This window comes from Pseudoalteromonas sp. N1230-9 (assembly GCF_032716425.1).
Lineage (GTDB): Bacteria > Pseudomonadota > Gammaproteobacteria > Enterobacterales > Alteromonadaceae > Pseudoalteromonas.
Window position 1 is genome coordinate 1,951,373 of record NZ_CP090419.1, and the last position, 230,686, is coordinate 2,182,058.

Annotated in this window: 204 protein-coding genes, 11 tRNA genes, 1 pseudogene and 2 riboswitches (2 of these 218 cut by a window edge); of the genes and pseudogenes, 94 read left to right on the plus strand and 122 right to left on the minus strand. The window is 39.9% G+C overall.

Features of this window, described 5'->3' with window-relative positions; translation table 11 throughout:
* Positions 1-832, plus strand: the final stretch of a protein-coding gene (locus tag LY624_RS09105; protein ID WP_130149975.1) for an NADP-dependent isocitrate dehydrogenase. It extends 1,391 nt beyond the left edge of the window; only the last 832 of its 2,223 coding nucleotides appear in the window; its start codon lies off the left edge, out of view; its stop codon occupies positions 830-832.
* Positions 833-923: 91 nt separating this feature from the next.
* Here the strand turns inward: LY624_RS09105 and LY624_RS09110 are convergent, their stop codons facing one another.
* The 3 genes from LY624_RS09110 to LY624_RS09120 form a co-directional block, all read right to left on the minus strand.
* Complete coding sequence (locus LY624_RS09110) at positions 924-2,150, minus strand: amidohydrolase family protein (RefSeq protein WP_341802824.1); 1,227 nt, start codon at positions 2,148-2,150, stop codon at positions 924-926.
* Positions 2,151-2,161: 11 nt separating this feature from the next.
* Positions 2,162-3,544, minus strand: a complete 1,383-nt coding sequence (locus LY624_RS09115) for an amidohydrolase (protein WP_237118487.1) — start codon at positions 3,542-3,544, stop codon at positions 2,162-2,164.
* A gap of 112 nt (positions 3,545-3,656) precedes the next feature.
* Positions 3,657-4,442 (minus strand): hypothetical protein, encoded by a 786-nt coding sequence (locus LY624_RS09120; protein ID WP_237118486.1) that lies wholly within the window; start codon positions 4,440-4,442, stop codon positions 3,657-3,659.
* A gap of 342 nt (positions 4,443-4,784) precedes the next feature.
* Between LY624_RS09120 and LY624_RS09125 the strand changes: the two genes are divergently transcribed.
* Positions 4,785-5,144, plus strand: coding sequence for a DUF3718 domain-containing protein (locus tag LY624_RS09125; RefSeq protein ID WP_237118485.1), 360 nt, complete (start codon positions 4,785-4,787; stop codon positions 5,142-5,144).
* A gap of 40 nt (positions 5,145-5,184) precedes the next feature.
* Here the strand turns inward: LY624_RS09125 and LY624_RS09130 are convergent, their stop codons facing one another.
* The gene (locus LY624_RS09130) at positions 5,185-5,880 is read right to left on the minus strand and encodes a DUF445 domain-containing protein (protein WP_341802825.1); all 696 of its coding nucleotides are present in this window, start codon (positions 5,878-5,880) and stop codon (positions 5,185-5,187) included.
* 111 nt (positions 5,881-5,991) lie between these two features.
* Here LY624_RS09130 and LY624_RS09135 point away from each other — a divergent pair, with 111 nt between their 5' ends.
* The gene (locus LY624_RS09135) at positions 5,992-6,852 is read left to right on the plus strand and encodes a fructosamine kinase family protein (RefSeq protein WP_130149981.1); all 861 of its coding nucleotides are present in this window, start codon (positions 5,992-5,994) and stop codon (positions 6,850-6,852) included.
* Positions 6,853-7,066: 214 nt separating this feature from the next.
* A complete protein-coding gene (locus LY624_RS09140) occupies positions 7,067-7,270 on the plus strand; it encodes a CPXCG motif-containing cysteine-rich protein (protein WP_062569194.1) in 204 nt (67 codons plus the stop codon).
* On the opposite strand, the gene LY624_RS09145 is transcribed toward LY624_RS09140, so the two are convergent.
* Positions 7,267-7,893 carry a riboflavin synthase subunit alpha gene (locus LY624_RS09145; RefSeq protein ID WP_130149982.1) on the minus strand — a complete coding sequence of 209 codons (627 nt, stop codon included), beginning with the start codon at positions 7,891-7,893 and terminating at the stop codon, positions 7,267-7,269. The two genes, LY624_RS09140 and LY624_RS09145, sit on opposite strands and share 4 nt — an antisense overlap.
* A gap of 97 nt (positions 7,894-7,990) precedes the next feature.
* Here LY624_RS09145 and LY624_RS09150 point away from each other — a divergent pair, with 97 nt between their 5' ends.
* The 4 genes from LY624_RS09150 (at position 7,991) to LY624_RS09165 (ending at position 10,733) form a co-directional block, all read left to right on the plus strand.
* The gene (locus LY624_RS09150; RefSeq protein ID WP_130150101.1) at positions 7,991-9,346 is read left to right on the plus strand and encodes an MATE family efflux transporter; all 1,356 of its coding nucleotides are present in this window, start codon (positions 7,991-7,993) and stop codon (positions 9,344-9,346) included.
* Between the two features lie 25 nt (positions 9,347-9,371).
* Entirely contained in the window at positions 9,372-10,343 is a 972-nt protein-coding gene (locus LY624_RS09155; RefSeq protein WP_341802826.1) for a DUF3080 family protein, read from the plus strand.
* A gap of 114 nt (positions 10,344-10,457) precedes the next feature.
* A tRNA-Val gene (locus tag LY624_RS09160) sits at positions 10,458-10,534 on the plus strand.
* Between the two features lie 122 nt (positions 10,535-10,656).
* Positions 10,657-10,733, plus strand: a tRNA-Val gene (locus LY624_RS09165).
* A gap of 569 nt (positions 10,734-11,302) precedes the next feature.
* Here the strand turns inward: LY624_RS09165 and LY624_RS09170 are convergent.
* A complete protein-coding gene (locus LY624_RS09170) occupies positions 11,303-11,617 on the minus strand; it encodes a DMT family transporter (protein ID WP_130149984.1) in 315 nt (104 codons plus the stop codon).
* A 264-nt stretch (positions 11,618-11,881) separates the two neighbouring features.
* Here LY624_RS09170 and LY624_RS09175 point away from each other — a divergent pair, with 264 nt between their 5' ends.
* Positions 11,882-12,790, plus strand: a complete 909-nt coding sequence (locus LY624_RS09175; RefSeq protein WP_341802827.1) for a substrate-binding periplasmic protein — start codon at positions 11,882-11,884, stop codon at positions 12,788-12,790.
* A gap of 40 nt (positions 12,791-12,830) precedes the next feature.
* Here the strand turns inward: LY624_RS09175 and prpF are convergent, their stop codons facing one another.
* From prpF to LY624_RS09200, 5 genes are all read right to left on the minus strand, one after another.
* Positions 12,831-14,000 carry a 2-methylaconitate cis-trans isomerase PrpF gene (gene prpF / locus LY624_RS09180; protein ID WP_130149986.1) on the minus strand — a complete coding sequence of 390 codons (1,170 nt, stop codon included), beginning with the start codon at positions 13,998-14,000 and terminating at the stop codon, positions 12,831-12,833.
* Between the two features lie 3 nt (positions 14,001-14,003).
* Positions 14,004-16,595, minus strand: coding sequence for a Fe/S-dependent 2-methylisocitrate dehydratase AcnD (acnD, locus tag LY624_RS09185; protein WP_341802828.1), 2,592 nt, complete (start codon positions 16,593-16,595; stop codon positions 14,004-14,006).
* Between the two features lie 117 nt (positions 16,596-16,712).
* Complete coding sequence (prpC, locus tag LY624_RS09190; protein ID WP_063704938.1) at positions 16,713-17,837, minus strand: bifunctional 2-methylcitrate synthase/citrate synthase; 1,125 nt, start codon at positions 17,835-17,837, stop codon at positions 16,713-16,715.
* A gap of 24 nt (positions 17,838-17,861) precedes the next feature.
* Positions 17,862-18,737 (minus strand): methylisocitrate lyase, encoded by an 876-nt coding sequence (prpB, locus tag LY624_RS09195; protein ID WP_063704936.1) that lies wholly within the window; start codon positions 18,735-18,737, stop codon positions 17,862-17,864.
* An 84-nt stretch (positions 18,738-18,821) separates the two neighbouring features.
* The gene (locus LY624_RS09200; RefSeq protein ID WP_054554723.1) at positions 18,822-19,526 is read right to left on the minus strand and encodes a GntR family transcriptional regulator; all 705 of its coding nucleotides are present in this window, start codon (positions 19,524-19,526) and stop codon (positions 18,822-18,824) included.
* 281 nt (positions 19,527-19,807) lie between these two features.
* On the opposite strand from LY624_RS09200, the gene rsmF reads away from it, so the two are divergent.
* A complete protein-coding gene (gene rsmF / locus LY624_RS09205) occupies positions 19,808-21,247 on the plus strand; it encodes a 16S rRNA (cytosine(1407)-C(5))-methyltransferase RsmF (protein WP_341802829.1) in 1,440 nt (479 codons plus the stop codon).
* Between the two features lie 312 nt (positions 21,248-21,559).
* A complete protein-coding gene (locus tag LY624_RS09210; protein ID WP_341802830.1) occupies positions 21,560-22,375 on the plus strand; it encodes a polysaccharide deacetylase family protein in 816 nt (271 codons plus the stop codon).
* Positions 22,376-22,436: 61 nt separating this feature from the next.
* On the opposite strand, the gene LY624_RS09215 is transcribed toward LY624_RS09210, so the two are convergent.
* From LY624_RS09215 to galU, 18 genes are all read right to left on the minus strand, one after another.
* On the minus strand, positions 22,437-23,162 hold the full coding sequence (locus tag LY624_RS09215) for a VpsP family polysaccharide biosynthesis protein (RefSeq protein WP_130149992.1): 726 nt from the start codon (positions 23,160-23,162) through the stop codon (positions 22,437-22,439).
* Positions 23,149-23,883 carry a tyrosine-protein phosphatase gene (locus LY624_RS09220; protein WP_341802831.1) on the minus strand — a complete coding sequence of 245 codons (735 nt, stop codon included), beginning with the start codon at positions 23,881-23,883 and terminating at the stop codon, positions 23,149-23,151. The genes LY624_RS09215 and LY624_RS09220 overlap by 14 nt, the downstream gene beginning before the upstream one ends.
* 12 nt (positions 23,884-23,895) lie before the next feature.
* Positions 23,896-26,103 carry a GumC family protein gene (locus LY624_RS09225; RefSeq protein ID WP_341802832.1) on the minus strand — a complete coding sequence of 736 codons (2,208 nt, stop codon included), beginning with the start codon at positions 26,101-26,103 and terminating at the stop codon, positions 23,896-23,898.
* Positions 26,104-26,126: 23 nt separating this feature from the next.
* On the minus strand, positions 26,127-26,648 hold the full coding sequence (locus tag LY624_RS09230) for a polysaccharide biosynthesis/export family protein (protein ID WP_130149995.1): 522 nt from the start codon (positions 26,646-26,648) through the stop codon (positions 26,127-26,129).
* Positions 26,645-27,853, minus strand: coding sequence for an outer membrane beta-barrel protein (locus LY624_RS09235; RefSeq protein WP_205989504.1), 1,209 nt, complete (start codon positions 27,851-27,853; stop codon positions 26,645-26,647). The genes LY624_RS09230 and LY624_RS09235 overlap by 4 nt, the downstream gene beginning before the upstream one ends.
* Complete coding sequence (locus tag LY624_RS09240) at positions 27,843-29,246, minus strand: undecaprenyl-phosphate glucose phosphotransferase (protein ID WP_130149997.1); 1,404 nt, start codon at positions 29,244-29,246, stop codon at positions 27,843-27,845. Before LY624_RS09240 ends, LY624_RS09235 begins: the two co-directional genes overlap by 11 nt.
* A gap of 521 nt (positions 29,247-29,767) precedes the next feature.
* Entirely contained in the window at positions 29,768-30,166 is a 399-nt protein-coding gene (locus LY624_RS09245) for a 3-phosphoshikimate 1-carboxyvinyltransferase (RefSeq protein WP_341802833.1), read from the minus strand.
* 90 nt (positions 30,167-30,256) lie between these two features.
* Positions 30,257-32,485, minus strand: coding sequence for a choice-of-anchor A family protein (locus tag LY624_RS09250; protein ID WP_341802834.1), 2,229 nt, complete (start codon positions 32,483-32,485; stop codon positions 30,257-30,259).
* A gap of 472 nt (positions 32,486-32,957) precedes the next feature.
* The gene (locus LY624_RS09255; protein WP_130150000.1) at positions 32,958-34,004 is read right to left on the minus strand and encodes an acyltransferase family protein; all 1,047 of its coding nucleotides are present in this window, start codon (positions 34,002-34,004) and stop codon (positions 32,958-32,960) included.
* Between the two features lie 11 nt (positions 34,005-34,015).
* On the minus strand, positions 34,016-35,923 hold the full coding sequence (locus tag LY624_RS09260) for a hypothetical protein (protein WP_130150001.1): 1,908 nt from the start codon (positions 35,921-35,923) through the stop codon (positions 34,016-34,018).
* The gene (locus LY624_RS09265; RefSeq protein ID WP_341802835.1) at positions 35,920-37,092 is read right to left on the minus strand and encodes an O-antigen ligase family protein; all 1,173 of its coding nucleotides are present in this window, start codon (positions 37,090-37,092) and stop codon (positions 35,920-35,922) included. The genes LY624_RS09260 and LY624_RS09265 overlap by 4 nt, the downstream gene beginning before the upstream one ends.
* Entirely contained in the window at positions 37,085-38,266 is a 1,182-nt protein-coding gene (locus tag LY624_RS09270; protein WP_341802836.1) for a hypothetical protein, read from the minus strand. The genes LY624_RS09265 and LY624_RS09270 overlap by 8 nt, the downstream gene beginning before the upstream one ends.
* Entirely contained in the window at positions 38,253-38,759 is a 507-nt protein-coding gene (locus tag LY624_RS09275) for a glycosyltransferase (RefSeq protein ID WP_130150004.1), read from the minus strand. The genes LY624_RS09270 and LY624_RS09275 overlap by 14 nt, the downstream gene beginning before the upstream one ends.
* On the minus strand, positions 38,759-39,211 hold the full coding sequence (locus LY624_RS09280; protein ID WP_130150005.1) for an oligosaccharide biosynthesis protein Alg14: 453 nt from the start codon (positions 39,209-39,211) through the stop codon (positions 38,759-38,761). The genes LY624_RS09275 and LY624_RS09280 overlap by 1 nt, the downstream gene beginning before the upstream one ends.
* Positions 39,204-39,521 (minus strand): acyltransferase, encoded by a 318-nt coding sequence (locus LY624_RS09285; protein ID WP_228074465.1) that lies wholly within the window; start codon positions 39,519-39,521, stop codon positions 39,204-39,206. The genes LY624_RS09280 and LY624_RS09285 overlap by 8 nt, the downstream gene beginning before the upstream one ends.
* A gap of 104 nt (positions 39,522-39,625) precedes the next feature.
* Positions 39,626-40,453, minus strand: coding sequence for a glycosyltransferase family 2 protein (locus LY624_RS09290; protein ID WP_341802837.1), 828 nt, complete (start codon positions 40,451-40,453; stop codon positions 39,626-39,628).
* 15 nt (positions 40,454-40,468) lie between these two features.
* Positions 40,469-41,812 carry a UDP-glucose dehydrogenase family protein gene (locus LY624_RS09295; RefSeq protein ID WP_341802838.1) on the minus strand — a complete coding sequence of 448 codons (1,344 nt, stop codon included), beginning with the start codon at positions 41,810-41,812 and terminating at the stop codon, positions 40,469-40,471.
* 10 nt (positions 41,813-41,822) lie between these two features.
* Complete coding sequence (galU, locus tag LY624_RS09300) at positions 41,823-42,716, minus strand: UTP--glucose-1-phosphate uridylyltransferase GalU (RefSeq protein WP_130150008.1); 894 nt, start codon at positions 42,714-42,716, stop codon at positions 41,823-41,825.
* A 258-nt stretch (positions 42,717-42,974) separates the two neighbouring features.
* On the opposite strand from galU, the gene LY624_RS09305 reads away from it, so the two are divergent.
* The 4 genes from LY624_RS09305 to LY624_RS09320 all read left to right on the plus strand — a co-directional run bounded on the left by LY624_RS09305 (position 42,975) and on the right by LY624_RS09320 (position 47,605).
* Positions 42,975-43,673, plus strand: coding sequence for a transglutaminase-like cysteine peptidase (locus tag LY624_RS09305; protein WP_130150009.1), 699 nt, complete (start codon positions 42,975-42,977; stop codon positions 43,671-43,673).
* Positions 43,657-45,663 (plus strand): bifunctional diguanylate cyclase/phosphodiesterase, encoded by a 2,007-nt coding sequence (locus LY624_RS09310; protein WP_341802839.1) that lies wholly within the window; start codon positions 43,657-43,659, stop codon positions 45,661-45,663. The genes LY624_RS09305 and LY624_RS09310 overlap by 17 nt, the downstream gene beginning before the upstream one ends.
* A 21-nt stretch (positions 45,664-45,684) precedes the next feature.
* Positions 45,685-46,230, plus strand: a complete 546-nt coding sequence (locus LY624_RS09315; protein WP_341802840.1) for a hypothetical protein — start codon at positions 45,685-45,687, stop codon at positions 46,228-46,230.
* A 64-nt stretch (positions 46,231-46,294) separates the two neighbouring features.
* Positions 46,295-47,605 carry an O-antigen ligase family protein gene (locus LY624_RS09320; protein ID WP_205989506.1) on the plus strand — a complete coding sequence of 437 codons (1,311 nt, stop codon included), beginning with the start codon at positions 46,295-46,297 and terminating at the stop codon, positions 47,603-47,605.
* Between the two features lie 63 nt (positions 47,606-47,668).
* Here the strand turns inward: LY624_RS09320 and LY624_RS09325 are convergent, their stop codons facing one another.
* The 14 genes from LY624_RS09325 to yceD form a co-directional block, all read right to left on the minus strand.
* Positions 47,669-49,525: an alkaline phosphatase D family protein gene (locus LY624_RS09325; protein ID WP_341804398.1), complete on the minus strand. Its 1,857-nt coding sequence runs from the start codon at positions 49,523-49,525 to the stop codon at positions 47,669-47,671.
* Complete coding sequence (locus tag LY624_RS09330; protein WP_341802841.1) at positions 49,525-50,304, minus strand: TatD family hydrolase; 780 nt, start codon at positions 50,302-50,304, stop codon at positions 49,525-49,527. The genes LY624_RS09325 and LY624_RS09330 overlap by 1 nt, the downstream gene beginning before the upstream one ends.
* Before the next feature lie 13 nt (positions 50,305-50,317).
* Positions 50,318-50,644, minus strand: a complete 327-nt coding sequence (locus tag LY624_RS09335) for a PilZ domain-containing protein (RefSeq protein WP_062569227.1) — start codon at positions 50,642-50,644, stop codon at positions 50,318-50,320.
* 8 nt (positions 50,645-50,652) lie between these two features.
* A complete protein-coding gene (locus LY624_RS09340) occupies positions 50,653-51,546 on the minus strand; it encodes a DNA polymerase III subunit (RefSeq protein ID WP_341802842.1) in 894 nt (297 codons plus the stop codon).
* A gap of 1 nt (position 51,547) precedes the next feature.
* On the minus strand, positions 51,548-52,174 hold the full coding sequence (gene tmk, locus LY624_RS09345; RefSeq protein ID WP_237118458.1) for a dTMP kinase: 627 nt from the start codon (positions 52,172-52,174) through the stop codon (positions 51,548-51,550).
* A gap of 15 nt (positions 52,175-52,189) precedes the next feature.
* Positions 52,190-53,170, minus strand: a complete 981-nt coding sequence (gene mltG, locus LY624_RS09350; RefSeq protein ID WP_341802843.1) for an endolytic transglycosylase MltG — start codon at positions 53,168-53,170, stop codon at positions 52,190-52,192.
* Positions 53,167-53,979, minus strand: coding sequence for an aminodeoxychorismate lyase (gene pabC, locus LY624_RS09355; protein WP_237118455.1), 813 nt, complete (start codon positions 53,977-53,979; stop codon positions 53,167-53,169). The genes mltG and pabC overlap by 4 nt, the downstream gene beginning before the upstream one ends.
* 57 nt (positions 53,980-54,036) lie before the next feature.
* Positions 54,037-55,275, minus strand: coding sequence for a beta-ketoacyl-ACP synthase II (fabF, locus tag LY624_RS09360; RefSeq protein ID WP_130150018.1), 1,239 nt, complete (start codon positions 55,273-55,275; stop codon positions 54,037-54,039).
* A gap of 117 nt (positions 55,276-55,392) precedes the next feature.
* Positions 55,393-55,629, minus strand: a complete 237-nt coding sequence (gene acpP, locus LY624_RS09365) for an acyl carrier protein (protein WP_016707440.1) — start codon at positions 55,627-55,629, stop codon at positions 55,393-55,395.
* A gap of 238 nt (positions 55,630-55,867) precedes the next feature.
* Positions 55,868-56,614: a 3-oxoacyl-ACP reductase FabG gene (fabG, locus tag LY624_RS09370; protein WP_130150019.1), complete on the minus strand. Its 747-nt coding sequence runs from the start codon at positions 56,612-56,614 to the stop codon at positions 55,868-55,870.
* Positions 56,615-56,625: 11 nt separating this feature from the next.
* A complete protein-coding gene (gene fabD / locus LY624_RS09375) occupies positions 56,626-57,552 on the minus strand; it encodes an ACP S-malonyltransferase (protein WP_341802844.1) in 927 nt (308 codons plus the stop codon).
* 70 nt (positions 57,553-57,622) lie between these two features.
* Positions 57,623-58,651 (minus strand): phosphate acyltransferase PlsX, encoded by a 1,029-nt coding sequence (gene plsX, locus LY624_RS09380; protein ID WP_130150021.1) that lies wholly within the window; start codon positions 58,649-58,651, stop codon positions 57,623-57,625.
* 11 nt (positions 58,652-58,662) lie between these two features.
* Positions 58,663-58,833, minus strand: coding sequence for a 50S ribosomal protein L32 (rpmF, locus tag LY624_RS09385; RefSeq protein WP_062569235.1), 171 nt, complete (start codon positions 58,831-58,833; stop codon positions 58,663-58,665).
* Between the two features lie 10 nt (positions 58,834-58,843).
* Positions 58,844-59,368 carry a 23S rRNA accumulation protein YceD gene (gene yceD, locus LY624_RS09390; protein WP_130150022.1) on the minus strand — a complete coding sequence of 175 codons (525 nt, stop codon included), beginning with the start codon at positions 59,366-59,368 and terminating at the stop codon, positions 58,844-58,846.
* A gap of 141 nt (positions 59,369-59,509) precedes the next feature.
* On the opposite strand from yceD, the gene LY624_RS09395 reads away from it, so the two are divergent.
* The gene (locus LY624_RS09395; RefSeq protein ID WP_341802845.1) at positions 59,510-60,106 is read left to right on the plus strand and encodes a Maf family protein; all 597 of its coding nucleotides are present in this window, start codon (positions 59,510-59,512) and stop codon (positions 60,104-60,106) included.
* Here LY624_RS09395 and LY624_RS09400 read toward each other — a convergent pair.
* Positions 60,054-60,746, minus strand: coding sequence for an HAD family hydrolase (locus LY624_RS09400; RefSeq protein ID WP_341802846.1), 693 nt, complete (start codon positions 60,744-60,746; stop codon positions 60,054-60,056). The genes LY624_RS09395 and LY624_RS09400 overlap by 53 nt on opposite strands.
* Positions 60,733-61,701 (minus strand): 23S rRNA pseudouridine(955/2504/2580) synthase RluC, encoded by a 969-nt coding sequence (rluC, locus tag LY624_RS09405; RefSeq protein ID WP_341802847.1) that lies wholly within the window; start codon positions 61,699-61,701, stop codon positions 60,733-60,735. Before rluC ends, LY624_RS09400 begins: the two co-directional genes overlap by 14 nt.
* A 617-nt stretch (positions 61,702-62,318) precedes the next feature.
* On the opposite strand from rluC, the gene rne reads away from it, so the two are divergent.
* Positions 62,319-65,402, plus strand: a complete 3,084-nt coding sequence (gene rne, locus LY624_RS09410) for a ribonuclease E (RefSeq protein WP_341802848.1) — start codon at positions 62,319-62,321, stop codon at positions 65,400-65,402.
* 110 nt (positions 65,403-65,512) lie between these two features.
* Here rne and LY624_RS09415 read toward each other — a convergent pair whose 3' ends face one another.
* From LY624_RS09415 to yejK, 5 genes are all read right to left on the minus strand, one after another.
* Positions 65,513-65,824, minus strand: coding sequence for an EthD family reductase (locus LY624_RS09415; RefSeq protein WP_130150027.1), 312 nt, complete (start codon positions 65,822-65,824; stop codon positions 65,513-65,515).
* A 232-nt stretch (positions 65,825-66,056) separates the two neighbouring features.
* Positions 66,057-66,929 carry a PhzF family phenazine biosynthesis protein gene (locus LY624_RS09420; protein WP_341802849.1) on the minus strand — a complete coding sequence of 291 codons (873 nt, stop codon included), beginning with the start codon at positions 66,927-66,929 and terminating at the stop codon, positions 66,057-66,059.
* 9 nt (positions 66,930-66,938) lie between these two features.
* Positions 66,939-67,763: an alpha/beta fold hydrolase gene (locus LY624_RS09425; RefSeq protein ID WP_341802850.1), complete on the minus strand. Its 825-nt coding sequence runs from the start codon at positions 67,761-67,763 to the stop codon at positions 66,939-66,941.
* A 187-nt stretch (positions 67,764-67,950) separates the two neighbouring features.
* On the minus strand, positions 67,951-68,292 hold the full coding sequence (locus tag LY624_RS09430) for a hypothetical protein (RefSeq protein WP_341802851.1): 342 nt from the start codon (positions 68,290-68,292) through the stop codon (positions 67,951-67,953).
* A gap of 170 nt (positions 68,293-68,462) precedes the next feature.
* Entirely contained in the window at positions 68,463-69,479 is a 1,017-nt protein-coding gene (gene yejK / locus LY624_RS09435) for a nucleoid-associated protein YejK (RefSeq protein WP_130150031.1), read from the minus strand.
* A 63-nt stretch (positions 69,480-69,542) separates the two neighbouring features.
* Between yejK and LY624_RS09440 the strand changes: the two genes are divergently transcribed.
* The 8 genes from LY624_RS09440 (at position 69,543) to LY624_RS09475 (ending at position 76,975) form a co-directional block, all read left to right on the plus strand.
* The gene (locus tag LY624_RS09440; RefSeq protein ID WP_054554702.1) at positions 69,543-69,755 is read left to right on the plus strand and encodes a DUF1414 domain-containing protein; all 213 of its coding nucleotides are present in this window, start codon (positions 69,543-69,545) and stop codon (positions 69,753-69,755) included.
* Between the two features lie 5 nt (positions 69,756-69,760).
* Positions 69,761-71,254 carry a DUF3413 domain-containing protein gene (locus tag LY624_RS09445; protein ID WP_341802852.1) on the plus strand — a complete coding sequence of 498 codons (1,494 nt, stop codon included), beginning with the start codon at positions 69,761-69,763 and terminating at the stop codon, positions 71,252-71,254.
* Positions 71,255-71,318: 64 nt separating this feature from the next.
* On the plus strand, positions 71,319-71,792 hold the full coding sequence (locus tag LY624_RS09450) for a DUF4124 domain-containing protein (protein WP_341802853.1): 474 nt from the start codon (positions 71,319-71,321) through the stop codon (positions 71,790-71,792).
* Positions 71,793-71,893: 101 nt separating this feature from the next.
* A complete protein-coding gene (gene aceK / locus LY624_RS09455; protein WP_237114155.1) occupies positions 71,894-73,618 on the plus strand; it encodes a bifunctional isocitrate dehydrogenase kinase/phosphatase in 1,725 nt (574 codons plus the stop codon).
* Positions 73,619-73,634: 16 nt separating this feature from the next.
* On the plus strand, positions 73,635-74,573 hold the full coding sequence (locus LY624_RS09460) for a LysR family transcriptional regulator (RefSeq protein ID WP_062569248.1): 939 nt from the start codon (positions 73,635-73,637) through the stop codon (positions 74,571-74,573).
* A gap of 198 nt (positions 74,574-74,771) precedes the next feature.
* Positions 74,772-75,215 carry a ferritin-like domain-containing protein gene (locus LY624_RS09465; protein WP_062569411.1) on the plus strand — a complete coding sequence of 148 codons (444 nt, stop codon included), beginning with the start codon at positions 74,772-74,774 and terminating at the stop codon, positions 75,213-75,215.
* A 491-nt stretch (positions 75,216-75,706) separates the two neighbouring features.
* The gene (locus tag LY624_RS09470) at positions 75,707-76,438 is read left to right on the plus strand and encodes a hypothetical protein (protein WP_341802854.1); all 732 of its coding nucleotides are present in this window, start codon (positions 75,707-75,709) and stop codon (positions 76,436-76,438) included.
* A gap of 138 nt (positions 76,439-76,576) precedes the next feature.
* Positions 76,577-76,975 carry a hypothetical protein gene (locus LY624_RS09475; protein ID WP_341802855.1) on the plus strand — a complete coding sequence of 133 codons (399 nt, stop codon included), beginning with the start codon at positions 76,577-76,579 and terminating at the stop codon, positions 76,973-76,975.
* Positions 76,976-77,018: 43 nt separating this feature from the next.
* Here the strand turns inward: LY624_RS09475 and LY624_RS09480 are convergent, their stop codons facing one another.
* Positions 77,019-77,468, minus strand: a complete 450-nt coding sequence (locus LY624_RS09480; RefSeq protein ID WP_341802856.1) for a GNAT family N-acetyltransferase — start codon at positions 77,466-77,468, stop codon at positions 77,019-77,021.
* Positions 77,469-77,656: 188 nt separating this feature from the next.
* Positions 77,657-78,634 (minus strand): catalase family peroxidase, encoded by a 978-nt coding sequence (locus LY624_RS09485; RefSeq protein ID WP_341802857.1) that lies wholly within the window; start codon positions 78,632-78,634, stop codon positions 77,657-77,659.
* Positions 78,635-78,923: 289 nt separating this feature from the next.
* Between LY624_RS09485 and LY624_RS09490 the strand changes: the two genes are divergently transcribed.
* A complete protein-coding gene (locus LY624_RS09490; protein WP_341802858.1) occupies positions 78,924-79,322 on the plus strand; it encodes an ExbD/TolR family protein in 399 nt (132 codons plus the stop codon).
* Positions 79,323-79,382: 60 nt separating this feature from the next.
* Here the strand turns inward: LY624_RS09490 and LY624_RS09495 are convergent, their stop codons facing one another.
* The 4 genes from LY624_RS09495 to LY624_RS09510 form a co-directional block, all read right to left on the minus strand.
* The gene (locus LY624_RS09495) at positions 79,383-82,232 is read right to left on the minus strand and encodes a TonB-dependent receptor plug domain-containing protein (protein WP_445936709.1); all 2,850 of its coding nucleotides are present in this window, start codon (positions 82,230-82,232) and stop codon (positions 79,383-79,385) included.
* A 170-nt stretch (positions 82,233-82,402) separates the two neighbouring features.
* Positions 82,403-83,473, minus strand: a complete 1,071-nt coding sequence (locus LY624_RS09500) for a FecR family protein (RefSeq protein ID WP_341802860.1) — start codon at positions 83,471-83,473, stop codon at positions 82,403-82,405.
* Positions 83,470-84,030 carry an RNA polymerase sigma factor gene (locus LY624_RS09505; protein WP_062569255.1) on the minus strand — a complete coding sequence of 187 codons (561 nt, stop codon included), beginning with the start codon at positions 84,028-84,030 and terminating at the stop codon, positions 83,470-83,472. The genes LY624_RS09500 and LY624_RS09505 overlap by 4 nt, the downstream gene beginning before the upstream one ends.
* A gap of 82 nt (positions 84,031-84,112) precedes the next feature.
* Entirely contained in the window at positions 84,113-84,988 is an 876-nt protein-coding gene (locus tag LY624_RS09510) for a LysR family transcriptional regulator (RefSeq protein WP_130150042.1), read from the minus strand.
* A gap of 106 nt (positions 84,989-85,094) precedes the next feature.
* Here LY624_RS09510 and LY624_RS09515 point away from each other — a divergent pair, with 106 nt between their 5' ends.
* The 10 genes from LY624_RS09515 (at position 85,095) to LY624_RS09560 (ending at position 98,491) form a co-directional block, all read left to right on the plus strand.
* Entirely contained in the window at positions 85,095-85,748 is a 654-nt protein-coding gene (locus LY624_RS09515) for a peroxiredoxin-like family protein (RefSeq protein WP_341802861.1), read from the plus strand.
* Positions 85,749-85,788: 40 nt separating this feature from the next.
* A complete protein-coding gene (locus tag LY624_RS09520) occupies positions 85,789-86,511 on the plus strand; it encodes a haloacid dehalogenase type II (protein ID WP_341804399.1) in 723 nt (240 codons plus the stop codon).
* 256 nt (positions 86,512-86,767) lie between these two features.
* A complete protein-coding gene (locus LY624_RS09525; protein ID WP_341802862.1) occupies positions 86,768-87,970 on the plus strand; it encodes an efflux RND transporter periplasmic adaptor subunit in 1,203 nt (400 codons plus the stop codon).
* Positions 87,971-87,984: 14 nt separating this feature from the next.
* Entirely contained in the window at positions 87,985-91,158 is a 3,174-nt protein-coding gene (locus tag LY624_RS09530; protein ID WP_341802863.1) for an efflux RND transporter permease subunit, read from the plus strand.
* Between the two features lie 105 nt (positions 91,159-91,263).
* Entirely contained in the window at positions 91,264-91,857 is a 594-nt protein-coding gene (locus LY624_RS09535) for a PilZ domain-containing protein (RefSeq protein ID WP_341802864.1), read from the plus strand.
* Positions 91,858-91,941: 84 nt separating this feature from the next.
* Complete coding sequence (locus tag LY624_RS09540; protein WP_341802865.1) at positions 91,942-93,000, plus strand: agmatine deiminase family protein; 1,059 nt, start codon at positions 91,942-91,944, stop codon at positions 92,998-93,000.
* Complete coding sequence (locus tag LY624_RS09545; protein ID WP_130150049.1) at positions 92,993-93,886, plus strand: carbon-nitrogen hydrolase; 894 nt, start codon at positions 92,993-92,995, stop codon at positions 93,884-93,886. Before LY624_RS09540 ends, LY624_RS09545 begins: the two co-directional genes overlap by 8 nt.
* A gap of 29 nt (positions 93,887-93,915) precedes the next feature.
* Complete coding sequence (mfd, locus tag LY624_RS09550) at positions 93,916-97,389, plus strand: transcription-repair coupling factor (RefSeq protein WP_130150050.1); 3,474 nt, start codon at positions 93,916-93,918, stop codon at positions 97,387-97,389.
* Entirely contained in the window at positions 97,389-98,222 is an 834-nt protein-coding gene (locus tag LY624_RS09555; protein ID WP_130150051.1) for a peptidoglycan binding protein CsiV, read from the plus strand. Before mfd ends, LY624_RS09555 begins: the two co-directional genes overlap by 1 nt.
* An 11-nt stretch (positions 98,223-98,233) precedes the next feature.
* A complete protein-coding gene (locus tag LY624_RS09560; protein WP_130150052.1) occupies positions 98,234-98,491 on the plus strand; it encodes a DUF3862 domain-containing protein in 258 nt (85 codons plus the stop codon).
* A gap of 27 nt (positions 98,492-98,518) precedes the next feature.
* Here the strand turns inward: LY624_RS09560 and LY624_RS09565 are convergent, their stop codons facing one another.
* The 3 genes from LY624_RS09565 to LY624_RS09575 form a co-directional block, all read right to left on the minus strand.
* Positions 98,519-99,886 (minus strand): hypothetical protein, encoded by a 1,368-nt coding sequence (locus tag LY624_RS09565; protein WP_130150053.1) that lies wholly within the window; start codon positions 99,884-99,886, stop codon positions 98,519-98,521.
* Positions 99,887-99,994: 108 nt separating this feature from the next.
* Positions 99,995-102,694 (minus strand): TonB-dependent receptor, encoded by a 2,700-nt coding sequence (locus tag LY624_RS09570; protein WP_341802866.1) that lies wholly within the window; start codon positions 102,692-102,694, stop codon positions 99,995-99,997.
* Between the two features lie 560 nt (positions 102,695-103,254).
* Entirely contained in the window at positions 103,255-103,665 is a 411-nt protein-coding gene (locus LY624_RS09575; RefSeq protein ID WP_130150055.1) for a hypothetical protein, read from the minus strand.
* A gap of 345 nt (positions 103,666-104,010) precedes the next feature.
* On the opposite strand from LY624_RS09575, the gene ccoN reads away from it, so the two are divergent.
* The 11 genes from ccoN to ttcA all read left to right on the plus strand — a co-directional run bounded on the left by ccoN (position 104,011) and on the right by ttcA (position 113,937).
* Positions 104,011-105,444, plus strand: coding sequence for a cytochrome-c oxidase, cbb3-type subunit I (gene ccoN / locus LY624_RS09580; RefSeq protein ID WP_062569267.1), 1,434 nt, complete (start codon positions 104,011-104,013; stop codon positions 105,442-105,444).
* Between the two features lie 12 nt (positions 105,445-105,456).
* Positions 105,457-106,131 (plus strand): cytochrome-c oxidase, cbb3-type subunit II, encoded by a 675-nt coding sequence (gene ccoO, locus LY624_RS09585; protein WP_062569268.1) that lies wholly within the window; start codon positions 105,457-105,459, stop codon positions 106,129-106,131.
* Between the two features lie 5 nt (positions 106,132-106,136).
* Entirely contained in the window at positions 106,137-106,322 is a 186-nt protein-coding gene (locus LY624_RS09590; protein ID WP_062569269.1) for a cbb3-type cytochrome oxidase subunit 3, read from the plus strand.
* Positions 106,319-107,284, plus strand: a complete 966-nt coding sequence (gene ccoP, locus LY624_RS09595) for a cytochrome-c oxidase, cbb3-type subunit III (RefSeq protein ID WP_062569270.1) — start codon at positions 106,319-106,321, stop codon at positions 107,282-107,284. The genes LY624_RS09590 and ccoP overlap by 4 nt, the downstream gene beginning before the upstream one ends.
* Before the next feature lie 150 nt (positions 107,285-107,434).
* The gene (locus tag LY624_RS09600; RefSeq protein WP_237118418.1) at positions 107,435-107,926 is read left to right on the plus strand and encodes a FixH family protein; all 492 of its coding nucleotides are present in this window, start codon (positions 107,435-107,437) and stop codon (positions 107,924-107,926) included.
* A gap of 9 nt (positions 107,927-107,935) precedes the next feature.
* Complete coding sequence (locus LY624_RS09605; protein ID WP_341802867.1) at positions 107,936-110,311, plus strand: heavy metal translocating P-type ATPase; 2,376 nt, start codon at positions 107,936-107,938, stop codon at positions 110,309-110,311.
* Positions 110,308-110,475: a cbb3-type cytochrome oxidase assembly protein CcoS gene (ccoS, locus tag LY624_RS09610; protein ID WP_130150058.1), complete on the plus strand. Its 168-nt coding sequence runs from the start codon at positions 110,308-110,310 to the stop codon at positions 110,473-110,475. The genes LY624_RS09605 and ccoS overlap by 4 nt, the downstream gene beginning before the upstream one ends.
* Entirely contained in the window at positions 110,468-111,139 is a 672-nt protein-coding gene (locus tag LY624_RS09615) for a sulfite exporter TauE/SafE family protein (RefSeq protein WP_130150103.1), read from the plus strand. The genes ccoS and LY624_RS09615 overlap by 8 nt, the downstream gene beginning before the upstream one ends.
* Positions 111,140-111,176: 37 nt before the next feature.
* Positions 111,177-111,911: an FNR family transcription factor gene (locus LY624_RS09620; protein WP_062569274.1), complete on the plus strand. Its 735-nt coding sequence runs from the start codon at positions 111,177-111,179 to the stop codon at positions 111,909-111,911.
* Positions 111,912-112,012: 101 nt separating this feature from the next.
* On the plus strand, positions 112,013-112,936 hold the full coding sequence (gene uspE / locus LY624_RS09625) for a universal stress protein UspE (RefSeq protein WP_130150059.1): 924 nt from the start codon (positions 112,013-112,015) through the stop codon (positions 112,934-112,936).
* Between the two features lie 95 nt (positions 112,937-113,031).
* Complete coding sequence (ttcA, locus tag LY624_RS09630; protein WP_130150060.1) at positions 113,032-113,937, plus strand: tRNA 2-thiocytidine(32) synthetase TtcA; 906 nt, start codon at positions 113,032-113,034, stop codon at positions 113,935-113,937.
* Positions 113,938-114,008: 71 nt separating this feature from the next.
* Here ttcA and LY624_RS09635 read toward each other — a convergent pair whose 3' ends face one another.
* From LY624_RS09635 to LY624_RS09650, 4 genes are all read right to left on the minus strand, one after another.
* Positions 114,009-114,584: an NAD(P)H-dependent oxidoreductase gene (locus tag LY624_RS09635; protein ID WP_130150061.1), complete on the minus strand. Its 576-nt coding sequence runs from the start codon at positions 114,582-114,584 to the stop codon at positions 114,009-114,011.
* A 46-nt stretch (positions 114,585-114,630) separates the two neighbouring features.
* The gene (locus LY624_RS09640; protein ID WP_130150062.1) at positions 114,631-114,990 is read right to left on the minus strand and encodes a MerR family transcriptional regulator; all 360 of its coding nucleotides are present in this window, start codon (positions 114,988-114,990) and stop codon (positions 114,631-114,633) included.
* A gap of 183 nt (positions 114,991-115,173) precedes the next feature.
* Positions 115,174-115,842: a DUF2987 domain-containing protein gene (locus tag LY624_RS09645; protein ID WP_130150063.1), complete on the minus strand. Its 669-nt coding sequence runs from the start codon at positions 115,840-115,842 to the stop codon at positions 115,174-115,176.
* A complete protein-coding gene (locus tag LY624_RS09650) occupies positions 115,835-116,653 on the minus strand; it encodes a glucosaminidase domain-containing protein (RefSeq protein WP_130150064.1) in 819 nt (272 codons plus the stop codon). Before LY624_RS09650 ends, LY624_RS09645 begins: the two co-directional genes overlap by 8 nt.
* Positions 116,654-116,865: 212 nt before the next feature.
* Here LY624_RS09650 and LY624_RS09655 point away from each other — a divergent pair, with 212 nt between their 5' ends.
* Positions 116,866-118,161: an anti-phage deoxyguanosine triphosphatase gene (locus LY624_RS09655; protein ID WP_130150065.1), complete on the plus strand. Its 1,296-nt coding sequence runs from the start codon at positions 116,866-116,868 to the stop codon at positions 118,159-118,161.
* Positions 118,162-118,256: 95 nt separating this feature from the next.
* Positions 118,257-119,348: a DUF481 domain-containing protein gene (locus LY624_RS09660; protein ID WP_341802868.1), complete on the plus strand. Its 1,092-nt coding sequence runs from the start codon at positions 118,257-118,259 to the stop codon at positions 119,346-119,348.
* A gap of 68 nt (positions 119,349-119,416) precedes the next feature.
* Here LY624_RS09660 and LY624_RS09665 read toward each other — a convergent pair whose 3' ends face one another.
* From LY624_RS09665 to LY624_RS09690, 6 genes are all read right to left on the minus strand, one after another.
* Positions 119,417-121,570, minus strand: coding sequence for a prolyl oligopeptidase family serine peptidase (locus LY624_RS09665; RefSeq protein ID WP_130150067.1), 2,154 nt, complete (start codon positions 121,568-121,570; stop codon positions 119,417-119,419).
* Positions 121,571-121,726: 156 nt separating this feature from the next.
* A complete protein-coding gene (locus LY624_RS09670; RefSeq protein WP_062569283.1) occupies positions 121,727-122,722 on the minus strand; it encodes a branched-chain amino acid aminotransferase in 996 nt (331 codons plus the stop codon).
* Positions 122,723-122,906: 184 nt separating this feature from the next.
* On the minus strand, positions 122,907-123,695 hold the full coding sequence (locus tag LY624_RS09675; RefSeq protein ID WP_130150068.1) for an SDR family oxidoreductase: 789 nt from the start codon (positions 123,693-123,695) through the stop codon (positions 122,907-122,909).
* Between the two features lie 21 nt (positions 123,696-123,716).
* Entirely contained in the window at positions 123,717-124,220 is a 504-nt protein-coding gene (locus tag LY624_RS09680; protein WP_130150069.1) for an Mpo1 family 2-hydroxy fatty acid dioxygenase, read from the minus strand.
* Positions 124,221-124,323: 103 nt separating this feature from the next.
* A complete protein-coding gene (locus LY624_RS09685; protein WP_237118406.1) occupies positions 124,324-124,728 on the minus strand; it encodes a hypothetical protein in 405 nt (134 codons plus the stop codon).
* 54 nt (positions 124,729-124,782) lie between these two features.
* On the minus strand, positions 124,783-125,445 hold the full coding sequence (locus LY624_RS09690; RefSeq protein ID WP_130150071.1) for a Crp/Fnr family transcriptional regulator: 663 nt from the start codon (positions 125,443-125,445) through the stop codon (positions 124,783-124,785).
* 50 nt (positions 125,446-125,495) lie between these two features.
* On the opposite strand from LY624_RS09690, the gene LY624_RS09695 reads away from it, so the two are divergent.
* Together LY624_RS09695 and LY624_RS09700 are read left to right on the plus strand one after the other, a co-directional pair.
* Positions 125,496-126,785: an amidohydrolase gene (locus tag LY624_RS09695; RefSeq protein ID WP_130150072.1), complete on the plus strand. Its 1,290-nt coding sequence runs from the start codon at positions 125,496-125,498 to the stop codon at positions 126,783-126,785.
* 113 nt (positions 126,786-126,898) lie between these two features.
* Positions 126,899-127,528: a trimeric intracellular cation channel family protein gene (locus LY624_RS09700; protein WP_062569289.1), complete on the plus strand. Its 630-nt coding sequence runs from the start codon at positions 126,899-126,901 to the stop codon at positions 127,526-127,528.
* Here LY624_RS09700 and LY624_RS09705 read toward each other — a convergent pair.
* The 5 genes from LY624_RS09705 to LY624_RS09725 form a co-directional block, all read right to left on the minus strand.
* Positions 127,525-127,980 (minus strand): GNAT family N-acetyltransferase, encoded by a 456-nt coding sequence (locus tag LY624_RS09705; protein ID WP_341802870.1) that lies wholly within the window; start codon positions 127,978-127,980, stop codon positions 127,525-127,527. The two genes, LY624_RS09700 and LY624_RS09705, sit on opposite strands and share 4 nt — an antisense overlap.
* Positions 127,967-130,003, minus strand: a complete 2,037-nt coding sequence (gene recD / locus LY624_RS09710) for an exodeoxyribonuclease V subunit alpha (protein ID WP_341804400.1) — start codon at positions 130,001-130,003, stop codon at positions 127,967-127,969. Before recD ends, LY624_RS09705 begins: the two co-directional genes overlap by 14 nt.
* Positions 130,004-130,047: 44 nt before the next feature.
* Complete coding sequence (recB, locus tag LY624_RS09715) at positions 130,048-133,623, minus strand: exodeoxyribonuclease V subunit beta (protein ID WP_130150074.1); 3,576 nt, start codon at positions 133,621-133,623, stop codon at positions 130,048-130,050.
* The gene (recC, locus tag LY624_RS09720) at positions 133,610-136,954 is read right to left on the minus strand and encodes an exodeoxyribonuclease V subunit gamma (protein ID WP_341802871.1); all 3,345 of its coding nucleotides are present in this window, start codon (positions 136,952-136,954) and stop codon (positions 133,610-133,612) included. The genes recB and recC overlap by 14 nt, the downstream gene beginning before the upstream one ends.
* A 121-nt stretch (positions 136,955-137,075) precedes the next feature.
* Positions 137,076-138,119, minus strand: a complete 1,044-nt coding sequence (locus tag LY624_RS09725) for an alkene reductase (protein WP_341802872.1) — start codon at positions 138,117-138,119, stop codon at positions 137,076-137,078.
* A gap of 122 nt (positions 138,120-138,241) precedes the next feature.
* On the opposite strand from LY624_RS09725, the gene LY624_RS09730 reads away from it, so the two are divergent.
* A complete protein-coding gene (locus tag LY624_RS09730) occupies positions 138,242-138,823 on the plus strand; it encodes a TetR/AcrR family transcriptional regulator (RefSeq protein WP_130150077.1) in 582 nt (193 codons plus the stop codon).
* 85 nt (positions 138,824-138,908) lie between these two features.
* Positions 138,909-139,307 (plus strand): DUF2750 domain-containing protein, encoded by a 399-nt coding sequence (locus LY624_RS09735; protein ID WP_237114174.1) that lies wholly within the window; start codon positions 138,909-138,911, stop codon positions 139,305-139,307.
* 26 nt (positions 139,308-139,333) lie between these two features.
* On the opposite strand, the gene LY624_RS09740 is transcribed toward LY624_RS09735, so the two are convergent.
* Complete coding sequence (locus LY624_RS09740) at positions 139,334-140,218, minus strand: AraC family transcriptional regulator (RefSeq protein WP_130150079.1); 885 nt, start codon at positions 140,216-140,218, stop codon at positions 139,334-139,336.
* 230 nt (positions 140,219-140,448) lie between these two features.
* On the opposite strand from LY624_RS09740, the gene LY624_RS09745 reads away from it, so the two are divergent.
* A complete protein-coding gene (locus LY624_RS09745; RefSeq protein WP_341802873.1) occupies positions 140,449-140,751 on the plus strand; it encodes a carboxymuconolactone decarboxylase family protein in 303 nt (100 codons plus the stop codon).
* Between the two features lie 424 nt (positions 140,752-141,175).
* On the opposite strand, the gene LY624_RS09750 is transcribed toward LY624_RS09745, so the two are convergent.
* Complete coding sequence (locus LY624_RS09750; protein WP_341802874.1) at positions 141,176-142,171, minus strand: hypothetical protein; 996 nt, start codon at positions 142,169-142,171, stop codon at positions 141,176-141,178.
* A gap of 323 nt (positions 142,172-142,494) precedes the next feature.
* Between LY624_RS09750 and LY624_RS09755 the strand changes: the two genes are divergently transcribed.
* Both LY624_RS09755 and LY624_RS09760 read left to right on the plus strand, forming a co-directional pair.
* The gene (locus LY624_RS09755) at positions 142,495-143,589 is read left to right on the plus strand and encodes a DUF262 domain-containing protein (protein WP_341802875.1); all 1,095 of its coding nucleotides are present in this window, start codon (positions 142,495-142,497) and stop codon (positions 143,587-143,589) included.
* A 30-nt stretch (positions 143,590-143,619) separates the two neighbouring features.
* Positions 143,620-144,204 carry a GmrSD restriction endonuclease domain-containing protein gene (locus LY624_RS09760; protein ID WP_341802876.1) on the plus strand — a complete coding sequence of 195 codons (585 nt, stop codon included), beginning with the start codon at positions 143,620-143,622 and terminating at the stop codon, positions 144,202-144,204.
* Positions 144,205-144,754: 550 nt separating this feature from the next.
* Here the strand turns inward: LY624_RS09760 and LY624_RS09765 are convergent.
* From LY624_RS09765 to LY624_RS09860, 20 genes are all read right to left on the minus strand, one after another.
* Positions 144,755-144,842 (minus strand) — tRNA-Ser (locus LY624_RS09765).
* A gap of 153 nt (positions 144,843-144,995) precedes the next feature.
* Positions 144,996-146,036 (minus strand): quinolinate synthase NadA, encoded by a 1,041-nt coding sequence (nadA, locus tag LY624_RS09770; RefSeq protein ID WP_237118390.1) that lies wholly within the window; start codon positions 146,034-146,036, stop codon positions 144,996-144,998.
* A gap of 129 nt (positions 146,037-146,165) precedes the next feature.
* A tRNA-Lys gene (locus LY624_RS09775) sits at positions 146,166-146,241 on the minus strand.
* A gap of 49 nt (positions 146,242-146,290) precedes the next feature.
* Positions 146,291-146,366 (minus strand) — tRNA-Lys (locus LY624_RS09780).
* A gap of 50 nt (positions 146,367-146,416) precedes the next feature.
* Positions 146,417-146,492: transfer RNA gene (locus tag LY624_RS09785), tRNA-Lys, on the minus strand.
* Positions 146,493-146,545: 53 nt separating this feature from the next.
* A tRNA-Lys gene (locus tag LY624_RS09790) sits at positions 146,546-146,621 on the minus strand.
* Between the two features lie 53 nt (positions 146,622-146,674).
* Positions 146,675-146,750, minus strand: a tRNA-Lys gene (locus tag LY624_RS09795).
* Positions 146,751-146,803: 53 nt separating this feature from the next.
* Positions 146,804-146,879 (minus strand) — tRNA-Lys (locus LY624_RS09800).
* A gap of 61 nt (positions 146,880-146,940) precedes the next feature.
* A tRNA-Lys gene (locus LY624_RS09805) sits at positions 146,941-147,016 on the minus strand.
* A gap of 168 nt (positions 147,017-147,184) precedes the next feature.
* Positions 147,185-147,934 (minus strand): tol-pal system protein YbgF, encoded by a 750-nt coding sequence (ybgF, locus tag LY624_RS09810; protein ID WP_062569300.1) that lies wholly within the window; start codon positions 147,932-147,934, stop codon positions 147,185-147,187.
* Between the two features lie 12 nt (positions 147,935-147,946).
* Positions 147,947-148,489, minus strand: coding sequence for a peptidoglycan-associated lipoprotein Pal (gene pal / locus LY624_RS09815; protein WP_062569301.1), 543 nt, complete (start codon positions 148,487-148,489; stop codon positions 147,947-147,949).
* A gap of 34 nt (positions 148,490-148,523) precedes the next feature.
* Positions 148,524-149,882, minus strand: coding sequence for a Tol-Pal system beta propeller repeat protein TolB (tolB, locus tag LY624_RS09820; protein ID WP_130150105.1), 1,359 nt, complete (start codon positions 149,880-149,882; stop codon positions 148,524-148,526).
* Between the two features lie 9 nt (positions 149,883-149,891).
* Positions 149,892-150,830: a cell envelope integrity protein TolA gene (gene tolA, locus LY624_RS09825; RefSeq protein ID WP_062569303.1), complete on the minus strand. Its 939-nt coding sequence runs from the start codon at positions 150,828-150,830 to the stop codon at positions 149,892-149,894.
* Between the two features lies 1 nt (position 150,831).
* A complete protein-coding gene (gene tolR, locus LY624_RS09830; protein ID WP_054553013.1) occupies positions 150,832-151,257 on the minus strand; it encodes a protein TolR in 426 nt (141 codons plus the stop codon).
* Positions 151,244-151,948 carry a protein TolQ gene (tolQ, locus tag LY624_RS09835; RefSeq protein ID WP_062569305.1) on the minus strand — a complete coding sequence of 235 codons (705 nt, stop codon included), beginning with the start codon at positions 151,946-151,948 and terminating at the stop codon, positions 151,244-151,246. Before tolQ ends, tolR begins: the two co-directional genes overlap by 14 nt.
* Positions 151,949-153,005: 1,057 nt before the next feature.
* Positions 153,006-154,010, minus strand: a complete 1,005-nt coding sequence (ruvB, locus tag LY624_RS09840) for a Holliday junction branch migration DNA helicase RuvB (protein ID WP_130150106.1) — start codon at positions 154,008-154,010, stop codon at positions 153,006-153,008.
* A gap of 7 nt (positions 154,011-154,017) precedes the next feature.
* Positions 154,018-154,638 carry a Holliday junction branch migration protein RuvA gene (ruvA, locus tag LY624_RS09845; protein WP_130150107.1) on the minus strand — a complete coding sequence of 207 codons (621 nt, stop codon included), beginning with the start codon at positions 154,636-154,638 and terminating at the stop codon, positions 154,018-154,020.
* 1 nt (position 154,639) lies between these two features.
* Entirely contained in the window at positions 154,640-155,164 is a 525-nt protein-coding gene (gene ruvC, locus LY624_RS09850) for a crossover junction endodeoxyribonuclease RuvC (protein WP_062569308.1), read from the minus strand.
* Positions 155,165-155,299: 135 nt separating this feature from the next.
* Positions 155,300-157,801, minus strand: coding sequence for an ABC transporter permease (locus LY624_RS09855; RefSeq protein WP_130150108.1), 2,502 nt, complete (start codon positions 157,799-157,801; stop codon positions 155,300-155,302).
* On the minus strand, positions 157,791-158,510 hold the full coding sequence (locus LY624_RS09860; protein WP_130150109.1) for an ABC transporter ATP-binding protein: 720 nt from the start codon (positions 158,508-158,510) through the stop codon (positions 157,791-157,793). The genes LY624_RS09855 and LY624_RS09860 overlap by 11 nt, the downstream gene beginning before the upstream one ends.
* Here LY624_RS09860 and LY624_RS09865 point away from each other — a divergent pair, their 5' ends adjacent.
* Both LY624_RS09865 and LY624_RS09870 read left to right on the plus strand, forming a co-directional pair.
* On the plus strand, positions 158,511-159,128 hold the full coding sequence (locus LY624_RS09865; RefSeq protein WP_130150110.1) for an arylesterase: 618 nt from the start codon (positions 158,511-158,513) through the stop codon (positions 159,126-159,128).
* A gap of 114 nt (positions 159,129-159,242) precedes the next feature.
* Positions 159,243-159,319: transfer RNA gene (locus tag LY624_RS09870), tRNA-Pro, on the plus strand.
* A 421-nt stretch (positions 159,320-159,740) separates the two neighbouring features.
* Here the strand turns inward: LY624_RS09870 and LY624_RS09875 are convergent.
* The 4 genes from LY624_RS09875 to LY624_RS09890 all read right to left on the minus strand — a co-directional run bounded on the left by LY624_RS09875 (position 159,741) and on the right by LY624_RS09890 (position 162,180).
* Positions 159,741-160,451, minus strand: a complete 711-nt coding sequence (locus LY624_RS09875; RefSeq protein ID WP_341802877.1) for a polysaccharide deacetylase family protein — start codon at positions 160,449-160,451, stop codon at positions 159,741-159,743.
* A 96-nt stretch (positions 160,452-160,547) separates the two neighbouring features.
* Complete coding sequence (locus tag LY624_RS09880; protein ID WP_130150112.1) at positions 160,548-160,994, minus strand: hypothetical protein; 447 nt, start codon at positions 160,992-160,994, stop codon at positions 160,548-160,550.
* Between the two features lie 50 nt (positions 160,995-161,044).
* A complete protein-coding gene (locus LY624_RS09885; RefSeq protein ID WP_130150113.1) occupies positions 161,045-161,326 on the minus strand; it encodes a hypothetical protein in 282 nt (93 codons plus the stop codon).
* Between the two features lie 473 nt (positions 161,327-161,799).
* Positions 161,800-162,180: a hypothetical protein gene (locus LY624_RS09890; protein WP_130150114.1), complete on the minus strand. Its 381-nt coding sequence runs from the start codon at positions 162,178-162,180 to the stop codon at positions 161,800-161,802.
* Positions 162,181-163,034: 854 nt separating this feature from the next.
* Between LY624_RS09890 and LY624_RS09895 the strand changes: the two genes are divergently transcribed.
* Together LY624_RS09895 and LY624_RS09900 are read left to right on the plus strand one after the other, a co-directional pair.
* Positions 163,035-163,949 carry a zinc dependent phospholipase C family protein gene (locus LY624_RS09895; protein ID WP_130150116.1) on the plus strand — a complete coding sequence of 305 codons (915 nt, stop codon included), beginning with the start codon at positions 163,035-163,037 and terminating at the stop codon, positions 163,947-163,949.
* Between the two features lies 1 nt (position 163,950).
* A complete protein-coding gene (locus LY624_RS09900; RefSeq protein WP_341802878.1) occupies positions 163,951-164,358 on the plus strand; it encodes a hypothetical protein in 408 nt (135 codons plus the stop codon).
* A gap of 35 nt (positions 164,359-164,393) precedes the next feature.
* Here LY624_RS09900 and LY624_RS09905 read toward each other — a convergent pair whose 3' ends face one another.
* From LY624_RS09905 to LY624_RS09915, 3 genes are all read right to left on the minus strand, one after another.
* A complete protein-coding gene (locus tag LY624_RS09905; RefSeq protein ID WP_341802879.1) occupies positions 164,394-165,653 on the minus strand; it encodes a Y-family DNA polymerase in 1,260 nt (419 codons plus the stop codon).
* A complete protein-coding gene (locus tag LY624_RS09910; RefSeq protein WP_341802880.1) occupies positions 165,641-166,057 on the minus strand; it encodes a LexA family protein in 417 nt (138 codons plus the stop codon). The genes LY624_RS09905 and LY624_RS09910 overlap by 13 nt, the downstream gene beginning before the upstream one ends.
* 99 nt (positions 166,058-166,156) lie before the next feature.
* Positions 166,157-168,175, minus strand: a complete 2,019-nt coding sequence (locus tag LY624_RS09915) for an ATP-binding protein (RefSeq protein ID WP_341802881.1) — start codon at positions 168,173-168,175, stop codon at positions 166,157-166,159.
* A 240-nt stretch (positions 168,176-168,415) separates the two neighbouring features.
* On the opposite strand from LY624_RS09915, the gene LY624_RS09920 reads away from it, so the two are divergent.
* The 3 genes from LY624_RS09920 to LY624_RS09930 all read left to right on the plus strand — a co-directional run bounded on the left by LY624_RS09920 (position 168,416) and on the right by LY624_RS09930 (position 171,921).
* Positions 168,416-169,711: a diguanylate cyclase domain-containing protein gene (locus tag LY624_RS09920; protein WP_341802882.1), complete on the plus strand. Its 1,296-nt coding sequence runs from the start codon at positions 168,416-168,418 to the stop codon at positions 169,709-169,711.
* A 92-nt stretch (positions 169,712-169,803) separates the two neighbouring features.
* Positions 169,804-170,697 carry a TIGR01777 family oxidoreductase gene (locus LY624_RS09925; protein WP_341802883.1) on the plus strand — a complete coding sequence of 298 codons (894 nt, stop codon included), beginning with the start codon at positions 169,804-169,806 and terminating at the stop codon, positions 170,695-170,697.
* A gap of 81 nt (positions 170,698-170,778) precedes the next feature.
* On the plus strand, positions 170,779-171,921 hold the full coding sequence (locus LY624_RS09930; protein ID WP_341802884.1) for a sensor domain-containing diguanylate cyclase: 1,143 nt from the start codon (positions 170,779-170,781) through the stop codon (positions 171,919-171,921).
* A 5-nt stretch (positions 171,922-171,926) separates the two neighbouring features.
* On the opposite strand, the gene LY624_RS09935 is transcribed toward LY624_RS09930, so the two are convergent.
* Positions 171,927-172,880, minus strand: a complete 954-nt coding sequence (locus tag LY624_RS09935; RefSeq protein ID WP_062569331.1) for a LysR family transcriptional regulator — start codon at positions 172,878-172,880, stop codon at positions 171,927-171,929.
* 105 nt (positions 172,881-172,985) lie between these two features.
* Between LY624_RS09935 and LY624_RS09940 the strand changes: the two genes are divergently transcribed.
* Positions 172,986-173,927, plus strand: a complete 942-nt coding sequence (locus LY624_RS09940) for a sodium-dependent bicarbonate transport family permease (protein ID WP_341802885.1) — start codon at positions 172,986-172,988, stop codon at positions 173,925-173,927.
* Positions 173,928-174,009: 82 nt separating this feature from the next.
* Positions 174,010-174,429 (plus strand): hypothetical protein, encoded by a 420-nt coding sequence (locus tag LY624_RS09945; RefSeq protein WP_130150124.1) that lies wholly within the window; start codon positions 174,010-174,012, stop codon positions 174,427-174,429.
* An 8-nt stretch (positions 174,430-174,437) separates the two neighbouring features.
* On the opposite strand, the gene LY624_RS09950 is transcribed toward LY624_RS09945, so the two are convergent.
* The 3 genes from LY624_RS09950 to LY624_RS09960 all read right to left on the minus strand — a co-directional run bounded on the left by LY624_RS09950 (position 174,438) and on the right by LY624_RS09960 (position 175,781).
* Positions 174,438-174,821 (minus strand): hypothetical protein, encoded by a 384-nt coding sequence (locus tag LY624_RS09950; protein ID WP_341802886.1) that lies wholly within the window; start codon positions 174,819-174,821, stop codon positions 174,438-174,440.
* 129 nt (positions 174,822-174,950) lie between these two features.
* Entirely contained in the window at positions 174,951-175,523 is a 573-nt protein-coding gene (locus tag LY624_RS09955; protein WP_341802887.1) for a hypothetical protein, read from the minus strand.
* Positions 175,524-175,598: 75 nt separating this feature from the next.
* Positions 175,599-175,781 (minus strand): hypothetical protein, encoded by a 183-nt coding sequence (locus tag LY624_RS09960; protein ID WP_237114178.1) that lies wholly within the window; start codon positions 175,779-175,781, stop codon positions 175,599-175,601.
* Positions 175,782-176,203: 422 nt separating this feature from the next.
* Here LY624_RS09960 and LY624_RS09965 point away from each other — a divergent pair.
* From LY624_RS09965 to LY624_RS09975, 3 genes and pseudogenes are all read left to right on the plus strand, one after another.
* Positions 176,204-176,407: pseudogene (locus LY624_RS09965) on the plus strand (hypothetical protein); the annotation flags it as partial.
* Positions 176,408-176,928: 521 nt separating this feature from the next.
* Entirely contained in the window at positions 176,929-178,971 is a 2,043-nt protein-coding gene (locus tag LY624_RS09970; RefSeq protein ID WP_341802888.1) for a hypothetical protein, read from the plus strand.
* 15 nt (positions 178,972-178,986) lie between these two features.
* Positions 178,987-179,142, plus strand: a complete 156-nt coding sequence (locus tag LY624_RS09975; protein ID WP_341802889.1) for a hypothetical protein — start codon at positions 178,987-178,989, stop codon at positions 179,140-179,142.
* Positions 179,143-179,482: 340 nt separating this feature from the next.
* Here LY624_RS09975 and LY624_RS09980 read toward each other — a convergent pair whose 3' ends face one another.
* Positions 179,483-179,644, minus strand: a complete 162-nt coding sequence (locus LY624_RS09980; protein WP_341802890.1) for a hypothetical protein — start codon at positions 179,642-179,644, stop codon at positions 179,483-179,485.
* 2 nt (positions 179,645-179,646) lie between these two features.
* The gene (locus LY624_RS09985; protein ID WP_165381463.1) at positions 179,647-179,943 is read right to left on the minus strand and encodes a hypothetical protein; all 297 of its coding nucleotides are present in this window, start codon (positions 179,941-179,943) and stop codon (positions 179,647-179,649) included.
* Positions 179,944-180,280: 337 nt separating this feature from the next.
* On the opposite strand from LY624_RS09985, the gene sbcB reads away from it, so the two are divergent.
* Complete coding sequence (gene sbcB, locus LY624_RS09990; RefSeq protein WP_130150128.1) at positions 180,281-181,732, plus strand: exodeoxyribonuclease I; 1,452 nt, start codon at positions 180,281-180,283, stop codon at positions 181,730-181,732.
* Between the two features lie 45 nt (positions 181,733-181,777).
* On the opposite strand, the gene LY624_RS09995 is transcribed toward sbcB, so the two are convergent.
* The gene (locus LY624_RS09995; RefSeq protein ID WP_062569339.1) at positions 181,778-182,659 is read right to left on the minus strand and encodes an NAD(P)-dependent oxidoreductase; all 882 of its coding nucleotides are present in this window, start codon (positions 182,657-182,659) and stop codon (positions 181,778-181,780) included.
* A 114-nt stretch (positions 182,660-182,773) separates the two neighbouring features.
* Here LY624_RS09995 and LY624_RS10000 point away from each other — a divergent pair, with 114 nt between their 5' ends.
* Positions 182,774-183,289, plus strand: a complete 516-nt coding sequence (locus LY624_RS10000; RefSeq protein ID WP_130150129.1) for a glutathione peroxidase — start codon at positions 182,774-182,776, stop codon at positions 183,287-183,289.
* Positions 183,255-184,238 carry a 2-hydroxyacid dehydrogenase gene (locus LY624_RS10005; RefSeq protein ID WP_130150175.1) on the plus strand — a complete coding sequence of 328 codons (984 nt, stop codon included), beginning with the start codon at positions 183,255-183,257 and terminating at the stop codon, positions 184,236-184,238. Before LY624_RS10000 ends, LY624_RS10005 begins: the two co-directional genes overlap by 35 nt.
* Before the next feature lie 63 nt (positions 184,239-184,301).
* Here LY624_RS10005 and LY624_RS10010 read toward each other — a convergent pair whose 3' ends face one another.
* Both LY624_RS10010 and LY624_RS10015 read right to left on the minus strand, forming a co-directional pair.
* Entirely contained in the window at positions 184,302-184,733 is a 432-nt protein-coding gene (locus LY624_RS10010; protein WP_237118347.1) for a hypothetical protein, read from the minus strand.
* A 219-nt stretch (positions 184,734-184,952) separates the two neighbouring features.
* Positions 184,953-186,278, minus strand: a complete 1,326-nt coding sequence (locus LY624_RS10015) for a sodium-dependent transporter (RefSeq protein ID WP_341802891.1) — start codon at positions 186,276-186,278, stop codon at positions 184,953-184,955.
* 148 nt (positions 186,279-186,426) lie between these two features.
* Between LY624_RS10015 and LY624_RS10020 the strand changes: the two genes are divergently transcribed.
* Complete coding sequence (locus LY624_RS10020; RefSeq protein WP_130150132.1) at positions 186,427-187,167, plus strand: 4'-phosphopantetheinyl transferase family protein; 741 nt, start codon at positions 186,427-186,429, stop codon at positions 187,165-187,167.
* Here the strand turns inward: LY624_RS10020 and lysC are convergent.
* Complete coding sequence (gene lysC / locus LY624_RS10025) at positions 187,144-188,523, minus strand: lysine-sensitive aspartokinase 3 (protein WP_130150133.1); 1,380 nt, start codon at positions 188,521-188,523, stop codon at positions 187,144-187,146. The genes LY624_RS10020 and lysC overlap by 24 nt on opposite strands.
* 81 nt (positions 188,524-188,604) lie before the next feature.
* Positions 188,605-188,777: riboswitch (Lysine riboswitch) on the minus strand.
* 85 nt (positions 188,778-188,862) lie between these two features.
* Positions 188,863-190,110, minus strand: a complete 1,248-nt coding sequence (nhaD, locus tag LY624_RS10030; RefSeq protein WP_062569345.1) for a sodium:proton antiporter NhaD — start codon at positions 190,108-190,110, stop codon at positions 188,863-188,865.
* 148 nt (positions 190,111-190,258) lie between these two features.
* On the opposite strand from nhaD, the gene LY624_RS10035 reads away from it, so the two are divergent.
* The 8 genes from LY624_RS10035 to LY624_RS10070 all read left to right on the plus strand — a co-directional run bounded on the left by LY624_RS10035 (position 190,259) and on the right by LY624_RS10070 (position 200,313).
* The gene (locus tag LY624_RS10035; protein ID WP_130150135.1) at positions 190,259-191,533 is read left to right on the plus strand and encodes a hypothetical protein; all 1,275 of its coding nucleotides are present in this window, start codon (positions 190,259-190,261) and stop codon (positions 191,531-191,533) included.
* Between the two features lie 2 nt (positions 191,534-191,535).
* Positions 191,536-192,081, plus strand: a complete 546-nt coding sequence (locus tag LY624_RS10040; protein ID WP_062569347.1) for a condensin complex protein MksE — start codon at positions 191,536-191,538, stop codon at positions 192,079-192,081.
* Positions 192,081-194,867, plus strand: coding sequence for an ATPase (locus LY624_RS10045; RefSeq protein WP_130150136.1), 2,787 nt, complete (start codon positions 192,081-192,083; stop codon positions 194,865-194,867). Before LY624_RS10040 ends, LY624_RS10045 begins: the two co-directional genes overlap by 1 nt.
* Positions 194,868-195,014: 147 nt before the next feature.
* Positions 195,015-195,563, plus strand: coding sequence for a DUF4136 domain-containing protein (locus LY624_RS10050; RefSeq protein WP_130150137.1), 549 nt, complete (start codon positions 195,015-195,017; stop codon positions 195,561-195,563).
* A 185-nt stretch (positions 195,564-195,748) separates the two neighbouring features.
* On the plus strand, positions 195,749-196,759 hold the full coding sequence (locus LY624_RS10055; RefSeq protein ID WP_341802892.1) for a hypothetical protein: 1,011 nt from the start codon (positions 195,749-195,751) through the stop codon (positions 196,757-196,759).
* A gap of 9 nt (positions 196,760-196,768) precedes the next feature.
* The gene (locus LY624_RS10060; protein ID WP_341802893.1) at positions 196,769-197,656 is read left to right on the plus strand and encodes a formylglycine-generating enzyme family protein; all 888 of its coding nucleotides are present in this window, start codon (positions 196,769-196,771) and stop codon (positions 197,654-197,656) included.
* Between the two features lies 1 nt (position 197,657).
* Positions 197,658-197,957, plus strand: a complete 300-nt coding sequence (locus LY624_RS10065) for a hypothetical protein (RefSeq protein ID WP_341802894.1) — start codon at positions 197,658-197,660, stop codon at positions 197,955-197,957.
* A gap of 517 nt (positions 197,958-198,474) precedes the next feature.
* Positions 198,475-200,313, plus strand: a complete 1,839-nt coding sequence (locus LY624_RS10070) for a TonB-dependent receptor plug domain-containing protein (RefSeq protein WP_341802895.1) — start codon at positions 198,475-198,477, stop codon at positions 200,311-200,313.
* Between the two features lie 172 nt (positions 200,314-200,485).
* On the opposite strand, the gene LY624_RS10075 is transcribed toward LY624_RS10070, so the two are convergent.
* Positions 200,486-200,734 (minus strand): YkgJ family cysteine cluster protein, encoded by a 249-nt coding sequence (locus tag LY624_RS10075; protein ID WP_341804401.1) that lies wholly within the window; start codon positions 200,732-200,734, stop codon positions 200,486-200,488.
* Between the two features lie 157 nt (positions 200,735-200,891).
* On the opposite strand from LY624_RS10075, the gene LY624_RS10080 reads away from it, so the two are divergent.
* The 3 genes from LY624_RS10080 to LY624_RS10090 all read left to right on the plus strand — a co-directional run bounded on the left by LY624_RS10080 (position 200,892) and on the right by LY624_RS10090 (position 206,869).
* A complete protein-coding gene (locus tag LY624_RS10080; RefSeq protein ID WP_062569354.1) occupies positions 200,892-202,064 on the plus strand; it encodes an efflux RND transporter periplasmic adaptor subunit in 1,173 nt (390 codons plus the stop codon).
* A 4-nt stretch (positions 202,065-202,068) separates the two neighbouring features.
* A complete protein-coding gene (locus tag LY624_RS10085; RefSeq protein ID WP_341802896.1) occupies positions 202,069-205,221 on the plus strand; it encodes an efflux RND transporter permease subunit in 3,153 nt (1,050 codons plus the stop codon).
* Between the two features lie 205 nt (positions 205,222-205,426).
* Positions 205,427-206,869 (plus strand): serine hydrolase, encoded by a 1,443-nt coding sequence (locus LY624_RS10090; RefSeq protein WP_341802897.1) that lies wholly within the window; start codon positions 205,427-205,429, stop codon positions 206,867-206,869.
* Between the two features lie 33 nt (positions 206,870-206,902).
* Here the strand turns inward: LY624_RS10090 and ribB are convergent, their stop codons facing one another.
* Together ribB and LY624_RS10100 are read right to left on the minus strand one after the other, a co-directional pair.
* A complete protein-coding gene (gene ribB / locus LY624_RS10095) occupies positions 206,903-207,556 on the minus strand; it encodes a 3,4-dihydroxy-2-butanone-4-phosphate synthase (RefSeq protein WP_341804402.1) in 654 nt (217 codons plus the stop codon).
* Between the two features lie 106 nt (positions 207,557-207,662).
* A riboswitch (FMN riboswitch) is annotated at positions 207,663-207,812 on the minus strand.
* A gap of 47 nt (positions 207,813-207,859) precedes the next feature.
* Positions 207,860-208,798, minus strand: coding sequence for a LysR family transcriptional regulator (locus tag LY624_RS10100; RefSeq protein ID WP_341802898.1), 939 nt, complete (start codon positions 208,796-208,798; stop codon positions 207,860-207,862).
* Between the two features lie 102 nt (positions 208,799-208,900).
* Between LY624_RS10100 and LY624_RS10105 the strand changes: the two genes are divergently transcribed.
* Positions 208,901-209,557 (plus strand): nitroreductase family protein, encoded by a 657-nt coding sequence (locus LY624_RS10105; RefSeq protein WP_341802899.1) that lies wholly within the window; start codon positions 208,901-208,903, stop codon positions 209,555-209,557.
* A 69-nt stretch (positions 209,558-209,626) separates the two neighbouring features.
* Here the strand turns inward: LY624_RS10105 and LY624_RS10110 are convergent, their stop codons facing one another.
* On the minus strand, positions 209,627-211,030 hold the full coding sequence (locus tag LY624_RS10110) for a DEAD/DEAH box helicase (protein ID WP_341802900.1): 1,404 nt from the start codon (positions 211,028-211,030) through the stop codon (positions 209,627-209,629).
* 408 nt (positions 211,031-211,438) lie between these two features.
* Here LY624_RS10110 and aldA point away from each other — a divergent pair, with 408 nt between their 5' ends.
* Complete coding sequence (gene aldA, locus LY624_RS10115; protein WP_341802901.1) at positions 211,439-212,878, plus strand: aldehyde dehydrogenase; 1,440 nt, start codon at positions 211,439-211,441, stop codon at positions 212,876-212,878.
* Positions 212,879-212,957: 79 nt separating this feature from the next.
* Here aldA and LY624_RS10120 read toward each other — a convergent pair whose 3' ends face one another.
* Positions 212,958-214,160, minus strand: coding sequence for a hypothetical protein (locus LY624_RS10120; RefSeq protein WP_341802902.1), 1,203 nt, complete (start codon positions 214,158-214,160; stop codon positions 212,958-212,960).
* Positions 214,161-214,604: 444 nt separating this feature from the next.
* Between LY624_RS10120 and LY624_RS10125 the strand changes: the two genes are divergently transcribed.
* Together LY624_RS10125 and LY624_RS10130 are read left to right on the plus strand one after the other, a co-directional pair.
* A complete protein-coding gene (locus LY624_RS10125) occupies positions 214,605-215,156 on the plus strand; it encodes a hypothetical protein (protein WP_341802903.1) in 552 nt (183 codons plus the stop codon).
* Entirely contained in the window at positions 215,149-215,484 is a 336-nt protein-coding gene (locus LY624_RS10130) for a hypothetical protein (RefSeq protein WP_341802904.1), read from the plus strand. The genes LY624_RS10125 and LY624_RS10130 overlap by 8 nt, the downstream gene beginning before the upstream one ends.
* Positions 215,485-215,736: 252 nt before the next feature.
* On the opposite strand, the gene LY624_RS10135 is transcribed toward LY624_RS10130, so the two are convergent.
* The gene (locus LY624_RS10135; RefSeq protein ID WP_341804403.1) at positions 215,737-217,716 is read right to left on the minus strand and encodes a sigma-54-dependent Fis family transcriptional regulator; all 1,980 of its coding nucleotides are present in this window, start codon (positions 217,714-217,716) and stop codon (positions 215,737-215,739) included.
* A gap of 467 nt (positions 217,717-218,183) precedes the next feature.
* On the opposite strand from LY624_RS10135, the gene LY624_RS10140 reads away from it, so the two are divergent.
* The 6 genes from LY624_RS10140 to LY624_RS10165 all read left to right on the plus strand — a co-directional run bounded on the left by LY624_RS10140 (position 218,184) and on the right by LY624_RS10165 (position 227,762).
* Positions 218,184-219,971 (plus strand): PQQ-dependent dehydrogenase, methanol/ethanol family, encoded by a 1,788-nt coding sequence (locus LY624_RS10140; RefSeq protein WP_130150182.1) that lies wholly within the window; start codon positions 218,184-218,186, stop codon positions 219,969-219,971.
* A gap of 87 nt (positions 219,972-220,058) precedes the next feature.
* Positions 220,059-220,718 (plus strand): QcrA and Rieske domain-containing protein, encoded by a 660-nt coding sequence (locus LY624_RS10145; RefSeq protein ID WP_130150147.1) that lies wholly within the window; start codon positions 220,059-220,061, stop codon positions 220,716-220,718.
* Between the two features lie 12 nt (positions 220,719-220,730).
* Entirely contained in the window at positions 220,731-221,192 is a 462-nt protein-coding gene (locus LY624_RS10150) for a hypothetical protein (RefSeq protein WP_130150148.1), read from the plus strand.
* 3 nt (positions 221,193-221,195) lie between these two features.
* Positions 221,196-224,492, plus strand: coding sequence for an FG-GAP-like repeat-containing protein (locus LY624_RS10155; RefSeq protein ID WP_341802905.1), 3,297 nt, complete (start codon positions 221,196-221,198; stop codon positions 224,490-224,492).
* A gap of 16 nt (positions 224,493-224,508) precedes the next feature.
* Entirely contained in the window at positions 224,509-225,657 is a 1,149-nt protein-coding gene (locus LY624_RS10160) for an alpha-hydroxy acid oxidase (protein ID WP_237118325.1), read from the plus strand.
* Between the two features lie 44 nt (positions 225,658-225,701).
* A complete protein-coding gene (locus tag LY624_RS10165) occupies positions 225,702-227,762 on the plus strand; it encodes a TonB-dependent receptor family protein (RefSeq protein ID WP_341802906.1) in 2,061 nt (686 codons plus the stop codon).
* A 58-nt stretch (positions 227,763-227,820) separates the two neighbouring features.
* Here LY624_RS10165 and LY624_RS10170 read toward each other — a convergent pair whose 3' ends face one another.
* Positions 227,821-228,663 carry an isopenicillin N synthase family dioxygenase gene (locus LY624_RS10170; RefSeq protein WP_341802907.1) on the minus strand — a complete coding sequence of 281 codons (843 nt, stop codon included), beginning with the start codon at positions 228,661-228,663 and terminating at the stop codon, positions 227,821-227,823.
* 241 nt (positions 228,664-228,904) lie between these two features.
* Here LY624_RS10170 and LY624_RS10175 point away from each other — a divergent pair, with 241 nt between their 5' ends.
* The gene (locus LY624_RS10175; protein WP_341802908.1) at positions 228,905-230,110 is read left to right on the plus strand and encodes a bifunctional alpha/beta hydrolase/OsmC family protein; all 1,206 of its coding nucleotides are present in this window, start codon (positions 228,905-228,907) and stop codon (positions 230,108-230,110) included.
* 33 nt (positions 230,111-230,143) lie between these two features.
* Here LY624_RS10175 and LY624_RS10180 read toward each other — a convergent pair whose 3' ends face one another.
* Positions 230,144-230,686, minus strand: the 3' portion of a protein-coding gene (locus LY624_RS10180) for an alpha/beta hydrolase (protein ID WP_445936710.1). It continues 168 nt past the right edge of the window; 543 of the gene's 711 nt are visible here — the last part of the coding sequence; its start codon lies off the right edge, out of view; the stop codon is at positions 230,144-230,146.

A 230,686-nucleotide genomic window follows, 5' to 3' on the forward strand; every position in this document is an offset into this window, starting at 1 on the left:
AATTCAAGATTGGGTTAAACTTGCTGTTAACCGCGCTCGTGCAACAGGCACACCGGCTGTTTTCTGGTTAGACGAAAACCGCGCACACGATGCACAGTTAATTAAAAAAGTGAATGCATATTTACCAAACCATGATACTGATGGTTTAGACATTCGTATTCTTGCGCCACTAGAAGCAACTCAATTCTCATTAGAGCGCATTAAAGAAGGTAAAGACACAATTTCTGTTACAGGTAACGTTTTACGTGATTACCTAACTGACTTATTCCCAATTCTTGAGCTTGGTACCAGTGCGAAAATGCTGTCTATCGTACCTCTTATGAATGGTGGTGGTTTATTCGAAACAGGTGCAGGTGGTTCAGCGCCTAAGCACGTTCAACAATTCGAAAAAGAAAACCACTTACGTTGGGATTCATTAGGTGAATTCTTAGCGCTTGCTGCTTCTTTAGAGCACCTAGCGGTAAATAGTGGTAACAAAAAAGCACAAGTTCTTGCTGATACGCTAGATAAAGCAACAGGTACTTTCCTTGCTGAAAACAAATCACCTTCGCGTAAAGTGAAAGAGATTGATAACCGTGGTTCACACTTCTTCCTATCATTATTCTGGGCACAAGAGCTTGCTGCACAAAATGATGACGCAGAACTAAAATCACAGTTCACACAAATTGCCGCAGATCTTGAGTCTCAAAAAGACCAAATCGTTACTGAATTAAACGATGCGCAAGGCCCAGCGATGAATGTGGGTGGTTATTATCAGCCAAATGACGATGCGGCATTCAAAGCAATGCGTCCAAGCACGACATTTAATGATATTTTAGCTAAGTTAGTTTAGTTTTAATCTGTTATAAGGTGCTTGATAAGCGCCTTTAACTGATATGAAAAAGGCCGCATTTGCGGCCTTTTTAGTTTGTTAGCTAATGCGCTTATTTTGTATAAGCTCGAGGCATAACTGAATCTGTTGTGTAACGCTCACGTAGTTTGTCTTGACGTGCTTCGGTAGAAACCTCTTCACCATTGATCCACATTTTGCTCACGTGTGAATTAAGCTCAAAAGGATCGGCAGACCACATAACTAGATTGGCACGTTTACCTGTTGCAACAGCACCTGAATTAAGCCCAAATACATCGGCAATGTTACTCGTTACAGCACTCAGAGCCCCCTGTTGAGTCATACCATAAGATACAGCGTTACCTGCATCAAAGCGTAATTGGTATACGTTATGGCTTGAGTCACCGGCAACACCAATAATCACTTTAACACCGGCTTTTTCAAGCTTACCTGCGTTAGCAAGGTTTGCATGTAATGAGTCAAAGCTACCTGGTAAGTTAGCCATTGAACTGATGATCACAGGCACGTCAGCCTTTGCTAGTGCATCAGCAACTACAACAGCATCATCACCGCCATGAATCACTAAATTAATACCATAGGTTTCTTTTAGCTTAACAAGTGAATAAATGTCTGATGCGCGTTGAACACTCGCAATCAGAGGCATGTCACCAGCAAGCACTGCGGCTAGCACTTTTTGCTCTGTAGAAGGCGCTTTTTTATCATCTTTTTTAGCTGACTTTTCACCTTCAAGCTTGTCGATAAGTGTTTTCATTGACATCGCACGAGAGCCCTTGCTCTTTTCACCTAGGTGAACAACAAGTGCAACTTGCTTTTTATTAACACTTTCAAAACTACCCGATAAATCAACCACAGATGCAAGGCCAGCAAAGATACTTTCACCGCCGTTAGGGACAATTACATCTTGAGTAATGCCACCCTTTCGGGCGTAAGGAATTAAGCTACTACGTGGGTTAAACGCAAGACTTGGATCAAAATCGATAGTTGCTTTGTCATCACTACCATCACGTGAGCCTGCAACAGCTCCCACCTCAACTAAGCCAAGTTGGTTCATTGTGCCGATAAAGCCTGCAGTTACGATTTGGCCTTTTGCATCAATAGTTGTGTCTGCGTTAATAGATGTCGGGTTAATTGCAACAATTTTGCCATCTTCAAAAACAACGCTTGCGCCTTCTAGCACACCTTGCTCTGTTGAAGTGTGTAGTGTTGCATTTACAATTGCCACAGATGCAGCACTTGCTGTCGCAGAAAATAAGCCAGCAGCAACAAGTGACAGCTTTAATGATTTAGTTAATTTTGTCATCAATGTTACTCCTATTTTTGACCTAGCATGAAATCACTTTGTGCTTGGTATTTATCATCGTTACGATCATAAACTTTGGCACCATCGATAAATACTTGCTCAGCTTTTGCGTACACACTAAATGGGTTTTGATTCCAGATAACAACATCAGCTTGTTTACCCGATTCAAGAGAACCTGTTTTATCATCAATACCCAGCGATTTAGCCGCATTTGAGGTGATCCACTTAATTGCATGTTGTTCAGAAATGTCATAACCAACATCGTTTGCACGATACATAACTTTCCCAGCTTCTTGGTTTAGACGTTGAATGGTTGTATCTGAATCAGAGTGAACAACAGCGCATGAATTTTTAACTGCGTCGACAATTGCAACGTTCTCTTGAACCATGTCATAGGCTTCCATCTTAAAACCCCACCAATCTGGCCAAAGTGCTGCACAGTTACCATTTTCTGCTAGTAAATCAGCTATTTTGTATGCTTCAACACCGTGGTGGAAAGTACCTGAGTGATAGCCAAACTCTTTGCCAAGGTCAATCATCATGGCCATTTCTTCTGCTTTATAGCAATGGTTATGAATGAGTATATCGCCCTCAAGTACACCTGCTAGGGTATCTAGCTTAATGTCACGATGTGGTACTTCTGGGTTCTTACCCGCGTCATAATCACTGTCGTATTTATCCCATTGGCGTTTATATTCAGCAGCTTCAATCCATGCGGTACGATACCCTGCCATATTCCCCATACGCGTTGATGGTAGAACACCTTTGCTGCCATAAACACGTTTCGGGTTTTCACCACACGCCATTTTTAAACCATAGGGTGCATCAGGAAATTTCATACCTTGCATTGTATGCGAAGGAACATTTTTAAGGGTTACACCACGACCACCAATCAAGTTTGCTGAGCCTGGTAGAATTTGTAATGACGTAATACCGCCCTCACGAGCACGATTAAAACCTGGGTCTTGTGGCCATACAGAATGCTCAACCCACACCTCTGCAGTCACAGGGCTGGTCATTTCATTACCATCTTGGTGAGATGCCACCGATGGAGTTGGATAAGCCCCTAAATGTGAGTGCACGTCAATAATCCCAGGTGTTACCCATTTACCTTGTGCATCGATTGTTGTATCAGCTTGAACACTTAACCCCTTACCAACTTGTTGTACTTTGCCGTCAACAAAATAGACATCAGCCTCGTCTAAACGCTCGCCGGTACCTGTTAATACAGTCGCATTAGTGATAAGGGTACTCGTTGAAGTAAGTGGCTGATAAGTGCTTGGATATGGGTTTTTATTAATTGAGACTCTAGGGTCTTGTGGGCCATTATCTTGACAGCCGGCTAACGCGACACCAAGCGCCATGACCAACAAGGATGGTGCAAATTTTTGCATTCTTACGTTCCTCTTTTTTATTATTTAATTACTTTAACTAATTGTTAATTTTAATGCGAGTAAACGAGGCCAGTGACCAATATACAAGATGAATAACTAGCCTCACAGAGCACTATTTCTTTATGTAATTGTTATATAGCTGCTCTAACGCACCTTCGGTAGTTAAGCTCGGATCTTTGTTGATAAAATGTTTCACTGTTCGTGTAACAAAATCAGAGTTTTGTTTGTGTTGCTTAGCAAAACTTTTTATTAACGTATCTGCGTCACTGGCAGCGGTTACTCTGTCATGGCGATGCCTGTATTGGCCTAAAGCGCGGTTAAAATCACCGTTATAATCTTCTACCACCAGCTTATAAAATTCACTTCGATCGACACCAAGATCATTAATGCAATAATTGAGTGCGTCTTTAAAGTCATAAAATGTCTTACCTTGCACATCAAATTCTGCACGTTTTTCGCGTACAGTGACACTGGCATCTTCAGTCGCATAACTATAACCTTGAAAAGCTAAACGCTCAGCCGCCTCTGCACCTAACTTCATACCGGCCCGAATACTATGAACAAACTCATCACTCATATCATCAAGTTCACTTTCATGCCACATATGGAAAATGCGTAGTGCCTTAGCGTATTTCGTTGTTATTTTCTTTTTCACTTTTATAAAACGTGCATCAATGGTGAGGACACGTTCATTATGCAGTAACGCAAAGCATTCATAACAGGCTGGAATAGAGATAAACTCAGCGTCCTCTCCTAGATCAACAATACTTTGCAGCATATGCAGTGGCGGACAATAATCACGCTCAGTTGCTTCACAGCCGCAGTAGAAACACTGATTAAAGTGTTTTGAGTTTACTGCATAAGCTTGTTGATAATAGCCAGATAGTTTTTTAGTCACTTATTCTCCTCACGTTTTAATAGGCGTTGTAAAACTGATTTAGCGCTAGTGTAAATACTCAAATGTAAGTACGAAGTTAAAACCATAAATTAAACCCAACGCCATTTCGCTTTTTCAATTCAAAGGCAAAAATACTTTTCGTTAATTGTGTCAAAAGTAATACTTAATATACTAACTTTTCAATGGGTTAGTTTAATTTATACATATCTTCATACTTACTTACATCTTATCGATTTTCATTAACAGCAACCAGATAAAGATAAGTTAATAATTAAGATGTTCTAACCAAATGGGATAAGCATTCAAACCATTTAATCGCTAAGACATCAACCGGAGAGAAATATGAATACGTTAACAACAACACTTGGTACAGCTCTTATTATTGGCTCATCTGTGATTACTTTTGATACAAATGCAGCGCAATTTGTAGCAGCAGATGATTCACCTGGCACGCAAACGTGTATGGCAATTGCCTCAAACAATCGTTTAGATCTTGTGCATAAAATGCGAGACTTAGGCATCAATAAGCGTGTAATTTCAGACAAGCTTCTATGTAATAATATGTCTACTGCAAAATTTGCGAGTATTTATGGTTTCAATAAGACAGCAAAGTATCTAAAATTAGAATCAACCCAAACAAGTATTCATGACTTGGCAAAAACAGCTGATGATACTGTTATTGTCATTGCTGGTTCTAAGTAAAGCCACTTAGCAACAGGTTTTATATGCCTGTTGCTAACCTTTAAATAAGTGCTGCTAGCAAGCCAAATAAGCCACCAAAAACGCCACCCCAAATCACTAACCAGCCTAAATGCTCTTTAATCATTGTTTGAATAATATTTTTTACCATTGTGGGTGTAAGCTCATTTAAGCGATCATCAACTAGCGCCTCAACTGTCGTATGTAATGAGCTGCCAATATGCGAACTTGCAAAAAGCTTGTCATCTAAAATAGCTTTAAACTCGTCGCTGTGTGAAATGTCAATTACCGCCTCTTTCATTTTCACGATAAACGGCTCACGCATCGGCTCTAAAGCCTGTCGGCCACCGAACATTCCTAGCATACTGCCAAATTGAGAAGCTTCAATCACTTCGATTAATGAGTCATAAGCGGGGCTCAGATTCACGTCTGCTATCACTGGCTCAAGGTCAATATTGGGCTTTGCCATTGCCATTACTTGATCAATTTTTTGCTCAGTAAAGAACTCTGTCATAACCAAGTTTTTAATCGCCACTTTAAACGATTCAAATTTAATTGTTATAACACCCGAACCATATAAAAAAGGGACCTTTTCAAACAACATGTGAATTGCAACCCAGTTTGTTATTGCGCCAGACAAGGCAAACAAACCCACTGATAAAACAATTTCATTGTCTAGCAAGAAGCCCAACAATACTAAAATCGCAGCGACAAGATTAGTCACAAGACTTTTGTTCATTCAATTCCCCAGAAAATCTTATTAATCTTGATAATATTAACGCTATGAGTTTGTTAATTCATCGTCTTTTTGCCATAGTTTAGTTAGATGGTCAAAAGGTGAGCAAAACCTATGTGGAATTCAGTGAATGAGCAAATTAGCCAAGCAATGCACTTTGACTTTAAACATACCTTTAAACGCCAATTACAATCACCTAGTAACGATAAATATTTTGAGCTTGCCAATGATTCACACCGTTACTTTGTAAAAGTTGCACATGTCAGTGAGTTAGATCGCCTTGAATGTGAAGCATTTAACCTTAAACTTCTTACCCAAGAGAGCCTGTTTATGGTTCCCGACTGCATCACAGTTGGCAGTAATATCGAATTTTCTTTCATTGTGCTTGAGTGGCTTGAACATGACAAACAACCGCATGATTGTTGGCACATTATGGGCGAGCACTTAGCAACTCTACATAAAAAACACACACAAGCCATGTTTGGTTATGACAACGACAATTTTTTAGGTCCGACAGTGCAACCAAATAGGTGGCATAAAAAATGGGATGTATTTTTTGCTGAGGAGCGCATCGGTTGGCAGCTTCAGTTGCTGCATGAAAAAGGCATAGAACTCGTTAATCAAGATATGTTTATTGCTTTTATAAAGGACATGTTACACGGTCATCTAGTCGAGCCATCTTTGTTACATGGTGACTTTTGGCGCAGAAACATGGGATTCATTCATGCTGTTCCAAGTATTTACAACCCTGCCTGTTATTATGGTGATCGGGAATGCGATATTGCCATGAGTGAGTTATTTGCCCCACTCCCAGACGCATTCTACAGTGCATACGATAGCCAATACCCACTACAAAATGGTTATCAGCAACGCAAACAAATTTATCAACTTTACCCTATTTTAAATAATGCGAATATTTTTGCTGGTCACTATCTGACTGAAGCTAAACAACAAATTAATTTACTCCTTAAATAATCTCCATGCCGCTGTAAAGCAAATGTCATAAATGCAAAATCAGAACTATAATTTGCCTTAGAACATGTTCAAATACAGGTGCTAGCCACTTGTTTATTAGCTGGCTAGTAAGTTATATCAATCGTATTAAATATAAATTCATTTTTGATGGGTTAGAGTTTAATAAAGATTGCAATTTAACTAATTCAGGCATGCCTGATTAAGGTAAAAGCTGATGAAAAATCATTTCACACAACGTATTTCATGCCCTCATTGTGGTCACCATATTCATGTTGCACTAGATGCCAGTGATGGTGACCAAGATTACTACGAGGATTGCAGTGCGTGCTGCAACCCTATTCACTTGAATATGCATATAGATTACGCACAGAACAAACTAGAGTTGCATGTTGATAGTGATGATGAACAAATTTTTTAATTTGCTTGCCGAGCTAAGTAGTTCTCAACTGTGTTGATGATAGTGTAAGTTTGTTGATCAACTTCAATATTGAGCCTGTCACCAACACTATATCTATCTAGGTTTGTTATAGCGAGAGTCTCTGGGATTAGGTGCAACCAAAAGCCCTTTTCATCGACCTCTCCTACCGTAAGACTTGCGCCATTTACACTCACAAAACCCTTATATAGAACATACTTTTGCCAAGTATTTTCTATTGCTAACTGAATTTTGCAGTTATCTTGTGTATGTGTAATTGCTAAAATTTCCGCCATGGTATGGATATGCCCAGACACAATATGGCCACCGAGTTCTGTGCCAAATGTTACAGAACGTTCAAAGTTAACCATATCATTTACTTTTAAAAGGCCTAAATTGGTTAACTTAAGGGTTTCATCTATTACATCGAAACTAATTATGGTGTTTTCTTGTGATATCTTTTCAAACTTTACAACCGTTAAACAACACCCATTGATAGCAATACTTGCACCAATTGCTAGGTTATTAGCATAAGCGTCCTTAACGTTTAAAGTGAGCCTTAAAACACCTTCTTGAGTCGCTATATGTTCAACTAGCGCTTGGGTCTGCACAATTCCGGTAAACATAGATATACCTTCTTTTCTTCACTAAATAAGTAACAGCGATTTTTATTGATCTATGAATAGATTACAATGGCTGCCTGTTTATTTAGTCGTGTATTTTATGTCTTTTTGTAGTTGGGAAGCCAAACGGTTAATTTCTCTAGCCATCCCTGTATTTTTGGCACAAGTTACCCTTATTTTGATGACGGTGGTGGACACTATTATGGCAGGGCAAGTTAGTGCAACTGATCTCGCTGCATTGTCTATCGCTACAGGTATTTGGAACCCACTAATGCTTGCATTACAGGGAATTCTATTAGCACTAACAGGGATTATTGCTCAATTTGCTGGCTCCAACGATAAACAAGGGATCAGCCATTATTTTCAACAAGGCTTATATTTAGCGCTGGTATTGAGTGTTATTGGACTAGGACTTGCAAGCCTTGCCGACATAGTGCTGGTTCAGTTAAATACATCACCAGCGATTTTAACCCTTTCAGAGCAATACATTTATTTTGTTAAGTGGGGGATTTTTGGCTTTTTACTATTTAGCGTATATCGGAATATAACCGAAGGTATGGGCATGACTAAGCCTGCATTTTATATCAGCTTAATTGGCTTAGCAGTGAATATTCCGGCTAATTATATATTTATTCACGGAAAGTTTGGTTTTGATGCCTATGGCGGTGCAGGTTGTGGTATTGCGACCGCCCTAGTGTTCAGCGCAATGGCGTTAACACAAGTTATATACTGCCACTTCAGTCAAAAAATTAACGCCAAATCTTTATTAGCAAACTTTGCCTTACCTAAAGTAACGACTATGTGGACAATTACAAAAGTGGGTATTCCAATTTCTTTAGCAACTTTTTTTGAAGTAACTCTATTTGCATGTATCCCTTTATTCATAGCGCATCTAGGAGCCGTTGCTGTAGCGGGCCACCAAATTGCTGCCAGTGTCACAACATTGTTATTCATGATGCCGCTGAGCTTATCTATTGCGATTAGTATTCGTATTGGAAACCTATTTGGCCAAAAGCATTACGAACAACTTAAAAATGCAGTTAAAACCAGCTATATTTTAGCCGCAATAATTGCCTTTATATTAGCCACTGTCACTTTTTTTGCACGTGATGTGATAAGTCAATTATATTCTGATAATCCTGAAGTACTCGCTCTTGCTTCATCAATCATGGTGCTTGCTTGTATCTATCAATTACCCGATGCACTACAGGTATCAGCTAATGGTATTTTGCGAGGATTAAAATACACTGCCCCTATTGGTTATATTACCTTTGTGTCATACTGGTTGATCGGCTTTGCTCTTGGCTACGTACTTGCTCGTACAGATTTAATAGTATCAGCAATGGGCCCACACGGCTTTTGGATTGGAATTATTGTAGGTTTAAGTGCTGCGGCTATTATGTTGATGCTTACAGTACATTGGCGATTTAACCATGCACCTTTTAAACATACCTAAAACTTTTTTGAAGCTCACTGTTATTATGGTGAGCTTCCTTGTCGTTGCTTGTTCTGAGTCTTCGGGAGAACTTAATCAAACCTATGCACAGCGGCTACACAATGTTCTTAAATTTAACGATTTTGAGTTAAAAAAGCCGACTACTTTCCCTGTTCAACATGACAAAATTGACGCACATAATAATACGACCATTGGCATGCTTGAGCTTGCCCAACTGCGTCAATGTAAACTCGCGATTCTAATCGCTGAGCACAATAACCAACTTGGCAAAACCGCTTCAGCTGCAAATATATTGAAATACCAATTAGATTTTTTACAAAGTGCAAATACTTGCTTAGCAACCCTTGATCAAAATGATGAGCTTTATAAAAAAATAGCATTTACAGCAGAGCAAAAAACAATCGCCCTACCTACTTTTTTTCAAGCTATGCTCAACAACGAACCAGAATTTAAACAAACTTGGCAGCTAACATCTGTGCATCTTGCAGAAGATACCGCTGGTTTTACTGAGACAGAACAGGCGATGAAAGAATTTGCCAAACTTGCTGAGCAGATAAATTCAGGTAATGTAAAAAATGTAGATACTGAGTCAATTGTTAAAAACTTACAGGTTTTGAACCAGTTCAATTACAATAAACTTTTAATATCAGCAGCAAGAACACAGATTAGTTATAATAACCAACTAACAAAACTTTTAACTCAGTTTTCAAGTAACGAGTTATGCCCTCTCAATAAAAATAAACAAAAAGCACGCACATTAAGTAATATCTTCAAAAAGTTTTATTTGCAGCAATTACAGCCCTATCAATCATTTTTGACAGGTAAGTTAGAAGCCCTACAGCCACTCTACTTACAAGTGTGGGGTGATACCTCAATGCATCGTTATGTATCTGCTTCTGGCGAACATGCTATTTTAGAGCAGCTAAAGCAATCAGCGAAAAGCCACGTACAATGGTGGCAAAACTTTTATAAAGAGTGTGAAATTAGCCCGTTATGAATAAAAAAACAGCACTTAACACAAAAATAGCTAATCCTGCTTGATTCACACAACTAGTCGCTATATATTAGCCTCCGTTGTTTAGCCAAACAAACAACAATTTTATATCAAAATACAACCGTAGCTCAGTTGGTTAGAGCACTACCTTGACATGGTAGGGGTCGGTGGTTCGAATCCACTCGGTTGTACCAAGATATAGGTATAACCAAAGGAAAAAGCACTACCACTCTTAATGGCCCAGTCCAAAGGTCGGTGGTTCGAATCCACTCAGTTGTACCAAAACATTTAATCCTCTTCAGAATTAAATGCCTGTACGACCGTAGCTCAGTTGGTTAGAGCGCTACCTTGACATGGTAGAGGTCGGTGGTTCGAATCCACTCGGTCGTACCAATTCTCTATTTAAGCGGTTTCTCCTAAAAATAAATAATTAGCTCAGTTGGTTAGAGCGCTACCACTCTCTATGACCCGTACCAAAGTCGGTGGTTCGAATCCACTCGGTCGTACCAATTCTCTATTTAAGCGGTTTCTCCTAAAAATAAATAATTAGCTCAGTTGGTTAGAGCGCTACCACTCTCTATGACCCGTACCAAAGTCGGTGGTTCGAATCCACTCGGTCGTACCAATTTATTCAAATTCTCATAATTTTATCGAGCTAAAATCAACATTATACAGTTGTAGCTCAGTTGGTTAGAGCACTACCGCTCTCTATGACCCACGCCAAATTCGGTGGTTCGAATCCACTCGGTCGTACCAATACTCTATTTCAGAGTCTTCATCTAAAAAATAATTAGCTCAGTTGGTTAGAGCGCTACCACTCTCTATGACCCGTACCAAAGTCGGTGGTTCGAATCCACTCGGTCGTACCAATTCTCCATTTCAGAGTGTTCATCTAAGAATAAATAATTAAGAGCACTGAATTTACAGTACTCTTTGATACTTAAAACCGAATTGAGCTTATACTAGCTGGCAACTTTAAGCCCGATGATACCCATTGCAATAAATAAGAGGCTAAGCACTTTTAGTAAGCTTACTCCCTCACCTAGCAATGTCATTCCTATGAGAGCTGAACCAATTACGCCAATACCCACCCAAACAGCATAGGCTAAACTTAAGGGCAAAGATTTAAGAGCCAAACTCAAGCAATAAAAGCTTGCAGACATAGTGAGGAGTGTTAAAAAAGAAACAAGTGGTTTGCTAAAGCCATTTGATTGCTTTAAGCCGTATGCCCAAGCAACTTCCAATAAGCCTGCAATAATAAGTAAGAACCAATTCATGGTCGACCTCTTTAGTATAGGGTCGTCCCCGAAATAAAATTAACATCATAAGGTCGTCCTCATGACGCGCCATCACAAAAAACGCGACGACCATTGCAAATTATCACATGGAAATATCTAAGGCAAATAATTCGAAAGTAATGCCTCCAGCCATGACTTGTGATCTAACGGAGCCAGAACTTCGTTATATTTTATTACAAATACAGTGTTGAAGACTAATCAAAAAGGGCTAAGCTTAACTTAAAAAAAGAAGCTTAATAAACTATGAAAGTACTTGCTGTTATTATATTTATCTTTTCGTATCAAGCATTCGCTGGACTTACTCCTATTACTTACCAACTCGATGGCAAAGAAGTTACTGAAAATGCTGTACGCTATAAAGATGGTTATGGTTACAACTTAGGTGCTAAAAAAACGCTTCGATTAGTAACCTTGGATTGGCCACCTTATATTGATGAAAACCTATGTAACAAAGGCTGGCTCTACCAATTTACGGTTCAATCTTTACTTAAAAAAGGTTATGGTGTCTATATTGGCTTTTACCCATGGGCTCGCGCTGTTAGAGAAGCCGAATTAGGAAAAGCCGATATCTTATTCCCTGAATATCTCATTGAAGACGATGTAATATCTGACAACTTTCTCAACCAAACTCGCAATAGTCTGTTAGCTTTAAGTCAACCAATGCCAGGTGGGGACTTATCTTTTGTAACTTTAAAAGGTAACTCGATTACATTCAATGGTGACCTTAAATCAATCAAGGAGCATGTTATAGGTGTAGTCCGTGCTTATAAAAACACCAAAAAACTTGATACGATGATCGACAACAAAGAGCTTGATACCATCGTCGCTAATAATGAATACCAACTTATTCATTTATTACTCAGCAATCGTGTCAGCCTTATTGTTGCAGACCTAGAGGTATTAAAAGCAAGCGTATTTAAATCAGAGCTATCTAACAGTGATAAGCAAAGAATTATAGAATCTCTAGTTGCTATAGAGCCAAGCCTAGAATACAAACCACTTTATTATTCTGTTAGCAAAGCAAGCCCAAATTGGAAAAGTACCTTAAAAGATCTCAATGATGAAATAAACACCATGCATAAAAGCGGCAAGTTTGACGAGTTCATCGAAGGAATGAAACAACAGTGCTACGGATTAGAAAAAGCGGCGTAACCGCCGCTTTATTTTGATAATATCAGTACGCGATTGAGTACTACTCAGGCACTCTAACCCAGCCTTCCATCAAAACACGCGCACTTCGGCTCATACTCGCTTTTGTTACTTGCCAATTACCATCAACAAGTGTTGCAGCAGCGCCCACTTTTAAAGTGCCAGATGGATGACCAAAGTTTACCTCTTGTCGCTCACCACCGCCTGCAGCAAGGTTTACCAAAGTACCAGGAATAGCAGCTGCAGTACCTATTGCAACCGCAGCGGTGCCCATCATGGCATGGTGCAATTTACCCATCGACATAGCACGTACCACTAAATCAATTTCTGTATCACTGACAACTTTTCCGCTTGATGCATGATACGTTTTAGCTGGTGCTACCCAAGCTACTTTTGGCGTATGTTGACGTGCTTTTGCTTCATCAATATGAGAGATTAGCCCCATTTTCAACGCCCCGTAGGCACGAATCGTTTCTAACTTTTCAAGTGCCGATGCATCACCATTTATGGCTTCTTGCAGCTCTGTACCATCGTAGCCAACTTCACTGGCGTTAATGAAAACTGTCGGAATACCCGCATTGATCATCGTCGCTGACAACATACCAATACCCGGCACTTCTAGCTCATCGACTAAGTTACCTGTTGGGAATAAGGCCCCTTCGCCATCTGCTGGCTCCATAAATTCAAGTTTTACTTCAGCGGCAGGAAAGGTCACGCCATCAAGCTCAAAATCACCGGTTTCTTGCACTTCGCCGTTAGTAATTGGCACATGTACTATAATGGTTTTACTTATGTTTACTTGCCAAACTTTAACTTCGACAACGCCGTTGTCTGGAATTTTGCTGGCATCAACAAGACCATTCGACACAGCAAAGGCCCCGACTGCTGAAGTTAAATTGCCACAGTTACCACTCCAATCAACAAACGCTTTATCGATAGCCACTTGACCAAACAAATAATCAACATCGTGATCTGCTTTAGCGCTTTTCGATAAAATCACCGTCTTACTGGTGCTCGAGGTTGCACCGCCCATACCATCAGTTTGTTTTTGGTAAGGATCGGGACTGCCAATCACACGTAATAACAGGTTATCTCTCGCCTCACCTGCCACTTGGGCAGGCTCAGGTAAATCAGTTAAGTTAAAGAACACCCCTTTACTGGTGCCGCCACGCATATAGGTCGCTGGCACCTTAATTTGTGGTTTAAATGCCATTGCTTAGTGCTCCTCAGATTCTAAGAAATCTTGCGCGAAACGTTGCAGCACACCACCCGCTGAATAAATTGACACTTCTTCAGCTGTATCTAAACGACACGTCATTGGTACTTCAACAGTTTCACCATTGGCACGGGTAATTACTAATGTCAGTGTTGCACCTGGTGTTGGTTCACCTTTAACACTAAAGGTCTCACTGCCATCAATACCTAATGTAGTTCGCGTGGTGCCCGCTTTAAATTCAAGCGGTAATACGCCCATACCAATTAGGTTAGTGCGGTGAATACGCTCAAAACCTTCTGCTGCAATCACTTCAACACCAGCAAGGCGTACCCCCTTAGCTGCCCAGTCACGTGATGAGCCTTGGCCATAATCTGCACCTGCCACAATGATAAGCGGTTGTTTGCGCTGCATGTAGGTTTCGATAGCTTCCCACATACGCGTCACTTTGCCTTCTGGTTCAATGCGAGCATATGAACCTTGCTTCACTTCACCATTTTCTTTAACCATTTCATTCAGTAACTTAGGGTTAGCGAATGTTGCACGCTGTGCTGTTAAATGGTCGCCTCGGTGAGTAGCATACGAGTTAAAATCTTCTTCCGGTAGACCCATTTTAGCGAGGTACTCACCAGCTGCACTTGACGCTAAAATCGCATTCGAAGGTGATAAGTGGTCAGTAGTGATGTTGTCGCCCAACACAGCTAATGCACGCATATCACTCAGAGAGCGTTCACCCGCTAACGCGCCTTCCCAATATGGTGGACGGCGAATATAGGTACTTTGTGGACGCCATTGGTAAAGTGGATCGTTGTCTTCACCGTAATCTACACTTAAATCAAACATTGGCTCGTAAACCTTTTTAAATTGTTCAGGTTTAACACTTTGTTTGATCACTGCATCAATTTCTTCATCTGTTGGCCATAAATCCATAAGGCGAATTTCGTTGCCTTGTTGATCATGCCCTAATACATCTTTTTCGATATCAAAACGAATAGTACCAGCGATAGCATAAGCAACAACCAGTGGCGGTGAAGCTAAGAATGCTTGTTTTGCATAAGGATGAATACGACCATCAAAGTTACGGTTACCAGAAAGTACAGCGGTTGCGTATAGGTCGCGGTCAATCACTTCTTGCTGAATTTTAGGATCAAGCGCACCACTCATGCCGTTGCAAGTTGTACACGCAAAGGCAACAATACCAAAGCCTAGTTGTTCAAGCTCAGGTAATAAATTGGCTTCTTCTAAGTAAGACTTAACCGCTTTAGAACCCGGTGCCAGTGATGTTTTAACCCATGGCTTACGAGTTAACCCTTTAGCATTAGCATTACGCGCAAGTAAACCTGCGGCAATAACATTGCGTGGATTACTAGTATTCGTACAACTTGTGATTGCAGCAATGATACAAGCACCATCTGGCATTAAGCCTTCTTCATTATCAACGACGCCAGTGATACCTGCTTTATCAAGTTCGCTTGTTGCAACACGGCGATGAGGATTTGAAGGGCCCGCAATATTGCGACCAACTGACGATAGATCAAAGGTTAACACACGCTCATACTCAGCCGTTTTAAGACTGTCACTCCAAAGCCCAGTCTCTTTTGCGTAAGTTTCGACGAGTTGAACTTGCTCTTCTTCACGGCCAGTTAAACGTAGGTAATCAAGTGTGTTGTCATCGATGTAGAACATCGCAGCTGTTGCGCCAAACTCTGGCGTCATATTAGAAATAGTTGCTCTATCTCCTAAAGTAAGTGCATCGGCACCTTCACCATAAAATTCAAGGTAGGTCGACACAACTCTTTCATTACGTAAAAATTCGGTGATCGCTAGTACGATATCGGTTGCAGTAATACCCGGTTGTGGCTTGCCTTTGAGCTCGACACCCACAATATCTGGTAAACGCATGTAAGATGCGCGGCCAAGCATCACGCTTTCAGCTTCAAGACCACCTACACCGACAGCAATAACACCTAACGCATCAACCATAGGTGTGTGGCTATCTGTACCAACTAATGTATCTGGGAATGCCACGCCGTCACGTTTTTGGATCACAGGTGACATTTTCTCTAAATTGATTTGATGCATAATGCCGTTCCCCGGCGGGATCACATCAATATTTTTAAATGCTGTTTTCGTCCAATTAATAAAGTGGAATCGGTCATCGTTACGACGGTCTTCAATAGCACGGTTTTTTTCAAATGCGTCAGGTTCAAAACCTGCGTGTTCAACCGCTAATGAATGGTCAACAATTAACTGTGTTGGTACCACAGGGTTCACTTTTGCAGGATCGCCGCCTTTTGCAGCAATAGCATCACGCAGGCCTGCTAAATCAACTAACGCTGTTTGACCTAAGATGTCGTGACACACAACGCGCGCAGGAAACCATGGAAAATCTAAATCACGCTTACGGTCAATCAATTGCGACAGTGCATCATTTAGCATTTCAGGGTCACAGCGACGAACTAAGTTTTCGGCAAGTACTCGCGATGTGTAAGGAAGTGTGGCATAGCTGCCTGGTTTAATAGCATCAACAGCAGCGCGCGTATCAAAGTAATCGACGCCGGTGCCTGCTAATGGTTTTCTAAAGTTTGTATTCATGATGATTCTACTTGTACTTGGTGACGGTGAACAAAGGTGGGCTGATTGTTTTTGTATTTATTTCGCCCCTTCATAAAGGGGCAGCTAAGCTACCCCTATCACTGATTTAATTAACGATTAACGCTCAGAAATTGGCGTATAGCTACGCGCTTCTGGACCCGTATAATCTGCACTTGGGCGAATAATACGGTTATTAGCACGTTGCTCTTTCACGTGTGCTGTCCAACCTGTTACACGGCTCATCACGAAAATTGGCGTGAATAACTTAGTTGGAATACCCATGAAGTGATACGCAGATGCATGGAAGAAATCAGCATTACAGAATAATTTCTTTTCACGCCACATAACTTCTTCACAGCGAACAGACACTGGATAAAGCACATCATCACCCACTTCTGCTGCCAGTTTTTCTGACCACTTTTTGATGATCACGTTACGTGGATCTGATTCACGGTAAATGGCATGACCAAAGCCCATGATCTTGTCTTTACGCTCAAGCATACCCATCAGTGCATCTTCAGCTTGGTCTGCACTTGTGAAACCTTCAATCATATCCATAGCCGCTTCGTTCGCACCACCATGTAATGGACCACGTAAACTACCAATCGCACCCGTTACACAAGAGTGAATATCAGACAATGTTGATGCACACACACGCGCAGTGAATGTTGATGCATTAAACTCATGCTCAGCATAAAGAATTAAAGACACATTCATTACTTGCTCAAACAGTGCTGATGGCGCTTCGTCATGTAATAAACGTAAGAAGTGTGCACCAACCGAATCATCATCAGTTTCAGTGTCGATGCGAACGCCATCATGGCTAAAGCGATACCAGTAACAAATAATACTTGGGAATACAGCAACCATACGGTCAATTGCATCATTCGCTTCTGAGAAGTCTTGCTCCATTTCTAGGTTACCTAGCATTGAACAACCCGTACGCATTACATCCATTGGATGCGCGTCTTTAGGAATGTTCTCAAGCACTGTTTTAAGTGCATCTGGTAAACCACGTAGTGATTTTAGCTTTGCTTTATATTCAGTCAGCTCAGACTCTGTTGGTAATTCACCGCGCGACAGTAAAAAAGACACTTCTTCAAACTGTGCTTTATCTGCTAATTCACTAATATCATAACCACAATAAGTTAAACCTGAACCTGACTTACCTACTGTACACAGTGCTGTTTCACCTGCTACTTGACCACGTAAACCTGCGCCGCCTAATGCTTTATCTACCATGAGTGTTCTCCTTATATGTTGTCGTTATGATTTTTTAGCTGAGAAAAGGTTATCGAGTGTGTTTTCATATGAGTGATAATCTAAAAACTCATATAATTCCGCACGGGTTTGCATATTGTCTAATTGGCTTTGCTGCGAGCCTTCGCTAAGAATAGACGAATACACATTAAGTGCTGCTTTGTTCATCGCTCTAAATGCACTGAGTGGATAAAGTACTATTTCAACACCCACTTCGCTTAATTGCTCAGTTGTATAAAGCGGTGTTTGACCAAATTCAGTGATATTCGCAAGAATCGGCACATTTAACGCTTTAGCAAACGCTTGGTAATCTGCTAGATCATGTACCGCTTCTGCAAAGATAGCGTCTGCGCCAGCTTCAACACACGCTGCTGCGCGGTCAATAGCTGCATTTAAGCCTTCTTTTTGGAATGCATCAGTACGCGCCATAATGTAAAAATCACTGTCTGTTTTAGCATCAACCGCTGCTTTAATACGGTCAACCATTTCATCTTTAGACACGATTTCTTTATTCGGACGGTGACCACAACGTTTTTGTGCTACTTGGTCTTCGATGTGGAAGCCCGCTGCACCTGCTTTGGTCATTTCTTTAACTGTACGAGCAATATTAAATGCACCGCCCCACCCTGTGTCAGCATCAACAAGAAGCGGTAAGTCGGTAGCGCTGGTGATTCGACGAATATCTTCAAGTACGTTATCAAGGCTAGTCATACCTAAATCTGGCATGCCGTATGATGCGTTAGCAACACCCGCACCTGAGAGGTAAAGTGCTTGGTGACCGGTTTTCTCTGCCATCATTGCGCAGTACGCGTTGACGGTGCCAACCACTTGTAATGGCTTGTTGTTGGCGATTGCCTGTTTGAACTTTAATCCTGCTGACATTGGATAACTCCTATCTTTGAACGGTTTCAGCTCTTTGGCTGACTCTATTTTTTAAATCTAAATTGTGACTGTTTAACTACGGCGCTACTGATTTTTTGCTGCGAGTAAGTCAAACTTAGTCTGAATATTTGCCTGAGACGCACTAATATGGCGCTTCATAAGCATTTCGGCTAATTCACCGTCATGGTTTTCAATGGCATTAATAATAGCTAAGTGTTCATCAAACGCTTTTGATACACGCGGACCAACCATCCCCATTTGTACACGGTACATACGAATTAACTGGTACAACTCATTACATAAAAGATGAATTAAGTGTGCGTTTTTCGACCCTTTAATAATCCGATAATGAAAATCAAGGTCGCCCGCTTCTTGGTAGTATGATTCACCTTCTTTTACACGCTGTGTTTGTAAGTGCTGGTTCAATAACTGTTTTAAACCCTGCACTTCTTCAGGTTCCATGTTGTCGGCAGCTAAGCGACAAGCCAGCCCTTCTAGGGCACTACGAACCTGATAGACTTCGATTAAACGCTCGGCGGTTAGCGCAACAACACGACAACCGACATTCGCTTTACGCTCGACCAAATAACAGCTCTCTAAACGATTTAGTGCCTCACGTAAGGTGGCACGGCTTACACCATAACGTTTAGCAAGTTCTGGCTCAGAAATTTTGCTGCCCTGCTCAATGGTGCCTTGTACAATTTCACGACGCATGTCGACAAACACTTGGTCTGATGCTGTTGTTATCGTGATATCGTTGTAGTTATCGTTGGCTTTTTGCTCTGTCATAAATAGGTCTATCAAAGTACTAAATTAAGATTGTCGACAATTTGTGAGTTCACTATGCGCCCTATCATTGCATGTGTCAACCTTGAGATCGGAAAAACAGACTAAAAAACCAGCAAAATGTCGACATAAAATGATATTTATCAAAAATAATGGCTATAAAAAACATTTATACTGGCAATGTGTCGACACTTCAATCTCGCTCTTAAAAAGCTAAAAATATCCCCCGATAGCGCTATAAATGGTATGATCCAGCTATTATTACGTGATGTGAGAGCCATTTAGTGGACGCTAATACATATATTCCTGACTCATTTATTGATGATGTAAAAAGCTACCTTCCTGAACATTTATCATTAGACGACTTTATTGCAGCCTGTCGTCGCCCACTGAGACGATCTGTTCGCGTAAATACTTTAAAAATGTCAGTCGCTGAATTTGAGCGTCAATGCGCCAAAAAAGGATGGGAATTAACAGCAATTCCATGGTGTGAAGAAGGATTCTGGCTAACACGTCCTAGCGACGAAGAAGCGGCCCTTGCCATCGGAAATACCGATTTACACTTAAGTGGTGCTATGTATGTACAAGAAGCCAGCTCAATGTTACCGCCGGTAGCACTGAGAGCCGAAGTTCAGCAAAGCGATGCGGTACTTGATATGGCATCGGCACCGGGGTCAAAAACATCACAAATCGCTGCCATGATGGATAATAGTGGCGTGTTAGTGGCCAATGAATTGTCATCGTCACGCTTAAAAGTATTAGCAGCAACCCTCAAACGTATGGGCGTAGGTAATTGTGCATTATCACATTTTGACGGTGTGATCTTTGGGGATTACATGTATGAGTGCTTCGACAGTATTTTGCTAGATGCCCCGTGTTCAGGTGAAGGCACGGTTCGTAAAGATGCAGACGCCTTAAAAAATTGGTCAATTGAATCTAATATTGATATTGCTGCTGTGCAAAAAGCCCTTATAAAAAGTGCCTTTTATGCCCTAAAGCCTGGCGGCACATTAGTTTATTCGACCTGTACTTTAACACCGCTTGAGAACCAACAAGTGTGTGAGTATCTATTAGCAGAGTTTCCTGATTGCATCGAAGTACAATCGCTCGATAGCCTGTTTGATGGCGCAGAAAAAGCGACAACCAGCGAAGGTTATTTGCATGTTTGGCCGCAAACTTACGACAGTGAAGGTTTCTTCATCGCTAAATTTAAGAAAATAGCGTCAAGCGATAACCCCAATCAAAAAGTTAAAAAAGGCGCATTTCCGTTTGCTGAGTTTGATAAAAAGCAAAGCCAAGCATTTATGCAAACAATTAAAAAACAGTTCGGTCTAAAATCACTCAAAGGCACGTTAATGCAGCGTGATAAAGAGCTTTGGTTGTTTCCTGATGGCTTTGATGAACTGCAAGATAAAATTAAATACTCACGTTTAGGTATTCAACTTGGTGTGATCCACAAAGGCGGTGTTCGCTTAACTCACGAGTTTGCCACTGTCTTTGGGCAAGATTGCGATAAAAATACCTTTGAGATGTCTGCTTGCCAAGCAAACGATTACTTTAACGGCAAAGATATTCGACTCGAAAAACCCACCCAAGATAATGGTGAAGTAGTGTTAATGTTATGTGGCTGCCCAGTAGGCCTTGGTAAGTGGCAAAAGAATAAAATTAAGAACTCATTACCTCGTGATTTAGTCCAAAATGCCCAGTTAATAACTTGGGTATAAGTTGCGTATAAACCTTGAATAAACACGCACCTATAATAGGTAAAACGTTGTAACAACTTGATTTAAAACCAATATAAAAATTGTATATTTATCGTGCAATTTTCCACTGGTTAACTACACTTAAAAGTACTTTCTACTTCTCCCTACTGAATTTAGAAGGTGTTTTTTTATAGTTAGCGCAGGCTCGCAAGAGCCACCCCCTAAGCCCAGAACAATGCGGATTCGTTCTGGGCGTTTTTTATGCAAAAGTCGCATTGCACTATTCATTGCTTTTTGATTCTATTAAAGAAAATAGATGAAAAAGGATTGAACATGTTAAAATCATCACGCTTTTTAATTACTGCATTTATCAGTTTAAATGTAAGCGCTCAGAATACTTCATACCAAGGCTTTTCCTACCCAGATAATGCCAGCAACGCAATTAGTATTACTTTTGATGATGCAAGACACAGCCAGGTCGATAATGGTCTATCGTTATTAAATAAATACAAAGTTAAAGCCACTTTTTATGTCTCACCCTTTAATGTTGAGGAACGAGTAAGTAAATGGCAAAAAGCTGTAAAAGATGGTCACGAAATAGCTAACCACACTAATAAGCATTTATGTACTGGTAATTTTGAATGGTTACGTCAACAAGGTTTGTCCTTAGAACAAGCTTCACTTGAGGATATAGAAAAAGATATCATAAACAGCCAACAGTATATTAAGCAAACGTTAGGTGTTGATGCAAGGGCATTCGCATACCCGTGCGGCAACACTTTTGTAGGCCGAGGGGCTAACACTAAAAGCTATGTTCCATTAATAGCCAAACATTTTGACACAGGCCGAACTTGGTTAGACGAAACAGCAAACAACCCCAACTTTACTGACTTTTCACAGTTAACAAGTCTACGGATCGATGGACTAACATTTGCAGAGATTAAGACAATGATAGAACAACATCGAACCAATAATAGCTGGATCATCTTGGCTGGGCATGAAATAGGCAAAGGTGGTCAATACACTACCGATATAAACGCGCTGGAAGAATTAATTAACTACTTACAAAAGCCTGACTCTGGTTACTGGTTAGAAACTGTTAGTGAAGTGTCTAGCTATATTAAGGAACATAGAAAAGACATACACTGATTTTAATCTGTTAAATAATGAAGTGAGTAGCTTACTTACTTCTTTTGCTTCAGATTGAATACTAAGTATTGAAGTTATTACAGCTATATTTATAAGCTGGTGTTTGTCTAACTTGCTGAAATTCATTTCCAAATTGAAGCGACAAACATACTATAGCTAAGCGATCCATTCGCTCTGCCATACTAAAAATATTTTTAAATTTATAACCATGTTTGGAAGCTAACTTAAGCTCATTTACGTAAAGCAATTTATACTCAGGAGTTAAATTACTCCAATGCATTAAAGTAACTTGAATAATGCCGAGGTGAGTATTAAATTCATATGGCCCCATTTTTTTCGCTTGTTTGAGATAACCATATACTCGCTCGGAAGGCCCTTCCCGAAAACTTACAACCTGAGCTAAGGCAACCCATGTTTGCGCCCAAGTGTCCCTAAGCTCAATCGATTTTAATAATGCACGTTCAGTTTGCTGATATGTATCGTCAACCTGATTAATTTGCTTAGCGGATAATAAATCAATTTTTGATAAACCTAACATTTTTATATGAGCCAAGAAATGCCAGTAATGAGGATGCTCAGGGTCCAAATCGGTTGCCAACACCATCGCGTTCTCTGCCTCTACAAGTGATGTGCTAGAAAAAGTACGTTCTGACTCTTGTGCGATGTTTAGTGCATTAAAATACCATGCATTAGCACGCATACTTTGCAAACTCGTATAAGCAATAAAAAGTACTAAGATAGCTAAAATAAAGCTAGGCACTGTTTTAGACATGTTAAACTGAATCATTAAACAAGCATTCTGTTAATTGTCGAGGGTTAGTAATGAAAAGTGAATTTGCCTGTTCTGCACCTATTAATTGCGACACAGTTTCTTTTGCTTGGCTAAGAACTGGGGGGCGGCGTTTAACTGAGTGAGTATCCGAAGCAATATAACTAACAAGGCCATCTTTGAGCATTTGCAATGATATCGCTTTTGCATTTTCTCCCCACTCACCTTGAATACTTGATGCTGTTAGCTGGAACTCGCAGCCTAATTGCTTTAAGTGTTCGATATAATACAAATTAGATTGAATATCGCGGTTACGCTCTGGGTGAGGAATAATCGCTCGAATATTATGTTTCTCAAGCCATTGAATAAATTTGTCGTAACCTTGCGGCATATGCGAATGAGGCAACTCTAATAACAATACATTTTTATTAGCTATTCGGCCAATAAATGGTAACTGATTTGTCATTATCAATGTCATAAGTTCTATATCGAGGCGAACTTCTGCTGCAGCAGCTAACTTTACTCTAATACCTTCATTTTTCGCATGTAGGCGTAAATTAGCCAAGCTCTCATAAATATGAGAACTTGAATTATTGAACCTACCTATATGTATATGTGGTGTGGCAACCATATGGGTAATACCATCATCTTCGGCCAGCTTTAATAGCGCTAAAGATTCCTCTAAATCTCTAGCGCCATCATCAATACTCGGCAAAATATGACTATGAATATCAAACATAAAGTTACTTAGTTACGCTTGAGGCTTTTCAGGTTGCTGTGAATAATCGTAATAATCATAGTAACCTTGGCTATGCTCATCTTTAGACTTGCTCATATCTACTTGATTAAGTAGTACACCTGCAACGTGAGCTTTAACTTCAAACAAGCGTTCTAGTCCAGCCGTGATAGGTTTAATACGCGTTATATCTGATTTAACAACATACACAACCGAGTCAACACTTTGTGCTATTACTAAAGCGTCACTGACCGCTTGAGTAGGCGGAGTATCAACAATAATATGGTCGTACTTGGCTTTTAATTCATTTAACAATTCAGAAAAACGACTATTTGATAGAAGCTCAAGTGGGTTAGATGGGATTTGACCACTGGGCATGATTGTCACGCCAGATTGAGAATCTTCATGTACACAATCGGCCAATTGATCTGTGCCAATAATTAAGTTACTCAGACCAGGGTGGAACACGGGTATATCAAACCGCTTTGCTAATGTTGGCTTACGTAAGTCAGCATCAATAAGTAATACCCTTCCCATTTGTGCTAGCGACATTGCTAAATTGGCTGAAGTTGTCGTTTTACCTTCACCTGGGGAAGTAGAAGTAACTGCAATAACCTGATGTGCACGATCAAGATGAGTCAAAAGTAAACTAGTACGGAAAGTACGCACTGATTCTGCAAAGCGACGATAGCTCTCATCTAAATATGCATGGATCGGAAAGAAGCTTTTCTTAGGAATCGCTACATGAGGTAACAAACCTAACATTCGCTGAGCTAGTTTATTTTCAACATCGTTTTTGTTCTTTACAGTGTCATTTAGAGCATCAAAAACAAATGTCATAACCATCGCGAAACCAAAGCTGGCTACAAACGCTAAAATAATAATTAGCTTTTTATTTGGTTTACTTGGGTTTCTCGGTGCATATGCACGGTCTGTAAAGCGAGCAGCTGCTGAACTAAAATCACTCGTTACTTCAGTTTCTTTAGAACGAGATAAAAAGGTATTAAAAATATTACGGTTTGTTTCTACTTCACGCTTTAGCTGGTTATATTGCGTTTCTTTACGCGTAACATCTTGGTACTCTGCACGGATCTTTGCTAAATCACGTTCAAGAGCTGTTACGGTGCGCGAAGTCCTATTCAACTCTTTTTCGATACCTGTAATTAAGCCTTTGATTTGCTTATTAAGGTTCGTTTTTACTGTTGCAAGCTCAGCTTTAGCTGAAATCATTTTAGGGTGTTTTGGACCATAAACCTCAGCCAATTCACTCACCTTTCGCTCAGCTAACACAACTTCACGTTTCACATCCTGTACCACACGATGAGAAGTAATTTCCGGCATACTACCAAGTAACTCAATGTTATTATTGCCATACTCGTTAATAACTCGGTTAATACTTTCCAAATTGTTTTTTGTAGCACGAGCGTCTACGAGTTGCTTAGAGGTTTGCTCTAGCTCTTGAGTTACAAGCCCTGCTATACCCTCAATGTCTACCAGCTTTTGCTCTTCTCGATAGTTTTGTAAACGAACTTCAGAGCTATCTAGTTGAACTCGTAATTCGGATAAGCGGGTATTCAACCAGCTTGAAGCCTGCTGAGTAATTCCCATTTTAGCGCGCATTTGGCTTTCAATGTAAACCTCACCAACAGTATTGGCAACCAACGCAGCAAGCTTAGGATCGCTTGACTCAAAGCTAACTTTCACAAGTTGAGTCTTGCGAATAGGTGAAACGGTCAGATTAGTTCTGAACGTAGCAAGCAAGTCTAACATTTTAAGCTCAGCGAGCTCTCGCTCTGAAAGCTCTGAACGCTCCGCCTTATTCAAAAAAGGCAAGATTTGCTGCGCCATCCCCTTTAACTCATCAGTGAATGAAGGCTTATTCACAAAGTCAGGATGCTCTGCCAAATTTAGCTTGGTAATTACCTCGCGGGCAATACTATCTGACTTGATAACTTCAAACTGGGTTTGATAATATTCTTTTTTTGTTGAATCTAAACCATAAACTTCATCAAAGCTTACAGCTTTAGTTTGTTCTGACTCAATCAGTAAGGTCGCAGAAGCTACATATTTGGGTACCAATGTAAGGGTAACCATCATAGTAAATAGAGTTATAACAATTGCAAAACCTAAAATTTTCCATTTGTTTTGCTTAATAACATTGAGATAAGCGCCTAAATCAATAAGTTCTTCGTTGCTATTAGGCTTTTCTGATAATGAATTCATTTTTAATTACTGCCTTTAACTGCCTAAAACAAACGCTGTTCTATTTTTATAGTGTCACCCGCAGCAATTTGGCTATTTAAATTACCCTTTTGTTGCTGCTCTTTAGTTTTCTCTTTAAAAATAAATATTTTATCGATTGAGGCTCGCTCAGTTAATCCGCCAGCTAATGCAATTGCTTGGTTTACAGTCATTGCAGGTTGGTATGCATACGCACCAGGCTCTTTAACCTCACCGTGAATATAAAACGGACGATATTCGACAACTTGAGCATATACATTCGGGTTGACTAAGTAGTCAGGTTGTAAGCCTTCGCTAATAGTTTGCTCGACTTGGGCAATATTTAAACCCACTAGCTTAACCTTTCCTAAGAAGGGGTAATTAATCTCACCACTATTACCTAGCAGTGAGGTTACATCTAGATCGGGCTGGCCAAATACTTTAATTTCTATTTTATCACCCGCCCCTAAGATGTAGTTTTTTGAATCATCTGCAAAACTACACACACTTAGGAACAAGGCTAAGGCTATTAAAATTTTGACCTTCATTCATTACCCTTTAATGCAAAAGTAAAATTAAGCCCCACAATTACACGATCAAACTCAATATTAGCTTGGTTTGAATTACGATCAATAAAGTCAACGTAACCCGATACCATACCAAAGTTGTTTGCTAGGTAGTTCAAGCCAAGACGTGCATTTTTAACTTTATCTTTACGATTAAAGTTACCCACGTACTCTTGGTCAACATAATTTGCACTTACTACTGAGCTTAAAGATTCGCTCCAATCATGTTGCCATGTAGCTCCATAGACGCTTTCACGAATGTAATCGCCTTGAACGAGGGGATCTTTTGCTGCACGGCTAGTAACTAGTTGTAATGATGTATAAGAAAGTGGCTTCCATACAACCGCAGCTTCCCAGCTTAAACCGCTGAAATTATCGCGAAGGTTTGACTCGAAATCTTTGTTTTGATAACCAATTTTAAACGAACCGGTTGTAATGGCAGTCGCTTCCCACTCCATACCTAATAATACTTTTACGTCATCTGAGTCACGCGAGATACCATTAGAATCAATTACATCGTAACGATAGTTTTCCTGCTTTACTTCTATAAAAGCACGGCTACCAGCTTGAGTATTGTAATAACCAGTAATACCAAGCATAGGTTTGTCGTAATCACGAAAACGAGATATCTCAGAAAAGTTTTCATAATTCTTATTATAGTAACCAGCAGTTAAAGCTACTTGTGCTTTAGAGCTGAGAGCACCGTACTCATACCTAGCAGAAAAACTCTGCTGCTTATAAGTGATCAAGTCATCAATAGTATTACCTTGACCCTCTGTCAAACCTGCACCACGTGCTTCTGACAACCAGTCAGCATCACCTTTTACATCTAAACGGTGCTTACTTGTAAACTCTTTGTGCATACCTGCACCTAAGTTTATTTGCGTAAAGTTATCAGTTGTATCTTTATTATGCAGAGATGAGCGTGTTGCAACATCAAACTCATAATTATCTGGGCCATCTTCAAACAGCGCATTTAAGCTTGGCGCTATTTCCCATATCAAGCGAGATCGGGTGTCTGATGGCGTCATAAAAAAGTTGTCATTGCTACTAACACCTAATTGGAGCGTAGGAGTAAGCTCTGCACCATCCTCAGTCATGAAACTGCCCGGTTTTAATTCAACTGCAACCGCAGGTGCAGATAAACCCAGTGCAATAGGTAAAAATAAAATTGTATTAGTACGCATTTTCACTTTTAAATCCCTTAAAAATTGTCATAAAAATTATTTTTACATCAAGCCATAAAGACCAGTGCTTGATGTAATGTAAATCGTATTCAACTCGCTTAGTCATCTTATCAAGCGTATCTGTTTCACCACGCCAACCGTTAATTTGAGCCCAACCAGTAATACCTGGTTTTGCTTTGTGTCTAATCATATAAAAATCGACTTTGGCTCTGTATTCTTCATTATGCGCTACAGCATGTGGTCTTGGACCAACTATCGACATTTCACCTCTTAAAACATTGATGAATTGCGGTAACTCATCAAGACTTGTTCTTCTTAAGAAACCACCAAGCTTAGTAATACGTGCATCATTTTTTGTTGCCTGTGTAACTACATCACTATTTTCAGTGACAGTCATAGATCTAAACTTCCACACTTTGATTTTTCGCCCATCTAAGCCATATCGGTCTTGTTTGAAAATTATGTTTCCCGGAGACGTCAGCTTAACTGCAGCAGCGATCACCAACAGTAATGGTGAAATTAATAGAAGAATTAATGAAGAAACAATAATATCTTCAGTGCGCTTAATAAACTCTTGTGCACCAATTAAAGGTGATTCAAAGACACTCAATGTATCTACATTACCGACATGTTCAATTCTTGCGTGAATCAAATTAGAAAGTAAGAAGTCAGGTATTACATGGACATCAACTGTCGTATTACCAAGCTGCAATAAAATATCAGCAATACGCTTTTCAGCTTTTAATGGTAATGCAATATAAAGTATATCGATCTGTCCATCTCGTGCCCTGTCAATAGCATTTTGAATGGTCCCTTCTACGTCATAATTTGCAGCTTTTTCAAACAAACGTTCTGGCTTACGGTCATCAAAGAAGCCCATAAACTTAAAACCTAACTCGCTATTTTTTTCAATTTCTTTATGTAAATACGCTGCCCCTTCAGTTGCACCAACAATTGCAACATTACGAAGATTTAAACCTAAGCGACGTTTATTACGTTTATATAGATGAACTGCCAAACGCCAGCTGAATAAAAGTAGCAAGCTAACAAAAAACCAAATTGTTAACCCTAAGCGAGACAGTACCTCTGTAAACTTAAAAACAAACGAGATACAGAACATCGTAGAAAATGCAACGACTAAAGAAACCCAAGAGCATAAGACCATGCTTCTGAATTTGCCCGCACGCCATGAACGGTAAGTAGATAATATTTCCGCACAATACATATAAGTAATTGTGATGGATAATGCAGCAGCAAGATAAGCTGAAGTAAAATGGATAGTATAAATACTATTTGCTATTTGAAATGCAACAAAAAGAGATAACAAGTCAAATAAGCGATAAAAATTTGCATCTGAAGAACTAGATGGTTTAAATGTTCTGCTTCTGTTCACTATATCTTCCTTGAACGGCAAATAACTAAAAAAATCAGCTGCAATAATATAGTGGCAAGAGCAACAGATCAACTAGAAATAAGTATAAAGTGCCAAGAAAATAATTGCATTAAACAGAAGTATAAAACAGAAACATTCATGAAAATGAACGCAATATAAACAAAAATAAACTCAACATTATTAAATTAAACAATTCAGGGAAGGTTCACCTCCATTTATTATTCAAACAAACAAAGGGATAGAAGCAGTTTCTTTACATGTATTTTTTCAAAAAAGACAAAATCGAACAAATTACATTCAAAATAAAATTGAAAGATTGGGTTTTATTTACAAAAAACGAATTGCAGCAAGCTAAATTATTCACAATAAATAAACATATTTAAGCAATAAACATGAATATTACTCATATTAATTTAATGTGACAGTAGTGACATTATATTACTTAATATGGGCGAAATCACATCAAGTTACCAATAAAAAAAGGTGAGTAAAACCCAATTCCCTCATCCACTTTAGCTATTCTAATTTAACAGGGAGTTAAACCAGTCCCACAGCCCAAAAGAAAAGCCAGAAAACATATCAATTCCCAATGCGGATTTTGCTAGATATAAGGTTACTAATATAATTAAGATGACGAACGAAACTGCCACACTTAAAATTACTGCTTGCCCAAACTTAGCTACTTTCTGCTCTTGAGAAGTTAACTTACGCCTATTTCGACCTGCCAAAAATACATAGTAGTACCGGTATTTAAATAATTTAATGACACCTCGCAGGTCAACAGCATGATTCCCCCATTGCCTTGCGCCAATTGCAATTTTCAAATGCATTAACTGCTCATCAGTAAATGTATCTTGAATATCCTCAGGCATTCTTTCCATCAAGCTTCTAATTGCAGGGTCATCGCGTAAATCAGCCAAAGTAAACCTTTTAAATCCATTTTAAAATAAGCGCTATTCTAACAAAATGAGCCAATTAAAAAAGTTAATTGGCTCGTTAAGATGAATGATTTAATTTAGATTACCAGAACGGAAAGTATTTGATTGTTCCCAACTGTTCTCTTGCTGTAAAGGCAACGAGCCATCTTGATTTATATTCGAACCAGAGAAAGAATGTTGATTCCAAATACGTGTAGCAGGTGACCACTTACAGCTTGCTGAGGTTTTAACAGAAATACCATTAGTTCCCGTTTTACCACTTGGCAAAAGTAATGTATTGGAAACAGAAATAATTTCTCCAGAACCATCACCGTCTAAATCGACTACTATTGGGTATTCCCAAATTGTACCTGAAGACTGCGCCGACGTATAAATTAATCTATTTTCCAATCCACTAAATATATTCAAACCAGTTTCATCAATGTTAACAATCTCATCTTTACCATCACCATTGAAGTCATACGTTATAACACCGGCTCGTTTACTTGAAGGATCATTAACTGCAAAGGAATTAATTAAAACACCGTCTTTATTCAAAACCTTAATCAATTCACCGCCTGCAACAACAATATCAGGTTCGGCATTGCCATCAACATCACCAATAGACGGAACACCGCCACCTGAGTCATCTGCTTGATACTCCCAGATAACTGAGCCATCATGTTCTAGAAGCTTAACAGTGCCATCCAGATCAGTCAGCACGACTTCTGGGTATGCATCATTGTCAAAGTTACCAATTGCCGAGAAGCCTTGTTGTGTATTTTGGTTCCATAGAATATGTCCATCTTTAGTGTATAAAACACCATTTACTAAGACTTCTTGTTGGCCATCTAGATCTGCATCAAAAGCGATAGAATCAACCATAGCAAAATTGCCTTTATTATAATCCACTGGCTTTTTAAGTTTAATGATTGAATTATCATCAAGATTTACAATACTATTACCAATAATAAATTCAGCAGAACCATCTCCATCAAGATCAGATATGGTCGAATTCCCATATGCAAAGCCTTTTGGAATAGCCTTAATCAATTCACCAGCATTACTATAAATCTTATAGCTGTGATCAGAGGAATCCCTTACTATAACCTCAACTAATCCATCATTATTAATATCTGCAGCAGAGATAGAATAAGTTGAACTCGCTTTAACTGTTTTGTAGTCAAAAGATCCGTCAAGGTTTTCTGTTTTCCATAATTCTTCACCATCGATACCGCTAAACGCTCGAACAATGCCCTGTGCACGATAATTAGCTATATTAAAAGTTACAGCTAAAATATCCGTCACATCTTTTTCATCAATTACGCCATCGCCATTATCATCATTTAGATTTACAGCTATCGGCGTTGAAATAACTTGGTCAAACTCGGGCATAAACTCACTGCCAGTCCAACTCCATTTATCAGTAACATCAATATCATTACATACTGGCTCAGTGATTTCAGGTAAGTTACCGCTGAATTCACCGCCTAACAAAGTCATTGAACCATAAAAGCTTTGACCAATAATTGGCATCTTAGCGACACCATGAACACCTCTAATATCAGCAAACGGAGCTAAAACAACGCCTTGCCAACGATTCCCTTTGATATCAAGTTTTTTGGCATTCGCAAAGTTGAATACAGTTTTAGTTGCATGATCATGTAAACTCGCAAAGCTTTTACCTTTTACAACAACATTATCATCGCCGCTAATATTAAAAACGACTGTTGCACCATGGGGGATCCCTGACACAGCGAAGGTATGTGCCTTAGCAAAATCCCGTGCGTCTAAGTTGAATACTTGTCTAGCAGAATTACCATCACCTTCTAAGTAAAGGCCGCCCCACATACTCTTTACAGTACCCGTCGTTGAAAGAGCACTTAATTCAGTACTTAAATCTTTATAGTATTGTTCTTGCTCATCAAAGTTGAATGGCATTGCAGATTCACTTTGATTCGATAGGATTTTAGAGCCCCACTCCATGCCCCACCGAACACTCCAATTAATATCCGCAGCACCGCTGGCGATCATACTGCCCACATATTGACGACCTGATTTGAAAGCGATAGTAGATTCACTAATTAAATAATATTCGCCAGCATTGTAGGGTCTTGTATAACCAACACTGTATCCTTTCAGACTTATCTCACCTGCTGCTATTGCGCCCTCAGCACGGCCTGAATTAGATTTAAAATCCTCAAAAACAAACGCAGAAAAATTATTGGCAACGCCTAAGTCTGCAGCCAAAGTTGTTGAGCTTGCTAAACTAATAGCAATCACTGTGCTTAGCTTTTTTAATTTTAGTAAAGAGTTAGTCATTATTTCCCTCGTAATGAAAGTGCGTCAATAACACCAAAAACTGTGTATTCAGCTTATAGTCATGTCCATGATTTAATTGCAGCGCATTATATATACAAATTAAATGCAAATAAACAAAAGACACTACAAAAGTACCACTTTAATGTTCCACAAAAAAGTACAAAACACAAAAATCAGTAAGTTAGGTAATAAAGAAGGATAAAACAAACCAAAAAATAACCCTAAAAGACCACTTTTAAGTTAATTTAACGTTAACTGAATTGGGAAGGTTCTTGGAAGCACGATCCAAACTTTTAGCTGAACTCAGTGGACTTGTCTGTTAGATGACAATCTCGAGCAATATTTCTATTTAGAAGAAAACCTGTCAGTGACTCAATCAACCAACAGGTTTTGGGCTTTTTCTTTTATTGCAGATAGTGTTTGTTAGGTAATCTTTATAACCGGTTGGAGGTTAGTTATTTAAACTCTATTTTCAATAGCCAATAATATATTTACTCTTATCATTGAGTAACTTTTTCAAGAATATCGCAATCAGCATACTGAGTATCACAAACGTAAGCGATAGAGCAATGAAATATACCCACTGAAAAAACGCCGTATCAGGAGTTGGCAGTTTTAAGTTTCTAAATATAAAGATTAGATAAGGATGTATGAAGAACACTGCAAAACTTGTACTTGCAAGATTGTCGAAAAACAAATTACTTTTTGAGTACTTTTCTAGCAATGAGAAGAAAAAGAAAGAGAGAAATAACTTTTGCAGAAACATCAGATCGATGCCGCCAAATTCAAAAAATGGCTTATGGTAGCTCCCTACATCACCTAAATAGGTCTGAACCAGTGTGAAACTAATTGATAATAAAAACAGCAGCCAAAATCGATTACCTTGAAAAGTGTTTAACAAAGGTTCTCTATACTGGGATACCACAGCACCAATTAGATAAATTGGGAAAAAAAACACGACAGAATGCAAGTGGTTCATATTATCGACAGGTCTATGAATAAAAATTGACACGCATGAAAGAACAAGAATGAGTGACACCTTAAATTTAAAATCTTTTTTAAGTATAAGAACCACTAATGGCGAGAGTAAAAATAAGAGTAACGCAAAGGGGATATACCAATACGCAGTCATAAAGCGGCCTGTTACTTCATATTTAAGAAAAGGTACCATAAACTGTGATATAGCTCCTTCTGAGTGAGGCAAAAAATAGCCATCAGAAATTGGGTTAGATACATATATATATAAGCAGATTGGTATGATCGACAATAATAAATATGGCCATACCAGCTTTGAAGCTCTGGAGAAATAAAATTTAGAAAAAGTAAACTTTTTTAAAAATACAACTTCAAAAAGAAAACCTGAAATGAAAACAAAGAGAATGGTACCACCAGATAACAGATTTCTAAAAAACACTTCCCAAAAACTATCTAAAGCGACACCTGAAACATCGAAAGAATGACCGAAGACGATAAACATAATGGCGATCGCACGGAAATTATTAATTGAATTATAAAACAAACTATGACCTTTTAAATTGGTTCAATTTCAATATTACTAATCTTCCCTGAAAAGCCAGATTTACCTGAGGAAAATCTTAAGCGGCCAAACTCAGGCTTACAAATAGGTACCCTACTATAAAAAACTCCCGTATCGTTGATACTTTTATGGAAATCGCCAATATTGATATAGGCTGATCCTTCATTCACTTGAACTTCGTATTCAAGTAAATATATAGGATACTGTAACTTCGTTTTAATAAAATAATCTCCAGTAACTAAGAAATCATCAGCTTCATAATTCTCAACGGTTACATTATTAGGCCAAATATTGTCACCTAACTCTTCCACGCTATATTGGTCAAAATTAGTTTCGGATAGTATCGGTTTTAAAGAAATAGATTGCATCGCACCAGTAAACATTGTTTGCGTACTTACTACAGAAACCATATCCTCTGTAGGCTCACAAACAATTGCTACAAAAGAATTATCTCCCTCTTTTGTAATTGGAATGCTTGAATCTCCGATGTTAAAAATTGGGGTACCCGATTCTATTTCGGCATCAAAACTTACACGGTATAAAGCATAGTTTAAATCCCTGTTATTATAGCTCCCGCCAATAATAGAGTATGGCTCTGTCATATCAGCAACGATATCTCCATCATGCCATATATTGTTGCCACTTGGGTTTACAGAAGAAGACATACCGGGAGTTTGAGGAGTTATCTCTATAGAAAATTGCACTAACCAGTTATGCAGCGGCTGCTGATCCACAGAAGAAATTAATGTCGATGTATCTCTGATATTAGTCACTGGGGTTTTCTGGTTTGCAGTGTTATACCTATCATCCAAGGTAAAGCCACTGTCTATCTTTCCTCCCACCTCCAGTGTGGTATTGAACTCAAGCGTTAACGTATCACCCTGAATTGATACTTGAGGAATGTATTCTATATTATTTGGAGAAATATACTTTAGACCGTAGCCTGGTGCTTCTGGCAAAGTATGAGTGTCAACAGTTAAATCCCCCTCTGGAACATGTAATTTCACAAAGGCTTTATTATTTTCTATTTTTAAAGATTCAGGTTGTAGTGGTTTCCATTTTTTATTGGATTCAAATGTAGAAAAGATTGCTTTTGCAAAATACTCACCTTGTAGAATATACCCTTTTGTATTTAAGTGGGTTCTTTCATCAGGTCTGTTAAAGTAATTTCTATTAAGAAAGTACTTTGGCATCACTAGAGAGACGGTTTCGTTATCGTTTGCAAATTCCCACAATGAAACAGCAATATCATGCCCATAACTAACGCCGGTTTGATCCACGAATAATATAGGATTGCGGGTTTTAGAAGAGGTAGTTTGTACTTTATTTTGGTAAGCATTATATAACTTACCAAGCTTTTGCTTATAGTCCTGTAAATTAGAATTTGCGTTAGATTCACCATGTATCCAAGTAATAAAAGGAACATTAAAACTTTCACCACTTTGAGCAGCTAACCTTTCCCCTGCTCTTAGCATTGTGAGCCCATTTTCAAATGGTTCAGTACCATATTCAAGTTTACTTATCTTTTGCCCTCCACGACCATGGGGAGCATAAACAAACTTAGGAAAAGGTTTGTTTTCAATAGAATATAAATACTCCAACATTTTGAACATTGAGTATGCATGTGTTTGTCTAGTCACATCTTTCAAAGGTTCCAAAAACCTTACGTCACTTTCTACTAACCTTTGATAATATCGAGGCGCAGTGGTCCTTACACCGTTGAACAAAAATACTTTGTTAGGATTAACTTCATTAGGGAAAATTATCGGATTCAAGTCTTGATCAGTGTGCCCTATACTTAATGACTGACCTGATGCTAAGACTAAATTGTAATCATCAATAGCGGCGAGGCTATTAGATGAGATAAAAAGAAGTAAAAATAAAATTAAATAGCGTCTCATTTTTCTTTACTTAAAACCATATAAATAACAGGGATTATAGAGTAGCCAGCTACACCGGATAAAAACGAGGCCTCAAATAAAGAGGTAATAACAATATAAACAGCCATCGAGTTACCCAATCTATTCTTGCATTTTACAACGAGATTATAGCCGAGAATTGCAGTTATACATAACATGCCACCAAGACCAAGACTAAAAAAAGCTTGTAAGACTAAGTTATGCGCATGAGCAGGTGTATAGCCAATAATATCTTCTAACGTTGGCAAAGCCAAAGACGTTACACCTATGCCATAGCCAGTAAAAGGCCTATCAAGTGCCATATCAAATACAGCTGGCCAGATATATGTTCTCCCTGTGAACGTGAGAACTTCTTCAGGATCACCGTGACGGGATACATGCTCAAGGAAACCATAGAAATCAAATGCAGCATATATTATTAATAAAGAGGTAAAAATTACACCTGATAAAATCACAAATAAAATAAACTTATTTCTTTTGTATAAAAATAAAGAAGAAAAAACAAATGATATAAAAGCGGTCTTACTATCGCTTAATAGTAAAGCAATTAAAGACAAGCCAAATGCAACTATAAAAAAAGACTTAGAGATAATGCTCTTGTTAAATGCATGTAACAAAAACAAGCAATATACGGCACAAAATCCCCCCATTGCATTCGATGTAGAGAAAACCCCACTCATACGCGGGCTCACAAATAAAACATCATTTAACCAATAAATATGTCTCCCTAAGTCGGGTAATGCCAAATAATAAAAGTATGAGAAACAAACAACTACGAAGAATGACAAAGAAATTGAATACAGGAGAAAGTCATCTCCAAACCTACTTTTTACATACTTAAAATAAAAATAAAAGGCAGCATAGGAAAGCACTACAACAAAGCTACGAAAAGGAAGCATTGAAAAAGGAAGCATCAAAATAGCTAAGAGAATAAAGGCAACAAATAACAACTCATGATTGTTAGACACCCTAAAACCAAATTTATAAAAATATATAAATGCGATTAAAATGCCTCCTCCCCATGCCATTAGTCTTAAAACGATTTGAAAATCGACACTATCACTTCCATATTCGCGTATTCTAAAAACAAATAAAGAAAGGATAATAAACATTGAAAAAAGAAATAAGTTAAAGAGCCTTATCCTATTCATTGTCGACTCCTTTCATAACAATCAAATAATAAGTAATCGCCAAAAACAGCCACCCCAAAAAAATAGAAAATGATGGTGAAATTTGTACATGAAGAAATAAATTCAATAATAAAAGAGATGACACACCTAAGCCTGATAATAGGTATAGCGAATTCATCTTTTTATACATATTTTTTTTCACGAGCAGCATTTCAACACTTCTAGAGCAGGATAAACAAGTAAGGATACCTGCCCAGAACAGTAGATCACCAAGCTTAGGAACAGCCTGATCGGCATACACAACTGGAAATAAATAAACAGCTATTAATAGACAAATAGATGAGGCAACTAAAGAAATCAGCATATATTTTTTGAACAAACTCTTTACAAATGTGTGTGCATCATTTTTTAAACTGGCGAGTTTTCTTTGATCAACAGCCTCCAGTGACTTAATCAAAATTTGTACTGGTTGAAACACAGAGCGAGCAATGAACAGTACAGAAGAAATTGTTGCAGGATATAAAGCCGATACTAACAAAAACGGGGAATGTACGAGTAATAATTGAGAGATGGATTGCACATTTCGATTTAATAAATGTCGTGTGTCACGAAACCAAAAAAAAATGTCTAACTTCTGCTCACCCGAGTTTGCTTTTTTAAATGTGACGAAAAGCGTGATTACAATTAATTCTAGTGCAAATAAACATAAATAGGTGTTTATCAAAAGCTCTATAGATAAACCACTAAACAATAAAGAAGCTGCAAAAGTAGATACCAAAACAACAGATACCAAAGCAGGTAAAAAGTACAGCTTACTTACCATAAGTAGATATCTAAATGATTCATGTATAAATAAAAAAGCGAATAAAGCTGGAGCTAGTAGCCACTGCCCCTGATATGAAAATGCAAAATAGGTGCTAATAAAAATTAACACTAAAAAAAGCACTAATAGGAAAAATGAGCAACTCAGAAACTCAATTATCCTGATTTTACTGCTCTTATCTTCTTTTAAATTAAAAGGAATAAGTACAATTGTTCTTTGAAAAGATAAGAAAATTAATGCCAGTGTCATAGCAACACCAAACATGACTACTGACTCATTCCCTTCATACTTGAGTAAAAGAAACGTAATTAAAAAGTTAGCACCCGAAGACAATAGCGAGTCAATCAATAAAGATAATTTATACTTCATCATCTATCATTTTTTTAATATATAAACCAAGGCTCTCTGTATCTTTCTCTTTTTCAGTCGTGAAGAAGTCATTCGTCTCGCTTAGTTTCTCGATCTCCTCGAAAGTCTGTTCTAAGTCTTCTAAATCACGGCACACTCTCATTAAGCTCGTTGATGAGGTTAATGGCTCAAATCTTGAAATAGTATCGAGTTGGTGATCATTTCTGTGCTCACCAAACCTAGCTAATCTAGGTACAACAATAAGCTTTTTATTTAATTCCAAACATTGAATAATGGTTCCCATACCGGCGTGAGCAATTACTATATCGCACCACTCTAGTTTCGCCTTGTACTCATTCGAACTCAAAAAATCAATCACTTGAATACCATCATAAGTATTCGAATCTTCACCAACCTGAGCAAAAACATCCAAACTTAGTGATTTATTAATATCGCTGATAGCCTCGATCAGTCGTTTAAAAGGTAATTGCGCACCCACAGTTACAAGCACTTTCATTATATAACTCGACCCTTGTATTCAACATTATCACCAGCTAAATCTGGCCATTGGGTTAATGTTTTATGTGCAAATTTCTTTGCCATTCGTCCCGAAGCGGATAATTGTTTTGTATTAGCAATACTATCTACCCACATGGTTTTTCTAAGTAATAGTCGGCCTATTACGATAGAAATTAACCCAGGCATTGCGCCTGTGGTTACTATCCATTTAGGTTTATGCTTTAAGACAAGTTTTAACATCTGAAAAGCGATGATTGGTGAACGGATTAATGTGTCTCTTGACACATCCTCAATTAGGGTTTCATTCTCAAAAGAAGGTGTATCGTGCGCATTTACTTTTGTTCGCACAAATAAAATGTCATTAGAATCAAAGTTAGCTTGTTTCATGATTCTGCTCAATTGCACATAATGACCACCCGTAGATGCAATTGCTATGAGCTTCTTACTCATTAATTAATATTCCTAAAGCTTTCGTTTTAATATTTGTACGAATTGCGACTGCAGGATTTCCTGCGACAATTGTCCCTGAACTTACATCCTTTGTCACAACAGCTCCTGCCGCAACAATACAGGAATCGCCCAAAGTAACTCCTGGCATTATGATTGAGTTACCACCAATGAAACAATTTTCACCTATTCTCACGTCTTTATGAATGTCTCGGCACATATCATGGGTGAGAATTACCGACCCAAATGCAATATAAGTACCCGCACCGATATGAACACCTTTAGGGTTTGTTTTATCTAGCTTCGCTTTCAATGAAATTCTAACGCTTTTATGTATATTCATTTTATAAAAATGGATATACCAAAGCGTAATAATAGATAGTATAAAATGTCGTACATAGACGTGTATGAATCTTTTCATATTCTCGTACTCTCGTCCCTTTCCCATTTAATTGTCTTTAATTTTTTAATTTGCAACTTCGCACGAAATGTCGCTATTGAAATGACCGTCGCATAAACTAAAAACTTAAACAACGCTTTCTCTTTGATGGCTATTTTAAACAAAGAAGAAAAACTATTACCGCCAGTAGTCGGTGAAGTAAACTTCTTCTTCAATTCCATATTGCCTAATTTACTTCTCGTTTTGATTTTAATAAGTGACCAAATTGTTCTTGGACTCATTACGACAGAATAGCAAGAAGGAATTGTTGTCAAGTTAGCTGAACCTAAAGTTCCCTTAACATAGCCATCATCAGCGATAACTTGTGGGAACTTCCCTAACATAGCACGGGCCTTTGGAGAAATAAGATATGCACCAGAATTAACCATGCCAACTCGATAAGCTGGAGTAAGTTTCAAAAAACTGTAGTACATGTTTGTTAACAAGCTACCATCTTGAACTATTTTTGTCTTTGGAGAGGCAAATAAATACTGCTCACTTTTAATAAACCTTAAAATACTTCTAATACTTTCCGTGCTTATGATCACATCAGCATCTTGAACAAGCACATGTTCAAACTGAGCAATTTCAAGCCCTTTATTTATAGCTAATATTTTTGAGCCAGTATCAAGCTCGACTACTTTAAATGAAGGAAATTTAGCTCTAACGAACTCGGCTGTATTATCAACACAGCCATTTGGCAAGACAATTACCTCAACCTCCAAACTCGAAAAATTCGTTAATTCGGATAACGTCCTTTCAATACATTTTTCTTCATTATATGCAGGTATTATAACTGTCAACATTTTAAGACCCTTATACTATAAAATATTTCGACCAATAGAATAATAACTAAAGCCTTTATTTTTTAGCCTCTTAGGTTCGAACAAATTACGTCCGTCGAAGATAACTGGAGTCGTTAGTAATAACTTTATCAACGAAAAATCAGGTGCTTTAAAATTTTGCCACTCAGTACAAATAACAAGAGCATCTGCATTATTTAATGCTGATTCTTTGGTTCCCATAAAGCTTAAATCATTTCGTGCGCCATAAATGCGCTGAGTTTCTTCCATCGCTTCAGGGTCATATGCTTGCACTTTTGCACCGGCAGCCCAAAGTTGTTCCATAAGTACTCGACTTGGTGCTTCTCGCATGTCATCAGTGTTTGGTTTAAAGCTCAAGCCCCACAAAGCAAACACCTTGCCTTTTATAGCATCAGGATTGTTTAATAAATCGAAGTGCTTCGTAATATATTCGAATAATTTATGCTTTTGCGCATAATTAACGGCTTCAACAGCTTTTAAAATTTGTGAGTCATAACCCAGGCTGTCAGTTGTTCGAACCAGTGCCTGAACGTCCTTAGGGAAACAAGAGCCACCATAGCCACAGCCTGGATAAATAAACTGGTAACCAATCCGAGGATCTGAACCAATACCATGGCGTACATGCTCAATATCAGCACCAACGCGCTCAGCAATATTTGCCATTTCGTTCATAAAACTAATTTTGGTTGCAAGCATACAATTAGCAGCATACTTAGTAAGCTCAGCGCTTTTAATATCCATTACGATTATTTTTTCGTGATTTCTATTGAATGGCGCGTAAAGTTCACGCATTTGCTCTTCTGTATCAGCTGAGTCAGTGCCAATAATTATACGGTCTGGACGTTTGCAGTCATTAACCGCTGCACCTTCTTTTAGAAATTCAGGATTTGATACAACCGAGAAAGTTAAACCACTTCCACGGTTATCAAGTATCGACTGCACAGTCGCTTTTACTTTATCTGCAGTGCCTACAGGAACCGTTGATTTATCAATAATAACTTTGGGCGTTTCCATGTAAGTAGCGATTGTCTCCGCTACTTTTAATACATATTTTAAATCTGCAGAACCATCTTCGTCAGGCGGAGTCCCGACAGCTATAAATTGTAGATCACCAAACTCAACCCCAAATTTAGGATCGGTAGTGAAAGTTAAACGACCTTCTTCAAAGTTTTTTTGTACTAAAGGCGTCAAACCTGGTTCGTATATTGGAATTATTCCGTTCTTTAAATTTTCTATGCGTGTTTCATCGATATCCACACAACACACATCATGACCAGCGTCAGCAAAAACTGCGGCTTGAACCAAGCCAACATACCCAACTCCGTAAAAAGTTACTTTCATTTTATCCCTCTTATGATGCGATGAGTTCTTTTACATGTTTTGTAAATTCTTCACCCAGTAGGCTTGATTGCATCGCATACTCTACGTTAGCGAGCATATAGCCAAGTTTTGAGCCACAGTCGTGTGACTTACCTTTTAAATGATATGCTTCAATTTTCTCGATATGACGTAATTGCAACAACGCATCTGTTAGTTGAATTTCACCTCCAGCCCCAGCGGGAGTACACTCTAATAGATTCCAAATAGCTGGAGATACAACATATCTGCCTGTTATTGCAAAATTGCTAGGGGCAGCGCCTAGCTGAGGTTTTTCCACCATATTAGTGATAGTTGCATTTTCACCTGCCTTAATTGTTTTACCGCTAAGATCAACAACACCATAATTTTGAACCTGCTCATACGGAACAGGCTCAACCATTATTTGATTATGTTGGCTCTGCTCAAATTGCCTGATCATGTGTGCTAAATTATCAATCTTAAGGTTTGACTTATATTCATCGATAATTACATCCGGTAACAAAATAGCAAATGGGTTATTACCAATTATTGGCCGAGCTTCAAGTATTGCGTGCCCAAGTCCTAGGGGGGCTGACTGGCGCACCGAAATAATACTGACCCCTTTAGGAATGATTGAACGGACTTCCTCAAGCAAACTGCGTTTTACACGGGCTTCAAGTGTAGCTTCTAACTCAAAACTAGTATCAAAATGGTTTTCTATGGCATTTTTTGAGGCATGTGTAATCAGAACAATTTCTTTGATGCCTGCTTGAACAGCTTCATTTACAACATATTGGATAAGAGGTTTATCAACTAAGGGGAGCATTTCTTTGGGTGCTGCTTTAGTAGCTGGTAACATACGAGTACCCAACCCAGCAACAGGCAAAACAGCTTTTGAAACTTTCACTAGCAATCCTTTTCTATAACTTCATACAATATAGCTATCGCTGATAATCTATTAGTTTCAGCGAAACTTTGAAGTGCTACAATCCATATGGACCGTTATTATACACAACACAAACAACGGCTCAATATAAAAAAGAAGCCTTTTAGATTGTTTTTTGTTACCGAAAAGTTAACATTAAAGGTTTTGCTTTTTTTATAACCTATCATTTTAATTTTAATGGGAATATAATCACCCTGTTTATTTTCTAGAGATGGTATTGTGCGTATAGGATTTTGCATAATTATATTTGTGTCTTTTTTTGTTTGTGCACAGGACATGCTATTGCATTTGCGTAACAGCGATATAATTACCCGTGCAAAACAGTTATACGGAGATACTGGCCATCACAGAATAAAAACATGGCTAAGTTTTATTGATGATTCTGCGAAAAAAAGCGAATGGCAAAAAATTCATTTAGTTAATGACTTTTTTAACACACATATAAAATACAAAACCGATGAAGAGCTGTGGCAAAAGAAAGATTACTGGGCCACTCCACTTGAGAGCCTTGGTGTGGGTATGGGTGACTGCGAAGATTATGTTATTGCTAAATACTTTACATTAATAGCACTCGGTGTGCCTGAAGAAAAAATAAGATTAATGTATGTACGCCAACGCACAGTTAACCAACCACATATGGTACTTATATACTTCGAAAAACCCAACCAAATACCACTCGTATTAGACAACTTTGATACTAAATTGGTACCCGCAAACAAACGCAACGATTTAAAACCTATATACAGCTTTAATGGCCAAGGCTTGTGGTTGGCCAAATCTAAAGGCTTAGGAAACAAAGTTAAGAATAGCAATGGCGTGTCTGCTTGGAACACTATGCTAGAAAGAATTGAACAAGGTGAGCTTGCGCCTTCAAATAGTAACAATAAAGGAACTAGTAGTTATGTCTCGAATCTTTAAAGATGGCTTAAGCTTAAAAACTCAAGTATATAGCTTGATCATTTTAATTTCTGTTACATCATTTTTTGTACGTGTTTTTACTGACGTAGATACCACCCGTCATTACCTGCAAACACAAATGGCCAGCCACGCTCAGGATACAGCAACTAGTTTGGGGCTTTCCATATCACCTTATTTAGAAGATGATAACATAATGATTGCAGAAACTATGGCGACCGCTATTTTTGATTCTGGCTATTACAATGAAATAAAATTTACTGATATGCAAAATAACGTCGTATTTCAGTTACAAAATCCGAAACGTGTTGAGTCCATTCCTAGTTGGTTCATTAATCTCTTTGAATTGAGTGCCCCAACGATGCATTCTGAAATCAATAGCGGCTGGATAATAGCAGGTACACTGGATGTTTCTAGCCACACCGGCCAATCATACTTGACCTTGTGGCAACACATGTTGCGTAGTCTATACAGTTCATTCTTATTGCTTGCAGCATCCTTAGCTGTGGCATTTTTAATTTTACGCGCTGTGTTCAAGCCTTTAAAAGCAGTGGAAAATCAAGCTAAATTAGTCACTCGTAAGCGCTTTACTCTTAATGAAGAAATACCTGTTGCACGTGAATTACGTACCGTGACTCAAGCTATTAACAACATGGTGAAGAACTTACAGAGTACTTTTGACTCATTAACCAAACAAACTCAAACGCTCACAGAACAAGTATACATAGACTCAATAACTGGACTTGGTAACCGCAAGTCATTTGAAAATTACTTTCACTCAGTCGTAAATAATATTTCGGATGACTCACCCATAACGGCAATGATGCTTACCCTTCCCTCATTAAACAACATAAACCAAGTAGTGAGTTATCAAGATGGTGACCAACACGTTATTGATGCTGCTGAATTGCTCACACAGTCTGCTAGCGAACTACCGAATTCATCAGTATTTAGACTGAACGGTGGAACTTTTATACTATTGGCTCCTTACGATTCTGTGTTTTTAAATAAAGTGCGTCTGGAACTTAATGATAAGCTAAGCCAAAAAGAAAATAGCTTGCACATCAACGGTTACGCAAACTTAGCACTCGTTGCTATCGAAAAAGGGGCGAGTATTGGTGAAGTCTTGTCATTACTGGATACTGGCTGCACAACTGGCGAAGATAATAATATAAGTTGTAGTGATAAAAGGTCACTATTTAGCGTTAATCAATGGCGCACCCTAATCAAGTCAATTATAAATGCAGGGGAAGTAAGCTTTTCTATTCAACCGGTAAAAAAAGCAAACAAAGCTAATTCACAGTGTTATTTTGAAGTTTTTGCACATTTCACTCACGAGGGCGAAAAAGTAAATAATGCACACTTGTTTGCCATGGCTGAAAAGTTAAACTTAACCGAAGAGCTCGATAAAAAAATTATACTGAACTTTGTCAACATTAAAGAACGATACCCAGATGAGGTATTTGCATTAAACATTAGCAAGACTTCGTTGTACTCAACAAGCTTTATAGAATGGTTAACTTTGTTCTCCCAAGCGAAACCCGTTATTAAAACTAACTTACTGTTTGAGCTTCATGAAATAAGCTTGCTTTATAATGTGCACGTAGCCTCTTTACATATAGATGCTATAAAAGAGCTGGGCATTGGGGTATGTATCGAGCATTTTGGCACAAGTTTGACCTCATTCAAGTATTTGCAAGGTCTTGATATAGAATATGTTAAAATCGATGGCAGCTATATTCAAGATTTAGTAACTAACCCACAAAGTCAGTTTTATATCCAGACTGTTAATAATATTTGCCATGGTTTTGGTATTAAAGTTTTAGCTTGTTTAGTTGAAAAAGCGGATACTTTAGAAATGCTTGAAAACTTAGGATGTGATGGTTTACAGGGTAATTTGATACTGCCTCCATCAAAAATTATTAAATCTAATAATAATGGCGTGAATAAAGAGTTTACTTTTTGCGCCGATGCGTTAAAATTTTGCAATTAGTACTCAACCAAGGGACGAGAAATGAAAAAATTAATTTTTGCTAGCTTAGTCGCTAGCGCAACTGCTATCACAGCCCTTCCAACCTACGCACAAACGGACAACGATGCTGTAGTTCAAGAAGTTAGCACAAATAACATTATCGACGTTCTTAATAACGCAACAGCAGAAACCTCTTCGGAGCAATTACGTGAAGATTTAGTTGAAGCGATTAGACGTATTTGTAAAAACAAGGAAGAGATTAAATTAGACGACAAACTGTTTAAAGGTGCTTGTGGTTCTGCAGATATGGATGCAATGGTTGCTACGGTTGTTGCAAACTTTGGTGTTGACAGCCCACTGATCTCTGACTTTTTAGCAGCACTTTCTGATGCAGGTTTTGATAGTGATGCAATCACTCTTTCTGCAATCACCGCTGGTATTGATCCGACTGTCGCATCAGAAGCAACAGCAGCGGGACCTGGTGCCGGCCCTGCACCTTCACCGGTAGTTAGCTTACCAACTCTTCCTACACCTCCAGGTGCTGGTGGTACAGGTGGTGATGCTGGTATCTCTGAAGTAGAGAATTAATCTGCACTTTTAGTCTATGTAAACGCAGCCAATCGGCTGCGTTTTTATTTTGTTTGAGTTTATTTTGAATCGTTTTATTTTCTTCTTTATTTGTTTAATCTTATTTTTACTTCCTCTACCTTTGGGTAGTTATAGACCTTGGGCAGTCTTAGCTATAGGCATTTTAATCTGTTTTAATTTTCTTACTCACCTTGCTAACAGTGCTTTAAATAGTGACCAAGCGCTATTCCCTCCTCGCTATAGTTGGCCTATATTGGCAAGTTTGAGCCTCGTCATTCTAGTATGCTTTGCTCAACTGTTAAGCATTAGCATTGATCCATTTCAAACTAAACAGATGTTATTAAAAAGTACATTTCTACTCATGCTAAGCTGGTTAATATTTACTTATTGCAATAGTACACAGAAGATTAAGGCGTTAATTTACACTGTTATTTTCGCCGGCGTTTTTCAAGCCTTGTATGCTACTTACTTAAACTTATCACCAGATTTAGTGAGTCCCCTTTTTGGATATAAACACACAGATCGCGCCATTGGCACATTTACTTATTCTAATTTTTTAGCTAATTACTTAGCCCTGTGTTTATGCTTAGGTATAGGTTTATTAGTTAGCGAGTTAAAGCGTACAAAGAACGACTATAAGCTCTCTTTTAAACAAAAATTACGTGCACTTGCAGAAGTGTCCCTGAGTTCTAAAATAATCTTACGTGTATCTTTAATTATCATTATAGTAGCGCTCATTTTAACTCGTAGCCGGATGGGTAATTCAGCATTTTTTATTGCTCTTGTAGTCGTTAGCTTATTGGCATTATTTTTTTATAAGCAAAAACCAAAAGCATTTAAGCCACTTATCATCAGTTTTTTTATAATTGATTTAATTGTAGTTGGGGCGATTTTTGATGTAGAAAAAGTCAAGCAACGCATAAGTGAAACCAGCTTACAATCTGAAACACGTGATGAAGTAGTTCGCGATTCAGTGCCACTTATTTTAGATAAACCATTGCTTGGCTCTGGCGGTGGTACATTCTATACGGCGTTTCCTGCATACCAATCTCAGCCTTACTCTGGATACTACGACAACGCCCATAACGATTACGTACAGTTTGCAGTTGAGCTAGGCATACCTACTACATTATTGTTAGGAGTTCTTGTTTTGTATTGCTTGTGGTTATGCATCAATACGATGCGAACTCGCAAAACAGCATTGTATCAAGGCGTTGCTTTTGGCTGTGCTACAGCTATTGTCGCAATGATGCTACACTCATCAGTCGACTACTCACTGCAAGCTGGTGCAAACTCAATCATGTTCATAGTTATTTTATGTTTGGCTATATTAACTAATCAATTGCCTGCACCGAAGCGAGTAAGAAAAAAGTAGAAAGGTTATAATCGATATCAATTCGCTAAAATTTGCTGAGTTGATAGAACTCGCTCACTTAAATTACTGCTCTTCTAAATCAAACTCTGTGATGCGATTATCAGCATGAATGAGCTCGTAGCGTTTTAATAAACCACTGTCGAGCTCAATTAAGCTGATTGCCGCATCACTCACCAAGTACTTTTGGCCTTCTCCTTTCGTTTTGTGTTTATCAACTTCCATTTGCCAACGCTTAGTAAAAAAGTTAAGTGGGCTTTTTGGCGCGTAGAGAATTGAATCTAGTTTATCTAACACATTGATAAGCTTTCGAGGAAACTCATTTTTAATGCCACTAGCAGTGAGCTGCCAAATACGGTTTTTATGTTTACCAAAGCGTTTTTGCACAGAGAAACAAAAGGAGTAATGTACATCACCAGAAAGAATCAAGGTTTCTTTTGGCGTATCTTCACGACGGAATGTATCCAACAACTTTTTGGCCGAGCCCTCATGGGCCATCCAATTTTCTACATCGACAAGTAAAGGCTGACCACAAAAATTAAAAATCGCTTGGATTGCTTCAATTGATTTAACACCAAACACTGGGGCTGGGGAAACAATAATCACTTTATCGTGAGATAATAAGCTTTCTTCCAATTCCGTAAGCCTCTCCCAATCAAGTAATCCTGAAGGTTCATTGAAGTTTTGCTCATTGCGCCAACGGTGAGTTCGGGTATCCAGTACCACCACTTTGGGTATGGTATTAAGTTCGTAGTGCCAATGATTAAAATCTAAAATGTGCTTATCGAATCCCTTAAAATCCCATAGATTAGTTGAAAAACTTCGCTTAAATGCAGGCAAAAGCTCAAATGTTTTGTCACCGGCATCATTACCAATCCCTTGCATTAGCCAGTAACTAATTAAGCCATTATTTACAATACGCTTACTAGCTGGGTGCTGATAGATAGCTTGCTCCCACCCTGCTGTTAAATTCCAATCATCAGTGACATCGTGGTCATCAAACATCATTAATGTTGACACATTCGCAAATAATCTTTCAACACTACGCAGGCCTTGTGCGAATCCAACCAGCGCTTCTTTTTCAAGTTTAAATAAATTAGCGTATTTAGGGGGCAATGCAGGACATTCGATTGCGTCAAATTCAATTAACTGCCAAGTAACCGCACTAAAGTTTAGTAGATAAAGCGCTATAAACTCTTGAAAATGAATTAAGTGATTCTCAGCTTTTAAGCTTGAAAAATGCGGTTCGTCTTTTTTAAGCCAATAACCAACACCAAATTTGCTTCGTTTTTGCCAAGGCACCTTAGGTAAGTTTAAATGGCGCTGGTAAAGTTGCTGCTCGAACCCTGTTGGTAAATCTAAATCAAGCTCAGCCTCTTCAAACAGGCCAAATAAACTAATCACTTTTTCAATCGCGAGTAGCATGGGCCCTGCTACGTCATCCGCGTATATTTGGTCGCCAGATAACAGTAATAAGTCAGCACCTGCATTAAGCGACTGACGCTGGTCATTTTGCCAATTATCTGCAGCAACGAGACTGTCTTTTGCGGGGTGATGAGGGTTACGACACGAGCCATGAAGAATTCTATCGAGCCTATTAGGGATCACAAATGCAGGAGATTCCGCACGTTCATAGCAATATGCTGACAAATCAAGGCAATTTTCTTTATCATGCAATATGTAGTAGATCAGTGAGTCAACCGCAAATTCGCCACTGGCAGGCATTACATTGATAAAATTTAAATAAATGTTTTGCCCAAGTTGGATAGACTCAAAGTTTGAGAAGGTTTCAACACCTGTGAACTCAATTCGGTATTGGCAAGGCGTGGTAGTAACAAACTGAAAGCACACTCGCCCTGCATCTGCACGGCGTACCATTGGCCCCATAATTAGCTGAGGTAAGTTCGATACGCCGCTCACTATTATGCCCTTTTAGCTTGCTTAAACAACGAGTAAAAGTTATTGGTTGTTGCTTCGGCTAACTCGTTGAAACTAAGCCCCTTCAGTTCAGAAATATAATAAGCAACATCTTCAACGTAGGCAGGTTGATTTGTTTTACCACGATATGGGACAGGCGCCAAATAAGGAGAATCTGTTTCTATTAATAAACGGTCAAGCGGAATTTGCTTAACAACATCTTTTAACTCAACTGCATTTTTAAACGTAACAATACCTGAAATTGAAATATAAAAGCCCATATCAATGGCTTTTTTGGCCATATCCCAATTTTCGGTAAAGCAGTGTAATACCCCCCCGCATTTCTCTGCGTTGTGTGAACGCATTAAGTTGATGGTGTCTTCTCGAGCATCTCGGGTATGAATAATAAGCGGTTTATTAAGCTCATTAGCAACTTCAATGTGGCCAACAAAACTTTCTTGTTGAACAATATGTGTATCTTTTGAGTAGTAATAATCAAGCCCTGTTTCGCCAATCGCAACCACTTTGTCGTGACTGGCAAGGTTGATCAGTGTTTGCTTATCAAGCGCATCCTTTTGATCTAGCGGGTGTACCCCACAAGATGCTGATACATCAGGGTAATTTTTGATTTTATCCAACATGCTTGGAAACTGATCTAATGTAACGCTAACACAAAGAAAATGCTCAACTTTTTTCGCCCGTGCATTTTCTAACACTTGGTCTAAATTAAGGTCGAGTTTATCGAAATCAAGGCGGTCTAAATGACAATGTGAATCTACAATCATGGTACAACTTTTATTACATGGTATAGGTCGGATTGCCTGAGTTTAACATAGTCCCAAGTAGTTTTTCGATTTTAGCATTCAAATTGGTTTTATCATCAATAAAGCTTACACCGATACCTGGTGGATTAGAGCTCTGAGCCCCTTGAGGTGTAATCCATGTAACCTTACCTGTAATTACATCATCTTCAAGTGCATCAGGTAATGTTACTTTTAATGCTAATGAATGCCCCATTTCAAAACGCATATTCGTGCGAACAAATAAACCACCGTTTTTTAAGTAAGGCATATAACAGCGATATAGCTCGTCTAAGTCTTCAATATCTACTAGTAATTCTTGCACACTATGTCCTAATTTTGGCTCTCACGTAAAGTCAACGCTAATTGTGAAATGGCAAGTGACATATTTAAGCCAAGCACATGAGAACTATTGTAAAGAAACTCAGAAAGTGCAGTTTGTGCTTTTTGATAGCTAAAAAAGTCCATACCTAATACTAATTGCGTTTTAAGGTGTTCAGTTAAAAACAGAGCAAATACATTAACAAGACTATGATCTTTATTTAATATATCGACTAACGTGCTGAAATTATGGCTGTCTTTTATCTCAGTTGCAAATTTATAAAGTAAGTCAACAGAGCCTAACTGATGCTCTTTATGCCACTGCTCCACTAAAAGCGGTTGACTAGCAAATAATGCTAACCAAGAGTAATTAGGAATACTTAAAGAGGCTAACCATTGTGTCGTAATTGAACTATCAACTTTGACTTCATGCACAGCACAGCGACTTAGAATAGTCGCGGGCAATAAAGCTGTTTGCTCACAGGTTAAAAGCAAATAACGGTTTAAGCTTGGCTCTTCAAGTGTTTTTAATAAGGCATTCGCTGCCGCAGTGGTCATTTTATGACATTGTTCAAGAACAACTACTTTGTTGCCATTTTGTGCCGCGGAATGATTAATAAAGTGAGTGATATCGCGAATTTCATCAACACCAATTGTTTGTCCATCAACTCTCACAATTCGCTTATCTGGATGCGTTCCTGCTTGATTAAGCTGACAACTTTTACAATGACCACACGCTCTTAATTGCACAGGTGAAGCACATAGCAGACCATCGGCGAGTGAATCGACTAAATGTTGTTTACCCACCCCTTTATCACCATTAAACAGCTGTGCATGATGAAAACGCTGCTGCGAAAAGCTATGGGCTAATTGCTGATAAAGACTTTCAAGCCATGGCAAAGGCATATTAGTTTAATCCAGCAAAAAAGTTGTCAAGTACAGTAATTATTGCCGCATGCACCTTGGGCATTGTTTGGTTTGCATCCACTGTTTTGATACTACTGTCAGTTTTAGCAATTTCAAGGTAGCGTGCGCGAGTGCGCTCAAAAAAGCCTAGCGCCTCTTGTTCAATACGGTCAAGTTCACCACGGCCTTTGGCACGAGCAAGACCGACAACAGGGTCAATATCTAAATAAATGGTCAAATCTGGTTTTAACCCTTTTAATACCATATCAGCTAAAAATGATAACTTAGTTTGCTCAATGCCACGACCACCGCCTTGGTAGGCTTGTGATGAAAGATCATGGCGATCGCCTAAAACCCATGTGCCTTTCTCAAGGGCAGGATTAATCACATTTTCAACTAACTGAGAACGTGCAGCGTACATAATCAATAACTCAGTTTCACCCGTTACTTGTTCTGTGTGATCTTGCTTAACAATATTGCGAAGTTCTTCAGCCATTGGTGTGCCACCAGGCTCACGCACATTCATAAAATCGACTTGTTTGTTCTCTAAATAAGCTTGGCATACGGCTATTGCCGTTGATTTTCCAGCACCTTCGAGGCCTTCAATCACTATAAATTTCGCTGTCATATGACTCTATTCTGGTTATTTGTTCAACTGGTACTGCTGCACAGCACGGTTATGCTCTTGTAATGTCTTCGAAAATTGATGGCTACCATCCCCTTTCGATACAAAATATACATACTCAGACTCAGGTGGGTTGACCGCTGCAAGCAAAGCTGCTCGAGATGGCATTGCAATCGGTGTTGGCGGTAGTCCTTTAATTTTGTATGTATTATACGGCGTGTAAGTAGTTAGATCTTTGCGCTTAATATCTCCGTCGAAATTAGCACCTATACCATAAATCACGGTTGGATCAGTTTGCAGTCGCATATTGCTTTTCAAACGATTAGTAAACACCGCTGAAATCATGGGTCGCTCGCTTGCAAGGCCTGTTTCTTTTTCAATAATAGAAGCAAGAATCAACGCTTCATAGGGCGAATTTAATACTAAATCTTGCGCTCGATTTTGCCACGCTGTATCTAATTCTTGCTGCATTTTACTGTATGCACGTTTTAATAAGCCGCTGGCGCTATCTTCACTATGGTAATGATAGGTGTCAGGAAATAACCAGCCTTCTAAATTTTCTTGTGTGTTACTTATCTGCGTCGCTAAATTTTCTGTATCTAAATCTTGGGTTAAATAGGCTTGCTTTTGGATATTGGCAACGACGTCACGAAGTGGCTGACCTTCAATAATGGTGAAGCTAAAGCTTACTTGTGCGCCTTGATTGATGCGGCGAATATTATCAATAACAGCGCTTGTATCCAGTTCATAAAGACCCGCTTTTAAATCAGTAAGCGTAGGATCTAATTTAGCGAGTACTTGAAACTTAAAGCAGCTATCAACCCAGTGATTTGTTTGCCATGCTTGGCAAAGCTGATTAAAGCCAGTGCCACGCTCTACTTTGAATAAAGTATTGTCTTCAACTTTTAACGGCATTTTCAATGCTGATTGAAGTTGTTGATAACCAATACCACAACATAGCAATGCTAATAATAGCACGCTAACAATGACTTTAATCACTGACTCTCCTTGGCAAATTGCGCCTTTAATAATGCTTTACTGTACGTAATATCAAACTGTGTATCAGCAATGTTTGCTACAGGAACCACGCCCATTAAACTGTTACACATAAACACTGCATCCATCGCTAAAAACTCATCAACTTGGATTGCTTTAAACTTAATGGCTAACTTATCACATAAAGCGCTTAGATAAACCCCTGTGATGCCACAGCAGTCTAACTTGGGGGAAACGATTTGACCGTCTTTAATCGCAAATAGATTTGCTGCAGAGCACTCAATCACATTGTCATCATAATCAAGCACTATAACGTCATCACACTCGATAGAGTGCATGTGATGTTTGATAAGCACCTGCTCTAAGCGATTCAAGGTTTTTAGTCCAGCAAGTAAAGGTTGATGTGAAAGCCTGATATCACTGATTGCAAGGCTTACACCCTGCTCTTGCCAATTTTTATAATGTGAAACCTGAGGTAATACGCTGATCAGCACTTGGACAGTTGGCTCGTCAGGTAAACCATAACCCCGTCCACCTGCGCCACGGGTCACGACAACTTTTAATATGCCACTGCGTGTATCGCAAATCGCTTTGTTAACTACTTGCTCTATTTCGTTTAAATCTAATTCAGGGAAAAATAATCGCTCAGCGCATTCAACTAAACGCGCTTTATGTAAGTCCCAATGCTCAATGCAAGCATCAACAATAGAAGCTGTTGTAAAAAAGCCATCACCATAATTTAAACCACGATCTTGGGTGCTTATTGTGGAATCTGAATTGGTTATTTTTATTGTCTGTTTTAATTTGCTCATACAAAAAAGCCCAGTTAAACAACTGGGCTCTTCTTTTTAGTCCGTTGTTAAAAAGAATTATACCTTTTTAAACAGCAACGAGCCATTAGTACCGCCAAAACCAAATGAATTACATAGTGCGTAATCCAATTTAGCGTCACGTGCAGTGTGCGGTACATAATCTAAATCACAGCCTTCATCAGGGTTATCAAGATTGATAGTCGGGCTTACTTTCTGATCAACCAATGACAAGATAGTAATGATCGACTCTACCGAGCCTGCCGCACCTAACAAGTGACCCATCATTGATTTAGATGAACTTACCATCACATCTTTCGCTGCATCACCAAAAATAGTTTTAACGGCTGATGTTTCGGCTTTATCACCTGCATTAGTCGATGTACCGTGAGCATTAATGTAGCCAACTTGGTCTGCATTAACTTTTGCATCGTTTAGTGCATTTTCCATCGCAAGGGCTGCGCCAGCACCGTCCTCTGGTGGAGACGTCATGTGATATGCATCACCACTCATACCAAAACCGACCAGTTCAGCATAGATTTTCGCGCCACGTGCTTTAGCATGCTCATATTCTTCCAGTACGATAACACCTGCACCATCAGCAAGCACAAAACCATCACGGTCTTTATCCCAAGGGCGTGATGCTGCTTGTGGATCGTCGTTACGAGTTGATAATGCACGTGCAGCGTTAAAGCCACCCATGCCAATTGGTGTCGATGCTTTTTCAGCACCACCGGCTACCATTGCATCTGCATCGCCGTATGCAATCATACGCGCAGCATGACCAATGTTATGCAGGCCTGTGGTACAGGCTGTAACGATTGAAATATTTGGACCACGTAAACCGTGCATAATCGATAAATGACCAGAGATCATATTGATAATGGTCGAAGGCACGTAAAACGGAGAAAGCTTACGCGGGCCGCTGTTTAATAGTTTAATGTGGTTTTCTTCAATTAAAGTTAAACCACCGATACCAGAACCCACTGCTACACCAACACGAGTGGCGTTTTCTTCAGTGATCTCTAGACCAGAATCTTGTAGTGCTTGTACACCCGCTGCAATGCCATATTGGATAAACAAATCCATTTTCTTTGCATCTTTCGGTGACATGTAAGCTGATGCATCAAAGTCATTCAGCAAACCTGCGAATTTGGTGCCGAAACTTGAGGTATCGAAATGCGTGATAGTTTGAATACCACTTTTACCGTTTAACAAACCTTGCCAAGTAGATTCAACATCATTACCTAGCGGTGTCAACATTCCTAAGCCAGTTACGACGACTCGACGTTTAGCCACGGGTTGCCTCCAATAAGGAAATTATTTTAGGTGGGGTGTATACCAAATTTATTAGTATCATTCTTCAGATAGACTAAGGGCAGCGTAATGCTGCCCTTAAAATCAAAATGCGTAAAATTACTCAGCGTGAGCTGTAACGTAATCGATTGCAGCTTGAACTGTAGTGATCTTTTCAGCTTCTTCGTCTGGGATCTCAGTATCGAACTCTTCTTCAAGAGCCATTACTAGTTCTACAGTATCAAGTGAATCAGCACCTAAGTCATCTACGAAAGAAGCTTCATGTTTTACTTCTTCTTCTTTAACACCTAGTTGCTCAATGATAATTTTCTTTACGCGTTCTTGGATGTCGCTCATTCTTCTTTCCTTTATTAAAAACGCCAATGCGTTATTTTCAGATTGCGGCGTAGTTTACGCCGCATAATTCTGTGATTCAAGGATTTGCTGATAATAACTTATCTGGTCAAACCTCTTGATTGGTATTTGTTCATTTATCGCTTATTTTCACAGCGAATTCAAGTATGTTTAAAGCAAGATCACAAAAAATTCAATATTTTTCGATAAACTTTCGTTAGCTTTTTCAAGCTAACTTTCATTAAACCATATACATCGCACCATTTACATGCAATGTTTCACCTGATACATACGCCGCTGCATCTGACGCTAAATAACACACTGCTGCTGCGATTTCGTCAGGTTGGCCAAGGCGACCTGCAGGTACATTTGCAAGCGTAGCTGCTTTTTGCTCTTCAGTCAGCTCGTCAGTCATATCGGTTTGAATAAAACCGGGTGCAACAACGTTTACTGTAATACCACGTGATGCAACTTCTCGCGCTAATGACTTAGTAAAACCAATTACACCCGCTTTCGCTGCAGCATAGTTAGCTTGACCCGCATTACCCATCGTGCCCACGACAGAACCGATATTAATGATACGGCCGTTTTTCTTTTTCATCATAGGGCGTAAAACAGCCTTAGATAAACGGAAAATTGAGCTTAGGTTAGTATCGATGATGTCATCCCACTCACCGTCTTTCATACGCATTAACAAGTTATCGCGAGTGATACCAGCATTGTTAACTAATACGTCAATATCACCTAAATCAGCCTTGATAGCAGCAAGTGTTGCCTCAATCGACTCAGGTTCTGTAACGTTAAGGGCATAACCTTTACCGTTGTCACCTAGGTATTCACTGATTTTAGCAGCACCTGATTCGCTTGTTGCAGTACCGGCTACTTTTGCACCTTGTGCAACTAACGTCTCTGCAATCGCTTTACCAATACCACGACTTGCCCCAGTGATAAGGACAACTTTGCCCTCAAGAGAAAATAAATTTGTCATTCTATTCCTACTTATTTCGCTTCATCAATAGCAGCTTGCGTATTAACCGCAGCGCATACCATTGCTTTATCAATTCGTTTCGCAAGACCCGTAAGTACTTTACCTGGGCCAAACTCATAACTTTGTGTAATACCTTGTGCAACTAATGCCTGTACTGTCTCAGTCCAGCGTACTGGGCTGTAAAGTTGACGTACTAATGCATCTTTAATTGCCTCGCTTGACTGCGCAGCTTTTACATCAACGTTGTTGATGACATCACACTTAGGTGTATTAAATGTTAAAGCAGCTAAATCAGCAGCTAATTTCTCAGCGGCTGGTTTCATTAGTTCACAGTGAGAAGGTACACTTACTGCCAGTGGTAAAGCGCGTTTAGCACCTGCTTCTTTACATGCTTCTGATGCACGTTCAACCGCGGCTTTATGCCCTGCAATAACAACCTGACCTGGTGAGTTGTAGTTAACTGGTGAAACAACTTCACCATTTGCTGATGCTTCACACGCTGCTTTAATTTCGTCGTCACCTAAGCCGATGATTGCAGCCATAGAACCAACACCCGCAGGTACTGCTTCTTGCATGTATAAACCACGATTTTCAACGAGTTTAACGGCTTCGCTTAAGCTTACAACGCCAGCACAAACTAATGCTGAATACTCGCCTAAGCTGTGACCAGCCATAACAACCTCAGCATCAGGGTTTGCATCTAACCATTGACGGTAAATAGCAACACTAGCAGTTAAAAGTGCTGGTTGTGTACGATGGGTTTGATTTAATTCTTCTTCTGGACCATTTAGTACAAGCGCAGCGAGATCATAGCCAAGAGCCTCAGATGCTTCAGCAAATGTTGCTTTAGCAATTTGTGAATCAGCTAATAGTTCAGATAACATACCCACAGTTTGTGAGCCTTGACCTGGGAATACGAGTGCAATTTTATGTGCCATACTTTGCTCTTATAATTAAACAAAAAAATATTCTGTAGCAGGCAGCATAACAAGTTTTAACTATGCTGCACTACTTTGTTGTTGGATGTGTTTGCTCAAAAATCGCAGCGATTTTTTCAGGGAGTTGGCGTTCGACTTCCCGCGCGGCTTCATCAATAGCAGCATGAAACGCCTTCGCAGAGGCATTACCATGGCTTTTAACAACAATACCGCGCAATCCTACCAGACTTGCGCCGTTATACTGGTCGGGGTTCACCCGTTTGTAGAGCTTTTTTATTACTGGGCGCAGTAAAAAAGCCAAACTTTTGTATAAGAAATGTTTGTGTAAGGCTTTGGTGAGTTTATGCATAATAAGCTTGGCAATACCTTCACAGGTTTTAAGTGCCACATTACCTACAAATCCTTCGCACACAATTACATCGGCTTTGCCACTGAAAATATCACTGCCTTCGCTATACCCTGTATAGTTGAGATATTTACACTGCTGCATTAATTGTGCAGCTTGTTTTATTCCTTCATGCCCTTTGATGTCTTCAGAGCCAATATTTAATAAACTGACTCTTGGGTTTTCGCAATCAAGGGCCTGCCCTGCTACCACAGAACCCATAATGCCAAATTGATAAAGTGTTTGCGCATCACAATGCACATTCGCCCCTAAATCAAGTAAGTAAACAGGTGTTTTCCGTTCAGTTGGAACAGCAGAAATAAGGGCAGGACGTTTTACACCTGGCAGCATTTTTAATACGTAATGCGCCATAAAAAACAACGCGCCCGTATTACCGGAGCTTACACAGGCTTGCGCTTCACCCGATTTAACTAAATCGAGGGCAACTCGCATTGATGAATCTTTTTTAGAACGAACCGCTGAAGCAGGCTCACACGCATTTGTGACAACTTCGCTACAATGGCGAATAATTAAACGAGGATGAGATAACGAATCGAGTGCTTCGAGTTCTTTTAAAATAACTTGCTGATTACCACATAAGATGAGTCTTAAGTTGGTATTAGCATTTACCGCGTTAACGGCAGCGGGGATAGATGAACGGGGGCCATAATCGCCCCCCATCATATCTAACGCTATGGTTAGATTGGTCAGCATATAGCAATCTCTTAGTTAGAAATTACTTTAACGCCTTTGTAGTAACCGTCAGCAGTTACGTGGTGACGACGATGAGTCTCACCAGAAACTTGATCTACAGTTAAAGTTGGACCATTGATCGCATCGTGTGAACGGCGCATGCCGCGTCTTGCACGAGACTTTTTGCTTTTTTGTACAGCCATTAGTCTTCTCCTAAGAATCTTTCTTAAGTTGTTTCAAAATATCAAATGGATTTGGTTTGTCATCTTCTGCTGCTAATTTACCAAAGCTTGAAGGCTCTGATGAATAACTGCACGAGGCTTCGTTGTGTGTAGGCACTATTGGAATAGCTAAAATCAATTCGTCTTCGATTAACTCAAACACGTTGATTTCACCGTTTTCGTCCAGTTCTACTTCATCGTAACCTGCAGGAAGATGATCTGACTCTGCATCCAAACCGACTGGCGAATACACAAAGTCTTGATCCAAATCCAACCCTAAATCACCATTGCATCGTTGACAAGTAACAGTTACATGTGTTGATAAGTTACCACTTATCACTACCAAACCTTGCTCATCAATTTTGCAATGAATCTTTACCGCTATTTCACCTGCTTCCTCCTGCACAACTTGCTCTAAACGAGAAAGTTTTTCAAGCGGAACAATACCGTCATAAGATAAACGATGTTGTGCTGCTTTGCTGGGATGAAGAGTGATGGGAATTTTCACCTTTTGCATAGGGGCTGCATCATATAGATAGTTAGTAAGTTAGTCAAAGTAAAAAACCATTTTTAGTCGGTTTTTAACGATCTTCCGCTTTGTTTTCGGGTTCATTGTGGCTTATCCTTGGCGAAATACAATTTTCATCCAGAATTTTTTATGAAACCAACACTTATATTAGCCTCAAGCTCACCATTTAGACAGCAATTATTAACTAAGTTCAACTTACCTTTTCAAAGTTTCTCTCCAGAAATTGATGAATCCCCTATCGCGGGTGAAACACCTGAGCAACTAGTAAAGCGTTTAAGTGAACAAAAAGCGCGTGTAGCAACACAGCATTTTGATGAAGGTTTAGTAATAGGCTCTGATCAGGTTGCAGTATTTAACAATGCGATTTTAGGAAAGCCCCACACTAAAGATAATGCAGTTGCACAGTTATCCTCATTCAGTGGTCATACGGTTACATTCTTAACAGGTTTGAGTGTTTTTGATGTCAAAAGCAATAAAGCTATCACTACTGTGGTGCCTTTTGAAGTGACATTCAAAACACTAACACTTGCGCAAATAAATGCTTATTGCGATGCTGAGCAGCCTTATAATTGCGCCGGCAGCTTTAAAAGTGAAGGGTTAGGTATTTGCTTATTTGAAAAGCTCAGTGGCGATGACCCAAATACACTGATAGGTCTGCCACTGATCACTTTAACTAAACTGCTGGCTGAATTTGATGTTGATGTGTTAACACTGCAAGAGGCGTAGTTAAAACTTGTAGTAATTGTTGGTATGAATCAACAACACATAATGGCGTATGTTGTTCTAACTGCGCCTTACTATGGGCACCAAAACTGACACCAATACAGGCAATACCCGCAGCATTGGCCATTGCCATATCCAGTTGACTGTCACCAATCATCACAGCGTCGCGCTCAGCTATGTCTTGCTCGCGTAAAATTTGCTCAAGCATATCTGGTGATGGCTTCGACTTAGCATCGTCAGAGCACTTTACATTAACAAAGTACTTACCAAGGCCTGATTCTTTAAGTAACCTATCGATACCTTCACGCCCTTTACCGGTAGCCACCGCCAATTGCATACCTGCGTCGCTTAGCTGATTTAATACCGTTTCTACATCAGCGAATAACGGTGTAGGTGTGACATCTAACTCACGGTATTGGGCTTTGTAGCCTGCGACTAGCTCATCATTTAAATGTAAATGCGCCGGAAAAAGTGCTTCAGTCGCTTTGGTTAGCGATAAGCCAATCACATCTTTTGCTTGCTGCTCTGTTGGTATATCGATACCAAGCTGTTTGGCAGTATTTTGCAAACACGTAACAATTTTCGGCACAGAATCCATCACCGTGCCATCCCAATCAAAAATAACCAGCTTAAATTTGTTCATTATCAGCACGTAATTTTTTAATACAGTTACTTAACGCTTTGTCTAATGGCGCTTCAACATGCATCGTTGTTTCGTTTTTAGGGTGCATAAAGCGTAAATCATGGGCATGTAAAAACAAACGATTTAAACCAGTCAGCTTATTCACGTATTGGTCAAACTCTGCGACACCGTATTTATCATCACAAGCAATAGGATGCCCCTTACATTGTGTATGCACACGAATTTGGTGAGTACGGCCAGTTACCGGAGACGCTTGCACTAATGAACACTCTGCATATCGCTCAAGCACCCGAAAACGTGTGTGCGATGGTTTACCTTCGGTGTTATCAACCCTCACAACACGCTCACCTGATTTTAAGGTGTTTTTACGAAGTCCTTCGGTAACATTTTTAGTTTTAGCATCCCATTGACCATCGACTAATGCCCAATAGTTTTTCTCCATGGTTTTTTCACGTAACTGCTTATGTAAATCAGTCAGCACTGAACGACGTTTAGAAATGAGCAAACAACCCGATGTATCGCGGTCTAAACGGTGCACAAGCTCTAAGCTACGCTCTTCTGGACGAAGTACACGCAGTGCCTCAATTAAGCCATAACTTAGGCCACTACCGCCATGCACGGCCATACCAGAAGGCTTATTAATCACCATCAAGTACTTATCTTCAAATAAAATAGCGTCTTCAAGCTGTTTAACTTTGTCGAGCTTTTTAGGTACGAACTCTTCTTTTTCAGCCACTTTGATTGGCGGGATTCTTACAACATCATCAAGTTGTAATTTATAAACTGGTTTTATACGTTTTTTATTTACTCGTACTTCGCCTTTACGAAGAATTTTATACACTGCACTTTTAGGCACACCTTTTAGGTGAGTAATAAGAAAGTTATCAATGCGTTGACCCAAATGGTCTTCACTGATGGTAACGAATGATACTTGTAAGCCGGTTTTTTCTGACATTGCCTAATCACTGATTTAAGTAAATAATTTAGTTGCTAACGCGGTTGTAATAGTGGGATAATCACTAACGCAACGTAAGTTTGCAATTAACAACGGTGCTTTTTATCACATTAATACATTCGTGATGCATATTCTGGGTTGCCGATCATACAGATCCGCGCTAAGTTTTCCAAAGCTTTTATAACTGCCCAGCCAACACGAGCGTTCAATTATCGGCGATGCGCGTAATATATTGCCTGCATAATTTGAGCACGAATGTTGATAAATGATTAAAAAAGCAATTGAACAGATAAATTGTCTGATAGTGACGACGTAAAAACGTCGTTCAGAATTTACAATTGTAGCAAGACATTGAATCACAATTTGAACATGGTCGACTTCTGGACAGAACTCGTAATAAAGAGCCGTAGATAAGAACGGCAGTTTTGGCACCAAAAAGAATTTAATAACGTGACAGCATGTTATTGTCAGCCACACCATAGACACGCTCAATGTATGCATACAATAAAGGTTTTTGACCTTAACCAGTCGTGAGATTGCACAAAAACAACCGTCAAAAGCTACTGAACAGACGAGATGAATCGTCATGTCAGCGACAGAATTAGTAGAGTAACAATATGAAACGTATGCTAATCAATGCGACGCAGCAAGAAGAAATGCGCGTTGCACTGGTTGATGGCCAGCGCCTGTATGATTTAGATATCGAAAGCCCGGGTCACGAACAAAAAAAAGCCAACATTTACAAGGGTAAAATTACCCGTATCGAACCATCTCTTGAAGCAGCCTTTGTTGATTACGGTGCTGAAAGACATGGTTTTCTGCCATTAAAAGAGATCGCACGCACTTACTTCCCACAAGGCTATACTTTCCAAGGTCGTCCGAATATTCGTGACGTAATTAAAGAAGGTCAAGAAGTCATTGTACAAGTTGATAAAGAAGAGCGCGGCCAAAAAGGTGCTGCGCTAACAACCTTTATCAGCGTTGCTGGCAGCTACTTAGTACTGATGCCAAACAACCCACGTGCTGGGGGAATTTCTCGCCGCATCGAAGGTGATGAGCGTACTGAATTAAAAGAAGCACTAAGCCGTTTAGAATTACCTAAAGGTATGGGCTTAATTGTTCGTACAGCCGGTGTTGGTAAATCATTTGAAGAACTTGAGTACGATTTAAAAGCACTGTTAGTTCATTGGGAAGCGATTCAACAAGCTGCTGACAGCGGCCCAGCTCCATTTTTAATTCATCAAGAAAGCAACGTTATTTTCCGCGCTATTCGTGACTATCTACGTCGTGATATTGGTGAGATTTTAATTGATAAAGCACGCGTATTTGAAGAAGCAAAAGCGCATATTGAGCGCTTCCGCCCTGACTTCATGAGCCGTGTGAAACTGTACCAAGGTGATGTGCCTTTATTCACACATTACCAAATCGAAAGCCAAATCGAATCAGCATTCCAACGCGAAGTTCGCTTACCGTCAGGTGGCTCAATTGTTATTGACCCAACAGAAGCATTAACGTCTATCGATATTAACTCATCAAAAGCCACAAAAGGCGGTGATATCGAAGAAACGGCGCTTAATACAAACTTAGAAGCGGCTGACGAGATTGCCCGTCAATTACGTTTACGTGATTTAGGTGGTCTTATTGTTATTGATTTCATCGATATGACTCCACCTCGTCACCAACGTGAAGTTGAAAACCGTTTAAAAGATGCAGCGCGTCCAGACCGTGCTCGTGTACAAATTGGTAAGATCTCTCGCTTTGGTCTACTTGAAATGTCACGTCAGCGCTTACGTCCATCATTAGGTGAAGCAAGCCAAGGCCCATGTCCTCGTTGTAGCGGCCAAGGTACTATTCGTTCAAATGAGTCAATTGCCCTTTCAATTCTTCGTTTACTTGAAGAAGAAGCGATTAAAGACAACACATCGCAAGTTAATGCGCAAGTGCCTGTCGCTGTTGCCGCTTATTTGTTAAATGAAAAGCGCCGTAGCGTACACCGTATTGAAAAGCGCCATAATGTTGATGTCGTAATTATTCCAAATCAACATTTAGAAACACCTCATTATGAAGTGGTTCGCTTACGCAAAGATGAAACAATTGAAACCGTAAGCTACGAGCAAGTCGTTGCGCCTGAACCAGAATCATTCGAAATGGCTAAATCACCTTCTGCACCTGTTCGTGAAGAACCTGTGTTAAAAGGTGTTGTTATGCCTACAACGCCTGCTCCTCAAGCTGCACCAAAAGCTGAACAACCGGCTCCAGCGGCTAAAAAGTCTGAAGGTGGTTTATTTGCTGCAATTGGTAAGTTCTTCAAATCGTTATTCAGCAATGCCGAAGCTGAAGCAGAAAAAGAGCAAGAAGAGAAAAAAGCAGCGCAAAGACGTAGTAACAATCGTCGCAACAACGACAACCGTCGCCGTAGCAACAATCAACGTCGTCGCAATTCTCGTAATAAGCGTCCTGATGATGCACAAGCTAAAGAAGAAAACACAAACACTTCGAATAAGCCTGAGCAAAAAGAAGGGAACGAGAACCGCAACAAACGTCGTCGTAATTCTAACAACAGAAAACGTAATGAAAAACGTAATGACGATGTAGAACAAACTACAAAAGGCACTGCTCAAGAAAAACAATCTGAGCAACCTAAAGAGACAAAGCCTAAGGTTCGTCGTCAACGTCGTAACTTGCGCAAAAAAGTTCGCGTAACAGACGAAAACGCAGATGAATCAAATACAGTAAACACTACGACTGAAACAGTTGAGCAAGCAGAGAAACCAGCTAAGCCTGCAAAAGAAGCTGTAGCTGTTGAGACTGAACAGGCAGAACAACCTGTTGCTGAAAAGCAAGTACCTACAGAACCTGTAAAAGCTGACACTGAGCCTAAACAAGCAGAGCAAGCTGAATCAGTGGTTGAAACATCAACTGAAGAAGAGCAAGCCCAACCACGTACTCGCTCTCGTCGTTCGCCGCGTCACTTACGTGCCGCAGGTCAACGTCGTCGTCGCCCAGAGCACGATGAAAAATCGAGTGATGAGAAAACTGATGCACCAGCATTCATCCCAGTTGCAGATCAAGCTGCTGCTGAATATGAAGCTGAACTAAAGGCAAAGCAAGCTCAAACTGAAGAACCAGTAAAAGCTGCAGAACCAGTACAAACTGAAGAACCAGTACAAACTGAAGAACCAGTACAAACTGAAGAACCAGTACAAACTGAAGAACCTGTGAAAGCTGAAGAACCAGTAAAAACTGAAGAACCAGTACAAACTGAAGAGCCAGTAAAAACTGAAGAGCCAGTAAAAACTGAAGAACCAGTACAAACTGAAGAGCCAGTGAAAGCTGAAGAACCAGTACAAACTGAAGAACCTGTAAAAACTGAAGAGCCAGTACAAGCTGAAGAACCAGTACAGACTGAAGAACCAGTACAAACTGAAGAACCAGTACAAACTGAAGAACCAGTAAAAGCTGAAGAACCAGTACAAGCTGAAGAGCCTACTAAAAATGAGAAAACAATTTTAGTGAAAGGTTCAGCAAGCGCTGCAATGGCTAAACCTGCACCAGTTGCAGATAGTGAGCCACAGCCTACTCCAGCAGCCATGTCGCATGATAAGCGTGTTGCTATTCCAGACAGCGGCTTACGTGCAGGTTCAATAAAGCCTGCAGGAAAAGCAAATGCTGAAATGGCAAAAACAATGCTAGTAGACTGATAAGCTTCAGCAAATAAATGAAGCCGCGTTATCAACATAACGCGGCTTTTTTTATTTTTACTGAGTTACATAAATACCAACGCACTTAATAAGTGTATTAACGGCCTAACTTAAATTTCAACCTTATTGATCTGAACTTGTGGTTGTAAGTTTGTAAAGTTCGGTAAATCTGCAAGGATCTCCTCTGCATGAGGGCTAAATGAATCCTCAAATGCTTTTAAAGAATCAAACATCAAATGTCCAATCGCGATAAAGGCAGGTTTTTCATTAATAGTCCCGCCCGATAAACCAGAGTCAACACTCACTCCAATCAACGCGTCCCCCAATAATCCTGAGACTAGTGGAAAATGAGTATTTACATAATAATTTATGTCAAAGAATGCCTTGTCACTATTAGGATACATAACACTTACTTTTATCATTGTTTTCACCTTTAGTTATAAAGTTAACCCTAGAGCCAAACACACATAAAACCTAAATAAGGCACATTAAACCTACTGTATGTTGGGTAAAGTTACAATGGCCTTTTAAGATGGGATTTATAAACTAAGTTAGTTGATAACGCTGACTACAGAGCAATAGTAAGTTAACGAAAATACACAAAGGCAGGCAAATACTGTGTAAAACTAAAGGCCTTGCGGCCTTATGTAAGAATTAGCTCACAGATAGACGCCTAGTGCCTATTTCATTGGCTGTACCACCGACAATCACTTTCTTAATTTGCTTATTATTAGATTCAACTGACGCGGTAATTAATGAAGAACAGCCCATTGCTCGACCTTGCTCAAATACAAAGTGATTATTCGAATTTATAAAAACATGCTTTGTTAAATAACAGGCAAGCGCCCCACTCGCACTACCTGTTGCGGATTCCTCCGAAATACCAAATAAAGGCGCAAAATTGCGGCAGCTTGCAGTTATAGGGCTTTGCGTGTTCTCAAGCTCAAAGGCGTGAATGCCTACAACATTATGTATTTTACTAAAATCAGCAATCAAAGAGTCATCGCAACTAATTTTATCGAGTGTACCAAAAGGGACAGGCACAATTATATCTGCCAAGCCTGTTGATATAACCTCAATAGGCATCTTGGTTGATGATAATACACTCACATCAATCCCGATTAATTTTGCTATCTCATCGTATCTGAACGTGCCTAAAAACTGCGGTAAGGCTTGCTCCATGGTAACTAGGCCACTTTCATCAATGCTGACACCAAGTAAACCTGCTTTGGTTCTCTGTGTATAGCTACCTGCTTTAACAAGGCCATGTCGAAACAAAGTTGAAAACACAGCGAGTGTCGCATGACCACAAAAATCGACTTCAGTAGTGGTCGTAAAAAATGATACCGCAAAATCAGCTTCAGGGTCGCGTGAAACAAACGCCGTTTCTGAAAAGCCAACTTCTTGAGCTATTGCTAATTTCTGACTATCAGAAAGCTCATCGGCATTTAAAACAACACCTGCAGGATTCCCACCGCTCTCCTGTGCAGTAAAGGAGTTAACTAAAAAGACATTAATATTTTTCAAATCGATTTCTCATTGTGGATATAACGACTGTGACTGAGTGCGTGACATCAGCTTTTCAATTTCAGCAATCACCATATCAGGCTCATCATTTTGTACAAAGTGATAACTATTACTGGTTAAAACACTTTCTCCTTGCGGAAACTGCGCAGCCCACTCTGAATGAAGTTTCCCCCAAAGCTCCCTTCCTTTATCGGTAAAAAATAAAAGTGGGGGGTTAGCAAACTTTTTAACAGAAGCAATGACTGTAACTGGTATATCAGGAATGTCAGGATAATCAGGTAATGGACGCTTAGACCAAAAATCCAAATACTGATTTGACATTCCAGTCGCAAGATCGTCTAACTTTACCTGTGCTATCTCTTTTTCTGCTTGTTGCAAATCTATCTGGCGCATAATATCAACATCATGTTCAGACGCAGGCTCAATTAACATCAGTGCAGAGAGCTTACCTGGATAACGTGAGGCAAAAACCCTTGCTATATAAGCACCATATGAGTGAGCAATATAAATAACAGGTTCATTTATATTCAGCGCTGTCAGTAAGGTATGTGCTTCATCTGCATATTCTTCAGAACTGTAGTTTTTAGTTACTTTTTCGGAGCCGCCATTGCCAATACGCGAATATCTAATCACCTTAGCTTTGCTTGATAATTGTTCAAATATCGCATCCCAATCAGATAAACCTGCCGAACCACCCGCCTCAAGAAAAAGAGTGTGTTGGCCATGGCCTTTTATTTCGTATTCAACCTTATAGCCGTTCACTTTTACAAAACCCGTTTTAGCTACAGAACTAAACGTAACAATTGCCAGCAATAAAATGCATATTGATTTCACTTGTTATCCTTATATATTCGTCAGTGATTTATTAGATCTTCCACTGTAATATTACTTTTATACGTAAAGACAATGCTTTGCCGCTCTGTTATTGCAAAGAAAGCGACGCACCTTATACAGCTTGAACATGATTACCAGTAATCAAAGGTTACCACCATATTCATTACTAAAATCATGAATTCATATACTATTTTCTTTTCTTGTCCTCAACATAGCTTTTAACGTCCAATAAAATTAGAAAAAGTACAAATGATCCACACCACATAGCAAAGACCCATACCGCAGGCAATAACTCAGACCAACTGGTTATATTGATTACTTGATAATAAAACACACCTAATGAAATTAATGGCAATATGAATAGAGAATAAAAAAGCAAAATAATTGAACGGGACAATAGTTTTTGATAAATATTTTCTGTTTTAGATCTAAGCTCCACCAGAGCAAAAACACATTGCGTGGCTATAAAAAGCATAAATACTTGCAAAAAGCTCCAGCCTATAGCTGCTAAAACTGCAATCCATTGCATATATTTCTCCATAAAATTAGTGAGTTACGTAGAATATTACTACAATTCTGCCTTAGGTAGCTAACACTGTTTTAAAAACAACCAAGAGTCGTCAGTGAAAGCGATAAAAAAAGCCCAACTACGGCAACAGCTGGGCTAAGAAATAACAACTCACAGTAAACCTAGTGCTACTAACCTTCTTCTTGCTCCATAAAGCGCTGAAGCTGGTCTTTAAGATTAGGTGGAATGCCTTTTATCACAAGCGTATCTGTTGCTTCGTTGTACGTAACACGTTCACCTAAATGTTTACGCTCAAAGCTGACACTTACGCCACCACCCATACCTGAAAATTTCACCATGCTGGTGACGGTCTTTTTATCTACAGGGAACGATTCTTCTAAGTCGTAGCTCTGCTCCTGGCAAAAGCTTTCAAATGGACTATCGTCATTTTTTGATAGTGTAGCCGACAGCTCTTTAACATTGGCATCTTCCCCTGTCGTTACGCAGTCATTACAATAATCAAAAACTTGTTTGCGTAGCTCGTCTTTTTCTGACTTATCGTATTGCTGTTCTGATAAATAATCTTCTACGGCATTTAGCATCACTTGGCTTTGTTGCTTAGGATCAATTCCCTCTTCGCAGCCTAAAAAGTCTAAAAAGAAATCTGCAACTTTGCGACCCGCACGACCTTTAATGAAAGAAATATAACGATTATCCTCTGGTTGCGTATCCCATGCGGTTAAGTCAACACGTGCAGCCAATTGCATACGAGAAATATCTAAGTGACGCGATGATGCTAAATCAAGCTCAGACGTAATTGAATAATGCTCTTTAATGTTGATCATAGCAATTAACAGGAAATCACTTGCCACATACTGATAATGACAAAAAACTAAATAACCTGTTTCATTAAAGGCATACTTATTGAGCTCTTCCTTTAATACGTTAGTTGCTTGCTCGGTCATATGCCAAAAGCCGAGCTCATCATTGCGATAGCTTTGCATCGCCGATGCAACCACACTGTTTTTATCACCGCTAAACGCGCAATAACCTTTACCCGGTTTTCCATTGTATGCATGGTGTAACTGTTCAATAAATACAGCGACTTTGTCGTTAACAACCATCTCATCATTGCGTAAATGAATTTCTGTATCGTCGTCCTTTTTGTCTACATAATGAACGACTAATTTTTTAACATCTATTGTCATCTTTGTTTTTCACGCCTCTGGTGTTAAAATACGGGAATATAACTCTTTTTATCGAACCAACTGATGCCTATCATATCAAAATATTCCAATGACCAAGTAGAACAAATCGTTGATCAGCTGATTGATGTACTGACAGAGCATAAAGCGCCTGTTGATTTAAGTCTTATGTGTTTAGGAAATTCTATCACGCATATTTTAAAAGAGCATGTCCCGTCAGAGAAAAGACAAGCTGTTGCCGACAACTTTGCAAAAGCATTAGCACAGTCGGTTAAATAATATTTATGAATTTATCGCAACAAAGTCAATTCTCATCAAAAGTAAGTCAGCTTTTAAGCTGGGGGCACTGGTTTACCTTCGCAAATATCGGCTTAGTGTTATTTATTAGTCTGAGTTATTTATTTGCAGACAGCGCACCGACCACCTTTATGGGGGTTGTATATATGTTGGTAACCTGGTTAAGTCATACCAGCTTTATTACTTTTATTGCCTTTGTTTTAACGATATTTCCATTAAGTTTAGTCTTTCCATACCCGCGACACATACGCGGTATGGCTGCACTTATAGCCACTGTTGGGGCATCACTTTTAACACTTGATGCCTATGTCTATTTTAATTTAGGTTATCACTTAAACTCATCTGCATTACCTGAAATTGTCTCATTGTTATGGCATCGTTTAACCAGTTCTCCTGCACTTACAACCTTACTTGCAGGCGGTATTGTGCTGCTTATTCTCGCGTTTCAGTTACTTGTGAGTAATTATACTTGGCATCATCTTGCTCGTTTAAAGCAATACAAATTCGCACGTTATGCAACTAGCACTATTTTAGTGTGTTTTGCACTTAGCCATAGTATTCATATCTGGGCTGATGCTAACTTAAAGTTTGATATTACCAAACAAGATAATGTACTCCCGCTGTCATACCCAACAACAGCCAAAAGCTTATTAGCTAAAAACGATTTACTCGATATAGAAAGCTATAAAGAAGCGCACGATGTCAGGCTCGACCCTCATAACGTTGGCTATTTACCACCCACGCCTATTGAACAATGTAGTGTAGAGACTGCCGCTAAAGTAGATATTTTAGTCTTTTCAGATAATCAAGCATTAGAGCAGTTTGTAGCCGATGAGCCGACTTTACGCAAAACGGACTTATTTCTTCAACCTATTGAAACAGAAGACACACTATTTAGTTTGTTATACGGCTTACCTGCTTTTTATAAAGCCCCTATTATTACTAATCAGCAATTGCCGCTATGGGTTAATGAAAAACGTTCATTGCATGTAGAAGGCTTTAATCAATTCGATTATGTGAATATTACTCAGTCAGATGCCGCCGTTAGACTCATTAATGCGTCGAACACAACTAACGTTCGTGAAGATGCAACCACTATTTTTGCATTTAGCCTAGCACAGCAAAACAACGGTATTGTTACAACTTCAAGACTTTATAGCTCAGATAAAAAAGTTGTCCAAACTGACGGACTTATTCAGCCAAGTGATATTATCGCAACAAGCATTGGTCAATATCTTGGCTGCCAAAGCTTAGCTAAACAAACAATGCTGGGTAGTAATTTGTATAAACGCCATGACGACACAGGTGTAAACTATTCTCAAAATGTCTTTATTGCATTTAAAAAGGATCGGATCACACTAATAGATTCAGATGGCAACTTTAAAAATATATCGGCCGCACAGGGTTTTGCTATTGAGCAAGGACTCGACATTCCATTTTTAGTACAGAGCATAAAAAAACTAAAACGCTTTACCCCTTAATATGCTAAAAATGACGGCTTAATTATAGTTACTCAACACTATTAATTTAGAGGACATGGATGTCATGAAAGCCGTAATCCTTTTTTTATTTAGTTTTCTGTTTTTTATCTACCCTACAAAACAGTTTGCAGCTCAATACTATAAGTGTACGACAGATAAAGGCACTATTTTTAGTCAACAACCTTGCGGTAGCCGCGCAACTAAACACACCATCAATGTAACTGACCCTAATATTGAAGCACCGAAAGACTTTGTTAAGCAGTTAAACGAATTAGAGCGCCAGCAAATTGTTCGTAACCTTGAGGCTGAAATACGCAGTAATAAACACAAGCTTGCCATTTTAGACCGTGAGCGTGATCGCGCCCAATTTCAGCAAGAGCAACGCCTTAACAGAATATTATCTGATCAAGACAAAAAGCGAATCGAAAAAGACATCAAGCAACAGCTAAAATCAATTAATAAGCAATACAAACAGGATGTTGACGTGTTAACTAAAAAACTCGCTAGATTAGAAAAAAAGTTAAAGCGATATAATTAGTTATGTTTAACTATTGGGTTTCATGATTAAATAACATATTCTTAACACGCTAGAGTTAAAGCTCTAATATAAGTGTATTGAGTTTTTAAGAAGGGGTTTATATGCAACCACAACATATTGCAGAGCTAATTTTATCTGGCTTTCGCAATCACTATAAACTTTTTCAAGCAATAACAGCTAAAGCCCCCTATGCCTTTGCTCAGCAAAATTGGCAAAAGATTAATGAAATTAGCAAACTCAGGATCAGCCATTACGATGATCGGGTAAACGAAACAATTACAAAACTAAAATCGTTAAACGAGCAACAAATCATCGAGCTTGATCAAACATGCTGGTTAGAAACCAAGCAAATCTATCAACATTTTTTAAGTTTCCACCCACAAGCAGAGCTTGCCGAAACATTTTATAACTCCGTTTTTTGTCGACTATTTCATCGTCGCTACTTTAACAATGATTTTATTTTCGTCGAAGCAACACTCGCTGATGCACCTGCGCTTCCTGTTGAGGCTGAGTATAGAAGCTATTTTCCTGTTGTTGATGGCTTAAGACCGACTATTCGTAAAATCATCACCCAATTTGATTTTAAAGCGCCATTTGTGGATTTAGAACGCGACATCCGCCTATTGGTAAAGGCCTTTTATAAACAAGCACCCGATACACACCATCAAGCGTGGCAAATGCGTTTTGATATCCTGCAAGCACCTTTTTACCGTAATAAAGCTGCCTACATTGTTGGTCGTGTGGTGTCACAAAGTGGTGTGCAGCCTTTCATTATTGCTGTTTTACATCATGAAGACAAAGGCTTGTATCTGGATGCGCTACTGACCAAGTCATCACAAATGCGAGTTATTTTTGGCTTCGCACGTGCTTATTTCATGGTTGAAACCCATGCGCCATCGGCACTCGTTCGCTTTCTAAACCAACTTATGCCAAATAAGACCTTAGCGGAACTATACAATGCTATTGGCTTTCACAAACAAGGCAAGACAGAATTCTATCGTGAATTTTTAAGTCACTTAAACCATTCTAAAGACAACCTCGTTATAGCCCCAGGTACACCGGGGATGGTGATGATGGTATTCACCCTCCCCTCGTTTGGTTACGTATTCAAAGTGATTAAAGACACCTTTGGCGAAAGCAAACCGTTTGGCCGTGATACCGTATTGAAACGCTACCAACTCGTTAAAAGCCATGACCGCGTTGGTCGAATGGCAGATACAATAGAGTATTCGAACGTCGTATTTCCTCTTGCTCGCTTTGATAGTAAATTACTAGAAGAGTTACATAAAACAATTGGCTCTTCGATGATTATTGAGGGCGAGTGGCTGATTATTAAACATTTATATATTGAAAGGCGAATGACCCCCCTTAATATGTACCTTGAGAATGCCACTGAGCAACAAGCGTTTGAAGCCATTGAAGAATACGGCCAAGCTCTAAAAGAAATGATTGCCGTCAACATTTTTCCAGGTGACATGCTATTAAAAAACTTTGGGGTGAGTAAACACAATCGCGTTATTTTTTACGATTACGATGAAGTTCAGTATTTAACTGATATGAACTTTAGAGCATTGCCAAAAGCAAAATCATATGATGATTATTTAACAAATGAGCAAAGCTACTCAGTTGCGCCACAAGATGTTTTCCCTGAACAATTATGCACCTTTGTCACGGCAAACCCTGTATATAAGCAATACTTGCTGAGTACTCATCCAGAGCTTGAAGACCCAGAGTTTTGGCAACAAGCGCAAAAGAATATAAAACAAGGCAAGGTGAGTCATATTTACCCGTACCCTGCCGGACAACGGTTTATCCATTATTGGTAAACACTAAGGACATGCAATGAATATAAGTAAAATAGATTTAAACTTACTTGTTTACCTCGATACGCTGCTTAGGGAGTGTAATGTAACAAAAGCAGCCAACCAGCTGAGTATAACTCAGCCAGCAATGAGTAACGGCCTCAAGCGTCTTCGCAATTTATTTAACGATCCTATCTTAGTTCGCACCAGTGAAGGTATGGTTCCAACTGAACGTGCTAAAGAACTGCAACCTGTGATCCGCGGCATTTTAATGACGTTAGAAGAAACGCTTGCTCCTAACCGCGAATTTGAAGCATCGCAAAGTAAGCGAGTCTTTCGTATCATGGCCAGTGACTACGCTGCAAGCACCCTCGCACCACGCTTACTGAGTAAATTACACGAAGAAGCACCGGATACAACACTCGATATCTTAACACCAAGCGATGTGACCTTTCATGATGTTGAAAACGGTAAAGTTGATATGGCTATAAATCGCTTTGAAAACTTACCACAATCATTTCATTATAAGCAGATTTGGAAAGATAGCTTTTGTTGCTTAGTAAAAGCCGATAATCCTATTATTGAAGACTTTAGCCTTGATAGCTATTTAAAAGCCCGCCATATCTGGGTAAGTAAAACAGGCTTTGGTGTTGGCGTGGGTATGGACCCTAAAGATGTGCAAAAGCTTGGCTGGGTAGATGAAGCACTTGCTCATTTTGGTAAGCACCGTAATATTGCAACCTTCACACGTAACTACCACGTAGCCATTCACTTAGCAAAAGAACAAAACCTAGTTGCAACTCTGCCTTCAAAAGCAGCCAATATATACCTAGATGACCCTGGTTTAACGATTCTTGAGCCACCCTTCCCAATTCCTCCATTTGAACTCGATATGATCTGGAGCCCTTTATTACACCGTGATGCCAGTCATATATGGTTACGTCAAAAAGTGGCTGAAGTCGCAGATGAGCTTAAGTAACATTTTACCTATTAATTTGTAATTATTGCTGATGTTTGCTTTAACGAGGACACATCAGCCCCTTTCTTATCTCTTTATAATTTCACAAGTCATTGAAAATAAAACCCTTATAAATAATTAACGACTATGGAACGTGTCTTGCTCTAATTTATGTGCATTGTTTTTAAGTTATTAAATTTAAATTTTAAAGAGGTCATTATGCAAACACATCAAGGACATGACGTTCATCATATTGCAGATATCATTCAAGTTATGAACAGTGGTATCGATTTTTATGAAAAAGCACAGGAAAAGGTTGAAGATCCAGCCATAATTGCACTATTTCAACGCATGATAGATGCTCGTAAAGTAAGCATAGAGCGCTTACAACCTTACGCCATCAATGAAACTGGTGAACGCGAAAATGGCTCTGCATTTGCTGTAGAAGCACGTAAAGCCTATACCGCGTTAATTACTAAACTTGGCGCTGATAAAGATAAAACCTACGTTGATGAGCTTGAAGAAGTTGAAGACAAAACACTTGCTGAAATTAAGCACGCACTCGACAAGCCTCAGCCACACGACTGTGAAGCAGCGTTATCAAAAACACTGCTAACTATTCAAAGCTGTCACGCTGAAATGAGTAAGCTTAAAAAACACTAACTTGCTAACTAATCAAAGCCCAGTTCAGCTGGGCTTTTATCTATTTAGATATTGGTTTGTATTTTCCCTGAAAATTTAACAATTAGATTTGGGTATCATCTGAAAGACAACTAAGAACTAATTCACCATCCGTAGTTCGTTCTTTGCCAAAGTTCGGCTAAGGTCCAATAACTGACCAACAAGCACGACTCGTTACTGCCCCACTTCGTGTTAACGCAATAGCTCTAGAACTCTGCATCAAACGAACATTGAATATTTTCTTTTGATATAGTTTTTATATTTAGAATTGCAACTTTCCCCCATATTCAGGAAAATTAGTAATTTGCGTATATTTATCGTCAGACTATTTCACCAATCTTAAAAGACCTTATTAACTAGCAAAAGGTCAGCTAATTTGTTAAAAACGTAGTAATCAGAAAAGTGAGCTGTTTTGTTGTAAAAATATGCGCGATGAGTGCACTATTAAAATGTTAGCATTCAATTGGAGTCATGTGAAAAATTCAAAAAATTTAAACGAATTCCAAATCGAAAATGATGGGACGTTGGATTATCTAAAATTAGAAGATAATAGTACTTCGACAGAACAAGGTATTTCTGTTTATTTTAGAAATATTGAGGAAAACCTTGTTAAATACATTGAGCAAGCACCTGCCGTGTTTGGTGCTGTAGCTTGGCTTACTAGTAACAACATACTTGATTCTCTAGCTAAGGTTGAAAATGTTCAAATCATTGTTCAAAAGGAAGATTTCCTTAAGCCTGACACTGGCTACATAGATCCAGAAAGTTGGAAATCTAAGCTCCATGGAAAATACTCTAAGTTAAAGTGCTCAATACATCGTGGTGAGTTTGAATACTGGATCTTAGGTGCTACATCTCTTGAAAGTGACTACTCGTTAGATCCTGTAAGGTGCTTTGGTAACTATAATTTTAAAAAGTTACCTGCTTTTCCGAGAATGCATAATAAATTTTTGGTTTTTGCAAATGTTGAAGTAGTAATGGACTGTGGTATGTATCCAGTCCATGTAATTAAACCATATGCAGTTTGGACTGGTTCATTCAATTTCTCAGAAAATGCAACTAACTCTTTAGAGAATAGTTTGTATATTACAGACAAAAAAATAGTCAATGCTTACTTTAAAGAGTACACACAAATAGCGGCTGTTTCTGAAAAATTAAATTGGGATTCAAAATGGATAAAACCAGAATGGCATGTGGGAGTGTAAGTATTAAAATGCTAACAAGCACTGTAAACGGAACTCGAACAGTTGGCTCCGCTTCGCTCCACATTTTAGCCAACGATTCTCGTCCGCTTAAGTGGGCGTTAGAACTTAATCGAGCTACGAACAATACAAGGAGCCCACATGGCTGAGGTAATAGAAGAAAATACATTATTAGAGTCAGCAACCGTGAGTTTATTACGTGTTCAAGAGTTCGACGTAGATCAACTACCTAGAGTTAATGAGCTAGGGAGCTCACTGAATTTTCAAAATTCAATTGAGCCGGCAAAACGGCTGATATCTTTGTATAAAAGATTGTCTACAACAGCGCTTGAAGATTTTCCTGATAACGTATTAACACAAATCAAGCAGCAGTGTGATGCAGGCTACCAAATAAATACTCTAAAATGTTTTTGTCCACAGACGGGTTATAAACATAACTCGCCTTTGTCCAAAAACGAGTTTATCCTACAGTCTGCTTATCGCGAATATAAGACTGTCAGATTTTATCAAGGCCTACCAATAAAGCCTGACAGGATATAGTTAAAGTTGATGATAACTAAGCACCCAAAAAAGAGCGATTCAACTATTTAACATCAAGCTCCATTACAACACCATCTTCATCGTCTTCTTCCGTCACAACAAAACCAAACTGTGAATAGAATTTACGCATCACATGATGACCTGGCATGTAGAGTATGGTTATTTTTTTACACTCTGGAATAACTTTCATCTCGTTAATTACTAATTCTGTTGCGATTTTACCTATACCTTGGCCTTGATATTTTACATCAACCATAAACTGAGCAATGTAAAACTCATCAGGGAGTCCTTCTTCAAGTTCTTGGTAGTATTGAATAAAACCGACGACTTCATTTTCGCGATATATTGCTCGATTAACATAATGAGGATAAAAGCTAGATTCAGCGATAGACTCTGAATTTAACGCGACGTAATCCTCTTGCTCTTTAGTTATTTCTAAGTGAATTACATCCACCCAATTGTCCTTCGTAACATCACGCAAAGTAACGTTCATAAACTTCCCTTTATATTCTTTTCAAGAAAAGTATATATATGGGTAAAGTGAATAAAAACAATGCTTAATTAGAGGATAAGCCTTTGAGTGTGTGCGGCAACTTTTAGTTAAAATCGCTTGGTAGATAGATCACCCAGTTCCTTTGGAAATCAAGTTCTAGGGATCTACATCAAGCGATTTAGTATGGTTTATTGCCCCGTTAAACGCTTAGCAAATGAAATAGCATAGGCTGTTGAGCGTAGCTTAAGTACTTTGTCATCACTTGGCATAAAGCCTTTAGACAATAGATTTGGGTCATAATTTGTGAGGTCGCAGCCTGATTCGCCCGTAGATTCTATCGTAAGCTTTCCTAAATTAATTGTTGTGCGATCAACAGGCCAACGAACTGAAGGATCGGTTAATGCATCACCCTGCTCGGCTAACTCTGCTTGAAAACGATAATGAACCTTCCCTTTTGCTAAATCCTCTTCAAGCCGCTTTGCAAGAAATGACTTGGGTAATGTTTTCATTTCCTCTTCTGTTAGCACTTGTTCTGGCTCTTCTGGCACCATAGTCCACCTAAAGGCATGCTTAGCGCCCTTTTCATCAACCATGTAAAAGGTATGCACACCAAAATAACGCGAAGACACATACGATGCAGGCGGATTATGGCTTTGTAGCCAATTAAACTGCCCTAAGGTACTCGGGTGTTGTTGCCTGTATGCTTTCACTTTTGCAAAATCGATTTGACCCGTTTTTTCGTCAGGTAATAAAGTGCTTAGCAAACCAAAAAATGCTTCAGGGCTGTTACCTGCAAAAACAGGCGTGGTAAGCCCTGCGATATTGTGCACATCGCCATTTTCTAGCACAAACTGCACCCCCATACCACGTGGTGAACGTGATGTTTCATCAGCGTGAGGGTTACCACCGCCCATAGAAAAACGGATATTCGCTTTAGACGGCGCATTAAATAAAGGGCTGATTGAATACTGTTTTGCGGCTTGATTAGGTGTAAATGTGCCGACAGCGCACACACCTTTGGCGTGACCTTTTCTGATACCTGGCTGCTTACCCGAGAGCTTCTCAAATAAATTTATGAAATCTTGCCCATTTACTGATTGCTCCGCAAAACTTGCTGTGGGTATAACAAGACATACAGCACAAACCAAAGACTTAATTTTTAGCATTTATCCATCCTTTTAACTTAGTTACATCGAGATGACCTAACAAAGCTTATTATGATTTCATTAAAGTTAATAAAAAAAACTCCACCAACAAAAACGCTACAAACATTTAATAAACTTAGAATAATTATTTAACTACCGTATTTTTAAAAGCTGCTAACTTTAAATTTAGGATCCGAAAACTGCTGTGGCGCCCAGCAATTTAAAAATAATCCGTGTTCATAACACGACTGTGGCTAGTGCACTTAATCATAAATTTTGTGTCTTGGCCAAAAACAACAAGGACCTAATTATGGTGAAACAACATAAAAAGACCACTGCAAACGCTGATGTAGATATGACCCCCATGCTCGATATTGTGTTTATCTTGCTTATATTTTTTATCGTAACAACCTCGTTTGTTAAAGAGCGCGCAATTGAAGTTAATCGCCCTTTGGCAAAACCAACTCTTGATAACCCGAAAAAACAAGCGCAATTTACTATCACTGAAAATGATAGTATTTACTTTGCAAACCGGCTTATAACACCAGAGCAGATAATCGCTAACCTCGCGTTATTTGCCGCACAATTTGAAATGACAAATGTGCAAGTTACAGCGAGTGAGCAAAGTAGTCACAAAACCTTGGTCACCTTGCTTGATAAAATAAAACAGTATCAAGATGTTCCAATCTCTATAAGCACGTCTTTATAACTAAAAAAGGGCCTAACGGCCCTTTGCAAGTTTATAATAATAAAGGAATCTAAAGGGAGTTTAGAACTTGTACTCTGCACCTACGTAGTAGTATGCACCGTTAAAACCAAATGGTGCTGAACGACGCGAGTAAGTGAATACACCAGGGCTTGACACTATTGTGTTGCCGTTTGCATCAACAATCGTACCCGAGCGCGAATTACCAATGGTGTTCTTATCTGGATAAACATCAAATAGGTTATTAGCGCCAATGTTAAACGATAAGTTTTCATCGAAGAAGTAACTCACTTTCACATCCGTTAAGATTTCAGCACCGTATGTTTGGCGTCCGCCGTCTTCCACAGTGTACTCACCATAACGGTTTAGTGATAAGTTTACTGTCCAGTCTTCAAGTCGGTAAAGTGCACTTAAGTTAATGCGATCTTCTGGCTGCCACTCTTCGATGATTGACGTTTCTTGAGCAGAAAACACATCTTCAACAGGAATAGTTTCAAGACCACTGCCTGATGGCGTAAATAAATCAACCACATCTGTTTTGGTGAAGTTAGCAGCAAAGGTGAAATCGAGCGTGCCGCCAAGGCCTTCAGTGTTCCATGTGGCAACTAAATCAACACCTTCTGTTTCTGTGTCCGCACCATTTAAGAAAAACTGACCAGCCCCTGCGCCAGAGCTGACAAGTGCAGCATCAAGTGTATCTGATAAACCTTTACCTAAACGGTTAGAAATAACGATACGGTCATCAATATCAATCGAATAGTAGTCAATGGTTACGTTGATATTGTCAGTCACGTTATACACAATACCTAAACTACGGTTTTGCGATTTTTCTTCTTTTAACTTAGGAATACCAATCGATTGCGCGAGTGTACTGTCGTTTCTAAAAGTACCCACTTGTTCAGCCACTAAGCTGCCATCATCGCCAACAACAAACTGTGTACTTATGTTATTAAAGTAAAGCTGTTGCATCGACGGTGCTCTAAAACCTGTACTCAATGCACCGCGTAAAGAGACATCTTCAGTAATCGACCAATTAGCCGCTAGCTTAAAGTTAACAGTGTCGCCAAAGCCTTTGTAGTTATCGTAACGAAGCGCGCCTGAGATAATAACATCATCGATCACGTAAGTTTCAGCATCCGCATAAAATGAAATCACATCACGTGATTCATCCACAGACGACGCAGGATCAGAACCACCAAAGCCTTGTGTACCACTGGCTGCATCTTCACTACCCACACCACCACTAAGGCCTGAATAAATGCTTACACCATCAACGGTGTCGTAATCACGATAAGCATATTCACTGCCCTCTAAGATGCGAAATTCATCTGTGCGGATTTCAGCACCCAATGCTAATGAAAAATTATCGTAATCTTTTGTGTAATCAAGATTAAGTGTTTGTAGAGATAATTCTAGGCCATATGCAAACGCTGAACGCGGGATGGTGGCACGAATTTCATCTGCTGATAAACCTTGCTCATAACGAAGTAAGTTCGCGTACGAACCATTAATTGTGTCACTTGTGGTGTAATCAATGCTGTTTTCACCGTAGGTGTAAGATAAATCAATGCTTGAGTCATTATCGAACGACTTTTTAAAACCTACGTTATAAGACACGTCATCAATAACGGTATTAATTTTCGGTAAGAAGCCCATTGGAATTGTTGCATCACCGTCTTGTAATACAGGGTTACCAGTCGCATTGGCGTTATGGCGGAAAAATGCCGCTGATTCATTTTCACGGTTTGAATAAGTGATAAAGCCATACAGCTCACCACCAGCAAGTTCATAACCAGTATTAACGGTTAAAGCAAATTGCTGAGAATCAGCATCACCAATTCTAAATGTATCACGCGGTGCTGTTAGTTCGCGTGGGTCACCAGCAAGTAAAGTGCCGTCATCAAGCTCCGTACAACCATAAAATTGACATGAGCCATGAAGGCCAGCACGGTTGGTTGGAGCGCGATCACGGTAGTTAATTGTGGTATTTAAATAACCATCATCACCTAGGGCAAAACCTGTGTTAAAATCAATATTAACGGTTTCGCCATCACCCTCTGAGTATTCACCATAGTTAATGGCTGCTTTACCACCTTCTTCAGCATCTTTTAACACGATATTGATAACACCGGCAATCGCATCTGAACCATATTGCGCGGCTGCACCATCACGTAAAACTTCAATGCGCTTAATTGATGCCGCAGGAATAGCATTCATGTCAGTACCTGCGGTACCACGACCTACTGACGTATTAATATGGATGATACTCGCTTGGTGACGACGCTTACCATTGATAAGTACTAAAGTTTGGTCGGGCCCTAAACCACGTAGTGTTGCCGGACGCAGCGCATCAGTACCATCACTGATAGACGAGCTGGAAAAGTTAAAAGAAGGGGCGATAGCTTGAAGCATTCGGCCCACTTCTGTTTGTCCTGTATTTTCAAGTGCCTCCGCACTTAAAATATCAACGGGTACCGGTAAATCCTCAACTGAGCGCCCTGCTACACGACTACCAACAACAGCGATTTTCTCGATATTTTCTTCTGCAGCTTGTTCTGCTGCAAATGCCTGATTATTGCTTGCAAGTAGTAACGGCACGACTGCAGCACTGACCCCTGAAAGGTTTTTCATGTTGTTATCTTTCCTATTGATTTGTTTGAGTTTTATACTCAGTAAACCAGTTTGATCAACAACCGCATCGAGCTTAGTTCCTTGAAGCATGGTCTCAAGTGCATCTAGCTTGGTATAAAAACCAAACACCGACTGTGCTTGATATTGCTTAGCAAGCTCAAAAGAGAAAATAACCGTTTGGTCTGTTTGCTTAGCGAATTCAATCAAGGCTAAATCTGCTCGTTGCGCTTTAATATCAAATTGCAGCATTTGCTTTTCAGCAGCAATGGCTGGTTGCCCCATACATAAGCCGTAGACAGCCATCGACGCTGGAAATAAATGCAATTGTTTACTGCGCAACTTAATCAAACAGTTCAGAAAGAAAAATCCACTATGTAAATTTAACTTTTTTTTATTTAATTTTTTGTGATTAACATTAACAACGTGAAAATCATTTTTTTTCATGAGGGAAATTAGCTTTTACTTTCAAAACTTAAACTAACACGATGCTCGCCCAAGCGTTGATGTTTAACCGCTAAATTAGCGTGTAACGACTCAAGTAATCCTTTTATATCGCCAGCCTTGAAAACGCCTGCAACTTTTAAAGAAGTTAAATCAGGATCAGTCAATTCAAAACGGGTAGCCGTGTAACGACTAACCTCTTGTAGCGCTTCACCCAAAGGCTCACCATTAAAAATAATCATGCCATGCTGCCATGCTAAATCTCGCTGTACATCATCCATCGACAGTTGTTTAACAGGCTCTGTTTTACTGTGTTTTATAAGCGCTTTTTCACCCGAGACAACCACGTTCGCATGGAATTTTTTTATCGACAGGCTCTCGTTTGAAGCATCTTTTAAATGCTCAAAGTCATTTGCATCAACAAGCGTGTGTGGCTCAGCTATCATTACTTTGCCCTCTGTGACTACCAACTCAAGATCTGATGAAGTGTTACGCTGAACATTAAACACGGTGCCAAGAGCAGTAAAAGACTTGTCCCCAGCAATGACTGTAAAAGGTCTGCTCGCATCCTTGGCGACATTGAAACGCCCCTCGCCTCGATTCAATATAAGTTGACGACGATCGCCCGTGTATACCACTTCTAACTTTGTATTGGTGTTAAGCTGAACAATCGTGCTGTCTGGCAAGACATAGGTTGCCTGCTCACCGACTTTGGTTCGATAAATCTTTGTAAATTTCGCATGGTCGTCTTCAGCTGATTGCCAATAACTTGAGTAAATCAGTAAAACACAACCCAGTAACATCACAACTAGAAAACTTGCTGCGGTTGCCAAGCCAAAAACCGCTGGTTGTTTATGCTGAGTTTTTTCAGGAAAAAGGCTACTTAGCTCATTGAGCACACTCATTTCATCCCAAAGTTGAGCGAGTTCAAATAACGCATCTTGATGGGCACTGCTTTGTTTTGCCCATTGTTGTAGCTCACGCACTTCTTTATCAGATAAGCCTCTGTCAATTGCGCTTACCCAACGACTCGCCTGAGCTTGAATCATATCTTTCGACGAAAAAGGATGAACATTACTCATTTATTCACCTCTTTGGCGGTTACATCAGTGGTATTTAATTGATTTAGTTGCTGAGTGTCATGTGCTTTCATGGCATGCAATGCATGCAGGAGCCCTTTGGCGATGTGCTTTTCAACTGTACTTTCGCTCAACTTCATTTTAATTGCGATTTCCTTTTGGCTTAGACCATAGACCTTTTTTAAAATAAAACACTTTTTAACTTGAGGGCTCAACTCGTTAGTCACGCGGCAAAAAAATAAAAAACGCTCTTTCGAGGTGACTTCATCTTCAAGTGCCATTGAGCGCATCTGATTGGTGACTTGTTGATGCTCATCAAGGGACTCTTTGTATTTATTATCCCATTTCGCAACGTGATTTAATGCCAAGTGCTTCGCAGTTTTAAGCATATAACTGTGGGTATATTCAATATTTTGCTTAAGATCAGCCTCGTAACTTTTAATAAACGTTTCTTGAATTATATCTTCAACGTCATCAGGGCTGACAATACGTGCAACAAATCGTCTGAGTTTGCTTGATATATCAGTAAATGCGGTAATAATTCCTGTCTGTTCCGTCATCCGTAACTCGCACTTGTTATTTTATAGCTAAGGTTACGAGATTTCATTTTAATTACAAGACAATTTGTTAATTTTCTGTTCCTCAAGTAAATAAAGTTTTCATGAAATTATAAAAAATCTCTGTTTTTCGAGTGACTAAACTGTTTTGAGGCTTTAAAAACCAAACTGGCGCATCTGCATCAGCGAGACAATTGGGTAATATTTCAATTAGCTCGCCTTTACTAAGTTCATCCTGAATGGCTATACGCGATTTAATAGCAATACCATGCCCTGCAATTGCTGCTTGAGTCATGTTATCTGAGTTTGAAATAGTAAACCGAGTACGCGCATTGTGATGAATAACTTGATTATTTTCGATGAGCTTAAGCTGACGCTGCCACGGTAAACATACCCAATAATGATCAACTAAATCATCCACAGACTTGGGCATGCCATATTTTTCAAGATAACTTGGTGCGGCACACAGAATACGGGAATTAACAGCAAGTTTTCGAGATAATAAATTAGAGTCAACTAACTGTCCTACCCTAATCGCCACATCTTGGGCGTCATCCACTACATTCACAAAATGATCTGTAATCATAAAATCTAATTTTAAATCAGGGTATTGTTGCTCAAACTGATTAAGCCTTGGCATCACAAATTTAGAAAAGACCCATGGCGGCATGGTGACACGCAATAACCCTGATATTGCCGAACCTCTTGCACCTATTTGATGTTCAGCATCATACAACGCTTCCAAAATTGCACTTGCGCGTTGGTAAAAGACGTCTCCTGCCGGTGATAACCTTATTCGCCGACTGTCTCGAAAGATAAGCACGGTAGAAAGTGCCTTTTCGAGCTTACTTAAACGATGGCTCACTGTTGCTGGCGATAAACCTTGTGCTTTTGCTGCCGCCACGACCCCTTGGTTCTCAACAACCGCTATAAATGTTTCTAAATCGGATAGGCTATACATACTTTCAGTTCAACATTTTCGAATTTAGCTTTCACTTTTGCCTAGTATATATAAAAAAATAAAACACTATACTGCATTTTTTATCCTAATGGTCTGGAGCCACACTATGTCTTTAAAAAGCCAAATTGACGCATTCGAAGTACAGAAAAAAGCAAATGTTCCAAGCGATATCCTAAACTTAATGGACATTACCACCGAGAAACTGATCGCTGAGCAGTTAAATCAACATGCATTACCAGTAGGCGCCGTATTTCCTGACTTTAGCCTGCCAAATAGTCATGGTGAAACCGTGACACTCTCGCAGTTATTAGACAAAGGACCTGTGGTGCTTAGTTTTTACCGTGGCGGTTGGTGCCCATACTGTAACTTAGAATTACGTGCGCTAAATGCACTGAAGGACGAGTTTGCTAAACACCATGTTCAACTAGTAGCAGTTTCACCACAGTTACCTGATCAGTCGTTATCAACTGAACAACAGAATGAATTAGCCTTTACGGTCTTATCAGATGTTGAAAATACACTAGCAAAAGCATGTGGATTAGTGTTCACATTAGATGAGCGCTTAATTCCAGTATATAAAAAGCTGGGCTTAGATATTCCTAGTGCAAATGGGGATGACAGTTATGAGCTTCCTCTGCCTGCAACCTACGTTATTGATAAAGACCGTACTGTTCAATATGCATTTGCTAAAGAAGACTATACTCTGCGTGCAGAGCCAAGTGACGTATTAAATGTGGCAAAAGGGTTGCAGAATGCGTAATGTCAGTCTATCAACTAAATTATTATGTGCTTGTATATTAATGTTTAGCACCTTTATTGGGAGTGCAGCTGTGGCAAAGAGTCAACCTCTTAAAACCCCAAAAGTAATTGTATTTGATGTTAACGAAACCTTACTTGACCTTGAACAAATGAGGCATTCTGTCGGTGAAGCACTTAACGGACAAACACAACTATTGCCTCTTTGGTTTTCGACCATGTTACATCACTCATTAGTTAGCACCGTGACGAATGACTACCATGATTTTGGTGAAATTGGTGTCGCAGCATTAATGATGGTGGCAAGTAACCATCAAATTAATATTACTAAAGAGCAAGCAAAACTAGCGATTGTACCACCGCTTTTATCTCTTCCAGCACACCCTGATGTAAAGCACGGACTTGCTCAGCTTAATGATAAAGGCTTTAAGTTAGTAAGCTTTACTAATTCATCAAATAAAGGGGTAGCAGCGCAATTTAAACACGCTGAGTTGACGAGTTTTTTTAGCGACCGATACAGTGTTGAAGATATCAAGGTATATAAACCCGATCTTCGCTCGTATCAGTGGCTACTTAAACAACTTGATGTAGCACCGGATGAGGCGCTGATGGTGGCCGCCCACGGTTGGGATGTCGCCGGTGCAAAAGCCGCAGGTATGCAAACTGCCTTTGTTGCAAGACCAGGTAAAGCGCTGTATCCACTAGCGACAAAACCTGACTACATTGTTAATGATATAAAAGAGCTCGCTTTACTACTTAATCGTTAATATAAACCCTATGAAGGCTACAAACGGTAGCCTTCATACTTTTTGTTGTTCGCTTCGCACACAACCCAGTAATTTTAATGTATAGAGCATTCATTATTTAGTCTAAAAAACAAACCAAAAAGTAAACTAAATGGTGTACCTTTGAAAGTTTTAGGTATACACTGATTGCGCTTAATCCTAGCATGGTTCGCCTTTTCATGACTTGTGGGCTATCGACTATGCTTACTATACTTAACAATTGGACTGTGGAGTAAACATGCGTCTGTCTTTCGCACCTGCCAAATTATCATTATCTTTACTATTTTTGATCGCTGCACCACTTGTATTGCAAGGCTGTTCCGAAGCCCCTAAACAACAAGAGCAAATGCATCCTGCTGCTGTTGCTACAATGACCATAAAAACAGAAGATGCACCATTCACGATTGAATTACCAGCAACCCTATCAGGCTCTAAAGAAGTTGAAGTTCGAGCGCGAGTAGCGGGTATTTTAGAATCGCGTAACTTTGAAGAGGGCCAGCGTGTTGAGCAAGGTCAATCACTATTTACTATTGATCTTGAACCATACCAGCTTGCTGTTGATCGTGCCCAGGCGGCTCTTGATGGTGCTAAGGCATCGCTGGTACAAACTGAACGAGACGTTAAACGTTTAGGAAAACTGCGTGCAGAGAAGTCAGTTTCACAACGCGATTATGATAACGCGAGCTCAGCTAATGATATTGCCAAAACAAACCTTGCAGCGGCCAAGGTTGCGCTAAAAGAAGCACAATTAAATCTTGAATATGCCCAAGTAAAAGCACCTGTTGCCGGTGTGATGGGACGTGAATTTGTTTCTGAAGGTACGTTTGTTTCAGGCCCCGACGTTTTACTCACGCAAATGACCCAGTTTGACCCTATACGTATTCGGTTTGGCTTGTCAGAACGCGAACAACTACAAATGCGTCAAGATGTTAAAAATGGCTCACTAACTTTACCAGAGCAAGGCCATTGGAGAACGCAAATAAAACTTCAAGATGGTTCTTTATACGCTAAAACTGGCGAAGTGAACTTCTCTGATGTACGAATTAATCCGAACACCGGCACCAGCGAGTTTCAAGCTGTGATCCCAAACCCTGATTTTCAGTTACGACCAGGCCAATTTGTCCGAATTGAACTAACTGGCGCGGTACGCAAAAATGCCATCATCGTACCACAGCGCGCCGTACTCGATAACGGCACGGGCAAGTTTGTTTATGTTGTGAGTAAAAATGAACAAGGTATGGATGTAGCACTACCTGCGCCTGTTGAAGTGGGTGAATGGATTAAAAAACCAAACAATGAGCAATTCCAAAATTTTTGGTTAATTCGCAGTGGTTTAAAAGAAGGTGACCAAGTTATTGTTGATGGCATGGCGCGTATTTTCTTCCCAGGTATGCCAGTCAATGTTGGCAAACCAGCCGCTAACTCAAGCCACGCAGAATAAGCACAGGGAGTCTTATGTTTTCTCGTTATTTTATAGACAGACCGATTTTCGCGTTTGTTATATCGATTGTTATTGTGCTTGCGGGCCTTGCTGCGATGCGCAGCTTACCTATTGCTCAGTACCCTGAAATAGCGCCTCCTGTAGTGCAAGTGACAGCTTCCTATCCAGGTGCGTCTGCCGAGGTACTCGAACAAACAGTGGCAGCGCCGATCGAAAATGCAATAACAGGTGTTGAGGGCATGATGTATATGTCGTCTACATCAACTAGCTCGGGTTCGACCACAATCGAAGTAACATTTGAAATTGGCACTGATGTCGATCAGGCCGCAGTCAATGTTAATAACCGTGTTAAGCAGGTTGAAGCCCGCTTACCAGAAGAAACACGCCGCCAAGGTGTGGTGGTACAAAAAGGCTCTTCTAGCTTTTTACAGGTGCACGCTTTTTATTCCCCTGATGGTTCTCGCTCAAGTTTGTGGACATCAAACTATGTCACTATGAATGTGCTGGATCGTATTAAACGTATTCCAGGCACTACGAGTGTGCAAATATTTGGTGCGAAAGATTACGCAATGCGTATTTGGTTACGTCCAGATGTTATGAGCCAGCTCGGTGTCACTGTTGAAGAAATCTCAGCCGCCATTCGTGTGCAAAACTCACAATATGCTGCCGGTAAAATTGGTGCGACACCAACGTCTAAATCTCCTCAGGAACTGGTTTACAGTGTTACCGCACAAGGGCGTTTGTCAGAGCCTGAGCAATTTGAAAATATTATTATTCGCTCAAATCTTGATGGCAGTAGCTTAAGATTAAAAGACGTAGCACGCATTGAGCTGGGTTCAAAAGACTATAACTTTAAAGGCACAATAAACGGTAAAGAAGCGGTACTGTTGGGTATCTTCTTACAACCTGGCGCCAATGCCCTAGATGTAGCTGAAGAAGTAAACAGTGTTATCGAAGAAATGAAAAGTCAGTTCCCTATCGGGCTTGCTCATTTAACCTCATATGACACAACTCGCTTTGTGGAAGTGTCGATTCGTGAAGTAGTAAAAACACTGCTTGAGGCCATGGTATTGGTATTCTTAGTCGTGTATTTATTCTTACAAAACTGGCGCGCGACCTTAATACCTACTCTTGCAGTGCCAGTATCACTACTGGGCACATTTGCCGGCATGTATATGCTGGGTTACTCAATTAACTCGTTAACCTTATTCGGCATGGTGCTGTCGATTGGTATTGTTGTTGATGATGCTATCGTGGTGCTTGAAAACGTTGAGCGTATCATGCACGAAGAAGGACTAGGGGCAAGAGACGCCGCGGTTAAGGCGATGGGTGAAGTTAGCGGTCCAGTGGTAGCGATTGTACTAGTACTGTGTTCAGTGTTTGTGCCTATCGCATTTTTAGGTGGCTTAACTGGTGAATTATTCCGCCAATTCGCAATTACCATTTCGATTGCTGTAAGTTTATCGGGTGTGGTCGCCTTAACAATGACGCCTGCTCTTTGTGTGCTTATTTTAAAACAAGAACACAAGCAAACAGCCCGTTTCTTCTTATGGTTTAATGCTACTTTTACAAAAATCACAGGGCGATATGTTGGTGCCGTTGGCTTTATGATTCAACGCGGTTTACTCGGTTTAATTCTTATGACGGGGATGATTGTTGCAACTATTGGCCTTTGGCAAAATACGCCTGGTTCATTAGTGCCTGATGAAGACCAAGGTTATTACATCTCTGCGATTTTCTTACCTGACGGGTCATCACTTGAGCGCACCGAACAAGTCACGCAACAAGTTGTAAAAGCAGTACAGTCAAACCCAGCTAACGAGAACGTGGTGGCCTTTACAGGTTTTGACTTTATTGGTGGTGGTTATAAAAATAGTGCTGCCACTTTATTCGTGACACAAAAGCATTGGGATGAACGTGAAGTTGATACCAAAGCATTGGTGCAAGAACTATTTATGAAAACAGCAGGTATTAAGGAAGCGCTGGTGCTTGCCTTTAACCCTCCGGCTATTTTTGGTTTAGGTAATACCGGTGGTTTTGAGTTTTACATTCAAAACAAAGGTGATAGTGACCCTGATAAGCTACAGCAAGCCATGCAGTTAATGACAGCCGAAGCGCAAAAGAGCCCTATCATCAGTGGTCTGCAAACACTCTGGCGACCAGATGCCCCACAATTAAAAGTGGATATTGATCGTGAGCAAGCGCGTGCTATGGGTGTTGAGATAGATGCTGCATTTAATGCCCTAGCGGGTAACTTAGGTACTTATTACGTTAACGACTTCAATAAATTTGGTCGCGCATGGCAAGTACTAATGTCTGCTGAACCTGAGTTTAGAATGAAGCCTGATGACATTGGCCGTATCTATGTTAAAAACAACCAAGGTACTATGGTACCGCTTTCAGCCTTTACCACCATTGAGTATAGTCGTGGTCCAGAAAACCTTAACCGCTATAACAACTTACCAGCTGTTAAACTGATGGGTAATGCAGCGCCAGGCTATAGTTCAGGTCAAGCCATTGCTGAGGTTGAACGAATTGCACAAGCCGTGTTGCCCCCTAATATGACCTACGAATGGACAGGCTCTGCATTCCAAGAAAAACGCAGTTCGGGCACCACAGGAATTGCCTTAGGCCTTGCTGTGATCATGGTATTTTTGATTTTAGCAGCGCTGTATGAACGTTGGTCATTACCATTTTCAGTTATGCTTGCCCTGCCATTTGGTACCTTTGGTGCGCTTATAGCAGTTTGGGTTGTTGGCATGACAAACGATGTGTACTTCCAAATTGGTCTGGTAACACTACTTGGTCTTGCCAGTAAAAACGCGATTCTTATCGTTGAATACGCCTTGATGAAACATCAACAAGGCTGGAGCGCAAGTACTGCTGCACTTGAGGCTGCACGTTTACGTTTTAGACCAATCATTATGACTTCGCTTGCATTCATTTTAGGCGTAGTGCCTTTAGTGCTGAGCTCTGGTGCAGGTGCAGGTGCCCGTCATAGTGTTGGTACCGGTGTAATGGGCGGTATGATGGCCGCAACATTCCTTGCAGTATTCTTTGTACCGCTGTTCTTTTATTGGTTAACAGCGCGTAAATTAACTGAAAAACGCTCAAGACAAGAGCTTGCTGATGAGATAGCAGAACATCATCAACAAGAACATGTCAAAACCCAAGAGGGTAACCTGTAAAAAATGAAGGGCAAACAATGAGTTTGCCCTTTTTTTTGATTATTTGATTACTAGCAATTTACAGCTTCCAACGCTAGTATTAAGGAAAGATGTGTGGAGTACAGCATGAATAATCAAAAATTAGCCGAATTTGAACAGTTTTTTCAAATCAACGAGAGGAACCGTGTCAATTTATATGCCGTTGAACCAAGTGCTGTGCCAAAAACCAATGCTGAACTTGAAGCGGATATCCCTGCCCTGTTTAAACTTGCCAACGAAGTAAACGAACTTGAACAAACAAGCTTACGACCACTGCGTAATCTAGGTGATGTTGCACAAGAACTGGCAGTCTTTTTACAAGCGCAATCTCGCAAAATCGATTTAATTATGAGTCACATCTTAGCCTCAGAACAGCCTGAAGATAACGCTAACTATTGCGATAGTTATGGCGGTGGTGGTGTAAAACTTACCTCAGCTGATGTGTATGAATTAGGGCAAACATTTCGCACTAAGCTATTCTTACAACACGAAGCATCTGCCATTTATTGCTATACCGAATTAGTGGCTATTGAAAAATGCGATGATGATAAATACCAATATACTTTATTGTTTACTGCCATTCGTGATGCTGACCAAGATTTAGTCGTAAGAGCGGCCTTGCACGCACAAACACGCCAACTTAAAAAACGTCAGCAAGAAAACAATCAGCAAGACAGTTAAAAATCACGCTTTATCGCGCACAAAAAGCTGACATCTATGGCTAAAATGCTAAACTAGCCCCACCTTAGTTTGTTTAATACCTTCATGAAATTTAGACTTTTACCTGAATGGGCTGAGCAAGATGCCGTTATGCTCACTTGGCCTCACCAAGACACAGATTGGGCAGCAAATTTAACAGCTGTTGAGCCTGTGTATCTAGCACTTTGCCAAGCAATAAGCCAACAACAAGATGTTGTTATTGTGGCTCATGATAATGCGCTTAAAGCACATATTGAGACATTACTTGAAAACGCAGTAGTTGATGCTAAACGCATTCACTTTGTGGTGACACCGTGTAACGATACTTGGGCACGCGACCATGGTCCATTAACCTGTGCGAATATTGATGACGCAACAGAATTAAAAGTAATGGATTTTATTTTTAATGGTTGGGGCAATAAATTTGCAAGTGAACTTGATAATCAAATTAATCAAGTACTTGTAAAGCAAGTCGCTAATCCTAAAAATGGTTATCAGCAAAGTGAACTGGTTCTTGAAGGCGGTGGCGTTGAAATCAACGAACACGGTGTGCTACTCACAACGAGCGAGTGCTTGTTAAACCCAAATCGTAACCCAGAACTTACAAAAGCAGATATAGAAAAAACGCTGGTTGAGCAACTAGGCGCTACGTCGTTTCTTTGGGTTGATCACGGTTACCTTGCGGGTGATGATACCGACAGCCATATTGATACGCTGGTACGTTTTGCTCCAAACAACACCCTCGTTTATGTACAGTGTGATGATAAAGATGATGAGCACTTTGCAGCCCTTGATGCAATGGAAAAGCAACTGCAATCATTTAAAACAGCTGAGGGTGAAAACTACTCACTGATTGCCTTACCTTGGCCAAAAGCAGTGTTCAATGAAGATGGTGACAGACTACCTGCCACATACGCTAATTATTTAATTATCAATAAAACCGTTTTAGTACCAATTTATGGTGATGAAAACGACCAACTTGCGCTTGGTCAGGTTGCCAATGCATACCCAGATCACACTGTGGTGGGTATTAATTGTGTGCCAATTATTCACCAATTTGGCAGCTTACACTGTATTACAATGCAATTACCGCGCGGCTTTTTAGCAGGAACAAACAATGACTAAACCAACGCATTTAAAGGTTGCTCTTGTTCAGCAATCAAACACCGATAATGCTGAAGACAATATGGCTAAATCAATTGCTGGTATTCGTGATGCAGCAAGCCAAGGCGCTAAGCTTATTGTTCTTCAAGAGCTACACCGCAGTTTATATTTTTGCCAAACCGAAGATGTAGACGTTTTTGATTTAGCAGAAACCATTCCGGGCCCAAGCACAGATACCTTAGGCGCACTTGCCAAAGAACTCAATGTGGTGATCGTGTCATCATTATTCGAAAAGCGTGCTACAGGACTTTATCACAATACTGCAGTGGTGCTTGAAACTGACGGCAGCATTGCCGGTAAATACCGTAAAATGCATATCCCTGATGACCCTGGTTTTTACGAGAAGTTTTACTTCACACCGGGTGATTTAGGTTTCGAGCCTATTCAAACCTCTGTCGGTAAATTAGGCGTATTAGTGTGTTGGGATCAGTGGTTCCCAGAAGCTGCACGCTTAATGGCAATGGCCGGTGCTGAAATTTTAATTTACCCAACAGCCATTGGCTGGGACCCGCGTGATGAAAAAGATGAGCAAACACGTCAAAAAGACGCCTGGGTTATTTCACAACGCGCTCATGCAGTTGCCAATGGCGTGCCGGTGATCAGCTGTAACCGTGTTGGTCACGAAAGTGATCCAAGCGCTCAAAGCGAAGGTATTCAGTTCTGGGGTAACTCGTTTATCGCAGGCCCTCAAGGTGAAATCTTAGCCGAAGCGAACAACAGCGATGAGCAATTATTAGTTGTTGAATTAGACCAAGCACGTAGTGAAAACATTCGTCGAATTTGGCCTTACCTTCGTGATCGTCGTATCGATCACTATCAGGACTTAACCAAGATTTATCGAGACTAAGCAGTAAAAACAGTTTAAAGGAGTAGTAAATGGCGTTTGCGCAATGGGCAGCATTGCCTTGGGTAAAATCTGAAAAAGATAAAATTCAATGGGGACAACTTACCGGTAGCGGACTTAGCATCGCCATCGCAGAAGGTGTAAAACAACACAACGAGCTGGTTGTGATTGTCACCCCAGACACACCAAGCGCCCTACGCCTTGAAACTGAACTCGAATTTCTATTGCCTGAAAACCCAGTCATGGTCTTCCCTGACTGGGAAACACTCCCATACGATCATTTTTCGCCCCATCAAGATATTATTTCTGCGCGCTTAGCCACGTTAAATACCTTAAAAAAAGAACAACAAAGCGTATTAATTGTGCCTGTATCGACCTTGATGCTACGTACTGCCCCTGCTTCGTTTATTTATGGTTCAACCCTTAACTTTAAAGTGGGTGATACCTTAGATACTCACACACTGCGTGAAAACTTAGAACAAGCGGGCTATTTACATGTACAACAAGTGATGGAGCACGGTGAATACGCTATCCGTGGCTCTATCGTTGATTTATACCCTATGGGTAGTCCTCACCCATTTCGTTTAGACTTTTTTGATGATGAGCTAGACAGCATTCGTTTGTTTGATGTTGAAAGCCAGCGCTCAGATGAAAAAGTCGACAAAATTGAGTTACTGCCCGCTCACGAGTTTCCAACTAACGACTCAGACATTGAGCGTTTTCGTATCAATTATCGTGAACAATTTGGCGCAAGCTCTGAGCAAGACTCCATTTATATGCAGGTGACTAAAGGAACCTGGCCTGCGGGTATCGAATATTACATGCCACTGTTTTTTGATGAACTGGCAACCATCTTCGATTACTTACCAAGCAATACAACCTTTATGCATTTTGGCGATATTGAGCATGCTGCTGATCAGTTTTGGCATGATGTGAATGTACGCTATGAAAACCGCCGTGTTGATCCGCTCAGACCTTTACTTGAACCTGTAAAGCTGTATCAAAGCGTTAATGAACTATTTGGTGAGTTTGGTAAATACGCACGTATTCGTTTATCGCAAGCTAAGTTAGGCACCAAAGCGGGTCACACAAACCTTGCTAGCAAAGAGCTGCCGAATGTGCGTATTGATCATAAGTTACATGAACCGTACCAAGGTTTAATTGACTATGTTGCCAGCGAGAAAAAACAAAAAGGCCGCGTGCTGCTCTCGGTTGAATCGGATGGCCGCCGTGAATCATTACTCACCTTATTAAAACCAAGTGGTTTAAAGCTCAAAGAATTTGAATCGTTTAGCGATTTTACCAATAGCTCGAGTGATGTTGGCCTTATTGTTTCACCGCTTGAACAAAGTGTGGTGTTAGACGGTAAGCCGCGTTTAACCATTATCACAGAGCAAGAATTATTAGGCATTAAGGTCTCACAACGTCGCCGTCGTAAACATAAGTATGAAGCCAGCCAAGATGCGCTTATTCGTAACCTTGCTGAACTACGCGAAGGCCAGCCAATTGTGCATCTTGATCATGGTGTAGGCCGCTATCAAGGCCTTGAAACAATCGATGCTGCCGGTGTGATCACTGAATTTGTTACGATCATCTACGCCAACGAGGCAAAATTATACGTGCCCGTTTCTGCGTTACATATGCTTAGCCGCTACTCAGGTGGTGAAGAGGCCTCTGCCCCGCTCCATAAATTGGGCTCTGATGCATGGGAAAAAGCAAAAAAACGTGCCGCTGAAAAAGTCCGTGATGTGGCTGCTGAGCTATTAGATATTTACGCTAAACGCCAAGCAAAGCCTGGCAATAAATTTAAGCTTGATGGCAGCGCTTATCGTCAGTTTAGCGATAGCTTCCCATTTGAAGAAACTGACGATCAACGCAACGCCATTGAGTCTGTGCTCGGTGATATGCAAAGCAAGCAAGCGATGGACCGTTTAGTATGTGGTGACGTTGGCTTTGGTAAAACCGAAGTGGCAATGCGCGCAGCCTTTGTAGCCGTGAATGATAACAAGCAAGTTGCGGTACTTGTACCCACCACACTGCTTGCACAGCAGCATTATGAAAACTTTAAAGACCGCTTTGCCGATTTACCAATCGAGGTTGGCGTTTTATCGCGCTTTAACTCAACCAAAGAGCAAAAAGATACCCTAGATAAAATGGCCGAGGGTAAATTAGATATCGTCATTGGTACTCACAAGCTTATTCAACAAGATATTCAATTTAAAGATTTGGGCTTACTGATTGTTGATGAAGAGCACCGTTTTGGGGTGCGTCAAAAAGAAAAAATCAAAGCATTACGTGCCGATGTCGATATTTTAACGCTCACTGCGACCCCTATCCCACGTACGTTGAACATGGCAATGAGTGGTATGCGTGACTTATCAATCATTGCCACACCGCCAGCGAAACGTTTAGCGGTTAAAACCTTTGTTAGACAAAGAGATGCTGAACTTATTCGCGAAGCCATTCTGCGTGAGATTAAACGCGGTGGTCAGGTGTATTTCTTACACAACAATGTTGAAACGATCGACCGAGTTGCAGAAGAAATCACTGAATGGGTACCCGAAGCCAGCGTAACAACCGCACATGGTCAAATGCGAGAGCGCGAGCTTGAGCAAATTATGAGTGATTTTTATCACCAAAAATATAACGTGATTGTGTGTACCACGATTATTGAAACCGGTATCGATGTACCGACTGCCAACACCATTATTATGGATAGAGCGGATAAACTCGGTCTTGCACAGCTGCATCAGTTGCGTGGTCGTGTTGGCCGCAGCCACCACCAAGCGTATGCCTACCTACTGACTGGCAACCCCAAATCGTTAACTAAAGATGCCGTTAAGCGCCTAGAAGCAATTGAATCACTGGAAGACCTAGGAGCAGGTTTTGCCCTAGCAACGCACGATTTAGAAATTCGTGGTGCCGGTGAGCTGCTTGGTGATGACCAATCAGGTCAAATGCAAACCATTGGCTTTAGTTTGTATATGGAAATGCTTGAACAGGCGGTTAACTCCCTCAAAGAAGGGAAAGAGCCAACCCTTGAGAACTTGCTCGGTCAGCAAACTGAAGTTGACTTAAAGCTGCCTGCGTTATTACCTGATGATTATATTCATGATGTAAATGCGCGTTTAGGTATCTATAAACGTATTGCAAGCTGTGCTAACCTCAATGATATGGACGAGTTACAGGTCGAGCTGATTGACCGTTTTGGTCTGCTGCCTGACGCCACGAAAAACTTATTCAGCCTGCAGCAATTAAAACTACAAGCAAGTCATATTGGCATTAAGAAGATTGAAGCAAACCCGAAAGGCGGTTATTTTGAGTTTAGCCAACATACAAAGGTTAACCCTAGCTTCATTATAGGTTTGATACAAAGTGCACCGCAGGTGTACAAAATGGATGGCGCAAACAAACTGCGCTTTGCTATTAGCGAGGCAAACCCTCGTGAACGCTTAAAAATGGTCACTGCAATGATTGCAGATTTCGAAAAAAAGGTTAGCCATTAATGTTGTTTAGAAATAGTTTTATTTTGCTTTGCTGCTTATTTACGAGCTCAGCCTTTGCAACTCGCTGGTTCGAAATTGAAGTTCTTATTTATAAACAGCGCCCTGCCCCTTACTTACAAGAAGATTTCAGTTTAAAACACGATGAAATCAATGCAAAAAACAAACTGGACTTGCTCACGCCAGCCCTTGAAGAACAAGCAAGGCAAGCCTGTATAGAGGGTGACAGTCGTTTTAAATCAAACTCATTTACAGACAGTCTAGTTAGCAACTCACCACACTCTAACGTGTGTGATGATAGTGTTGACTTTTTATCTAGCTATACGCAATTACCTGTTACACCCTCAGTTAAGTCTCGTGAAGATACTAATGAAATATATCTTATCGCTTCATCAGATTTACAATTTACTGAACAAAAAAACCAGCTGGATAGAAAAGGGTTGACCCCTATTTTACATACCGGTTGGCGTTTCCCTGAAATGAGCCAATCAAGAGCGCCCAGTATGCGCCTATTTGCTGGGGAGCATTTACAAGCTGAACAATCAACTACTCCAAATGTTGATAACGACTTTATAAGCTTGGTCTCACCTACACAGCAATATATACCTGACACAATACAAAGTGCTCCTAAGTGGGAGTTAGATGGTTTAATGAAAATCTATGTACGCCATTACCTTTTCATTAATGCCGACTTTGATATTAGCAAACGTTTAGAGACTGGTGACTACGAGAAAGCTCGCTTCTCACAATTTAAACGTGTGATAAGTAATGAAATACACTATTTCGATCATCCTAGAATGGGGATGATTGTACAAATACGACGCTACAACCATTAATGGAAATGACTATGAAAAAATATATGGTAATTGCTGCAACAGCGCTTGCATTAGCTGGCTGTTCAAAAGTAAGTTTAGAAAATTACGAAAAGATCAAAATCGGTATGGATAAGACAGAAGTAGAAGCCATTTTAGGCTCTGCTGATAAGTGTGAAGAAAAAACACTACACACTAACTGTATTTGGGGTAACAAAGATAAGAATATCGAAATAACTCTCGTTTCTGACAAAGTTTCGCTATATAGCAAAACAGGTTTAGACGCTAAATAACTTCCTCGTAGGGTGGCTCAAGCTACCCTACTCCTTTTCTTCAAGTTGGCTGTAAATTTGTTCTATATTCACTATTTTGCTGCGATTTAACGTGATTTTATAGCGTTGATACAACGTTTCTTGCCCACTTTCACTGAACACAAGCACCAAATTCAATTGATACCGCCTTTCAACAGACTGTTTTGATATTTTATTACTCTCTAAATGATACAGCTTTCCTTCACCACGTTTTAAGTAACGAGCAAACGGCGCTAAACTAAAGTTAATTGTTTGCTGTAAGCTATCATAACCAGGTAAGAATTTTTTCGCATTAACTTGCGTTTCACTGGCAAAATGTAACCACTGTGCAGCCTGCTTATTTTGGTGGCGACGTTTTGAAAAGATTTTCCTTACCTTAAGAGGAATACGCTTAAAAGAGGTATACTCAAGCCAAATATACTGACTGGCAATTTTATCCTTTGTAATACTATTTCTAAACTGAAAACGCCATTTTGGACGTCCTCTAACAATAGCGCGCCAAATAACCCGCGTGATATCTTCTTTAAATATCTCACGTAGGCCATAAATAGCCCCTAATATCAAAATCAGTGTGGCTGTGACTTCAGTAAAGTTAGAACGCGCATTAAGCACAACAAGCATCACAAAAGCCATGATAACTGCTGTGACTGTGCCTTTAACCATACGCTTAAGGTAACTATTCAAGTAACGCGTATGTCGGCTTAGAATGACGCCATGCTCAATTAAGCGCTGCAATAATCGCATTTTATTAGTAATGCGATTGGCATCTTCTATGGTTGATTGCGAATTATATTCTTGCTCTTCTCTGTAATTATTTTCCGCTTTACAAAATTGCAGTAAATCGCCTCGCTCTTTTGCATAGTCACTACTTCGCGGCCCCTCGTCTAATAGCTTTAAAAATGATTGTTCTACGTGCCAACTTAAATAATTATCCGCGTTCTTATAAAATGGTAAAAGCTTTTCATCATCTGGGGTATAGCGTCTTAACTTTTTCAGAAGACCTTGAGTTTGTTCACATAGCTCTATTGCTGCGGGGTAAAATAATTCTGCTTCTTTATATTGCAAGGTGTCTTTCACATCGGCATTCAATGCAAGCCTTACTTGGTAGCAATACAAGTTTAAGTTTTGGCGATAATCTTGCTGCTCACCTTTATTTTTACTGACAAAGCGACTGCGTACTAAAGGTAAGTGAATGTTGTTAGCGTTATAAGCTAAGTGCGATTTAAAATGGTTATTAAAATAGGATTCTTCACTGAGTGTTTGCGGGTTCACACTCATTTCATTGGGAATAGAGAAATACAGGTCGAGACGCTGCTCTGAACGTGGGTTAAGCTCAGGCTCAATAATAAAAGATAAGTTTTCGTCTTGTTTAAGCAATATCACCTCGTTTGTTAAAAATACCTTTATAGTTTACGCGTTGATAGACTTTCAGACAATAAAAAAGGCCCAGTAAAAACTGGGCCTTAGTATTCATTTCAAGCTAGATTAGAACTTAACGTTAATACCAGCGTGGAAACGACGACCTAGTACATCATATGTGTACGGGTCAGTGTTTGAGTCATTGTTACCTGAGTAGTAAGGTGGCTCTTTATCAAACATGTTGTTAACACCTGCAGATAAAGTCACACGGTCAGATACAATGTATGAACCGCTGATGTCATGATAAACTACAGATGGTGTTGTAGGCGCTAAACAGCTTGAATCATCGATACATAAGTAGCTATCCATACCAGCGATGTAGCGTGCTTTATATGTTGCATCCCAGCTTTCGCCGCGTGCTGATAACGTAAAGTTAGACTTAAGGTCAGCATAACCACCTGAACCAGAAGTGATAAGGCCAGCGTAATCAACTGTGTCATCAAGAACCGTAACAACGTACTCGTCTAGGTATGTTGTATCAAGTGCCGCTCTCCAGTTAAGACCCGCAGCTTCGAAGCTGTATGTTAGGTTAAGGTCAAAACCAGACGTTTCTTCAGAACCAATGTTTTGTAATTGGTTGTTGAATTTAACACGACCTGTGCTGTCCATGCTGATGTTAGCAGATTGACAAAGTGTCGTATTTGCGTTGTTTGACGTAGCTAAACATTGGTCAACAATGTATTGCTCGTTTACTGATGCAATCGCATTCTCGATTTCAATTTTGTAGTAATCAAGTGTCATGCTGAAACCGTCTAGCCACTCTGGGTCATATACGATACCAGCTGTTAGCGTGTCAGCTTCTTCTGGAGTAAGTAGAGAGTTACCACCTACAGTTACTTCAGCTTGGTCTTGAGCACCTGGGAATGTGATTTGCTCGAAAGATGGTGAGTTACCTGAGTAAAGCTCATCAACTGTCGGCGCACGGAATGCTGTTGAAACAACGCTACGTAGCATTAATTCATCGTTTGCTTTCCATGTTAAACCTAGTTTCCACGTTTCGTCAGAACCAAATGTGCTGTAATCAAACGCACGGATAGCAGCGCTTAGCTCAACATTTTGTGCAAATGGTGCATCTGCTAATAGTGGTAATGCAAACTCAACATATGCTTCATTTACGTCAAAGCCACCTGCTGTTGGTTCAACTGGAGGATCATTTGCCAAACCTTGTGCTGTTAGAGAATCTGGTGTGTACCATGCTTTCTCTTGACGACGCTCAATACCTGCAGCGAATGCAGCGTAACCAGCTGGCATTTCAAACATTTCGCCTGAAACAGATGCAGCTAGGATGAATAACTGGCTACCACCATTGTTTACTTCAGTGTAAACATTCTTACGGAAATCATCAGATACCCATGCAGATTGGTCTAATGGGTTGAAAGTACCTTCAAGAATTTGGTCTTGGATAGCACCCATGTTGTGAAGGTTGCTTAGCTTATCTACTGAGTCGTTACGACCGAAGTTAGCTGAAACGTCCCAAGAGTAATCACCGATGAAACCTTGTGCACCAACAACAGCACGTACAGTATCAACAGATTGTTCGAAGTAACGAGCACCTGTGTCAGACATACGACGACCGTAAGAAATCTTATCACCATATTGGTAATTTCTTTCTTGAGTCACGTAGCTGCCATCAGCATTTTTATCTAAGTAGCCGTCACCATCAAGATCAACACGCTCATCATAGCTTTGGCTAAGAAGTGCGTTACCCATGTTTTCAGTGTATTCGAAATCGAACCATACTGGTTGTGGAGCCATTTGTTGCTCTGACCAACGCTTAGTGTATGTGAATTCAGTGAATAACGACGTATCGTCAGATAATTCGTATGTCGCGATACCAGTAAGGTTTAAACGCTCCATTGGCGTGTAAAGGTAGCTAGCTGGTGAGTAGTTGTATGCATCAGCATTGCCATAGCGGTGATAATCACCACCACGACCTGTTACACCGCTGTCGTTGATAAGAGATACTGGCGTATCTTCACCTTTAGCGTTAACAGTTAGGCCTTTCTCGCCATTACCATTCCAAATGTGACCGCCTTCGTTGTATGAAGAACCAGTACAGTATAGGCCATTGCTACCTTCAGCTAGAGGACACTCAGAGAAGTCGCGGTCTGCTTGAGAAGCTTTACCACGGTCAGTGTACTGCATACCGATTACGATATTACCTTTATCGAAAGATGTACCTACAGTGAAGTCAATTGAGTTTTCTGTAGCATCGCCTTCGCCAGTGATCGCAGTATTTGCGTTCATGTCTAGGCCTTCGAAATCATCTTTAAGGATAATATTTACAACACCTGCTACTGCGTCAGTACCGTATACAGCTGATGCGCCATCTTTAAGTACTTCAACAGAACGGATCATTGAAACTGGGATAGTATTTAAGTCAACAGTCGATGCTGCGCCTGTACCAGAAGCGATCATACGACGACCGTTTACAAGTACTAATGTACGACTAGAACCTAGACCACGTAAATCGATACGTGCGTTACCGCCTGAACCATTATTGATACCAGGGTTAGTCATCGCGCCGCCAGTGGCAGTCATTTTTTGTAATACGCTATCGATGCTTGTCGCACCCATTGCTTTAATGTCATCAGCGCCAATAATTGTTACTGGGCTAGCGTTTTCCATATCAGAACGCTTGATGCGTGAACCAGTAACTTGAATCTTTTCGATTGACTCAGCTGCATCATCAGCAGCTAAAGCTTGCATGCTTGAGAGCATTGGGATAGCTGAAACAACAGCTAAACCAAGAATTGATTTTTTCATGTGAAAACCCTACTTGTTGGAAATTTACCTTTATTTAGGTAGCGCTCGTTATTATTAGAATCACGAGTCAGCGGGAGGCAACTTAGGGGGATTTAACTGAACGAAAACTGAATGAGAGGTCAAATAAAAAACACCGCGAATTTTAGGTACCCAATCAAGGTAATAAGGTTTCATAATGTATCAATGTTAACAACAAAAAACATAAACAATTCATAACAATAGAAAGCACTTGATACAAAAAAAATACTTATGAAACCATTTACATTCACTTTGTAATCAAATGTAATTGCTCAGCAAATATTCCTATATATGAAATTTTTACAAGTTGATCACACATCATTATAAAAACCGTAATAGGTCAATAAATCTGCTAACCATAGTTATTCACAAAAACTAACTAAATAGATAAAGTTAGCTTACAAATGCATTATTAGGGGATGAATATTGTAATAAGTTCCAACTTTTAACGTTTTTTGTTGAAAAAGACTGATGAAACTTTTAAGTGCGGCTATAGACAGTGGAAAGAAATTTCTAAGTGCTAGCTTTTAAAGGAGTTCTTATTAATAACGAGAGTCAAAGTAATATAATAAGCTGTGTGTTTGATCATCCGCCCCTGTATAAGATACAGTCATTTTCCAAGTCATTACTTTTTCTGAGCATAAACCAACCATGGTATCTGCATGCCAGTAATTGGCGCCCTTTTTAAATTGCAAAGGTATGTAACCCATGTACATAGTCACGCCTTCAAGTTTTGCTGAATTGATACTTGCCCCTTCAGGAAGCTTCAAATTAATTGTAAATGGGGTTTCAGGAGAAATGTTGGGTGCTGATAGCCAAATTTCAGTTTTATCAGCAAATAAGCAATGGTCATTATTTTTACAGGTTGCAGATACACTTGCCTCTTCTATACTTTCCCTATCACAAGCAGTTGCTAAAAGGCACAACGTTAAAAGAAGCGGGATGTTTTTCATTTTTATTAGCCTGTAAAAATAAAACGGATACTAGTCAGCTGTGCTGTAAAAAACAACTATGTTAAATCGAATGACTTAAAAAAACACAATGGCTGACAAAAAATAACCAACAAAACGTTAAAATTTGATTGATGTCATAATTTTATGCAATTGACCTATCTTTTTAAGGTCAAAAATTTTATCATTTCCATCGCAAAAATAAGGGTTTCTCGAGTTTGTTTTCTGAAGTTAACGTCTTTGGCTAGCTTTGGGTAACACGCTTGTGAAGTAATAGTAGGGCCCGCTTATTTTACAGTAGGTGGGTAATTCATTTCTAAACGCATTAATTGCAGCGGAAGCCAGAAAATGAGCCAAACAGTAGCATCACAAACTGAGTACAACTATAAAGTTGTACGCCAATTCGCTATTATGACAGTGATTTGGGGCATCGTTGGCATGAGTGTTGGGGTTCTGATTGCTGCCCAATTAGCTTGGCCAGCACTTAACTTTGATACACCATGGTTAACATACTCTCGACTACGTCCGTTACATACGAACGCAGTAATTTTCGCATTTGGTACGAGTGCACTTTTTGCGACGTCTTATTACGTCGTACAACGTACGTGTCAAACGCGACTTTTCTCAGATAAACTAGCAGCCTTTACCTTCTGGGGATGGCAACTCGTTATCGTACTAGCAGCGATTACCTTACCTTTAGGTATCACAAGCTCAAAAGAATACGCAGAACTAGAATGGCCAATCGATATTCTTATCGCGGTTGTTTGGGTTACCTATGCGGTTGTATTCTTTGGTACGCTAATCAAACGCAAAGTGTCACACATTTATGTTGCGAACTGGTTCTACGCTGGTTTCATTATTACTGTCGCTGTATTACACATTGTAAACAGCATGGCAATTCCAGTTTCACTCACTAAATCTTACTCTATCTACGCAGGTGCGGTAGATGCGATGGTTCAGTGGTGGTACGGTCATAACGCTGTTGGTTTCTTATTAACTGCAGGTTTCCTAGGTATGATGTACTACTTCGTACCAAAACAAGCAGGTCGCCCTGTTTATTCATACCGCCTATCGGTAGTTCACTTCTGGGCACTTATCTCTTTATATATTTGGGCTGGTCCTCACCACCTTCACTACACGGCTCTACCTGACTGGACACAAAGCTTAGGTATGGTTATGTCAGTTATCCTATTCGTTCCATCTTGGGGTGGTATGATCAACGGTATCATGACGTTATCAGGTGCTTGGCATAAACTACGCACTGACCCAGTATTACGTTTCTTAGTTGTTTCTCTATCTTTCTACGGTATGTCTACGTTTGAAGGCCCGATGATGGCTATCAAGTCAGTTAACGCGCTTTCTCACTACACTGACTGGACTGTAGGTCACGTACACTCAGGTGCGCTAGGTTGGGTTGCAATGATTTCTATTGGTGCTATCTATCACCTAATCCCTGCACTATTCTCACAAGGCCGTATGTACAGTGTTAAATTAGTTAACACGCACTTCTGGTTACACACTGTGGGTGTTGTTCTATACATCGTAGCAATGTGGATCTCAGGTGTTATGCAAGGCCTAATGTGGCGTGCAGTAAACTCAGACGGTACGTTAATGTACAGCTTCGTACAGTCTTTAGAAGCTTCATACCCGTTCTATATCATGCGTTTCCTAGGCGGTGTATTCATCGTAACAGGTATGCTAATTATGGCTTACAACGTTTATCGTACTGTTGCTGCGAAAAAAGACTCGCTGCAATTAGACGCTGACGCACAATTGGCATAACGGAGTAGAACGATGAGCAATAATAATTCACAAAACAAACACGAAATAGTCGAAAAAAATGTTGGCCTAATGGCTATCTTGACTGTCTTCGCAATCAGCTTTGGTGCACTTGTTGAAATTACTCCACTAATGTTCCAAGACGATACAACTAAACCTGTTGATGGCCTACGCCCTCTTACAGCTTTAGAAATGGAAGGTCGCGACATTTATGTACGTGAGGGTTGTTACAACTGTCACTCACAAATGATTCGTCCATTCCGTGACGAAGTTGAGCGTTACGGTCACTATTCTGTAGCTGGTGAATCAGTATGGGATCACCCATTCCAATGGGGTTCTAAGCGTACTGGTCCGGACCTAGCTCGTGTTGGTGAACGTTATTCAGACGATTGGCATCATGCCCACTTAATGGATCCACGTGCTGTGGTTCCAGAGTCAAATATGCCAGCGTTTCCTTGGTTAGACGAAAACAGAGTCGATACGACCCATACTCTTAAAAAGCTTCAAATATTCCGTGATAGTTTCGGGATCGACAAAGCGAGTAGCCGTTACGACGGTAAAGGTTATGGAAGCGACGAAGAGCTACAAGCTGACATTGCGAAAATCGAAGCCATGAACAATGGTGAAGGCGCAACTGAAATGCAAGCTCTAATTGCTTACTTACAACAGCTTGGCACACACTTGAAGTAATTATTATGGATTACGGAACATACAGAGGCATTTTGACTCTGGTAATTTTAGTACTGTTTATTGTGATTGTTGTATGGGCATACAGCAAGCGTAGCAAAAGTCGTTTTGATGACGCTGCCAATGCCATATTTGAAGATGAAAAAAAACACAACAACACAATCTCTAACGAGGAAAAGGAGTCTGAGAAATGACTAGCTTTTGGAGTATATGGGTTATCGTTTTAACCCTTGCGTGTCTTGCTATCATCTTCGGCCTACTTCTGTGGAACTTAAAAAACTACACAGGTGTTAAAGAAGGTGAGAGCTGTGGTCACGAGTTTGATGGCATTGAAGAGCTAAACAATCCACTACCAAAGTGGTGGACTTACATGTTCTTCGCGACATTTATTTGGTCTGTGTACTACCTTGCAGCTTACCCAGGTTTAGGTAACTGGGAAGGTTTAGGTAAGTGGACAAGTTCTAACCAAGGTATCACCTCTTTAGAAGAGTCTAAAAAGGCAACTGAACAAGCATTGGCTAATGGTGAAAACGTCCAATTAGACCAAGAGTTTATCGCAGCTGATGAGCGTTTCGGCCCAATCTTTGAAGCATTTGCTAAACAAGATATTGAGACACTTGTTAAAGATGAAAAAGCGCTTGAAATTGGTCAACGTTTATTCTCTCAAAACTGTGCGCAATGTCATGGTTCAGATGCACGTGGTGGTCAAGGCTTCCCTAACCTAACGGATAACGATTGGTTATATGGCGGCACACCAGATAAAATCAAAGAAACACTTCTTCATGGTCGTGTTGCTGCGATGCCACCTTGGGGTGATGCATTAGGTGAGCAAGGCATTAAAGAAATGACAGCTCACGTACTAAGCCTATCTGGCCGTACTGTTAACCAAAAAGACGCTGAAGCAGGTGCAGCTAAGTTTGCAATGTGTGCTGCGTGTCACGGTGCTGACGGTAAAGGTTCAGTAGCTCATAACTTACCATTTGGTGCACCTAACCTAACTGATAACATCTGGTTATATGGTGGTTCTAAACGTGCCGTGGAAGAAACACTTATCAATGGCCGTGCAGGTGTAATGCCAGCATGGAAAGACATTTTAGGTGAAGACAAAGTACACCTGTTAACAGCGTACGTTTACAGCTTATCGCAAGAAAAATAACCACGCGGTTAATAAAATGTATATTCAATTAATCTTTTAATTCAATAGATTAATTAAGATCAAAAAAGCCTCCATCTGGAGGCTTTTTTTTAGTCTTTTGCTTTTAGATCCGATAAAATGCGTACAACGTTTTTAAAGGTAGTAAGTACTATGAACCCCACTCCTTGGTATAAAAATTTTTGGCCTTGGTTTTTAATCTCTTTTCCACTTGCCGCTATTATTGGTTGTGCTGGCCTTATTTATATGGCTATAGGCAACGGACCCGACATGGTTGTTGATGACTATTATAAAAAAGGCAAAGCTATCAACCTTGAACTCAGTAAATTTAATAAAGCAAAGGCGCTCTATTTGCATGGTGACTTAAATGTGACCGGCGACAAAGTAACCTTCACTTTTACCAAAGGTGATGCGAGTAATGTGCATTCTTTAAAAATGTCATTTTATCACCGCACCATTAAAGCAAACGATTTTGATGTTAGCCTGATGAAAAACGCCCATGGCGATTTCACCGCCCTATTAGATGCGCATGTAAATGGTGCTTACACAGTGTTTATTGAACCTATTGATGGTAGTTGGAAACTAAAAGAAGATATTATTCTACCAACTGAAGAAACAATTTCGATTAGCCCTGAATATAAGTAGTAAACTCTGATGTCTGATAATTGCTTTCATTGTCTTGAAAGTGTGCCAAAAGGCTTTAATGCGACTGTCGAAATAGATGGTAAGGCACAACCTATGTGTTGTATTGGCTGCCAAACGGTTGCTGAGAATATCGTCGCCCAAGGCATGACCGATTACTATAAATTCAGAACGGTGCGCTCTGGCAAGGTAGAACAACTTGTGCCAGAGCAACTTGAATTAATTAAAAGCTACGATAACGAAGATATTCAAGACGAATTTATTTCAGCCGCCAACGACTTATCTGAAGTGCTTCTCACCGTTGAAGGTATAACGTGTGCGGCATGTGCTTGGTTAATTGAAAAACAGTTACTTAATTTAAAGGCGATTAAACGTGTTGACGTAAATACATCAACTAATCGTGCCATGATCCAATGGGATAAATCGGTTACTCCACTTAGCCAAATTATCACCTCATTACATGAAATCGGCTATAAAGCTTATCCATTTCAGGCTGACCTTGAAGCCAGTCAAAAACAACAAGCTGCCAAAGCGTATATTCGCCGTTTAGGTGTTGCGGGTCTAATGACCATGCAGGTTATGATGTTCGCTTTTGCCATGTATTTTGGCATGTTCTCGGGCATGGAAGAAGACTTTGAGCAATACTTTCGCTGGATAAGCCTAGTACTCGCATCACCTGTTATTCTGTACAGTGCCCTACCATTTTTAACCAATGCCATTAATGGGTTAAAAGCCAAACAGTTGAACATGGACTTACCCGTATCTTTAGCTATTTTTGGTGCTTACGGGGCAAGCTGTTATGCCACTTTAATGTCTGTTGGTGAAGTTTATTTTGAATCTATCTGTATGTTTACCTTCTTATTGTTACTGGGTAAATATTTAGAGTTTAGAGCTCGTTTAAAAGCCAGTGAGTTTACTGCTAATCTACAAAAACTACTGCCTCTTACCGCCCGCATTATCGATAAAAACAATCAAGAATCGATTATTGCCGCTAAAAAGCTAAAACTAGGTGATATTGTTTTGATCAAGGCGGGTGAAACCATCCCTGCCGATGGTGTCGTGGTCAAAGGTAAAACAACCGTAGATGAAGCCATGATGACAGGCGAGCACCAACCTGTTAATAAATTTGTCAGCCATCAAGTTTTCGCTGGCACAATTAACCATGATGGTGTGATCAGTATTGAAATTAACAAAATTGGTCAAAACACACTGCTTAATCAAATTATTAGGCTACAACACACAGCACTAACCAAGCGCCCAAGATTAGTTGAAATCACTGATAAAGTAGCACAGTGGTTTGTTGCTTGTTTATTACTGTTTGCCTCAATGACAGCAATTGGTTGGTATCAAATAGACCCTGAACATGCCTTTTGGGTTACTATTTCTGTACTTGTTGCAACCTGCCCTTGTGCGCTTAGTTTAGCTATTCCAACTGCGCTAACTTGTGCGGTTGCTAGTCTAACCAAACGCGGTATCTTGATTAAACAAGCCCATGTGTTAGAAACGCTACCACAATTAACAGATATCGCCTTTGATAAAACAGGCACCTTAACGCAAGGTCGTTTCACTATAGAGCGAGTTGAGCTAGTCAACACTCAGTACAGTGAAGCTGATGCATTACGATTGGCAGCCCAACTTGAGAGCTTCTCTGAGCACCCGATTGCCAATGCATTCGCTGGTTTTAACGACACAGTAAATCAAATCGAAAATGTTACCATCGAGCCTGGCAAAGGCATTACAGCTGCGCTTAATAGTCAACACCTTGCGATAGGTAAAAGTGGCTGGTTTGATACTGACAAAGCGGATGCACAAGCAACCTTATATATCAACAAACAAGTTATTGCTCGTTTTTATTTGGCTGACGGCTTACGTGATAACGCAGAAAAATTGATTTCCAACCTTCATTCACAACAGCTCAAGTGCCATATGTTAACGGGTGATGCGTCGAACAGTGGTGAGCGAATTGCAAAACAATTAAATTTAGATACCGTGCATGCAGCATGTAGCCCACGTGACAAACAAACCCATGTCGAAGCACTTGCCAGTGAAGGTGCCATTGTTGCTATGGTGGGTGATGGCGTGAATGACAGCCCAGTATTTGCCAGTGCCCATTTATCGATTGCGATGGAAACCGGCGCTGATATTTCCAAAAACAGTGCCGATGTGGTATTACTCAACAGTGACTTAAATGCAATCGAACACTTACTAACTGTATCGAAAAAAACACGTCGAATAGTGAAGCAAAACTTGGCATTGTCACTCATTTATAATGGTTCGATTTTACCACTAGCTGCACTTGGCCTCGTTGCGCCTTGGATGGCTGTAATTGGTATGTCTGCAAGCTCCATTCTGGTTATTACTAACTCATTAAGGTTATTAAAACTATGAGTATTATCTATATGCTAATCCCTATTGCTATATTATTTGTGATTATTGCAATTGGCGTTTTCTTTTGGGCTGTAAAAAGCGAACAATTTTCTGATTTAAACAAGCAAGGTCACAGCATCTTGTTTGAAGACGATAAAGAGCAACATAAAAATAGTAATGATTGACCCCCTATTCATCAGCGCTTTTGTTATGGGTTTGCTCGGCAGTGGGCATTGTCTTGCTATGTGCGGTGGCATAGCAAGCAGTTTACAGCTTGCTGCAAAAAAGCAACAAGCTGTAAGTTATTCTGTTGCTTACAATATTGGCAGAGCACTAAGTTATATGCTTGCTGGCGCACTGGTCGCTGGGATAAGTAGCAAATTTGCCGCTCAAAATTCTCAATTAGCCATTGTCTTATCCTTCCTCAGCGGCATATTCATGTTACTCGTTGGAATTTACATTATGCGCTTGGCTGCCACTTTACAATGGCTTGAGAAACTAGGAAAAACTTTTATATGGCAGCATTTAGTCAAACTTAATCGCCATCTTCTGCCGGTTGACTCCCTACCAAAAGCATTATTATATGGTGCATTATGGGGCTGGCTTCCTTGTGGCTTGGTTTATTCAGCGTTAACATGGGCATTAACAAGCCCATCAGCAGCACATGGCGCCGGTGTTATGCTCTTTTTTGCACTAGGTACCTTCCCTGCAATGGTCAGTGTTGGGCTTGTTAGCCATAAAATAAACACTTTTTTAAACCATGTTTGGACTAGGGTTATTCTAGGAAGTGTAATAATATGGTACGGTATATACTTATTAATTATAGCAACCGATAAACTCGTTCATTAGTATTCGTGTTGTTAACTTATTTGAATGGATTGGATGTATGGACTTTTCTCAAAACAAGTCAAAAAGCTTATGTACGATTAGCTGCAATAATTGCAGTATCAGTCAGCTATGTTTGCCATTTTCACTCAATGGTCAGGAGATGGATCGACTTGATGAAATTATTGAACGTAAAAAGCCACTCCATAAAGGCGATTACCTTTTCGAGTCTGGAGCAAGCCTTAATGCAATCTATGCGGTACGCTCAGGATCATTCAAATCCTATACACTCTCTGAGCAGGGTGACGAACAAATAACGGGCTTCCACTTAGCCGGTGATCTCGTTGGTTTTGATGCTATAAATAAAATGGCACATCAAAGCTTCTCACAAGCACTTGAAACTTCAATGGTATGTGAAATTCCATTTGATACTCTTGATGAGTTAGCAGGTAAGCTCCCTAAACTACGTCAGCAAATTATGCGCTTGATGAGTAACGAAATTAACTATGATCAAGAAATGCTGTTACTACTCAATAAAAAATCTGCCGAAGAACGTTTAGCCAGCTTTATTTTTAATCTTGCTGAACGTTTTGGCGAACGCGGCTTTTCACGCAAAGAATTTCGTTTAACCATGACACGCGGAGAAATCGGTAATTACTTAGGCTTAACCGTTGAAACGATTAGTCGCTTACTTAGTCGCTTCCAAAAAGCGGGGCTTATTAAGGTTGAAGGCAAGTTTATTACAATTTTAGATCAACAAGCGCTGGCTACAACTGCTGCTATCAAATGTAAATAGAGTTTGATTTAGCGCAACTTTATCTGGCTTGCCCCTTTAACTGTTCTAAATATAGGTTACACTCAACGTATACTTTTTGCGGAACAGTTAAGGAGCAGCACATGGACGCAATTAAACGAATCTTAGCAGTTATAGACCCAACTAAAGAACATCAACATGGCTTAAGCCGTTCAATTGATTTGGCCAAAAAATCTGGCGCCACCATCACCGCATTCCTCAGTATCTATGATTTTTCTTATGAAATGACCACAATGCTTTCTAGTGATGAGCGAGAAGCCATGCGCGAAGCTGTTATCAAAGATAGGCAAGTCTGGTTAGATGAGCAAATTGCACTCTACCCTGAACTTAGCATAGAGTCGTGTGTTGTTTGGCATAATCGCCCTTACGAAGCGATTATTAATACTGTTATTAATGATGGATTTGATCTTGTCGTCAAAGGCACACATGAACACGACACTCTAAAATCGGTTATTTTCACTCCCACTGATTGGCATCTTATTCGTAAGTGCCCTGCCCCTGTATTACTCGTTAAAGAAAAAGAGTGGCCGGCTCAGGGCAATATTTTAGCTGCCGTTAATGCCGTAACTGAAAATGAACAACATCTAGAGCTAAATAAACGTATTATAAATGACGCCCGCTTTATTTGTGACCTCGCAAATGCGCAGCTCAATCTTGTTAATGCTTACCCAGCAACGCCGGTAAACATTGCCATTGAAATCCCCGAGTTCAACCCAGGCGTTTATAACGAATCAGTAAAGAAACATCATTTTGAATCAACCTTAGCGCTTGCAAAGAGCTTTTCAATTAGTGAAGAACACTGTCATATTGAAGAAGGTTTACCTGAAGATGTTATTCCTGATGTTGCCGCTAAGCTAAACAGCGAATTAGTTGTTATTGGCACGGTAGGACGCACAGGTTTGAGCGCCGCCCTCGTTGGCAACACAGCTGAGCATGTAATTGATAGCCTTGATTGCGATGTATTAGCACTTAAACCTGATGGCTACATTAGTCCTCTTGCAAAATAATTAACCGTGCAAAGGGTAACTAACAATTGTTGTTTTCCCGCGCTTCCAATATAATACGCCCCTTTATTTTACCCATGTATTTTTAAGGGGGCGTAGTGTCTCACTCAGTAGAAGCTAAAGCGCAATATAACTTTAATAAGTTACAAAAACGCTTACGTCGATTAACCGGCCAAGCCGTGATGGACTTTAACATGATCGAAGAAGGCGATCGTATCATGGTATGTTTATCCGGTGGTAAAGACAGCTACACTCTATTGGATACGCTGCAACATTTGCAACGCGTTGCGCCAATTAAGTTTGACTTATTTGCAGTCAATCTTGATCAGAAGCAACCAGGCTTTCCTGAGCATGTGTTACCCGAATACCTAGACAAGCTTGGTATTGAATACAAAATAGTTGAAGAAGACACCTACAGTATTGTCACCGATATTATTCCTGAAGGTAAAACAACCTGCTCGCTTTGCTCGCGACTTCGTCGTGGTATTTTATATCGTACAGCAAAAGAGATGGGTGCAACCAAAATAGCCCTTGGGCATCATCGTGATGACATGATTGAAACGCTTTTCTTAAACATGTTCTATGGCGGTAAATTAAAGAGTATGCCTGCTAAGTTAATGAGTGATAATGGCGAGCACATGGTTATTCGCCCACTTGCTTATTGTAAAGAAACTGATATTGAAAAATATGCAGACCGTATGGCGTTTCCTATCATTCCTTGTAACCTGTGTGGTTCACAAGAAAATTTACAACGTAAACACACTAAAGCAATGCTTGCAGAGTGGAATAAACAACACCCAGGCCGCATTGAAAGTATTTTTACAGCAATGCAAAACGTTGTACCGTCACACCTAGCTGACAATGCGTTATTTAACTTTAAAGACCTTCAAACCGGTGAAGTAATTGATGGCGGTGATATCGCTCTAGATAAGCCTGATATCCCAAAACAGCCTGCACTTGAACAAGAACAGGAAAATAACGTAGTAACAATTAACTTAAGCTAAGCAACTCTATTCATTATGCTAAAAAGGAGAGCCATTCGCTCTCCTTTTTAATTTTAGAAAACACAAATCGTCTAATTCACTTTCGCTCCTAATTGAGCTGCTTTGTTAAGCCACGCTTTTCTTTTATCACTACTGGAGTTTATAACGGGCCCAAAGTATGTGGTGGCTTTATTTTTAATTCCTGAAAAGTCCAAAATACAATGTTTAAAGTTTTTATAGATGACATTCCCTTGTATGTATTTGTACCAAAAAACGGGGGTATCCAAGGTTACTAACAACTCTGATGTACGGCCTTTTAATAACTTTTGCGGTATTGATTTACCCTCAACATATTTAAACGAAAAGCCTGGTAAAAAAACTCGGTCAATCGCCCCTTTAAACTTAGCAGGCATGGTCCCCCACCAAACAGGGCTAACTATCACAATATGCTCGGCCCAAAGGATTTTCTTTTGCAGATCAGCTAAACAAGGCTCTAACTCAATCACTTCATCGTAGCCTTCTGCTAAATTTATTGCAAAATTCAAATCTCCGATATGAACTTGTTTCACATCGTGTTTTTTTATGGCAACAGCAGCATATTGCTCTGCTAAAGATTTACACAAGCTCGTTGATTTAGGGTTTGCATTAATTACTAATATTCTTTTCATACACTTATATATCCATTTACAGTAAGGATACAGTGTAAACTCTCACCTAAGGGTGAGAGTCAAGTTCTTGAATACACTTATCAATTGAAATTCGGTAATTTTTAATACGCTCTCTTTGGAGTTCAAGCTGCTTTATATTTTCTTCAACTAGAGCTTGCTTTTGAATGAGGTAATGGCTGACTGCCTGCCAATCAAAATCCTCATTTTCTCCCTTTAAAGCAACCATATCTGACAAAGCAACACCCAGAGTTTGAGCCTCTTTTATTAGTTTGATTAGATGAATATTCTCTTGGCTATAAACTCGATACTTCCCTCGGCGAGAAACAGTTAGTAGCCCGACTGATTCATAGAGTCTTATAGCTCTTTGTGTTGCCCCTGTGAGTTTTGACGCCTCATTGATATACATTCGAACTTCCTTATTCATCAAATCAATTTATATAACACGCTTTATTGTATTTATTTGAGCGTGTTAGCTATTAACAACTGCCATATTAAATACTTAAAGAGTGGTTTAAAATCAATAAAAAAGGATCTGTTAAGATCCTTTTTTGAAAAGTTAACTATGCTGGCAAATGTGCACTGCCAAATATTATTTCGCAATCCAAGGAGTTGCACTTAATAACGCTCCATTATTACTTAGACGAGTTTCATCCTCCTCCCAGTCGTCAGTAACATTAATAAAACAGCGGTTTTCTTTACAGCTTACTCCATCTGCCGACATTGCATCTGTGCTATCAAACTTCAACACAACGCCTTTTTGTTCAGGTAACAGGAACCACATTAGTTTGCTCACAAAAAAACCTGAAAGGTCGGAGAGTAGTTCATCAAATTCTTGGTCAAGAGCAAATAGGTTCGCTTTTGTTAATGCGAACTCATCCAGTTGTGTTGCCTCAATCTGTAACTTAAGCTGACAATCATGTTTAGGATTCATAGGCTGTACCACAATCACAGCTTTGTCAGTATCTAACTGTTTATCAAAAGGCAGTAAAAGCTGCGCTTGCTCAGTATAAGTTAGATCAAACTCCTGCTGTTCAGTTATGATTTTTCCTGATTTAATTGTACATACTTCATTGCTAGCAATATCAGTTAAATAGAAATTCACTTGTGCATATTGAAATTCACCTTTATTGACCACTTTTAAGCGGTCATAAAAGCCATCATAAGCTACAACAAACTCACTCGCCGCGACCTTGAAGCTTGAAAAGCTTAAAGCCGCAACAGTGCCAATTACTTTCAACCATGAAAACGTTTTATTCATCAAAGTATGCTCTGTTTTGATTAATCATTGTGTTTAATTCTTCTATGTACGCTTCACCACGCTCAGAGTATGACATCAACCCGTGTGTTAGCTTCGTCGCTTCAATAGGTTTTTGCTGACGTCGTAAGTCTTCGCGAATTGAGCGCAAATCTGAATATGCTGCGTGGGTATTAATATTTTTAAAATAAGAACTGACTGCTGCACGCACAGACTTAAATGCAGTAACTTCGTGTGCGGCTTCATTTGCACGGCGTCGAGGAACCATGCCACAGCCCTTTTTGTAGCACCACTGGCCAAAAAAGTTTAAGCCAATTCTTGCAAAGCGAGATGTTCCCCAAGCTGACTCATTTGCAGCCTGCATGAGTGCAAGTTCTTTTGGTATGATATCTACACGCCGTAATGCTCGTGTAAGTGATAAAACATCCAGTGAGTTAGATAACTTGTAGCTAGCTAAGATTTTTTTAATATCTTGTTTTTGCTTGTTAGATAAAGGCTCATTAAACTCAAGCATCATGCGGGCAATTTCTAACGTTGCACGTTGCTGTAAAATCTTTTTATTTTCAGCTTCAATGTGTGGACGAATAAAATCAAAAAATGCATGCTTTTTTTCTTTTACATCTGTAAAGCTCGAAAAGTCAGGCAGCTTTACATTATGTAAAGGTTTCTCTTTTTTTTGTACACGTTGTGTTCCTTTTTTTGTGCTGTCTGATTGTTCTACGCCTTCAACAACATGGTCTGTATTTATAAATGGATAAAGTAATGCCCAAGTAAAGAAAGCGGTAAGTAAGCCTCGAAAAAGGTATTTAAGCATGTATTCTCTCAAGTAAACAACAACTCTGTGCGGCAACGTCACGCACACATAAAAGCGAATTATATCAAAGGGTATTTTTTTTGGCGAATTTCACTAAAAAGGTTACTTAATAGCCTTACAATTTATTTAGAGCTTCAAGTAATTAGCTCGCATTTTTCAAGTGCTTGCGTATACTAAAAGGCACCTGAGCGAGTAATTACAAGGTTCTTTTTATGTGCCAATATTGGCAAGCCCGTATTATTGATCAACAAAAATATCGCCCAAATGATAACCGTTCTGCGTGGCAAGTAGACAGATCGCGTATCATACACGCAGCCGCATTTAGGCGTTTACAGGCAAAAACGCAAATAATGGGCATTGGCCTTAATGATTTTTACCGAACTCGCCTTACACATTCCCTTGAAGTTGCGCAAATTGGCAGTGGCCTACTTAGACATTTAAAAACGCAACACGCTAATTTTAAACATTTTCCCAGTGCAAGTTTACTTGAAACTCTGTGTTTAGCTCATGATATAGGCCATCCCCCTTTTGGACATGGTGGAGAAATAGCACTTAACTTTATGATGCGTGAAAATGGTGGATTTGAAGGCAATGCGCAAACATTAAGAATCGTCTCTAAACTGGAACCATATAGTAATGGTTTTGGTATGAACTTAACACGCCGCACTTTACTTGGGTTTATCAAATACCCAGCGTTTATTGATGATTTATGGCATACAGTTCCACCTTTAAGTGAAAAAAGAAGCTTTATAAAAGCAGATCATTGGCGCCCTGCTAAAGGGTTATATAAAGATGATCAAGATGTATTTAACTGGATAATCGCCCCTCTGTCAGGCGATGATAAAAAGCTTTTGTCTAGTCATTACCAAGCCGATGAATTTAGAGCTAGAACCCATTATAAATCACTCGACGCTGCAATTATGGAGTTGGCTGATGACATTGCCTATGCCGTGCACGATCTCGAAGATGCCATAGCGACAGAAGTGCTTACCCTTTCAGATTGGCTCAATCACGCTCAACTACAATTAGAAGCCCTTAATTCACCTTGGTTAAACGAGCACTTAAGTTCAATAACCAAACGGCTATTTTCAGAATACGAGTATGAGCGCAAAGATGCTATCGGAGAGCTGGTTAACACCTTTATTATTAATGCTCAGTTAGTAGTTCAAAACGCTGATTTTGAATCTGAAATATTGCAATACACAGTCAGCTTACCTGATGAATTTGCAGCCATTCTCAATGTTTTAAAGCATTTTGTGTTTAAACGCTTAATTCGGGAACCCAAAATGCAGCAAGTTGAATTTAAAGGACAAAATCTATTGATTGAGCTGTTCAGTGCTTTTGCCAGTGATCCTATGCGTTTGCTACCCGAAACAACACAAGAAATGTGGTTGAATGCTCATGATAAGCAAGAAAACTCAATGCGCATTATTTGTGATTATTTATCAGGAATGAGTGATGAATACGCATATAAGACCTATCAACGGTTATTTCTTCCTGTTAGTTAATCATTTTTTGTGTGTGCCTAAAAGTTGGTCTAGTCTTAAGTAATTAGAACTAAATAACAAATTTTTCACGCATTAAATGAACATGGATTGCAATAATGCTTCAACGATACTTACTACTTAGTGCAATACTAGCTCACTCCCCAATGAGCTATAGCACTGACACTCTTCCCGACCCATTACTTAAAGAACGCGAGATTATTATTAAAGATGCCTCAAAGTTTGATTGGATCCGCTTAAATTCAGGCGAGTGGCTCAAGGGTGAACTCATATCAATGTATGGCAAAGAACTTGAGTTTGACAGTGACATACTCGATACACAAATTATAGACCGCGAAGATGTCTACATGATTATATCTGAACGCCACCACACGGTACGTTTTAATGATGGTCATGAACTTAGCGGTAGTTTAAATATTTCAGGTGGTTATGTACGTGTTGGTGATTCTCCTGCCAAATACCGCTATAACGATCTTGTGTCGATTGCTCCATCGATTGACAGTGAGTTAAGTGCATGGACAGTTAAAATATCGCTCGGCGCTAATTTATCACGCGGTAATACTGACCAAACAGAATACTCTGCGCAAGCTGATATAAAACGCCGCACTGCTTCGAGTCGTTTCCTCGCTGAGTTTTTAGGTTATCGCACAACCAATGACAATGAAGTCACTAAAAACAACATCCGAGCCAATGGGACATTCGACTGGTTTTACACACAAAAAATGTATTTTCGCCCTATTTTCTTTGAGTATTACCGTGACCCATTTCAAAATATTGCCAATAAATACACTATAGGTGCGGGTGTTGGTTATTATGTCATGGATACAGATAAAACTGAGTGGGACTTTTCTACAGGTCCAGCATTTCAGAAAACTCAATTTGATACTGTGGCGGTTGATGAAGACGAAAGTAATTCATCCATGTCGTATTTTCTTGGCACTAATTTTGAGCATGAAATAACGAAAAAAATAGATTTTACATTTAACTATCGTTACTTATTCGCCGATGCCGATTCAGGCGGAGATTCTCAGTATGCTATGGCTAGCTTTGAAACTGAAATCACCGAAGATATCGATTTTGATGTGTCACTCGTATGGGACTATCTAGCTGAGCCAATTGCTGATGAAAACGGACTCGTGCCAGAAAAAGAAGATTATAAAATGATATTCGCGTTGGGTATCGATTTGTAAGTGTCTTAACTCAAACAATCACACCGAGCAATTGCTCGGTGTGATTGCTTAGCCACATTACCTGTTTACTAAAGGCTTTTTACACCCATATTATAAAGTGTAAAACCATAAATATCAGCGTACATATCAATAACCTTGCTAGTAGGAGTACCCGCTCCATGCCCTGCATTTGTCTCAATGCGAATCAGGTACGGGTTTTGTTTTGCACCTTTTTCTTGTAATTCAGCAGCAAACTTAAATGAATGCGCAGGCACCACACGGTCATCATGATCCCCTGTTGTCACTAAAGTCGCAGGATAACTTACACCCGCTTTAACATTGTGAACAGGCGAGTAGCCTTTTAAGTAATCGAACATTTCTTTACTTTGCTCACTAGTACCGTAGTCATACGCCCAACCAGCACCCGCTGTAAAGGTGTGGTAACGCAGCATATCTAAAACACCTACAGCAGGAAGCGCAACTTTAAATAGCTCAGGACGCTGTGTCATAACCGCACCGACTAATAAGCCACCATTAGAACCACCACGTACCGCTAAGTAATCAGGTGAGCTGTATTGCTTTTCGTTTAAGTACTCAGCAGCAGCAATAAAGTCATCAAATACATTTTGCTTTTTAAGCTGTGTACCATTCACATGCCACGCTTTACCGTACTCGCCACCACCACGAATATTAGCAACAGCATACACACCACCGTGCTCAAGCCATGCCGCAACCGTAGGGCTGTAGCTTGGTGTTAGGCTCACGTTAAAGCCACCATAACCATATAAAATAGTTGGATTTTTACCGTTAAGTTCCGTGCCTTTTTTGTATGAGATAATCATCGGCACTTTAGTGCCATCTTTTGATGTATAGAATACTTGTTCAGAAATATAGTCTTCGCTATTAAACTTAGCGCCCGACTTGCGATACACATCAGACTTGCCTGATTCAACATCAAACGAATAGGTATTACCTGGCGTGGTGTAATTTGTGAATGAGTAATACAGAGTTTCTGCATCGTGCTTACCACTAAAGCCATATGCAGTGCCCACACCTGGTAGGCTGATATCGCGCACCAGTTTACCTGATTTATCGTATTGTTTTACTTGCGAAATCGCATCAACCATATACTTAGCAAAGAAGTAGTCACCGCCTTTTGAAATACTAAGTACATTGTCAGTTTCAGGGATTAAATCTTGCCAATTTTCAGGGCTTGGATCAGCGGCATCGACTGTCACTACACGCATATTTGGTGCGTTTAAGTTAGTAACTAAATAGAGTTTCGAGCCGTCATTATCAATTATAGAAGTATCTGAGTCTGTGTTATCTAAAATCGTCACTAGCTTGCTGTCAGGCTGAGTTAAATCTTTGATAAACAATTTATTACCTGAAGTTGAAGTACTAGCAGCGATAATTAAATAACGATTATCACGAGTTACCTCTGCGCCAATATAACGGTGCTTTTGTGCCTCTGTGCCACCATAAATTAATTGGTCATCAGCTTGCGCTGTGCCTAATTTGTGATAATAAACTTTATGTTGATCTGTTTTCGCAGACAGCTCACTTCCTTTTGGCTTATCGTAGCTCGAGTAATAGAAACCTTCGTTACCAAGCCAAGCAATACCACTAAATTTCACATCGACTAATGCTTCTTCAATTGGCTGTTTTGTCGCTGTATCAATAATGATAATTTTACGCCAATCACTGCCGCCTTCAGAGATTTGATAAGCTGCTAACGTACCGTCTTCTGTGAAGGTTAAGCCCGACATTGAGGTTGTGCCGTCGCTACTAAAAGTATTTGGATCTAAAAACACTTCAGCTTCTGAGTCGCCTTTTTTACGATAAACCACATACTGATTTTGTAGACCATCGTTTTTATAAAAGTAGGTGTACTCACCCTCTTTAAACGGCGCTGTCACTTTTTCGTAGTTCATCAGCTTTTCGAGCGTGGTTTTAAGCTCATCGCGATAAGGAATATTTTTTAGATAAGAAAACGTAACGTCATTTTCGGCTTTCACCCATTGTGCGGTTTCGTCGCTCATATCGTCTTCTAACCAACGATATGGGTCTGCTACTTGCTCACCGAAATATTCGTCAACAACATTGCCTTTTTTAGTTTCTGGATAATTCACAGCAGCTTTAACCTCTGCAGTTTTTACAGTTTGTTCTGTGTTTGTTGGGGTTGATTCACCACACCCCGCCAGTGCAACAACTATCGCACATGCAAGCGTTTTCTTGATCATAATAGGTTTACTTGTTGGTCATTATTAACAAAATGAAAATAAAGTTAATACCCATTAATGTCTAGTAATTTGCGCCTAAACACGGGTAGAGCTGTAAACCAATGTAAAAACAAAAAAGCCACGCAATTTACGTGGCTTTCCATATTTACTGCTCAATTATACTTTTGTTAACCAGCCGTGTTTATCCGCTGATTTACCCCATTGAATATCATTCAATGCCTGGCGTAATTTTGCGACTTTTTCGCCAGGTTCGCCCGAACCCACTTTAAACTCTTGGTCATTATGAATAAGCGTGCCAACCGACGTCAGTACCGCAGCGGTACCCGATAATGCAGCTTCAGTGCCTGGTTTAGCGGCTCTTTCAAGCAACTCAGACACAGTAAAATTACGTTCAGATACGGTCATACCTAAATCTTTCGCAATCGTTAAAATACTATTACGCGTTACACCGTGTAAGAATGTGCTATCAAGTGCTTTTGTGATGATTTCATCCCCATCAATTAGAATGAAGTTTGCAGCACCGGTTTCTTGTACATCGCCACCTGGGCAGAATAAAATTTGGTCTGCTTGGTGCTCAGAGCGAGCCTGTAAGATTGGACCTAATGCACTTGCGTAGTTACCACCACTTTTCACCATACCCATATGTGGCGCACAGCGCATGCCATCTTCTTCAAGTAATACACGTAGTGCCGTTGCGCCACCAGCAAAGTAATCACCCACTGGCGAAAGTAATACATAAAGCAATGAACTCATTGACGGCGCAGCCGCTTTACCAATCGCCGCTTCTGTCCCAATGTGCGTAGGGCGAATATACATAGACCCCGGAGGGGTCGGTGTTTCGTCTGCATACTCTTTTACAATGTCTTTAATCATTTGCTCAAGCATGCTTTCGTCAAAGTCAGGTAAGTTTAGTAACTTAGAGCTTTGTTTCATACGCGCGATGTTAGCATCCATACGAAAGATATAGACCGTGCCATCTTCATGACGAAATGCTTTTAATCCTTCAAAACAGGTGCTTGAGTAATGTAATACGTGAGCACCCGCATGTAATTCGATTTTATCAGATGGGACCAGCGCGCTTTCACTCCATGAGTTATCAGCAAAACGTGCTTGGATCATTTGTGGCATAAATACAGTACCAAATGCGGCCATTGTTGTTCTCTCTTGTTTGGACTACTTTTACCCCATTGTATGCTAATCCATCCCTGTTTAACCATAGCAAACTAGTGCCTTTTATCGATTAAAGTGATAATAATTCGACCGTTTAGTACAAAAAATGCGCAACCTAAGCTGCGCATTGTTTACTAAGAATTATTCACTGGCAAATGACAATGGATTACCGATAATTCATTTTTGCTGTGAGGCGATTAAAAAAGCTTGGGAAAAAACGCTTAATGGTCGGTGCTAAACCACTTATTCCTTCACCAATCACAACCTCATCTTTCTCGGCTTCAATGGCTTTAATCATTTTTGCAGCGGCTTTTGCGACATCCATGCCATTTTCGATTGATTGCTCTGGCTTATTTTGCGGCTTACCTTGGCCATCTAACGAATTATGCGCAATGGCTGTTTTAATTGAGCCTGGGCAAATAGTCAGGCAATTCACATTTTTATCGGCTAATTCTGCTCTTAAGCAATCCATAAAACCCACGACCGCATATTTGGAACCCGAATAACCGGTTCTGAACTTTGAACCGACTTTACCCGCCACACTGCTAATTGATACCACCATGCCCATACCTTGTTTCACCATCTGTGGTACAACGGCTTTCGTTAAGGCAATTAAACCAAAGTAATTCACTTCCATTAGTTGGCGATAAACTGTAAATTCATTTTCTAAAAATAAACTACGCTGCGACACCCCACCGTTATTGATAAGCACATCAATGCGGCCAATTTGCTCAATCACCGCAGGCATATCCTCAAGTAAGGCTTCAGGCTTTGCCAAATCAAGGGCGACCACATGGTGATTACCGCCAAGTCTTGTATTAAGAGCGTTGAGTTTTTCCTCATTACGGGCAGACAGTATTAGCGTTGCACCTTTTGCCGCCAGTTGCTCACAAAGTGCCTCACCAATTCCAGAAGATGCCCCTGTTACCCAAACTGTTTTACCATTTAATTGCATGTGTGTTCCTTACTATTGTTGTTATGCTTTGTTAGGCCCTGCATGTTGTTCGATATGATCAGCAATATCTTTATAAAAACCAAGCATAATCAAGAACTCTGCTAATACAAATAAAGGCCCTATTACCAAACCAATTAAATCATCAACAAAGGCTGGCTTTTTACCTTCAAAATAGTGACCAATAAACTGAAATACCCAACCAACAACGAAACTACCAATACTCACAGCTAGCCATAACTCTGTTGAAAGCGACACCACAGGATCAGCAGCAATGCTCAACAAACTCAAGCATACAGCCATAATTAACCCCATAGATAAGCTAAGTAATAAGTAATAAAGACAAGTGAGTGCAATCACCACGGTTGCCAAGGAGATAACAGCAGGTTCAGAGGTAAGCGTGACGCGTTGCAATAAACAAATAATTGCAAACACAATTAATGGGATACCAATAAAGTGAGTGTAAATATTGCGTTTTGAGCGGTGGTAGAGGGCGTAATTTGTTAATTGTTGTTTTAATGTTTTCATTATTTTTCCTGCCAAAACTGTGTTCAAAGTTCAGATTAGCAGATAATTCACCGCAAAGAATGTCAACTAGCCGACATTTGACGAACCGGCATTAACTTACACATCAAACCAGTGCATCGATAACCTTGCCCTTTTCAGCGTCTGGTTGCATGTCCATTCGATCGCGTCCTTTTTGATACTCTTCTTCTAGCATAGATTGTAACTCTTCCATTTTTTCTTGCAGGGCTTTCATATCTGCGCCTTGTTGTTGCATTTGTTCAGCAAGTTTTTCTATTTGCGCTTTAATTTCATCAATTTTCTCTTTGTCCACACCTAAACGCTGATAAACAAGCGCTTCCTTTGCTGTGTCCAAAAATGAGCTTGGCTCTGTATGTTTTCTTAACAACTGTTGTGCATCTGAAGAAGATTGAGCCATGGGTTTTGCTTGTGATGAAGTGAGCGACGTCTCACTATTTTTAGTGCCAGAGTAATGATAAGGGTTGTACTGATTATGAAATGTAATTGCCACAAGTTGTCTTCCATTTAAGCTTGATTGCTGCTTTGTAGCAATTTTAGTTCCAAATCAGCACTGTGATTGCAATTTATCTATATTAATTATTTCAATCGATTGATATTTAAGATTAATAATTGAATCAGCTTGCAGAGATTTTAAAATTTGATTAATGGTTTGCCGTGTTAAATAGGTCATATCGGCAAGTTGTTGCTGGGTCAGCGGCAAAGAGTTTTGCATTGATGACTGATAAAGCATATACAACCGCTTACTCACCTTTTGCTTTGCCGTGAGGAGTGCGTGATCTTCTAATGAGTCAAACAAGTTGCGCACTTTATTGGTAAGCAGCAGCCCAAAATCATGCCAATAAGCGGGATGCTCTTGCAATAACTGGCTTAATGCCCGCTCAGGAACGTGTAAAAGCCGTACCGCAGTTTGCGCATACACATCGTGAGTGCGTCTACCCCCATCAAACAAAGCAACCTCACCAAACCACATAGCACTGCTTACAAAACTGAGCACCGCTTCTTTGCCTTGGCTATTAACCCCAGAAACTCTAAGCACGCCATTAATAACACAATACAGACCGGTATTTTCATCGCCACGCAAAAACAATGCATCACCTGCATTTAAGGTGATTAATTTAGCATTTTTAAGTAGGCTATCTTTAAAGTTCTGTGTGCGCTGCCCAAACCAATTATCTTGATTTATTAGCGCCTGTTCCTGTTCATTCAAAGCTTTATACTTTACATTGGTTTAATAAATTAATAATAAAAGGATACGGGATGTTAAACAAATTACTTTCGACCAGCCTACTACTCAGTGCGATTTCGACCCCTGCATTAGCTAGTGATATTAATACTGAGCTTAAATCTGCAAATAAAAGCGTCAGTGAAAAAGTCATTAAATGGCGCCGTCATTTACACCAATATCCAGAGCTTAGTAACCGTGAGTTTGAAACAGCCAAATATGTAGCGAAGCATTTACGTTCTTTAGGCCTTGAGGTTCAAACAGGTGTGGCTCATACCGGTGTGGTTGCCAAACTGAAAGGGGGCAAAAAAGGTCCGCTTATTGCGCTGCGCGCTGATATGGATGCATTGCCCGTTAAAGAGCAAGTAGACTTACCCTTCGCGTCAACCCAAACAACTGAGTACAAAGGCAATACCGTTGGCGTAATGCATGCCTGTGGTCATGATAATCATGTGGCTATTTTAATGGCGGCCGCTGAGTCTTTAGTCAAAATAAAAGAAGAGCTCGCGGGAGATATTCTGTTTATTTTCCAACCTGCTGAAGAAGGTGCACCAGATGGTGAAGAAGGCGGTGCGGAGCTTATGCTTAAAGAAGGCTTATTCAAAGAAAAGCCAGAAGCCGTATTTGGTTTACACGTAACCAGCTCGCTAAATACCGGACAAATTGGTTTTCGTGAAGGGCCGCTAATGGCCAGCGCCGATAAATTTACTATCACAGTAAAAGGTCGCCAAACTCACGGCTCTCGCCCTTGGAATGGGGTTGACCCAATTGTGGCGTCATCACAAATTATTATGGCAACACAAACCATCGCTTCTCGCCAAGTTGATGTAACCAAAGCACCTTCGGTGGTTTCATTTGGTGCCATTAATGGCGGTGTGCGTAACAACATCATCCCAGATCAAGTTGAAATGGTCGGCACAATTCGTACCTTTGACCAAGAAATGCGTGCTGACATTAAAAAACGTTTAGCTAAAACCGCTGAGATGGTAGCTGAATCAGGTGGCGCACAAGCGCATGTTCACATTGATCATGGTTACCCAGTAACCGTAAACGATGTTGAATTAACCAAGAAAATGACACCAACACTTGCTGGTGTGGTTGGTAAAGAAAACCTGATCACAACGCCACTTATCACAGGCGCAGAAGACTTTAGTTACTACGCTTTAGAAACACCAGGCATGTTCTTTTTCTTAGGTGTCACACCAAAAGGTCAAGATGCAGTTACAGCACCAAGTAACCATTCACCACACTTTTTTGCAGACGAAAAAGCATTACAGCTTGGCGTAAATGCAATGACGCAATTAGTGGTTGATTACCTTAAATAATAAACATTTCCATATCGGCGGGTGACATCATTACCCGCCCTACTTTCTTATCTGTTCAGCGCCAATAAAGTTCATTTTGCTAGGGTTAACTTATTAACAGGTAAGGAGGCCGCATGACATCAGAATACTTTCACTTTTTAAGCATTATTGGGGTGGCATTTTTTGCTATTTCTGGCACCTTGCTAGGTCATGAAAAAAGTGTCGGTGGTTTTGGTGTGGTGGTCGTTGCCACGGTAACAGCCATAGGTGGTGGGACACTTCGAGACATATTGCTAAACAAACCGGTATTTTGGATAGCCCAACCAGATTATTTATACGCAACTTACATAGCCATATTCGCGTCTATTTTATCAATTCGTCACCTCCCCGATTTAAGTAACACCACCATGCTATTAATGGATGCTGTAGGAATGGCAATTTTCAATATTATCGGTATTGAAAAAGCACTTATTGAAGGGGCTGATATGGTTGTTGCCATCACCATGGGTATGACAACAGGTATTTTTGGTGGATTGATGCGCGATGTAATCTGTCGAGAAGTCCCACTGGTAATGGGGGAAGAGCTTTATTCAACCGCTTGCCTATCTGGCGGGCTTACTTATGCTGCATTATTTACTTTAGAGGTGGACTATATCTGGTGTATTGTTGGTGGTTTAGTTGTCACCGTTTTTTTAAGATTAGGCGCTCTTCATTTTGGCTGGCAACCTAATCTATTTCGTAAAAGCAGCTTTAAACGCTCTTAGCAGGCCATATAAATACAGCCATCGAGGGGCATGTCAGCTGGGTACTGAGTTTGAATAAACTCCAGTTTCTCATAGGCCGTTTTAGCGAGGGTATTGTGGGTGTATACAAACAACGACAAGCTATCGCAGTTCAATTGCTGTTTGCCCTGCTCTCCTAATAGATTTATCAACAGCTTTGCAAAACCTTTACCACGCTCGCTTGGCGCGATAACTAGCCGCCCTAAATGACAACGACCTTCACGTAAATAGTATTGACCAAACCCTAACATGCAGTCTTCGTCATTAACCAACGCGTAGGAATTCAACTCATCTAGGTTTAAATCTTTTTTAAAGCTTTGCGTATCAAATGGGTAATTAAAAAATGGCCCTGACCAAATACGCAGTTCTGCCTCTGTGTTAAACCAACCCATTAACTCGTTGAGTTGGTCATTCGTTACTTTAACGAGCCTCATGTTTTAACCTATCGTATAAACCTGATGCACGAGTAACAGATTTATTCATTGCCATGAGCAATACATTTTTATCGGCCACCAGCTCAAATGTGGTTTTCGCGCGGGTGATCCCCGTGTAAACCAATTGTCTGTTAATGCCCTGATTAGCCTGTTTTATTGGTGGTAAAATCATTGCAGTGTAAGCAAATTCAGAGCCTTGCGACTTATGAATGGTCATGGCATACACTTTGTCGTGAGCAGGTAAACGTGCGGGCGAAAAGGCACTAATATTTTCTTGTTCATCAACAAACATGGCTTTTAACTGACCTTGCTCATCGTGCATTAAAATACCGATGTCGCCATTAAACAGTTTTAGCTGGTAGTCGTTTTGGCTGATCATAATTGGCATACCCACGTAGTGCCTTTGATATGGCGAAATTAAACCTTGTTGAGCCAGTGCTTTTTCAATACGCTGATTAAGGCTATTTACACCATAATCTCCCTCTCTGACGGCAGCCAGTAACTGATAATGCGCAAATGCTTTATGCACACTGGTAACACTTGCCCCTTGGTGGATAAGCTGCAAATAATCGTGATATTGCAACGCCGCTTGTTGCACAAATTGCTCAATCGGTTTACTAATTACGCTGTAATTAAGTTTAAGGTCTTTAAAGCCACCTTGATTAATCGTTTGCTCAACATAGCCCAGTAAGCCACTGTTATTGGTATTTACAGCTTGTGCTAATTGACCAATGCCGCTGCTACCATCAAAACGATAACTTTGCTGTAAAAACGCAATACAATCGTTAAGTACAAAATGACTGCTGGCCGCGGGTATCTCGCTCTGATTATTAAAACAAACGCGATTAAGCTGCGCTGCTCTCTCACTGCTGTAATCAGGCGTTTTGTCAAGCTCTAACCCTTGGCATAGGTCGCTAAGAATACTGCCCGTATCAACCGAGGCTAATTGGTCTTTATCACCCAGTAAAATAAGCCTTGCATGGCTCGGTAGTGCCTCAATGAGTTTTGCCATAAGCGATAAATCAACCATCGATGCTTCATCAATGATCAGTACATCTAAATGCAGCGGGTTACGCTTGTTATGGCGAAACTTATTGGTATGCGGAATAACGCCCAGTAAACGGTGAATCGTTTGCGCACTGTCAGGTATAAGTGGCGCGATATTATCAGGGATCATACTGAGCTTTTGCTTTGCCCCTAAAATCGACTCGGTTAAACGAGCTGCTGCTTTGCCTGTCGGTGCAACCAGTTTTATTGTTAGCGGTGCACTGGCATATAAAGATTGTAATATGGCTAGTAGCTTAGTTACCGTGGTGGTTTTACCGGTACCCGGGCCGCCAGTGATCACACTAAAGCCTTTTGTTGCAGCAATTGCACAGGCTACTTTTTGCCAGTTTAATGTTTTAATAGGATCGCTTGGGTTGGGTGTATGTTCACTGCTAGGAAAATACACCTCAAGTAGTGCTGTTAATGCGGCTTCATCAAGGGTGAGTTCTTTCGTTGCCAAATGATGTAAACGCGAAGCCAGTGTGGTTTCGTACTCTGCCAATCGAGCAAAATAAAGTTTATTCGCAAACAATAGCAGTGGCTTATCGTTCCCTACACACTCAGCATTCATTAGTTTCTTAACGGCATCAGAAAGGCCAAATTCTGTCGTAAACGGGGTTAAAACCGCAGGGGCTGCGATGCTGGCATCAGCTAAGCTTTGCTGTTTAATTTCAAACGGATTTTGCCAGTTTATATTCACGAGCTCCAAGCAGCTGTGCTGACTTTGCTGCGCTGCCGCAAGCAATAAAATCAGGTAAAAAACCTCACTGTGCGCTGCTTTGTTATTCTCTATCAGTGTTTGTGAACCGGTTATTGTTTCTGTACCAGTCAATAGCTCGGCGAGTTTCACATCAACTAAGCGAATACGTTTTGCCTCAAGTAAATAACTCAGTAATGGCTGCGTTTTAATCTCTGTGGCAGGCAACACTGAATCACTTTGGGCATGTTGTGCTGGTTGTTCTGGCTGCTTATTCATTGGCTCGATTGGCTCATGGTCATCAAAGCCGAATGTCAGTTGACTCATAGCATGGCTCCTTGTGCGAATAAGCTATCAAGCTCAGTTATTTGCTGTTTTGTTAGCTGATTGAAATACACCCCTTGCCCTTCGCTCATACCACGTAAGAAGGTGTAGTAAACACCGCCTAAATGCGTATCGCTATCGTAATCTTGAATACGTTGTTTTAATAAGCGGTGCAATGCCACGGTATATATCAAATACTGCAAATGATACTGGTGACTGGTCATGGCTTGCTCTAGTTGCTCATGTTGGTAGTCAGCCGCACTATTGCCTAAAAAGTTCGATTTATAATCAAGAATATAATACTTACCCTGCCAGCAAAATATTAAATCTATAAAGCCTTTTAGTAAGCCTTGCACCTCACTAAAATCAAGCTGCCCGGGTAAGTTAAAATGTTTAACTAAAACCTGGTTAAGCTTATCGCTTGAGAGTGATAACAACGGTAAGTTAAATTCCATTTCGACCAAACAGGTATCAGGCTCAAGTACTGATAAACTAAGCCCTTTATCGTTTAATGGGCAATTCAGTGCAGCAAGGATCCACTGCTCGGTCATTTCCTGCCAGCTTTCGTCAATATGGTATTTTTCGAATAACGTTTTGATCACTTTATCAAGTGCGTGGTCGTCTTGCTCAGTGGCTGGACGCTTTAACGCATAAGGGTCAGTAAAGTCTAATTGCTCAAATATTTCATGCAAACAACTACCCGGCTTTGCGCCTTTAGGGAAGCTGTAAGGTGTTAAAGCATTGGCATTTTGGGCTAAAAACTCATCTTTTTCGTGGTCTTCATCACTGCGACCAAGCTCAATATGATCAGTATGCTTTTTCAGCGTTAAGCTACTAAAGCTGGTTGAGCGCCAATCACGCTGAATGTCTGCTTTAACAGTATTAACTTGATAGGCTTGCTCACTGTCAGCACCAGCAAATGTTAACTTTTCAAGCTCATCCGCTTCGCTAAACGCCTCATAGTGCATGTGCGCAGAGCCTTCACAAAATGTTTGTAACAATGCGCGCCATTCATCGCCCGATTTAATCTCTAACCCTGCAAATAATACGTGCCCAATGCTGGTACTTTGAATTCCAGGGCGAGCACTGCGACCTTGCCCAATGTTATACATCCCCACAGAACAAAAATGCACAGCACGAGTCAGCGCCACATAAAGTAAACGTAAATCTTCAGCCAAGCGCTCTTGCTCTGCTTTTTGCATTGCGTCGTCACTTTTAGCAAGGTCATAAATCAGCTTACCGTCTTTATGGTAAAGGGCTTCTTTGCTTTCGCGATAACCGCAGGCAAACGGCATGAATACAATCGGGTACTCTAAGCCTTTTGAGGCGTGCATGGTGACAATTTTCACCAAATTAGCATCGCTTTCTAGGCGAACTTGCACCGCTTCACCATCTTGTTGACTAACTTTTTGCGCAAACCAACGCAGCAATCGATGGGTTCCCTCAAGCTCAATTTGCTTTTGCTGTAAGATCTCCCCTAAATGACGGAAATCGGTGAGCCAGCGCTCAACGTTGTAACCTAAGCCTTGCCAACGTGCTGCGAGCTGATTATGGCTTAATAAACGCTCGAGCATCGCCATAGCGCCTTGTTTATGCCAAATGTGAGCAAGCTGAGCAAAAAAGTTTAAATGCTCTTGCCATGCACTTTCATTTTCGTGAAGCTCATAAATGCGGTTGTAGCTTAAGCAAAACAATGGCCCAGCAAGCACACCTCGCAGTAATGATTCATCATACTGTCCATGCAAGGCCGTTAAAAAGTTCAGTAAATGATGACTAAGCTCTTGGTTAAAAACACTATCTCGCGATAAATACACACTGGCAATGGCGGCTTCTGCCAGTGCTGTTTTCATCAACTGTGCTTCGTTTCTGTCGCGCACTAACACACAGATATCGGCGGCAGTAAGTGGTTTTCCTGCGATAGTTGCAGCGCCTGCACCGGCTTGCTTGAGTAGTTCAGTAATTTTTTTTGTATACTGCAAAGCCAATGCCTGTTGAGCCACCCCTTTGCTGGTTGGCTTGTTATTGGCTTCGGCGTATTCATCAACAAAAACCGAAAATTCAAACGCACTGGGCATTTCACCGTTTATTAAAAACGCTTTTTCTTGTGATTTTCCCTTAGCATTAACCTTTTGAAATGGGATTGCATCGTTGTAAATAAAGCTATTGTCATTTTTAGCAAATAAACGGTTTACGCTATCAACAACCCCTTCACTTGAGCGGTAGTTGGTATCTAGGGTGTATTGTTTGTCATCTGAAACGGCTTTTTTTGCGCCAATATAAGTAAAAATATCTGCACCACGGAAACCATAAATAGCCTGTTTTGGGTCACCTATCATGGCAAGCGTGGTGTTTTTAATGCCATAAATGCGGCTAAAAATGCCATATTGAACTGGGTCGGTATCTTGGAATTCGTCAATCATGGCAACTGGAAACAAAGCGGCAATTTTTTCACTTAATGCGTGGCCTTGCTCACTTAAAAGTGCATGATGCAAGTTACTCAGTAAATCATCTGGAGTAATAACGCCTTGTTCTTGCTTACGTTTAACTAATGCATTTGCCACCCATTTAGCTGCGTATTGCACTATCGCAATTTTCAATCCATTGTTGATAAGGCTACTGAGTGTGGCCATTTCATCAAACTGAGCCAGCATTTCGTGACTGAGTAAGCTACCGTTTTTCTTATAATTTGCAGGGTCGCTTAAATTCTCTGTGCTCCACACTTCAAACGAGTATTTACTGGTACCAAATACAAAAAACAATTCGTCATTGTTTAAGTATTCCTCAAGCGCTGCAAGGCTGTTTTTTCGACCTGGGGTTTTTGAACCACTTAAATCAGATGCTTTTACAGCATTAATAAACTCACTCTCACGGCACGCTTTTTTAAATGCCGGTACTTTTGCCACAAAGTTATCGCGCGCTTGCCATATTACATCAAGGTCGTACTCTGGGGTAATTGTTGCCCCTTGTTTATTAAGTAAACTCACCACCTGTGAATACAGTGACGCCGGCACTGGGAAAATATCGGTAATTGCTTGCGTGCGCTCTTTTGATTGTGGATAAACAAAGGCACGCCAAAAGTCATTAAGGGTTTCTTGAATAAGCTCTCGCTCATCTAAAATAAACTCTAAGTTAAACGCCACGCCGGATTCAAAAGCATGTTGTTTCAGCATTCGCTGACAAAAGCCATGAATGGTGAATATAGCGGCTTCATCCATCGACTTTGCTGCAGCGTCTAGCAAATCAAATGCGGCGTGTTTGTCAGTCACCTCGTTAATCACTTGCTCAATCAGCTCATCATCAGGCTTTTTACCAAGCAGTGCATCTCTGGCATTGATTATACGCGCCCGTACACGGTCTTTAATTTCTTGAGTTGCAGCCTCAGTGAAAGTCACCACCAGTATTTGCTCAACACTCAGCGGTGTATTTAATGGTTCATCTTCACCGGTCGCTTTTTGTAAGCCCAACAAATACCGTAAATACAAACCTGTGATGGTGTAGGTTTTACCTGTACCGGCACTGGCTTCAATAAGGCTTTGCCCACACAGCGCCATACTCATTGGATTAAGTGTTTGCATGATCGGCCTCCTGTGCTAATTCAACAATTGGCGATAACAGCAGCTCGCTCCATTTTATAAACTCTTCTTCACAGTCTTTAAGGCTCTTTATGGTTAAGCGAATGTATGGGTTCTCACCTTCACCTATGCCTATATATTGCGGCGCGAATTTATTGTTTGCTTTAACCATGTCTTTATCTGTTTTTATGTACTCGTAACCACTGACCGGAAAAAACGCCACTGGACGAGTTAAAAGCGTTTCATAAAGCGAGAACCAATCGTTTAAATACTTGCGGGCATCGTCTTCCGACAAGGGTGAAAAACTAATTTGCTTGTCTAAACCAAGAATGAGGGTTTCAACAGGTTGCCCCATTATTTGCGCCGCTAAATGATGCACAAAGCCACGAATTACATCTTTTGCTTTAATACTGGCGGTGCGATAAAACACCTGTTTTTGACCATAAATATGATTTAACCAACCTTCTAGTGTGGTATTGGCTATTTTAATATTTACCTCAACGGGTAATGCTTCATCACCTTGAATATGCGCTTTCACTTGCCCTGCAAGCGCATCAACTCGGTGCTGCATACTTTCAAACACAAGGTCGCCAACATGGGCTTGTGGTAACTCACCGCGCTGCATAATTTGCGCTTTGTTAAGCGGTAGCTCTTGAATGCTAGCTTCGAGAATTTCGTCAAGGTAAAAGTAGCGGCGTAATGCATCTAAACTAAATGGCTCTTCATCTTTAGCGATATCGTTAAATTGCGGTAGGCGTAAACCCAAACTTTGTTGATAAAAGCTCTCGTGCGGTTGGCAAATACTGCGAATAAACTGAGTTAACTCAACACTGCTTTCTGGCTGTACACTAAGCGCTTGCTGTGGCTCAGGATTAACAGCTTGAGCTGGCATCCACACGGGGTTATAGCTGTGTAATTGTGTGGCTAACTGTTTGTTTGCTTTTTGCTCGTCATCAGTTTGGCTTTTATTACCTTCTTTGTTAGTGGTCAGATAATAAGCTGGGTTAAATGGCTGTAAATGCTGATAATTAATTAGCGCCTCTGGTAGCTTTAAGTGAGTTTCTTTATCAGCAAACTCAAAACTACGGGCTATGTATTCCAAAAGCTCGCTCACTAAAGTTGAGGGCATTCTTGGTTGGTTATCAAAGCAAGAACGGCCAATATAACTGATGTATAGATTCTCACGGGCACTTAAAATCGCTTCTAAAAACAGGTAACGGTCATCAAGTTTGCGAGAGCGGTCACCTTTTTGGCGTTTTGAGTAAGGGACTAAGTCAAAACCAATTGGCTGAACGGTACGTGGGTAATCTGCATCATTTAAACCTAGCATGCACACCACTTTAAATGGCACCGCACGCATTGGCATCAACGTACAAAAGTTAACTTGCCCCACTAAAAAGCGCTGCCCTACGCCTTTTTCTTGAATACCTTGTTTTACAAGGTAACTCACAATACGCTGCGAAACGGCTTGTTGGTAATCGCCATTATCATAATGCTTAATCAGTGTATCGAGCACTTTTTGCAGTACTAATAAATCCCAGCTTTGTTCACCTTCATCACTGTACACAGCGCTTAATAACTCTTTTAGAATTTCTGCTTTTTCGTTAAGCGGTGCATCAACTTGCAGCTTGGCTTTATATCGGGCCAGTACATCAATAAATTCAATGAGTTTATTTAAGGTATTCAGTGCCATACCTTCAACTTCATCGGCACTGTAAATCCCCGCAAACGGCAATTGTTCATCCCGTTGCGCTACACCTAATAACAAACGGTTTAAGCCATGTTGCCAGGTATTTAAATCTATTGCGGGTAAGCCAAAACTGTCTTTGTGAGCGGCATCTAAGCCCCATTTAACGCCAACGCGTTCAAGCCAAAAACCTATTTGCTCATACTCATGAGCTTCGAGATTAAATTTTTCGGCAATTTGCGTGACTTGCAGTAAATCAAGAATGTCAGATACACCAAAGCGTGAGTATGGTAAATCAGCTAAACTGGCAAACGAGCTAAGCACAGGTTTTTCTTGCTCTATGGCTAAATCGGCTAACGCATAAGGGATAAAGCGTCGCCCCCCTGCACCACCAAACACTGCCTCAATATACGGGCTATATGTGCCAACATCCGGCATCATTACAATAATATCTTTCGGTGTTAGTGCTTTATTTTCATTGAATAAATTAAGCAAGTAATCGTGTAGTCGTTCGACTTCACGAAGTGGCGTGTGACAATCGCTCAGCACAATACTGGTGTCATCAGTCTGAATCGGCAATTTGCCTTCGTCATTAATAAACCATTCTTTATCAGGCGTTAGTGATTCACCCTTAAATGCTAATTGGTAAATTTCAGACTGAATTTGCGATAGCAAGCTTTGATCAAACTCATTATCGAATCCGTCAAGCCACTGTGCATCTAGTTGCAGTAGCTGCTCAAAATAGTCTCGGCCTAATTTGCCCCACGACGAGAGTAACGGGTTACCAATAAAAAAGTACTCGTGATCAGGGTTTTTAGCATTGTCTTCAAATGCTTGTAACTGCGGGCGTTTGGCATATTTAGCAGCAATCTTGGCTGCTGTTTTTTCATCGAGTATGTCGCCCCAGTAATGCTCACTGGGGTTGAAGAAAAACAAAAACACCTGCGTTTTTTTTGCAATGGCTTGAAACACTTCAAGCTGGCTGCTCGCAATTGCAGAAATACCAAATAAGCTAATACGCTCAGGTAATTGGCTTGCGTCCATTTTTTCAAGGGCTGCAAGCAGTTTGTCTTGCATGTTAGCTCGGTGATATTGGCTTTGCCCAAGTTCTTTACTGTGCGCCACCAGCTTGCGCCAAAGATCCGGTTGCCATGGCGCAATGCCTACATCAACATCATCAAGTTCATCGATGCCCTGCTCCCAAGTGGCAATCCAATTAGGGCGATACATTAAGTATTGGTCATAAACGTCGGCAATTTTCTCGCACAAGGCAAAGGTTTTTTGCCCTTCACTGTCACCATCTAAATAGGTTTTGAGTGGTAAATACAGCGGCTCATCAATGCAGTTTGGTAAAATCGCAAACAGCTTCCAAGCAAGGTTAGCTTTGTTATACGGAGATTCACTGGGTACATCAGGCAATAATTGTTGGTAAAGCTGCCAAATAAAACTCGAAGGCAGCGGAAAATCGACCTGAGCGGCAATCCCTAAGTGTTCACTTAAACCTATTTTTAGCCACTGCGACATACCCGGTGACTGCACGAGCACAATTTCTTTTTTAAAGGGACTTGTTAACGGATTAACTTTAAGAAGAGCGTGAAACCGCGCTTGCAGTGCTTCCATGCGATTTGATTGAATTATATTCAGCACTTTACACTGTCCTTGCCTGAAACTAACTAATTGACACAGTGTAAGATATTTTAATTAGATGGGATAGGTATAAGCGTCACCTAAGCGAATACTTAGGTGACAATTTAAGCTGCCTATGAAATTAAATTAGTTCTGCCAGCATTTCGTCGCTGTATGGTGTTAACGCTTCACCATTTTTAACTTTACTAATGTAATCTGGGTTCGCAATGAATGGGCGGCCAATCGCAATTAAATCAAATTGATCATTCTCAATTGACTCTTTTGCTGATTCAAACGTGTAACTACCCACTCCCACTAAGGTGCCTTTATACGCACTACGTAAGTATTCAGACGTCGTTTTGTCTTCTAAGCTTGCAAAACGCATGCTGTCGTCAAAAATACCGCCATGAAGATAAGCTAGATGGCGACTTTCAAGAGCCGCTAATAAATAATCGAACACGGCTTTATCACGGTTGTCTTCATCCATATTAAAGTATGCACCAGGTGATAAGCGTAACGCTGTTTTATCTGCACCAATTGCAGCAATGACAGCATCGACGACTTCAAGAGCAAAACGTGACATATTTTCTGGTGTTTGACCGTACTGGTCTTCACGTTGGTTGGCAGCAAAATGTAAAAATTGATCAATCAAGTAACCATTAGCACCATGAATTTCCACCCCATCAAAACCTGCTTCAATAGCGTTTTCGGCCGCTTTTGCGTAATCAGTAATTAAACCTTGGATATCTTCAATGGTTGCAGCCTTTGGCGTAACATAAGTAAGTTCACGCATACGAGGAACAGTCCCTTCAACACCGATTGCTGATGGTGCCAGTACATCCCCACCAAAAAAGTGTGGATGGGCAACACGGCCTACATGCCAAAGCTGAGCAAACATCTTGCCGCCTTTCGCGTGCACCGCATCGGTGACTTTTTTCCAGCCCTGAATCTGTTCACTGGTAAACAGACCTGGTGTATTTGGGTAACCTTGCGCATCTGGGCGAATAATGGTTGCTTCGCTAATAATTAAGCCCGCATCGGCACGGCGGGCATAATAATCAACCATCGCTTGGGTAGGTACTAGGTTATCGTCACTCATACAACGTGTAAGTGGTGCCATTAGTACGCGGTTTTGCAGCTCAATGCTGTCATTTAGTTTAAATGGAGAAAGTAAATCGGTTGTCATGGTTTTATCCTTATCTTGAACATACATTCAAGATAAGGGCGAAGCAAGCATACTTCAAGGTTTATTTTGAATAATCGTTCAAGATTACGTAAACTTCACCCAATAAGCACCGAGGAACCCAAATGAGAACTGCTGAATTTGATACTGAATTTGTACTACGCCAAGCCATGCATGCCTTTATGCAACATGGTTATGCCAAGACGAGTATGCAAAAGTTAAAGGAAGTGACTCATCTTCATCCGGGTTCTATTTACGCGGCTTATGGCAATAAAAAAGGCCTATTTTTAGCAGCCACCGAGCAATATCAAAAAGACAGAAACCAACAATTTACAGCGCTTTTCAATGACCAACAACCTATTTTATCGACCCTCAAACATTACTTAACTGTGATTGTCGATGAATGTATTGAAGGTGAAGTTGCTAAAGTGTGTTTGCTTACCAAGAGTATTTCTGAAGTTGAAGGCAACGATCCACAAATTTGCAGTGTACTGCGTGGTAACTTAAATGCTTACGAAAATACTCTTGCCGAGCAACTGCAAAAGGCGCTGGATAATAACGAATTTACAACGAGTAAAACGCCACAGCAACTAGCGCGCTTTTTAGTAATGGGCATATACGGCATTCGTACCTATGCGCTAACAAATCAAGATTCTAAGGCTCTGCAGCAACTTGCTGATGATCTATTCGTTGCATTAATAAATTAATTTACCTAATAACTTTACTTGTCATATTTATTTATCACCTTATGATTAAGGTGTAGCTGTGTATAACTAAAAGAGTGAGCCTGTCATGAATAATGCAACTGCTAAACGTGTTGAAACTGAGTTTGATACTATTCTCGCTTTAGGCGCTAAAAAACGACTCGCTTATATGTTTGAAACGGTTCAAGAGTTCAAACAAGTGTGGATCCTCAATGATGAACATGGCTGCGTCATGCTCTCAAATGAAGACGACGACTGCGTACCTGTATGGCCTAGCCGCGAATTTGCACAAAGCTGGGCAACCGGTGAATGGCAAGATTGCACGCCAAAAGCCATACCAATAAAAGACTGGTTAAGCCGCTGGACACCTGGCCTTGAACAAGACGACTTACTCATTGCCGTGTTTCCAACTGATGAAGATGACGGCACAATTTTATTCCCCGATGAGTTTGACTCACAACTGAGAATGCCAAAAAGACGATTTTAAATTATGGGAGCTTTAAGCTCCCTTATTTATGCAGTTTGCTGTAAACGCAGTGCCGAAATATCTTTTATGGGTGGTTTGCCAAAAAAGCGTGTGTACTCGCGACTAAATTGCGATGCGCTTTCATAACCTACTTTAAGCGCCGCAGAACCTACATCAATGCGTTCATTGAGCATAATTTGCCTTGCCGCCTGCAGTCGTAAGTTTTTTACATACTGTAACGGGCTCATTTTAACAACATCCCGAAAGTGCAGCCTAAATGTTGAAGGACTCATGTGCGCATCACGGGCTAAATCATCAATCGAAAATTGGCTACTGAAGTTTTCTTTCAACCAACATAAGGTCTTGGCTATTTTTTGATGAGCTGAACCAGACATCACAATTTGCCTTAAATAAGGGCTATGCGGGCTATTTAACAAGCGCAATATAATTTCTTTTTTGATCAGTGGCGCTAAATTAGCTTTTAGCAATGGCTCATTGTCGAGTTTGATAAGTCTCAGCAAAGCATCAAGCAAACCGTTATCAGTATCAACTACCGACATGGCTTGGTGTTTAGGGAACTTGTCTTGCCCTGCGAATTCCATTTCAGCGACAATGTGACTTATTTCATGTGCATCTAAGCGTAGATACAAGCCATAAAATGGCTGCTCTTTACTGGCACGCGTTATTTGTGAAGCTACGGGCACATCGACCGATGTCACCAATGATTGGCCATCCGTATAATCATAACTGTGCTCGCTAAGCACAACACGTTTTGAGCCTTGTAAGCTAATGCCCAAACCTAATTGATATACGCAGGCCATGGGTAACGACACTTCACTACGTCTGTAAACGAGTAACTCAGGAATCGTTGTTTCAAAATTACCATCTTCAAGTGCAATCGCTTTTACTGCTTCAATTAATGCCTGACGCATCTAGCCTACCTCTTTTAATTACTCATTTAAGTGTATCACCGTAATTTAAGCTTAGGAGTATTTATGATGATGGTTCGTTATTTTAGGCAAAAATTAAATCATTTATAGCAAGCATAAACATCTGTTATCGATCATAATATATTTTCACATTTTCGATTGCATAGTCTTTGCAATCAACCACTGCTACAAAACCTCAATATATTCAATATCTAAAAATCAAAAGAGAAATTATGAGCCTAAACAACACGAATTTATTTGTGTTTGTCGCGATCGCTGCTTTGGTCACCGTTCATGACAAGCCTTTGTTAAAACGAGCATGTCAGCACGCATTGAATGATGGTGTATCAATGCAAGAGTTATGTGATATTTTACCGCATATTAGTGTGTATTCTGGGGTGCCAAAATCACTGATGGCGCTAGAGATTTTAAAGTCGCTTGATGATATTCAAGGTTCAAATACGTTACTTATCAAGCGCACAGAGCAGCAACTAAAAACCGCACTCACATTTGGTCAGCTACCTTTTGGCATCTAGCAGCAAAACAACACCGTATTTGAGCTTGCTTCTTTAGGCGCACTATTTGCGCTAGAGGATGCCAGCAGTTTAGTAAGCGAGCAACTTAAGCGCTGTGTATTACTTGGTTATAACCGTGAACAACTTGAATTGTTAGTGATAGAACTTGCTAGAAAGGTCAGTAGCAATATTGCCATGCGTGCTAAATGTAATCTCGAAAAGCACTTTGCTATGCTGGGGTAAATTTAAGAAATGGCGGTGACGGAGAGATCTTCCGCCACAAGCAAAATAGCAACTATCCTTTTGAGTGTCGTAATTAACTTAAAATTTTTTAAAAGTTAGTGACTGAGCTTTATGAACAAGTTGAATACTATGCTTTCATACTCTTTATTAACTTAGTAATTTGCTCTAAACCATCATAAGAAGAAGGAAGCTTTCCTTCTTCTTAAACTATTCCAGAAAAAATAATATTCTCAAATTTAGATAATGACTCAGAGTCTTGTTTCTTTAAACCTGCTGAATAACCAGAGTAGCTTTGAATAAACCTGCACAATGTTTTTCTTAAATCAATTTGTAATAATTGAGATTTAACAGACTTATAATTTACGAGTAATATTCTAAAATAATACGTGCAAATTGCGACAAATGATATTGTTGGAACTAATGAAACTAAAAGACCATCTTTAATTGCTGCTATATCTTCAATATTTTTTAAAATTACAAATAACTCAGACAAAATAGGCAAAATTATTACGATTGAAAGGATTCTCAACCAACAGAGAATTGAGTCTTTTTCTTTTGTTTTCTCTACCGCCAAGTCATCAAAACCCTGATATAGCCCGACAAAATTAAAAGCATTTTCGTATTCATCCAAAGAATTTTTTAGCTGATTAACTCGCTTTTCTTTTTCTGAAATTTCTCTTTCCCACTCTACTTTTAACTTCTCAGCCTTTTCTTGGTTTAGATTAAAATCTTTAATACTAGTAATTGAGTCAGAATTTAAAAGGCTTTTGATTATACTAATGGGCATTTCCTTAAGTGCAAAATCAATCTCCAATCGTGCATCTTCTTCGAATTTGTCTAGGTTTGTTAAGATAAAACGCTTTACACGCTCAAAATTCCTAGACAAATCATTTCTTATAGAGAGATCCATCTCAAATAAAAAGCGAAAACAGTCAGAGCAAATCAAATCTAGTTTTCTTTTATCAAGCTGCTCATTACTATCTGATAAACTTTTTATAAAGTAACCACCGATCCACCCTATATTAATTTGACAACACAAATCCCATTGTTCAGGGGTGCTTTCCATTGACCTTAGCACTACTAAAATACAATGGTTTCTCCCTTTCTCATATTCATCTTCTGTTTGAATTGCCTCAACTCTTATCCTAAAAGATTGCAGGGCTTCTTTTGCTTCGGGCTTAACAAATAAATTTTCCATTTTATACCTTTACTAAAATTTTTTTGCGTGGTTCATATTTTTTAAGATATCTTTTTTCTAATAGGATGAACAACCTAAACTTACAGGGAAAATTAACTAATCTTGTAGACTCTATAGACTGGATATTGATTAAACTTTGTTAACATAAATTGCTAATCAACATAGAAATAAGCTACCCACAAAAATAATCTTTTTATAGTTTTTATATAGTTCATTCAAAACTATAAAATTACTTAAGGCCTTACAGGTAGCAAACCTTACTTTTTTAAATCTAATACGTTAAGATAAGTTCAATAAAAACAAGTTCTTTTAAGTTGAAAAAGATGAAAATTGAAGCTAACGACAAGGATTTAAGGGACGTATTTAAACTTGGTTATTTCAAAATACCTCGGTTCCAAAGGCCTTATTCTTGGGAAAAAGATGAAGTTGAAAATTTCTGGGACGATATTACCAAAAATACTTCCCCTGAGTATTTTATTGGTTCAATGGTTGTGTACCAAGACAACAAGCCCTATTTTGGTATTGTGGATGGGCAGCAACGTTTAACAACTATAACGCTTATTCTATCAGCTATAAGAGATGCATTCATAAAGCTAGGAGAGCAAGACCTTGCTCTTGGTGTTCACCAATATGTCGAACAGCCAAACATAGATAATATTAATGAGTTTGTCCTACACTCTGAAACTTCTTTCCCTTATTTGCAAAACCACATTCAAAGTTACTCAGAGCAAAAAATTGATCTTGATGTTGGAACCGAGGAAACAAAGCTTAAAAATGCTTATCAGATAATAACTACCAATCTAGAAAAGTATTCTGGATGCGGTTTTCTTCAATCAGGTCAGTTAGAACTAGTTCCATCAGGAAGTTCGCCAATAACAAGACTCAAAACTCTTAGGGATAAAGTGCTATCTCTTAAGTTAGTGTTTATACAACTAGACAATGAAGACGATGCATACCTTATTTTCGAAACTCTAAACGCAAGAGGTAGAGACCTAAAATCATCTGATCTAGTTAAAAATTTATTATTAAAAACAATAAAAAATACAAATGTTAACATAGATACTCCAAAAGAAGCTTGGGTAAACCTTGTTAATAAATTTGACGACATCGGTGAGATTGATGCCGTAGACAACTTTATACTTCACTACTGGATATCTAAGCATTCATACTGTTCTGAAAAAGAACTTTTTTCAAAAGTTAAAGAGTATGTTCAATGCAAAGATACCGCTCAAAACCTTTTAGCCGACTTTAATTTCTATGGTCTGCTGTACTGTAAAATGCTAAACCCTGATTTCTTTACTTGGGATAAAAATAGAGGAACTAAAATAGTTAAATCGAGTTTACTCACTCTTAACCGATTTAAAGTAAAACAACAATCATCATTTGTACTAGCTTTGTTAGCTAGTTTTGAGAAATAAATCATAACCTTAAATAACCTGCAAAATGCTTTGCAAAAAATAGAACATTTCCACTTTATTTTTAACGCAATAACCTCACAGCGTTCATCTGGGCATATAGTTACGACGTATTCAAAAAATGCAGTGTTGTTATCAAATGCAAAAGATGCAAATGTTGCAAATAAAGTAATAAAAGAACTTTTAGAATCATTAGCTAAAAAACTACCACATTATGAAGAGTTTGAAGTTAAGTTTATGGAACTTATGTTTACTAAGAGCAGATCAAAAGATCGAAATGTTATTAAGTACTGCTTGAGTAGACTTATGCCAGACACTAGTGCATGTCTAGACATAAACTATGATTCTCTCACAATTGAACACCTAATTTCTCAAAGCGACAACAACAGAGATATAGAAGAAATTGGGAGTATTGGAAATTTATTGCTTGTTGACCAAATAACAAACTCAGAAATTTTAAAAAATAAAGCGATTACAGAAAAACTAAACCACTTAAAGGCAGAGAATTATCCTCTTGAGCAATCTTTTATACCTGAAAGCTTTTCTGGCACTTCAGAAGATATTGAACAAAGAGCAAAAAATATAGCTCGTCACTTGTTTCAAAAGAGTCAAATTTAGTTTTTTTGAAGCTTTGCTTGTAGACTGCGAGCACTTCTAATTTCCTTAAGTTCCAGCCTACTCTGAGGTTTACCATTACCTCAGAGTAGAATTCACAAATATGTTGAGCGCCTTTGTAATTGCGAGGCCAATCAAAAAATAGTAAAGAAGCAAAATAACTGCCTAAAGTCATATTACCTATGACACTCAATATTCTCTGACTATTTAATTGAATTAAGCTTAATTTATAACTCTCTAAATTTTTATAACTCCTTTTTCAAAAAACCTAGATATGCACCTGCTACATTCAATGTATGGCTTTCAGCACTTACATGCTTGAGAGAATCTTTCCATAACTATGGAAAATCAAGCTTAAACTTTTAAGTCAATTCAATTTCAAACTGTAACGATTTTTACCCTATAGCAGCTTATATAGGCTTGATAACAAGTAAATAAGTACTAATTGTATGCCCCTCAGGATAAAACCCTACGTCATCTTAATTATGATGAAGGTATAAGAGAAACTTTTTAAATCTATTTTTATAGAATATTTTTGAGATCTTTTAAGAAATGGCGGTGACGGAGAGATTCGAACTCTCGATACGTTGCCGTATACACACTTTCCAGGCGTGCTCCTTCAGCCACTCGGACACGTCACCTTATGCACTAAGTATTTAGCGCCGCGTTATAGTATGAAAACAACCCTACAGACGCAAGGGCTTTTTAAAATACTGTGATTAAGCGATTAGTAATTAAACAAAAAAGGCAAAGTAAATAAAATACCTTGCCTTTCATATTCACTACACGTGTTATTAACGTTGTAATGATGCAGAGAAGTCCAACATACGGTTAAGCGACTTTAATGCGCCTTCGCGTAAATCCATATCAACAAATACTTCTTTACCCTCTGGGTCTGTCAGTGCTTCTTCAATTGCTTTTAAACCATTCATTGCCATCCACGGACAATGTGCACAGCTTTTACATGTTGCGCCTTCACCGGCTGTTGGTGCTTCAAAGAACTCTTTCTCTGGGCATAACTGCTGCATTTTGTAGAAAATGCCACGGTCAGTCGCTACGATAAACTTTTTATTGTCCATGGTTTGCGCAGCTTTGATTAGTTGGCTTGTTGAGCCAACCGCATCAGCAAGGTCAACAATCTCAGCAGGAGACTCTGGGTGAACCAATACAGCCGCATCTGGGTGTAAGGCTTTCATATCCTTAAGTGCTTTGGTTTTAAACTCATCATGAACGATACAGGCGCCATTCCACATGATCATATCGGCACCTGTGTTCTTTTGAATGTAAGAACCTAGGTGTTTATCAGGGCCCCAAATGATTTTTTCGCCTTGCTCATCAAGGTGCTCAACAATTTCAAGAGCACATGATGAGGTAACAATCCAATCGGCACGCGCTTTAACTGCTGTTGACGTATTCGCGTATACAACAACTTTACGATCGGGGTGCTGATCACAAAACGCTGAGAACTCATCAATTGGGCAGCCTACGTCTAACGAACAGGTTGCAGCCAATGTAGGCATCACTACTGTTTTATTGGGCGTTAGGATTTTAGCCGTTTCACCCATGAAACGAACACCTGCCACCACAATAACATCAGCGTCATGCTTTGCACCAAAACGTGCCATCTCTAATGAGTCAGCAACACAACCACCGGTTTCTTCAGCAAGCGCTTGAATTTCAGGATCAGTGTAATAATGGGCAACAAGAACGGCGTTCTTATCTTTTAATAATTGTTTGATACGTGCCTTATACTCAGCTTGCTCGTCTTTTGATAACGGCGCAGGCTTTGGAGGGAAGATATAATCTTCAGGCATAATTTGTTCAGCTAGACTCATTTCTCGACCACTTAGTCCACAGTGCATTCATGGCGCGAATTATACGAGAATCTTACGCTAAAGAACAGTATTGCTGTAAGCTGTTAAGATAAATAAAGGATAACTTAGATAGAAAAGATAAATAAAGAATGGTGGGTCATGATGGACTTGAACCATCGACCAATGGATTAAAAGTCCACTGCTCTACCAACTGAGCTAATGACCCGCTCTGGATATTAAGATGCGTAAATCCGCCGATATAACCATTCAAAGAATGGTGGGTCATGATGGACTTGAACCATCGACCAATGGATTAAAAGTCCACTGCTCTACCAACTGAGCTAATGACCCGCTCTGGATATTAAGATGCGTCAATCCGCCGATATAACCATTCAAGAGAATGGTGGGTCATGATGGACTTGAACCATCGACCAATGGATTAAAAGTCCACTGCTCTACCAACTGAGCTAATGACCCGCTCTGGTGCTTGTTAAGCTGCGTAAATCCGCCGATATAACCATTCAAAAGAATGGTGGGTCATGATGGACTTGAACCATCGACCAATGGATTAAAAGTCCACTGCTCTACCAACTGAGCTAATGACCCGCTCTGGTGCTTGTTAAGCTGCGTAAATCCGCCGATATAACCATTCAAAAGAATGGTGGGTCATGATGGACTTGAACCATCGACCAATGGATTAAAAGTCCACTGCTCTACCAACTGAGCTAATGACCCGCTCTGGTGCTTGTTAAGCTGCGTAAATCCGCCGATATAACCATTCAAAAGAATGGTGGGTCATGATGGACTTGAACCATCGACCAATGGATTAAAAGTCCACTGCTCTACCAACTGAGCTAATGACCCGCTCTGCTGCTTTATAAAAGCAATACGTAAATCCGCCGATTAAAGATTACCATTTAAAAAATGGTGGGTCATGATGGACTTGAACCATCGACCAATGGATTAAAAGTCCACTGCTCTACCAACTGAGCTAATGACCCGCTCTTTTTGCCGCACTTTGACTGTTGTTACCAATCGCCTGCTGCGGGCGCTTATAATACTTATTTAAATGCTGAGTGCAACAGAAAATATCTCTTTTTTTAAGTTTTCATGTCTAGTTGCCTAATTTTAGACCGCTTATATCAAAAAGCAGTCTAATCAGGTCAAATCTACATTTGCGACAAACGTTCTGTGGCTAATTTTGCAGCAGTCGTACTTGGGTACTGGTTAATTAAATCATTAAAGGTTTTTAGTGCTTGTTCAGCTAAACCTTGATCTGCTAACAGATTTCCTAATTTTAACATTGCATCAGGACGCTTGTTAGAATTTGGGTATTCATTGACAACCACTTTAAAGTGCTCAGTTGCACCTGTTGGGTTATTTTGAATAGTTAAAAGCTGACCTAACCAGTAGTGTGCGTTTGAAGCATAGACTGAATTAGGGTATGTCGTTAAGAAGTTTTGAAATTCAGGGATCGCTTGTTCATAACGCTTATCTTTCATTATTAGCGCTACAGCACGCTCATAAGCTTCGTTTTCAGATAAATCTGAACTGATTGCTTGAGAAGCATTAACATCAGTAGATGGAGCTTGAGTCACAGCCGGTTGAGAGTATGCCTGACTGACACGGTTTTCAATTTCCTGATACAACTCACGCTGACGCTGTAAAACTTTCTCGAGCTTATAGCTTTGCTCTTCTGTAATACCACGTACCTGACTTACTTCGTCTTGCAAAATATTAAGCTGTTGTTGAAGTTCAGCTTGTAATAAATTGCGAGACTTCATCATATTCTCTAATGCAGATAAACGTTTCTCTATACTCGATTGCGAGCTTGCAGCTTCTGAAACAGGAGCGGGAGCAGCCCATAACTGAGTGCTCCCGCTTAAGATCATTGCTGCCAAAATAATTTTCGGCTTCATAATGTCTCTTTCTTAGTAAACTAATACTGCACGACGGTTCTTAGCGAACGCTTCTTCAGTGCGAGATTTAACCATAGGCTTCTCTTCACCGTAGCTCACTACCGACATTTGGCTAGCAGATACACCTAGGCTTTGTAGGTATTTTTCAACTGCTTGGCCACGGTGCTCACCTAGAGCAATATTATATTCTGGTGTACCACGCTCATCCGCGTGACCTTCGATTAATACTTTAACAGAAGGGTTTTGTACTAAGAATTCAGCGTGTGCTTGTAAAAGCTCAGCGTATTTGCTTTGGATTTTTGCGTTATCAAAACCAAAGTAAATGATTTGCTCTTGACGTAAAGCTTCATACTTCTCACGAAGTGCTTCTTCAGCTTGTTGCTCAGGAGTAAGCGTTGCAACTTCAACTGTATCATTGTTGGTTGTTTGCTCAACCGCACCTTGGTTAGATTGGTTTGCAGCACCTTCGTCAAGATCAGAAGAAGAGCTACACGCTGCTAATGTCATCACTGGCACAGCAATTAGCAGGCCTTTTAGTGTTTTATTAAGTTGCATTGAATTGATTCCTATATTGAGTAAACCAGTAAAATTACTGTAAGTAAGGCGACCAAGCTGGTGCCTTCACTTGTCCGTCAAGCACAGGTAAACGTGCCTTAAAGCGACCATCCATAGAGACTAAAGCCAGAACCTGCTTATTGTTATGTAGCGTACTATAAATAATCATCGAGCCGTTTGGTGCGATACTCGGTGATTCATCCAGACGTGTTCTTGTTAGTACCTGGAACGCACCTGTAGCTAGCTCTTTCTTAGCAAGATGGTATTGTCCATTAGTACGATTTACCATCACCAGTTCTTTTCCGTCAGGTGAAATCGAACCTGCTAAATTCATATCACCATCAAACGTCATTCGTTTAGCCCTGCCTGTTTTTAAATTTAACTTATAAATCTGAGCATTACCACCCCTTTCAGACGTAAAGACAATATCTTGTCCATTTGGGAACCAAGATGGCTCAGTATCTATACTACGATGGTTTGTTAAACGTCTTTCTTGGCGAGTTGCTAAGTCAAGTAAATAGACTTCTGTGGCACCTGTGCGGTCTTTAGAAAGCACTAATAATAGCTTTTTACCGTCAGGCGAAAATTGAGGTGCACCGTTAATACCTTGGTGGCTTGTAACTAACTCTCGCTTACCTGAATATAAGTCTTGAATATAAATTTGGCTTTGGCGGTTTTCAAATGTTACATAAGCAAGCTTAGTTCCATCTGGTGACCATGCTGGCGACATTAATGGTTCTTTAGAACGTAGTAATACTTGTTCATTAAAACCGTCGTAGTCTGCAACAACTAATTGATATGGTTTTGCATCATCCTCGCGAACGATAACATAGGCAATTTTAGTTAAAAACGCACCTTTTTCGCCTGTGAGTGCTTCATAAACGACATCACTGATACGATGTGCATAACGGCGAAAACCACTTTCAGAAATAACACTCTCACGGGCATCTAAAACATGATCTTGGCTTTGCATTAACTTGCCGTTAGCCATCATTTTTGTTTGACCGCCAGTAATTTGGCCGCGAATTACATCAATTAATTCATACTTTACTAAGTAACGTCCACCCGGTTGCTGCTCTACTTGACCAACCAGTACGGCTTCAACGCCTTTATTTACCCATGCGCCATAATCTACATCAGCATCTTTACCAGGTAACTGTGGCATGGTTGATACATCAATAGGTTTAAATTTGCCGCTGCGCATTAAATCCGCAGAAATAACAGCGCTTAATTTTTCAGGGATAGGACCTACACCTTGATATTTGAATGGTACGACTGCAATTGGACGCGCGCCGTCAATACCTTCAGTAATCACTATTTCAAGTGCAGCACTGGCAATGCCATGAAAGCCCAGTAATACAATAAAACATACAGTTTTTATCTGGTTAAACATATCATTCCTTTAGAATTCAGGCTTAATTGTTAAGTTAATATTTTTCAGTTGCTCAAACACATCTTTATCTGGTGAAACTGGTAATGTATCAGCCATACGTACAGCACGTAACGCGGCCTCACATACCAACTTATCGCCACCAAGAGACGTAACTTGTGTTACAAGCCCATTAAAGCCAAGTCGAATATTAACGCGACATTGCTTATTCTTCATCTTTTCATCGATAAGTAAAGTTTGCTGAATACGCGCCATAATCAACGCTTTGTATTTATCAACTTCACTAACAACTTGTTGCTGACGAATTTTATTTCGTGCAGCTTGCTCTGCGGCTAACTGCTCTTGAAGCATTTGCTCTTGCAGTGCTTGCTGACGTTTACGCTCGGCTTCAGCTTCTTTACGTTTACGCTCAGCTTCTGCTTCTGCCGCTTTACGTTTACGCTCTTCTTCCGCTTTTTTCAGCGCTTCTTCTTCAGCTTTACGCTTGTCTGCAGCTGCTTTTGCTGCGGCTTCGGCTTCTTGCTTTTGCTTTTCAGCTTGCTTAGCTTTCGCTCGCTCTTTTTCTTGAATTTCGCGCGCTTTTTTAGCTTGTGCTTCGGCCTCTGCTTTTTCCTTTTCTTTCGCACGGCGTTGCTGTTCTAGCTTTTTAAGACGACGGTCTTCAGCCTCTCGTTGTTTTCGAGCATCATTAGCACGACGCTCAAGATCGCGAAGTCGTTTTGCTTCCGCTTGCTTTTTGGCTTCTTCTTGCTTTTTAAGCTCGGCAATCTTTTGTTCAACCTTTTGTTGATCAACAGTCACCGCCGACACTGCTTTTTCTGGTTCAGGCAAAGCTGTGTTCAGTGTCACTTCCATCACCTTAGGTGCTGGCATGTGGAAATTAGCTGACGCAACTAAAAAAACGATAATAGCAAGGTGCAAAAGAAGTGATTTAATTACTGATGCACGCATACTAACCCTCAAACGATTCAGTCATTAAACCCACTGACGGCACACCGGCGTTTTTCAAAAAGTCCATAAGCAGCAATACTTCTTGGTAAGAAACACGGCCTGAACCTTTTATCATCACTGGCGTATCAGGATTTTTTTGCAGTTGTAATTTAATTACTGCTGCAACATCCAACGCTTCCATAGGAGCTTCTGGATCTGTGCCGATACTTACATAATACTTACCTTCAGCGTCAATTGACGCAATGATAGGCGGAGTGTCTTTTGTATCAACAAGATCAGACTCTTCCATTTTCGGCAAATCAACTTTCACGCCATGAGTAATAAGCGGCGCAGTTGCCATGAATATAATAAGCAGTACTAACATCACGTCAATGTAAGGTACTACGTTTATCTCACCTACTGGGCGACGTTTTTTACGCTGATACATTCGCTTTAGCCTCTATTTGCGCAGCTGCTTGGCGGTGTAAAATATTGGCAAACTCTTCCATGAAGTTAATGTAATTACCCTCAAGCTTTTCAACTTTATTTGCAAAACGGTTATAAGCGATAACCGCTGGGATTGCCGCAAATAAACCCATTGCCGTTGCAATCAGTGCTTCTGCGATACCAGGTGCAACCATTTGTAACGTAGCTTGCTTAACTTCGCCTAATGCAATAAATGCATTCATAATACCCCATACAGTACCAAACAGACCAATGTATGGACTAATAGAACCCACCGTTGCTAAAAACGATAGGCTTGATTCTAATTTTTCTATTTCACGAGATAAAGCGACACGCATAGAACGATGCGTACCTTCCATAACGATGCCAGCACTTTGGAATGTTGTTTTTTTATGGCGTGCAAATTCTTTAAAGCCAGCAACAAATAATGATTCAACGCCGGTTGTGCCGCCTGGTCTTGCTGAAACTTCGTTATATAGTTTACTTAAGTCAACGCCAGACCAAAATTTTTGCTCAAAACGCTTAGCACCATTTTGTGCATCAGAAATCGCTTTTTTACGTTGAAAAATAATTGCCCATGACATGACCGACATACCGACTAATGCCAACATAACTAATTGGACAAGTACACTGGCTTCTAGAATAAGATCTAAAAAATTAAGCCCTGATCCCACGTTAAACTCCTAAAATAGATTTCTATATAATTTGTTATACTTATTACACTTGTGTTAGTTGACCATCATAATGGTCAAAAGTTACATCTAGTGTATCTAGTCAGTTATGAACTGACAACGCCCTTGCTGTGAAATAGCTACAAATAACGGTGAAAAGCAAATGCTTTAGTTATTTTTTAACCATTTTGTTCACGACTCCAAAAGCAGGGCTTCCCTTTTAAAACTAAAATGCATCTACACGGTGCTTAAAAATATAGCTAAACTTGGTAAAACACGGCGTTTATTCACATAATGCGCATAAACACCCAAAACACTATTCACCAAGCTAGCACAGAATACTTAAACTAATCCTGAACAAAATGAGCGTTAATTATAAAAATCTTTTTATTCATAAACTTACAAAACCAACAATGAACAAGCGAACAAAAAGAAAACAATAGAAAATAATGCTGCTATTAGTTTTTTTTATCTGAAAATAAAATTTTTCTAGTTTGAAGAAAAACTCACTGTTACGTATTATACCCACATACCGAGCTAACAACCTTTGAAAGCTTCTTTCATTAAGCTCCGTTTTTTGCAATATGATTATTTCGTATTGCCTAGTTAGCTTAACTTGGATAAAACCTTTTTAAGCTGGCTGTAGTTCCCTGAATTACTTCCTTCAACTTGTTGTTTGCCCGCATCATTATGCGGGCTTTTTTTTGCCTACACAAAACGAAAAGACATTACCGAAAATTAGCTTAACTGTATGTGAATTAAATAGCAGGAAGGTATGATGCTTGTTAGATTCTCCATCTAAAATAATTTGCGTTAGCAATATAGAGGGCTAATACCAATTCGCTTAATTAAGTGGTCTATTTTGAGGCAATAAAACCTCGTTGATCGCAAGGCAAAAATTTCGTTCTTTAGTTGTTCTAAATTAGAAATTTTTAACGCCGGTAGCGACAGGTTTAATCCCTCAAAATGATTAAGTATTATTGCGGATTGGTATAATGTTCACTGCCCCTTTTAGATTTGTTTCAAGATTAAAAAACCCCGCATATGCGAGGCTGAGTTTTTATTTGTCTGGGGTCAGTCCAAAATGAAGATAGGCTATATCGGACACCAATCTTCCACGAGGAGTACGTTGTATAAAACCTTGCTGAATTAGAAACGGCTCAATCACATCTTCTATGGTTTCTTTTTCTTCGCCAATGGCCGCCGCTAAATTATCAAGCCCAACTGGGCCACCCATAAATTTTTCGATAATAGCAAGCAAGTATTTACGGTCCATATAATCAAACCCGCTTTTATCTACATCAATCATATCGAGCGCTTGTTCTGCCACATTGGCGTTAACCTTGCCGTCAGATTTCACTTGAGTGTAATCTCGTACACGACGTAACAACCTATTTGCAATACGTGGTGTACCACGTGAACGTTTAGCGATTTCAGCTGCGCCTTCATCGCACATGGTTAAATCTAAAAATTGTGCTGAACGCGCTACAATTTTTGATAAATCTTCAACTGAATAAAACTCTAAACGCTGCACAATACCGAAACGGTCTCGAAGTGGTGACGTTAAAGACCCTGCACGTGTTGTTGCACCAATTAAAGTAAATGGCGGCAAGTCGAGTTTGATTGAACGTGCTGCTGGACCTTCCCCAATCATAATATCGAGTTGATAATCTTCCATCGCAGGATAAAGGATTTCTTCGACTTGTGGGCTTAAACGATGTATTTCGTCAATAAAGAGTACGTCACCTTCTTCAAGGTTCGTTAACAATGCAGCTAAATCACCTGCTTTTTCAAGCACAGGACCAGAAGTCGTTTTAATATTAACGTTCAATTCGTTGGCAACAATATTTGCAAGTGTGGTTTTACCAAGACCTGGCGGGCCAAAAATCAATAAATGATCGAGCGCTTCACCACGATGACGAGCAGCTTCGATGAAAATTTCCATTTGTTGCTTAACATGTGGCTGACCTGTGTAATCGTTTAATAGTTTTGGTCGTATGGCTCGATCAACACTGTCTTCATTACTTTGCTCACTGGCATCTATTAAGCGATCTGCTTCAATCATGGTTTACTCACAACATCGATTTTAGAGCTTCTTTTATAAGAACCTCAGTCGTCATATCTGGTTTATTTACCGCTTTTACTGCTTTTTGCGCTTGTGGCAGTTTATAACCAAGGGCAATAAGTGCTGACACAGCATCATCTGCTGCGTTGTTGGCTACAAGCGTATCATTACTTGTAGGCTCAATAATGGCATTATCGCTAAATGGCGTGAATAAGTCATTACCCCAATCTTTTAGCCTATCTTTCATTTCAAGCACTAAACGCTCTGCTGTTTTTTTACCCACACCAGGGAGTTTAACAAGCGTTGTTGCATCTTCGTTATTTACACATGTCACAAACTGCTGTGCAGACATACCCGACAAAATAGCAAGACCCAACTTTGGACCCACACCATTGGCTTTTAGAAGCTCTCGAAATAACGCACGCTCTGTTTTGTTATTGAAACCAAATAACAACTGCGCATCTTCACGCACCACAAAGTGAGTGTATATAATAGCTTGCTCACCAACCGCAGGGAGGTCATAAAAGCAGGTCATCGGCATCTGTACTTCGTAACCTACGCCGCTTACTTCAATTAAAATTTCAGGCGGCTGCTTTTCAACTAGCAAACCATTCAATCGGCCTATCATATTACTTCCTTAATCGTCCTCTTACGGTCTTGCTCGCACTGCCCGCAAGTTTTATTAAATTTTGTTCTGAGTGAGCATGACAAATAGCAATAGCCAATGCATCAGCCGCATCGGCTTGTGGTGTGCCTGGTAATTTTAAAATATTTTTAACCATGTGCTGTACTTGTGATTTGTCGGCACCACCATTGCCAACCACCGCTTGCTTTATTTGTCGTGCCGAATATTCAAATACAGGAAGTTCAGCCATAGATGCACCAACAATAGCCGCACCACGAGCTTGGCCTAATTTAAGAGCTGAATCTGGATTGTGAGCCATAAATACTTTTTCGATAGCAAAACTATCGGGCGAAAATTGCTCAACTAACTGACTGATCCCTTGATAAATCATTTTTAATCGCACAGGAAAATCATGTTCAGCTAGCTTAATACAACCACTCCCTAAATAAGTAAATTTAGCGCCTTGGTGTGCTATTACGCCATAACCTGTTAAACGTGAACCAGGATCAATTCCTAAAATAATTGCCAACTAACTGACCCATTTATTTTCTTTATTCAATAGCCTTAATAATGCCAGAGCACTGTATAAATTACCAGTAACCAATTGCAAAACATAAAAAAGCCCGTATACACGGGCATTTTATAAACATTATTGGGCTTTATATCACCCTAGTGCACGCAGTAACCCTTGCGTATTTTTACGCATTGTTCGCGCAACCATCAAATAGCCTAAACTAGCTACAAAGACACCACCAACAACAGGGCCAATTAACCAAATATGAGGGTGTAATTTACCGGCAAGGTCAAACATTTGCTGTTGTACTATTAATAAAGCAATATCACTCACAACAGCAGCTACCCCACCCGCGGTTAAGCCTAGTAATAAAAACTCATACAAGGTGGCATTTTTAATAAGCCGCCCTTTTGCACCCAGTGTTCTTAATATAACAATTTCTTGCATTCGTTCACCCAAGCTCGCTTGCACCTGAGATATAAGTACTAAAGCACCACACACCACCACAATAGACAATACAAAACCAATCGCAAGAGATACCTGCTCTATGGTTGAACGGATCTGTTTAATAAAGCTTTCTACATCAATCACATTAACCGTTGGATATTGGCGCATCAGCTCATTAAATTCACGCTTTTGATGTTCTTTAACACTCACCGACGAAATATACGTTGCCGGAAAGCTCTCAAGTACATCTGGGCTTAAAATAATAAAGAAGTTTGGTTTTAATGTGGTCCAGTTAACTTTGCGTACACTGGTAATTTTTGCATCGAACGATTGCGCACCAATCAAAAACGTTAATGTATCACCTAGTTTTACATCAAGGCGTTCAAGCATAGACTCCTCAACCGAGGCCTCTGCGACTGAGCTTTGTGTAAACCACTGACCCTCTATTAACTCATTTTGAGCAGGTAAGTCTTCTCGCCAAGTAAGGTTTAATTCACGGCCGATACCTGAGCGTGCCTCTTCATCTTTTTTCTCGTTATCTTGCTGTGATACTTCACGTGCAACTAGCTCACCATTCACTGCATTAACACGACCGCGTACTATCGGGTAAAAATCAGAGGTGGGCATATCGCGCTCTGCTAAAAAAGAGGTAATGGGTTCAAGCTCTTGCTCTGTTATATTCACTAAAAACGAGTTTGGCGCATCGACCGGAAGCTGCGACTGCCAATCTGAAATCATGTCATTTTTAAGCACAATTAAAAACAGCAATAACTTAATAGCAAGGGCAAAACTTATCAGCTGTACTGCATTAACATTAGCACGTTTTTGAATTGAAGCAATCGCAAGCGACCAACTATTACCGGGGCTTAGCCCTAGTTTACGACCGCCACCAAAAATGAGTTTGGATAAACCAAATAAAAGCGCAATCAGTACCGTTGTCGAGATAAATAAGATAGCTGTGATCTTAATATTATTACTAAATAACCACATTAATAAAAACACAGTTAATGCCGACATTGCCAAGTGAACCTTGCTGACAAGCAAACGATCCCCCAAATTACGGCGTAGTACGCGAAGTGGCGGAATATCAAACAAATCTAGCAAGGGCTTAATCGAGAACATTACCGCGCAAATAACCCCTGTACCAATAGCAATCAACCAAGGTTTCATACTTGAAGCAGGTAGTGCTGTGCCCATCGACTGTGCTAAATAATCACTGGCAATACTTTGCAGCGCAAAACCAACAACCAGCCCAACAACCACAGACATAAAGCAGACTAAGCTCAAATGTAGCAAGTAAATTTTACGGATTGTGGCACGACTGCCCCCCAACGTTTTCATCATCGCCACAGGGTCATATTGACGCTCGCAATAGCGTTTTGCAGATACAGCAATAGCCACCGCCGCTAATATAATCCCTAGTAAACCGGCTAATAATAAAAAGCTCTCAGCACGGTTTAGGCTATTCGCAATGGGCGATTGTCTATCTTTAACCCCATACCATTGCTGGTTTTCTTTCATTTGTGGTTTTAACCAATCATAGAACGTATTTATGCTATCTTCATCACCGGCATAAAGCTGGCGATAAAAAACACGACTCCCAGGTTGAATAACTTGAGTGCTGGCAATATCTTGCTGATTAATTAAAATACGCTGACTACTAGAAAAGACATTAAATGGCGCATCTGGCTCTTCAGCTACTACATGGCTTGCCACAAAAGTAGCCGCACCTAGCTCGACCTTGTCGCCAACCTGTATGTTTAATGCATAAAATACCGACTCGCTAAGCCAAACCTCACCGCGATTTGGTACTTTATCGGTAATAAATGCCTCTCCTAACAAGCTAGTTTTTACTTTGAGCTGCCCTTTAAGGGGATAGCTGTTTGATACAGCCTTAACTGAGCCTAATTGCATTTCATCATTAGCAAACAGCATGGTATCAAAATAAGTGATTTTCGCGGTGCGCAGGTTTTCTGCTTGCGCTTTTTCTAAAAACTCAACAGGTAATTCATGATTACTGGCAAGGACGCGATCTGCCGCGATAAAAGCACTGCTTTTTTGTGCAATACTCTGTCCTATGCGGTCGGTAACCATAGAAAGCGTTAAAACGGTCAGTACGGCCAAGGCAATAGCTGCACTAATGACCGTTAATTCACCGCGTTTAAATTCACGTGAAAACAGTTTAAGTGCTAGTTTAGCCCACATTCGCTTGCACTCCCTCTGACTCTTTTACTGTTACCAATTCTCCCGCTTCAATGTGTAAAATTTGTTGGCACTTTTCAGCTAACTGCTCATCGTGTGTAACCAGAATTAACGTTGTTCCATGTTCTTTATTTAACTCAAATAAAAGCGATTCGATTAACTTACCATTTTTACTATCAAGATTGGCTGATGGCTCATCAGCAAACAAAATTTTAGGCGTTCCGATAAACGCACGCGCAATAGCTACACGTTGTTGCTCACCACCAGATAATTGTGATGGGTAATGCCCCACTCGATGGCTCAGCCCCACTTTTTCAAGTAGCGCAAGCGCTTGCTCTTTTGCATTTGAGCTACCCGCAAGCTCGGCAGGTAACATAACATTTTCAAGCGCAGTTAAGCTTTGTACTAACATGAATGACTGAAATACAAAGCCCACTTTTTCTGCCCGTAATGCCGCACGGGCTTCTTCATCTAATTCATGTAGCGCTAAGCCATCAAGGTGGATACTCCCCTCCGTTGACTGATCAAGCCCTGCAAGTAAGCTTAGTAATGTTGACTTACCCGAACCTGACGTACCCACCACTGCAACTGAGTTACCTGACTTGACATTAAAGCTGATGTCACTGAGGATGGTTAGGTCGCCTTCAACCGTGGTGACCGTTTTAGAAAGTCCTTTAACTTGAATAATGTTTAATTGAGAAAGCGCTGACATATGATGTATCCAATCCTACGTTTTATATTCGTTTTACTGTTAGTAATCAAACCACTTACGGCAGCAGCTGACAACACAATTTTAATTTTAGGTGACAGTTTAAGCGCCGCATATGGCCTTAAACAAGAGCAAGGCTGGGTTAAATTGTTACAAGATAAATACGATGAAAAAGATCAATCTGTGTATCTTGTAAACGCCAGTATTAGTGGTGAAACCACAGGTGGCGCTCTTAGACGACTCGATGCCCTACTCGACGAGTTCGAACCCACCCATGTACTTATTGAGCTTGGCGGAAATGACGGACTGCGTGGTTTTCCAGTCAAGCGCTTACAAGCTAACTTACGCGATTTAATCAGCAAAAGCCAACAAGCGGGAGCTAATACAGCCATTATGGAAGTGCATATTCCACCCAATTATGGGCCACGTTATACCAAACTATTTACTGGCAGCTTTGAAACTATTGCAGATGAAACGAACTCTGAGTTGTTACCATTTTTCATGCTTGAAATAGCTGCTCGCCCTGAGCTCATGCAAAATGACAACCTGCACCCTAACGCTGAAGCTCAACCCCTTATACGCGATATAATGTATAAAGAGATCAACCAATGGCTAGATTAACCTCTAGCCAATGCCCCCTCATATAAACCACGTGTAATAATGAACAATAAACAGGCAAACAAACCTAAGGTGTATTGATTTTTATAAAAAAAGCCGTACTATAGCTCGCAACGTCGGCATATAGCGCAGCTTGGTAGCGCACTGTCATGGGGTGTCAGGGGTCGCAGGTTCAAATCCTGCTATGCCGACCATTTTTCTACACTCTATTCAATATAGTTAATTAACTTAGCTATTTACTTTATCGCACCTTAACTCTGCATTCTTTTACTTATATCGCACATTTATCGCACCATACTTATCTAAATGTATTTTCTCATTTTTAGGTTAGGTGTTGATTGGGTGATATATAGGAAGACAGCTAATGGCATATTTGCCCCTTTAAATATAATTTCATAAAAGCTTCTCGGATAAATAATTTGCAAGAGACATGCAATGGATTGTGGCAGCTCATATACAACCTTATGCTTTTAACAATGAGATTGGAATTTTGCCTAACAGCTAGATTTGAGCGAGGAGCAGACGACCACTTCAGAGCATTTTTCGACAAATAAAGTATTTATTCGGTAACGCCTGCAACAGTCAGGAGCGAAGCGAGTCGGCTGCTTGTGTTGATTATGCATTTTTCCCTAACAACTGTGAGACCGTAACAAATTTGTAGCCTTTTGCTCTCAGCCCCTTAATTATTGGCCCTATAGCGTCTCGCGATTCTTTATTTTTAGATCCCAAAACGTGTAAAAGAATAATTGAACCTGGAGTAGAAGATTTAACAACATACTCTGCGATAGACGCAGAACTTCTCGAAATTTCAGGATAGATTTCAGGCTCAACATTCCATGTGATTGTTTTTACTCCTTCCGACTTCAAATAATAAGGCAGAACAAAAAGCTTTTTACCATATGGAGGCCTAAAGTATATCTCACCCTTAAATCCAATCTGGCGGATTAAAGCTGTGGTGGAGTCGATTTCTTCCCTCACTTCATCAAGCCCCATTAACATCATTCTTTTATGGCTGTACGAATGATTCCCTATCTGATGACCTGCGTTAACCAGATCTATAGCCGGCTGCTTGTTTTGTTGAATTCCCGACCCATTGAGGAAGAACGTACCTTTCACATCATGCTCTTCAAGGATATTCAACACTTGAGTGGTATATTTCGCCCCCCAAGGACCATCATCAAATGTCAATGCGATAATCTTTTCATTTGTTTCGGCCTTTGCGACTATCTCTCCAAACACCTGAAAAGTCCTTGATTTACTTATATTCCAGGCTCCAAAGATGATTACTGCAGAAAGAATCAATATCGGCAGGTATACTCTTTTCAATGGTTTTCATCCTTATTTACATAACGCCTATAGCTAGCGTATTTTTGGAATGTAGCCGAAGGCGAAATGGAAAAAAATATTGCAAGACTATACTTGTTAAATGCCTTCAATTTGCTTGACTTCGCTACCATTAGATAACTTTACTCTGTATTGCATACCGACCTCATTTTCTATTTTGATAATACCTGTAGTAGACTCCACTTCTAACTTAACAATAAAGACATCTTGAACATCTCTTTCCAAACCTCTTTTGTATTTAGTCTTGTAGATCTGCTTGGCCCAAATTACCTCACCGCTTTCCACCTCAACCGCCCGAACAAAACCACCATTCTGCGTTGTTCCATTTTCAAGAGCCCAAGGCACAGCCTCATACTTAACTCCCTCATACTCTACAGGGAATACACGTTCCGACCCTGGACGCTTTGCCCAGCATAAACTTGAGCTGGCCAATAAGATTAGAATGAGATATTTCATAGCATTTAACGCCCACATAAAATGCAGATAATGCTTGGCTAAAATTAGCGAGGAACGAGCGTCAGCCAAGCTTTAGACATCCATTCATGCGCTTGTTAGGTGTTTGGATACACCACAAGTTAACTTCCTGATTCTATTGCTTCGTGATAAAAGCCAGCAAAACCTTTGAATGAATCAGTATTCAACACTTCTAATTTAAGAGGATTCCCTCTTAAATTGGATGGCTTTTCGAAGCCAAATCTAACTGTTTCTAGCGAAGCAGCTTCGAAGTCTAATTCGTTATCATCTTGCAGTTGAAACAACATACAGCGATGCTTTTGGCCAATTTCAGGAAAAGAATAATCGTGTTCTGCTTTTCCTGTGAATATCCCCTCAAATCCATAGATAACGACAATACTCATGAAACACCTAACGCCGCTGTAACCGACTAAAAACAGTTGGCTAAAATTTTGTGAGCCACGAACAAAGCCAACTGTTTTTTGTCCGAGTTTACAACTTTGTTATGTTCACTTTTAACTTTTAAAGTAAGTGTTTGTTTAGTCATATTTCAATATGATAAATGTTTTAAACTTAACTAAAGAAAAAATCAATTAGCATTAAAGCGACTACAGAGTAGACCAACATCAGTTGCCATTTATTAAACCGAAAGAAAAACTCGTAACCACAAACAGGGCAAAGCCTTTTTGTATATTGAGGTGCAACTCGCTCTTCTCTAGGAATAACATCGGAATTGCATTTAGGGCATTTCAACTGATTTCACCTGTGAACATAACGCCCGCATAATAGGCGGATTAAGCTTGGCTGAAATTAGCGAAGAATGAGCGCAGCCAAGCTTTTTGCGTCCACCCTTAATTCGATTGTTATGTGCCTTGTACTACAAAACGTGAATATCATTTATAGTGGCACTAAACTGATTATTTTTGACCCGAGAAAACTCGAACTCTACGGTTAAATCTGTGATTTCACCATTCACAGGGAAATAGAAACCAAAAAGGTAACTACCGTCATTACATTGCAGGAATTCTGGTGTACAAAAAGCTATATCAGTATTCTCGATTTTAAATTCTGATTCGTTACCGTAATAATCAAAAACAGCTTCTCTTATTTCTTTTTCACCCCAGCGTGCACCGTAATTATTAGGTACAGTTACCAAACTAAGTGCTTGTTCAAAACTATCCTGCGACAGGTAGCAAAGCCATTTTTGACAGTATGCTTTTAACTCAGGTTCAACATTTTGGTTTAACAGTTTTAGCATGACTTTCCTTAGGCACATAACTTCCAAATATGGGGCGCAGACATGTGTGCAAAAATGGCGAAGCCGCGCACATGTTTGCGTCCCAGCGAGCGACAGCGAGTGCCATAATTTGTTTGTTATGTGCGATTACAAAACTGCCTTGTTCCAACTGTCTTTACCCCTTAAAGCGAGTTTTAAATATAGAATAAAAAGTTGATGCTAATAACACGATTAGAGCAAGCAGGCCTAACCATAGAGATGCTAGGTAATAAAAGACGGTTGCTGTGCCAGATGAAACAGAAAATAGTCCACAATCATAACCGCATGTTTCCATTCTATATGCCGCAAACGTGAACATAACTAGTAAACATATAAGAGCGATTAGACTAATAACCTTTATTTTTCTTAGCATTCAAAACTCCATTTTCACAGCTAAGCACATAACAATTTAATAGTGCGCAAATCGCGTATATTTCTACCACACAACTGCTCACTTTTCTTATTGCTACGTTTTTACCAAATTAGCTAACCTTTTGCTAGTTAACAAGGTATTTTAAAATTGGTAAAGTGGTCATGCGCAAATTGCTCATTTTTCTGAATATAGGGGAAAGTTGTAAATTCTGAATATAAAAACTATATCAAAAGAAAATGTTCGCCATTTCCTCAAAGCAGACCTTTAGAGCATTTAAATTAACTTGTTTTTGGCAGAACGAGTTACACCCCAAGTTCAGTTAATAGAAGACAACCAAGAATACAGACGACTCTGCACTTCACCTATAAAATCACCAAATTATAAAACAACCCTCCTCGCAGCTTGACTAATTATTATACTCCTATAAGTTGTAAATATAATAATTAAGTAGAAGGATTTACTCATGCCTGGTGCATTCGCACATATTACGGCGGCTAATTTAGCAACTGATAACAATGCTCTTTCAAGGATGAGCATTCCAAATCAAGCCAAGTTAATTTTAAGTACGAATCAAAAGTATATTGAGCTTGGTTGCGTGTCTCCTGATTATCCTTATCTTGCCTTAGGTAATGCAGCACAAAACAAGTGGGCTGATTTAATGCATTATCAAAACACAGGTGATGTTATTAAGGAAGCCATAAAGTATTGTAAAAACCTTGAGGGACGGGCGAAAGAAAAATGCTTTGCATGGCTGTGTGGCTATATGTCGCATGTTGCTGCTGATATAACGATACACCCTGTGGTCGAGCTTAAAGTAGGACCGTACGAGCATAATCAGGCTGAACACAGACAATGTGAGATGAATCAAGATTCGTTTATTTGGTCGCGATTAAATCTAGGCGAAATTGGCTTTGCCGACCGCGTTGAGTTAAATATTGGCTCATGCACCAATCAAGAGAATTGTCTTGATGATGATATAAAGCAAATTTGGCAGTACATATTAACTAGTACACACACTGAATATGCCCAAGTAACAGAACCCAACTTTGATGCATGGCATGGTGGTTTTCAATTAGTAGTAAATAACGCAGAGGAAGGATACAGACTGTTTCCTTGGGCTAGGCATGTTGCCGCTGACAACGGCCTTCTTTACCCTCGTGAGGATGAAGTTGACAGTAGCTTTATAGAAGACCTCGCAACCCCTAATGGTCCAATGCACTATAATGACGTGTTTGATTTAGCCGTTAAAAATATTAAATACTTTATATCCATCATCGCTAACGATATTTTTAATGATGAAGAATGCACTCAACTTTGCAACTGGAATTTGGATACGGGTAAAGATGAACACGGACACTTAACAGCGTGGAATATTTAAAATGCGATATATAATTCTCATCACAGCAATTGTTTTATCAGCAGGTTGCGCGAGTTCAGCAAATACTTACAACCCTGAAGAAATGGCAGATCTTGCATCGCAATTAAAAGATATTTCTGCCGCAGTGGATGGAACACTAAAGTTTAGCTCAGAGTCATATACTGACCCACAAAAATTACTATTAACGGCGATCCGAGGCGATAAAAGCAGGCTTACGCCATTTAAAAATTATCAGTTAAAAGTTGTTATTCAAGAGCAAGATGCCGCTTTACTGCTTTGCCAAGATGAGCGGCTACTTATCGAAGATATCGGTTGCACAGCCAAATCAGACATACAACATTGGCAGTCGAGTACGCCTCTTGCTTGTGAAGCGACAGTTACTTTTAGTCAACTGTGCGCGAGTCATTAACTTTCTAAATGCTGATTTGATATTCCTTTAATGTTTTAACCACAATTAATTATTGGAATATCAGACCACCTAGTTGTGTAATGCGGTGATAAAAATGCGCGGCGCATATTCCATTTCTGCGTTAAACACTCACTGCCTGATTGTAAAGCACCTGTTCCGTACCGACTATTAATTAAATCAACACAGTCCATAAGTACTTGCTTAGACTGCTTTTCAGTAAATAAGTCTAGCTGCTTATTTGCCGAGCATTCCAACTCAATTGCCCCGACTCCACAGCGATAAAAATGCACATTCTCTTTGTATATTTTTTCTAATATTAATGAGGCTGCTTTTGTGATTTCGAGTGTATCTGCTGTAGCAGCAGGAAAATCAAATATTATAGACTTTTTATAATACTCATTATCATGTGGTGAGCTGGCAGCAAATACCACAATACGCTTTGTTATAGAGCCCTGCCTTCTTAGTTTTCGACCAACAATTGCTGCGTGCGCACTTAATGCGGCTCTTAATGTGTTGATATCTGTAACTCGCTCACCAAAACTACGTGTAGAAAACACCTCTTTTTTACCTTGCTTCACTTCATCCCAATTTAAACAAGCCACACCATTTAATTCACTCACCGTTCGCTCAACAACAACACTAAATAACCTACGCATTTTTTTGGGGCTTTGATCTGCAAGTTGCAGTGCTGTTTCTATTCCCATCAGTTTAAATTTTTTTGCTAAACGAGAGCCGACTCCCCATACATGCCTTACATCCATTTGACTGAGTATTTGTTTACGTGAAGTCTCGTCATTGATAACAGCCACACCTTTAAAACCTGGTAGTTTTTTAGCCGCATAATTTGCAGCTTTAGCTAATGTTGGCGTTGTGCCAAACCCGATCCCAACAGGCAAGCTTGTTTCTCGCCATACGGTGCGCCTTATTTGCTGACCATAAGCATGCCAATCAGTAATCAGGCTACTAAACCCTGTAAATTTTAAAAATGACTCATCTATCGAGTAAACATGGTGCGTATCGCTAAACCGGCTTATCACTGTCATCATACGCTCACTTAAATCGGCATATAATTCATAGTTTGATGAACGCACCACTACATTATTTTTAGCTAAAAAATTTTTAACTTTAAAATAAGGTGCAAAGTTTGGAATATTTAGCTTTCTAGCGATTGGGCAAACGGCGCAAATACAGCCATCGTTGTTCGTTAGGACAACAACCGGTTTATAGCGGATGGAGGGATCAAACACTTTCTCTGCGCTTGCGTAAAAAGCGGCGGCATCAACTAGCGCATACATAAGGAGCTTACGCTTTTGTTATTTTTAAATGTTCGTATGCAAGCAGTTACAACTCCCTCAACTTTAAACTGGTCGTCTTCATAAATTGATACGGGCTTATATAAGTCTGAGGCTGATAATAATTGCCGTTTATTGGTATCAATAATCTTGCACACAAAGCTGCCATTGTAAGTGGCAACAATAATGTCGCCATTTTGGATAGCCACGCTCCTATCAACGATTAATAAGTCTTTATCAAAGATTTTTGCATCTACCATTGAGTGACCTGATGCTAAACCTATAAAGGTTGCATGGGGATGTTTAATAAGCAGCTCATCAAGCGACAAGCCAAGTTCTTTGTACTCTGCCGCAGGCGACTCAAAACCCGTAATACCTGCTTCAATATAGATAGGAATAACAAACATACATAACCACAAATACTGTACATAAATACAGTATAGGTTAGATAAAATAATTAGGAAAGTGGAATTTTATAAGCCTAAAAGCAAGATTCTGTAACTTACTTATAAATCAAACTTTTCTTTAGCAGCAAGTATTGCCTGTTCAATGAATATGTTTTTAACGGGTTTAGAAATGAACATGTCCATACCCGCTTGTTTACATGCTGCTTTATCATCAGCAGAGGTATTTGCCGTTAAGGCTACAATATAGGTTTTATCCGTAGGACATATAGCAAGTTCTCTTAATTGGCGCGTTGCTTCAAGGCCATCCAACAATGGCATAACACAGTCCATAAAAATTAAGTTATAGTGTTTTTGCTTACATTTATTAATTGCATCGACGCCGTCACAGGCAAAATCAGCGGATAAACCCATTTTTTCTAGAAAGGCCGAAAGCACGAAACGGTTGATTTGGTTATCATCAACAACCAGTATCGATAAGGCTAATGACGATAAATCAACATCACTGCCACTATGGTTACTTTGATTTTGTGGCGTGCCTTTTTGCAAAGGTAATCGAATATCAAAACAGCTCCCTTTTTGATATTCACTTGACACATTAATTGTGCCACCCATGTAATCAATTAACTCTTTTATAATAGCAAGCCCGAGCCCTGTGCCTCCTTTTTTACGCTCTTTATTTACTTCTTGCGTGAACGGGGAAAACAGTGATTTCATAAAGGTTTCTGTCATACCAACCCCTGTATCACTTACTTGTAAGTGAAGTACAACAGTATCTTGCTCTGAGGTTGTGGTAGCTTTAATGCTAATATGACCGTCATCGGTAAACTTAAGTGCATTACTCAATAGATTTGAAACTATTTGAGTTATTCGCGTGTTGTCGCAAAACGTCCAGCATTCATCATCAATATTAATGTCTGTATCAAACCGAAGCTGTTTTTGTTCAAACAACGGGGTATATAACGACACTAAATCAATAAAAATGGTTTTCAGTAAGAAGTGACTTGGCTCTAACTGTAACTCGCCATGATTTATTTTTGTGAAATCCAGTACTTCATTAATAATATTCAATAAAATATCAGCACTGCGCAATGCTACTTTTAACTTTTCTTCACGCTTTTGTTCTGACCTTTCATAGAGTAAGGTTGTCAGCATCCCTGTAATACCATTAAGAGGGGTTCTTAATTCATGACTTATTTTTGCAAGCAGGATACTGCGGTCTTTTAATGTGCGTTCAGCGTCGGCCTTTTGCTGTTTTAGCTCTTCGCGTAGTAGCACTTCCTTAGTGATATCTTGGAATGTACCAATTAGGCGAATACATTGCCCATTATTAAACTCAGCCTCACCAAAGGTCGACACCCAAATTGTTTTACCTTTCGCTGTTACAAGCTCAACTTCGTTTTGCCAATCAACTCCATGCTCTATCGCATCTGACACGGCTTTTTCAATCGCGCGTCGACTTTCACCTTGCTTATAAAAATTAATCGCTGTCTCTATGTTTGGCGTATAATCTTCTGCTACTTCATGAATTATGCGTGTTTGTTTACTCCAATAAATACGATTGGTTGTTAAATCAAATTCCCAAGAGCCGATTTTGGCAACATCTTCAACTTGAGCCAGCATGTAATTCTTTTTGATAAGCTTTTGAGCATTATTATTTCGCGCAAATTCACTACCCAGCCATTGAGCAAAAAGTTCAACATAGTCATGCGCTTCATTTGTAAAAGGTGCTGATGGCTGGGGAGCAGAAAAATTAACCGTACCCACAACCTGACTTCCCACATAAATAGGCGCACCAATATAAGACTCTAATTGAAAATTAATATAACAAGGGTGCGCTGCGATATGTGTTTTTGACGCATGATAAAATGATAACGCTTTATTAGCCTTAAGTGTATGTAAGCAGTATGTATTTTCTAAATCAAATTGAGTACCCACTGCAATTTCATTATTGGGAGACACCACATGTAATACAGTATAAACCTGTTCACGGACTTCACTCACAATAGCAAAATCGAGGGCAAAAACATCTAAACCAAATCGTAAGATGTGCTGAACTTTATCTTCAAAACAAAGAGTCTGATCAGAAACAATATCATGAAATCGACGTAAAAAGTTCAACCTAACTCCCTAGGTAATAATTCTGGATTTATTTTGATAACAGCATACCAATAAATAGAAAAACACACATCAAATCAATCAAAAATACTTAATTTTTATAATTAAAAGTCACTAAATCTCTTTTTGTTCATCACCTAGGTGCCTTTTTATCCTTCAGCTAAACTTTTATTGGCGTTATTCCCTACCATCATCAATACTTTATCATTAACTAAGCTCATTTCATCTTATTATGGCTTATTGATGTCACTAAAACTAAAGCTAACTCTGTTACTCTCATCACTGTTTTTAGTGTTATTACTAAATACTTCCATCGTGTTTTATCTCGATCAAGAAGGCCGCTCAAAACTTAACGCTGTTACTCGCACCCACTTAATTATTGATGAATCGGAGCTACTGTATAATGATGTAATTAGTGCTGAAACAGGCCAGCGTGGCTATTTACTCACCCATGATGCAAGTTACCTTGCTCCCTATTATTCTGGAATAAAAGAAAGCCAATCTCGACTATCTGAACTTAATAACCTCACTGTAAGTAATAAAAAACAACAACAGCAACTAAGTGATATTCGCTTACTTGTTGAACAAAAATTCGCTGAACTTGCACTAACAATAGAGCTTGCGCAACAAAATACCGATGCCTCAATAAAAAAAGCAATATCCGTCGTTCAAAGTGATCAGGGAAAAATAATAATGGATCAAATAAGTGAAAAAATAAGCACTTTTCAAGATGACGAAAGACAGCGCCTCGATATCGAACGAAAAGAGTTTAGACACAACAGAAAAGTAATCACCTTTATTGTGTCTATCCAGATCCCGCTATTTATTTTGCTTTCTGTTTTGTGTGCTGTGTATATCAGAAATAAGTTGTTTAAACCGCTTAATCTATTAATTACCAATACTGAGAAGCTAGAGCGAGGAGAAAAACCAGATACTACACATTACACTGCCCATGATGAAATTGGCCATTTACTTAAGCGGTTTTACCGAATGAGCAAGATCATTCATAAAAAAACGGCAAAGCTCACCTTTCAGGCTAATCACGATCATTTAACAGGGCTACTTAATCGAACAGAATTAGAGTCACAACTCATTGATGCTATCAATTTATGTACTGAAGATAGTAAAGTTGCTGTTATTTTTATTGATATAAATAAGTTTAAAGAATTAAACGATCATTACGGTCATGCAGTGAGTGATGATATTTTAAAAGAAACGGCAAAGCGGATCAGTTCATCAACCCGTGCAGACGATGATATATACCGCTACGGCGGAGATGAATTTATCGTTATTATGCATAACACAGCCAAAACATCCCATGTTGAAGCGATGATCGCTCATTTAATTGCGCAATTTAAACGACCATTTGAAGTCGCAAATCAGCGTATTGAAGTTTCTTTGAGTATTGGGGTATCAATCGCTCCAGATCATAGTTGTGATGCACTACAATTAATAAAAAATGCTGACACCGCAATGTACAAGGCAAAAACAACAGCTAATAAAACCTATTTTTTCTACCAATCTAACGATGAAAACTGAACGTAAATATGTCTTTTTACGTATAAATTTGCAAAAAACAGACGTGCTATGTATAAAAAACATACACACATATTTATAAAAAGGGTATCGCTATGCATATTTTGTTAACCGGTGGAACGGGATTGATTGGTAAACACTTGTGCCCTTTTTTACTTAATCATCATAAAGTAACTGTACTTAGTCGTAACCCAATTCAGGCAAATGTGCTGCTTACACATCAGGTACATGCTGTACAGACACTCGATGAAGTCGACTTTGAAGACATCGATGCGGTGATAAATTTAGCGGGCGAGCCTATTGTAAATAAACGCTGGAGTGAATTACAAAAGCACACACTTTTTGAGAGTCGAGTCAATCTAACACAGCAAATTAGCAAAGCTATTAATCGCTGTGAGTCACCTCCTCATACTTTTATATCTGGTAGTGCAATTGGTTTTTACGGCCGTCAAAATGATAATCATATTGATGAAGAATTTAATGATATCTACCCTGAGTTTAGTCATGTGCTGTGCCGTGATTGGGAGCATGCAGCTACAAAAGCAGAATCAGAAAAAACACGAGTATGCCTGTTAAGAACCGGCATCGTGCTTGCTAAACAAGGCGGTGCCTTATCAAAAATGCTACCCGCATTCAAGTTTGGCTTAGGTGGGCCACTCGGTCATGGGCAACAAGGTATGTCGTGGATACACATTGATGACATGATCCAACTTATTTTATTTATACTCACACACGAAGACATTCATGGCCCTATTAACGCAACCGCTCCCGACCCTGTGAGTAATAATGTGTTTAGCCAAACCTTAGGCAGTGTACTGTCGCGACCAGCGATGCTTAGAATGCCTGGTTGGGTATTAAAGCTGATGATGGGTGAAATGTCAGACCTACTACTACATGGGCAATTCGTACTGCCCAAAAAAGTGCTCGCACATAATTACCGTTTTCATTATCCAACCCTTAAACCAGCACTGGAAAGTCTAAAATTGTAAGAACTAAATGCGTATTGCCATAACACTATTAATACATAATAATTAATACGTGAACACAGATGTGTGAGTTTAGGATTATATATGGTGCACCTACCCACCATTATTAGTATCTCAATTTTATTGAACCTGATAATTGGTGCTTTTTTACTGTCTTTGTATTTTTTAAGAAAGCAGTCTAGCTATTTGTACTGGGGGAGCTCATGCCTAATTTTTGTGTTAGCGCAAATTACAGCCTCTTTAAGGCTCTTTATAGACCTGCCATTTATCACCCATTACATAGCAGACTTACTCATAATTTCAGCTCCGTTAGCAGCTATTTTGGGTATACATGCGTATACGCAATCCGAAAAACAAAAGTTAAAGTTGTGCGCTTATTTATTGGGCGCTAGTGCAATCGTATTATTACCTTTGTATAGCAACTCAATTAATCAACTTATAACAACAGCAGTGATTGCTGCATGTTTTAGTTATGCGGCTTATGCACTAAGAAAACTCAATGTCGAGCACATTATTCACTTGGTCCTGTTACAGCTATGTTTTGTATTGCATGCTTGCATTATGCTCTTACAGCTAGGGCTATTAGTGATAGATGGGCTTAATATATTTACTTTCGATTTCTCACAAATACTCGCCATCATCTTACTGAGTCACATTGTGATAACCACACTAACGGCGATGATTTGGCCCTTATTAATGTTTTTAGAGTCTGAGCAAATTTTAAGTGACTTGGCCAATAGAGACCCACTAACAGGCTTACTAAACAGACGCGCGTTTTTAACTATTAGCAATAATTATTTAGAACAAGCCAACAATAACTTAACCGAACTCTGTGCACTAATGATCGATATCGACTTTTTTAAAAAAGTGAACGACCAATATGGTCATGATACTGGCGATGAAGCATTAAAATGGGTCGCCAATAAAATTAAATCGCAACTTAGGGAAGGCGATCTTATCGCACGAATTGGAGGCGAAGAATTTGCCGTACTGCTCACTAACACCAGTTTACAAAAAGGCCAAATACTGTCTGAGCGCATACGAGTAGCGATTAATAGTGAAACGTTTATACATCAGCAGCACAAAATAAAGCTATCGATTAGCGTTGGCATAATTACACATAAATCTGGCAGCAATAACATTAACGAATTACTCGCCCAAGCAGACAAAGGGCTTTATAAAGCCAAAAGTAATGGCCGCAACCAAGTAGTCATGATGGCCTTTTAGCTTTATTAATAACCAAGGCTGTCGTTGAGCGTACTTAATTCATTTGTTATCCAAGCTTTATCTAAGCATTGCTCTAGATTTAACTCAGCAAACTTTAAAAAGCTCCTTGCAGCGTGCGATAAATGCCGGTCAGTTCTAACAACAAAATACCAATGACTTGCAATCTGAACATCGGCCACATTGAGGATGCAAAACGAAGTGTCATGCGCAGGTAAAACATGCCGAGAAACAACCCCCAAGCCCATACCCGAGCCAACCGATACACGAATAGCTTCATTACTTGCCATTTGCACAGTGTTACTTAATACAAAGCCCCTACTTTGTAGTTCACTTTCAAATAACATACGCGTAGCAGAACCTGGTTCTCGTAATAAAAAACGCTCCGTTACTAACGCTTTTAGATTTACATTTTTTTGCAAAGCAAGGTGATGGTTTTTTGGCGCAATAAAAACCAATGGATTTTGTAAAAAACGCGCAGCTTTTGCGTGCTCCAACGAAGGCGGATGACTGAAAACATAAATATCATCTTCCCCTCTTTCAAAACGAGCTAACACCTCAGCACGATTACCAATTTCAAGTGGTAATTCAACGTGCGGATGTAAATTACTATAAGGGCCCAAGAGCTTAGGTAGAATATATTGCGCAGTATTCACAATAGCAATCTTGCATTGACCACGCTCCCCCCCTCTGAGCTCGGCTAAGTAGTCTCGGTAATCATCAAAGTGCCCAAACACTTGCTGGCATGTCTGAAAAAGTGCAAAGCCCGCTTCTGTCACATGTATACGCTGTTGGTTAACAACAATTAATGGCTCATTGACTGTTTCTTGCAAGCGTTTTATTTGCTGCGATACCGTAGGTTGCGTTAAGTATAGTTGCCTCGCCGTTTCACTAATAGAGCGTGTTTTAACAACACACATAAACACTTCTAATAAACGAAAAGAGATATGCCTTAGATCCATACATCACCTATAGATAATTACCTATATGATGATATCAACTATTTAATTATTTTCTATATCAATTTTTATCTAGAATAGCGGCGCTTTAACTAAGAGGAGAACAAAGTGCCTGATATTGTTGTAATGTTTTTTGTTTTAGGTGTCACCGCTGGCTTATTAAGGTCGGATTTAAAAATTCCCCAAGCAACCTACGAAACATTGAGTTTATTACTCATGCTTACTATAGGCCTAAAAGGTGGAATGGTATTACATGGCAATTTACATTGGCAATTGCTACCTGAAATGGGCTCTGTACTACTGCTTGGCGCTTGTATTCCGTTACTACTTTTCCCTGTTTTAAAATATGCACTTAATTTATCAATCGCAAATAGCGCAAGTATTGCTGCGCATTACGGCTCAGTAAGTGCCGGAACATTCGCTGTTGCATTGGCCTATGCCGAGTCTAATTCGTTAAATGTAGGTGCAGAAGTAACACTCTATTTAGTGATGCTTGAGTTACCCGCCATCATCGTTGGTTTATTACTTTATCGCCGCTTAGGTAATGACTCTGGGCAAAACTTATCACTTAAAGCCCTATGGCATGAAACTCTCACCAACAAAAGCGTGATATTGCTCGTTGGTGGCGTGATCATTGGGATGATGTACGGCACCCAAGAAGGAAGCCAAGTTACAAGCTTATTAACTAACAGTTTCAAAGTAGTACTGGCGCTATTCTTACTTGAAATGGGTTTAATGGCAGCGCAAACTTTACGCCCAATCCCTTGGCATCAATGGCGATTAGCACTATTCGCTATCATAACCCCTAACCTACTAGGTGCCATAGGTGTTTTTGTCGGCACCGCTTTGCAGTTAGAGCTAGGATCCATTGTTATATTAGGTAGCCTAGTTGCGAGTGCTTCTTACATAGCAGCGCCAGCAGCAATAAAAGCAGCGATCCCAGATGCTGATATCGGCTTAGCAATGCTCAGTTCTTTAGGGGTTACGTTTCCGTTTAATGTACTAGTAGGAATAGGGTTATATCATCAAATAGCATTGTTTATTTCGTAAAAAAGTAAGTTCAATCATCGCTTTATCAATGCGATTTAGTTAAAAGTCGTTTAAGATAGGCAAAAATAAGCAAGGAGCTGCCATGTTCAATTATAAACTCAACACTGAGCAGCAGCGCATAAGCGAGATTTTTCAACGTTTATGTAAGCTATGTGAAGTGAAAAATAATACTGAATTGGAAAACTACTTATCATTAAAATCTGGGTTTTGCGAGCACTGTATTGACAGTGCAACTCCACCCTACGAAGTCATTGATACCGCATGTAAAATGACAGACACAAGTTTTGATTTTGTATTAAATGGTCATAACCAAAATACGATGACGCTGGATGGTGATTTATTACAAGCGGTTAATAATGGCATTATTAAAAGCATTAAAAAGTTATCAACAGCAGGGTTGATAAAAGGTGATAATCAAACACAAGAAGCGCTTAACCAATTAGCAAAAATTCAAGTTAAGCAAATAGAAAACGAAATCAAAATACAAAGCCAGATCAAATAATCTGGCTTTTAATTTCTACCTTTGTATAACTCGTTATAGATATTAGCGATGTTATTTTGCTGATCATAATATCGTTGTAACTCGCCTAACGACATGTCTTTCAGCTCTTTATCTGCCAAATTGCAGCAGCTATCCGCCAATGACAATTGCTCTAAGTCTGGCGACTCACCAATCAGCCCCGCAATTTCGCCTTTGAGCTGCTCAGCTTTATTAAAAAGTTTAATAGCACGGTTTAGGTCTGTTTCATTTTCAGCTTGAATGGTACACCAAACAGCTTCAACAGACTTTGTTCTTATCTGATCTTCAAAAATGCCCTTACGCGAAATTAACCAAATACTGGCAACCAGCATGATGGCTAAAACGGCAATGGCTATGTATATAAGTTCAAGCATTACGGTCCCTCGGTAAACTGAATGTTACTATACACCCAAAGTTAGCTTTCAACATATCAGTAAAAAGCATTATAAATGAAACTAGAAAGCTGATATATAACAAAGTTATCATTTATACATATTTATCTATCAGGGCCAGCTCGGACTGACTAAAACCTTTAGCTTAGTTTTAAGCAAGCGAGGAAAAAGCATCACAATTGCAAGTGAGATACTTACGTATAAGACGATAAAGCTGTAAATGTAATGAACATAGGCATGCTCTTCTTGTATATTTAAAACAACCAATTTAAGCCATAAAATAAGATGAGCAAAGGATAGAAGAGTTGTTAGCTTAATGACACAAAAGAACAAGTTTCCAAACTTGTAACTGAGTTTTGTATGCAAGTAATACAAAAAATAAATACTAAGCACATTAATTAAAGATGCTACGAGGTAAATATGTTGCGTATTTCCTATACTTTTATTTTCTGCTATGAAAATTAGAACGTACTCCATCAAAAGTGAAGTTAGTGCATATTTTACAACTACAGATGCTATTGATAAAAAGTCACTAAAGTGTTCTCTATTTTTAAGTGCTCGATACAATGAAGATGCCAGTGCTAAGACATACATAGTCGCTATAATAGCTTGGAGCGAAATAACTCGATGATCCTCGGTTGCAACTAACAAGTTATTGTACAAATTTTGAATAGATTCAAGCATTTTTCACCCTCTAAACGAATTCAAAGGGTAAAATGAAATGAAGAAAAAAACCAGCAAATTGCTGGTTTATTTATTTTAATTTTCTTTCTTATTTTTTCTAATGATAACAATACCACCTGTACCATTTAATTGGTATTCTTGCTTTTTCTTTCTAATTATTACGATCCCACCAGTACCTTGAAGTTTAGTTGTATCAAAAGACTGTGCAGGTAAAGCAGTTGAAGATAAAGTAGATAGTAATAAAGTAGATAAAGTCATTTTTTTGTTCCTTCATATTTAGGTATAAATAAAGATGCGATTTACTAGCAAATTTTGAGCCATTACATAGTTTTGAATAAAAACTATTCGCTCAGCTACCTATATAAGCATAAAAAGTAACCTACAGGTTGCTTTACAGGCTTATTGAGAACAAAAACACTCACTCCACCTACCCTTTTATCCGAAGGTCAGCCTTTTATCTATTAGCCCTTAAAGCTCAGCGCCATAATTCTGACATTTAAGGTAAGTGTAGTGTGAGTATAGTCAAACTTAGCTTTTGTTTTTCGGCCAAGTCTAAAAGGTCAAATGGTAAGGTGACTAAAATTAGATTGGGGTATGCATAATCAAGTTCCTTATGATTTTGCTTAATGAAAATAAATTAACAAGAGTCCTAGATGTCTGGTTGTTCAGGGGAAGTCCGCCGCGACAAAGCCTTTATGGATGAAATCATTATTTTATTCTCTTTAAGTTTATTCATCTGTCACTTCATACCAACAATGCAACCGTATATGCAAAAAGGTTGGCAAGCAATGGGCTATAAAGGTGCGCCTTGGTACTTTGAGTTTGTGATTGAGGGTATTGCCGTTTCAACGCTTGGGTTAATGAGATTGTTTAGGGCGTTTTGAGGTGATCGCAGTAATAGTAAGAAAAGCGCTAGTTAAGAGCTAGCGCCTCAAGCTTTAATTATAGTAGCTCATATCTGATTATCTGATCTTACAGTTTTAATGAATAGGTTTAAATTTCATCTGACAGGCGGTTGTGGGCGAACAGCGGAAGTTCGTTCAAACACGTTTTTGGACAGAAGCGGCTTAGAGTTAGTGCTCTAAGCCATGCAGTTTGGATAAGTTTGGTTAGGGCAAAATCTGGCTAGCTACAGTCCATAAATTCGGTGGCTATTCAACGCTAGTGATTAGTCCATGTCGAATGAAGTCCTGTTTCGAGCTGCTGTTAGTGTATAAGTCTGCCATAATCCCTCCCATAATATCTTCTAAATCATGCCATTAAACTAAATGTGAATCTCTAGCTTGTATCAATGAAATACCAAAATATGCATATCATGATTGAGAGTCTGTTTACGTAACTATCTGATATGACACAGGCTAATCCACTGGTATCATATGCATCATAAAAATAAGGAATTGATCCAATGGCTGATGAAGTAAAAGACCTGTTTGTTGAAAAAATATTCAAGAACAAAATTAAACCGCCAACTAGAAATGACTTTAAGTTGGACAAGTGGAATCAAGAGTGGGCAAAAGTAGAAGCAGATGCATCAGAGCGAGACAAAAGAGTTTATAAAGCCGGTGTCATTATTGACAGCGTCTTAAGTGAAGTTCGTTCAACATTAGATGACTTATATCTAAAGGCTCCGAAAACATCTTATGAACGATTAATGCTGTCATATGTTGCTTATGCTAACAGAACAATTGCTGTTGCACTCAAATTGGCAAAACAGCAGAACATAACTAACACTCAATCAGTTCTATTAGACGCAAATATCACGGGTAACAAGCATGAGTTAGCAGAGTTAGCACATGGTGCTGTAGATGGTGCTCAACTTGCGATACGAAACTGTCTATATAATATTTCTAAAAGAAATAAATTAGAGGTTTCTGAAGCACCCCTAGATGAAATCAGTTTTGTGATGCAAGAATCTTGGTTATCCCAGTTGTACTGGACTTATACACACTTATGGCAATGTGTTATTTGGTCAGATTTTGATTTAGTCGGGATGGACAAAGAGCAGAAGTTCTTCTCAATTAAACAACCATCCTCGGCATATGAGCTTGCGTTTTTAAATAGCGCTAATCGAAAAGCTAGATTATCTGGTCATAGCACATTGATGGCTATGCAAGGCGTTAACAAAGCTAAGTTTCTTGACGATAAGTTCCCCGTGATTAGAAGACAGAATAAAAAACGGATAGCGTTAGTAATGTCCATTAAAGATGGTGGAGACGATCTCATTACGTGGAATACTCAATGGAGAATTAGAGAGTTTGATCTGCAATCTCACTATCCAGAAAAGTGGTTAACTGATGATTATGGAAAAGGCTTTTCTATATCCGAAGCACTTGAAGTAATGCGATCATTAATGCTTATGGCAAATGATGCTCAGCGTAAGTTTCCAGATGATGATAGTGTTTTCAACATAAACAAGTTGTGTCAGTTCTGTCCAACAGTGCAAGCGTTTTCTTTGAAGCGTGCGCTGACTGTCTCTACGGGTGTAGATGCACTAAAAGTTGAAAAGATCGTAGATTTCCTAACAATAAAACCATCACCAACTAGCGACCTATGGTGCCAACCATTAGTTAAAACTAGCAAAGGTAAGTACGCATTAATGACAAGCGCATTAGGTGCTCCATCAGTGTTTAGGCTTGTTGAGAGGTGGGCTGATGAGTTTGGCATTGATCTTCGTGAAAAAGGTTACACCTATGAAGAAACAATCATAGAAGAACTTAATGATGCTCTTGATAGTAATGAGTTTATCGACGACTACGACAAAGGGTTGTCGAGACGAATAAAACTAGGTGCGGGCAAAGAAGAAGAGTTTGATTTGTTGGCAAGAATTGACGACCTGATCATAGTAGGCGAGGCTAAGTCTATTGTTACAACAGATTCAGAAATTTCGAAGTATCGTACTTCAGAAATTTTGCAGCATGCTGGTGAACAAGTGATTAGGAAAACAGCGTTCTTACAAGACAACATTGAAGAGATTTTTGAACGTTTAGATTGGACTTACGATAAGAAAAAAGACTACAAATTTGCTCAGTGCATATTAAACAGTAGTAGCATTTTTGTAGGTCATCAGTTTGCAAATGTGCCAGTTGTCGATGAGCGTATTTTAAGAGCTTATTTCTTATCTAATAAGGTAAAACTAATGACAGTCTCGTCTGGAGTTGGTTTAAAAACAATAGCATGGTATAAGTTGTACGATAACTTAGATGATCTGAAAGCCAATCTGTCAAAATACTTGTCGAGTCCGCCCCAGCTCAATGATCCTAAAGATGCCTACGAGTATAACGATGTTGGATTTCCATACATAACGGAGGATTCATATAAATCAGCAAAGAGTTATCTGATACTTAAAGAATCGAATCCAATGTCCGTGATGGAGCGAGATCATAATTTTCCAGTAATTAAGTCGGATGATTATGAAGCTGAAATTGCTAAGATCAAAGTAGTGATGTAATTCGAGGTTTAATTTATGGAAAGTTTTGCAGACATAAACATTAACAACCAAGAGCTTTTATGTTGGAAAACTCTTACGACTAAAATAGTGGGACCGGGGCGAGTCTTGTCTTTTGCCTATCCATTAGATCATGTATGGCAAAACAATCAAAGAGAAAAAGGACAGGCATAAAATAATCTAACATATTTTTAATCCCTGACTCTTGGCTAAGCTTTGTTATCAAGTAGTGAGAGCTAAGGGGTCAGCCGCTTGCTTCACAATATGGGAAAAGCGTAGATCTGCTATTCGCTCTTTCTTGACTTGAAGATATTGCCAATATTTTAAAAGCGAGGGGTGACCCCTCGCCTACAAATCAAGGAACAGCTTTTCGCTCGATTGAGACCTTAACTCAAACGCACTTTGGGGCAAAAAAAAGTTAAATCCGAACGCCCTAAATAGCACAAGTGCAACTGTCAGATTTGATTGTGTTCTAACAATCGAACCTGACAGATCAAGTTAAGACTTATTCACTTTAATTTTGCGATTTTTCAATTTTAGAAATTAATGTATCAAGCACCATTAAATCATTAGCCTTTTCCATATATTCATCAAGCTGTTTAAGCTCCACTGTTTCTTTTTCAACTCTATCTTTAAGTGTGCTTTTTATTAATCTAAGCTCTAATTGTGAAAACATAATTATCCTACATCTTTATTTGGTACACCGATAAAACAAGGAATAGCCATCGAATCTAACTGATTTAGCTTTTCTAAATATTGAGTAGCCGGCATGTCATATAGAGACCTAATAGTAAAATGGTTCTTACCTAACGATCCCCCATCATCTAGCGACACATAGAGTCCTTGCGGCATTTTAGATTTAGCAGGTAGTTTCCACCACAGAGTGCCAAACTTGGGGTTTCTATAATTAAATAGTGACAAGCCGCCAGATTTACTATCTACAAAGTCAATATCATTTTTTTTATAAACTCTCACATCCCGAGTTTGTTCTTCCTATCTTGGTGGTGTAGTACAAATATAGTCAAACTTAGCTTTTGTTTTGCGGCCAAGTCTAAAAAGGTCAAATGATAAGGTGATATAATGCCACCTTACACTTAGGCTATCTCTGTGCGATAATGCTCACGGCTCTTGATTCTTGCCTAGCATATTTCAACGTTTGGTATCACTTAACTGCATTAAATTTTTTATACACACTTTGCAAAAGTTTATACACGATACTTTACACACTATGTAACCATTGCAAGAAACATGAAGAAAAAATAAGCAATATAAAAAAGACAAAAAGCGCGTAATTAAAGGGTTAAGAGACTACATGGCGAACCAGCAATACTACGAAAACCAACCAACAATCTACTGGCACGACTACGAGACTTTTGGGGCTAGCCCACAAAAAGATCGCCCAAGTCAGTTTGCAGGTATCCGCACTGATCTAGATTTAAATATTATTGGTGAACCGTTAATTGAATATTGCAAACCCGCAGCAGATTACTTACCGCATCCAGAAGCCTGTTTGATCACAGGTATCACGCCACAAATTGCAATGCAAAAAGGGCTGCCTGAAGCTGAGTTTATGGCAAAAATTCATACCGAGTTTAGCCAACCTAATACCTGTGTAGCGGGTTACAACAGTATTCGCTTTGATGATGAAGTAACACGTTATAGTCTATACCGTAACTTTTATGACCCTTACGAGCGAGAGTACAAAAATAATAACAGCCGCTGGGATATTATTGATTTAGTACGTGCATGTTACGCACTGCGCCCTGAAGGTATTGAATGGCCACTTAAAGAAGACGGCACGCCTAGTTTTAAACTTGAACATCTAACGGTTGCCAATGGCATAGAACATGCCGCAGCTCACGATGCATTGAGTGATGTAACAGCCACGATTGCGCTTGCGAAACTTATAAAAGAAAAACAGCCTAAGCTTTATCAGTTTTTCTTCAGCTTACGTTCTAAAAAAGCGCTGGCTGATTTAGTCGATGTATTTAACATGACACCACTAGTGCATACCTCATCACGCATCCCTGCAAGCCAAGGTTGCACTAGCTGGATTGCACCTATGAGCTTTCATCCGGTGAACAAAAACGCCATTATTTGCTTTAACTTAACTGAAGATCCACAGGTGTTATTAGATTTGTCGGTCGAGGAGTTACGCACTCGGCTTTATACCAAACACAGTGACCTTGGTGAAGACGAAGCACCGGTGGGCTTAAAGCTCGTACACCTAAATAAGTGCCCTATTCTTGCGCCAGCAAAAACCTTGTTACCTGAAAACGCAGCACGTTTAGGCATTGACCGTGAAAAGTGCCTACAAAACTTGGCTATCTTAAAAGCGAATACTGAACTTCGCGACAAAGTAACCGAGGTCTTTAATGAGCAGCGTGATTTTAGTGAAAACCAAAACCCTGACTACCAACTTTATGATGGCTTTACAAGCAATGCAGATAAAGCCAAGTTTGCCATTATTCGCGATGCAAGTCCCGAGCAATTAGCCTCGATGCAGCTTGATTTCGATGACAAAAAGTTTGCCACCTTACTATTTAGATACCGCGCTCGAAACTGGCCACAAACTCTTAGCCAAGATGAGCTGGCTGCATGGCGTCAATACTGTCAAAACAAGCTCATGCACGGTGAAGATAGCCCATCAATTAGTGCGCAAGATTTCATGATCACCCTTGAAAACCTTGCTCATGAAAATGATGATAACGAAAAAAATCTACATATTTTAAAAGCGTTGTACAATTACGCACAAAGCATGTAATAAAAAACGCGACATTTTGTCGCGTTTTTTATAAACAATATCACGTTACTTTTTATGTAACGCTTCAATACGTGCCAACAAGCTTGAGGTGTCGTAGCGGCCGCCACCTAACGCTTGTACATCAGCATAGTATTGATCAACCGTAGCTGTCATCGGCAAGGTTGCGCCATTTGCCTTTGCCTCATCAAGCGCGATGCCTAAATCTTTACGCATCCAATCAACAGCAAACCCAAATTCGTACTCACCCGCCCACATAGTTTTGTAGCGGTTTTCCATCTGCCATGAGCCTGCAGCACCTTTTGAAATAGTTTCGATCACTTTTTCACCATCAAGACCCGCTTGTTTAGCAAAGTGCAAACCTTCCGCTAAACCTTGTACCACACCTGCGATACAAATTTGATTAACCATTTTGCAAAGCTGACCAGAGCCTACTTCGCCTAATAATTGGCTAAAGCGGCTAAAAGCAGCCATAACAGGCTGAACAACATTAAAATCAGTCTCGTCACCACCAACCATCACAGTTAATACACCATTCTCGGCGCCCGCTTGGCCGCCAGAAACTGGCGCATCTAAAAATGCAACACCTTGTAGTTTCGCTTGAGTCGCCACTTCGCGGGCTACCTCGGCCGAAGTCGTTGTATGGTCAACTAAATAGCTTCCAGACTCCATGCCCGCAAGCACACCCTTGTCGCCATAAACAACTGACCGTAGGTCATCATCATTACCCACACACATAAATACAATTTCAGCGCCTTTTGCAGCTTCACTAGGCGTTTGAGCATATTGACCTTGATACTCTGAAGCCCACTTTTGCGCTTTTGCTGTAGTGCGATTGTAAACAGTCACGTTGTGACCTGCGTTGGCAAGGTGACCTGCCATAGGGTAACCCATTACACCTAATCCGATGAAGGCGACTTTCATTGACATAAAACTGACCTATTTGAGTGATAAATTAGTAACAATTTCATTATCTCAATCGAATAACTAAAAAGCGAATGAAAAAAAGTTCATTTAAACCGTTTAAAAACACACAGGTAAAACATGGATAGTATATATCGTTTCAATGCCCAGCTTACATCCGGTGAAAATTTCAGCCTTGAATCGTTAAAAGGAAGAACAGTACTTATCGTAAATACCGCCAGTAAATGTAACTTTTCAATGCAAATGGCCAGCCTTGAAAAACTCTATAATGAGTATCAAGGGCGCGGATTTACAGTGCTTGCTTTCGCCTGTAATCAGTTTGGTCATAACGAGCCGTTAGATGGGCAGGAGCTACAGACTTTCTACCAACAGCATTTTGATGTTAGCTTTCCTATTTTTAATAAAGTATTAGTCAATGGGCCTGAGGCGCATCCGTTATTTAATTATTTAAAATGCCATACCCGCGGAATTGCGCAAAACCGCGCAATTAAATGGAATTTCACCAAATTTCTTATAAACTCAGAGGGTCAACTTGTTGCGCGATATGCCCCGCGCACTAAACCTGAAGCCCTCAAAATGGTGATAGAGAGTAATTTAAATGATGAAACTGGCCTTATTCAGTGCGCAAAAATATGAACAACCGTTTTTTGAAAGGAATCTAACGGAATACGCTGAGTCGGTTTCGCTCAGTTATTTTGAGCAATCTCTCAACAGTGCCACAACACCTCTATGCCATGGTTTTGATGCAGTGTGCGTATTTGTAAACGACACTGTCGATAAAGATGTCATAGCCAATATGGCCACTTTAGGTATTAAAGCCATACTATTACGTTGTGCGGGTTTTAATAATGTTGATTTAGCAGCCGCCAAAGAGCACAACATCAAGGTTTGTCGTGTGCCCGCTTATAGCCCTGAGGCCGTTGCTGAGCATTGTGTAGCACTCATGCTAACACTCAACCGAAAAACCCATAAAGCCTTTAACCGAGTACGCGAAGGAAATTTTGATTTAAATGGCCTGCTGGGTTTTAACCTGTTTCAAAAAACCATCGGTATTATAGGTTGCGGTAAAATCGGCTTAGCATTAGTGAATATTTTAAATGGTTTCGGTGCAAAAGTGTTAGTGTGCGATCCTGTCGCTAAAAAAGGCGATTACACACTTTGCGACTTAGACACACTGCTCACGCAAAGTGATGTCATCTCCTTGCATTGCCCACTAAACGAACATACTCATCACTTAATTGATGCCAAGGCATTTGAAAAAATGAAAGACGGTGTCATGCTGATTAACACCTCTCGTGGTGCACTGCTCGATACACAAGCATGTATTCAAGCACTTAAGTCCAAAAAACTCGGTCACTTAGGACTTGATGTTTATGAGCAAGAGTCAGAGCTTTTCTTTAAAGATCACCGCGAAGAAATCATGCAGGATGACATTTTTTCTCGCTTGGTTAGTTTTCCAAACGTGCTTGTTACTGGGCACCAAGGTTTTTTCACTCAAGAAGCGCTTAGCGAAATTGCTTGCACAACATTACAAAGCGCCAACGAACTTAGCCAAGGTTTACCATTAACGAATGAGGTTCTTTAAGTAAAGAGTTAAGTTTTAAAAATAAAAAAGGCCTAGCTGTTTACTACTAGACCTTATTACTAATTATTGTTCGTTTAGTCTTTCGCTATTATCGAGCATTTTTACTGGTAATTGGTGTTTAACCAAGAAATCATAGAAACGCAAATCGTCAATTAGATCAGAAGAAGCAAGCTCGAAGTCTTGGTAAGTGTGATTTTTAAAACTAAACCTTACCGTATGTTCGAACCTTTTGGTTTGAGAGTAGAGAATTTCTGTCACTTCAGATATGTTTAATTTAACGCCTAATAACAGTAATTCGCCATCATCGATTGCCACCTCACCAGAGCTCTTAGGCTTTAGCATCCAATAATCTACAATCATAGAAATTATACAACACACAACGATAAAGCCGAGTTGCATCACAAATGGCTTTTCCGCAAACTCTGCCAAATAGTAAGCAAACATACCCCCAAATAATAGCCTATATAGGAGGCTGTTTAGCAGTTTGAAGCTCACTCTCTTCCTTTTTCTCATTAATGTTTGCAAAGCTTATCCTCCCTTATCAGCTCCTTTAATTTATATCCCTTTTAGCAAATAATGCGTTATTGTTTTTGCGATAACTCTTTAAGTGCATCTATAAAGTGTGTGTGATTGTATGAATAACTGCCGCCCTCTTCTGTAACTAGCGAAGGACCCTACTAAAATAATCTTATAACTTACAGTAAGTATTAATTTTTACTGCAACAACGCCACGTTCACAAATACCGCCGTCATCAATAACGGACACACAAAGCGAATGTACTGAGCAAACCAATAATGTGGGCCACTCGATACTTGATGCAATTTATTACCACGCTGCCATAACCAGCCAACAGTAATGAAATAAAATAGTCCCATCAAGGGTAATTGGTACTGCGTTAGTATCATAATCACTAAGCCAAATAACCAATCAAAATTAAGGATGATCAGCGATGAGGCAATAAACACCACTAAGGTAACAAATAAGGTTGCTTGTTTACGCTCAATACTGTGGTTTTCAACTAAAAATGCGACTGGAATTTCGGTTGATGAAATGGTTGAGGTCACCGATGCAATCGACATCAACACAAAAAATAATAAACCAACCACTAAGCCTACTTGCCCCATAGTGCTAAATAGCTCAGGTAAAATAGCAAAAATTAACTGTCCTTCGCCTACCAACTTACCGCCGCTAAACACTTCTACGCCGTTATGCTGGGCAACAAAAATAGCCGGAATAATCAATAAACCCGCTAAAAATGCCACACCCGTGTCAAGTAATGCAACGGTGCCAGTTAGTTTTGGTAATTTCGCATCAGGCTTTAAATATGAGCCGTATACCATCATACAGCCGACGCCTAGCGACAATGAAAAGAAAGCTTGCCCCATTGCTGCAATAATTAAGTTCGCATCGAGAATTTGGCTAAAGTCAGGCACTAAATAAGCAGCAAAACCATCCATTGCACCATCTAGGGTGCCTATGTAGCCAATTAAAGCCACTAGCAATACTAACAATAACGGCATTAAACGGCGTGACCAGGTTTCGATACCTGATTTAACCCCTTTTAAAATAATGCTCGCGGTTAGAATAAGCATCAATGGCGTAAACACAAAGTTGCGTGCCATTGAATCACTGTGTAAAAAATGACTTAACTCAGTCAGACCAAAAAAGTTGGCAATTGGCTCAAGTGCGTACGCGAGCATCCAACCTGCAACGATTGAATAAAAGCTCAGCATCACAACAGCACCAAACAGGCCTATGTAGCCGGCTGCGGCTCCCACTTTGGGTGCGGTGTCTTGCCATGCACTTGATAGCGCTTTGACTGGGTTTGCCTGCGCTTGGTGGCCTAAATACAACTCAGTATACAAAGCAGGAAGTGCTAATAAGAAAATAACGATAAAATAAACAAGTAAAAATGCACCGCCGCCATGGTTTGCCGCCTGCGTTGGGAACCCCCAAATATTACCTAAACCTACTGCCGCACCAGAAGCGGCAAGTACAAAACCAATACGACTTTGGAAGCCATCACGAACTTGTGCCATACATCTACATTTCTGTTATTATTTTTCCTCATTAAACCATAATTACAGTCAACTGCGTAAACAATTTGCGTTTGTTCGTGCCCATACAAGAGCATTTGCTGTAAAAATAAACAAATCTAATTGTAGGGTTTCGTAAAAGCCACAAACCATGAGCAGTCACTATTTTTCTAACACCTTAAAAATTGATTCGGCGCTAAGTTCAACTGATAAACAAGTTGTACTTATGGATGCTTCACGTATCGATATCAGCACCTTGCCCGTTGAAAAGTTACTCAGTGAATTCGAACTCAGTGTACTTACAAAACGCAAAATGCCAGCCGCTAAGCAAGAGTATATTGCCACGCGCTTAGTACTTAAGTATTTACTAAAACGCAGCATTCCTTTACTCAAAAATACACCACTTTGCGCAATTTCGAGCCAATTTGATGACGTAGACAACAAATTGAAGCTTCACTTTCCTGTAAGTGAACCAATTTGGGCCTGCTTATCACATTCCCGTGGTTTTATTGGTGCAGCACTAAACCCTGAGCAAAATCAATTTGGTTTTGATATAGAACACTGTTCGAAAACACGCCCTTTTGTGAAGCTCGCCAAACATTTTTACGATCACAATGAAGTTAATTTAATAAGTGGCTTTTGCGATATAAATGAGCAAGCTGGATGCTTTTTTAGGATTTGGACTCTGAAAGAAGCACTTGCCAAAGCAACATCGCAACCTATCGCTAAACTTTTGAGCCCAAATGTGTTTACTGAAATCGAAAAACATAACCTCACGGCCTCAAGTAACACACTGAATGATTTTGACATAAGCGTGGTGGCACAAAAAAGCACTGACTGGCAGTGCTCTTTTATTAACTTTAACGATTTATGCCGCGACTTGGCTTTCTAATAATCGACTATGAATAGCTTGAACAACAAGGTCAGACTCGCCCTGCTCCACCAAAAAGCACAGGTTATGTTTACTTGCACCATGACAAATTAAACGAATATTAAAATCACTCAATACTTGCATTAAGTTGGTCTCTTGCTGACGTAATTGAATCTCAGAGCCAATTAGAGCCACCAGCGTTAAGTTGTTTTCAACCGACACATGGCAAAACTCAGAAAGCTTATCTAAACAGGCTTGATCCAGCTCAGGGCGTGATGCATTCGGTGCGTTATCTAACGTGATTGCCACACTGATCTCTGAGGTAGTAACCAAATCAACTGAAATATTAAATTCACTTAAGATAGTAAATACACGCGCTAAGAAACCGCTCGCAAGGAGCATTTCTGGGCTTTTAACCGTTAAAAGAATTTGGTTTTTACGCTGTGTGACTGCTCGAATACCTGGCTGCTCTGACTTTTCTTTTTCAATCCATGTGCCGCCTAATTGTGGCTCACGGCTCGAACCAACAAACACACTAATATGACTACGGCTTGCCGGTAAAATAGTAGCTGGGTGAAGCACTTTTGCCCCAAAGGTAGCCATTTCAGCAGCTTCATCAAAGCTTAGCCTTGCAATAGGTGTAGCTTTTACACATAAACGCGGATCAGTACTGAAAATACCCACCACATCCGTCCAAATATGCACACTCTTTGCGTTGATTGCTTCTGCTAGTAATGCCGCACTGTAATCTGAACCACCACGACCTAAAGTCGTTGTTTGGTTATATTCATCACTGCCAATAAACCCTTGTGTTACTACAACTTGCTCAGCTAACAATGGCACTAAATGTTTTTTTGCAGCAGCAGCTGTTGCAGCAATGTTTGGTGTGGCTTTAGCGAATTGGCTATCTGTTTTTAATACTTTACGCACATCAAATCGCACAGCATCTAAACCCTGGCCACGCAACACTTGCGTAAATAAATACGATGATAAGCGCTCACCAAAACTGAGCAGCTCGTCTTGCTCTGCCGCTGATTTAACCCCTTCGGTAGCAAGCACCTGAAATGCCCTTAAAGTCTCATTAAAGCCATGAGCTAAATCGGCATCAAGCGATAGCTCAGCTAAAATACTCTCTTGAATAGCAATAACACCCGTGATGTGTTCATCGCGCTCAGCAGCGCTCAAATCACGTTTACACAATGCAACTAAATGGTTAGTAACGCCCGCACTGGCACTCACAGCAACAATACGTACTTGATCATCTGCACATACAATTTCTGCACAGCGGCTCATAGCATCAAAGTTAGCTACACTGGTGCCACCAAATTTTGCAACAACGTAATCTGATTTTATGTTGGCGGCTAATTGGGTATTCATGTCGTCTCCTTTTGTGGAAAACTATCCACAGTAATTCAAGAAGAACTCGGCAAGGGGGTGCTTTGAAAATAAAGAGTAGTCCATGCCAGAAGCTCTCCACCTAGTTTGGTGACAGTTTTGAGGATTCAGCCCCATAAACCGAAAAATAACCGTGACGTCCAGCTATTTTTCTCGGCGAGTACTTCCCTCATTAATGGTCATTGGCGTTCGTCACCTCACATTAATTACCTAAGTATCGCACCTCTTCTGAATGTTAAGTTAACACTTGGTTAAAATAACAAAGCCTGCTGTTAAAAGCAGGCTTTGAAAGTTATCGTTTAGACGTCTAGCTGTCAAGTGTTAAATAAAACTTCCCGCTAGGTGTGAGCCATAATAACCCGCTGTGTAGGCTATTAATAAATACAGCGACATTTTTAAGTAACTCATAAACGTTAATGCTTTGACTTTACTCATCGCAATAATACCCGCGGCAGACCCAATAATGAGCATTGAACCACCAACTCCTGTCGCATAGGTAAATGACAACCACTGCTGAGGGCTCATAACAATGTCGGCTTTGAGTAATGCAGCTGTTAGTGGCACGTTATCAACCGCAGCCGATAACAAGCCCATTAAGTAGTTCGCATACTCAGGAGCCATAAGCTCATATAAATGTGTAAATTGAGATAACACACCCACTTCTTTCAGTGCACCAACTAACAGTAATACCCCAACGAAGAACAACAGTGTGTCGTATTCAATCTCACGAATATAATCGATGATTTTTTTGTTTACGTCTTTTTTGCGCATCAAGAATTGCGCAACCAAAAACATCAGCGACAAACCAAATAAAAAGGTTAATAGCGGTGGCACACTATAAAGTACGCTCAAAGTTAAGGTGGCAATAATGGTCGAGAAAAAGATAACCGCAATGGTAATGTCGGTTTTTTCAATACGACGAGCCATTTGCTTTTCAAATACCACATTACCCGACATTCCTGCTGATAACATCACAGCCAGTAACGCAACGCTTGCAAGCGAAGGCACAATAAGTAATAACAAGTTACCAATAGTGACTTTTTCATCGAGGAAAATCATTAAGGTCGTTACATCACCTGTAATAAGCGATACCCCACCCGAGTTCACACTAAATACAATTAAGGTTGCGTATTTTATTAATTTTTTAGGGTCTAACTTCAGTGACATCACCACCGCAAGCGAGATCAAAGTTGCGGTTATATTGTCTGAAATCGATGAAAATAAAAACGCAAAACCACCAATCAAAAACATCAGCTTCCGTTCACTGATTTGATTTGGCATAATTTTATGCACAATATTTTGAATAAACCCTTTCGAGTTTAAATAAGCGACAAAGGTCATTGCAGCCATAAGAAATAACCACAACGTCGCTATTTCTAAAATATTATGATCAAGTTGATGTTGGATAGTTTCTGGGGTTTGCCCATGAATTGGAGAGATAAACAAGATAATCCAGCATAAAGTGCCAAAAAAAAGCGTCGTTTTGGCCTTGTTTACATGGATAATATCCTCTATAACGATAAGCAAAAATGCCACCGCTATCAGGGTTAGGATAAGTGGGGTTACCATGGTGTTTGAACAACCTTTATAATAATGTAAAAATTGTAATTCGAGTGTTTCGGCGCGGATTCTAGCAGTATCTAAGTCATAAAACTATTCTCAATTAGATAAATTACTACTAAACGCTAACACCAAAATTTTGATTTACTGGAGCCATATGATCCCAGCTAAAAAGTTATTAAATACCCTTACAGAGCATTGGGGGGTGTTAGAACTATTATTTAAACGTTTTAAGATGGCTGATTTCAGCTTAAAAGACGTACAAAATGCGATAAAACAAAAACAGCCAAGCTGGTCAAATGAACGTATTTATAAAGAAACAAATCGTTTATTGAATCAAGATATCATTATTCCTCTTGCGAAGTCGTCACAATTAGAAATCAACCGTGCTATCGCTGATTTTGCGACCTTTTTATTGCAAGAAGAACACCTAGGTCTTGCCCAAGAAATCAGCGTGTTAGTTGATGACTTAGCGCGCCTAGGCAACCGCCTTGCCAAAGCGGGTGAAATTGAAGATTACGACGAGCTTCGCCGTTTCAGCCGGATTATGGATGATCGGGTACGCAAAATAATGAAATTGTTTGCCCACAATGAAAACGCGATATTAAACATTGTTGAGCAAGCGAAAGCAGACAACGCCGTGCAATCTTTGCAAAAACGCTATCAAGCAGTGATTGAAGCGTTTGATGAGTACATTGAACCTATGCTTGAAATGGTAGATATTCGTGGTGACTTCCACGCGTGCTTTAACACCATCGAAGCGCAAATTAGCGCGCAAATCGAGCAAATTGATCGTCTTGGTAAGTCATATCAAGACAAGCGCATGCTTGAGCAATTACGTACCCGTATTTTAGAAATGCATTTAGTTGGTCGTGAAAGTTTACGTAAAAGCGCCGATATGTTGATGCCACTGCGTGAAGAGTTACGCCGCAATAATCTAATTACGCGTCAAGCAGCTAAAGTGCTTGGTTTAGTGCGTAAAAATGGCGTCGATAACATGTTAAGTGCAGTACAGCCTAACTTTGTCTCAGACGCGCAACGCTTTTCACTTGGTCAGCAACGTCATATCGTGGCCTATATGGCAGGCTTAGTTGACTTTGAACACGATGAATATCAACTACCAGAACATGATGATGTGCCTGCCTATCAAAGCCCGCATATTCCTGATTACAACGACGTTAAAACACAATTTAAAAAACGCTTTAAAAAAGCCAGCAAAAAAGCTCAGCCGCTGCTTAGTTTCTTAGATGAAAGCTACCCAGATTTAGAAGCTGACGAAATGCTGTTCTTGTATCAAAAATTAATTAGCGATGGCGACCTTGAAATTAGCCAAAGCCAAGAGAAAGTAAAAATAAAAATTGCCCAGCAACACTTCTCTCTTTACCCATTTAACTCATCGATTGCTGACGATCAAAAAGCAACAGAGCAATAACCATGACAGATATTAATTTAGATGATTTAACACATCTGCAAGCTATTAATAAAAAGCTCACATCAGGCTACCACATTAGCGAACAAGACACGCTGATGTGGCAAGAGCTTGATCAACACATTGATGCTTATCGCGCGTTATTTAATGCCCTTGGCCATGACTTACAACACGATAGCCGTGGCTTTTACTATTTTGGCAGCGACGAAAGCACCCCAAACATGGGGAAAATTTCGCGTGCTATCGCACTAACTATCTACATCTTGATTGAGCACTATGCCAATACCGGTAAAGATCCAATGCGTGCCTTGTTTGACGAGGTAAACGACCTTGAACTAATGCAAACCTTAGTGCAAATCAACAAGCACTTGTTTGATCAATTAGAAATCTTCTCAGGCTCAGATTTACGTAAAGACGTGTACCTTCGCATGGTGCGTTTAGGCCTTGCTCGCGAAGTAGAAAACGGCTTTATGCTGCAAGCACCCATTTATCGTTATATCGATGCATTAATGGAAGTAAACGAAGAAACCTACCTAGGAGAGGACGAATAATGCAAAGCCAAAGCCTTTACGGACTCAGCAAACTTGCACTTTTAAATACCGCTGGCTATGCAAAATGCGTGATCCCTTTGGATAAAAGCAGCTCAATTTGTGCACCCAACAATACCGGTAAAAGCTCGGTAATTAATGCCCTGCAATTTCCACTGATCAATGATTTACGTCTAACAGAATGGGATGGCCACGATTTAGACGAAACCCGAAAATTCTACTTTTCGTCAGATCAATCCTATATTTTACTCGAAGCCGATTTACCAAACGGCCCAGTGGTGATTGGTGTTGCTGGCCTTGGTAAAATTGCTGGTTACGCGCATCAGTTTTTTTGCTATCAAGGTAAGTTGAACCTTGAGCACTACACCCAAGGCAAAACCATTGTAAAATTCACCAAGCTTTTTAATCACTTAAAAGACCAAGGTTTCAATCCAATTGAATTAAAAGCGCAAGAGCTAAACGCCCTACTCACTGGCGGCGCAACCCCGTTTGATGGCGATATCAACTTAAAGATGATCCCGCTTAACAACGTGCAAGATTCAGCGATTTATAAAGAAATTTTTCGCCGTATCCTTAACTTGCATAAGTTAGGTGCCAGTGATGTTAAACGCTTTATGTTGCGTGTATTTGAGCGTCATATGTCAAACTCACGGGTCGATTTTTATGAAGTGTGGCGACGTTCATTTGATAAAGTGAATCGCGCCAAACGTGAATTAAAAGCCCTTGAGTCAATGCAAGAGCCAATCGCAGCTCTTGAATCTATGCTTGAAAACCAAACAGTTTTAAAAGGTAAGCTTGCTGCCTATGCGCCAAAAATTGACCAAGCACTGATTGACTTTGAAACCTATCAACAAGAGCAACTCACTGAGCTAAATATTGCCCTTGAAGATATCGAACACGAAAAGCACGAGTTCGACCAAAAGCAACAGCTGTATATTCAGCAATCGCGTGATATTGAGCGTAAACAAACTCAAATTGAACAATGGTTTTTAGACTATCGAGCGCTTAAATCTGAGTTTGAACTAGTTAACAAGGCCACTTTAAAAGTAAGCCTTACGCAGCTTAAGCAAGATTATGAATCGCTATCGCATTCGTTAAGCAGTGCCCAAGGTCAAAGCTTGCACACGCTAGATTACCGTATTAGCGAAACACAAAAGCAAATTAAGAGCTTAAAACTGCAGCTGAAGAACCTCGAGTTCAATTTATTCACCCGTATGCGTGAAGATTTGTCTTTAAAAGAAGTGGAAGAAATTTCGCGTATTCTAAACCCTGATATCTTATCATTTGCCACCACCAGCAATGGTGATGTTGATATCACAGACGAAGATGCCTTTGGTGAGTTTTTAGAGCTGTTATCAGCAAACGTGAAAGGCGGAGTACTGACTCTTCCTGGCGCAAGCATTAAACTGAAAAAACTAAGTCCTGTGCAAATGCAAACGGGCGAAAATAAAGAGCAACTAACCGCGCAACTCGCTGCACTTGAAAATTCATTAAAAGAGTTTAAACAACAGCGCGAAGTGGCTGCTAATGTCGCCGAAAAGCAAAAAGAAAAAGATGCCTTATATGATGAACTAATGGCCTCTGAAGAAGCATTAAAACGCTTTGAACAATTTGAAGTGATGCAGCAATCTGTGGATGCGCAAACTTTGCTAAAAGAGCAATTAAATGCAGAGCGCGAACAAGTTGACGACTACCTGCAAGACATTCAAAAGAACAGTGGCTCAATTAGCGACCGTCGTTCAATTATCAAATCGAAAAAAGATTTGCTTGCGCGCCAAGCTGACCGTTTACGTCAAGTTAAATCTGAACGTATTGATCACACGCTTGATTTTTACTCTGGCAAAGTGACTCCATACATGATTGAAATCAGTATTGATTTTGATAACTTAAGCGATCTCATCCATCACTTTAACAAGGACTGCCAAGAGCTACGAAACTTTGATATCAACGTACGTAACACCTACATGCATATTTACAATGCGGGTATTACTAAATTTGATAACGAAAACGATGAGTTTACTAAATACGAAAAGCTTATTAGCGCGTTTCATAACATTGATAACGAGCGTGATGCCGTTGAGCGTCAAGGCCGCGTTGCGTTAACCGAAGTCGCCGCCACCATTAAAGGCTTGCGCGAAGACTTAGACCGCCTACGCCGCGAAATGAATAGCTTTAATAAAGGGATTAGCCAGCACCGAATCTCTAACCTTCAAGCATTCAAAATTAATGTTATTCCGCGCAAGATGCTGGTTGATAGTATTGATACCATTATCAGTACCTCAAATCAGTTTGAGCAAGGCGATACCCTCGATTTATTAAGCCAAGAGCCTTATAGCGAATCTGCGGTAAACGAAGCAAAAGATCATTTAATTAAGCTTGCTTCAGAAAAAGCCGGTTTAACACTGACCGACTTATTCGATATTCGTTTTGAAGTGGTGAATCGTGCTGGTGACACTGAGCACTTCGAAAAAATCGATTCAGCAGGTTCTAACGGTACACGTATCACTATTAAACTATTATGCGGCATGCTATTCATTCGCTATCTATTAAGTGATCAAGAACAAAACCTGTATCGTATTCCTATTTATATTGATGAAGCGGCAGATATCGACCCACAAAACCAAAAAGCAATTATCGAAACGGCTCTGAGCTTTGGTTTTGTGCCTATTTTTGCTTCTGTTAAACCACAAGTAAGTTGCGACTACATTGTACCTATTCGTACAGTAAAAGATGGCGCACAAAACTGGGTAGACGAAAAAGACTGGATCGAAGTAGAACACAGTACTTAATACAACATGTCATGGATGACTGTATTTACAATCAATTACAGTACTTTTTTTGAAATGTGCCATAGTAAATAAATAATCATTCAGTTGAATTATTTTTGTGTTATGTTATCAAATAAGTAGTGGAAATTTTGCCAAGGAGCAAACAGTATGAAAAACTTATTAATCGCCACGGCTGTATTACTTTTAGCGGCTTGTGCCAAAACCCCTGATTGGGATTACGACAAATCAGCAGACTTTAGCAACTATCAAACTTTCTCTTGGGTTCCTAACGCGAGCCTAACTAAGAATGTTGCAAACTACCAAATTAGCCCGTTAATGGAAAAACGTGTACGTGAAGCCGTTAATGCTGAGCTTGAAAAAAACGGTATGAAACTTGTTGATATGGCACAAGCAGATGTACTTATTAACTACCATGCATCGGTTGATAAAAAAATCGACGTTGATACCTTTAATGTCGGTTACGGCGCACGCTGGAACTATTGGGGCATGGGTTACAACACGCAAACAACTACTCGCGAATATGAAGTAGGCACACTGATTTTAGACGTGGTAGACCGCGCTTCTAACCAACTAGTTTGGCGTGGTGCAAAAGAAGGTCGTTTGCAAAAAAACCAAACACCTGAAAAACGCACTGAGATAATTAAAGAGACAGTTGCTAATATTCTAAGTAACTTCCCGCCAAAACCTCAGCAGTAAAGTGTTAACACATCGTTTAAAAGCTCACAAATTGTGAGCTTTTTTATATATACGGCAAGCTTAACAACGGTTTGAGCTTGAAAAACAACCAGATTTAAAATAATAAATTTTCAAATAGTTCTAACTATGATAGATTTGATATAGGTATTTAAAGGATTAAAATAAGCTAATTGAAGGATTAAGCTATGCCAAACAATTCATCTTTCGAACTAAAAGTTAAAAAACTTTTTCCTAACCAAGTTCTTCAAGAAATGTATGCTTCTCTCGATTCTGACCCTGAATTTAGACATGCTGGTATTATTTTTGAAGCAGAGAAGGACCGCTTCTCTAAGCTTTCTGTAAACCCAGCTAGTTTGATGCTCGATCCGAAAAGTCATTATGACAAGAAAATACTGAGGGTAAGTTGCAGAGCAGATAGGAAAAATATTTATATTCGCGAGTTCCTTTATCCAAAGCAAATGAAACTAGATAAGAAAATTGACAGTATTAATTCCTCACTATGGAATGAGTCTTTAAGCACAGGTATTTCTTGTATTGGAGCGGCTTCAGGTTGGGTTTTGGTTATCACTGAAATGGGGGCTGGTACCGTAACAGTTGGCGCTACTTGGGCTGCAATTCCGTTGACACTAACAGCAACTACTGCAGCAACTTTTCAGTGTGGAGTTGGTACAGGCCGCATTTTAAATCACTTAACTGGTAATGCTGAATACAACCAATGGCTAGATGCATCCCCCACTTTTTCAACTTTAATGCTTACTCTAGATATTGTTCAAGTTGCGGATCTGAGTAAAGCTGGCTTAGAAGCTGGTTCTTTGTTAGTTAAATTTAAAAAAAATAAGGCTCTTGGGCAAAATCAGTTATTGAAAATGTATAAAGGTATGACTCGAGAAAACCGTAAGAAACTTGCTGTCGAAATTTTAAAACTCAAAAACCCTCAATTAGCTAATAACCAAAAATTACTTCAAAAAGTTATACGTGGGCAAGTGCTGTTAGATGATGGAACACGAGCTACAAAAGTATATACTCAAGCACAAGTACAAAGGTTAATTAGAAGCTCATTCTACAAAGCATTTGTTAATAAGTCATCACTAGCTACGGGAGCAGGAGCTGCAGCTACGTTATATGGAAGTGCCCGCAACTTACCTGATAACACAAAAAAAACAGCAAGTTTCGTTATTGGCATTGCTACACTTTAGAGTTTTCCTATGAGTAAAAGAATATTATCTGAGCTGAAACTAAAATACCTTTTAATATCTATTCTTTTAATTGGGTTTTTTGTAGGTTTTTTTGACTTAAGCGGTTCTAGTCCAAACTTAGATTCCTACAAAGCAGTTCACATTCAAGACAAGCTGTCTAATGATGAGATGTCACCTAGAATGATAGTAATCCCAGCAGGAATAGGCACCATAGGTGGGGAAAACTTCCGCTCATTTCAAAACGAGGCTCCTATATTTCAAGTAAAAATAGAGTCCCCTTTCGCGTTAAGTGAAACTGAAATAACGTTTGAGCAATATGATCTGTTTTGTAAAACCACTGGGCACTCATGCCCTGAAGATGAAGGCTGGGGGCGAAAGCATCAGCCTGTAGTAAATGTTTCGTGGTTTGATGCTGTAGCTTACACAAAATGGTTAAGTAGTGAAACAGGTAATGTTTATCGTTTACCAAGTGAGATCGAGTGGGAGTATGCAGCTCGAGGTGGAACCGATGATAAATTTTGGTGGGGTAATACATACAAACAAGGCATCGATCACTGTGATAGAGATTTAGGAAACTGCCCTAAAGGCACTGATGCAGGTCACCCATGGCGAGTTAAAACACTAAATGCAAATCCTTTTGGCTTATTTGATATGACATCTAATGTGTCAGAATGGGTCAATGATTGTTATTCTGATAACCGCAATGTTGCTAGTGAAATTTCTCACACAGGTTTTGATAACAAATGCAGAGAGAAAGTTACTAAGGGGGCAAACTGGATGACCGCTCAACCTTACGTACATCATTCTCTTAGAATAGGCTTGGATAATAATTACATTTCATATGCTGTTGGGTTTAGGGTCCTTAGAGAAATTAAAAAAGACGATATAAAGGAATAAAATGAAATTAACTTGCCCAAACTGTAAAACTAAAATAGCGACTAAAGATATAAAAAAGGTTAACAAAAACAACCTCTTTATTGAAAATCAATGTCCCTCTTGTCAAGCATGGTTTTGCTTAAATAAAACACAGACGATTTTAAAAATCGTTGGTATTTCTTTATTGTTAATAACTAGCTTACTTAATATTTTTAATATTAAAACTGAATATAGCCTAGCTTTTTCGATCATTGGTTTTATAGGCATTTTTATTGCGCTCATCATCACTTTCTTTGGTAAATATGACGCGGTTAAAAAATAAAAGAAAGTTAAAAGTAAAGTATGCTGATATCAGTGATACTAGAGTACTACTGAATCAAATCGCCTTTACATTATTTTTATGGGTCACGGGAGTTACCTTAATAACTCTTGCTATAAGATTCATCTATGAAGGTTATATTTTGACTCCTACAGATTACCGAACCGACTCTGACATTTATTTTTTCTCGACGACCCCCTTTTCATATGTCTTTAATCTCCTTTTTTACTTAGGGGGTGGCGCTTATTGTTTAGCAGCGCCCTATCTTTTTAGAAAACACTTTCCCCGCAAGAAAGACCAAAAATCAAATCACAGAAATACAAAATAAGTTTACTAAAACTAAACGCCATTTTAGTTGATCGCGCCCTGAAGTGACCCCCAGCATGGTTTTTTATTACCTATTGAAATCTGGTTGGAGTGGTATAACTGAGTGATTCAGATACAATAGCCGCAATTTTTCAGTGAGCCCCTATAGTGTTCACTGCCCTAGGTAAATCAAATACATTCAAGAGAGTTTTAGATGGTACGCGCAGTACAGCTTACACTTCCCGCTTTATTCGTCACTTGCTCAGTGCTAGCAGAAGACGCAAACAATATTGAACAAATCACCGTTGAAGTCTCAGCAACCGCAAACAAGGAGCCTGTCGGCACTTTTGATGCGCCTGTATCAAATTTAGAATATGACCCCCGTGTAGATTTGCAATCGCGCAATATGGCTGAAGCACAAGCTGATGTAACCATCCGTGGTGGTATTTTCGAAAATACCGGCTTTCGTGTTGGCAGTAGTACCTTATTCGACCCACAATCGGGTCACTACTTCGCTGAAATTCCTGTTGCGCCACAAATGCTTACTGGCCCTGCCATTTTAACAGGTGCTGATAACGCACTGTATGGCATGAACAGCTCCGTTGGCACAGTTTCATTTGGCTGGCGTCCTATCACAAGCACTGGGAGTGTTTCACTTGGCACTGGCACAAATGACTTTAACTTATTAAGTATTCATGCTGCCCACAGCCAAAAGCTTGAAAGTATGCCCGATTGGCGGTTAGGGTTTGAAGGTGAATATTCAAACTCGCAAAGTGATGGCTCAATTGATAATGGCGATCACGACTTTGAACGTGCCTCAGCGCGCATTCAACTTGCCAGTGACTCATCACAAACTGATTTAATGTTCGGACGCCAAGAGAAGTTTTTTGGTTGGCCGAACCTTTACACACCATTTAATTTTAACGAAACTGAAGATCTTGAAACCAAGCTATTGATGCTAAACCACAAACAAATGTATGGTGAAAACAATAGTTTTGAAGTAACAGGTTATTATCGCAAACATAACGACCATTACATTTTGTCTCGTGAAAACCCAGCTATATTTGAAGCGTTTCATGAAACCACGGTTAAATCATTAGGTTTGTCGGGTCGTCATTCGCTCAATAACAGCTTTGCAGTTAACTACTCAGGACAGTTTATTGCTGATTCAATTGAATCAACATCTCTTGAAAACAACTTTACCTCACGCAATTACACTAAACTAAGTATCTTGCCTGAGTACAAGACTGCCCTTGCATCTAATAAAGAACTTACTGTTCGTGTTGGTGCTGCATTTGATGATACTAACCGTGATAGCTCAGATACCTCTTTTATTGCCGATGCAAGCCTGAAAGTGGTTAATCAAAATGGCAGTGAACATACTTGGTATGCATCATACGCAGAAGCAACACAAGTTCCCGGTTATACCGCCATAGGCGGCAGCGAAACGGGCGGATTATTTAGAAGTAACTACGACCTTGAGCGCGAAACGACTGATAACCTTGAGCTAGGTTTATTGATTGAAGAGTCATCTTGGCGTTTAGATTCAGCTATCTTCTACCGTAAAGATAAAAACCTTACGGATTGGACATATCGCTTTGATGCAACCTCAGCACGTTTTGCAAACCCAGTTGATATAGACACCTTAGGTGTTGAATTTCTTGCGAATAAATCGTTTGACAACACAGAGCTAATTGCCAGTTACACCTATTTAGAAAAATCAGAAGACTATGGCACGGCAGATATTGATGCCAGCTTTTATGCGCTTAACTACCCTGACCACCGTGTAACACTGGGTGCAGTATGGCAGCCTATGGATGTACTTGAACTGCGCATTGATAACGAATGGCGTAAGCAACATAGAAACCGCCTACGCAGCTCTGACGATGAAGCCTTCTTTACTCAATTAACGCTAAAATTCACGCCAGCTCAGCTTGAGAATGTGTTTATCACTTTTGCTGCTGACAACATTTGGGATGAATCATTCGAAGAAGTCCCAGGTACTCCAGGCCGCGGCGAGCAATACACGCTAAGCGCGACTTATACGTGGTAACCAAAAACAACAATGCCAGTCAATTTGACTGGCATTTTCCTATCGCGTTACCGTCTAAGATATCTAACGAACCATAACCAAAATTATATTAAATGCCATAAATAAAACTTTGGTTATAAAAAACACAACTGATCCCAGTAACCGTTAAAAAATGTTAAAGGTTTAATCTTTTTTAAGTCATCTGCTCAAGTTCAGTAATTAAATACAGTGCTTGTTCGTTAGTCTTACCACACACATCAATAGTGGCAGAAAAGTCGCTACACACCTTTGGCCTTGAGGCATCACCAAATAATTTACATAGGTTATTATCGTCAAGTTGAATACAGCGCTCTCCCGCCGCTTTCCCGTTTGGCATTCCTGGTATCGGTGAGCTAATACTAGGTGCAATACAACAGGCGCCACAGCCTAATCTACATGCCATTTTATCTGTCATTGAGTACCCCTTTTAGAACCTTTGTAGCGTCTTTGTAATATGTGCAATGCTTTGTTACATCTTCAAACGCCTTGTAAACACTTTATTGCGTATGCTTAGCCTATCAAGTTTATTTTAATTACCGTCAACCGTGAGGGACTATCCCGTGGCTAGTAAAAAACAAATCATTCTTCCTATCGCCGTATTAGTCGGTGGCCTAGGAATGGCTTTTGCGTTTGCTTCAATGAAACAAGCGCCGGTCGAAAAACCAGAACAAGACAACCGTCCGCTTGTATCAATAAAACCATTGAACTTTGATGCTATTACGCTCGATGTAAAATCACATGGAATCGTGAAGCCAAAAAACCACACGGAGTTAGTCGCACAAGTCAGTGGCCAAGTTGTGTCACTGTCTGAGCAATTTGTACAAGGTGGATTTGTTAAGCAAGGCGACATTCTAGCACGTATTGATCCAAATGATTACGAAGCAGCACTAATCGAAGCAGAAGCAGGCCTTGCTCAAGCCAGTTCGGCTCTTGAAATTGAACGTGCGCAGGTATCTGTAGCGCAAGCTGAATGGGATCGCATCAAAGGTGACTCAAACCAAGTTATTCCGTCAAAGTTATATTTACGCAAACCTCAGCTTGCTGAAAAATTAGCAAGCTACCGCGCTGCACAAGCGAGTGTAAAACGTGCAAAACGTAATTTAGAGCGCACTTACATTAAAGCACCTTATGATGCCATTATCGACGAGCGATTAATTAGCTTAGGCAGTGTGGTAAACCCTGGCAGTAGCTTTGGTAGCTTAAGCTCAACCTCTATAGCAGAGGTTCGTCTTCCAGTTGCTGATAAAGACTTGCAATATCTAAACAACCAGGGCATTGGTGCAAATGTGTCAATCAGTGCTGAATTTGCAGGTAAACAAACAACATGGCAAGCAACTATTGTTCGCAGCGAAGGCGTTGTTGACCAACGTAGCCGTATGAACTACTTAGTTGCTCAAGTCGCAACGCCTTATGAGCAAAAACAACCTTTACGCTTTGGCTCATATATTAATGCGACGATTGAAGGCCGTGCCCTCGATAATGCTATTGTCGTACCGCACCACTTAGTTAAAGATAAAAAAGTCGCTGTATTACAAGATGGCGAAACACTGACATTCAAAACGCTGAATATCGTGCGTGAGCAAAATGGCATGGTGATCGCTGATAATGGCTTGGCTAATGGTGAAAAGTTAATTACCTCTGCACTTGAGTATCCCACAGAAGGTATGGCTGTAAAACTCGATAACGCTGAATTGAGTGTACCTACAACACAATTAGCACTGAAAGAGGAATAAGGCCATGACCACACATAGAGAAAAAGGCCTGATAGCGTGGTTTGCTCGTAACCCTGTTGCGGCAAACCTGCTGATGATTTTCATCTTAGTGGGCGGCTTGCTTACTGCAATGTCAGTTCGAAAACAAATGTTTCCACAATTCGAAAGTAATTGGATCAGCATTCAAGCAATTTACCCAGGTGCTGCGCCACAAGAGGTTGAAGAAGGTATTACCATTAAGGTCGAGGAGTCTTTAGAAGGGCTCGAAGGTATAAAGCGTTTAATCACTTATTCAAATCGTGGCTTTTCACAAGCATGGGTCGAAATAGAAGAAAAATACGACCCGCAAGAAGTACTTGATGAAATCAAGATGCAGGTGGATTCAATAAACACCTTCCCTGCCGAGATGGAACGCCCTATTGTTCGCCGCGACAAGTTTGAACAAGAAGTGATGATCCTTGCGCTATATGGCGATATGAGCAACTACCAACTCAAAGAACTTGGTAACGACATAAAAGACGAGCTACAAGCTTTACCGCAAATCAACTTGGTCAACTTTTATAGTGGTTTAAACTACGAAATTGGCATTGAAATTAGCCCAGATAAACTGCGTGAATATGGTTTAACTTTCCGTGATATCGCAACCGCAGTGCGTAGTTTTTCAGCGAATATGTCCGCAGGTCAAATTCGCTCTGAAAATGGTTATATTTCGATGCGAGTTGAAAACCAAGCGTATCGTGGTAAAGAGTTCGAAAACCTTCCTTTATTACACCTACCAGATGGCGCGCAAGTATTACTGGGCGACGTAGCAACGATTAATGATGGCTTTGAAGAAGGCTTACAATACTCTAAGTACAATGGTAAAAACTCACTGACATTCGAAGTCAATGCATCAAAAGATCAAGATATAACCAAAGTTGCCGCTGTTCTTAAAAAATACCTAGCAGATAAAGCCCCACAATTACCTGCAGGTGTAAAACTATCGCCTATTGTAGATTTAACTTACTACCTTGAAGGTCGTCTAAACATGATGATCGACAACATGGTTTGGGGTGGTATTTTAGTTATGGTAGTACTTGCTCTATTTTTACCATTACGCTTAGCATTTTGGGTCATGATGGGTCTGCCTGTTTCATTCCTTGGTGCATTTTTAATGATGCCTTTGGGCTTTTTAGATATCACCATCAACTTAGCCTCTTTATTTGCATTCATACTGGTGCTGGGGATTGTGGTTGATGATGCCATTGTAGTCGGTGAATCGGCCAGTGCTGAAATTGAAAAACACGGCCACAGCCTTGATAACGTAGTACGCGGCGTAAAACGCGTTGCCATTCCTGCCACCTTTGGTGTGCTAACCACAATTGCAGCCTTCTTACCACAAACGCTGGCATCTGGCCCAGGCTCAGCCTTCTCTAAAGCTATTGGTGGTGTGATTATCCTTTGCTTAATCTTCTCTTTGATTGAATCAAAACTGATCCTGCCTGCTCACTTAGCAGCAATGAAAAATAAACCAGCGAATCCCAAAAATCCGTTACATCGCTTACGCTTAGGAATGGATAATGGCTTAAAAAGTTTTATTGATAATTACTACACACCATTTATTGGTCACTGCATACACTACCGTTATACCGTGATCGTAGGCTTTATATGTGTATTGATTGTCAGCGGCGGCATGTTTGCAGGTGGATTAGTAAAATTTGTGGCAAACCCTAAGATCCCACATGATTTTCCACGAATTTCTATAGAAATGAACCTGTCATCTTCTGAACAAGCTACACTCGAAACAGCGCAAACTATTGAAAAACTAATTTTAGATGTCGATAAGCAACTTGAAGAGCAATATGGACAAGCAATGATCCGCGACTTATCGGTTAGCCTGCGCGGTCGTACAAGTGCACGCATTATGGCTATTTTAGTTGAACCGGACTTACGCCCTATTGATACCTTCCAATTAAGTGCAATGTGGCGTGAGCAAATGCCGCCTCTGCCTGGCGTGAAAACACTAAACATTGAAGACAGTATCATGAATGGCGGTCGTGATGATGGCGATGTTAGCTTCCGCTTAGAAGGTAAAGACATCAACAAGTTAAAAGAAGTGGCCGCTAAACTAAAAGAAAAGCTCAATGGTATGCAAGGTGTGGGTGATGTTAATGACTCACTGCAATCAGCAACCGATGAAGTACAACTTGAGCTTAAACCGCTTGCTTACAGCCTTGGTTTAACATTATCAGACGTTGCATCACAAGTTAGCTTTAGCTACTACGGTCTTGAAGCACAACGTATCTTACGTGACGGTGAAGAGATTAAAGTGATGATCCGCTACCCTCGTGAATCTCGTAACGCGGTAAGTGACATCACAGATGCACGGATCATTACACCAACTGGTGTAGAAGTTCCCCTTGCAGAGGTCGCAAAAGTAAATATTGTTGATGGTGTAAACCGTATTCGTCGTGAAAATGCAAAACGTACTGTAAACGTTTGGGCTGCGGTTAACACAGACCAAGCAGAACCATTTGCCATTGCGAAAGAAATTCGCGATGAATACTTACCTAGCCTACTGAAAAGCTACCCTGGAGTTGAAAGTAATGTAGCCGGTCGCATTCAAGAAGAAATGGACAGCGTTGCAGAGCAAATACGTGATTTTGCTTTATCTATGCTGATTATCTTTGCATTGTTAGCCATTCCACTGCGTTCATATTCACAGCCGTTCATTATTATGTCGGTTATTCCATTTGGTGTGATAGGTGCCATGTTCGGTCATATGATTTTAGGTATGACCATGAGTAGCCTATCGGTATTCGGTATCATCGCTGTTGCTGGTGTGGTGGTGAATGACTCGCTGGTTATGGTTGATTTTGTTAATAAAGCGCGCGCCGAAGGAGTTGCGATTAAAGATGCTGTCATGCAAGCAGGTGCTCGTCGTTTTAGAGCAATACTACTTACTTCAATTACCACATTTATCGGTGTCTTACCGATTATAATGGAAACAAGCTTACAAGCGAAAATTGTCATCCCTATGGCGGTTTCACTCGCTTTTGGTGTGCTGTTCGCCACGGTGATCACACTTATCTTAATTCCATGTCAGTACGTAGCACTAGAAGACTTTAAGCGCTTAATTAGCAAGCTAAAAGGTAAAAAGACTGCACCTAAAGCTGAGTTACATACAAGCAGTCACTAATCTTTCTCATCCCAACCTAAAACGCTTGGTAAGTTTTTTGCCAAGCGTTTTGTCATATAAAGAGAAATAAATGCGACATAGCACCAAAACTCAGGTACGGTATAAAAGTTAATCAATCGTATAGTAAAAAACACTTTCAATAGATGAAAAACAAGGAGTTAAACCTAAAAATAAAATAGAACAATAATCACAACAAGGGAAAAAAATGAAAATATTAGAGAACTATTTAAAGCCATTAATGCTGATATCTGTATTGCTCTTTGCAAACCTTGCTTTTAGTAAAGAAAAAGCACAGCAAATGGCTGACTTTATTCAAGAGTTTCATAATTATAAACAGTTTAATGGTAACGTCTTAGTTGCTAAAGAAGGCAAAATACTTTTTGAAAAAAGTTATGGTTATGCCAACTTCGAATGGGATATAAAACATAGCAAAAATAGTAAGTTTAGGATTGGCTCAATTACAAAGCAATTCACAGCGATGCTAATTCTACAACTAGCTCAACAAGGCAAACTCAAGCTTGACGAACCATTAGCAACCTACCTACCCGATTATAGGCAAGATTCCGCGAAGAAAATAACTATTCGCCAAATACTTAACCATACATCAGGTCTTGGTAATTACACACAAACAAAAGACTTTGGCGAGAAATACAGCAGAAACCCATATAGTGTTGATCAGTTTATCCGCCTGTTATGTAGTGATGATTTATTATTTGAGCCTGGCACACAATTTCGCTATAGCAACTCAGGCTATTTTATTTTAGGGGCAGTAATCGAAAAAATAACAGGAAAACGCTACCAAGATGTCTTGCAGGAAAATATTCTAACACCACTTAAAATGGCTAATACAGGCTACGATTCTCACAGTAAAATAATAAAGTACCGTGCATCGGGTTATGCTAATAACCTAGCAGGTTATAGCAACACTGACTATCTAGATATGTCCATTCCTTATGCTGCAGGTGCAATGTACTCAACCGCACGTGATTTATTAAAATGGGATCAAGCTCTTTACTCTAACCAACTGTTGACTGCTGAATATAAAAAGCAAATGTACCAAGTATCTAACCAACGAGATTATGCGCTCGGCTGGGAGGTTAAAAAGTTAGATAAAGATCAATATGGTAAAGCTTTGACTCAAATACAGCATGGCGGTGGTATTAATGGCTTTAATGCATTCATTAGCCGAGTTATTGAAGATAAACTCCTAATCGTTATTTTAAATAACACAGGTGGTGCACCATTAACCCCCATGACTAATGGGCTTCTCAATATTTATTACGAAAAGCCTTATGAAGCGGCTACTGAGCATGCTGATAGCATACTATACAAAGCACTTAAGGTTGGCGGTATTGCTGCACTAAAAGAAAAATATGCAGAGCTCGTCACTCATCATAAAATGCCTCGTGAACGAACGATTAATTACTTTGGCTATGAATTAATGCAAATGAATAAATTAAATGCAGCGGTGGCAGTATTTGAACTCAATAGTCAGCATTATCCCGACTCTGCCAATACCCATGACAGCCTAGGTGAAGCCTATTTAGCAGTTGGGGAAAAGCAAAAAGCGCTCATCAGTTATAAAAGAGCCCTTGAGTTAGATCCTGAAAGTGAAAGTGCAAAAAACGCTATTAAGCAACTTCACTAAAGACGAAGCCACCGTAAGTGGCTTCTTTTAATTTTAGCACGCCTGTTTTTGATTAAACTCGATATAGGCTACCAAGTCTTCAATCGAGACGACAGGCATAGCATGCGCAGTGGCAAACGTGCTTACCTCTGGTAAGCGAGCCATTGAGCCATCTGGGTTTGTTAATTCACAAATAACTCCAAAAGGCGCTAATCCCGCTAACTGCATTAAATCAACTGACGCTTCGGTATGACCTCTTCGAACAAGCACCCCGCCTGTTTGCGCACGTAAACCAAACACATGGCCTGGGCGAGATAAATCTTCTGGTTTTGCTTTTTCTGCTGTGGCTGCTTTAATTGTGGTGACGCGATCAGCCGCTGAAACGCCTGTTGTTACACCCGTTTTAGCTTCAATAGTGACAGTATACGCAGTTTTGTTCTGACTGGTGTTATGCTCAACCATTTGCGGTAAGTCGAGTTGTTTAACACGCTCATCGCCCATACAAAGACACACAATACCGCTGCCTTCACGGATCATCATGGCCATTTGTTCGGTTGTTAGGTGCTGTGCTGAATACACAAAATCACCTTCGTTTTCACGGTTTTCGTCATCTACCACAAGCACGCCTTCACCTTGCTGCAATGCAGCAATAGCACGCTCAACGCGTTCAAGTGGTTCGCCAAACTGGCTTAGTAAAGAAGACTGAATCATCATTTTTAATACCTATTAAATTAAATATGAAAAGATTCAGGACATTGAAAGGCACAGCAAAAAAGACCGCCCGAGGGCAGCCAATTACTGTTTTATAGATTAACTATATTCTCTTTCATCCGGACTATCACCGTCGGCTCTGGCCTCTCACCAGATCTGCTGACCTTTAACCTAAGTTAAAACGCTCGCGGGCTCACTTAACATCGTTAAGTATACCGCCGGTGGGGAATTTCACCCCGCCCTGAGAATGTTGCTTAATCATAAAGACGAATAAGCTCAGTCATTCTATACCTAAAATAATTAGTTATCGAGTACTCGCTTATCTAAAATACCTTTTTCAATCAGTTGATTGAGAATCGCCTTCGTTTTTTCTCGACATATATCTCTCACTAAACGAACAGCAGGTGTGATTGACTGCCTGCTTGGGCAAATTAACCAAAGCTCTGCACAAAGGTACGGGTAATTTTGCATAACAGGTACGACCCGCCCTGTTAATAAATCATCACTGATATCTATGCATGATTTCACAGCAAGGCCTTTACCGGCCACGCACCAACGCCTTACTAGGTCACCATCATTAGACGCACGGCGGCCTTGCATTTTCACCTTAAAACGCTCGGTTCCATTGGTAAATTCCCAGATATTATTGATGATATCTTGCAGTTGATAAAATAGGCCTTGATGCTGATTTAATTCATCGGGATGTGTCGGCGCGCCATATTCAGCAATATACGCTGGTGTTGCACATAGGAGCCTTGGCACATTACATATTTTAAACCCGTATAGGTTTGAGTCGGATGGCGAGCCATACCTAAGCGCAAAGTCAACTGAGTCACGATAAAAGTCGACATTACTATCACTGATATGTGGTCGCATGCTGAGTTTGGGATATTCATCCAAAAGCTCATCTAACCAAGGAATAATAATATTGCGCCCCAAATCTGAAGAAAGTGCAACCCTTAACTCTCCTTCTATTTCATCATGCTCGCCTTTTAGCGCAAGTGTTGCCTGCTCAAGTGTAGCTAATGCTTGTTGGCATTGCGGTAAAAAACGCTCTCCCGCAGCTGATAATCTTAAGTGACGAGTGGTACGAACAAAAAGCTCTGCGCCAAGTGCTGCCTCTACTCGTTTTATTGCAGCACTCGCGGTCGCAGCGCGCATATCTAACTTAGCCGAAGCTTGGGTTATACTACGAAACTCCGCCACCTTGAGGACTAATTTGAGATCTTCAACCTGCATATTAACTAAAATTTTTTGATAATGTTTATTTGATTATGCGCTTTATCGTAAAGTATGCAAGGCGTACACTGCACCTAATGTTATACATGCGGGAGCAATTACATGACACACCCTATTATTTCTGACTTACAACGCCGTTATACAAGTAAACGCTACGATGCATCAAAACACGTTAGCCAAGAAGATTTAAACATTATTTTAGAAGCGTTACGTTTATCGCCTTCATCAATAAATTCTCAACCTTGGAAATTTGTTGTCATTGAGTCTGAGCAAGCAAAACAACGTCTTCACGATAGTTTTGCTAACAAGTTTCAATTTAATCAGGTGCATGCAAAAGCGGCATCACACACTATTTTATTTGCCTATAATCCAAGCTATAAACGTGAAGATTATGAAAAAGTAATTGATGCTGATATCGCTAACGGCCGAACTAAAGCTGAAAATAAAGAGCAAGCATTTGGGGCGTTTGCCTTTGTCGATTTAAATACCGATGAACAAGGCAATAATGCTGCATGGACCAAGTCACAAACTTACATCGCTTTGGGTAATACTATGCACACAGTGGCGCGTTTAGGTATTGATTCAACGCCGATGGAAGGTGTTGACAAAGAACTGCTGAGTGAGTTATTCGCTGATGAGTTAGCGGGGTATGTTTGTGAAGTAGCCCTTGCTATCGGCTACCATGAACCTGAACAAGATTACAACGCGGCATTACCAAAATCACGATTAGATAAAAATACGGTGATTAAAGTAATTTAATAACCCTTTTAATAGCTTGAATTAATACCTTGAAGTGAGTTGAAGTTCACTTCAAGGTTCATCGTCATATTATTCGCCAGTCGACTTTTTACGAGAATGTGCAGTGCCTGACACGCGTGTTCGCTTGTTAAAAGGTTTTTTACTTTGAGTTTTAGCCGCAGATGACTTTCCACCTGTTGGTTTATTTGTGCCTTGTTGCCCTTTATTTTGCTGTGGCCGCTTTGCCGTTTTAGGTTTTGGCTTTTGTGTTTGCTCTTGATCTGGACTTTTCGGCTTTTTTGGTTTCTTTGGTTTTTTAGGCTTTATTGGTCGTGTATCAAGTGGCTTTTCTGCAACTGGCTTAGTTGGCTCAAAACCTGACTCTGTAGCACGCGGAATTAATTGCCCAATAAAACGTTCAATCCCATAAAGGTCATCTGCATCATCAGCGGTTACAAATGAAATTGCATGTCCCGACGCGCCAGCTCTACCCGTTCGACCAATACGATGAACATAATCTTCGTATACATTTGGTAAGTCATAATTAACTACATGCGGTAGCTCAACAATATCTAAGCCTCGTGCCACGATATCAGTGGCAACTAATACTCTTACATCACCATTTTTGAAACCTTCAAGTGCTTTGACACGCGCCCCTTGCGACTTATTACCATGTATAGCTGCACCACTGATATCATCGCGCTCAAGCTGCTTAACCAAACGATTAGCGCCGTGTTTCGTGCGACTAAAAACCAACACCTGTTGCCAATCATTGGCGCGAATCAAGTGGCTTAGCAAAGCTGTTTTTCTTGACTTATCAACAACATAAACTGATTGCGTCACTGTTTTTGCAGTGGTATTTTTTGCTGCAACTGAAATTTCTACCGGATCGTTAATTAAGCCCTTTGCCAGCGCACGGATTTCATCTGAGAAGGTCGCAGAAAACATCAGGTTTTGACGCTTAGCAGGTAATTTAGCAATGATGCGCTTAATATCATGAATAAACCCCATATCAAGCATACGGTCTGCTTCGTCGAGGATAAGCACTTCTAAATCATCAAATTTAATCGCATTTTGGTTATGTAAATCCAACAAGCGACCAGGTGTGGCGACAAGAATATCAACGCCTTTGCGTAGACGCATCATTTGCGGATTAATTTTAACACCACCGTAAACAACAAATGAGCTTACATTTGAATGCTTAGCATATTGCTCGACGTTTTCGCTCACTTGTAAAGCAAGCTCTCGCGTTGGAGCCAGAACAAGTGCACGCGCACGGTTTGCACCTGCTTTTTTACCCTTTGCTAATAACTCAATGAGTGGCAATGTAAAACCTGCCGTTTTACCTGTTCCTGTTTGCGCTGCCGCCATAACATCACGGCCAGCAATAATTGCAGGAATTGCCTGTGTTTGAATAGGCGTAGGTGTTTCATAGCCTTTTTCTAAAACCGCATTAACTAAAGACTGTGATAATCCTAAGCCATCAAAACTCATAGTGTCTCTCAAATTCAAAAAATCAGCTGAATTGCCGAAGTGCGCGCATTATACCTAGGATAGTCAATAATGCATGGAATTATTTTATTAAAGGAAATTTCGGCACAAATGTAACCTTAGCACCTGAAGCACATGTTTAGCGCTTCGCTCCTTGTGTATTTTTCTAAAGGTAATGTGAAACAAATGCTACACGTGCAGTGCTACACCTGCTGCAAGGTATACCTTTATGAATCGGTGAAGCCCTCACCAGTTTATTATAAAAAGTTCTAAAAATCATATGGTTGAAGTCTCCAACAAAAAATAGTTAAACATGGTGCGCAGATTGCTGAATGCCCTTTGCAACGACACAACTGTTTTAGCTAAATCCATGTGTCAGAAGCTTTTTTATCTAATTTAAGAGAATGACCTATGTCTAATATTCCAGTATATCAAAATTATATCAATGGCCAGTTTGTGCAGCATTCAGCCAACTATATCGAAGTAATGAACCCTGCTAACGGAGACGTATTATCTAAAGTTCCCAGCGCAGACAAGTTTGAAGTAGAACAAGCCATCCATGCAGCAAAACAAGCACAACCAGAGTGGGCAAGTAGACCCGCAATCGAGCGTGCGCAATACCTTCATAAAATTGCTGAAAAAATACGGCAAAACATTGACCGGCTCGCACTTGTGATAACGCAAGAACAGGGGAAAGTGTTGAGCTTAGCCAAGGTAGAAGTTAACTTCACTGCCGACTACCTCGATTATATGGCGAGTTGGGCTAGACATATCGAAGGCGAGATCATTACCAGTGATAGAAAAGGAGAAAATATTTTTCTATTCAGAAAACCGCTAGGTGTTGTTGCCGGTATCTTACCTTGGAATTTCCCCTTTTTTCTCATTGCAAGAAAGATGGCCCCCGCTTTAGTTACCGGTAATACCATTGTCATCAAACCGAGTGAAGAAACCCCCAATAACTGCTTTGAATTCACCCAACTCCTCGATGAAGTTGGTTTACCTAAAGGTGTGTTTAATGTGGTATGCGGATCAGGACGAAATGTTGGCCAAGCCCTTTCTTCTAGCGAAGATATAAACATGATTAGCTTTACAGGGAGTGTAGAAACAGGCTCTGTTATTATGTCTGCCGCAGCAAAAAATATCACCAAAGTAAACTTGGAGCTTGGAGGGAAAGCACCCGCAATTGTGCTTGATGATGCCGATATAGATCTTGCAGTAAGTGCCATCAAAGCATCACGTATAACCAACACAGGACAAGTATGTAATTGCGCCGAGCTTGTCTATGTACACGCTAAGGTTGCTGATGAGTTTATTAGAAAAATATCCGATGCCATGGCATCAACACGTTATGGTGACCCACAACTAGACCCTGATATCGAAATGGGCCCGCTGGTTAATAAATCTTGCTTAAATAAAGTAGCCAGTATGGTTGAACAAGCTATTGCAGAGGGGGCAAAAGTGGCAACTGGCGCAAAGGTAGCCGACACCGACAGTGGCTACCATTACCAACCCACTGTGTTAGTTAACTGCCATGCCGATATGGAAATTATGCGCAAAGAGATTTTTGGTCCTGTACTGCCCATTCAAATCGTTAGCAGTTTAGAAGAAGCCATTGAACTTGCAAACTCATTAGAATACGGACTCACTTCTTCTGTCTATACTCAAAGTCTTAGCCAAGCTATGCGTGCCATAGAATTACTCAATTATGGTGAAACCTATATAAATAGAGAAAACTTCGAAGCTATACAAGGCTTTCACGCAGGCACCAGAAAATCAGGAATTGGTGGCGCTGATGGCAAACACGGTTTGTATGAATTTACGCAAACGCACGTCGTGTATATGCAGAACTAATCTAAGTTAATTTATCAAAAAATAAAGCCGCAACACATGTTGCGGCTAATACTGAATCATTTAAGCCATCCATTTAAGCTTAAAAGCTAACTGATGCTTCAACAATAACACCATCCCACTCTGTGCCGTCGCCAACCCCAAATAACGCAGTTCCTCCCCCTGAAAATTGTTCTTCTTCCTGTCTGACATACTCTAATTTGAATAAGGTGGAATCATTCATCCACCAGCCTCCTCCAACTTGGAGTCGAGTCGCGGTATTATTATTGTTGATATTGCCACTTTCGTTGTCAGACTCAGCATAGCGAGCGGCTAGATAAAAATGCTTGTTAAAAGTATATCGCCCCTCAATAGACCAAAATTGCATTTCTGACTCTTGATCAATGTAACTAGTCTGAAAACTCCCCTGCCCATTAGCCCAACTAACATCGTCCTCGGCTCGACCATACAAAGCATGCAGTAAAATAGTGTCAGTCATGTATTGAATGTCAGCTTGCCATATAAACGCATCCACCCCAGGCACAATGAGAGGATGTGTAGCTCGTGCATTAGGCGCTGTGCTGGCAAACTGATAATTATCGCCGTCGCCAACCGCAATTAACGACCCCGCAGATTTGCCTGTAACTGCACTTATTTCGTGATTGGTGGAAAAAACACCTGCGCCAAACGATAGGCCATTAGTTAAATTATAAGTACCACGTAAGCCAAGGTTGTACCCCCGATTATCTGAAAAATCCGCAAAAAAATCAGGTACTGAAATAGTCCCATCCCAAGTTACTGTACTACCCTTATTTAATGCATGTACACCATAAAACCAGATACCTTCTTCGGCAGTGATCATATCAACAAGGCTATTTCCCACAAACGGATTAGTTTGCACTGATGCGCCATCTGAATAACGCAAAAAGTTTTGTGTGGTCGAAACAACATTACCAAGCCTCACACCTACATCTTGATTAATCTGGTATTGGATCCACGCTAAATCTTGACTAATACTCGCGCTGCCATCATTCCAATCATTCGGCTCTTCAGCAAGCTCTGCAAAAATAGAAAGTTGATCCGTGACTTGTGCATTAATATTGAGGCCAAATCGTAAGCGATGAAACCCTGAGTCAGTTTTAGCATTGCCTGGATCTGCTGCTGCCCCCTCAACCTCCATCCCAGTTTGCCAACTTTGCATAATGCCACCAGATAATTCAATTCTGTCTAGCCAATTTTCCGCACTCATAGCGCTAAAACAAGCTAAACTCAACGACGTTGCTACTGCTATTTTATTTAATTTCATTATTATGTTTCCCTTATGAAGTGTACTTCGAACATAAGGGATGGCAAAGACTATGCCATTGAAATAAAAACAAACAACAAATTGATTTAAAAGTATTTTTTTCATTAAACACATTGAAGCGTATTCAGTTTAATTCCTTAAAATCAAACTAATGTCGCAGGTCAATTGTCACATTTTGCTACATACATCGACAGCAAACAAAACTTAAGGTTAATTAAGTTTCATATTGATAGATTTACGCTAATTTCCACGAAATTTATCGGACAAGATAAAGGTACCCACGCAAGCGTTACAGTAAAAGAGAATCGTTGAATTTACTGATTCAAAACCCTAAAAAGTACTTCATTAGCTACGCATCTATAAACACTGACAAGGTATTGCTGTATATAAAAAAAGCAGATACAATTCAAAAATAGGAACATATTTTTGGTTTAAAGGATCTAAATGAAAATAATTTATCTCCCTTTTCTAGCTCTATTCTCACTTCAATCACACGCAGCTATTTTAGATTGTGATTTTAAGGGTGAGGATCGTCCAATTAGTCAGCTATTAGCACCAATATCCCCTTTTGAAAGTTGTAAAAAAGCCGTTGATGACAAAGGAGATATAGTTGGTTATAAATTAATAAAAAATAGCTCGCATATTGATATCTCATATGAAGATAGAAGTTTTACCCATGAAGAACATTTCTTAGTTAAAGGTAAGAAACTAACTGTGCAAGAGCTATTTGTATCTATATATACACTTCAAAGTAAACCTGAGAATAAATATATAGAAGCTCAAAGAGAGAACATTTTAAAGTCAGCTTATAGTGGTATCACCTATGATGAGCAGGGGGTTTATTTTTTTGATTTAGAAGTAAAAGATTCAGCTTATAAAAATTATATTTCTTACATTAAAAAAGGTAACCCTAATGAGTTTATAGGGATTGGAACTAATGGAAGTAAAGATTTACTGATAAAAATAATGTTTAACAAAGGAATGAACGATGTCTAACAAATATGAAGATGTTAATAACAAAGACGTAAAAAAAATATTAGAGGCTTTTTTTAGCAAAGGGATGGCTAATCAAATAGATATTAATGACAAAGTAATCGAATTAGTATGGGAAATGCTATCATCATCAAAAGAATGCACTAAGGCCATGAACTTTGTTCCAAGACCTCAAGGATTGGTTGCTTCACCCATGTATGTGGCTAAAGAATTAGCTAAAATAGCGTATAGACTATCTTCACAAAAAGACGATTCTGTTTACCACATCTGTAAAGTCTTTTCAGCAAGGGGCTATGCAACAAAAATAAAATTAGCGGGAATGGGGTTATAACGATTTTAAATAGAGAGTAGAGTTTAAGCTAGACTCTCTATACGATGTTACCTTATTCTCTTTGTAAATTAGTATTAATCTGCCAAATTTAAATTCTGTTTTATCTTTCCAATTATTAGTAAATCTTTCAAGTTTCTCTCAATGTTTTTCGTATGTGTTTTCCTTTTTAATCATTTTTTAGTTTGATTCTTGTATTAACATTTCAAGCTCGTTTTGACAAAGGCTCACAGCATCCAAATATGCCTCCTTCTATTAGCAAGCATTATTAGGCTGAACAATCTTATACTTTTCCATTTTCCTATACACTGTAGAGCGACACACATTAAGCTCTTCAGAAACAGACGTTATATTCCAACGATGTTTTTTAAGCGTTTCAATTAGTAATTGCTCTTCATGGCAGGCAGTAAATTTAGCTAAGGCTTTTTCCTTTTTAAAAGAGCCCGCCGTTTTATGATCTGTTAGTGAAGAAAAGTGTTCGATTAAATCATCTGGAAAACAATTAATGGTTATTTCAGCTCCTTCACACACAGCTACCGCATACTTAATTACGCTGATCAGTTGTCTTATATTGCCAGGCCAAAAATAAGATTCGAGTGCTCTTTTTGCATCATCGGCTATGCTCAAACCATGCACCGCCATGCATTCTCGTTCGAGTATGTTATCAATAATAAACGATTTATCAGACCGTTCTCGAAGTGCTGGTAACTTTAAAACCATACCGTTAAGACGATAATAAAAATCCTCTCGAAACTCTTTTAATTCAATAAGTGTTTTTAGATCTTGGTGTGTTGCAGAAATCACTTGTAAATCTAATGCGATAGGCTCAATCCCCCCAAGAGGCATAGTTTCACGCTCAGCTAAAACTCGTAATAGCCGAGTTTGAAGTTGTACCGGCATATCACCTATTTCATCTAAGAAAAGTGTGCCGCCATTTGCCTGCTCAAGCTTACCTTTCATACCTTTTTTGTGTGCCCCCGTAAAGCTACCGCCTAGGTAACCAAACAGCTCACTTTCTATTAATGTTTCAGGTATCGCGGCACAGTTTAGCGCCACAAATGGTTTATCAGCACGAGGACTCGATTCATGAATAGCGCGCGCAAACGCCTCTTTGCCTGTTCCTGTCTCACCGGTAATCATAATAGGTATGTCTTTATCAGCGACCAAAAGTGCCCTACGAACAAGCTGCTGCATAGAGGCATCTTCACCATTCAATTCATTAATCGGCGGGTGTTTAGTGAATGTTTTACTCTGCACTTTTGGCTCTGCTTGTGCCAATGGCAATGCCTTACTTTTTGGCACCTTTAAGGTTATTTCGACATTTTCTAACAGCAATGGAAGTTGCACATTAACCGCATTATTTCCTCCATTTGTTTTACTTAGTAAACTATCAAGAGACAAACCAATAAATTGCTCAACATTAATACCTAGCAACGATTGATGCGATTGAAAATGAGACATAAAACAAAAAAATGCCGCGTGATTTGCACCAATAATTGTACCTTTCTCATTAATCGCGATGAGTTGCTCTTGGGTGATATCAAAAAAACTTTCAGCCGACTTTATACTTAATATAAGTTGGTTTTTATAGCTTGTATGCAAATAGCTATTTTCAATCATGCGCCCATATAACATCACCATTTTGAGTGTCATGAGCTGATGGTGCTTATTTTGGTCAGCGCCAATACACGACGCGTTTAAGCAACCCAGCAACTCTCCCATGGGATCAAAAATAGGTGTAACGGAGCAACTTAACTCTTTATGACTTGCATAAAAATGTTCAGCCTTATGAATGATCAAAGGGGCTTTTTCAATAAGACATGTGCCAATACCATTTGTACCTACTTGGTTTTCAGCCCACCTTGCCCCAATAAGTAGGCCTGATTGCTTACTCAAACTTTCCTCTTGAGTAGATAAACTCGTTGCTAAGGTTAAGCCTGTGGCATCAGTTAAAATTGCAGAGTAGCCGGCATCGGCAATACGATTAGCTAAACCAACAAGGCCGCACTTCCCCGTATTTAAAAAGGTCTCTCTAAGCTGGAGTTGCGATCGCATTTCGCTGGAAGAAAGTACCTCAACTTCATTAGACGCATAGGGGTCTAAGCCATAATTGAGCAAACTTCGCTTCCATGATCGCGCGATATATTTAGATGGTTGAATGTTACGTAGTTGAAATTCTGTGGACATAAACGACTGAGCACTACTAACGTCCATAGGTTGTGGAGTGTGTTTCATCACCTTGCTACTCCGTTCTATTGTTGTCGGGCAATTTAAGTAGCAGCATTAGGCTGGAACTATAAAAGCCTCAGTCTTTGTTTCTAAAACTATCACAGAAATTTAATCTAACAATACGCCTTTTACCCTATTTTAATTTTGATTCATGATAATTTTGCAATACAAAAACATATCTCTCGGTTAAAAAAGCCGCTCACATTGATTTATTTTTGAGACAAGTGTCAAACTCTTAGCATCCTCTCTTCAAGCTATAAATTATTCTGCATATAGGTGTCTCATTGTTGCATTTAAGTTGCGACACCTGTTTCTCTTTTCGTACGAAAAAATACATTCAATAACCACCAAAAGAAAAATATCAACTAAATATCAAATAGTTACCGACCTTGAAATTACTAAAAACTGTTGGCATATAATTTGGTACTAAGGTCATTCAAACTAAAACACCTTCAGAGGTTACAATGAAAAAAATGACAAATTTGAATCTGGCTTACCTAAATTGCTGTTTAATATTCACTGGGATGTTGATCAACACACACGCATCAGCGGCCAGTTTAACTAAGCTCACAAAAGAAATTAAAAACTATAAACCAGTTACGCAAAAAAGGCTGAATGAAGCAGACCCAAAAGACTGGCTACTACCCAAAGGCAATTACGAAGGATGGATGTATAGCAAGCTGACGCAAATAAACAAAAAGAATGTTAAGTCTTTAAAGCCAGTATGGACGTACTCAACAAACTTAGATTCTGGTCACGAAGCCCCTGCCCAAGTAAACAATGGCGTTATGTTTGTTTCTACGCCTTACAATCATGTAATTGCGTTAGACGCTAAAACAGGGCAAGTTTTTTGGCGCTATACGCACGACAACCCTTATGATTTATCAGTTATGCACAATACTAGCCGCGGCATCGCTCTGTGGGATGATAAGGTTTACGTAGCAGGACTTGATGGCACGTTAAATGCCCTTGATGCAAAAACCGGTGAGCGAGTTTGCCAAGCACAAATCGGCGACTGGAGTACAGGTGCATATATCACCTCTGCACCTACACCTGTAAAGGGCAAGATTCTTGTGGGCCCCTCGGGTGGTGAATATGGTGTCCGTGGTTTTTTGGAAGCAATGGACGCTAAAACATGTAAACAAGCCTGGCGCACATACAGTGTACCAGGCCCTGGAGAGGCAGGACACGAAACGTGGAAAAAAGAAGGTAAGCGCCCAGATGCATGGAAGTATGGTGGTGGCAGCATGTGGATGCCTGGTAACTATGATCCAGAAGCGGATGTACTTTATTGGGGAGTGGGTAACGGTTCACCTTGGTTAGGTGATCAACGCCCAGGGGACAATTTATACGTTGCCTCCTCCATTGCTATGAACCCCGACAGTGGCAAAATTGTTGGTCATTTCCAATATCATCACAATGATTCGTGGGATTGGGCAGCCATGAATGCGCCTATGCTCGTTAATTTCAAAAAGGGTAATAAGACGGTTAAAGGCTTAGTCTCTCCCCAGCGAAATGGTTATTTATATTGGCTAGAGCGTAGCAACGAGGGAAAAATTAGCTATGTCGAAGGACAGCCGTTTGTAAAAAATAACGCATTTAAATCATTAGATAAAGAAACTGGACGTCCTACTTATGATTACAAACATGTGCCTGTAACAGGCAAACGCGTTGATTATTGCCCAAGTCTATGGGGCGGTAAAAACTGGCCATATGAAGCCTATAACCCCGAAACAGGCATCATCTATGTTCCTGCCAACAACAATCTTTGTAATTCTTTTATTGGTAAATTTCAAGATGATGTCGAGCCTGCTTCAGGACAGTTCTGGGCTGGTATCGACATACCCGATCTAGATGTTTACCTAGACAATCCTAAAAAAGGAGTAGGTCAACTGCAAGCGTGGAATATCAATACACGTAAAAAAGTTTGGCAACATGACTTTGGTAAAACCATGAATTGGGGCTCTGTGCTATCCACTGCTGGTGGCATTGTATTTAACGCAGGTACTAACGATCGTATTTTACGCGCGTTTGATTCGCAAACTGGCGATGTGTTGTGGGAGTTCCCTCTTAACTCGACAGCTATTGCCCCACCAGTGAGCTATGAAGTCGACGGTAAACAATACATTGCCATTACCGCAGGTTACGGTGTGGATGCACATTGGACAAATAGCGTGCTGGCAGAAAAAGATAAATCAGGCGAGTGGATTGCTGATGTACCTGAAGGTGGCGTGATTTGGGTATTCGCTTTACCTAATTAATTTACCAACTAAGCGAAAAGCACGCGTGCTTTTCGCTTTCACGTATTAATAACAAAGACGCTAATCTTATAAAAATAAAGGTATCTTATGACACAAAATGCATCTTCAAAGAAAATCATCGATTTGCCATGCTCACAAAAAATTAACGACGACGATGTAGCTCAAAACCACCCTGACAATTATTTTCGTCGTGATTTTGTAAAATATCTCGCTATCGCAATCCCAATAATGAATCTTCCTTTAAGCTCTGGGGTAAATGCAACCACTAAGCCTGAACGACGTCCTCCTCAAGCAGGAGATCGACTCACGTATTTCCAAAAATCAAAACGTGGGCAGATTATTAAGCTGTCGGATTTAAAAGAATTAGATAAACCTCTGCTGGTTGTTCCTTTTGATGTTGAGAATAATGTGGTTAAAGATGGCTCTCGCTACAACCAAATACTGCTTCAAAAGTTACCCAGTGAATTACTCTCAGCAGAAACAAAAAAACGTTCAGACCAAGGTGTTATCGCTTATTCAGCAATTTGTACACATGCCGGTTGCCCTGTCACCGGTTGGATGGCTGATGAAAAAAACTACATGTGCCCTTGTCACCAATCTGTTTTTAATCCTAAAGATAGCGGCGTCGTTGTGTCTGGTCCTGCTACACGCGGGTTACCTGCAATTGGGCTAAAAATTGAAGCCGATGAAATTATCCTAACCAATACATTTAATAGCTGGATTGGTTTTGGCAAAAGACCCAAATAATGGAGAAGCATCATGAATATTCAAAAAGGTTTACTCAATTTAATAACCCTAATCATCATTATTTTAATGCCCATGAAAGCGCTTAGTGCGGCTAAACCTATAACAGGTGTGAGCTGCCAAGAAGGCTTTTATATCCTTACACCAGATAAACATATCCATTGGATAAGGGATCAACAAAAAGAGCGCACGCTTGTTTATTCTGAAGGTGACGATATTTATGCCATGGCTGAGTGTGGCACAGGTGTAATAACAGTATTTGAAAACAAACAATTGCAAACACCCCACTATAGCGCTTATTACAGCCCTAATTGTAGGAATATTGGCACAGAAGTAGGTGAAACAAAAAGCATTTATCAAGGTGAAGTTAAAATAAATCACATACAAGCAACACCTAAAAGCCTAAAAATACGTCTTGCTAACAATGCACTTTTCAGTAGCAATAGCTGTACTGATCTTGCGATGCAAAGCGAGTAAGCAATGAAAGACACACGTTATTATCTTGCTTTCACGCTAAGCGCTTTAGCAGCAGCTTGTTTGTTTAATTACTCAGCGGCTAGTAACAAAGACAATGAAGAAGAACAAGCACTTAAGCAACTGCTAAACACCCTAAATGATAGTTATAAGTTAACAATTGACGTCACCGCTCCTCATTTAAATACTCCCATGTTTACACTAGGCATGGAGCTATTTTTTAGCAAAGCGTTGAGTGGCAATCAAGATGTAGCCTGTGCAAGCTGTCACCACCCATTTCTAGCAGGTGGTGACAGCCTTAGCTTACCCATAGGTGAAGCTCCCTATGATGAGGATATAATTGGCCCTGGCCGCTGGCATGACTGGCAACGCTCAGCAGATCCAAAAGCAGATGGCGCCCCGAATGTAGCACGGCATTCACAAACAATTATTAATGCTTCTTTGTACAAAGAAGCCATGTTCTATGATGGCCGTATTTTTGTACTTGAAAATGATACTAACAAAGCGGATACCCCCCTACCACACCGCACCCCTGACAGTAATTTATGGCAAGGAGATCAGTTAGCAGGAAAAAACTTACTTGCAACACAAGCTCGTTTTCCTGTTGTTTCAAGTGATGAAATGCGAGGCTATACATTCGCAGCTGCCAGCACCAATGAAGACACCCGACACAAATTAACAAAACGCTTACAGCAACACGATAAAAACCAACAATGGCTTAAGCTATTTCGCAATGCCTTTAATGATTTACATGCCGCACCAGAACAGCTTTTTACCTTTGAGAATATTGCAACCGCAATTTCTTACTACCAATCAACCCAACTATTAATTAACACTCCATGGTTTAATTACCTTAACGGAGAGAGTGATGCAATGACTCCCAGCCAAAAACGGGGGGCACAGTTATTCTTGAAGTCAGCTAAACAAGGTGGTGCTGGCTGTATAGAATGTCATACGCCCCCTATTTTTTCTGACGAGAAATTTCACAATATTGCTGCGGTACAGGTCGGTCGCGGCAAACAGCCAAGTGGTGAGGACTACGGTCGGCGAGGGGTTACACAAAAAGACAACGATCGTTATAAATTTAGAACACCATCTCTGTTAAATGTTGCAGCAACAGCACCCTACACTCACTCTGGTGCGTTTATAAATTTAGAGTCGGTCATTAAGCACCACCTTGATCCTGCCAAGTCGTTGCAGAATTTTGATTACAGCTTTGCCGACAACCCACAACTAAGTTACGTCGCGAGCTTATTATCAAATAGCAAACTCAATTCTCAACGTGCACTAGAGCAATTACAAAATGAACAACAAAAAGGGGTCAGCTTACTGGCATCAGGCATTACCATATCTGATGCTCAGCTCTTTGATTTAATTGCCTTTTTAAATAGCCTCACCGACCCTTGCATCAATAGTCGAGAGTGTATGTCTAAATGGGTCCCCACTGAAACGGATAAAGCGCCAGATATACACCGTTTAAACGCACGGTTTAAACCTTTTACAGCACCGCCTCAGCCAATAAGCAGAATATCTCACACAGAAAGTAATTTACCGCAAATGTCATTCGACAACGCGAATATTAAGCCGGCGTTATTATTAAGTGATATGGAATTTGGCTGTAAATCCCGTACTTCAATCCCACCACAAAACACGAGCGCTGCAAAACGTTTTGATGAAGTATCACTAGATGCTGGCATAAGTCATCAACACCATATAACTTGGCAAAACTACACCCTATCATCAGCGCAGCGGCTAATTTTTAGTGGCGGCGTTGCTATGGGTGACATAGATGGTGACTGCTGGCCTGACATCTTCTTTCCTACGGGTGACGGTGCCCCTGATAAACTATATCAAAATCAGCGTAATGGGCATTTTTCAGATATTACTCGCTCTTGGGGTATTACCAAAAAGGAGCTATCCAATGGCGCAGCGATGGTGGACATTGATGGCGATGGTGATTTAGATATTTTCACCTCAAACTTGCTTCACCCTCATCTACCTTCCGTTAACAGTCAAGTAAACAAACACCCTCACCATCAAAGCCCCACTCTCTATCTTAATGAGCAGCAACACGGCTTTATTGTAAGTCATGATATTGGTTTGAATACCCAGCTTACTAGCTGGTCTTTCGCTTTTGCCGACTATGATAAAGACGGGGATGTCGATATGCTAACCAACCATTGGCGTGGGCCTGGCCTTGGTGGCCAGCTTCCTAATCACTTATGGGAAAACACAAGCCAAGTAAATACGCTGACATTTCAAGCGCAAGATGAGACAGCGGGTTTGCTTGATTTAATAGGAAGCACCGACTTTACTTTTACCTCTAATTTTTCGGATTTTAATAATGATGGTTGGCTAGATTTATTATTTACTGCGGACTTTGAAACCAGCCAAGTCTATAAAAACCTGCAAAATGGGCGGTTTGAAAAAGTGACGCATGAACACACTATTCATGATCAAAATGGAATGGGCGCAGCCATAGCTGATTTTGATAACAATGGCTCATTAGACTGGTTTGTAAGCAGTATTTGGGATCCAAATGGTCAGCCTGAAGGTAGCTGGGGAGTGATAGGTAATCGTCTATATAGAAACCAAAACAATCAGTTTATAGATATCACTGAACAAGCGGGTGTAGACAAAGGGTTATGGGCTTGGGGAGCATGCTTTGCCGATTTTAACAACGATGGCTGGCTAGACCTATTTCATGTTAATGGTTTTGATCTGCCCAAACAGCTAAGCAAACGCTTTGCTAACCCTCGCGCTTATCAAAAACTAAAACTCGCTATGGCTGAGTTTGAAAAAACACACAGCCGCTTATTCATTTCAAATCAAGATGGCACCTTTACAGAACAAAGTAAGCTTTGGGGGGTTGGCGATCAACTCTCTGGCCGAGGCGTTGCGTGTGTCGACTATGATCGGGATGGCGATATCGATATTGTAATAAGTAATCATCAACAGGCTCCTCTGCTCTATAAAAATCGACATAATGATGAAAGTAAAAACAGTTACCTTTCCATTAGCTTGCGCGATACAACAAAAAATACGCGCGCACTAGGCGCTAAAGTGTACGTTACTGTTGGCGAAACAACTCAATTACAGGAAGTTCAAGCAGGCGGAAGCTTTCTAAGTGGCGCCCCTTCCACCCTGCACTTTGGTTTAGGACAGGCCTCGCAAGCTGACACGATCAAAATTGTATGGCCTGATAAAACAAACACAGTAAGTACTTTTACAAATGTACCTGCCAATCAATTTATTTATATCACTACCGACTTAACAGCTAACCTTAAAAAGTATCGAAAATAAAAAGGAATTGATAAATATGAATTTAAACCAATGTGTTAACTATCATGATTTTGAAAAACTCGCTAAACAACGCCTACCTAGCCCTATTTATAACTATATTGCGGGGGGTGCCGATGATGAAGTAACCATGCGACGCAACACTGAAGCATTTAATCAATGTGATTTAGTGCCCAATGTACTCAGAGGTGTTCAGCACGTTGACCTTAGCACCGAAGTTATGGGGCAAAAACTTAAACTACCTATTTATTGTTCTCCAACAGCTTTGCAACGCTTATTTCATCACCAAGGCGAACATGCTGTAGCGGGTGCTGCTGAAAAATTTGGCACCCTATTTGGCGTGTCATCCCTCGGCACCGTATCAATGGAGAAAATAGCAAAAGATTTTGATATTCCTCAAGTTTATCAGTTTTATTTTCATAAAAATCGCGATTTAAACAAAGCAATGATGGACCGTGCAAAAGCCTGTGGTGTTGAAGTCATGATGTTGACTGTTGACTCAATTACAGGTGGAAATAGAGAGCGAGATTTACGCACAGGGTTTTCAATTCCTTTCAGGTTAACTATGTCTGGTATGTGGGAGTTTATTCGTAAGCCGAACTGGGCCATAAACTATTTACTGCATGAAAAGTTTTCGCTCCCGCAACTACAAGAGCACATAGATATGAAAGGAAATAGCTCTTCCATCGGTGACTACTTTACCAATATGCTAGACCCTTCAATGAACTGGCAAGATGTCGCAGATATGGTCAAGTATTGGAATGGTCAATTTTGCCTTAAAGGTATTATCAGCGTCGAAGATGCTAAGCGCGCTGTTGAAATAGGCTGCACGGGTATTGTGGTATCAAATCATGGCGGGCGACAATTAGATGGCTCACGCAGCTCGTTTGATCAACTAGCTGAGATTGTAGATGCGGTTGGCAATGACATTGATGTGTTATTTGACAGCGGCGTACAACGGGGCTCACACGTACTCAAAGCGTTGTCGATTGGCGCAAAAGCGGTTGGGATTGGTCGAATGTATCTTTATGCACTTGCAGCTGCAGGCCAACCTGGCGTTGAGCGAGTACTTGGTTTGATGCAAAGTGAAATTGAGCGAGATATGAAACTCATGGGCTGCACCAACATCAGTCAATTACAACGACATCACGTTAAATTTCGACGCTAATAAAACACCCAAATACAACAAGATTTACACAAAGGAGGTCAACCATGGCCCTTAATTATAAAAAAATACCTTTGTATTTATCAGCGATAATCTGCGCTTGGTCAATACCCGTCGATGCTTTTGCAGCTAATCAACCACACACCCTGCCATTGGAAATTATTGATGTCACCGCGTCACGATTACCAAGGGAGCTTTACAACACTCCCGCAGCTGTCACACTTGTTGATGGGCAACGTGAATTTCAACTACAAGAAGCTTTACAGTTGGATGAAGCTCTGCAATTTGTGCCTGGTGTGTACTTTCAAAACCGCTATAATTTTGCGCAAAATCTACGTATTTCTATTCGTGGCTTTGGTTCTCGCGCACCGTTCGGTGTAAGAGGAATGCAATTACAAGTAGATAATATCCCCTACACTTTACCCGATGGGCAAACTCAAGTAGATGATATTGAACTTAACGGTATAGACCAATTACATGTGACTCGCGGCGCAGCAACCGTCCAATACGGTAACGGCGCAGGAGGGGCAATTAATATCAGTACAAAAAATGGCGAAACATTCAAAGGTGTCACTCTAAACCTTGATATCGGTAGTGATGACTTATATAAGTTAAACGCACAAGCAGGAACCAGCAACAACACTGGCAGTGCCTATATCAGTGCAAGCCATCTCAACTTTAATGGCTATCGAGAGCAAAGTCAGGTTGAAAAAACCACTTTGCGCGGTAAGTTTATTTGGAATATTAACGACAGTAAAACACTCACTGTAATCACTTCACTCATGGATATGCCAACATCCGAAGACCCAGGCGGGCTAACAAGAACCCAAGTTAATGAAGATCGACGTCAAGCCACTTTTATGGCTAAACGATTAGACAGCGGACAGCAGGTCGAGCAACAAACCCTAGGTTTAACTTTACGAGATAGTTCGTTCGAAAATACCCAGTGGATGATTAATCTATTTGCAACCCATCGCGATTTTGAACAACAACTGCCATTTCCTGGCAGTAGTTTAATTGCCTACGATCGCTGGTTTTATGGAAGTAGTTTTGAAATAACCCAAGACTTACGAGCAAATAAACGACCGATTCGCCATACATCGGGTATTGAAATACGTAAGCAAGAGGATGACCGACAACGTTTTAGCGTCTCCCCTAACGCTGAAATAACAAGGCAAACGGTTGATGAGCTGCAAGAAGCAAGGTCAATGAGTGCCTTTAGTATTGTAGATTGGCACCTTAACGACGCCGTAATTTTAACCACTGGGGTACGCTATGATGATTTAAAAATGTCAATTGACGCTCACTTAGCGCAAAGTGGAGTTGGTTCAGGTCAACGTAACTATCATGAGTGGAATGGCAATTTAGGGCTTAGCTACCGGCTGGGTTTAAGGCATCAATGGTATGCTAATTTAGCCACCTCTTATGAATCACCAACCTTTACAGAGTTTGCCAACCCACAAGGGGCAGGCTTTAACCCATTTTTAAAACCTCAAGATTCTTTAAGCCGTGAGTTAGGTATTCGAGGTGAGTTGAGTGACATTCAATACGACATCACTTTGTTTGCAACCAAAGTGACCGATGAAATAATTCCCTATGAAATTGACGGTCTCAGATTTTTTGAAAATGCTGGCAAAACTGACCGAAAAGGCCTTGAGTTAGCTTTTGAGTGGCAACTCAATGAACAATGGCAATGGCGAAATGCGCTGACATTGGCTCGCTATCAATTCGATAACTTCACTCCACTAAGCGGTGATAATGTAAACGGAAATCGTATGCCTGGCTTACCAAGGCAACAGTGGGTCAGTCAAATTAACTGGCAGTATAATAAATGGCGAATTGAACTTGAGTCGAGTTATACCGGTCGGTTCTATGCCGAAAATAGTAACGACACACAAATAAAACAAAATTGGCTATTTAACACACGCGCTTCCTACTCGCTATCACCTTCTGTATCGATAAAAGCGGGGATACGTAACTTATTCTCAAAAGATTATTTTGCAAATGTACGTATTAACGCAAATGCTAATAGAGATGTGAGCCAACGCGGTTACTTTGAGCCAGCACCTGAACGTAATCTATATTTTGGTCTGAGCGCAAAATTCTAAAACGGCCTCATTTAATAAAAAGGCGGATTATTTAATCCACCTTTTTAAATTTAAACAATTACTTTACGCCTAGCTCACGTAAGCGCTCTTGTAAGTAGCTGTCAGCAGTGTAGCGCTCAGAAAGTACAACATCAGGGCGCGGGTGTAAGAACAATGGTAACGAAATACGTGATTTCGTAGATGCTTTACCTGTTGGGTTGATTACGCGGTGAATCGTTGATGGGAAGTAACCACCTGACGCTTCTTCTAGCATGTCACCAATATTGATGATCAAGTTACCAAAATCACATGGTACGTCTAACCAACCACCATCTGTTTTTTGTACTTGTAAACCTGGCTCATTGGCCGCAGGTAAAACAGTTAATAAGTTGATGTCACCGTGTGCCGCAGCACGAATTGCGCCTGGCTCTTCATCACCTGTCATTGGTGGGTAGTGAAGAATACGCAAAAGTGTTTGCTCAGAGTTAGCAATCATATCTTTAAGGTCGATAGAGAACTTAGCGCGCACATCTTCTGGTGCTTCAGCTTGAACCCAGCTTAATAATGTAGCTGCAAACTCATTAGCTAAACGGTAGTACTCACGGATTTCTTCTTCTAACTGTGCTGGAACACGGCCTTTTGGATAAACGTGGTAATACTCTTTAATATCTTTAACGGTAAAGCCTTTTGCAACTTCTGACACTGATGGTGGGAAATAACCATCTTGTGTTTCTTTTGAAAATAAAAACTCGTGCTTTTGCTCAGAATTAAAGAATTCTTGCCAATTTTTGTAAATAGACTCAACTAATGACTGAGGGATTGGGTGATTTTTTAATACACCGAAACCTGTGTTTCTTAGTGACTCAACAAATTGAGCGGCCGCATCGCTCGCTTTATAATCAACGGTAGGTAAATGTTGCATTGTCTTTTCCAGTGAATAAGGTTCTAGAAGTCTGTGCTAAGCTTAGCATTTCTTCATTATAGCGCTTCGCGAGGATAGAGAAACACAAGTAAAAACATAAGGACTTATGTCCGCTCCTGTTTTGTTAACGCCTTAGTTTTGATACAGATCAACCACTTCAAAAATTTAAGGAAAAGTTCAAAAGTAAAAACAAGTTCAACGGGTCTATTCTTAAATATTAAATAAAGGTAGGGTTTATATCATGCGCAAAAAAATAACATTTCAAAGCGGTGAGCTAACACTTGCAGGACAACTTGAGTACCCTGCAAACGATGTAAAGTTTTACGCTCTATTTGCTCACTGCTTTACATGTGGAAAAGATATAGCAGCTGCAACCAGAATAAGCCGCGCACTAGTTCAACAAGGTATTGCCGTGTTACGTTTTGACTTTACCGGTTTAGGTAATAGCGATGGTGATTTTGCTAACAGCAATTTCTCCTCCAACATCCAAGACTTGATCGCCGCCGCAGAGCATTTACGTGAAAACTTTAAAGCACCACAGTTACTCATTGGCCATAGCTTGGGAGGTGCTGCAGTGCTTGCAGCCGCTGATAAAATTAATGAAGTACAAGCCATTGTGACTATTGGTGCGCCATCGGATGCTCAGCATGTAAGTCATAACTTTGCAGCCCAAATAGATGAAATTAACAGCCAAAGAAAAGCAAAAGTAAACTTGGCAGGTCGTGAATTTACCATTAAAAAGCAATTTTTGGATGACATAGCACAGTATGATCGAAGCCATATCAGTAAATTAAAACGTGCTTTATTAGTGATGCACTCCCCTATCGATACAACCGTTGATATTAGCGAGGCAGAAAAAATTTACGCCTCAGCGAAACATCCTAAAAGCTTTATAAGTTTAGATGACGCCGACCACCTACTCAGCAACAAAGTGGATGCTGATTATGCTGCAGGGGTAATCGCATCATGGGCAACGCGTTATATTGATTATGAAAAAGAAAGTTACACGGCTCAATTATTGAATGGGAGTGTACTTGTTGAAGAAAAAGATCACGTTTTTACCCAATATGTCAGTACAAAAGATCATACTTGGCTTGCTGATGAACCATTAAAGGTAGGGGGTAGTAACTTAGGACCCGACCCTTACCACCACTTAATTGCAGGCCTTGGCGCTTGCACATCAATGACTCTTAGAATGTACGCTAGTCGCAAAAACTTACCGTTAGAACATATTAAAGTTGAGCTCAATCATACACGTGACTACCACCAAGATTGCGATGATTGTGAACACAACAATAAGCTAGAAGCAATCACGCGTAAGATTACACTAGTAGGTGACCTTACGGATGAACAACGACAGCGTTTGCTCGAAATAGCAGATAAGTGCCCTGTGCATAAAACCCTTCATAACAATCCATTAGTGATTAGTGAACTCGTGAATAAATAACCTGTTAGCGCGTTAAAAAATAACGCGCTAACTCTACTTAACTGTTTTTTCTAAGAAAAGCGTCAGTTGCTTTGTCATCTCTTCAACTAACCATTTCGGCCCGCCATCATACATGTCGTTATGGCGAGAATTAGGAATTACAGTTTGCGTTACAGGATACACAACTAGCTCCTCATCAGTTAATAACACCCTATCATCCGCTGGGTAATCGCTACCACGTAGCGTAAGCACTGCAATATGTTTGTTTCGAGGTATCAGCATACGACGATGATCAAGGGTGATCAGCTTAGAGACCTTAGCAGGATAAATAGCGGCATATAATGCTGCAATATCACCTCCATTTGAGTGCCCAAATAAAGTGAGCTGATTAAAGTCATACGCAGGATAATGCTTTGCAAGTTCTACGGCTAAAAACTCAAGGGTTTGCACGCCACGGTGCCAGTTTTCCATGCGTGTGGTCATGTATGGTGGCTCAGGGTTTAAACTCGGATCGCCTTTTAATTCATGTGCAACTTCAACCGTTAAATAACCATGCTGATGAAAAACTTGCTGAGCAAATTGATAGTCTGTATGTGC

Excerpts from the sequence above, each read along its gene's own strand:
- LY624_RS09170 (WP_130149984.1), bottom strand. The coding sequence starts at position 11,617 with ATGAATTGGTTCTTACTTATTATTGCAGGCTTATTGGAAGTTGCTTGG.
- LY624_RS10145 (WP_130150147.1), top strand. The coding sequence starts at position 220,059 with ATGACACAAAATGCATCTTCAAAGAAAATCATCGATTTGCCATGCTCA.
- LY624_RS10165 (WP_341802906.1), top strand. The coding sequence starts at position 225,702 with ATGGCCCTTAATTATAAAAAAATACCTTTGTATTTATCAGCGATAATC.
- LY624_RS10040 (WP_062569347.1), top strand. The coding sequence starts at position 191,536 with ATGACAGATATTAATTTAGATGATTTAACACATCTGCAAGCTATTAAT.
- LY624_RS09735 (WP_237114174.1), top strand. The coding sequence starts at position 138,909 with ATGAATAATGCAACTGCTAAACGTGTTGAAACTGAGTTTGATACTATT.
- LY624_RS09655 (WP_130150065.1), top strand. The coding sequence starts at position 116,866 with ATGTGCCAATATTGGCAAGCCCGTATTATTGATCAACAAAAATATCGC.
- LY624_RS09475 (WP_341802855.1), top strand. The coding sequence starts at position 76,577 with ATGGCTGAGGTAATAGAAGAAAATACATTATTAGAGTCAGCAACCGTG.
- LY624_RS09935 (WP_062569331.1), bottom strand. The coding sequence starts at position 172,880 with ATGGATCTAAGGCATATCTCTTTTCGTTTATTAGAAGTGTTTATGTGT.
- LY624_RS10020 (WP_130150132.1), top strand. The coding sequence starts at position 186,427 with ATGAGCAGTCACTATTTTTCTAACACCTTAAAAATTGATTCGGCGCTA.
- LY624_RS09235 (WP_205989504.1), bottom strand. The coding sequence starts at position 27,853 with ATGCGTACTAATACAATTTTATTTTTACCTATTGCACTGGGTTTATCT.
- LY624_RS09700 (WP_062569289.1), top strand. The coding sequence starts at position 126,899 with ATGACATCAGAATACTTTCACTTTTTAAGCATTATTGGGGTGGCATTT.
- LY624_RS09490 (WP_341802858.1), top strand. The coding sequence starts at position 78,924 with ATGGTGAAACAACATAAAAAGACCACTGCAAACGCTGATGTAGATATG.
- LY624_RS09645 (WP_130150063.1), bottom strand. The coding sequence starts at position 115,842 with ATGAATAAAACGTTTTCATGGTTGAAAGTAATTGGCACTGTTGCGGCT.
- LY624_RS10045 (WP_130150136.1), top strand. The coding sequence starts at position 192,081 with ATGCAAAGCCAAAGCCTTTACGGACTCAGCAAACTTGCACTTTTAAAT.
- LY624_RS09635 (WP_130150061.1), bottom strand. The coding sequence starts at position 114,584 with ATGAAAAGAATATTAGTAATTAATGCAAACCCTAAATCAACGAGCTTG.
- LY624_RS10130 (WP_341802904.1), top strand. The coding sequence starts at position 215,149 with ATGTCTAACAAATATGAAGATGTTAATAACAAAGACGTAAAAAAAATA.
- LY624_RS09860 (WP_130150109.1), bottom strand. The coding sequence starts at position 158,510 with ATGTCAGCGCTTTCTCAATTAAACATTATTCAAGTTAAAGGACTTTCT.
- LY624_RS09340 (WP_341802842.1), bottom strand. The coding sequence starts at position 51,546 with ATGCCTTTGCCATGGCTTGAAAGTCTTTATCAGCAATTAGCCCATAGC.
- LY624_RS10170 (WP_341802907.1), bottom strand. The coding sequence starts at position 228,663 with ATGCAACATTTACCTACCGTTGATTATAAAGCGAGCGATGCGGCCGCT.
- LY624_RS09505 (WP_062569255.1), bottom strand. The coding sequence starts at position 84,030 with ATGACGGAACAGACAGGAATTATTACCGCATTTACTGATATATCAAGC.
- LY624_RS09725 (WP_341802872.1), bottom strand. The coding sequence starts at position 138,119 with ATGACAACCGATTTACTTTCTCCATTTAAACTAAATGACAGCATTGAG.
- LY624_RS09535 (WP_341802864.1), top strand. The coding sequence starts at position 91,264 with ATGAATAATCAAAAATTAGCCGAATTTGAACAGTTTTTTCAAATCAAC.
- LY624_RS10160 (WP_237118325.1), top strand. The coding sequence starts at position 224,509 with ATGAATTTAAACCAATGTGTTAACTATCATGATTTTGAAAAACTCGCT.
- LY624_RS09675 (WP_130150068.1), bottom strand. The coding sequence starts at position 123,695 with ATGCAATTAAATGGTAAAACAGTTTGGGTAACAGGGGCATCTTCTGGA.
- LY624_RS09155 (WP_341802826.1), top strand. The coding sequence starts at position 9,372 with ATGGTGAGCTTCCTTGTCGTTGCTTGTTCTGAGTCTTCGGGAGAACTT.
- LY624_RS09865 (WP_130150110.1), top strand. The coding sequence starts at position 158,511 with ATGATGTATCCAATCCTACGTTTTATATTCGTTTTACTGTTAGTAATC.
- ccoO (WP_062569268.1), top strand. The coding sequence starts at position 105,457 with ATGAGCAATAATAATTCACAAAACAAACACGAAATAGTCGAAAAAAAT.
- LY624_RS09570 (WP_341802866.1), bottom strand. The coding sequence starts at position 102,694 with ATGAAAAAATCAATTCTTGGTTTAGCTGTTGTTTCAGCTATCCCAATG.
- LY624_RS10120 (WP_341802902.1), bottom strand. The coding sequence starts at position 214,160 with ATGAAATTAAATAAAATAGCAGTAGCAACGTCGTTGAGTTTAGCTTGT.
- LY624_RS09930 (WP_341802884.1), top strand. The coding sequence starts at position 170,779 with ATGGTGCACCTACCCACCATTATTAGTATCTCAATTTTATTGAACCTG.
- LY624_RS10085 (WP_341802896.1), top strand. The coding sequence starts at position 202,069 with ATGACCACACATAGAGAAAAAGGCCTGATAGCGTGGTTTGCTCGTAAC.
- LY624_RS09560 (WP_130150052.1), top strand. The coding sequence starts at position 98,234 with ATGAAAAAATATATGGTAATTGCTGCAACAGCGCTTGCATTAGCTGGC.
- LY624_RS09540 (WP_341802865.1), top strand. The coding sequence starts at position 91,942 with ATGAAATTTAGACTTTTACCTGAATGGGCTGAGCAAGATGCCGTTATG.
- tolR (WP_054553013.1), bottom strand. The coding sequence starts at position 151,257 with ATGTATCAGCGTAAAAAACGTCGCCCAGTAGGTGAGATAAACGTAGTA.
- LY624_RS10050 (WP_130150137.1), top strand. The coding sequence starts at position 195,015 with ATGAAAAACTTATTAATCGCCACGGCTGTATTACTTTTAGCGGCTTGT.
- LY624_RS09660 (WP_341802868.1), top strand. The coding sequence starts at position 118,257 with ATGCTTCAACGATACTTACTACTTAGTGCAATACTAGCTCACTCCCCA.
- LY624_RS09445 (WP_341802852.1), top strand. The coding sequence starts at position 69,761 with ATGAATTTATCGCAACAAAGTCAATTCTCATCAAAAGTAAGTCAGCTT.
- pal (WP_062569301.1), bottom strand. The coding sequence starts at position 148,489 with ATGCAACTTAATAAAACACTAAAAGGCCTGCTAATTGCTGTGCCAGTG.
- LY624_RS09495 (WP_445936709.1), bottom strand. The coding sequence starts at position 82,232 with ATGGGGCAACCAGCCATTGCTGCTGAAAAGCAAATGCTGCAATTTGAT.
- tolA (WP_062569303.1), bottom strand. The coding sequence starts at position 150,830 with ATGCGTGCATCAGTAATTAAATCACTTCTTTTGCACCTTGCTATTATC.
- LY624_RS09500 (WP_341802860.1), bottom strand. The coding sequence starts at position 83,473 with ATGAGTAATGTTCATCCTTTTTCGTCGAAAGATATGATTCAAGCTCAG.
- LY624_RS09670 (WP_062569283.1), bottom strand. The coding sequence starts at position 122,722 with ATGGCCGCATTTGGTACTGTATTTATGCCACAAATGATCCAAGCACGT.
- LY624_RS10175 (WP_341802908.1), top strand. The coding sequence starts at position 228,905 with ATGCGCAAAAAAATAACATTTCAAAGCGGTGAGCTAACACTTGCAGGA.
- LY624_RS09890 (WP_130150114.1), bottom strand. The coding sequence starts at position 162,180 with ATGCTAAAACTGTTAAACCAAAATGTTGAACCTGAGTTAAAAGCATAC.
- LY624_RS09920 (WP_341802882.1), top strand. The coding sequence starts at position 168,416 with ATGTCACTAAAACTAAAGCTAACTCTGTTACTCTCATCACTGTTTTTA.
- LY624_RS09750 (WP_341802874.1), bottom strand. The coding sequence starts at position 142,171 with ATGGAAAATTTATTTGTTAAGCCCGAAGCAAAAGAAGCCCTGCAATCT.
- pabC (WP_237118455.1), bottom strand. The coding sequence starts at position 53,979 with ATGAGCAAATTAAAACAGACAATAAAAATAACCAATTCAGATTCCACA.
- LY624_RS09430 (WP_341802851.1), bottom strand. The coding sequence starts at position 68,292 with ATGCAATGGATTGCAGTTTTAGCAGCTATAGGCTGGAGCTTTTTGCAA.
- uspE (WP_130150059.1), top strand. The coding sequence starts at position 112,013 with ATGGACGCAATTAAACGAATCTTAGCAGTTATAGACCCAACTAAAGAA.
- LY624_RS10000 (WP_130150129.1), top strand. The coding sequence starts at position 182,774 with ATGGATAGTATATATCGTTTCAATGCCCAGCTTACATCCGGTGAAAAT.
- LY624_RS09395 (WP_341802845.1), top strand. The coding sequence starts at position 59,510 with ATGAAACCAACACTTATATTAGCCTCAAGCTCACCATTTAGACAGCAA.
- LY624_RS09705 (WP_341802870.1), bottom strand. The coding sequence starts at position 127,980 with ATGAGGCTCGTTAAAGTAACGAATGACCAACTCAACGAGTTAATGGGT.
- LY624_RS09945 (WP_130150124.1), top strand. The coding sequence starts at position 174,010 with ATGTTCAATTATAAACTCAACACTGAGCAGCAGCGCATAAGCGAGATT.
- LY624_RS09640 (WP_130150062.1), bottom strand. The coding sequence starts at position 114,990 with ATGTATATCAATGAGGCGTCAAAACTCACAGGGGCAACACAAAGAGCT.
- LY624_RS09650 (WP_130150064.1), bottom strand. The coding sequence starts at position 116,653 with ATGCTTAAATACCTTTTTCGAGGCTTACTTACCGCTTTCTTTACTTGG.
- LY624_RS09330 (WP_341802841.1), bottom strand. The coding sequence starts at position 50,304 with ATGATTGTAGATTCACATTGTCATTTAGACCGCCTTGATTTCGATAAA.
- LY624_RS09270 (WP_341802836.1), bottom strand. The coding sequence starts at position 38,266 with ATGATGAAGTATAAATTATCTTTATTGATTGACTCGCTATTGTCTTCG.
- LY624_RS09740 (WP_130150079.1), bottom strand. The coding sequence starts at position 140,218 with ATGCGTCAGGCATTAATTGAAGCAGTAAAAGCGATTGCACTTGAAGAT.
- yejK (WP_130150031.1), bottom strand. The coding sequence starts at position 69,479 with ATGACAATAGATGTTAAAAAATTAGTCGTTCATTATGTAGACAAAAAG.
- LY624_RS09290 (WP_341802837.1), bottom strand. The coding sequence starts at position 40,453 with ATGTTGACAGTTATAATACCTGCATATAATGAAGAAAAATGTATTGAA.
- LY624_RS09995 (WP_062569339.1), bottom strand. The coding sequence starts at position 182,659 with ATGTCAATGAAAGTCGCCTTCATCGGATTAGGTGTAATGGGTTACCCT.
- recB (WP_130150074.1), bottom strand. The coding sequence starts at position 133,623 with ATGCAAACACTTAATCCAATGAGTATGGCGCTGTGTGGGCAAAGCCTT.
- LY624_RS09220 (WP_341802831.1), bottom strand. The coding sequence starts at position 23,883 with ATGTTTGATATTCATAGTCATATTTTGCCGAGTATTGATGATGGCGCT.
- LY624_RS09910 (WP_341802880.1), bottom strand. The coding sequence starts at position 166,057 with ATGTTTGTTATTCCTATCTATATTGAAGCAGGTATTACGGGTTTTGAG.
- ruvB (WP_130150106.1), bottom strand. The coding sequence starts at position 154,010 with ATGATTGAAGCAGATCGCTTAATAGATGCCAGTGAGCAAAGTAATGAA.
- nhaD (WP_062569345.1), bottom strand. The coding sequence starts at position 190,110 with ATGGTAACCCCACTTATCCTAACCCTGATAGCGGTGGCATTTTTGCTT.
- LY624_RS09140 (WP_062569194.1), top strand. The coding sequence starts at position 7,067 with ATGAAAAATCATTTCACACAACGTATTTCATGCCCTCATTGTGGTCAC.
- LY624_RS09900 (WP_341802878.1), top strand. The coding sequence starts at position 163,951 with ATGCGATATATAATTCTCATCACAGCAATTGTTTTATCAGCAGGTTGC.
- LY624_RS09530 (WP_341802863.1), top strand. The coding sequence starts at position 87,985 with ATGTTTTCTCGTTATTTTATAGACAGACCGATTTTCGCGTTTGTTATA.
- LY624_RS09545 (WP_130150049.1), top strand. The coding sequence starts at position 92,993 with ATGACTAAACCAACGCATTTAAAGGTTGCTCTTGTTCAGCAATCAAAC.
- LY624_RS09315 (WP_341802840.1), top strand. The coding sequence starts at position 45,685 with ATGAAAAAATTAATTTTTGCTAGCTTAGTCGCTAGCGCAACTGCTATC.
- aldA (WP_341802901.1), top strand. The coding sequence starts at position 211,439 with ATGTCTAATATTCCAGTATATCAAAATTATATCAATGGCCAGTTTGTG.
- LY624_RS09265 (WP_341802835.1), bottom strand. The coding sequence starts at position 37,092 with ATGAATAGGATAAGGCTCTTTAACTTATTTCTTTTTTCAATGTTTATT.
- LY624_RS10005 (WP_130150175.1), top strand. The coding sequence starts at position 183,255 with ATGAAACTGGCCTTATTCAGTGCGCAAAAATATGAACAACCGTTTTTT.
- LY624_RS10015 (WP_341802891.1), bottom strand. The coding sequence starts at position 186,278 with ATGGCACAAGTTCGTGATGGCTTCCAAAGTCGTATTGGTTTTGTACTT.
- LY624_RS09260 (WP_130150001.1), bottom strand. The coding sequence starts at position 35,923 with ATGAGACGCTATTTAATTTTATTTTTACTTCTTTTTATCTCATCTAAT.
- LY624_RS10125 (WP_341802903.1), top strand. The coding sequence starts at position 214,605 with ATGAAAATAATTTATCTCCCTTTTCTAGCTCTATTCTCACTTCAATCA.
- LY624_RS09125 (WP_237118485.1), top strand. The coding sequence starts at position 4,785 with ATGAATACGTTAACAACAACACTTGGTACAGCTCTTATTATTGGCTCA.
- LY624_RS09975 (WP_341802889.1), top strand. The coding sequence starts at position 178,987 with ATGGAAAGTTTTGCAGACATAAACATTAACAACCAAGAGCTTTTATGT.
- rluC (WP_341802847.1), bottom strand. The coding sequence starts at position 61,701 with ATGTCAGAAAAAACCGGCTTACAAGTATCATTCGTTACCATCAGTGAA.
- LY624_RS09200 (WP_054554723.1), bottom strand. The coding sequence starts at position 19,526 with ATGACAGAGCAAAAAGCCAACGATAACTACAACGATATCACGATAACA.
- LY624_RS09465 (WP_062569411.1), top strand. The coding sequence starts at position 74,772 with ATGCAAACACATCAAGGACATGACGTTCATCATATTGCAGATATCATT.
- LY624_RS09450 (WP_341802853.1), top strand. The coding sequence starts at position 71,319 with ATGAAAGCCGTAATCCTTTTTTTATTTAGTTTTCTGTTTTTTATCTAC.
- LY624_RS10105 (WP_341802899.1), top strand. The coding sequence starts at position 208,901 with ATGACACACCCTATTATTTCTGACTTACAACGCCGTTATACAAGTAAA.
- LY624_RS10110 (WP_341802900.1), bottom strand. The coding sequence starts at position 211,030 with ATGAGTTTTGATGGCTTAGGATTATCACAGTCTTTAGTTAATGCGGTT.
- LY624_RS09115 (WP_237118487.1), bottom strand. The coding sequence starts at position 3,544 with ATGCAAAAATTTGCACCATCCTTGTTGGTCATGGCGCTTGGTGTCGCG.
- ybgF (WP_062569300.1), bottom strand. The coding sequence starts at position 147,934 with ATGAAGCCGAAAATTATTTTGGCAGCAATGATCTTAAGCGGGAGCACT.
- yceD (WP_130150022.1), bottom strand. The coding sequence starts at position 59,368 with ATGCAAAAGGTGAAAATTCCCATCACTCTTCATCCCAGCAAAGCAGCA.
- LY624_RS09110 (WP_341802824.1), bottom strand. The coding sequence starts at position 2,150 with ATGACAAAATTAACTAAATCATTAAAGCTGTCACTTGTTGCTGCTGGC.
- LY624_RS10035 (WP_130150135.1), top strand. The coding sequence starts at position 190,259 with ATGATCCCAGCTAAAAAGTTATTAAATACCCTTACAGAGCATTGGGGG.
- LY624_RS10075 (WP_341804401.1), bottom strand. The coding sequence starts at position 200,734 with ATGGCATGTAGATTAGGCTGTGGCGCCTGTTGTATTGCACCTAGTATT.
- LY624_RS09695 (WP_130150072.1), top strand. The coding sequence starts at position 125,496 with ATGTTAAACAAATTACTTTCGACCAGCCTACTACTCAGTGCGATTTCG.
- LY624_RS09745 (WP_341802873.1), top strand. The coding sequence starts at position 140,449 with ATGAGCCTAAACAACACGAATTTATTTGTGTTTGTCGCGATCGCTGCT.
- lysC (WP_130150133.1), bottom strand. The coding sequence starts at position 188,523 with ATGAATACCCAATTAGCCGCCAACATAAAATCAGATTACGTTGTTGCA.
- LY624_RS09970 (WP_341802888.1), top strand. The coding sequence starts at position 176,929 with ATGGCTGATGAAGTAAAAGACCTGTTTGTTGAAAAAATATTCAAGAAC.
- LY624_RS09905 (WP_341802879.1), bottom strand. The coding sequence starts at position 165,653 with ATGTATGCGCTAGTTGATGCCGCCGCTTTTTACGCAAGCGCAGAGAAA.
- LY624_RS09250 (WP_341802834.1), bottom strand. The coding sequence starts at position 32,485 with ATGACTAACTCTTTACTAAAATTAAAAAAGCTAAGCACAGTGATTGCT.
- ccoP (WP_062569270.1), top strand. The coding sequence starts at position 106,319 with ATGACTAGCTTTTGGAGTATATGGGTTATCGTTTTAACCCTTGCGTGT.
- tmk (WP_237118458.1), bottom strand. The coding sequence starts at position 52,174 with ATGACAGCGAAATTTATAGTGATTGAAGGCCTCGAAGGTGCTGGAAAA.
- LY624_RS10150 (WP_130150148.1), top strand. The coding sequence starts at position 220,731 with ATGAATATTCAAAAAGGTTTACTCAATTTAATAACCCTAATCATCATT.
- LY624_RS09605 (WP_341802867.1), top strand. The coding sequence starts at position 107,936 with ATGTCTGATAATTGCTTTCATTGTCTTGAAAGTGTGCCAAAAGGCTTT.
- LY624_RS10135 (WP_341804403.1), bottom strand. The coding sequence starts at position 217,716 with ATGAAACACACTCCACAACCTATGGACGTTAGTAGTGCTCAGTCGTTT.
- sbcB (WP_130150128.1), top strand. The coding sequence starts at position 180,281 with ATGGCGAACCAGCAATACTACGAAAACCAACCAACAATCTACTGGCAC.
- LY624_RS10090 (WP_341802897.1), top strand. The coding sequence starts at position 205,427 with ATGAAAATATTAGAGAACTATTTAAAGCCATTAATGCTGATATCTGTA.
- aceK (WP_237114155.1), top strand. The coding sequence starts at position 71,894 with ATGCAACCACAACATATTGCAGAGCTAATTTTATCTGGCTTTCGCAAT.
- LY624_RS10070 (WP_341802895.1), top strand. The coding sequence starts at position 198,475 with ATGGTACGCGCAGTACAGCTTACACTTCCCGCTTTATTCGTCACTTGC.
- LY624_RS10055 (WP_341802892.1), top strand. The coding sequence starts at position 195,749 with ATGCCAAACAATTCATCTTTCGAACTAAAAGTTAAAAAACTTTTTCCT.
- LY624_RS09295 (WP_341802838.1), bottom strand. The coding sequence starts at position 41,812 with ATGAAAGTAACTTTTTACGGAGTTGGGTATGTTGGCTTGGTTCAAGCC.
- LY624_RS09460 (WP_062569248.1), top strand. The coding sequence starts at position 73,635 with ATGAATATAAGTAAAATAGATTTAAACTTACTTGTTTACCTCGATACG.
- LY624_RS09525 (WP_341802862.1), top strand. The coding sequence starts at position 86,768 with ATGCGTCTGTCTTTCGCACCTGCCAAATTATCATTATCTTTACTATTT.
- LY624_RS09665 (WP_130150067.1), bottom strand. The coding sequence starts at position 121,570 with ATGATCAAGAAAACGCTTGCATGTGCGATAGTTGTTGCACTGGCGGGG.
- plsX (WP_130150021.1), bottom strand. The coding sequence starts at position 58,651 with ATGCTGACCAATCTAACCATAGCGTTAGATATGATGGGGGGCGATTAT.
- LY624_RS10155 (WP_341802905.1), top strand. The coding sequence starts at position 221,196 with ATGAAAGACACACGTTATTATCTTGCTTTCACGCTAAGCGCTTTAGCA.
- ccoN (WP_062569267.1), top strand. The coding sequence starts at position 104,011 with ATGAGCCAAACAGTAGCATCACAAACTGAGTACAACTATAAAGTTGTA.
- rpmF (WP_062569235.1), bottom strand. The coding sequence starts at position 58,833 with ATGGCTGTACAAAAAAGCAAAAAGTCTCGTGCAAGACGCGGCATGCGC.
- mfd (WP_130150050.1), top strand. The coding sequence starts at position 93,916 with ATGGCGTTTGCGCAATGGGCAGCATTGCCTTGGGTAAAATCTGAAAAA.
- ruvA (WP_130150107.1), bottom strand. The coding sequence starts at position 154,638 with ATGATAGGCCGATTGAATGGTTTGCTAGTTGAAAAGCAGCCGCCTGAA.
- LY624_RS09680 (WP_130150069.1), bottom strand. The coding sequence starts at position 124,220 with ATGAAAACATTAAAACAACAATTAACAAATTACGCCCTCTACCACCGC.
- LY624_RS09925 (WP_341802883.1), top strand. The coding sequence starts at position 169,804 with ATGCATATTTTGTTAACCGGTGGAACGGGATTGATTGGTAAACACTTG.
- LY624_RS09415 (WP_130150027.1), bottom strand. The coding sequence starts at position 65,824 with ATGATAAAAGTAAGTGTTATGTATCCTAATAGTGACAAGGCATTCTTT.
- nadA (WP_237118390.1), bottom strand. The coding sequence starts at position 146,036 with ATGAGTCTAGCTGAACAAATTATGCCTGAAGATTATATCTTCCCTCCA.
- LY624_RS09310 (WP_341802839.1), top strand. The coding sequence starts at position 43,657 with ATGTCTCGAATCTTTAAAGATGGCTTAAGCTTAAAAACTCAAGTATAT.
- LY624_RS09575 (WP_130150055.1), bottom strand. The coding sequence starts at position 103,665 with ATGAAAAACATCCCGCTTCTTTTAACGTTGTGCCTTTTAGCAACTGCT.
- LY624_RS09230 (WP_130149995.1), bottom strand. The coding sequence starts at position 26,648 with ATGAAGGTCAAAATTTTAATAGCCTTAGCCTTGTTCCTAAGTGTGTGT.
- LY624_RS09145 (WP_130149982.1), bottom strand. The coding sequence starts at position 7,893 with ATGTTTACCGGAATTGTGCAGACCCAAGCGCTAGTTGAACATATAGCG.
- acnD (WP_341802828.1), bottom strand. The coding sequence starts at position 16,595 with ATGAATACAAACTTTAGAAAACCATTAGCAGGCACCGGCGTCGATTAC.
- LY624_RS09280 (WP_130150005.1), bottom strand. The coding sequence starts at position 39,211 with ATGAGTAAGAAGCTCATAGCAATTGCATCTACGGGTGGTCATTATGTG.
- LY624_RS09150 (WP_130150101.1), top strand. The coding sequence starts at position 7,991 with ATGTCTTTTTGTAGTTGGGAAGCCAAACGGTTAATTTCTCTAGCCATC.
- LY624_RS09755 (WP_341802875.1), top strand. The coding sequence starts at position 142,495 with ATGAAAATTGAAGCTAACGACAAGGATTTAAGGGACGTATTTAAACTT.
- LY624_RS09485 (WP_341802857.1), bottom strand. The coding sequence starts at position 78,634 with ATGCTAAAAATTAAGTCTTTGGTTTGTGCTGTATGTCTTGTTATACCC.
- LY624_RS09590 (WP_062569269.1), top strand. The coding sequence starts at position 106,137 with ATGGATTACGGAACATACAGAGGCATTTTGACTCTGGTAATTTTAGTA.
- ccoS (WP_130150058.1), top strand. The coding sequence starts at position 110,308 with ATGAGTATTATCTATATGCTAATCCCTATTGCTATATTATTTGTGATT.
- prpF (WP_130149986.1), bottom strand. The coding sequence starts at position 14,000 with ATGGCATTTAAACCACAAATTAAGGTGCCAGCGACCTATATGCGTGGC.
- LY624_RS09275 (WP_130150004.1), bottom strand. The coding sequence starts at position 38,759 with ATGAAAGTGCTTGTAACTGTGGGTGCGCAATTACCTTTTAAACGACTG.
- LY624_RS09555 (WP_130150051.1), top strand. The coding sequence starts at position 97,389 with ATGTTGTTTAGAAATAGTTTTATTTTGCTTTGCTGCTTATTTACGAGC.
- LY624_RS09855 (WP_130150108.1), bottom strand. The coding sequence starts at position 157,801 with ATGTGGGCTAAACTAGCACTTAAACTGTTTTCACGTGAATTTAAACGC.
- LY624_RS09210 (WP_341802830.1), top strand. The coding sequence starts at position 21,560 with ATGTTAAAATCATCACGCTTTTTAATTACTGCATTTATCAGTTTAAAT.
- LY624_RS10065 (WP_341802894.1), top strand. The coding sequence starts at position 197,658 with ATGAAATTAACTTGCCCAAACTGTAAAACTAAAATAGCGACTAAAGAT.
- LY624_RS09620 (WP_062569274.1), top strand. The coding sequence starts at position 111,177 with ATGGACTTTTCTCAAAACAAGTCAAAAAGCTTATGTACGATTAGCTGC.
- LY624_RS09980 (WP_341802890.1), bottom strand. The coding sequence starts at position 179,644 with ATGTTTTCACAATTAGAGCTTAGATTAATAAAAAGCACACTTAAAGAT.
- LY624_RS09885 (WP_130150113.1), bottom strand. The coding sequence starts at position 161,326 with ATGAGTATTGTCGTTATCTATGGATTTGAGGGGATATTCACAGGAAAA.
- LY624_RS09225 (WP_341802832.1), bottom strand. The coding sequence starts at position 26,103 with ATGAATTCATTATCAGAAAAGCCTAATAGCAACGAAGAACTTATTGAT.
- acpP (WP_016707440.1), bottom strand. The coding sequence starts at position 55,629 with ATGAGCGACATCCAAGAACGCGTAAAGAAAATTATCATTGAGCAACTA.
- fabG (WP_130150019.1), bottom strand. The coding sequence starts at position 56,614 with ATGACAAATTTATTTTCTCTTGAGGGCAAAGTTGTCCTTATCACTGGG.
- LY624_RS09960 (WP_237114178.1), bottom strand. The coding sequence starts at position 175,781 with ATGACTTTATCTACTTTATTACTATCTACTTTATCTTCAACTGCTTTA.
- prpC (WP_063704938.1), bottom strand. The coding sequence starts at position 17,837 with ATGGTAGATAAAGCATTAGGCGGCGCAGGTTTACGTGGTCAAGTAGCA.
- LY624_RS09480 (WP_341802856.1), bottom strand. The coding sequence starts at position 77,468 with ATGAACGTTACTTTGCGTGATGTTACGAAGGACAATTGGGTGGATGTA.
- tolB (WP_130150105.1), bottom strand. The coding sequence starts at position 149,882 with ATGTTTAACCAGATAAAAACTGTATGTTTTATTGTATTACTGGGCTTT.
- LY624_RS09520 (WP_341804399.1), top strand. The coding sequence starts at position 85,789 with ATGTTTAGCACCTTTATTGGGAGTGCAGCTGTGGCAAAGAGTCAACCT.
- recD (WP_341804400.1), bottom strand. The coding sequence starts at position 130,003 with ATGAATAAGCAGCCAGAACAACCAGCACAACATGCCCAAAGTGATTCA.
- LY624_RS09130 (WP_341802825.1), bottom strand. The coding sequence starts at position 5,880 with ATGAACAAAAGTCTTGTGACTAATCTTGTCGCTGCGATTTTAGTATTG.
- LY624_RS09615 (WP_130150103.1), top strand. The coding sequence starts at position 110,468 with ATGATTGACCCCCTATTCATCAGCGCTTTTGTTATGGGTTTGCTCGGC.
- rne (WP_341802848.1), top strand. The coding sequence starts at position 62,319 with ATGAAACGTATGCTAATCAATGCGACGCAGCAAGAAGAAATGCGCGTT.
- LY624_RS09950 (WP_341802886.1), bottom strand. The coding sequence starts at position 174,821 with ATGCTTGAACTTATATACATAGCCATTGCCGTTTTAGCCATCATGCTG.
- fabD (WP_341802844.1), bottom strand. The coding sequence starts at position 57,552 with ATGGCACATAAAATTGCACTCGTATTCCCAGGTCAAGGCTCACAAACT.
- LY624_RS09215 (WP_130149992.1), bottom strand. The coding sequence starts at position 23,162 with ATGATTCAGTTTAACATGTCTAAAACAGTGCCTAGCTTTATTTTAGCT.
- LY624_RS09895 (WP_130150116.1), top strand. The coding sequence starts at position 163,035 with ATGCCTGGTGCATTCGCACATATTACGGCGGCTAATTTAGCAACTGAT.
- LY624_RS09440 (WP_054554702.1), top strand. The coding sequence starts at position 69,543 with ATGCCTATCATATCAAAATATTCCAATGACCAAGTAGAACAAATCGTT.
- LY624_RS09135 (WP_130149981.1), top strand. The coding sequence starts at position 5,992 with ATGTGGAATTCAGTGAATGAGCAAATTAGCCAAGCAATGCACTTTGAC.
- LY624_RS09955 (WP_341802887.1), bottom strand. The coding sequence starts at position 175,523 with ATGCTTGAATCTATTCAAAATTTGTACAATAACTTGTTAGTTGCAACC.
- LY624_RS09400 (WP_341802846.1), bottom strand. The coding sequence starts at position 60,746 with ATGAACAAATTTAAGCTGGTTATTTTTGATTGGGATGGCACGGTGATG.
- LY624_RS10100 (WP_341802898.1), bottom strand. The coding sequence starts at position 208,798 with ATGCAGGTTGAAGATCTCAAATTAGTCCTCAAGGTGGCGGAGTTTCGT.
- prpB (WP_063704936.1), bottom strand. The coding sequence starts at position 18,737 with ATGTCAGCAGGATTAAAGTTCAAACAGGCAATCGCCAACAACAAGCCA.
- LY624_RS09175 (WP_341802827.1), top strand. The coding sequence starts at position 11,882 with ATGAAAGTACTTGCTGTTATTATATTTATCTTTTCGTATCAAGCATTC.
- LY624_RS10140 (WP_130150182.1), top strand. The coding sequence starts at position 218,184 with ATGACAAATTTGAATCTGGCTTACCTAAATTGCTGTTTAATATTCACT.
- LY624_RS09510 (WP_130150042.1), bottom strand. The coding sequence starts at position 84,988 with ATGTATAGCCTATCCGATTTAGAAACATTTATAGCGGTTGTTGAGAAC.
- LY624_RS10060 (WP_341802893.1), top strand. The coding sequence starts at position 196,769 with ATGAGTAAAAGAATATTATCTGAGCTGAAACTAAAATACCTTTTAATA.
- LY624_RS09515 (WP_341802861.1), top strand. The coding sequence starts at position 85,095 with ATGTCTTTAAAAAGCCAAATTGACGCATTCGAAGTACAGAAAAAAGCA.
- LY624_RS09600 (WP_237118418.1), top strand. The coding sequence starts at position 107,435 with ATGAACCCCACTCCTTGGTATAAAAATTTTTGGCCTTGGTTTTTAATC.
- LY624_RS09730 (WP_130150077.1), top strand. The coding sequence starts at position 138,242 with ATGAGAACTGCTGAATTTGATACTGAATTTGTACTACGCCAAGCCATG.